At 51.1% G+C, this 230,686-nt stretch carries 179 protein-coding genes, 1 tRNA gene and 1 pseudogene (2 of these 181 only partly in view); 94 read left to right on the top strand and 87 right to left on the bottom strand.

The genetic code is table 11. The features are described 5' to 3' along the window. Positions 1-1,044, top strand: partial view of a Gfo/Idh/MocA family protein gene (locus tag GmarT_RS26705; RefSeq protein ID WP_002644479.1) — the 3' portion only. 15 nt of this gene lie to the left of the window's left edge; 1,044 of the gene's 1,059 nt are visible here — the last part of the coding sequence; its start codon lies beyond the left edge, outside the window; the stop codon is at positions 1,042-1,044. 37 nt (positions 1,045-1,081) lie between these two features. On the opposite strand, the gene GmarT_RS26700 is transcribed toward GmarT_RS26705, so the two are convergent. The 6 genes from GmarT_RS26700 to GmarT_RS26675 form a co-directional block, all read right to left on the bottom strand. Beyond that, a complete protein-coding gene (locus GmarT_RS26700) occupies positions 1,082-2,704 on the bottom strand; it encodes a response regulator (protein WP_002644480.1) in 1,623 nt (540 codons plus the stop codon). A 230-nt stretch (positions 2,705-2,934) separates the two neighbouring features. Next, complete coding sequence (locus GmarT_RS26695) at positions 2,935-3,843, bottom strand: leucine-rich repeat domain-containing protein (protein ID WP_002644481.1); 909 nt, start codon at positions 3,841-3,843, stop codon at positions 2,935-2,937. A 16-nt stretch (positions 3,844-3,859) separates the two neighbouring features. Then, positions 3,860-4,633, bottom strand: a complete 774-nt coding sequence (locus GmarT_RS26690) for an SDR family NAD(P)-dependent oxidoreductase (protein WP_002644482.1) — start codon at positions 4,631-4,633, stop codon at positions 3,860-3,862. A 26-nt stretch (positions 4,634-4,659) separates the two neighbouring features. Then, positions 4,660-6,279: an L-aspartate oxidase gene (nadB, locus tag GmarT_RS26685; protein WP_002644483.1), complete on the bottom strand. Its 1,620-nt coding sequence runs from the start codon at positions 6,277-6,279 to the stop codon at positions 4,660-4,662. 68 nt (positions 6,280-6,347) lie between these two features. Then, a complete protein-coding gene (locus GmarT_RS26680; RefSeq protein WP_002644484.1) occupies positions 6,348-7,145 on the bottom strand; it encodes an SDR family oxidoreductase in 798 nt (265 codons plus the stop codon). A 73-nt stretch (positions 7,146-7,218) separates the two neighbouring features. Further along, entirely contained in the window at positions 7,219-8,067 is an 849-nt protein-coding gene (locus GmarT_RS26675) for a menaquinone biosynthesis family protein (protein ID WP_002644485.1), read from the bottom strand. 467 nt (positions 8,068-8,534) lie between these two features. Here GmarT_RS26675 and GmarT_RS26670 point away from each other — a divergent pair, with 467 nt between their 5' ends. Then, complete coding sequence (locus GmarT_RS26670; protein ID WP_002644486.1) at positions 8,535-8,912, top strand: GxxExxY protein; 378 nt, start codon at positions 8,535-8,537, stop codon at positions 8,910-8,912. Positions 8,913-9,101: 189 nt separating this feature from the next. On the opposite strand, the gene miaA is transcribed toward GmarT_RS26670, so the two are convergent. Next, a complete protein-coding gene (gene miaA / locus GmarT_RS26665; protein WP_002644487.1) occupies positions 9,102-10,040 on the bottom strand; it encodes a tRNA (adenosine(37)-N6)-dimethylallyltransferase MiaA in 939 nt (312 codons plus the stop codon). A 175-nt stretch (positions 10,041-10,215) separates the two neighbouring features. On the opposite strand from miaA, the gene GmarT_RS26660 reads away from it, so the two are divergent. Then, on the top strand, positions 10,216-10,662 hold the full coding sequence (locus GmarT_RS26660; RefSeq protein WP_002644488.1) for an SRPBCC family protein: 447 nt from the start codon (positions 10,216-10,218) through the stop codon (positions 10,660-10,662). A gap of 15 nt (positions 10,663-10,677) precedes the next feature. Here GmarT_RS26660 and GmarT_RS26655 read toward each other — a convergent pair whose 3' ends face one another. After that, on the bottom strand, positions 10,678-12,306 hold the full coding sequence (locus GmarT_RS26655; RefSeq protein ID WP_002644489.1) for a flagellar hook-basal body protein: 1,629 nt from the start codon (positions 12,304-12,306) through the stop codon (positions 10,678-10,680). Between the two features lie 326 nt (positions 12,307-12,632). Here GmarT_RS26655 and GmarT_RS26650 point away from each other — a divergent pair, with 326 nt between their 5' ends. After that, positions 12,633-13,910: a nickel pincer cofactor-dependent isomerase, group 22 gene (locus GmarT_RS26650; RefSeq protein ID WP_002644490.1), complete on the top strand. Its 1,278-nt coding sequence runs from the start codon at positions 12,633-12,635 to the stop codon at positions 13,908-13,910. A 135-nt stretch (positions 13,911-14,045) separates the two neighbouring features. After that, positions 14,046-14,777 (top strand): RraA family protein, encoded by a 732-nt coding sequence (locus GmarT_RS26645; RefSeq protein ID WP_002644491.1) that lies wholly within the window; start codon positions 14,046-14,048, stop codon positions 14,775-14,777. 358 nt (positions 14,778-15,135) lie between these two features. Here GmarT_RS26645 and hrpA read toward each other — a convergent pair whose 3' ends face one another. The 4 genes from hrpA to GmarT_RS26625 form a co-directional block, all read right to left on the bottom strand. Beyond that, positions 15,136-19,140 carry an ATP-dependent RNA helicase HrpA gene (gene hrpA, locus GmarT_RS26640; protein ID WP_002644492.1) on the bottom strand — a complete coding sequence of 1,335 codons (4,005 nt, stop codon included), beginning with the start codon at positions 19,138-19,140 and terminating at the stop codon, positions 15,136-15,138. Positions 19,141-20,040: 900 nt separating this feature from the next. Further along, a complete protein-coding gene (locus tag GmarT_RS26635; RefSeq protein WP_002644495.1) occupies positions 20,041-20,871 on the bottom strand; it encodes a haloacid dehalogenase type II in 831 nt (276 codons plus the stop codon). A 123-nt stretch (positions 20,872-20,994) separates the two neighbouring features. Next, the gene (locus GmarT_RS26630; RefSeq protein WP_002644496.1) at positions 20,995-21,963 is read right to left on the bottom strand and encodes an alpha/beta hydrolase; all 969 of its coding nucleotides are present in this window, start codon (positions 21,961-21,963) and stop codon (positions 20,995-20,997) included. A gap of 139 nt (positions 21,964-22,102) precedes the next feature. Then, the gene (locus GmarT_RS26625; RefSeq protein ID WP_002644497.1) at positions 22,103-22,522 is read right to left on the bottom strand and encodes a MarR family winged helix-turn-helix transcriptional regulator; all 420 of its coding nucleotides are present in this window, start codon (positions 22,520-22,522) and stop codon (positions 22,103-22,105) included. 477 nt (positions 22,523-22,999) lie between these two features. Between GmarT_RS26625 and GmarT_RS26620 the strand changes: the two genes are divergently transcribed. The 4 genes from GmarT_RS26620 to GmarT_RS26605 all read left to right on the top strand — a co-directional run bounded on the left by GmarT_RS26620 (position 23,000) and on the right by GmarT_RS26605 (position 26,430). Beyond that, complete coding sequence (locus tag GmarT_RS26620) at positions 23,000-23,980, top strand: DUF1559 domain-containing protein (RefSeq protein ID WP_002644498.1); 981 nt, start codon at positions 23,000-23,002, stop codon at positions 23,978-23,980. 89 nt (positions 23,981-24,069) lie between these two features. After that, positions 24,070-24,513, top strand: coding sequence for a carboxypeptidase regulatory-like domain-containing protein (locus tag GmarT_RS26615; RefSeq protein WP_149303460.1), 444 nt, complete (start codon positions 24,070-24,072; stop codon positions 24,511-24,513). Positions 24,514-24,919: 406 nt separating this feature from the next. Beyond that, complete coding sequence (locus tag GmarT_RS26610; RefSeq protein ID WP_002644500.1) at positions 24,920-25,852, top strand: DUF1559 domain-containing protein; 933 nt, start codon at positions 24,920-24,922, stop codon at positions 25,850-25,852. Between the two features lie 164 nt (positions 25,853-26,016). After that, entirely contained in the window at positions 26,017-26,430 is a 414-nt protein-coding gene (locus tag GmarT_RS26605; RefSeq protein ID WP_052301210.1) for a hypothetical protein, read from the top strand. Between the two features lie 101 nt (positions 26,431-26,531). Here GmarT_RS26605 and GmarT_RS26600 read toward each other — a convergent pair whose 3' ends face one another. Then, positions 26,532-27,107 carry a DUF456 domain-containing protein gene (locus GmarT_RS26600; RefSeq protein ID WP_002644502.1) on the bottom strand — a complete coding sequence of 192 codons (576 nt, stop codon included), beginning with the start codon at positions 27,105-27,107 and terminating at the stop codon, positions 26,532-26,534. A 435-nt stretch (positions 27,108-27,542) separates the two neighbouring features. Between GmarT_RS26600 and GmarT_RS26595 the strand changes: the two genes are divergently transcribed. The 6 genes from GmarT_RS26595 to GmarT_RS26570 all read left to right on the top strand — a co-directional run bounded on the left by GmarT_RS26595 (position 27,543) and on the right by GmarT_RS26570 (position 35,609). Further along, positions 27,543-29,465 (top strand): vWA domain-containing protein, encoded by a 1,923-nt coding sequence (locus GmarT_RS26595; RefSeq protein WP_002644503.1) that lies wholly within the window; start codon positions 27,543-27,545, stop codon positions 29,463-29,465. Between the two features lie 196 nt (positions 29,466-29,661). Next, entirely contained in the window at positions 29,662-31,536 is a 1,875-nt protein-coding gene (locus GmarT_RS26590) for a vWA domain-containing protein (RefSeq protein ID WP_149303458.1), read from the top strand. Between the two features lie 212 nt (positions 31,537-31,748). Continuing rightward, positions 31,749-32,408 (top strand): 3-keto-disaccharide hydrolase, encoded by a 660-nt coding sequence (locus GmarT_RS26585; protein ID WP_002644505.1) that lies wholly within the window; start codon positions 31,749-31,751, stop codon positions 32,406-32,408. 90 nt (positions 32,409-32,498) lie between these two features. Continuing rightward, entirely contained in the window at positions 32,499-33,338 is an 840-nt protein-coding gene (locus GmarT_RS26580) for a sugar phosphate isomerase/epimerase family protein (protein WP_002644506.1), read from the top strand. A 247-nt stretch (positions 33,339-33,585) separates the two neighbouring features. Beyond that, a complete protein-coding gene (locus tag GmarT_RS26575; RefSeq protein ID WP_002644507.1) occupies positions 33,586-35,223 on the top strand; it encodes a HEAT repeat domain-containing protein in 1,638 nt (545 codons plus the stop codon). Further along, positions 35,220-35,609 (top strand): hypothetical protein, encoded by a 390-nt coding sequence (locus tag GmarT_RS26570; RefSeq protein WP_002644508.1) that lies wholly within the window; start codon positions 35,220-35,222, stop codon positions 35,607-35,609. Before GmarT_RS26575 ends, GmarT_RS26570 begins: the two co-directional genes overlap by 4 nt. A 14-nt stretch (positions 35,610-35,623) precedes the next feature. On the opposite strand, the gene GmarT_RS26565 is transcribed toward GmarT_RS26570, so the two are convergent. Next, positions 35,624-36,718, bottom strand: a complete 1,095-nt coding sequence (locus tag GmarT_RS26565; protein ID WP_044236564.1) for a class I SAM-dependent methyltransferase — start codon at positions 36,716-36,718, stop codon at positions 35,624-35,626. Between the two features lie 369 nt (positions 36,719-37,087). On the opposite strand from GmarT_RS26565, the gene GmarT_RS26560 reads away from it, so the two are divergent. Further along, positions 37,088-38,665, top strand: a complete 1,578-nt coding sequence (locus GmarT_RS26560; protein WP_002644510.1) for a hypothetical protein — start codon at positions 37,088-37,090, stop codon at positions 38,663-38,665. 69 nt (positions 38,666-38,734) lie between these two features. On the opposite strand, the gene GmarT_RS26555 is transcribed toward GmarT_RS26560, so the two are convergent. Continuing rightward, positions 38,735-39,046, bottom strand: coding sequence for a hypothetical protein (locus tag GmarT_RS26555; protein ID WP_044236567.1), 312 nt, complete (start codon positions 39,044-39,046; stop codon positions 38,735-38,737). Between the two features lie 257 nt (positions 39,047-39,303). Here GmarT_RS26555 and GmarT_RS26550 point away from each other — a divergent pair, with 257 nt between their 5' ends. The 5 genes from GmarT_RS26550 to GmarT_RS26530 all read left to right on the top strand — a co-directional run bounded on the left by GmarT_RS26550 (position 39,304) and on the right by GmarT_RS26530 (position 44,199). Then, positions 39,304-39,822, top strand: coding sequence for a hypothetical protein (locus tag GmarT_RS26550; protein WP_044236570.1), 519 nt, complete (start codon positions 39,304-39,306; stop codon positions 39,820-39,822). 92 nt (positions 39,823-39,914) lie between these two features. Further along, complete coding sequence (locus GmarT_RS26545) at positions 39,915-40,223, top strand: hypothetical protein (protein ID WP_002644514.1); 309 nt, start codon at positions 39,915-39,917, stop codon at positions 40,221-40,223. Positions 40,224-40,438: 215 nt separating this feature from the next. After that, positions 40,439-41,443 (top strand): acyl-CoA desaturase, encoded by a 1,005-nt coding sequence (locus GmarT_RS26540; protein WP_002644515.1) that lies wholly within the window; start codon positions 40,439-40,441, stop codon positions 41,441-41,443. A 1,381-nt stretch (positions 41,444-42,824) separates the two neighbouring features. Next, positions 42,825-43,856 carry a tetratricopeptide repeat protein gene (locus GmarT_RS26535; protein WP_149303456.1) on the top strand — a complete coding sequence of 344 codons (1,032 nt, stop codon included), beginning with the start codon at positions 42,825-42,827 and terminating at the stop codon, positions 43,854-43,856. A 10-nt stretch (positions 43,857-43,866) separates the two neighbouring features. Next, positions 43,867-44,199 carry a DUF6678 family protein gene (locus tag GmarT_RS26530; protein WP_002644520.1) on the top strand — a complete coding sequence of 111 codons (333 nt, stop codon included), beginning with the start codon at positions 43,867-43,869 and terminating at the stop codon, positions 44,197-44,199. A gap of 13 nt (positions 44,200-44,212) precedes the next feature. Here GmarT_RS26530 and GmarT_RS26525 read toward each other — a convergent pair whose 3' ends face one another. The 6 genes from GmarT_RS26525 to GmarT_RS26500 form a co-directional block, all read right to left on the bottom strand. Then, on the bottom strand, positions 44,213-44,770 hold the full coding sequence (locus GmarT_RS26525) for a hypothetical protein (RefSeq protein ID WP_002644522.1): 558 nt from the start codon (positions 44,768-44,770) through the stop codon (positions 44,213-44,215). Between the two features lie 147 nt (positions 44,771-44,917). Further along, positions 44,918-48,424, bottom strand: a complete 3,507-nt coding sequence (locus tag GmarT_RS26520; protein ID WP_002644523.1) for an ABC transporter permease — start codon at positions 48,422-48,424, stop codon at positions 44,918-44,920. A gap of 34 nt (positions 48,425-48,458) precedes the next feature. After that, positions 48,459-49,151: an ABC transporter ATP-binding protein gene (locus tag GmarT_RS26515; protein ID WP_002644524.1), complete on the bottom strand. Its 693-nt coding sequence runs from the start codon at positions 49,149-49,151 to the stop codon at positions 48,459-48,461. A gap of 20 nt (positions 49,152-49,171) precedes the next feature. Continuing rightward, positions 49,172-49,603, bottom strand: a complete 432-nt coding sequence (locus tag GmarT_RS26510; protein ID WP_002644525.1) for an acyl-CoA thioesterase — start codon at positions 49,601-49,603, stop codon at positions 49,172-49,174. A 103-nt stretch (positions 49,604-49,706) separates the two neighbouring features. Further along, positions 49,707-51,713: a sodium:solute symporter family protein gene (locus GmarT_RS26505; protein ID WP_002644526.1), complete on the bottom strand. Its 2,007-nt coding sequence runs from the start codon at positions 51,711-51,713 to the stop codon at positions 49,707-49,709. Further along, positions 51,713-51,955: a DUF3311 domain-containing protein gene (locus GmarT_RS26500; RefSeq protein WP_002644527.1), complete on the bottom strand. Its 243-nt coding sequence runs from the start codon at positions 51,953-51,955 to the stop codon at positions 51,713-51,715. The genes GmarT_RS26505 and GmarT_RS26500 overlap by 1 nt, the downstream gene beginning before the upstream one ends. A 372-nt stretch (positions 51,956-52,327) precedes the next feature. On the opposite strand from GmarT_RS26500, the gene GmarT_RS26495 reads away from it, so the two are divergent. The 6 genes from GmarT_RS26495 to GmarT_RS26470 all read left to right on the top strand — a co-directional run bounded on the left by GmarT_RS26495 (position 52,328) and on the right by GmarT_RS26470 (position 58,738). Continuing rightward, a complete protein-coding gene (locus GmarT_RS26495) occupies positions 52,328-53,389 on the top strand; it encodes a 3-keto-disaccharide hydrolase (RefSeq protein ID WP_002644528.1) in 1,062 nt (353 codons plus the stop codon). Between the two features lie 233 nt (positions 53,390-53,622). Beyond that, positions 53,623-54,219 carry an NfeD family protein gene (locus GmarT_RS26490; protein ID WP_002644530.1) on the top strand — a complete coding sequence of 199 codons (597 nt, stop codon included), beginning with the start codon at positions 53,623-53,625 and terminating at the stop codon, positions 54,217-54,219. A gap of 233 nt (positions 54,220-54,452) precedes the next feature. Further along, a complete protein-coding gene (gene floA / locus GmarT_RS26485; protein ID WP_044236575.1) occupies positions 54,453-55,502 on the top strand; it encodes a flotillin-like protein FloA in 1,050 nt (349 codons plus the stop codon). 68 nt (positions 55,503-55,570) lie between these two features. Further along, entirely contained in the window at positions 55,571-56,272 is a 702-nt protein-coding gene (locus tag GmarT_RS26480; protein WP_002644532.1) for a hypothetical protein, read from the top strand. 67 nt (positions 56,273-56,339) lie between these two features. Further along, the gene (locus tag GmarT_RS26475; protein ID WP_002644533.1) at positions 56,340-57,431 is read left to right on the top strand and encodes a glycosyltransferase family 4 protein; all 1,092 of its coding nucleotides are present in this window, start codon (positions 56,340-56,342) and stop codon (positions 57,429-57,431) included. 68 nt (positions 57,432-57,499) lie between these two features. Beyond that, on the top strand, positions 57,500-58,738 hold the full coding sequence (locus GmarT_RS26470) for a CinA family nicotinamide mononucleotide deamidase-related protein (protein WP_044236627.1): 1,239 nt from the start codon (positions 57,500-57,502) through the stop codon (positions 58,736-58,738). 25 nt (positions 58,739-58,763) lie between these two features. Here GmarT_RS26470 and GmarT_RS26465 read toward each other — a convergent pair whose 3' ends face one another. The 9 genes from GmarT_RS26465 to GmarT_RS26425 form a co-directional block, all read right to left on the bottom strand. After that, a complete protein-coding gene (locus tag GmarT_RS26465) occupies positions 58,764-62,993 on the bottom strand; it encodes a DUF4332 domain-containing protein (RefSeq protein WP_002644535.1) in 4,230 nt (1,409 codons plus the stop codon). Further along, entirely contained in the window at positions 62,990-64,330 is a 1,341-nt protein-coding gene (locus tag GmarT_RS26460; protein WP_002644536.1) for a metallophosphoesterase family protein, read from the bottom strand. The genes GmarT_RS26465 and GmarT_RS26460 overlap by 4 nt, the downstream gene beginning before the upstream one ends. Before the next feature lie 214 nt (positions 64,331-64,544). Then, entirely contained in the window at positions 64,545-64,964 is a 420-nt protein-coding gene (locus tag GmarT_RS26455; protein ID WP_002644537.1) for a response regulator, read from the bottom strand. 369 nt (positions 64,965-65,333) lie between these two features. Further along, positions 65,334-66,374, bottom strand: coding sequence for an alpha/beta hydrolase (locus GmarT_RS26450; protein WP_149303453.1), 1,041 nt, complete (start codon positions 66,372-66,374; stop codon positions 65,334-65,336). Between the two features lie 331 nt (positions 66,375-66,705). Next, positions 66,706-67,989 (bottom strand): beta-ketoacyl-ACP synthase II, encoded by a 1,284-nt coding sequence (gene fabF / locus GmarT_RS26445; RefSeq protein WP_002644540.1) that lies wholly within the window; start codon positions 67,987-67,989, stop codon positions 66,706-66,708. Positions 67,990-68,166: 177 nt separating this feature from the next. Continuing rightward, positions 68,167-68,655: a 3-hydroxyacyl-ACP dehydratase FabZ family protein gene (locus GmarT_RS26440; protein ID WP_002644541.1), complete on the bottom strand. Its 489-nt coding sequence runs from the start codon at positions 68,653-68,655 to the stop codon at positions 68,167-68,169. A gap of 161 nt (positions 68,656-68,816) precedes the next feature. After that, positions 68,817-69,203: an acyl carrier protein gene (locus tag GmarT_RS26435; RefSeq protein WP_002644542.1), complete on the bottom strand. Its 387-nt coding sequence runs from the start codon at positions 69,201-69,203 to the stop codon at positions 68,817-68,819. Between the two features lie 200 nt (positions 69,204-69,403). Further along, positions 69,404-70,156, bottom strand: coding sequence for a 3-oxoacyl-[acyl-carrier-protein] reductase (gene fabG / locus GmarT_RS26430; RefSeq protein ID WP_002644543.1), 753 nt, complete (start codon positions 70,154-70,156; stop codon positions 69,404-69,406). A 77-nt stretch (positions 70,157-70,233) separates the two neighbouring features. Beyond that, positions 70,234-70,722, bottom strand: coding sequence for a 3-hydroxyacyl-ACP dehydratase FabZ family protein (locus GmarT_RS26425; protein WP_002644544.1), 489 nt, complete (start codon positions 70,720-70,722; stop codon positions 70,234-70,236). Positions 70,723-71,237: 515 nt separating this feature from the next. Between GmarT_RS26425 and GmarT_RS26420 the strand changes: the two genes are divergently transcribed. Next, entirely contained in the window at positions 71,238-71,855 is a 618-nt protein-coding gene (locus GmarT_RS26420; protein ID WP_002644545.1) for a PilZ domain-containing protein, read from the top strand. Between the two features lie 4 nt (positions 71,856-71,859). Here the strand turns inward: GmarT_RS26420 and GmarT_RS26415 are convergent, their stop codons facing one another. Continuing rightward, positions 71,860-72,654: an SDR family NAD(P)-dependent oxidoreductase gene (locus GmarT_RS26415; protein ID WP_002644546.1), complete on the bottom strand. Its 795-nt coding sequence runs from the start codon at positions 72,652-72,654 to the stop codon at positions 71,860-71,862. A 430-nt stretch (positions 72,655-73,084) separates the two neighbouring features. Between GmarT_RS26415 and GmarT_RS26410 the strand changes: the two genes are divergently transcribed. The 5 genes from GmarT_RS26410 (at position 73,085) to GmarT_RS26390 (ending at position 79,954) form a co-directional block, all read left to right on the top strand. Next, positions 73,085-74,731 (top strand): DUF1549 domain-containing protein, encoded by a 1,647-nt coding sequence (locus tag GmarT_RS26410; protein WP_002644547.1) that lies wholly within the window; start codon positions 73,085-73,087, stop codon positions 74,729-74,731. A 69-nt stretch (positions 74,732-74,800) separates the two neighbouring features. Beyond that, a complete protein-coding gene (locus tag GmarT_RS26405) occupies positions 74,801-76,075 on the top strand; it encodes a DUF1501 domain-containing protein (protein ID WP_002644548.1) in 1,275 nt (424 codons plus the stop codon). Positions 76,076-76,210: 135 nt separating this feature from the next. Beyond that, a complete protein-coding gene (locus GmarT_RS26400; protein ID WP_002644549.1) occupies positions 76,211-76,777 on the top strand; it encodes a sigma-70 family RNA polymerase sigma factor in 567 nt (188 codons plus the stop codon). Next, positions 76,770-78,920 (top strand): DUF1549 and DUF1553 domain-containing protein, encoded by a 2,151-nt coding sequence (locus GmarT_RS26395; RefSeq protein WP_002644550.1) that lies wholly within the window; start codon positions 76,770-76,772, stop codon positions 78,918-78,920. The genes GmarT_RS26400 and GmarT_RS26395 overlap by 8 nt, the downstream gene beginning before the upstream one ends. A gap of 281 nt (positions 78,921-79,201) precedes the next feature. Beyond that, a complete protein-coding gene (locus GmarT_RS26390) occupies positions 79,202-79,954 on the top strand; it encodes an SDR family NAD(P)-dependent oxidoreductase (protein WP_002644551.1) in 753 nt (250 codons plus the stop codon). 15 nt (positions 79,955-79,969) lie between these two features. On the opposite strand, the gene GmarT_RS26385 is transcribed toward GmarT_RS26390, so the two are convergent. The 3 genes from GmarT_RS26385 to GmarT_RS26375 all read right to left on the bottom strand — a co-directional run bounded on the left by GmarT_RS26385 (position 79,970) and on the right by GmarT_RS26375 (position 82,845). Further along, complete coding sequence (locus tag GmarT_RS26385) at positions 79,970-80,374, bottom strand: PilZ domain-containing protein (RefSeq protein WP_002644552.1); 405 nt, start codon at positions 80,372-80,374, stop codon at positions 79,970-79,972. 165 nt (positions 80,375-80,539) lie between these two features. Then, entirely contained in the window at positions 80,540-81,889 is a 1,350-nt protein-coding gene (gene trkA, locus GmarT_RS26380) for a Trk system potassium transporter TrkA (RefSeq protein WP_002644553.1), read from the bottom strand. A gap of 59 nt (positions 81,890-81,948) precedes the next feature. Further along, positions 81,949-82,845: an ABC transporter permease gene (locus tag GmarT_RS26375; RefSeq protein ID WP_002644554.1), complete on the bottom strand. Its 897-nt coding sequence runs from the start codon at positions 82,843-82,845 to the stop codon at positions 81,949-81,951. 338 nt (positions 82,846-83,183) lie between these two features. Between GmarT_RS26375 and GmarT_RS26370 the strand changes: the two genes are divergently transcribed. From GmarT_RS26370 to GmarT_RS26350, 5 genes are all read left to right on the top strand, one after another. Further along, on the top strand, positions 83,184-83,846 hold the full coding sequence (locus GmarT_RS26370) for a hypothetical protein (protein WP_002644555.1): 663 nt from the start codon (positions 83,184-83,186) through the stop codon (positions 83,844-83,846). A 328-nt stretch (positions 83,847-84,174) separates the two neighbouring features. Then, positions 84,175-85,419, top strand: a complete 1,245-nt coding sequence (locus tag GmarT_RS26365; RefSeq protein ID WP_149303448.1) for a DUF1207 domain-containing protein — start codon at positions 84,175-84,177, stop codon at positions 85,417-85,419. A gap of 161 nt (positions 85,420-85,580) precedes the next feature. After that, positions 85,581-87,131: a uroporphyrinogen-III C-methyltransferase gene (gene cobA, locus GmarT_RS26360; protein ID WP_230682405.1), complete on the top strand. Its 1,551-nt coding sequence runs from the start codon at positions 85,581-85,583 to the stop codon at positions 87,129-87,131. A 204-nt stretch (positions 87,132-87,335) separates the two neighbouring features. Beyond that, complete coding sequence (locus GmarT_RS26355; RefSeq protein ID WP_002644558.1) at positions 87,336-88,007, top strand: hypothetical protein; 672 nt, start codon at positions 87,336-87,338, stop codon at positions 88,005-88,007. A gap of 57 nt (positions 88,008-88,064) precedes the next feature. Then, on the top strand, positions 88,065-89,600 hold the full coding sequence (locus GmarT_RS26350) for an HTTM domain-containing protein (RefSeq protein ID WP_002644559.1): 1,536 nt from the start codon (positions 88,065-88,067) through the stop codon (positions 89,598-89,600). A gap of 17 nt (positions 89,601-89,617) precedes the next feature. Here GmarT_RS26350 and GmarT_RS26345 read toward each other — a convergent pair whose 3' ends face one another. Continuing rightward, positions 89,618-91,018 carry a hypothetical protein gene (locus tag GmarT_RS26345; protein ID WP_002644560.1) on the bottom strand — a complete coding sequence of 467 codons (1,401 nt, stop codon included), beginning with the start codon at positions 91,016-91,018 and terminating at the stop codon, positions 89,618-89,620. A 529-nt stretch (positions 91,019-91,547) separates the two neighbouring features. Between GmarT_RS26345 and GmarT_RS26340 the strand changes: the two genes are divergently transcribed. From GmarT_RS26340 to GmarT_RS26330, 3 genes are all read left to right on the top strand, one after another. Beyond that, positions 91,548-95,060: a hypothetical protein gene (locus tag GmarT_RS26340; RefSeq protein ID WP_002644561.1), complete on the top strand. Its 3,513-nt coding sequence runs from the start codon at positions 91,548-91,550 to the stop codon at positions 95,058-95,060. A 129-nt stretch (positions 95,061-95,189) separates the two neighbouring features. Further along, positions 95,190-103,391 carry a DUF4395 domain-containing protein gene (locus GmarT_RS26335; RefSeq protein WP_149303446.1) on the top strand — a complete coding sequence of 2,734 codons (8,202 nt, stop codon included), beginning with the start codon at positions 95,190-95,192 and terminating at the stop codon, positions 103,389-103,391. Positions 103,392-103,466: 75 nt separating this feature from the next. Beyond that, positions 103,467-104,150 (top strand): metal-dependent hydrolase, encoded by a 684-nt coding sequence (locus tag GmarT_RS26330; protein ID WP_002644563.1) that lies wholly within the window; start codon positions 103,467-103,469, stop codon positions 104,148-104,150. On the opposite strand, the gene GmarT_RS26325 is transcribed toward GmarT_RS26330, so the two are convergent. The 6 genes from GmarT_RS26325 to GmarT_RS26300 form a co-directional block, all read right to left on the bottom strand. Continuing rightward, positions 104,142-104,489 (bottom strand): Rieske (2Fe-2S) protein, encoded by a 348-nt coding sequence (locus tag GmarT_RS26325; protein ID WP_002644564.1) that lies wholly within the window; start codon positions 104,487-104,489, stop codon positions 104,142-104,144. The genes GmarT_RS26330 and GmarT_RS26325 overlap by 9 nt on opposite strands. A gap of 124 nt (positions 104,490-104,613) precedes the next feature. After that, positions 104,614-105,888, bottom strand: a complete 1,275-nt coding sequence (locus tag GmarT_RS26320) for a DUF4350 domain-containing protein (RefSeq protein WP_002644565.1) — start codon at positions 105,886-105,888, stop codon at positions 104,614-104,616. Beyond that, positions 105,860-106,654, bottom strand: a complete 795-nt coding sequence (locus tag GmarT_RS26315; protein WP_002644566.1) for a hypothetical protein — start codon at positions 106,652-106,654, stop codon at positions 105,860-105,862. The genes GmarT_RS26320 and GmarT_RS26315 overlap by 29 nt, the downstream gene beginning before the upstream one ends. Next, positions 106,651-107,571: a hypothetical protein gene (locus GmarT_RS26310; protein ID WP_002644567.1), complete on the bottom strand. Its 921-nt coding sequence runs from the start codon at positions 107,569-107,571 to the stop codon at positions 106,651-106,653. Before GmarT_RS26310 ends, GmarT_RS26315 begins: the two co-directional genes overlap by 4 nt. Then, positions 107,568-108,656: a stage II sporulation protein M gene (locus GmarT_RS26305; RefSeq protein ID WP_002644568.1), complete on the bottom strand. Its 1,089-nt coding sequence runs from the start codon at positions 108,654-108,656 to the stop codon at positions 107,568-107,570. The genes GmarT_RS26310 and GmarT_RS26305 overlap by 4 nt, the downstream gene beginning before the upstream one ends. Beyond that, positions 108,649-109,548: an RDD family protein gene (locus GmarT_RS26300; protein ID WP_002644569.1), complete on the bottom strand. Its 900-nt coding sequence runs from the start codon at positions 109,546-109,548 to the stop codon at positions 108,649-108,651. Before GmarT_RS26300 ends, GmarT_RS26305 begins: the two co-directional genes overlap by 8 nt. A gap of 336 nt (positions 109,549-109,884) precedes the next feature. On the opposite strand from GmarT_RS26300, the gene GmarT_RS26295 reads away from it, so the two are divergent. After that, positions 109,885-111,015 carry a prenyltransferase/squalene oxidase repeat-containing protein gene (locus GmarT_RS26295; RefSeq protein ID WP_002644571.1) on the top strand — a complete coding sequence of 377 codons (1,131 nt, stop codon included), beginning with the start codon at positions 109,885-109,887 and terminating at the stop codon, positions 111,013-111,015. 28 nt (positions 111,016-111,043) lie between these two features. Here GmarT_RS26295 and GmarT_RS26290 read toward each other — a convergent pair whose 3' ends face one another. Both GmarT_RS26290 and GmarT_RS26285 read right to left on the bottom strand, forming a co-directional pair. After that, positions 111,044-111,769: a creatininase family protein gene (locus GmarT_RS26290; RefSeq protein ID WP_002644572.1), complete on the bottom strand. Its 726-nt coding sequence runs from the start codon at positions 111,767-111,769 to the stop codon at positions 111,044-111,046. A 90-nt stretch (positions 111,770-111,859) separates the two neighbouring features. Then, positions 111,860-112,321, bottom strand: a complete 462-nt coding sequence (locus GmarT_RS26285; protein ID WP_002644573.1) for a GNAT family N-acetyltransferase — start codon at positions 112,319-112,321, stop codon at positions 111,860-111,862. Between the two features lie 306 nt (positions 112,322-112,627). Between GmarT_RS26285 and GmarT_RS26280 the strand changes: the two genes are divergently transcribed. Next, positions 112,628-113,875 carry a hypothetical protein gene (locus tag GmarT_RS26280; RefSeq protein ID WP_149303444.1) on the top strand — a complete coding sequence of 416 codons (1,248 nt, stop codon included), beginning with the start codon at positions 112,628-112,630 and terminating at the stop codon, positions 113,873-113,875. Between the two features lie 96 nt (positions 113,876-113,971). Here GmarT_RS26280 and GmarT_RS29645 read toward each other — a convergent pair whose 3' ends face one another. The 7 genes from GmarT_RS29645 to GmarT_RS26245 all read right to left on the bottom strand — a co-directional run bounded on the left by GmarT_RS29645 (position 113,972) and on the right by GmarT_RS26245 (position 121,250). Further along, positions 113,972-116,293, bottom strand: a complete 2,322-nt coding sequence (locus GmarT_RS29645; RefSeq protein WP_002644575.1) for a hypothetical protein — start codon at positions 116,291-116,293, stop codon at positions 113,972-113,974. 161 nt (positions 116,294-116,454) lie between these two features. Then, positions 116,455-117,864, bottom strand: coding sequence for a sulfatase family protein (locus GmarT_RS26270; protein WP_002644576.1), 1,410 nt, complete (start codon positions 117,862-117,864; stop codon positions 116,455-116,457). Between the two features lie 37 nt (positions 117,865-117,901). Then, a complete protein-coding gene (locus tag GmarT_RS26265) occupies positions 117,902-118,669 on the bottom strand; it encodes a DUF480 domain-containing protein (RefSeq protein ID WP_002644577.1) in 768 nt (255 codons plus the stop codon). 45 nt (positions 118,670-118,714) lie between these two features. Beyond that, entirely contained in the window at positions 118,715-119,599 is an 885-nt protein-coding gene (locus GmarT_RS26260) for a M28 family peptidase (RefSeq protein ID WP_002644578.1), read from the bottom strand. 84 nt (positions 119,600-119,683) lie between these two features. Further along, a complete protein-coding gene (locus GmarT_RS26255; protein ID WP_002644579.1) occupies positions 119,684-120,220 on the bottom strand; it encodes a tetratricopeptide repeat protein in 537 nt (178 codons plus the stop codon). 140 nt (positions 120,221-120,360) lie between these two features. Beyond that, complete coding sequence (locus GmarT_RS26250) at positions 120,361-120,891, bottom strand: rhodanese-like domain-containing protein (RefSeq protein ID WP_002644580.1); 531 nt, start codon at positions 120,889-120,891, stop codon at positions 120,361-120,363. A gap of 50 nt (positions 120,892-120,941) precedes the next feature. Beyond that, the gene (locus GmarT_RS26245) at positions 120,942-121,250 is read right to left on the bottom strand and encodes an ArsR/SmtB family transcription factor (RefSeq protein WP_002644581.1); all 309 of its coding nucleotides are present in this window, start codon (positions 121,248-121,250) and stop codon (positions 120,942-120,944) included. Between the two features lie 182 nt (positions 121,251-121,432). On the opposite strand from GmarT_RS26245, the gene GmarT_RS26240 reads away from it, so the two are divergent. Further along, entirely contained in the window at positions 121,433-122,350 is a 918-nt protein-coding gene (locus tag GmarT_RS26240; protein WP_002644582.1) for a metallophosphoesterase family protein, read from the top strand. Positions 122,351-122,464: 114 nt separating this feature from the next. Continuing rightward, complete coding sequence (locus GmarT_RS26235) at positions 122,465-123,934, top strand: arylsulfatase (RefSeq protein WP_002644583.1); 1,470 nt, start codon at positions 122,465-122,467, stop codon at positions 123,932-123,934. 12 nt (positions 123,935-123,946) lie between these two features. Here the strand turns inward: GmarT_RS26235 and GmarT_RS26230 are convergent, their stop codons facing one another. The 4 genes from GmarT_RS26230 to GmarT_RS26215 all read right to left on the bottom strand — a co-directional run bounded on the left by GmarT_RS26230 (position 123,947) and on the right by GmarT_RS26215 (position 129,554). After that, positions 123,947-125,161: an SGNH/GDSL hydrolase family protein gene (locus GmarT_RS26230; RefSeq protein WP_081459390.1), complete on the bottom strand. Its 1,215-nt coding sequence runs from the start codon at positions 125,159-125,161 to the stop codon at positions 123,947-123,949. Positions 125,162-125,352: 191 nt separating this feature from the next. Then, a complete protein-coding gene (locus GmarT_RS26225) occupies positions 125,353-126,615 on the bottom strand; it encodes an outer membrane protein assembly factor BamB family protein (protein WP_002644585.1) in 1,263 nt (420 codons plus the stop codon). A 121-nt stretch (positions 126,616-126,736) separates the two neighbouring features. Further along, positions 126,737-128,215: a sulfatase family protein gene (locus GmarT_RS26220; protein ID WP_002644586.1), complete on the bottom strand. Its 1,479-nt coding sequence runs from the start codon at positions 128,213-128,215 to the stop codon at positions 126,737-126,739. 37 nt (positions 128,216-128,252) lie between these two features. Continuing rightward, on the bottom strand, positions 128,253-129,554 hold the full coding sequence (locus GmarT_RS26215; RefSeq protein WP_149303442.1) for a phenylacetate--CoA ligase family protein: 1,302 nt from the start codon (positions 129,552-129,554) through the stop codon (positions 128,253-128,255). A gap of 312 nt (positions 129,555-129,866) precedes the next feature. On the opposite strand from GmarT_RS26215, the gene GmarT_RS26210 reads away from it, so the two are divergent. Continuing rightward, positions 129,867-130,439 carry a hypothetical protein gene (locus GmarT_RS26210; RefSeq protein WP_002644590.1) on the top strand — a complete coding sequence of 191 codons (573 nt, stop codon included), beginning with the start codon at positions 129,867-129,869 and terminating at the stop codon, positions 130,437-130,439. Positions 130,440-130,503: 64 nt separating this feature from the next. Further along, positions 130,504-132,432, top strand: coding sequence for a DEAD/DEAH box helicase (locus tag GmarT_RS26205; RefSeq protein ID WP_002644591.1), 1,929 nt, complete (start codon positions 130,504-130,506; stop codon positions 132,430-132,432). Positions 132,433-132,441: 9 nt separating this feature from the next. Here GmarT_RS26205 and GmarT_RS26200 read toward each other — a convergent pair whose 3' ends face one another. From GmarT_RS26200 to GmarT_RS26185, 4 genes are all read right to left on the bottom strand, one after another. Then, positions 132,442-133,707: an alpha/beta hydrolase family protein gene (locus GmarT_RS26200; protein WP_002644592.1), complete on the bottom strand. Its 1,266-nt coding sequence runs from the start codon at positions 133,705-133,707 to the stop codon at positions 132,442-132,444. Between the two features lie 215 nt (positions 133,708-133,922). Further along, entirely contained in the window at positions 133,923-134,357 is a 435-nt protein-coding gene (locus GmarT_RS26195; protein WP_002644593.1) for a diacylglycerol kinase family protein, read from the bottom strand. 11 nt (positions 134,358-134,368) lie between these two features. Further along, positions 134,369-137,425: an LPS-assembly protein LptD gene (locus GmarT_RS26190; RefSeq protein WP_002644594.1), complete on the bottom strand. Its 3,057-nt coding sequence runs from the start codon at positions 137,423-137,425 to the stop codon at positions 134,369-134,371. A gap of 240 nt (positions 137,426-137,665) precedes the next feature. After that, positions 137,666-139,024: a glycosyltransferase family 39 protein gene (locus tag GmarT_RS26185; RefSeq protein ID WP_157158907.1), complete on the bottom strand. Its 1,359-nt coding sequence runs from the start codon at positions 139,022-139,024 to the stop codon at positions 137,666-137,668. 468 nt (positions 139,025-139,492) lie between these two features. Here GmarT_RS26185 and GmarT_RS26180 point away from each other — a divergent pair, with 468 nt between their 5' ends. Beyond that, on the top strand, positions 139,493-141,769 hold the full coding sequence (locus GmarT_RS26180; protein WP_002644596.1) for an efflux RND transporter permease subunit: 2,277 nt from the start codon (positions 139,493-139,495) through the stop codon (positions 141,767-141,769). Here the strand turns inward: GmarT_RS26180 and GmarT_RS26175 are convergent. The 4 genes from GmarT_RS26175 to GmarT_RS26160 all read right to left on the bottom strand — a co-directional run bounded on the left by GmarT_RS26175 (position 141,758) and on the right by GmarT_RS26160 (position 146,124). Then, complete coding sequence (locus GmarT_RS26175) at positions 141,758-142,879, bottom strand: citrate/2-methylcitrate synthase (protein WP_002644597.1); 1,122 nt, start codon at positions 142,877-142,879, stop codon at positions 141,758-141,760. The genes GmarT_RS26180 and GmarT_RS26175 overlap by 12 nt on opposite strands. Positions 142,880-143,066: 187 nt before the next feature. Then, entirely contained in the window at positions 143,067-144,023 is a 957-nt protein-coding gene (gene hemC / locus GmarT_RS26170; protein ID WP_002644598.1) for a hydroxymethylbilane synthase, read from the bottom strand. 82 nt (positions 144,024-144,105) lie between these two features. Further along, positions 144,106-145,293, bottom strand: a complete 1,188-nt coding sequence (locus GmarT_RS26165) for a DUF502 domain-containing protein (protein ID WP_002644599.1) — start codon at positions 145,291-145,293, stop codon at positions 144,106-144,108. 72 nt (positions 145,294-145,365) lie between these two features. Next, positions 145,366-146,124, bottom strand: a complete 759-nt coding sequence (locus GmarT_RS26160) for a ComF family protein (RefSeq protein ID WP_002644600.1) — start codon at positions 146,122-146,124, stop codon at positions 145,366-145,368. A gap of 339 nt (positions 146,125-146,463) precedes the next feature. On the opposite strand from GmarT_RS26160, the gene hpnE reads away from it, so the two are divergent. Both hpnE and GmarT_RS26150 read left to right on the top strand, forming a co-directional pair. After that, positions 146,464-147,921 carry a hydroxysqualene dehydroxylase HpnE gene (hpnE, locus tag GmarT_RS26155; RefSeq protein WP_002644601.1) on the top strand — a complete coding sequence of 486 codons (1,458 nt, stop codon included), beginning with the start codon at positions 146,464-146,466 and terminating at the stop codon, positions 147,919-147,921. Between the two features lie 10 nt (positions 147,922-147,931). Then, on the top strand, positions 147,932-148,990 hold the full coding sequence (locus GmarT_RS26150; RefSeq protein ID WP_002644602.1) for a potassium channel family protein: 1,059 nt from the start codon (positions 147,932-147,934) through the stop codon (positions 148,988-148,990). Positions 148,991-150,915: 1,925 nt separating this feature from the next. Here the strand turns inward: GmarT_RS26150 and GmarT_RS26145 are convergent. Further along, positions 150,916-151,314, bottom strand: coding sequence for an acyl-CoA thioesterase (locus GmarT_RS26145; protein WP_002644604.1), 399 nt, complete (start codon positions 151,312-151,314; stop codon positions 150,916-150,918). Positions 151,315-151,352: 38 nt separating this feature from the next. Further along, positions 151,353-152,948: an amidophosphoribosyltransferase gene (locus GmarT_RS26140; protein WP_002644605.1), complete on the bottom strand. Its 1,596-nt coding sequence runs from the start codon at positions 152,946-152,948 to the stop codon at positions 151,353-151,355. Between the two features lie 285 nt (positions 152,949-153,233). Here GmarT_RS26140 and proB point away from each other — a divergent pair, with 285 nt between their 5' ends. Then, a complete protein-coding gene (proB, locus tag GmarT_RS26135) occupies positions 153,234-154,379 on the top strand; it encodes a glutamate 5-kinase (protein WP_002644606.1) in 1,146 nt (381 codons plus the stop codon). Positions 154,380-154,400: 21 nt separating this feature from the next. Next, on the top strand, positions 154,401-154,943 hold the full coding sequence (locus GmarT_RS26130; protein ID WP_002644607.1) for a hypothetical protein: 543 nt from the start codon (positions 154,401-154,403) through the stop codon (positions 154,941-154,943). A gap of 96 nt (positions 154,944-155,039) precedes the next feature. Here the strand turns inward: GmarT_RS26130 and GmarT_RS26125 are convergent, their stop codons facing one another. Then, complete coding sequence (locus GmarT_RS26125; protein WP_002644608.1) at positions 155,040-156,056, bottom strand: alpha/beta hydrolase; 1,017 nt, start codon at positions 156,054-156,056, stop codon at positions 155,040-155,042. A gap of 299 nt (positions 156,057-156,355) precedes the next feature. On the opposite strand from GmarT_RS26125, the gene GmarT_RS26120 reads away from it, so the two are divergent. The 4 genes from GmarT_RS26120 (at position 156,356) to GmarT_RS26105 (ending at position 161,725) form a co-directional block, all read left to right on the top strand. Further along, a complete protein-coding gene (locus GmarT_RS26120; RefSeq protein WP_002644609.1) occupies positions 156,356-157,051 on the top strand; it encodes a GntR family transcriptional regulator in 696 nt (231 codons plus the stop codon). Between the two features lie 68 nt (positions 157,052-157,119). Then, positions 157,120-160,023, top strand: a complete 2,904-nt coding sequence (locus tag GmarT_RS26115) for a DUF1553 domain-containing protein (protein ID WP_002644610.1) — start codon at positions 157,120-157,122, stop codon at positions 160,021-160,023. 13 nt (positions 160,024-160,036) lie between these two features. Beyond that, positions 160,037-161,530 carry a DUF1501 domain-containing protein gene (locus GmarT_RS26110; RefSeq protein ID WP_002644611.1) on the top strand — a complete coding sequence of 498 codons (1,494 nt, stop codon included), beginning with the start codon at positions 160,037-160,039 and terminating at the stop codon, positions 161,528-161,530. Positions 161,531-161,650: 120 nt separating this feature from the next. Further along, positions 161,651-161,725: transfer RNA gene (locus tag GmarT_RS26105), tRNA-Pro, on the top strand. A 219-nt stretch (positions 161,726-161,944) separates the two neighbouring features. Here the strand turns inward: GmarT_RS26105 and GmarT_RS26100 are convergent. The 7 genes and pseudogenes from GmarT_RS26100 to GmarT_RS29640 form a co-directional block, all read right to left on the bottom strand. After that, positions 161,945-162,361 (bottom strand): hypothetical protein, encoded by a 417-nt coding sequence (locus GmarT_RS26100; protein WP_149303438.1) that lies wholly within the window; start codon positions 162,359-162,361, stop codon positions 161,945-161,947. 396 nt (positions 162,362-162,757) lie between these two features. Then, the gene (locus GmarT_RS26095; RefSeq protein WP_002644613.1) at positions 162,758-164,188 is read right to left on the bottom strand and encodes a DUF1559 family PulG-like putative transporter; all 1,431 of its coding nucleotides are present in this window, start codon (positions 164,186-164,188) and stop codon (positions 162,758-162,760) included. A 677-nt stretch (positions 164,189-164,865) separates the two neighbouring features. Further along, positions 164,866-165,342 carry a SecDF P1 head subdomain-containing protein gene (locus GmarT_RS26090; RefSeq protein WP_149303436.1) on the bottom strand — a complete coding sequence of 159 codons (477 nt, stop codon included), beginning with the start codon at positions 165,340-165,342 and terminating at the stop codon, positions 164,866-164,868. Between the two features lie 293 nt (positions 165,343-165,635). Next, a pseudogene (locus tag GmarT_RS26085) lies at positions 165,636-166,294 on the bottom strand (transposase family protein); the annotation flags it as partial. Further along, on the bottom strand, positions 166,209-166,742 hold the full coding sequence (locus tag GmarT_RS26080) for a hypothetical protein (protein ID WP_002644617.1): 534 nt from the start codon (positions 166,740-166,742) through the stop codon (positions 166,209-166,211). The pseudogene GmarT_RS26085 and the gene GmarT_RS26080, both read right to left, overlap by 86 nt. A gap of 123 nt (positions 166,743-166,865) precedes the next feature. Then, positions 166,866-167,234, bottom strand: coding sequence for a hypothetical protein (locus tag GmarT_RS26075; RefSeq protein WP_002644618.1), 369 nt, complete (start codon positions 167,232-167,234; stop codon positions 166,866-166,868). A gap of 211 nt (positions 167,235-167,445) precedes the next feature. Further along, positions 167,446-167,616 carry a hypothetical protein gene (locus tag GmarT_RS29640; protein WP_155367791.1) on the bottom strand — a complete coding sequence of 57 codons (171 nt, stop codon included), beginning with the start codon at positions 167,614-167,616 and terminating at the stop codon, positions 167,446-167,448. Positions 167,617-168,407: 791 nt separating this feature from the next. On the opposite strand from GmarT_RS29640, the gene GmarT_RS26070 reads away from it, so the two are divergent. Continuing rightward, a complete protein-coding gene (locus tag GmarT_RS26070) occupies positions 168,408-169,802 on the top strand; it encodes an alkaline phosphatase family protein (protein ID WP_002644620.1) in 1,395 nt (464 codons plus the stop codon). Between the two features lie 263 nt (positions 169,803-170,065). On the opposite strand, the gene GmarT_RS26065 is transcribed toward GmarT_RS26070, so the two are convergent. Further along, on the bottom strand, positions 170,066-170,293 hold the full coding sequence (locus GmarT_RS26065) for a hypothetical protein (RefSeq protein WP_002644621.1): 228 nt from the start codon (positions 170,291-170,293) through the stop codon (positions 170,066-170,068). 232 nt (positions 170,294-170,525) lie between these two features. Here GmarT_RS26065 and GmarT_RS26060 point away from each other — a divergent pair, with 232 nt between their 5' ends. The 4 genes from GmarT_RS26060 (at position 170,526) to GmarT_RS26045 (ending at position 178,360) form a co-directional block, all read left to right on the top strand. Then, positions 170,526-170,930, top strand: coding sequence for a BlaI/MecI/CopY family transcriptional regulator (locus GmarT_RS26060; protein WP_044236591.1), 405 nt, complete (start codon positions 170,526-170,528; stop codon positions 170,928-170,930). Positions 170,931-170,961: 31 nt separating this feature from the next. Further along, the gene (locus tag GmarT_RS26055) at positions 170,962-175,341 is read left to right on the top strand and encodes a carboxypeptidase regulatory-like domain-containing protein (protein WP_002644623.1); all 4,380 of its coding nucleotides are present in this window, start codon (positions 170,962-170,964) and stop codon (positions 175,339-175,341) included. A gap of 258 nt (positions 175,342-175,599) precedes the next feature. Beyond that, positions 175,600-177,780, top strand: coding sequence for a sialate O-acetylesterase (locus GmarT_RS26050; RefSeq protein ID WP_002644624.1), 2,181 nt, complete (start codon positions 175,600-175,602; stop codon positions 177,778-177,780). A 52-nt stretch (positions 177,781-177,832) separates the two neighbouring features. Next, the gene (locus GmarT_RS26045; RefSeq protein WP_002644625.1) at positions 177,833-178,360 is read left to right on the top strand and encodes a hypothetical protein; all 528 of its coding nucleotides are present in this window, start codon (positions 177,833-177,835) and stop codon (positions 178,358-178,360) included. A gap of 27 nt (positions 178,361-178,387) precedes the next feature. Here the strand turns inward: GmarT_RS26045 and GmarT_RS26040 are convergent, their stop codons facing one another. From GmarT_RS26040 to GmarT_RS26030, 3 genes are all read right to left on the bottom strand, one after another. Then, positions 178,388-178,825 carry a nucleoside deaminase gene (locus GmarT_RS26040; protein WP_002644626.1) on the bottom strand — a complete coding sequence of 146 codons (438 nt, stop codon included), beginning with the start codon at positions 178,823-178,825 and terminating at the stop codon, positions 178,388-178,390. A 38-nt stretch (positions 178,826-178,863) separates the two neighbouring features. Beyond that, positions 178,864-179,559, bottom strand: a complete 696-nt coding sequence (locus GmarT_RS26035; protein ID WP_002644627.1) for an SGNH/GDSL hydrolase family protein — start codon at positions 179,557-179,559, stop codon at positions 178,864-178,866. Positions 179,560-179,661: 102 nt separating this feature from the next. Then, entirely contained in the window at positions 179,662-180,078 is a 417-nt protein-coding gene (locus GmarT_RS26030) for a GNAT family N-acetyltransferase (RefSeq protein ID WP_002644628.1), read from the bottom strand. Between the two features lie 136 nt (positions 180,079-180,214). Between GmarT_RS26030 and GmarT_RS26025 the strand changes: the two genes are divergently transcribed. The 4 genes from GmarT_RS26025 to GmarT_RS26010 all read left to right on the top strand — a co-directional run bounded on the left by GmarT_RS26025 (position 180,215) and on the right by GmarT_RS26010 (position 184,065). Beyond that, positions 180,215-181,627, top strand: a complete 1,413-nt coding sequence (locus GmarT_RS26025) for a sulfatase (protein WP_002644629.1) — start codon at positions 180,215-180,217, stop codon at positions 181,625-181,627. 152 nt (positions 181,628-181,779) lie between these two features. Continuing rightward, on the top strand, positions 181,780-182,508 hold the full coding sequence (locus GmarT_RS26020; RefSeq protein ID WP_002644630.1) for a GntR family transcriptional regulator: 729 nt from the start codon (positions 181,780-181,782) through the stop codon (positions 182,506-182,508). Positions 182,509-182,611: 103 nt separating this feature from the next. Next, positions 182,612-183,556 (top strand): DUF1559 domain-containing protein, encoded by a 945-nt coding sequence (locus GmarT_RS26015; protein ID WP_002644631.1) that lies wholly within the window; start codon positions 182,612-182,614, stop codon positions 183,554-183,556. A gap of 53 nt (positions 183,557-183,609) precedes the next feature. Then, on the top strand, positions 183,610-184,065 hold the full coding sequence (locus GmarT_RS26010; RefSeq protein WP_002644632.1) for a hypothetical protein: 456 nt from the start codon (positions 183,610-183,612) through the stop codon (positions 184,063-184,065). 51 nt (positions 184,066-184,116) lie between these two features. Here the strand turns inward: GmarT_RS26010 and GmarT_RS26005 are convergent, their stop codons facing one another. Continuing rightward, a complete protein-coding gene (locus tag GmarT_RS26005; RefSeq protein WP_002644633.1) occupies positions 184,117-184,542 on the bottom strand; it encodes a DUF4112 domain-containing protein in 426 nt (141 codons plus the stop codon). A 52-nt stretch (positions 184,543-184,594) separates the two neighbouring features. Continuing rightward, entirely contained in the window at positions 184,595-185,572 is a 978-nt protein-coding gene (locus tag GmarT_RS26000; RefSeq protein ID WP_002644634.1) for a YihY/virulence factor BrkB family protein, read from the bottom strand. Positions 185,573-185,893: 321 nt separating this feature from the next. On the opposite strand from GmarT_RS26000, the gene GmarT_RS25995 reads away from it, so the two are divergent. Next, on the top strand, positions 185,894-186,994 hold the full coding sequence (locus GmarT_RS25995; RefSeq protein WP_002644635.1) for an alkene reductase: 1,101 nt from the start codon (positions 185,894-185,896) through the stop codon (positions 186,992-186,994). Between the two features lie 31 nt (positions 186,995-187,025). On the opposite strand, the gene GmarT_RS25990 is transcribed toward GmarT_RS25995, so the two are convergent. Both GmarT_RS25990 and GmarT_RS25985 read right to left on the bottom strand, forming a co-directional pair. Beyond that, on the bottom strand, positions 187,026-187,502 hold the full coding sequence (locus GmarT_RS25990) for a hypothetical protein (protein ID WP_002644636.1): 477 nt from the start codon (positions 187,500-187,502) through the stop codon (positions 187,026-187,028). A gap of 165 nt (positions 187,503-187,667) precedes the next feature. After that, the gene (locus GmarT_RS25985) at positions 187,668-188,630 is read right to left on the bottom strand and encodes a hypothetical protein (RefSeq protein ID WP_149303434.1); all 963 of its coding nucleotides are present in this window, start codon (positions 188,628-188,630) and stop codon (positions 187,668-187,670) included. A 565-nt stretch (positions 188,631-189,195) separates the two neighbouring features. Between GmarT_RS25985 and GmarT_RS30275 the strand changes: the two genes are divergently transcribed. Beyond that, positions 189,196-189,330, top strand: coding sequence for a hypothetical protein (locus GmarT_RS30275; RefSeq protein WP_002644640.1), 135 nt, complete (start codon positions 189,196-189,198; stop codon positions 189,328-189,330). A 36-nt stretch (positions 189,331-189,366) separates the two neighbouring features. Here GmarT_RS30275 and GmarT_RS25980 read toward each other — a convergent pair whose 3' ends face one another. From GmarT_RS25980 to GmarT_RS25970, 3 genes are read right to left on the bottom strand one after another with little or no spacing between them, the layout of a single operon-like run. Then, entirely contained in the window at positions 189,367-190,374 is a 1,008-nt protein-coding gene (locus tag GmarT_RS25980; RefSeq protein WP_149303432.1) for a hypothetical protein, read from the bottom strand. A gap of 5 nt (positions 190,375-190,379) precedes the next feature. Next, the gene (locus GmarT_RS25975) at positions 190,380-190,970 is read right to left on the bottom strand and encodes a leucine-rich repeat domain-containing protein (protein ID WP_002644642.1); all 591 of its coding nucleotides are present in this window, start codon (positions 190,968-190,970) and stop codon (positions 190,380-190,382) included. Between the two features lie 23 nt (positions 190,971-190,993). Next, positions 190,994-192,364 carry a DUF1501 domain-containing protein gene (locus GmarT_RS25970; RefSeq protein ID WP_002644643.1) on the bottom strand — a complete coding sequence of 457 codons (1,371 nt, stop codon included), beginning with the start codon at positions 192,362-192,364 and terminating at the stop codon, positions 190,994-190,996. A gap of 563 nt (positions 192,365-192,927) precedes the next feature. On the opposite strand from GmarT_RS25970, the gene GmarT_RS25965 reads away from it, so the two are divergent. The 5 genes from GmarT_RS25965 (at position 192,928) to GmarT_RS25945 (ending at position 200,633) form a co-directional block, all read left to right on the top strand. Beyond that, positions 192,928-193,149: a hypothetical protein gene (locus GmarT_RS25965; protein WP_002644644.1), complete on the top strand. Its 222-nt coding sequence runs from the start codon at positions 192,928-192,930 to the stop codon at positions 193,147-193,149. 5 nt (positions 193,150-193,154) lie between these two features. Further along, positions 193,155-195,374, top strand: coding sequence for an ATP-binding protein (locus GmarT_RS25960; RefSeq protein ID WP_002644645.1), 2,220 nt, complete (start codon positions 193,155-193,157; stop codon positions 195,372-195,374). 471 nt (positions 195,375-195,845) lie between these two features. Further along, complete coding sequence (locus tag GmarT_RS25955; protein WP_002644646.1) at positions 195,846-196,931, top strand: class I SAM-dependent methyltransferase; 1,086 nt, start codon at positions 195,846-195,848, stop codon at positions 196,929-196,931. 732 nt (positions 196,932-197,663) lie between these two features. Beyond that, complete coding sequence (locus tag GmarT_RS25950) at positions 197,664-199,532, top strand: 2-oxoacid:acceptor oxidoreductase subunit alpha (protein WP_002644648.1); 1,869 nt, start codon at positions 197,664-197,666, stop codon at positions 199,530-199,532. Between the two features lie 78 nt (positions 199,533-199,610). Beyond that, a complete protein-coding gene (locus tag GmarT_RS25945; RefSeq protein ID WP_002644649.1) occupies positions 199,611-200,633 on the top strand; it encodes a 2-oxoacid:ferredoxin oxidoreductase subunit beta in 1,023 nt (340 codons plus the stop codon). 104 nt (positions 200,634-200,737) lie between these two features. On the opposite strand, the gene dcd is transcribed toward GmarT_RS25945, so the two are convergent. Both dcd and nth read right to left on the bottom strand, forming a co-directional pair. After that, positions 200,738-201,307 (bottom strand): dCTP deaminase, encoded by a 570-nt coding sequence (dcd, locus tag GmarT_RS25940; protein ID WP_002644650.1) that lies wholly within the window; start codon positions 201,305-201,307, stop codon positions 200,738-200,740. Positions 201,308-201,445: 138 nt separating this feature from the next. Then, positions 201,446-202,147 carry an endonuclease III gene (nth, locus tag GmarT_RS25935; protein ID WP_081459396.1) on the bottom strand — a complete coding sequence of 234 codons (702 nt, stop codon included), beginning with the start codon at positions 202,145-202,147 and terminating at the stop codon, positions 201,446-201,448. Positions 202,148-202,281: 134 nt separating this feature from the next. Between nth and GmarT_RS25930 the strand changes: the two genes are divergently transcribed. Next, positions 202,282-202,989 carry an LON peptidase substrate-binding domain-containing protein gene (locus tag GmarT_RS25930; protein ID WP_002644652.1) on the top strand — a complete coding sequence of 236 codons (708 nt, stop codon included), beginning with the start codon at positions 202,282-202,284 and terminating at the stop codon, positions 202,987-202,989. A 113-nt stretch (positions 202,990-203,102) separates the two neighbouring features. After that, positions 203,103-204,698, top strand: a complete 1,596-nt coding sequence (locus tag GmarT_RS25925) for a sulfatase family protein (protein ID WP_002644653.1) — start codon at positions 203,103-203,105, stop codon at positions 204,696-204,698. A gap of 9 nt (positions 204,699-204,707) precedes the next feature. On the opposite strand, the gene GmarT_RS25920 is transcribed toward GmarT_RS25925, so the two are convergent. Continuing rightward, on the bottom strand, positions 204,708-205,130 hold the full coding sequence (locus GmarT_RS25920; RefSeq protein ID WP_002644654.1) for an anti-sigma factor: 423 nt from the start codon (positions 205,128-205,130) through the stop codon (positions 204,708-204,710). Positions 205,131-205,600: 470 nt separating this feature from the next. On the opposite strand from GmarT_RS25920, the gene GmarT_RS25915 reads away from it, so the two are divergent. The 4 genes from GmarT_RS25915 (at position 205,601) to GmarT_RS25900 (ending at position 209,704) form a co-directional block, all read left to right on the top strand. Beyond that, a complete protein-coding gene (locus GmarT_RS25915; RefSeq protein ID WP_002644655.1) occupies positions 205,601-206,443 on the top strand; it encodes a transketolase in 843 nt (280 codons plus the stop codon). A gap of 116 nt (positions 206,444-206,559) precedes the next feature. Beyond that, positions 206,560-207,513, top strand: coding sequence for a transketolase family protein (locus GmarT_RS25910; RefSeq protein WP_002644656.1), 954 nt, complete (start codon positions 206,560-206,562; stop codon positions 207,511-207,513). Between the two features lie 99 nt (positions 207,514-207,612). Further along, the gene (locus GmarT_RS25905; protein WP_002644657.1) at positions 207,613-208,569 is read left to right on the top strand and encodes a GNAT family N-acetyltransferase; all 957 of its coding nucleotides are present in this window, start codon (positions 207,613-207,615) and stop codon (positions 208,567-208,569) included. Between the two features lie 178 nt (positions 208,570-208,747). Continuing rightward, on the top strand, positions 208,748-209,704 hold the full coding sequence (locus GmarT_RS25900; protein ID WP_002644658.1) for an ornithine cyclodeaminase family protein: 957 nt from the start codon (positions 208,748-208,750) through the stop codon (positions 209,702-209,704). Positions 209,705-209,730: 26 nt separating this feature from the next. On the opposite strand, the gene mazG is transcribed toward GmarT_RS25900, so the two are convergent. Further along, complete coding sequence (gene mazG / locus GmarT_RS25895; protein ID WP_002644659.1) at positions 209,731-210,669, bottom strand: nucleoside triphosphate pyrophosphohydrolase; 939 nt, start codon at positions 210,667-210,669, stop codon at positions 209,731-209,733. Positions 210,670-210,777: 108 nt separating this feature from the next. Between mazG and GmarT_RS25890 the strand changes: the two genes are divergently transcribed. From GmarT_RS25890 to GmarT_RS25820, 16 genes are all read left to right on the top strand, one after another. Continuing rightward, on the top strand, positions 210,778-211,290 hold the full coding sequence (locus tag GmarT_RS25890; RefSeq protein ID WP_044236596.1) for a hypothetical protein: 513 nt from the start codon (positions 210,778-210,780) through the stop codon (positions 211,288-211,290). Between the two features lie 38 nt (positions 211,291-211,328). Continuing rightward, positions 211,329-212,345: an alpha/beta hydrolase family protein gene (locus GmarT_RS25885; protein WP_002644661.1), complete on the top strand. Its 1,017-nt coding sequence runs from the start codon at positions 211,329-211,331 to the stop codon at positions 212,343-212,345. A 249-nt stretch (positions 212,346-212,594) separates the two neighbouring features. Then, entirely contained in the window at positions 212,595-215,576 is a 2,982-nt protein-coding gene (locus tag GmarT_RS25880) for an anaerobic glycerol-3-phosphate dehydrogenase subunit C (RefSeq protein WP_002644662.1), read from the top strand. After that, a complete protein-coding gene (locus GmarT_RS25875) occupies positions 215,573-215,827 on the top strand; it encodes a MoaD/ThiS family protein (RefSeq protein ID WP_002644663.1) in 255 nt (84 codons plus the stop codon). Before GmarT_RS25880 ends, GmarT_RS25875 begins: the two co-directional genes overlap by 4 nt. Positions 215,828-215,863: 36 nt before the next feature. Next, positions 215,864-216,298 carry a molybdenum cofactor biosynthesis protein MoaE gene (locus GmarT_RS25870; RefSeq protein ID WP_002644664.1) on the top strand — a complete coding sequence of 145 codons (435 nt, stop codon included), beginning with the start codon at positions 215,864-215,866 and terminating at the stop codon, positions 216,296-216,298. Between the two features lie 93 nt (positions 216,299-216,391). Continuing rightward, on the top strand, positions 216,392-217,393 hold the full coding sequence (moaA, locus tag GmarT_RS25865; RefSeq protein WP_002644665.1) for a GTP 3',8-cyclase MoaA: 1,002 nt from the start codon (positions 216,392-216,394) through the stop codon (positions 217,391-217,393). Positions 217,394-217,420: 27 nt separating this feature from the next. After that, positions 217,421-218,590, top strand: coding sequence for an aminotransferase class V-fold PLP-dependent enzyme (locus tag GmarT_RS25860; RefSeq protein ID WP_002644666.1), 1,170 nt, complete (start codon positions 217,421-217,423; stop codon positions 218,588-218,590). A gap of 490 nt (positions 218,591-219,080) precedes the next feature. After that, entirely contained in the window at positions 219,081-220,784 is a 1,704-nt protein-coding gene (locus tag GmarT_RS25855) for a GspE/PulE family protein (RefSeq protein WP_002644667.1), read from the top strand. 403 nt (positions 220,785-221,187) lie between these two features. After that, on the top strand, positions 221,188-222,306 hold the full coding sequence (locus GmarT_RS25850; protein WP_002644668.1) for a type IV pilus twitching motility protein PilT: 1,119 nt from the start codon (positions 221,188-221,190) through the stop codon (positions 222,304-222,306). 75 nt (positions 222,307-222,381) lie between these two features. Then, a complete protein-coding gene (locus GmarT_RS25845; RefSeq protein WP_002644669.1) occupies positions 222,382-224,088 on the top strand; it encodes a GspE/PulE family protein in 1,707 nt (568 codons plus the stop codon). Positions 224,089-224,155: 67 nt separating this feature from the next. After that, complete coding sequence (locus GmarT_RS25840; RefSeq protein WP_002644670.1) at positions 224,156-225,418, top strand: type II secretion system F family protein; 1,263 nt, start codon at positions 224,156-224,158, stop codon at positions 225,416-225,418. Between the two features lie 240 nt (positions 225,419-225,658). Continuing rightward, a complete protein-coding gene (locus tag GmarT_RS25835) occupies positions 225,659-226,579 on the top strand; it encodes a prepilin-type N-terminal cleavage/methylation domain-containing protein (RefSeq protein WP_002644671.1) in 921 nt (306 codons plus the stop codon). Positions 226,580-226,614: 35 nt separating this feature from the next. Then, positions 226,615-227,658 carry a type II secretion system protein gene (locus tag GmarT_RS29635; RefSeq protein ID WP_002644672.1) on the top strand — a complete coding sequence of 348 codons (1,044 nt, stop codon included), beginning with the start codon at positions 226,615-226,617 and terminating at the stop codon, positions 227,656-227,658. Between the two features lie 4 nt (positions 227,659-227,662). Then, positions 227,663-229,000, top strand: a complete 1,338-nt coding sequence (locus GmarT_RS25830; RefSeq protein WP_002644673.1) for a pilus assembly FimT family protein — start codon at positions 227,663-227,665, stop codon at positions 228,998-229,000. Further along, a complete protein-coding gene (locus GmarT_RS25825) occupies positions 228,997-230,334 on the top strand; it encodes a type IV pilus modification PilV family protein (protein ID WP_002644674.1) in 1,338 nt (445 codons plus the stop codon). Before GmarT_RS25830 ends, GmarT_RS25825 begins: the two co-directional genes overlap by 4 nt. Before the next feature lie 44 nt (positions 230,335-230,378). Then, a protein-coding gene (locus GmarT_RS25820) for a PilW family protein (protein ID WP_002644675.1) crosses the window boundary here: on the top strand, positions 230,379-230,686 show its start. The gene runs 1,261 nt beyond the window's last position; the window shows 308 of its 1,569 coding nt (coding positions 1-308); its start codon is at positions 230,379-230,381; its stop codon lies off the right edge, out of view.

The following is a 230,686-nucleotide window of genomic DNA, read 5'->3' as shown; positions in this document are numbered from 1 at the left end:
CGCGTCACCTGTGTTCCTTTGAGCCTGCTTCTGCTGGTTTTATTCTGCCTGTCCGAATCCATCCGTGCGGACGAACCTGAAACGATCCGCATCGGCATCATCGGTCTGGATACATCACACTCCAGCAACTTCTCTCAAATCCTGAACGATCCGGATTCAAAATACGAGGAATTCAAACACTGCAAAGTCGTCGCCGCTTATCCCCAGGGAAGCCAAACGATCAAAGAGAGCCTGGAAAGCGTTCCGGAAATAACTGAAGCGGTGAAAAAACAGGGCGTCGAAATCGTACCCAGCATTGAAGCCTTACTGGAGAAGGTGGATGCCGTTCTGCTGGAGAGCAATGATGGTCGCGTGCATCTGGAACAGGCGCTGCCTGTATTGAAAGCGGGTAAGCCGCTGTTCGTCGACAAACCGATCGCCGGTGATCTGACTGATGTGATTGCCATCTACGAAGCCGCAGAACATTTCAAGACGCCTGTCTTCAGTTCCTCATCATTGCGCTATACCGACGGAGCCAAAAAGATTAACGGCGGCGTGATCGGCGAGATCATCGGCTGCGATGCGTATAGTCCCTGTCCGGTGGAAAGCACACACCCCGATTTTTACTGGTACGGCATTCATGGTGTGGAAACCCTCTATACAATCATGGGGCCTGGGTGTGAGACAGTAGTACGTGTCGCGACTCCCGAAACCGACGTGGCAATTGGTACGTGGAAAAACGGTCGCATCGGTACCTTTCGCGGTCGTCGCAAAGCCAGCAATGGCTACCAGGGCGGCTACGGAGGGACCGCATTCGGGACGAAAGGTATCGAACAGATCGGCAGTTTCAGCGGTTATGAACCGCTGCTGGTGGAAGTCGTCAAATTCTTCCGCACGGGCAAAGCCCCTGTCACCCCGGCAGAATCGATCGAAATCTACACGTTCATGTCGGCCGCTGATTTGAGCAAACAGAAAGCGGGTACGCCTGTCAGACTCGCTGATGTGGCGCACCAGGCAAGGGAAGCCGCTAAGAAAAAACTGGCCCCGTATCTGCAGAGCCCTTGAGACTTTTTTTAACCGTGACCCTTTTTAAATCCGTAGCTTAAACCGCCGTCTCGACTTCACAGCAGTTCGCGATCATGCTGATCAGCTTTCTGCGGTCGATGGGTTTCGTCACATGATCATTGCAACCGACGCTGATGCATTTTTCCCGATCCCCTTCCATGGCATTGGCTGTCAGGGAAATGATCGGTCCTGAATAACCCTGTTCGCGGAGGATTCGGGTCGCGCCATAGCCGTCCAGAATCGGCATCTGCATATCCATCAGGATCACATCATACAGCAACCCGATTTCCATTGCCCGCATTGCGGCCTGGCGGGCGGCTTCACCATTTTCAGCAACCGTCACTTCGGCTCCGGCTTTTTTCAGAATAAAACGGATCAGTTTCTGATTATCCGGACCATCTTCAGCCAGCAGGATCTTTTTCCCTTTCAGAGACAGGGCCTGTTCTTCAGACTGTGCGGGCAGGGGCTTCGTGGATTGAGTATTGTCATTCTGTTGCAATTCCTGCAGCAGTGGGATGCCTTCCAGGTTGCCCGTTTTTACTGTGGCACTAAATTGTGACCCCTGATTCAGTTTGCTGGTTACCGAAATATCGCCTCCCAACACATCAGTCAGACGTTTGCAGATGGTCAGCCCCAGTCCGGTGCCGCCATATTTGCGGGTGGTCGAGGAATCGGCCTGAGAGAAAGGGCGGAACAGATTAGACATCTGTGCTTCCGTCATCCCGATTCCCTGATCGATTACCGTGAACTGAACCTGTGGTTCTTCACCGGGATTTTCCAGAAAGGATGTATTCAGGCGAATTGTGCCGACTTCCGTAAATTTAATCGCATTGCCAATCAGGTTGATCAGAATCTGCCGGATTCGTGTCGGGTCGGAATGAATTTCTGCAGGCAGTGGGAACTGATAGCTGGCTTCCAGCTTCAGCCCCTTGGCTTCTGCCCTGACCTGAACCAGTTCCAGCACCTCTTCCACAATCGTCTGGGGCGAACAGCAAATGGATTCCACATCCAGTTTACCGGCCTCAATTTTTGAGAGATCCAGAATGTCGTTGATCAGTTCCATCAGATGCCCGCCATTGCGTTTGATCGTATCCAGTGAATCGGAGATCAACTCGGGCAGTTGCAGCGACTTCGCTTCCAGTTCCAGGATGTCGGTATAGCCTAGAATGGCTGTCATCGGTGTACGGATTTCATGACTCATGTTTGCCAGGAAGGCACTTTTCGACTGGTTGGCAGCTTCGGCCTGTATTCGCAGTGTCTTCTGCTCGCGGAGCAACTGCAGGGCGCGAATCGCGTTTCGGACACGTGCCTTGATTTCGGAATCGGTTGCCGGCTTGGGGATATAGTCGAAGGCTCCTTCTTCAAAAGCGCGGGTAATTCCTTTACCGTCACTTTGAGAGGTCACCATAATGACGGCGACTTCGTCGACTTTAAAATTGGCGCGCACCTCCCGCAGCACGGCAAAACCATCCAGTTTAGGCATCTCCACATCCAGCAGGACCAGATCCGGTTTCAGGGTATGTACTTTCTGGCGGCCTTCTTCACCATCGGCTGCTGTATGAAGTTCGTATCCATCCTGCTGGAGTGCCTGGCAGAGGATGCTGCGGACAACATCAGAATCATCTACAATTAATATTTTCGAGAGCTGCGTACTGATCATAATAATTTCTGTCTGTGCCTGAGATGACAGTTTTGGACTAGGTAAGTTTATTAAAAGCTAGGTCAGAGAATTAAGTATTGGCAGGCAAGTACAGTGTTTTACCTTTCATTTTAATCAGAACTTCAATGACACGTTCCGATTAAACAAGTTACGACAACTGTCGCAAAAAGTTCAGTGCGGGAGAATGACCACACATTATTTCAGGTATTTCCTGAGAGCTTCCAGTACGTTCAGTCATCAGAGATACGTAAGGCGGGAATTTCCTGTTTAAGTGAGTCCAGTACGTCATCGGAAACACTGGTATTACTCAGACTTAGCTCCACCAGCTCGGGGGTGGCAGACAGATATTTTACCCCGGCGTCAGTGACGGCTGTATGATCGAGCACCAGCACTTTTAAATGTGGCAGTCGTGCCAGCATTTTCAGACCCACATCGGTAATCTGCGTCCCATCCAGGTGTAAGATTTCCAGATTGCGGCATTCGGACAGGACTGCCGCTGTGTCATCGTTGACCTGACAATTTGAGAGGAATAAACGAGTTAAGGTTTCTTTTGCTGCAGCCTGCTTGAGTATAACCAGTTCTTCTTCCTCAAAAGTCGAATCTACCAGGCTAATACCTTCCAGTCCTTTTTTCTTTAGCAGATCTGTCAGGCTTGATTTTTCAAACTGGGATGCCTCGATTGTCAGATGTCTTAACTGGGGGATTTGCGTCAGCTCAACGGCACGTTTTTGATCAATCTGAAAACCAGATAAATAGAGTTCTTTCAGCTTGTGAAACTCCGGTAACAGAGCAAACAGCGCATCGATCTCCTCGGGACTGCTGTCAGGCTGCCTCTGCCAATCCATCCAGCTCACAGAACGATGATAATCTAGAAAAGGCCTGGGAATAAAAGCGGGACCTGGCATTGTGCCATATTCGTGAATCGCTATTTCCCCCGCTTCATTCTCGTCGAAGACCAGCAATTGCGCCTTCTGCTTCTGGAAGGCAGAAACATTTGAATGAAATCGTATGACCAGAAAGACCGACCAGACGACCAAAGCGCAAATTGCAATGAGAGCAGCAATCAGACCACGGCGGATGAGAATCCGTCTGTTCTTTTGGTTGATTTGAACAGACGTGGTTTCTACATCAGCACTCATTCACACCTCAACTCACTCAGCGGGCAGTCCACCCGCCATCGACGGTGACCATGCTGCCCGTCATATAACTGGACGCATCGCTGGCCAGAAAGATTGCCGCACCCTGGATCTCTTCCATCCGTGCCCAGCGGTTCATTGCGACGGCGCCCACGATGAATTTCTTGATCTCTTCGGTTTCCGCAAACGGTTCATTCATGGGCGTCAGAAACGGTCCCGGGCAGATCGCGTTACAGGTGATTCCGTATTCACACAGTTCCAGTCCCAGTGCCCGCGTCATCTGCACCATGGCGCCTTTGCTGGAAGTGTATGGCGTGCGGTTGGACATTCCCACCAGCCCCAGCGTACTCGCCAGGTTGATGATCTTTCCGTATTGGGCTTTCTTCATGTGTGGAACCACCGAACGCACGCACAACCAGGGGCCGGTGACATTCACATTCTGGACATCCTGAAACTCTTCGAGGGTGATGTCATCAATGGGACCGCGAATATTGATGCCCGCGTTATTGATCAGAATATCAATCTTGCCGAACTCCGAAATCGCCCGTTCGGTCATGGCGGTCACCTGGTCTGGATCGGTCACATCGGCGGCCATCCCGATTACTTTGTTCCCGTAATCGGCTTGAATCTGAGCCGCCGTCGCTTCAACTTCATCCTGGTTACGACTGGTGAGCAGTAAGTTCGCGCCTGCTGAAGCCAGACCTTCCGCCATCGCTGAACCCAGACCCTTGGAACCTCCGGTAATAATGGCGACACGACCAGTTAAATCGAACAGTTTGATACCAGGCAGCATGGCTCATCCTTCCTCAGACAAGTGGTTCAACGGTTTGAGATGACGGAAATATGTTTCTGGAACGCGGGATCGGTTTCCGGGTAGTCACTGCGAAAATGTACGCCGCGGCTTTCCCGACGTTCAATCGCGGATTTGATCATCAACTGCGAGACCAGCAGCATGTTCTGCAGTTCCCAGCCGGTCAACGTTTTGAATTCACGATCTACAACATACCGGTCCCAGAAATCGACTTTGTCCATCGCATTTTTTAATGAATCGGCACTGCGGGTGATGCCCACGTCGCGCCACATCAGGCTGGCCAGTGAGTTTCGCAGGTCCTTGCTGTTTAAATCTTCGTCGGAACGTTTTTCAATATCCCAGTCGGGCAGCAGGGATGCTGAATACTGGTCCGGCTGGTTCAACGCCGCCTGCGAGGCACCGCGTCCCGCTGCTGCGCCAAAGATCAAACCTTCCAGCAGACTGTTCGATGCCAGCCGATTGCTGCCGTGCAGTCCGGTGGAAGTCACTTCCCCCGCCGCCCACAGATTCGGCACCGATGTCCGTGCCTGCAGATCGGTCTTCACGCCCCCAATCATATAGTGCGCACCCGGTCGAACGGGGATCTGATCTTTCGAGAGATCCAGACCAAAGCTCGCGCAGACTTTGCTGATGTTGGGGAATCGCTCTTTGACCAGCGATTTCTCCAGGTGGGTCAAATCGAGGTACACACAGGAATGACTGGTTTTCAACATGCGATCGGTAATGGCCCGGCTCACGATATCACGGTGTGCCAGTTCCAGATCGGGATGATAATCGGACATGAACCGCACGCCGTTACAGTCTCGCAGATAAGCGCCTTCGCCACGTACGGCTTCGGAAATCAGGTAACGGGCACCGCCGGCAATGTAGAGCACGGTGGGATGGAACTGCATGAATTCCATGTCCTGCAGCAGCGCTCCCGCGCGAAACGCCAGAGCATGTCCGTCACCGGTCGCCAGGGGAGGATTGGTCGTTTCACGAAACAGACAGCCTGCGCCCCCGGTCGCTAAAATCACCTGCTTGGCCCAGATCAGGGTTTTGCCATGATAGCGGTTCCAGATGATCGCGCCCCGGCATTCCCCTTCGACTGTAACCAGGTCGATAGTCGGCGTTTTGGTCCAGGTCTGTAGAGAAGGGCGACTGTTGACCGCCAGGACAAGCGCCCGCATCAGTTCTTTGCCTGTGGCATCGCCCAGTGCATGCGCCACGCGACGATGACTGTGTCCCCCCTCCTTGGTGAGTGCGATCTTGCCGTCTTCGGTATCAAAGTCGGCTCCCAGTTCCACCAGTTCCTGAATATGTCGTGGCGCCTCGCGGCACACATGTTCCACCAGATCCTGATCACAGAGATCCTTGCCGGCTGCCAGGGTATCCTGGATGTGATTGGTGATGTTATCCAGCGGGTCGAGCACACCTGCGATGCCACCCTGTGCGTAGGCGCTGTTTGACTGCGAGACTTTGCCTTTGTTGACGATGATCGTTTCCAGCCGCGGATCAATCTCCAGCGCTGCCCGCGAACCGGCGATCCCACCGCCGATGATCAGTACATCGGTGAAGATATGGGGAATGCGTTTCGGGTTGATACGAGCAAGATAGCGTTGACCAGGTTCAATGGAAATCGGATCCAAGTCTCAATGCTCCTTAAGCTCGTTTTGCGAGACCGGCGGCTTCAGTAGCCGCCCCGCCTCACAGAGAATCAGATAGTCATGCAGGAAAATCCACCATCGACGGCGACATTCGTTCCCGTCACAAAACTGCCGGCTTTGGCTGCTGCCAGCAGCAGCACGGCCCCCGCCAGTTCTTCCGGGGCACCAAATCGATTGGCGGGCGTATGATTCATAATACTCGCAACCCGCTCTGGTGTCAGCACTTTTCGATTCTGTTCTGCAGGAAAAAAGCCGGGGGAAAGGGCATTCACGCGAATGTTCCGCTCCGCCCATTCGCGGGCCAGGTTCTGCGTCAGATTCAAAACCGCTGCTTTCGAAGCAGAATACGTAAACACGCGCGACAGCGGCGTGATAGCACTCATGGAGGCGATGTTGATAATCGAACCCGCGACATTGTTGTCCAGCATCGACTGACCAAATACCTGGCAGGCGACTTTGACACTCAGCAGATTCACGCGGAAGATCTGCTCCCACTCTTCATCGCTGATTTCCAGGAATGGAGTCGCTGCATTGATGCCCGCGCCGTTGACGAGTATGTCAGTCGTGCGGTCGTTGCTTTTCAGGTGCGCGACCAGTGCTTCCAGGTCCTCGCGGCTGGTAGAATCGGCTTTGAAGAATTCCGCAGTTCCCTGCAGTTCTTCAATCATCTTGACACGGCCGGCTCCGTTTTCTGCGTTGCGGCCGACGATTACCACATGCGCGCCTGCCTGTGCCAGAGTCTCGGCGATGGCGCCACCTAATACGCCGGTACCACCGATGACCACTGCAGTTTTACCCGACAGGCCGAACAGGCTCTGCAGATATCCGGATGAGCTGGATTGACTCATCACATACCACCTTCTCTATATTTTGAACCAACGGCAGCCCGCAAGATGATTCTCGCAGACTGTCATCGAAGTCTTAACCAATGAATTCCAGTTTAACCGGGTTAGGGATGATGCCCGCTTCGTAACCCCGCTTCAGCAGTTCCGCGACGGCTTCCCGTCCCTTTTCGCCGAAGTCTAGCGTCCAGTCGTTGACATACATGCCGACAAATTTGTCAGCGCTGTCCCGGTTCAGATCGCGACCATACTGTAAAGCATGGTCGAGTGCTTCACCCCGGTGTTCCAGGCCATATTCGATGCTGCGTTTCAGGATGGCGGTAACTTCTTCCATCATCTCCTGGCCCATGTCTTTGCGAATCGCATTTGCACCGAGGGGCAGAGGCAGACCGGTTTCTTCGTACCACCACTCGCCCAGATCGACGACCAGTTTCAATCCCTGATTAGCGTATGTCAGCTGGCCTTCATGGATGATCAGACCCGCATCGAACTTGCCCTGTTCGACCAGGTTCAGGATTTCATCGAAGGGATGTTCTTCGTATTCGAAGTCATCGCCCAGCAGTAATTTGAGTGCCAGAAACGCGGTAGTCAACTTGCCGGGAATGGCAATTTTTTTGCCCCGCAGGTCGTCAATGCTCCACTCTTCACGGGCGACAACCATGGGACCATATTTGTCCCCCATCGAGGCGCCACAGGAACAGATCGCATAGGTATCTGTCAGGTAGGCATAACCGTGCAGGCTGACAGCAGTCAGCTCCAGTTCGGCATTGAAGGCCCGCTGATTCAGCGATTCAATATCCTGTAACTCGTGAGTAAATCGATACTTACCAGTTTCGATCTTGTCGTTGGCCAGAGCATGAAACATAAAGGCATCGTCCGGATCGGGACTGTGGCCTACCTGAATTAATACTTTTTCATCTGTCATCATGGATCACACACAATTAATAATGGAGTCTTGGTGAATATGGAAACAGTTGAACGCCGGCGCGAACACCAGCTTCAACAGCAGACTATATCAGCTCAAAAGCGTTGCAGAACACTATAGAGAGTTCCCCGCCACTTAGCCACCTTGCCGGGGAAACAAGTTCCAAAGCCTTTCACCGGCAACACAAAAACGCAGTCACCAGATACCATTGATTGAAAGCACATATTTGATTGTGTATGTTTATACAGATGTGTCGGTTTTTTGATTTACTACCACGAAAGACACGAAAACACACGAAATTTAAGAATGATAATTCGAAGCCGATGAGATCAGGCAGAAGAGTGAGCTTATCAGGTAAAAGGGAAAAACAGATTTTTTAGTTCGAAGCAACTTTGTGTGTTCCCGGCTACCAACGAAATTTTTCGTGTGTTTTCGTACTTTTCGTGGTAGCAAAAAAAGAAAGAACTTTTATGCCGGAGCTGATGTTCAAACAGGAATGTTACGCCATCCAGGGAGCGGTGTTTGAGGTGTACCGAGAACTGGGTTCCGGTTTTCTGGAAGCCGTTTACCAGGAGTGCCTGGAACGCGAACTGCTGACTCGGGAAATCCCTTTTCGTCCTCATCCGACATTAAAATTAAAGTACAAAGGCGTGCCACTGACTCAGATGTATCAGCCCGATCTCATCTGTTATGACTCCATCATTGTCGAACTCAAAGCAGTCAAAGAAATCGCCATCGAACATCAGTCACAGATTTTCAACTATCTGAAAGCGACCGAATTGAAACTCGGTCTACTGGTCAACTTCGGTTCGCATCCCAAAGCGACTGTGAAGCGATTTGTTTTGTGATTTACTACCACGAAAGACACGAAAACACACGAAATTTAAGACTGGCATCTTTGGGTTTTCAGATGAATCGTAAGTTGATTCTTAAAAAATCTGTTGAAAAAATAACAGATCCAGATCAAAGTACCTTTGATTCTTTCAGCTTACCAACGGGTTTTCGTGTAGTTTCGTACTTTTCGTGGTAGAAAAAAATCATTCGTATTTCAGAATCTTCTGCAACAGGTCCTGTGGGCTGTCTTCAGGATGAACATCGATTTCGCGGCACTCGGTGATGTTGCGAAAGAACGTATGCTGGCGTTTGGCGAAGCGTCGCGTCTGCTGTTTCAGCATCTCGACTGCCCGGTCCCAGGACCACACACCTTCCAGGTAATCGATCAGCTCTTTATAACCCAGTGCCTGCCGCGCCGTACGACCCATGGGGACTTCAGCGGCGAGTAGCTGTTTGACTTCGTCCAGCAAGCCCTCTTCCAGCATCAGATCGACGCGCAGATTAATCCGGTCATACAACCATTCCCGGTCCGGCAGTAACCAGAACACGTGTGCCGGACATTCCTCGGGAGTCAGCACATCTTCTGCATGTTGAGAGGAAAGCGGGACGCCGGTCACATGATAGACTTCCAATGCGCGGGCGACGCGGCGGACATCATTGAAATGATATTTCTCTGCAGAAACCGGATCGACGGCCGCCAGTCGCTGATGCAGGGCTGCATTCCCTTCTGTCTCTGCGAAGGACTCCAGTTCGCTGCGATAATCCCAGTCTGCGGAAGGCCCGTTGAACACTCCCCGCAAAATCGCCCGCAGATACAGACCGGTCCCGCCCACAAACAGAGGTGTTTTTCCCCGATCCACGATATCACGGCAGCATGCATCCGCCGCCGTAAAGTATTCTGCGACACTGTATTTTTCATGGGGATCAATCAGATCCAGCAGATGGTGGGGCACCCGTTCGCGCTCGGCAGCAGATGCTTTGGCGGTCCCGATATCCATCCCTCGGTACAACGACATCGAGTCCATCGCCAGGATTTCGGCGTTCAGATGTTCTGCCAGCAGCAGGCTGAGTTCAGTCTTGCCACACGCGGTGGGACCAGCCAGAAACCAGCACTGTTGTAGGATTTCCCGGGGAAACTGCATGATATTTTATCTTGAAGACACGAGCAGCCCTCGCGAAAATGAGGGACTCTCTGTTTGTGTGGACTCGTCATCCGAGCCCGATTCAGCTAGGATACACACGGAATCAGGACACGTTCTTAATTCCGGACTGTCATAGAGTATATTTATCCGCGTCGAATGTCGAAAGAGAGACCTCATGGCGAGTTTTGAAGCCAGCGTTCAACTGAATGCCACACCGCAGGAAATGTTTGATTTTCTGATTGATACCGAAAACATCCTGAAGATCAGCCCTCCTGATACCGGCCTGTCATTCACGAAAAAACCGGATAAATTGTACAAGGGCGCCATCCTGGAATTTCAGATTCAGGGCTTCGGCAAAGTGCAGGAAGGGACACATGAAATCATCGTGTTCGAGGAACCCACGCTGTTCACCGAAAAGCAGATTTCGGGTCCGCTGAAATCATACACCCACGAACACCACATCGTACCCGCCGGTGAAAACCAGATCACGCTCATCGATCGACTGGAGTTTGAGCCACCGGGGGGCCTGCTCGGTTTCCTGATTACCGAATCAAAACTGCTCGATCTGTTTGATGAAGGTTTCTACCAGAGGCATCAGACTCTGAAGAAACTCTTTCCTTGAACACGCACGACTCATTCATTTGATGATCGAACGATTGCCTTGCTGCAACTGCTGAGCTTGCGGCCGGGCGATCCGTTCTGCCGGCAGACCCAGATCCGCCTGCACCGGTTCATCGGGCTCGGTCAGGTAAACCGTTTTCAAGGCATCCAGCCGCTGCTTGATCAGAGACAGCTGCTCCAGTTCTTCTGTGATTGAGACATTGGATGCTTCCAGCACGCCAGATCGAACCAGGCCTGCTCCCTTTGCACCCGGCGTCAGTACCCGCGCCGCACCGGCGCGAGGCGTGGTCGTAAACAGACAGGACTCCCGTGGAAACAGCTCGCTAGGATCGGTGAAACAGGCGATTTGCAGTTCGCCTACGGTTACTTCTTCCGCAACGTCTGCCAGTAATGCGGTCACGATGCCCGATTCGGAAATCTGGATGGAATGTGCTTCGGCCGGCAGTTTGATTTCAGGTACGATCAGATAATTATGCTGTGAACCACGAATGCATAAACGACGGTCTTCATCAAATATCAGCCGTCCTGTGCGGGTAAAGGCGGTTGTCTCTCCCAGTCGAACCTGCAGAAAGCCCTGCCCCTCGATGGCGATATCCAGTTCACGCCCCGTCTTCAGCAGTTCGCCACTCGTCTGAGAAATTCGCGTCTGCAGAACCTGGCTTCCCATGCCCACCGCGATTGGCGGTTCGGTTTCCGCTTCTTCACTCGCCGGCGTTTTGACATATTCATAAGGCAGCGATTCGAATTCCACGTACAGCCGTTTAAATCCAATCGTCCCGGCATTTGCGATATTATTCACAATCACATCACGCGAAAGCCGCAATGCGTCGACCGTTGGTCGCAGTCGCTGCTGCAGTTCGTCCCGGTCCGCCTTGGATGAAAACCCGATGAACCCGGACTGATCCGATAATACTTTTTGTGTGGAAGAGACGGGCTGTTGAGGCAGGGCGACTTCAAAGCTGGGCTCCAGTTGCACCCATTTGTCCTGCATGCCGCGCATGGCCCCTTTGGGCTGCAGCAGTTTACGAATCGAAAGTAAATCGGAGGCCACCTTGTGAGGCACGCCCCGCAACTCTTCAAACCAGATCTGTAATTCTTCGTCCGTTGCTTCGGGCAGATGTTCGCGGATAATCGAACGCGTCATCTTATCATCGCGCGCGTCAGAGCGTTTCTGTGAATCGGCCAGAGGTTCTGCATTCAAGGGGGGCATCAAAGGACCCGGGGTCTGCAGAAAATCCTGAATCGGTTTTGCCAGCATCGGCGGCTCAGGATCACTCTGTTCTACAATGTCCTCTGAAAGCTCATTGTTGATGGCACCCGGAGTTCGTAACAACGGACCATTGACGGTAGCATCATCCGACGTCAGTTCTGCAGAGTCTCCTGCAAGATCTTCACTTTCTGCCAGTGCCAGTTCTACAGGCTCCAGATTCGTTTCCGACGGAAAATGACCTTCCTGAAACTCCGCTTCTGAATTCGCAGGCTCAGCAGCAATAGCGCGTGTCTCCTGTGGGAAGGCGAGAGCGACGGGAGTACTTCCTTCCACCAGACCCAGGTCCTTCAGATACAGGATTCCCTGGATAAACAGCACACCACTTAAGACACAAACGGAAACAGCAAAAATGATCCGCTCAAAGTTTTTTCTCATATCCTGCTTCCTTGCAGCAACAAGGTTCGACATCCAGTTTCGACCTGCTGATCAATGTTCCAAATCAGAATCGTTAAGTTATCGGAATTAACGGTTTAGGACAAGACTTTTCTCAACCCTCCATTTGCCATTCGCTCCGACCAGGCTGTTCTGAACTATTCTGACCGGTGAGAGCCCGCGAATGTAGCGTAATCCGGCATGAATCACGTACAATAACAGACTCTTCACATTACACCGTTCCGCCAATACGGGTGGAGAGATTGCCAGGATAAAGTAAACCCCGATCGATCGAATGATCTGACTCCCTGATAAACTGAAGCGCTGCCATGAATATGACACTTCCCAAAGTTTACCGAGTCCGCCAGAACTTCCCGTCCTCTCGGATTGAGAACGTGGCTGAAACGGTTCATGCGGAACTGGCGAAGCTCAATCTGGAGAAGACAGTCAAACCGGGAGAGACTGTCGCGATCACGGTTGGCAGTCGAGGCATCGCCAATATCGCCTTGATCATCAAGACCACGGTCGACTTTCTGAAATCACTCGAAGCGGTCCCGTTCATCGTGCCCGCGATGGGCAGCCATGGCGGTGGAACCGCTGAGGGACAGACCGAAGTGATTGCCGCTTATGGGATTACAGCGGAAACGATGGGAGTGGAAGTTCGCTCGTCGATGGAAACGGTCATCGTCGATACCACCTCGCACGGCATTCCCGTCCATTTCGACAAGCACGCCTATGAAGCCGACCATGTATTGATTTGCGGGCGCGTGAAGCCGCACACCCGTTTTGTCGGCGACATTGAATCCGGCCTGCATAAGATGATGCTCATCGGCCTGGGCAAACATGAGGGGGCCAAAATTTATCACCGTGCGATCGAAGACATCAGCTTTGAAGAAATCATCAACGCGGTTGCCAAATCAATTCTGCAGAAATGCTCGGTCGTCGCCGGGCTGGCGATTGTGGAAAACTCCTACGATCAGACCGCGCTCATCGAATCCGTGCCCCCTGAAAAGTTTTACGAACGGGAAAAAGCGCTGCTCAACATTGCCCGCGACTGGCTGCCTCGTCTTCCTTTCCCGCAGACTGACCTGCTGATCGTCGATCGCATCGGGAAAAACATCAGTGGTTCGGGAATGGATGCCTGCGTCATCGGTCGCAAGTTTAACGATCACGCTGCCACCGAACGCGATGCGGTCTCAGTCAAACGCATCATGATTCGCGGGTTGACGGAAGAAACACACGGCAATGCCTGTGGCATCGGTCTGGCTGAATTCACGAATGAACGCACGGTTGCCAGCGTGGACTGGAAAATCACCCGGATTAACGCTAATACTGGTAGTCACCCGACCGCAGCCATGGTACCGCTGGCCTACCCGACCGACCGCGAAGCCATTGAGGCGGCCCTGCAGACTATCGGCCTGGTTTCTCCCGAAGCCAGCCGCATCGTACAGATATTTGACACACTCGAACTGAGCGAAGTCATCGTCAGTGAAACGTACCTGGAGGAAATCAACAGTCGCGACGATCTGGAAATCATTGCCGGACCGTTCGAACTGGCTTTCGACGCGGAACAGAATCTGACACCCGTTTTTAACGCACCACACTAATGCTTTATCAAGCTGGAAATTGAGAGTTGCAGGTGTTGTTTACGTGCTCCGTTGTCGCACTCTCATGAAATCGATCAACCCAAAATTTGAAAATGACACTCCACTAATTCATTTAACCTCAACAGAAAGAATGACATGTCCACCGAAGGCCTCTCTGCTGCTGCTCTTGAAGAACTTGCCAAATACGACACCCCTACCGTCTGCAACGTGATCGAACTCTGGAACATTCGCCCCCGCAATACCGGCTATATGAATGATTCGATCAAAGCCTGCTTTCCCAAGATGCCTCCCATGGTCGGCTATGCGTTGACGTCCACCTTCCGCAGCATGGCGCCTCCCCGCAGCGGCGACGTCTATTCCGGCCTCGATGCTCAGGTTGCTGCGTTCGAATCTCTGCCCGGTGCTCCCGTTGTCGTCTACCAGGACATCGACGAACCCACCGCGTCCGCCACCTTCGGCGAAGTCATGTGCTCCACCTACAAAGCCTACGGTGCCAAAGGCATCATCACATCAGGTGCCGGTCGCGACTTGGATCAGGTCGAAGCCCTCGACTTCCCCGCTTTCACCAACGGCACCAACTGTGCCCACGGTTACTGCCACACGCTGCAGGTGAATGTCCCCGTGACCGTTGGCGGCATCCCCATTTATCCCGGTGACCTGCTGCACGGCGATTTGAACGGCGTGACCACGATCCCGACCGAAATCGCTTCCGAAGTTGCTGACGCCTGCAAAGATCTGATGAAAGCCGAAGACATTGTGCTCGACTATCTCAAAACCGGTAACCTGACACCGGAAGGTCTCGGCGAAGCCCGTAAAGAACTGGGAGCCGAAATCGCCAAGCTCGGCAAACGACTCCGCGGCGAATAGTTGATTCTCACGTCAAAGTGATACAGTGAAAAGCCGGCTCTTTCGGGGGCCGGCTTTTTTTATGGATCAAGGGATTAAACAAGCTGTTCGGACACATGGGTAACAGCCGTTCGGACACATGGGTAACACTTTCAAACCTGATACATTACAACAACCTCGGGTGGTCCCGGATGTAATCCGGGATTGTCGAAGACAACAGGAAATGAGAGTGAAGATGTTCAAACGAATGCGATTTTCCTACCTGAAATGATCGCTGACTCTGTCAGTTTCCTGCTCGCTGCGCTCGTACCGAATTGCATTCGGTACCACCCCTTGTTTTTTTCGTGTGGTTTCGTGTTTTTCGTGGTAGCAGAAAAAATCAGTCTCGCACCGCCGCCCACTGCTGATCCAGAATTTTCGGCGAGACCTTCAAGGCCGTCCCCAGCTTCTGGGCGAACAGCGACACGCGTAGTTCCTCCAGCATCCAGCGGAATTTGATCAGCTGCGGATCCACAATCTCCCGTTCGTGATGCTGCCGGGCCCGCTGTGAATACAATTCGAAGTAACGTGAGATACTGCGAATGTTCGCGATATCTTTCTTGAGGCCGGTTCCCCCCAGCTTGCTCAGCCGCATCTCCATGCCTTGCAGATAACGGGAGAACTGTTGCAGCCAGGGGTAAGGCGTGCTGACCAGGAAGCGGTTGTTGATCATCGCATTCAGTTGTGCCCGCATGTCATGCAGCGGCTCGCTCCACGCGGGTACCTTGGTTTTATCGAGTGTCACCTTCATCTTGTGATACTGCTCAAACAGTCCCGGCAGCAGACTCGCCAGATCCTGCGCGGCGACCGGAATCTGGTTCCGCCACTCTTTCACCAGCTGACGATACTGGGCCTCGTTTCTTGGCAGTTGTTCTTTCTTGCCAAACAGGGTCCGTTCTGCCAGCAGTTCGACCAGTTGTTCCCGCAAATTGATCCCGCCGATTGCGGTTGCGTACAATGAGATCCGGTTCAGGTCGGGTAAGTGTTCGACCTGGGCTTTCAACCGCTTGTGTTCCGACAGAATGAACAGCCTTCGCAAACCAAACCGCGTTTCATAAGCGGCCCGTTCGGGCGCATCCCGCAGGCAGAGCGCCACGGAGGTCTGTTCATCGACTAAACTCGGAAAGCCGGTGAGCGAAAGCTGATCGTGTTGAATCTGCACCTCTGCCGGAAAATCTCCGAACGTCCAGTCCGTCAGGCCAGACTGGCTCCAGTGATCATCGGAGAGAGCCGTAAAACTGCTGGCGGCTTTCGAACCATATTCCTGTCGCAGTTGAGTCAGATTCCGATTGACGGCGATCGCGTCGCCCCCCTGGTCGAGCACGCGGATATTCATCTGCAGATGTTGAGGCAGACGCTGGATCTCGAACTGGTCGGCGGTAATCCGCTCGCCGGAGATCTGCGACAGCATCTCGGCCACCGTCTCTTCAAACGACCCTTTGCCGAACTCCAGTTTACTGACGACCTGCTTTGCCGTTTCAGGTGCTGGCACCAGCATGCGGCGAACCGCTTTAGGCAGCGCCTTGATCATCGCGGCCACTTTTTCTTCCAGCAGTCCCGGCACGAGCCAGCCCAGTCGTTGCGGTGAAAGTTGGTTCAGACTCTCCTGCGGAATCGACACGGTGACGCCGTCTTCTTCGGCACCCGGCTCCAGATGATATTCCAGCGGGAATTGCATCTTGCCCATGTTGATCGCGTCCGGGAATTCGCCTTCGTCAATCTCTTCCGACTGCGTATCGAAAAAATCTTCCAGCCGCATATTCAGCAGCGTCGGCGTTTTAAGGCTGGCGACTTTCCACCACTTCTTCAGGCTCACACCATCATACACGTCTTCGGGAATTCGCTGATCATAATAGGCGAACTGCTGTTCCTGCGAAGGAATCAAATCGTACCGACGCGAGCGGGCCTGCTGCTGTTCCAGATCTTCGATGAATTTCTGATTGTGCGCCAGAAAATCGACGTTGATATTAATGTCACCTTCGACGAGGCCGTACTGCAATAACAGGGTCCGCGAATGCTCGGGATCGATCTTGCCATAATGCACTGAGCGACGGGGCACGATGGTCAATCCAAACAGCGTCACTTTTTCCGCAGCGACTGCTGAAGCAGCTTCGCCGTTCCAGCGGGGATCGCTCCAGCTCTTCTTCACCAGGTGCGGCGCCGCCGGCTCAATCCAGTTGGGCGAAATCTTCGCGACGGTTCGCGCGTAGCGTTTACTGGTTTCGATCAGCTCGGCGGAAATGATCCACTTGGGCTTCTTCTCAAAAATTCCCGAGCCAGGCCAGAGAAAATACTTCTGCTGTCCTGCTCCCGTGTATTCGTGCGAGTCCGAACGCATGGCGATGTTCGACAGCAGGCCGGGCAAGAGCGCACGATGAATGGCCGCCGAATCGTCTTTCCGCGGATGTGGTTTGATCCCGCTCTCTTCCACCAGTTGACGCAGTTGACGAAAGATATCTGCCCACTCCCGCAGCCGGTTGTATGACAGAAAATTCTGCACACACGCGCGTCGCAGCTTGCTGTGTGACTGCTCCTCTTTCAACTTGTGGTAGAAGTCCCACAGTTTGAGAAAGCTGAGGAAATCCGAATCGGGGTCGCGAAACTGTTCGTGGGCTTCGTCGGCGGCCTGCTGTTTTTCAATCGGTCGTTCTCGCGGGTCCTGCAGTTCCAGGGCTGCGGCGATGATCAGGATTTCGTGCAGACAGTTTTCGTCGTGTGCCGCCAGAATCATGCGTGCGATACGCGGGTCGACCGGCAGGCGACTGATCTTGCGGCCAATGTCGGTCAGCCGGTTCTGTTCGTCAATCGCTCCCAGTTCGAACAGCGTACTGTAGCCATCGCGGATCGCGGTGGGCTTGGGGGGATCGATAAACGGGAACTCTTCAATCGCGCCCAGCCTCATGTTCAGCGTCTGCAGAATGACCGACGCCAGGTTGGTGCGCAGGATTTCGGGCGACGTGAATTCATCGCGGCTCTTATAGTCGGCTTCGCTGTAGAGTCGGATACAGATCCCCGGTGCGACACGACCGCAGCGACCGGCTCGCTGATTGGCGGACGCCTGCGAGACCGCTTCAATCGGCAGACGCTGCACCTGTGAGCGACTCGAATAACGGCTGATGCGTGCCAGCCCCGTATCAATCACATAGCGGATGCCGGGCACTGTGATCGACGATTCTGCGACGTTGGTTGCAATCACAATCCGCCGATACGAGGAAGGACGAAAGACCTTGTTCTGTTCCGCCGTCGACAGTCGTCCGTAGAGAGGCACAATCTCAGTCTGCCGTCCGCCATCATCGCCGATGATCGATCGACCGCGTAACAGTTTGGCTGTCTCACGAATATCCCATTCAGTCGCGACAAAAATCAGGATGTCGCCGTCATCAATGGCCGCCAGTTCGTTGACCGCATCCGCCAGTTGTGACTGTTCATCGCGGGAACTGTTCTGCGATTTATTGCCCGTTTCTTTGCCCGCCTCTTTACCAGCCGGTTCATCATCAAAGGGACGATAGCGAATCTCGACCGGATACGTCCGTCCCGAGACATTCAGAATCGGCGCCGGTCCTTCGCTGCCGGCAAAATGTTCGCTGAAGCGTTCCGCATCAATCGTCGCCGAGGTGATGATCACCCGCAGGTCTCTGCGTTTGGGGAGCAGGCGTTTGAGAAAGCCGAGCAGGAAGTCGATGTTCAACGAACGTTCGTGTGCTTCGTCGATGATGATCGTATCGTACTGATTGAGGAAGCTGTCGGTCTGAGTTTCCGCCAGCAGAATGCCGTCAGTCATCAGCTTGATGTAGGTGTTCGGGTTCGTGGTGTCGGTGAAGCGAATCTTGAAGCCACAGGCGGTTCCCTGTTCACGGCCCAGTTCCTCTGAGATACGGGCGGCAACCGAGCGGGCGGCGATCCGGCGGGGTTGAGTATGCCCGATGATGCCGCTGATTCCGCGTCCCATCGACAGGAGTAATTTGGGGAGCTGCGTCGATTTCCCCGAGCCGGTTTCTCCGCAGACGATGACCACCTGGTTCTCTTCAATCGTCTTCTGAATGGTCGCCAGTTCCTGATGGATCGGCAGACTCTGGTCAAACGTGATTTTAGGGCAGCGCTTGAGCCGTTCGTCGCGGCGGGCCAGTGATTTCTCCAGTTCCTCCCGCAGCCGCTGCAGATTTTTATCGAACGGCTTTTTACTTTTCTGTGCCTGCCGGATCGATCGCAGTCGTTGTGAGAAGCGAAACTGGTCGCCGGCCATCGCCTGTGAAATCAGTTTCGGCAGTTCCGACAGCGCAGCAGTCGAAGCCACACTGGCAGCACCAGCGTCAGCAGCAGCCGAATTCACATCACCGCGGGACATCAGACATCAATAGAAAAAGAAACAGGACCAGCCAACAGGATTGACCCGCATTATGAAACGAAAGTTCGGCAGCGCGAAGGGTTTCAGGCGGGAATTGTGGGAATACCGGTGGGAACTGGTGAAAGAGAGGGTTTTAATGGCAGATTGCGTGAAAATTTGTGTTGTAACGGGAGATATTTAAATCGATAACACTTCAGAATTATGGAAATTAGCCTGCTGACGCATCTTACTTAAGTGAGATTGTCTGGCTTTGATTGAGTCTGCCGAGTGGTGTCCGTCAACTGTTTTTCACGGCCGGACGAGCCGGACCGTGGCACACGGTATCCTCAATAATAAACTGCAATGTGTCTTACCAGATCAGACGTCCGTGTGCCACCGCTCGGCTTGACCGACGGTGCCGATGTAACACCATAAAATAATCCCAACCGGGTAGCCCCGAATGTAATTCGGGGTTGTCGCAGACAACGGGAGACTGACAGGGAAAGCATTCAGACGCGGGAAACATTACCGACCCCACCAAATCAGGGTGCGGACCCGAGTGACCGCTCACCTGGCGAGATTCGATTTAGATTTGTGCTCGGAACGGGTCCCTTAAAAAAATTCGCAGTGCGGCAATGCAAAGCCAGTCGCTCCCGGACTCTTCGCTTTTCCTGACAGTTTCCTGCTCGCTGCGCTCGGCCCGGATGTCTATCCGGGCCCACCCATTATTTTGCTTTTCGTGAAGTTTCGTGTTTTTCGTGGTAGCAATCAATTTGCATACACCGGAGTGAACTCCGTTCGACTGATGTAATAGAAAGGGTAACCCCGAATGCAATCCGTTAAAACATTCCAACATGCATTTTTTCTACCACGAAAAGCACGAAACCACACGAAATTAATTCTGCTTTCAAGATTTCTGGCTCACGAACAACAGTCCCCGCCCAGTTGCAGTAACTGTGTAGCCACCTGTTGCATTTCCGGTTGGTTGATTTCGGGTTGCTTGGCCAGGGGGTAGAGTTGGGCACCGGGGCGGGCGACGAAGGCGCCGCGCCAGCCGGCCCAGAGGGCACCGGCGATGTCCCAGCCGTGGGCGGCGATCAGCATGCAGTCTTCCGGGGGCACGTTCATTTTGCGCGACGCCCATTTGTAAACGTGGCTGTGCGGTTTGAACATCTGCACGTCTTCCACACTCAAACGGTCTTCGAACAGATCCGTCAGACCGGCGTTTTTCATTTGCGCATCGACGCCCGCCTGTGAGGAATTGGTCAGTGTTACCATGCGGTAGCCCGCTTCTTTTAACTGTTCGAGGGCCGGCCTCACATCGGGGTGGGCCGGCAGAGAGCGGATCGGTGCGAGTGCCTGCTTCGCAGCATCGTCTGAAAGATCGATGCCCTGGTTGCGGGCCACCATCTGCAGTGTGGCAGCGCCGATCACGCCGAAATCCTCGTAGTGATCGCCGACAGTCGCTACCAGGGAATGCTGCAGCATCGTCGTGAACCACAGCGGCAGCAGATCGGGGCGGCCTCCCAGTGCTGCCGCGACACTCTGTTTCATCGCATCCAGATCGAGCAGCGTTTCGTTGACATCAAAGAACAGACATTTGGGGCGCGTGGAGACCGAGGGCATGGTGGGTTCCTCTGCTGATAAAGTAGCGGGCAACAGACCAGCGGCAATGCCGGCGGTAGCGGTGAGAAAATTCCGTCGACTGGATGCGGTATTGCTGGCACTGTCAGGTCCGGGAGCAGACGTCATTCTGAAATCCTTTGGAGAAATGACGAAATGGGTTCAATTGAGACAACAGCCTCAATCGTCAGCAGTCAGTATGACAGCATCCGCCGCCTGGTTCCAGAGTATTCCGCTGTTGACCCGATTCCGTTATTTTTTCTGCTGTCTTTTTTCGGGCTCTTTTGGGGACTGCTTCAGCTGCGCATCGAAGAATTCGACGATCATTTTGTTGATTTTGGGGGCGTTGAATTCCGGGCCGCCGTGACCGGCGTTTTCGACGATGTGCAGTTGCGCGGGCACCTTATTTTTCTTGAGCGCCTTTTCCAGAATGATACTCTGATGTACGGGGACCGCGGGGTCTTTGGAGCCGTGAATGATCAGGAACGGAGGGTCCTGTTTGTCGATGTAGGTGATCGGGTTGGCCCGCGCGACGCGGTCCTTGTGTTCCAGGATCGGGCCGCCAATCAGCAGTGATTCGGGGGAGCGGGGATCGTTGTGTTTGAGCCGCGAACCGGGTAAAGCGTGCTTGTCCATCTGCAGAAAGTCGGTCGGCCCCCACATGTCACAGACCGCCTGCACGCTGCTGGACTGGTCGAGGTGTTTGCCGACGCTGCCTTCCAGATCTCTGATTCCGCCGCTGGTTCCCAGTAACGCGACCAAGTGCCCGCCTGCGGAAGCGCCACCGACGCCGATGCGTGTGGCATCGTATCCATATTTCTTCGCATGGGCCCGCAACCAGCGAATGGCGGCTTTGCAGTCGTTGATCTGGGCCGGGAACTTTGCTTCGCCGCTGAGTCGATAATTGATGCTGGCACACGCGTAGCCGGCATCGGTCAGCAGCGGCACAAATTTGCCGCCGCGTCCTTTGTTGCCGCCGCGCCAGCCCCCGCCATGAATCCAGACGACGAGCGGCGGATTTTTGACATTGCGCGGCAGATACAGATCCAGCAGCAGGGAGGAGCCATCCACGTTCGCATATTCCACGTCGCGATGTTCAATCAGGTTTCCGCGGAACTGAGGCGGTCTGTTCGGTCGGGGCTTCTGTGCAAAGCCTGTTTCTCCCAGGCAGATTGTGAAAGCCAGGCACGCGATAATGGTTCTGAATGAATGCGAGGTCATGCGGGGCTCCTGATGTGGTTCCACTGGTTGAAAAAACACGTGCACGTATCATGTTGTATTGAACACGACCGGCTGTGGGAAGTTTCGTTGATTCTGTCATTTTAAGTGATCGCTTGCGAACGAACTGCTGCACACGGCGCTATTTCAGTGCCTGGGTGATTGCTTCCAGACTGTTCAGCAGGATCTGTTTCTTACGGGGAGTCAAGGCTGCTTCCAGGGTCTCGTGAATCTGGCTGGAATGTCTGGCCAGTTTTTTCTGCAGACGTTTCCCGCTGGCGGTCAGATACACGCGTAATGCCCGCCGATCGTTTTTACTGGGTTCACGACGGATAACATTTTTCTGTTCCAGCAGTCTCAGCATGGCGCCGATCGTATTTGCATCAGAAGACATACGTTCGCTGAGTTCGTTCTGAATGATGCCTTCCGCATCAGCTAATACTGAGAGCAGCACGTATTGATCAACGGTTACACCAAATTCAGCAAAGTGAGCCTGCGCCACGCGATGCATTGTCAGGTAAGTCCGCCTTAATCGCATTGGAATCGTATCTTCAACGGTCATCCGCACTAGTCCTTCTTTGAGGGAACGCACTTCATGTCAGGTAGGGAAGACTTCAATCCGACTCAGTTTGCAGATTCCAGTCAAAGAGTGCAACACGAAGAGGTGCGACAATTTTGAAGGGTCAAAATCACTGATGAGCTAAGTTGCATAACTGGAATAGTTTACAGTTGAGTACCGGTTATGCCTTTCAGGCCGAATAATTTTGTGTCCAATAATAAATAAACTATCGTAAATATGTTGAGAGAACCCCGGGGCGGTGTTAGGATGGCCCGCGAATTGACATTGATTGAGAGTCCTGCCTCCAGTCCTGCCGAAAATTCATACCACTGAGTGATCCTGCAAAAAATGACTTGAACGGTTTATTGTTCATCTTCAGTTCCACCTGTGTTCTATTCGTAGAAGCAGGGAAATCGAAACTCCCTCCGCGCTCTGATCGTCGCGTTTTTTTGTTTCTGTTTTTATTTGCGAGAGATACGTATGAACGTTTCTGGTACAGCCCGGCGTGGATTCACGCTGATTGAACTTCTGGTTGTGATCGCCATTATCGCGATCCTGATTGCATTACTGCTACCTGCTGTCCAGCAGGCCCGTGAAGCGGCCCGCCGCTCCCAGTGCAAAAACAATCTCAAGCAGATTGGCCTGGCGATGCACAACTACCTGGACGCCTTCACCACCTTCCCGATTGGTGGATTGAAAAACAGTCGTGGCCCGAACTGGCGCGTTGGTCTGCTCCCTTATTTTGATCAGGCACCCGCTTATAACCAGGTCAGTTTTAATGCGAGTTTCTGGGCCCACTCCAGTTTGCAGCCGATTTTCAAAACCCTGCGGGTTCCCGGTTATGTCTGTCCTTCCAGTCCCCATGGATTTGTGAACGCGGATGTCCCTCTCTCCAATGACAGCATGATCCACGACTATGTCGGTATTACCGGCGCGGTTCCCAGCGCCACTTCCGGAGGCAGTACTGGAGACTGCACGGCGTCGAACATCGTCAGTGGGGGGACCTACTGTAACAACGGGATGCTGCCTGTTTACTTTGCGAAGCGAATGCGTGATTGTACCGATGGGTCCAGCAATACAATTATTGTCGCCGAACAGTCGGGCAATGTCGGTGGCGTGGAAAACAGCGCCAACCCGCTGGGGGGCTGGCATGGCTGGGTGAATAACTCGGGCGAGCAGATGGACCCGGGTACCACACTGTCATCACTGGGAAGTGTGAACGGTTACCTGGGTGGCATGACAACCGTCCGCTATCCTCCCAATGCGTACTGGACCTCCGGTGCGCCCTCCAGTGCCAGTTCCGAGTATGAAGTCAATACTGTACTGAATTCATTTCATGTCGGCGGCATACATGCATTGCTGACCGATGGTGCCGTCCGGTTCATTTCCGAGAACATCGACATGGACACCCTGCGACAGCTTTCCATGCGGTCAGATGGCCAGGTGATCGGCGAATTTTAATTCTACTCTCAACAGATTGACGCAGAAGCTTCGCAGCGCCTCTGTCGAAGCTTCTGCGTCCCTGCTTCTATTACGTTCCAGGTTACTTGATGAAAGACCCCTTGATGAAATATCAGTCTCTGAAATTAACTCTGTCACTGGTACTCAGTCTGACAGTTCTCATCGGCTGTAGTCATACTCCCGGTTCGGACAAACCCCGGCGTGATATTTCAATCACGGTTACACTGGGGGGCACTCCCGTGACAGCCGGCCTGGTCAATCTGGAAAATCCTCAGACGGGAGAAGGGGGCGGGGGATCACTGACTGAGGAGGGGATTGTCAGTATTCCGAACGTGGCGCTGGGCAAATACAGTGTGACCATTCTGCCTCCCGAAATGGATCCTGTACCGCCAGAACCTGGTCAGGCTGCAGCACCCAGGAAAGACTCCCCCGCGATCCCGGCGAAGTTTCGCGACAGCCAGTCCAGCCCGCTCGAGCTTGAAGTGAAAGAGGACGCCAGTGAGTTCTCTTTTGATCTGAAAGACGCCGGTTGAATGGTTTTCAATCCCCATTTTCTTTTGTATTGAAATGTATAAATGGGTTGAGTGCGTGGTATGAGGTGCTTTCTTTCAAGGGCCTTCTGTCCGATTGTGCTGACAACGCGTTAAAATCGTTATTGTATGTATCTGGTTACATATAAAAGAATTGCGATTCGATGTGTTGTCGTAAGTCCAGTATATGTAATTTATTTATCAATATATTAATATTGTATTGTAATAATTATTTAATAATATGAGTGGTAATAACTTAACATATCTATGTAAGTCGGTCATTCTGTCGTTCTGAAGGACCGTCTGTTTTCTATTTGAGTTTTTCCTCGTTTTGGTCAATGCCCGTGCAGGGTGACTGAAATCGGAATTCTTATTTTCGTTATTTGTTTTTATTAGTTGAGAGAGTTACATGAATCTAAACACACAGAAACGACGTGGATTTACACTGATCGAACTGCTGGTGGTAATCGCGATTATTGCCATCCTGATTGCGCTCCTGCTGCCCGCAGTTCAGCAGGCCCGGGAAGCCGCACGACGGTCACAGTGCCGTAACAATTTGAAACAACTGGGACTGGCGTTCCATAATTATCATGATAACTTCCTGATGATGCCCACCGGTTACTTTCAAAAGGGGGGATATCAGACTGGCTGGGTTGCCCGGATTCTGCCTTACATTGATCAGGCTCCGCTTTATAACAGCATCTCTTCCATCACAGGCGAGATTAATGAAATCACTCCCTGGCGTTCCTCTTCGATTGGTTCGCGTCAGGAATTCACGACACCCATTCAGGTGATTCTCTGCCCGTCTTCCGAGTTGGGTTCAACAGCTCCCACGCACTCCACCGTTCCTGCCCAACATGGTGGGCTGCATTATCGGGGAAATGGGGGTTCGGTAGATGTCGGGCTGCAGTCCGGTTTTTCTACGTCAACTCACAACTACACCACTTCGGGTGTGCTCTATCCCAAATCGAAAACTCGGATGCGGGATATTACCGATGGGACCTCCAATACTTTTCTACTGGGTGAACTCTCTTCGGCTTTAAACGGCTGGGGCAGTAATACCGGCTTTGATGACATGGTGACCTGGACCTGGGCCACGTATGTGTACGGTGGTGATACCGGAGGAGATGGCTTCCTGATGATTGATACCAAAGCCACACAGTACCCGATTGGTTCCAGCACCCATTCTCAATACGGAGTTTCCTGGAGAAGCGCCCATGTCGGCGGTGCGCATCTGCTGTTCTGTGACGGACGCGTGCAGTTTCTGTCTGCCAGTATGAACCTGGACACGCTCAAAGGTCTGGCCACTCGCTCGACCGGTGAAGTCCTCGGCGAATATTAATCCGAACTCAACAAGATCGAACAGGGGGGGCTGTCTAAAACAGGCAGTACCCCCCGGTCTGAATTCCGTATCAGCGGGGACCACTTTGGGCGATTCCACTGTGCCGTGCCTGGTCTTTTCATTCACAATTTATTCTCTGGTAAAGCTCTAAAATGAAGTTAAATATGATATCCCTGTGTTCGGTTCTGCTTCTGCTGTCAATCATGACAGGCTGTGGTGAGCAGATCGAAAAGAAACCGACGGCTCCTGTGAAAGGTATCGTCACCTTTGAAGGTAAGCCTCTGGAGACTGGCGAAGTCGTGTTCTTTCCCGACTCGGGAGAGCAGATTGCACACGGGAAGATTCAGCCGGATGGTTCCTTCGAATTAACCACCTATGAGGATGGTGATGGTGCATTTCCCGGCAAGCATACAGTAACCATCATTTCTGAACGCGATATGGAAGGCGTTTCTGCTGAAGATCCGGAAGCCTCCCTGGAGCCCTCATTTATTCCGACGAAGTACAACATGCAGAAGACATCCGGTCTGACCGCCGTCGTGAAAGAAGGGGATAACGAAATTAAATTCGATCTCGAGTAGTTTGACAGTTGCTGAACAATGAACTGGCTTAAAATGGTGCTCTCTTTTTTCGGAAGGAGAGTACCCTTTTTTTATGGTGACATGCTCGATTTGAATTTCAGTCAGAAGAGGGAGTCGATCGTGATCATCACCAGGATGATGACACCGATTGCCAGTTTGCCGACGACACCCAGCAGTCGCCCCACAAACGCCGCGGTGCTGATGTGTATGCGGTTGACTTCCTGGTTCCCTTTCCAGACTTCCCCCAGGTAGGCGCCTGCGAACGCCCCCAGGGCTCCGCCAAAAATCGCACCGAATACAGTTCCCAGGGGAGGCAGCAGAGGTGTCGCGAGGGTTGCCCCGATGACACTGGCGATGAACGTTCCCAGCAGCGCCAGAATCATGGCACGACGGCTGGCGCCTTTTTTCGCTGCGCCGGCTGAACTGCCCAGTGCTTCGATGACTTCGCCGAGACCCGCCAGCAGAATGGCGATGACGAGAACAGTCAAGGAAATACCATGCTCATCGCGTCCGGGCATGAACAGATAAAACAGGGCGGACAGAAAAACCATGATCCAGTTCCCGGGAACCAGAAACAGAATCGAGACCCATGAAGTCAGGTTCGCCAGAAACAGGAGGAGTACCATCAGGTAGTAAAACGTGAAAGGGAGCCAGTCTGTGAGCCACTCAAATGACATGAATCGGGTACCTGCAGGAAAAAAACACACCAGGGTATCTGCGACGCCAGTTTATTGATTTCGCCTGGTATTGGTATTCGTTCTTCGTAAATCGTTGTGAAATATTAGAGAATGCAAAAAAATGACGAATGTTGAGTCGTTATCAGAGGTTATTTTAATGCAGCCCCGTCCCTCTTTAATTCCGGAAAAGTATACAAAAAGACACTTTCTGTGTCACTTTAAGTGATCAATGATTGTATTTGTGTGATTTCAGAGGTAAAATCGTAGATTTGATGAACCATTGCTGGACGACAATTCTTATAATCATCAATGTTGTCTGATGTAATGTGCAGGTTTTGATAATCTGTCGTGTTCACTACGAATTCTGTTCGCTGTTTCTTTACGAAACGGAGAACAGGCAAAAAGTTTTCGTCTCATCCTAATAAGGAGCAGGCCGTGAGTGTTGTCAATTCCACCCGCGAAGTTCATGTCGAAGAAATTATAGACGTTGAGCCTCACAACTGGTTGAACATGAAGGAAGTGCCCGCCTGGCTGATCAGTCTGGGGGTCCACCTGTTGATCCTGTTTATGCTGGCAAGCTTCACGCGCATCACGCTGCTCGATTCAGAAAACGCAATCATCTCTTCGATTGAAGAACTTGATGATAACGTGTTCAAGATTGATCCCACAATTCAGGATGTTGTCGGCACAGCCGGTGATACCGCATTGATGACTCAATCGATGGCGGCGGCGCCACAGACGTCAGTTGAGCAGCAGCAGAAGATGCAGGACCAGCTCGAAAATGAGATTGAAGCCCCCGAGCCCATCATTGATGACCAGATGACTCAACCGGCCAAAGAAGAACTGATGGCTGCTGTTGAAGTAACGGGTGAAACCGACCGCCCTGATGGTGGTGTTGCCGGTGCCATTGACCGTCTGACGCTCGAAATTGCAGCTGCGGCCAAGGAAAAGAAACTGCTGGTGGTCTGGCTGTTTGATGTTTCTCCTTCTGTCAGTAAGCGGCGTAATGAGATCGCCGACCGTTTTGAAAATGTCTACAAACAGCTGGGTCTTCTGGATGCAACCGTCGATGAAAGCGCGCTGAAGACGGCTGTTGCCGCGTTTGGTGATACCACACAGTTCGTCACCAAAGAACCGGTCAGCGATGTTAAAGAAGTCGTCTCGCAGATCAGATCAATCAAAGAAGATACCACCGGTAACGAAAACGTGTTTTCAGCAGTCACACAGGTTTCCAAACGCTGGCTCTCTTACAAAAAACAGGGCCGTCGCAACATGATGGTGATCGTCGTGACGGACGAAGCCGGTACCGATGCCCAGGCCAATCTGGAAGATGCCATCCTGCTGACCAAACGGAATGGAATTAAATGTTACGTGGTCGGCAATGCGTCGCCTTTTGGTCGGCGAGAAGTGAATACCAGGTTTGAAATCGAACCGGGTGTCTTCGTCCCGGCAGTTTCTGAAGCCGGACCGGAAACGGTTGCTTCCGAACGTATTAAATTGCCTTTCTGGGGACAGAGCGACTATGAATTCCGAGAGATTTCTTCCGGCTATGGTCCTTACGCGTTAACGCGTCTGTGTGCGGAAACCAACGGGATCTTTTTCATCACCGAAGAAACCAGCGGTCCCAAATTTGAACCAGCCGACATGCGGGACTATCACCCCGACTACATTTCGATTCGTGACTACTCAAGTAAAATCGAAAAGAACATGGCCAAGAAGGCGCTGGTCATGGCGGCGACTGCTACCCGTACATCCAAACGGACTCTGCCGACTCCTACCCTGGAATTTCCGGCCAATACCGACAATGCATTACGACAGGCCATCACGGTGGCACAAAAGCCGGTTTCCGAACTTGACTACGGACTCAACGAACTGCAGGTGATTCTGGAACAGGGATTGAAAGACCGTCCGAAGATCACCGAACCCCGCTGGCGGGCCAATTACGATCTGGCTTTGGGACGTGTGCTGGCAGCACGCGTGCGGGCCTATGGTTACAATACGGTTCTGGCAGACATGAAGAGCAGTCCAAAAACTTTTGAGAAAAAAGAGAACAACGCCTGGCGACTGGTTCCTGCAGAAGATGTGCGTTCCAGTCCCTCCGTGCGGAAACTGGGCAAGCAGGCTCAGGAGATTTTGAACGGTATCATCGACGAACATCCTGGCACCCCCTGGGCCTATCTGGCCGCCAAGGAACTGGACAAGCCACTGGGCTGGGCATGGCAGGAAATGAAGATGAATCTGGATCCCCAGGGGAATCGTGTCCGCAAACCAAACCCACGTTTCGAAGAAGAACAACGTAAGAGAAATGAGGCATTGAAGAAACGTGGTATCAAAGGAAACCAGCCACTCAAAATCTGACCTTGTTGATTACCAATATCACCAATAATACAAACAGTTTAGCGACTGGCCTGGCTGGCATGTTCGGCGCAGGGCAGTATTTTATATTCATTTCTATTTTCAAAACCGGATCAGCAATTTTATTATTTGCTGAGACTAAACAGGCACTCGTTTTCAATAGCAGTTCGCTATAAAAATGACCGGGGGGTTATTACTGATGGTTCAAGCGAGAGATTATTCCGCTTTCTTCACCTCTTTGATTGTACACGCAGTGATTTTAGTGGGGATGGGACTGGTACACCATCAACTGACAGACAACCAGCCCGAAGTGGCAATCGAAACCATTTTCGACGAAGAGCGTGATCATGCTGAGATCGAACAGGTACTGGAAACGAATCTGGAAGTTTCCGAAAATCTGAGCGTGACGTCCGGCGGTATGGTTTCCACCAATGTCGGGGCTTCCACAGCGCCTGCGGTTTCTTCACAGAAGATCGAGACATCAGAAAGCCTGAAAGAACCCGAAATCAAAATCAACGCAGGCGAAATCACAGCGCCCGGCGATGACATCCTCGGCCAGGACCTGGGGGTAGGCGAAGTCACCGGTGAAGTGGGTGCTGTCGTTGAAGGCTACGGGTCAGCCATGAGTCGGATTTCCAAAGAACTGATCCGCATCATGCGGGAAGAAAAAATTATGGTCGTCTGGCTGTTCGATGAGTCGGGCAGTATGAAAGACGACCAGAAAGAAATCAGGGATAACTTCAATAAAATTTACGGGGAACTGGGGATTGCTGCCAAGCAGGAATCGAAAACCCGTGACCGGGATCAGACATTGCTGACTGCGATTCTCAGTTACGGTGCGACCGTGCATGTTCATACTCCTAAACCAACGACCGACCTGAAAGAAGTTCAGGACGCGATTACGAAGATTCCGACCGACGAAACCGGTCTGGAAAACATGTGCGACACCGTCGCTGCCACAATTGATAAATACGTTCTCCAGGCTCGAAAAACAGATCGTCGGCTCTGTCTCGTCGTGGTTACCGATGAATCAGGCGATGATGGTGCCAAGGTGGAAGAAGTCATTACCCGCGCCAAACGGGCCAAAACGCCGATTTACATTCTCGGGCGGGAATCAGTGTTTGGATATCCCTACGCCCGCCAGATCTGGCGTGACCCCGTATATAATTTGAGGCACTGGATTCGGATCAATCGCGGGCCGGAAACCGCATTTCCGGAAGCATTGCAGTACGATGGTCTGCATGGTCGCTGGGATGCATTTTCTGCAGGTTTCGGCCCTTACGAACAGGTCCGCATTGCCCGTGAAACCGGGGGGATTTTCTTCGTGCTGCCCGGAAAAGAAGGTGAGCTGGGAGGCGCCGGCAGTACTGCCGACCGTCAGTTCCGTTTTCAGGATATGAAAGAATATCAACCGCTCCTGCTGTCTCGTCGCGATTACGATGCCGAACGCAGCGCCAGCAAATTTCGTACTTCCATCTGGAAAGTGATTGCCACACTCAATCCGCATCTGGATAAGCAGTTGAACATCAGGGAACTCTATTACCCGATCGAGAAAAAAGAATTTTTTGAGATCGGCAGTAAAGAGGTGCCCAAGGCGATCCGTGCCATGGGACTGCTGCAGAAAGCGGTCGAGATTCTCGAATCGGTTGAACCACTGCGTGCTCAGGAAAAATCTTCCCGCTGGCGCGCTGCCTACGATCTGGCGCTGGCCCAGTGTCTGGCCTATCGCGTGCGTCTGTTCCAGTACTGCCTGGCAATGGACCAGCAGGCGAAAAACATGCCGGTACCCAAAGAGAAAAACAGCAATGTCTGGAATGTCGCTCGTCGTAAAAAGATGCTGCCTCCCGATCCGGAACAGGTCAAGCTGACCAAAGTCAGCCCTGAAGAACTGGACAAACAGTTGAAGAAGTCGGAAGCACAGTACAAACTTGTGATCAAAGAGCATCCGGGAACCCCCTGGGCACAGAGAGCTCAGTATGAATTAGGACAGGGCTTCGGCATGTACTTCAGGGAAGGATTTCGTGATCCGCGATACAGCAAGGTCGGTAAAGATATCAAACTTCCCAAACTGTAAGCCGCCACGAATTACTTAAGATCCTTAAATACAAGACAGGGCACTTTCCGGAAAATATGCGGGGAAGTGCCCTGTTTGCTTTTAACCGGTCCGGTCGCCGCGTAGCATATATGATATTCCTTATGCTGCTGTGAATTCAGCTCATGCTCAATCAAAGACGACGCAAAAACCGTCTGACTCATTCCTAATAACATCCAGGAGTTATTTACACGATGAACCAATACCGCGCTGGCAATTGCTTTAATATCTTTACCGGTTTGATGGCAGCACTGCTCGTCTCGTCTCTGATTGGAAACAACAGTGCCTACTCCGGCGAGAAAAACACCGAAGCGGAAGAGGGCTGGATCGAACTGTTCAACGGGAAAGATCTGACGGGCTGGACAGTCGCCGAGGGCGGCCCCTTTGAAGTGAAGGATGGCGTGATTGAAGTGACGGGGAAACGCTCGCATCTTTTCACCGATAAAGAGTACAAGAACTTTGAGTTCAAAGCCGACGTCAAGACGACTCCAGGTAGTAACTCGGGTATTTTCTTCCACACCAAATTCCAGGAGGAAGGCTGGCCGACACAGGGTTATGAATCACAGGTCAATGTCAGCCACAAAGACCCTGTCAAAACCGGCAGTCTCTATAACCGGGTCAAACTGTTCAAAACGCCTGCCAAAGATAACGAATGGTGGACTCAGCATATTATCGTCAACGGTCGGCATGTGATTGTCAAAATCAATGATCAGACGGTGATTGATTACACCGAACCGGAAGGCGCAACGGGTTCTCCTTCGCTGGGTGAAAAAGGGAGCTTCGCACTGCAGGCACACGATCCAAAGAGTGTTGTGTATTACAAGAATATCCGCGTCAAACCACTGGCTGACTGAGCCTGGTGACGCAGATGGAAACCTGAGCCCTCATCATGAAGATCGAGGGCTTTTTTCTTCTCATTAGATTCAGCATAAAGAAGTCGACTTGTGAAACCGGGATATAATACGAACGGTCTGGCCTTCCATCGTTGGGATGACGCGATCTCACTGCTGGCAGAGACCGGTTATCAGTCGATAGCGCTGACCGTCGATCATTACTGCCTGAATCCCTATGCTGCTGATCTGGGTCAACGGTTGCAGGAAATGCAGGCGCTGCTGCAGAAGTATCAGCTTTCGTCGGTCATCGAAACCGGGGCCCGGTTCCTGCTGGATCCCCGCGAGAAACATGAGCCGACGCTGCTCACCGCCGATCCCCCGTCCCGCGCCCGCCGTATTGATTTCCTCAAACGCTGTGTTGATCTGGCAGCCTCTCTCAAGTCTGACGCGGTCTCTTTCTGGGCAGGACAGCTCAAGCAGGATCTGCAACGTGAAGATGCGTTGGAACTGCTGGCAGAAGGCTGTCGCGAAGTCATCGCTTATGCGGCTGAGAAAGAAGTTCGGCTGGCGTTTGAACCGGAGCCGGGCATGCTGATTGAAACACTGCAGGATTTCGCGGATCTGAACGAGCGCGTCAGGCATCCCTGTTTCGGACTGACGGTCGATATCGGTCATCTACAGTGCATGGGAGAGTTGCCGATCAGCCAGTTTCTGAGCCCCTGGAAAGACCGGGTCTTCAATATTCATATCGAAGACATGGTCCAGGGAGTACACGATCATCTACGGTTCGGCGCGGGCGACATCGATTTTTCGGATGTGATCCACGGACTGCGGGAGATTGATTACCAGGGAGGCCTGCATGTCGAACTCAGTCGGCACAGCCATATGGCTCCGGAAGTCGTCCGCGAATCATATGCGTTTCTGACGGATTTTATGCAGACAGGCGGCTAAGCTCGCTTTCACCCTCGGCTTACGTTCATGATAACCATTTACCGGGAATGTAGCGATTATTCGGGATAATCGTGTTACGGCCGGTAAACTTGAGTTCTACTGTACCGGCATACGATAGAGAGATAGCGGGCAATAGCAGAGAAAATCCTGTCATGTCGGGAATGAGGAAGTGACAGTCTTTATCCGATACAAATGGGAATCTCTGCTTTTGTAGATCCAGGCACTTTTTATACGATCTCATGTCGGCATGGCTTCATCAATTTCTAAAACATTTGACCTGCTCGCGCAGAGCCGAAATTCTCATGCGGTCAACGCATTGATTCAGGCTCTGGACGTCGACGTTCCGGAAATTCGTGAGCAGGCGGTCTTCGCTTTACTGCAGCAGCAGAGTTCACGCGGACTGGTCGAAGTGATCCGGCGTTACCCCACTCACACGGCCGGTATCCGAAAACTGCTGGAGACGCATTCGAATGCACTCGATGCTGCAATCCGGCAGTGTCTGCAACACGGCAACCAGGAACTGCAGTACTGCGGTCTGGAATTTGTCCGTATCACCAGTGATTTTAAACAGATCCCCTCTCTCATCGCCTTGTATGAAAATAAACGGCTGGTCAATCATCAACCGGATCTGACATCACAAACCCTCCGCTACCTGGTGGGCAGGCTCTACGAATATTTTCTGAATCCCTCAGTCGATTCCGTCTACTCCCGCGCGTTTCTGAAAAATGCCAAAGAGATCAGACGCGACAACCTCAACGCGCTCGTCACGGCAACCGAACATCTGCAGGAATTCAATCGCCCCGAAGAAATCGTGGAAAGTCTGCTGATCCTGGGAAAAGTAGACGATCCCGCCATCAGAAAAGTACTCTGGAACTCAAATGAAGACATCCGGCGGATGGTGGAACAGGTACTGAAACAAAGTAAACATATGGGCGTCATGCAGCTTGTTTGTGATTTCACACAAGTGAATTATCCAAACGCGAAAGCCCTGGAAGCGATTTCGACGCGAGATGATCCCGAATTCATCGCCCACCTGTTGCGCTGGCTGCCGGAAAAACCGACCGAATTACAGCAGACGAATTTCAGACAGATCGATCAGGTGATCTGGCTCCGTGCGGATCGGCAGGATTTCAGCCGCATTCCCCAGGTACTGCATGTGGCTTTGATTCGATTGATGAGTCTGCTTAACCTTGATGTCGCCAGTAAAAAACAGGCACAGAAATGGATGCTGCAGCATGGGAATCCAGCCGCCAAAGAAGCAGCCATCGATATGCTGCGGAACCTGGATGTCAACGAAGTCACGGAGATGGTTCTGGAAAGCCTGGATTCGGAAGACCCCATCCAGCAGGCCTGGGCCACCTGCCAGCTTCGCACGCAGCACGTCCCGGATGCGATGAATCTGCTGATCAATAAAATTGACAGTCCGGTAGAGGAAGTACGCGAAGCCGCACGGCAGGAACTTTCGAGTTTTGACGTCGAATATGTTCTGGAGCATTTTGAAGAATTCAATTCGCAGGTCTGTCCGTCTGTGGGCAAGCTGCTGCAGAAACTGAATCCGCGGTGCATCGTCGATTTGAGTCGCGCCATGTCACATCCCCTGCGAAAACGGCGGATCCAGGCTGCCCGCTGTGCTTATGCCTTAAAATTGCATGATCAGGTTGTCCCGGCCCTGGCTGCACTTCTGGAAGATGCCGACGATCTGGTCCGCAGAACCAGCGCCGAAATCCTGGCCAGCATTTCCAGTTCCGCAGCAAGACAGGCATTAGCAACACTGATCAATGAAGAAAATACGCGCATCCGCGAAATCGCGATCAAAGCTCTGCAGAAGCCACTTAGTCCGGAGCAGACCGATCTGAATCAGGTGGAAGGGACAAGCGAAACATGAACATCGATTTTTGGTGCCTGCTGGCAGGACACACTGATGAAATCTCCCGGGCATTTCGTAATCGCAGCCTGCTGCAGGAAAACTGGTTGCTGATTTCAGCATCCATTGTGATTGGCATGGTCTGGCTCGTCCTGTATCTCTGGGAAAATCTGCAGCTGCAGCGCAGGGCCAATTCAGATACACCCCAGGGACTGTTCTACGATCTGTGTAAAACGCATCGCCTGAGCCGCGCTGATATCAACTATCTGCTGAAAGCGTCTGAGGCGCATTGTCATGAGCAGCCAGCCATGGTGTTTATCGATCCCGGCATCCTGAATTCCTATATTAGTCAGGCGGGAAGCGATGCCCGTTACTACGAACTGCTGGAAGAACGTCTGTTTCAGTAATTCACGCATCTGGATCAGGAAGCAGGGCTCCCGGGCTTTCTGGCGATCAAATAATCACTGACCAGGTCATGAGGCAGCGCGTGGACATCGATCGCTGTGAAGCCGATCTCCTCTAGCGTCTGCAATGCCATTTCCTGACACCAGCGGGAACTGTCGGCAGACTGATCCGGCTCAGTGATCGCCATACTTCGCAGGCAGGAGATTGAGTACAACAGCGCGGCCAGCGGATGTTGCAGGTTGATTTCCCTGTGACGTGAACGAGCCAGATCCTGCATCAGAAAAGTTCCTTCCGGTCGCAACGCGGTAAAGACCTGATCCAGAACACGAATCGGCCGGGACTGGTCCTGCAGTACATCAAATGCCATTATCAGATCAAAGGCTTCAATTGCGTGAATCTCCGCCAGATCACGCTGGATAAAAGTCACATTCTCTAACTGCTCATCATCTGCGCTGCGCCTGGCTTTATCAATCAGAAAAGCGGAACTGTCATAGCCCACGAAACGACTGGCAGGAAACGTACGGGCCAGTTCAATCAGCGTCTGACCACTGCCACAACCCAGCTCGAGAACATCCGATCCTTCACAAAGCTGCATAATCAGGCTCGGAATGATTGGCAAGACATGTTTAAACAGTCCATTCATGATCGAAACAGAATGATCTTCCAGAAGCTGTGACTGCAGTTGAGTCAACAGATCAGCAGGTAGCGGACCTCCTGCGCGGAAGCAACTTACAATTTCATCTTCCAGCTTACCTGACAGTGATACCCATTGCACACTGGTGGCATAAGAGTGCGTTCCACCCCGCTGCAGCAATAGCGCGGCCTGTTCCAGAGGCAGGCGGTAAGTCTGGAACAGCGGATCATACTCCAGAATTCCACCGGTGTGCATCACAGTCAGCCAGTCCTCGACATAACGCGTCTGCAGACCGGCTCGCGCTGCTATTTCTTCACAGGTCGCTGCATCCACACTTCCCAGTACTTCAAATAAACCGGTTCGGAAACCGATCGAAAGCATCAATGTCAGGCTTCCCTGATTGATCATCTGTTGCAGACGATCCTCAAAATGAGTGAATGTTTCCAGGCCGACAGTCAAAGCAGTATCAGTCATCATGATGTTTTCCCCTCCAAAGTGAATGATTAATCCGCGACTGAAATACCATGCGAAAAAACCGGCGCAGTGTTACCGGCTTTTTTGAAAAAAAAAGTCGCTGAAAAAGGAGGGAGATTACTCAATCTGGAGGTTTAGAATCTTTTTTTGATAAACTGTTGACATGATATGACATACGTAACGTAACCTTTCAGGGGAAAGTGCGGAACAGAAAAATGTCAATCTGAAAGAGGACAACACCTGTTTTGTTCTGTACAATAAGTTAGTGAAGTGATCGGCTGAGGGGATAAGTAGTTCTCTCCCTGTTCAGCACGGCTTTGAAGGGGCAGGCATCTGGTTCAGGAACCAGCTGTTGAGAGTAGGAGAGTAAGAATGTTGCGACAATGGTTGATTCCGTTTGTGGCGGTGCTGGTGGCGCTGGCTGGCATTGGAGGTTTTCTGATCAACTCAGATCGAACACAGGCGGTTGTCGCTGATAAGCAGGCGCTGACTGATGTGACTCCTTCGATTCAACATCACACACATACCGATTTACAGAAGTCTGGTCGTCGGCTGGATGAAATAAATCAGGTGATTGCCAGTCGTGTTCCCCATTTAAGCGGTTTGCAGTCTGCGAACGCCAGGCGTGGTTCAGGGGAACCCTGGAATGATCCTGCGTTAAACCATTTATATCAGCAGATCCGCAATCAGAAACTGACACTCTGGTTCCCCCGGAATGGCGAGCCGTTCTCCATCTGGGTCGGCAATCCAGAGAAGATCGTCGACGGGAAAAAAATCTATCAGCATGCCGAGACCCTTCAAAAATCGGTCGCGCTGATCAATCAACTGCCATTTCCCGTCCGCATCTGGTTTTATGGAACCCGCGACCAATCCAATCCGGAACTGGGAGAATGCATCGAAGCCGTTGCGGAGATTAAAAATCTGGATGGCGTCAAGTTTTCTTACTGTCGGATTAATGAGCGTGGTTATGAGGCGCTCCGCAATATTCCCCAATTACAGGACCTGGAAATTCTGCATTCGCATCTGGATGACACGGCGCTCGAGCAGATTGCACAGATGGATGGATTACGGCGGCTACATCTGCACTTCGGCAAGAAAAAAATGGATTCCGCAGTCGCAGAAAAAATACTGGATCTACCCCATCTGGAAGACTTGAAACTGTGTATGCCTCTGGTGCCTGAACGTGCCACCTCTTTCTGGAAGAAGCTTTCGGGCTGCTCGGAACTGGTTGCATTAGAAGTCGATTGCGGGACCGTCAAGCAGGATGTGCTCGTCAAATTTTTGAAGGACGGCGATCATCAAAAACTGGAAAAGTGGGTGGTGCGGAATGTGTCCCCCAGAAAGAAACTGTCAGACGCGTTCGTACTCGCTCCCCAACTCACTTCACTTAAGATCCCCTCCGGATCGACAGAAGAAATGAGTTATCTGCTGGAAAAACTGGCCAGCGATCTGCCCGGGATGACTAACCTGATCATCGGCTGGGATACGGGAATGCATCTGACCGGTGATGAAGCCCGTCAGGCACTGAGACAACTGGGCCGCTTCAAAAACCTGCAGGAATGTCATGTTCCCATTACACTGCCTGATGCTTATTCGCTGCAGCCATTAACACGACTCAGTCAGCTCGAAAGTTTTTACTGCAAGGATCTGAATCTGAACCAGGAGACCTTACTCCTGCTTGCACAAATGCCGTCTCTCAAAAGTCTGGATGTGAATGCATTGAATTTTGGAGAAGAGTCTGCCCATCTGCTGCCCTGGTTATCGAATGTGGAGCAGATAGAAATTCGGGCGCCGAGCTCTCTGACCGACGAACGCCTGGCGCTGCTCGATACGCTACCTCAACTGTCCCGGTTGATATGGTGTGATATCGCGATCCAGGAACCGGTACCACTCACACCGGAAGCCCGCAAGAAATATCCCCATATCGAATTCGACATCTGCGGAAATTGAATTTTACCGCAGTAAATGAATTGCACTGCCAGAGCGTTTTTTCACCGGTTGCCTCAGCAGCAGTGTCGCTTACTTGACTGAGAATTCATGCAGCGTTTCGGGCCAGATCGCATGAAAGCCATCTTCACTGATGGGACGATAGCCGGCTTTGAATCGGTTCATCAATGGATGTTCGATCTGCGTTCTGATCTGGCTCAGCACTTTCGCCGGATCATCGACGGTCATAAACAGGTTCATTTCCGAACTGCCGAAATCATGTCCGTCGACAATCGTCTTGCCATCCACCTGGATTTGATCGATGATGACGGATTCCAGATCCACGAGTGAATCGTAATCAGAAATTACGGCTCCATTAAACTGTAGTACAAGTTGAAATTTCATAGTCGTTCCCACGGTCTGATTGATAGAATGGCGAGTGAATATCGGACCCTGTTTGCCCATCGAAAGGGCTCAAGACTGGCTACAGGCACATTATAACGAAAGGACCGCTGTTTATGATACCAGGTTCATTCAATTTCGTTTGAATTCAATAAACCGGAGGTTCTGGTCAGCATACTTTGTCGGTTATATTGACGGCGCAAACTCTTTTCCGCAAGCAGTTTCGGAATATTGTTTATTAACACCAGAGAACGAAGAAAATGCAGACTCGCATCACAAACATTCGCCTGGCTCATCTAGTTACAGGACCGCTATTGGCTCTCATGCTGATTCGGCTTTATTTTCTGCTTCCGTTCCCCGTCAAACCAGATCAGATTGACTGGACCCCGTATTCGCTGGCAGGCGTTCACCAGGATCTGGAACAAGGCAAACTGGTTCTGATCAGCGCAAAAGCCAGTTGGTGTATCACTACGTGGGGGCACGAGTACTTTTATTCTCAAGATCCAGCAGTACTCAAGCTGGTCCGCAGTCAACCCATCAGCTGCTACCAAATTGATATTGCAGAACTGCCTCATCACCAGTTTGAAGCCTGGCAGGGTTATTTCGACGATATTTCTCCACTGGGAGTCATTCTGCTGACGCAGAATTCCAACCACGAAGTCATTAAACGCGCGATTACGATAGAGGGGCTCTACGAACAGCAACTGATCCCCGAAATCAAAAAGCTGCGCGAGTTACAGACAGAGCCGTCGTATCGTGTGGTTCATATTGATCCGTGATTTAATGGAATATTAGACCGATGACTGAATTTCCCGTGATAAATTATATCTCGAAATAGAACTTTAACGTTGATTTTGATAAGGAAAAAAAGATGGGAGCAGGCGCTGGTGGTGCTCTGATTCAAGCGGTTCTGGTAGTTCTACTTGCATTACCCATTCATCTATTGAGCTGTCGATATTGGCGGATTCATTTTCTATCGCGTTACCTGCTGACTTCGCTACTGGTCGCCGTCTTTGCTTTAATCTTTCCATTTATCGAATGGATTGTTTGGGGAGACGCCTCCAGGTACTATCAACCGTGGGATGTCTGGCTCTGGAAGACTTTTGTGCTCAGTCTCGTCGTGGCTCTATTGTTTGGTTTCCCCCACTGGAAAGATAATTTCTTCAAGCAATCCAGGTAAATGGATGCATTCACGATATCACTTATTTCACCATGCAAGAGATTAAAACGTCCCCCGAGGCTCCTGATTCATAACTGCTTCTGTACACCCGTTTTAAGAAATTTCCCTGTCTTTTTCCAATCGACCTCACCGCTATAGACACAATTCGCCAATCCCCCTAAAATCTGCCGACTTTTTATTTACATACAGATATAGATCGGATCGGGCTCTTAAATATGAATTCACAGCAGACACTCGCGCCGCTTCCGGAAACGGATGAACTTCTTCCTGAAAACGCAGCTGCTGAGACGCCCGAACCTGAGACACCCCAAACTGAACCAGCACAGCCGGGTAAATATGCGACCACTGACTGGGCCAATATTGGCTGGGTTGTCGCCATCCACCTGGGACTGCTGGCGGCTCCCTTTTACTTCACCTGGACAGGCCTGCTGACTTGTGTATTCCTGGGCTGGTTAACCGGCTGCATTGGGATCTGCATGGGCTATCATCGCCTGCTCACCCATGGCAGCTTTCAGACATATTCCTTCATGAGCCGTACGATCGGCCTGATTGGTTTACTGGCCGGGCAGGGACCTCCGATTCAATGGGTCGCCAATCACCGGAAACATCATCTGCACAGCGACCAGCCCGGCGATCCGCATTCACCGCGCGATGGTCGCTGGTGGAGCCATATTCTCTGGCTCGTTCCTTATCACAGCGCTGAAGAAATTCAGGCCACCCATCAGCGGTTTGCTCCCGATCTGCTCAAAGACCCGTTCATGCGGTTCCTGCAGAAAACATTTCTGTTCTGGCACATTGGTCTAGGCGCCATTTTATATGGCATCGGTTACTGGCTGGGCGGCAGAGAGACCGCGATCAGCATGGTCGTGTATGGGATGTTTGTGCGTCTGTTCTATGTGCTGCACGCGACCTGGTTCGTGAATTCCGCTACCCACATCTGGGGCTATCGTAATTACGAAACCACGGACGACAGCAAAAACCTGTGGTGGGTCGCCCTGATGACCTACGGCGAAGGCTGGCACAATAACCATCACAAGTACCAGCGAATGGCAAAGAACGGCCACAAATGGTGGGAACTCGATATGACCTACGGTGCGATTCTGGTCCTCGAAAAACTGGGCCTCGCCTGGAAAGTCGTCAAGACGATTCCCCCCAATGACAAACCAACGGCAGTCAAGCCTCCCAAATTTGCCCAGCAGCAACAGACTGCGAAGAACTGACAGACTGCGACTTCCTGCCGCTGCGCTCGCCCCGGATTGCATCCGGGGTCACCCGTTTTTAATTTCGTGTCGTTTCGTGTTTTGCGTGGTAGATAATTCCAGTTCGAGGTTTCCATCAGTTCCGATTGCGGTGTGAAACTGGTTTGAAATTCGCCACGCGGGCGGACAGATGGGTCCTGCCCTTGTATCTGCCCATGACTGTCTGATGAGCGTGCCGGGATTGGGATCAGCCCTGATCTTATTCGCACGCGTCAACTGCGACCTCCTGCTCGCTGCGCTCGCCCCGGATTGCATCCGGGGTCACCCGTTTTTAATTTCGTGTCATTTCGTGTTTTTCGTGGTAGATAATTCCAGTTTGAGGTTTCCATCAGTTCCGATTGCGGTGTGAAACTGGTTTGAAATTCGCCACGCGGGCGGACAGATGGATTCCACCCGTACTGTAAGACCGGTCTGATGAACGCACCGGGATTGAGCGATTGCTCTGGCGGTTTTCTGTTACCCTCTGCACTGTCTTCAGTCGTTCGGGATGTTTATCTGAGGGGATAGGGGCACTTCTATTATCATGCTTCGTACCAGGTAGGCCTGGAAACTGACAGTACAAGTGATGAATCGGCGTAGGGTAATCCCATGTGTTTGCCTCTACTGCAAAGCAGGTCGGACATTCGCCAATCGTTCAAACATTTTTACCGTCAGTTACCTGTGGCAATCCCGGATTACAGCCAGGACCACCCGAAGTTGTCGTTATATCACAGTTTGCGCGACTGTTACCTATGTGTCCGAACGGTGAAACACGGACGTCGGTCCTGGTGGTGAATTTTGTATTTCGTCAGGATATTTTTACGACCACGAAAAACACGAAACCACACGCAAAAGATTTTTCAGGGGAACTGATCATGGAAACCGCTGCTTTTTCAGGAGGTTTGAATTCATGTGGGAGTGTCAATCTTAGGGAGGGGCGTGAGGCTATCAAGTGGATTATGGGAATGATGTGGCGAACTGTGTTGATAGGGAACCGATGCTGGAGTGATCAGTGGCGGTGCCGAGGTGAAAGGCTGCGATGTGTGGCGACCCGCAGGCATACATCACGAACCGGTGTGGATTCAGGCAGTGCAAATCTGGAAAAAACGGGCTGTTTTATAGTGAAGATCAGGAACAGGTATCGCGTGTTCTGGTGCACTGTAAACTGGCCACGCGCGCGACCCGAAACAACGCTTATCGCCAGTGGCGCGAGCGGGTCAAGTTGAATTTCTACAGTGAAAACAGAATTTGTTTATCTATCCCGGTGACGGCCTGCTAGAATGTGTGATCCAGAAAACAGGCTTACAAAACGGTTGATACTTTTGATCTCAGTCAATTGCTGAATCAGGAAGGATGAGTTCACGTGAGAAATCGATATTTAACCACCAGTATGATGGGGTTGATATGGTGCCTTTGTTCGGTTCTGCACGCCGCTGATGTCACCATGCTGGCGATTCAGGGGCGTAATATGACCGCAGAACAGGCGGCGGCTGTGGAAAAGCAGATCAAAGACAATCCACAGGACGTGAATGCACGGGCAAAACTACTGGGTTATTATTTTGCGAAACAGTTTACCGACGCCGCAGTGAGAAAAGCAAAACAGGAGAATATTTTGTGGCTGATCGAGAATGAGCCCCAGGCAAAAATCCTGGCAACACCATTCGGACAGATGGATGCGATTCTCGATGGTGAGTCTTATACAAGAGGTAAACAAGCCTGGGAAAAACAACTCAAGGCACAGCCGAACAACCTGACGCTGCTGGATCATGCGGCGAAATATTTTCTGTTGCATGATCGGGAACGGGCGAAACAGTTACTGGAGAAAGCGCAGAAGATAGACGCGGAAAATCCAGAGTGGGCCCGTGAGCTTGGGCAATTGTATTCGTTGGACATGCAGGGCAGTTCATCGCTCAAGGCAAAGAAAGCAACTGCTGCGAAAGCGCTGGAACAGTTGGAAATTGCTTATCGTCTTTCAACCGATGTTGCGAAAGATGCGCTGTTGAGTAACCTTGCGCAGTCAGCACTGGTCGCTGGAGATACAGAGAAAGCAAAACAGTATGCAAAGCAGATGCTGAACCAGGTGGGATCTGACTGGAACAGTGGCAATAAAGTGCATTACGCCAATATCACGCTCGGAAAGATCGCACTGGCGGATGGTAATATTGAGGCAGCGAATCAGTTTCTGATCAAAGCGGGAAAGACGAAAGGTTCGCCTCAACTGAATTCGTTCGGACCAGATTTCAGTCTGGCGAAAGCCTTGCTGGAAAAGGAGCAGAAAAAAGTGGTGCTGGAATATCTGGATCTGTGCGGCAACTTCTGGGTACTTGGAAAAGACCGGCTGGCTCAGTGGTCAAAAGCGATCAATGACAACCAGATTCCCAAGACACTGAGATAGGTTTCTGATTATGAATGCTTCACTCATGCAGCCTGTCATGAATAATACCAGATGGCGCGAATTACAGACAGCAATGATTGAACTCAAAAGTGTGCAGACACTGTGGAGGACTCGTTGTCTGGAAAACGGTTTTATTTCTGCCTGGGATGGGGAATGGTTTTACCATTTTTTCCAGGGAGGTTATACAGATATCGAGTGGGTGGAAATTAAAGTGGAAGGTGAAAGTGAGCGCGAGATTGTTTTATCACGACTAAAAAAAATCCATGTTCCGGGAGAAGTCACGGAACATGGATTTAAAGTGTTTGGCTACATTCCAGCAGGCCAGACAGTTGATTATCTGTAAGGTGTGGGAGCGTTTAGGTGGTGCCGGCGTCGTTGGCTGCCGGTTCTACGAGTTGCTCGACAGCAGCGGGGACGGCATGTGGTTTGTCGACCGGTTTATAGATCATGACCATCGCGGCGCCGGCGGCGGCGAGGCCCAGTCCCAGGAAGAACCTGAGATCGGGCAGTGTTTTGGTCGGGTGGAAGACGGTGATGGTAGCGATGGTATTGACGATGGGAGCACCTGCGAATACGAGCGGCGCGACATAGATGGCGGCCCCTTTGCCGCCAGTGGTCACCGCGAAGATGACACACAATGCTCCCATTGCGCCGGCGGTACCGGCGAGGATGCCCCAGAGGATCGGGCCGGTATTGAAGTTCACGCCCGCTTTGGCGGTCGGGTCTTTATCCAGCACGAAGATGAAGAAGCAGGGAATCAGAACGGCGACGAGAAAGTAAGCCATACCTACGAACAGGAAGGCGCGGAGGTTACTGTGCAGTTTCTGGGCGGCGATATGAACGAGAGGCACATAAGTCCCCCACGAGAGTGCGGCACAGGCAACAAAGATTAAGACAATCGTCCATTTCGACATTCTTCAAACTCCTGAAATACTGGAGGGGAGGGATCAATTCTATTGGCGAGACAACTCTGTATTTATGATAGTAACTTTGTGAAATTCCAGCACCCGACAATCATGGAAAATTGTGTGAATGACTGAAATGCGGTTGTGTACAAACTCTTATGAAGAACGTAATGTCGCCAGGATCGGGGCCCGGACGGCGTCGGCGACCGCCAGCAGCGCCGCCAGCATGCCTGTCAGCAGGACCGCCAGCAAAATCACCAGGCCACTTTCCCAGGGGAGATCCGCGCCGGTAGACAGCAGATGTGGCAGCATCGCCAGCAAAGCGGAGGCAGTTCCGGAAACCAGTCCCCAGAGCAGCAGAAACGCATTCTCGGAAAGGACGATGATCGCGACATCACTGCCCGTCATGCCGATCGCGCGCAGCAGAGCCAGTTCGCTGCGACGTTCGACTACATTACGTAACATCACGGTGGCGAGCCCGAGAGTTCCCAGTAACAGTCCCAGACCTCCCAGTGTCTGGAAGGTTGAGAGATACGTATTCTGTACGGCGAGGAAGTCAGCGAGTCGATTGGCGACGAGGTCGGCGTCGAACCCGTATTCGGTCAGCCCTGTTTCCAGCACGCCGGCGAGCTTGCCGGCCTGATCCGGGGGAACTTCAATCAGAAAGTATTCGAACCCGGCCTGCTCGGGAAACAATGTTTGGAAATGCTGTTCGGAAATGAGGAGCACCCCCTGAAAGATACTGCCATCCAGCATGCCTTTGATTTTCAACTGATGTTCCGGGCGTTCGTCAGAAGGAATGCCGACCGTCGCGCCGATGCCTTTATGCAGGCTGTACATGAGCGTATTCATATCACCCAGCGCGGGGATGGAGCCGTCTTCCTGGGGTTCGTTAAGGAGTTTCCAGGGATCGTCAGCCGGTGTATCTGCGAATTTGAAGCCGCCACGTTCAATCATTTCCTGAGGGACGCCGAGGATTGTGGGGACGCTGGTCTGGTAGATATTCAGGCAGCTGGCGTTCTCACCCGGTTTGACGCGGAAGGGAATTGCGGTCATTTCGCTTAATAGCTTTTGTGTTGCGGGATCATCTGGAGCGTTGACCAGCATTTTGTCGCGGCCAACAGTCGTATTCAAATCATAGATCAGTGGAGAGGTAGACTCTGCGATGATGGTGAACCCTCCGTTGCCCGAATCTTTATCAGGACTCTCGACTGCAGGATTACGATGTCCGGCGGCGACAGAGACGAGTACGAATGTGGCGGACGCGATGAGCGCGGTTGTTAAAACGCTTCGCTGGCGAAAGCGGCCGGCATTGCGAAAGCCAAGTTTCATTAATGCTCGCGTACCTGTGCCTTTAATGGGGGTGGCGGATTCGATTCTCAATCTGCTGGATAAGAAGAAAACGCTGGAAACCAGTGAGAGAGTGCCGACCAGAAAAAACGAAACCGTCTGCCAGGAGAAACCGGAAAAGGCTTCCTCTTTGGGGATGAGGAGAGAGATTGTCGCCAGTACCAGGATAAATGCAGCCACGGAGGATGCTTTATAAATATAACCGACGCGTCGGGCGTCTTTCGCTTTATCTGATTCGGGTGTATTAACTCCCAGCAGCAGGCTTCGAATCGAGATCTGTTTGAGTTCGGACATCGATTTCCAGGTGACGAATCCCGAGAACAGGACCGCGATCAGGAAGCCGATGACAAGGCTGGTTGCGGTCAGATCCAGATACAGGAAGCGGGTGCCAATCGCGCCGATCCACCAGGTTTTCAGACCGTATAACATGAGAGAGGCATAGCCGATGGCGGCGAGGATTCCCAGAATCCCCCCTGCGAAAATGACGATAAAGGCTTCTTTGAAGATGATCTGCCTGACCTGATGAGGTGTAAAACCGATTGCCGACAGGAGGCCGATGGATGAAACGCGGCGGTCGATACCGAGCTTGAACAACAGGCGAATCAGAATGATCGCAGACAGAATGATGAAAAAGCTGAAGCCGATAAACAGACCGCTGAAATCGGTGGTTCCGCTGGCAGCAGCCAGACCGAGCAACTTGATGGGTTGCACGGTGAGCCCCAGTTTAAAGACGTCAATCTTTTTGAGTAACTCGCTCGCAAACAGGGGCGCGGTTTCATCCAGGGATTTACCGGGCAGGGGAGTAAACCGCAGGGAGGTCAGGCTGCCATAGCGGCTGTTCCATAATGACTGTGCTGTCCCCAGTGAGACAAATGCTTTGGGGGTGGTCTTGTATTTGTCCCAGTAATCTTCATCGCGATCGGTGACGCGGTTCAACTGCATGGGGAAGGGCTGTTTCCAGTCGCCGAAGGTGTCGGCATCGGTGATACCTTCCATCTCGGGAGTCAGTTTGCGATCGGCTGCAGGGGTACCATCAAGTTCGGTGATGCCTTGCACCTGGAAAATCTGCTCGACTTCGGGCAGTTCTCCCCGGGAACCGACGACATGATATTTCATCCTTACTTCATCGCCGACTTTGACATTCAGGTCTTTAGCCAGCCATTCGTTGAGGACGATGTCATTTTCTTTTAAAGGGAGTTTCGGCTCTGTACCGATGAATTTGAACGGACCAAAGGGGGGCTGTTGAGTGAATTCGAGTCCCGCGACAATCGAATACATGGAGTACGGCTCTTTTAAATCAGCCTGAGCCTTCTTCGCAGGTTCGATTTCATTGGCGATGTAGACCATCACGGGGGATGTGCGGAGATCAAGCGCTTGTGCTGCTGTGATACCCGCCTGTTCGATTTGCGGATCGAGAATCATCTGATCGCTTTCCAGCGAGAGATATTGATATTCTTTATTCGGAGCAATTTTCAGATTGAGGTCTTCCAGCTTCAGAGAACTCTTTAAAACGGATTCCAGTTGCTGGGCTGTTTCCAGAGCGGCAGGAGAAACCGCGTCTGGGCTGTCGGAGCTGAAAAAGAGGGAGTTGACGCGAGCTGGTCTTGATTGGGGATTGCGTCGCGAGGCGACAATTTCGTCGAGGTCTAATGCCGCCTGCAGTGTCTTGAGCGAAATAAACAGATCGAGGGGCAACTGCTGATTGGGGAGCAACGCCAGTCGACCGGCTTTGGAGTCGGCGTCGAGGATTGTACTGACGGTGAGTGTGATTTCGACCGACTGTTCTTCGCGTTCACCCAGCAGTGAATCGCGGGGGATGGCGGAGGGGAGTTCGATCCAGAGTGTGATTTCATCGCCGACCGCGACTTGTAACTGTTCTGCAACGCGGGCGTTGAGGATGGCCTGATCGTCTTCTGGCGGAGGGAGATTCGGATGTTCGAGCAGTGACCAGAGTCGTTCGTCGGTACCAAAAATATTGACCTGACCGACGCGCAGGTGCTGATCATCCTGATTTTTTTCCAGACTTCCGCGCAGGACCAGCGCGGGGGCGATGGTCTTGATGTGTTTGGGGAGCTCAGTGGATTTCGAGAGATCCTCGGCAAGCTGTTCGCGGAAGAAGCGATGTCCCGAGACGACAAAATCGATTTTCCCCAGTCGGTCGAGGGTCATTTGTCTTAAGCTGGCCCGCACGGAATCGCCGACGATGAGGGCCCCCCCGATGACTGCGGTAGCCGCGATCACACCCAGGAGTACCGCGAGATTGGTGCGCCAGTGATAGGTCAGGCTTTTGAAAACAAATCGCGCTTGATTCATAGAACGAACTCTTGCGAAGATTGTAGTTGGTTTTTCAGGCAGTTTCTGTCACGAGCGATCCGTCGCGCAATCGCTGATGCTGAGGAAACAGGGTCGCCAGTTCGCGACTGTGTGTGACACAGATCAGAACGGTATTCTGTTCCTGGTTGATTTCCAGCAATAGTTTGCCGATCGATTCTGTATTGGTGCGGTCAAGGTTTCCCGTGGGTTCATCGGCCAGGAGCAGGCGTGGATTATTAATCAACGCGCGGCAGACAGCGACCCGCTGGCGTTCGCCGCCGGAAATCTGGGCGGGTCGATGGTTCAATCGATCCGAAAGGCCGACGCGTTCGAGCAGATGGCGGGCGCGTTCTTCGGCATCGCTGGTGGCGCCCTGATACACCATGGTCGGAATCAGGACATTTTCCAGCACCGAGAACTGCGGCATCAGGTGATGGTCCTGGAAAATAAAGCCAATGTTCTGGTTGCGGAATTCTGCCTGCTGCTTTGCATTCAGTTCAAACGGGTTCTGGCCGAATTGAATGATTTCACCCGACGTTGGTTGATCGAGCACACCAAGAATGTAAAGCAGGGTGCTTTTTCCCGAACCCGAAGGTCCGGTGATGGCGAGGGCATCTCCCCTGTTGAGGCTCAGGTTCACGCCATTGAGAATCGCCAGTGATTCTCCCGCGAGCGAGAATGCTTTGGATAAGTCGCGGACAATCAGTTGCGGTTGCGCGTCATTCATATTAATCCCTGCTTCACAGATTATTCAGCCTGATCCATGGATGCTTCAAATTTCAGCAGCATCCGCTCGGGAATTGCGATGGACTGCATGGGACTGCCGTGTGTGAACTGACAGCAGACCGTTTTCATTCTTCCTCTGGCAATTTTTGTTTCGTCCCGCCAGAGATCATATTCGATTGTCAGTGACTTCACGCCGATCCGTTCAATGTTGAGGCGGATCTCAAGCAGGTCACCATAACAGGCGGGTGATTCAAACGAGCACTGGGCGGAAACCCTCGGCCAGCCGATAATGGAGCCGTCCGCCTGTTTATCGACAATTGTCAGGCCCAGCGAACGGAAGTATTCGTGTTCGGCCTGCTCCATGTACTTGTAAAAGTTGGCAAAGTGAACGATGCCAGCCATGTCGGTTTCATGGAATTCGACACGACGGGTTGTTTTAAAAGTACAGGACATGTGTGGCTCTATAGAAGTGAGTCGACAACAGGCTGTGGAACATTCTTCCGGTGTTCGGCACAGCCTGTTGTATTTCAAATAATCTTAACGTAGTTCTTCTGACCTAGTCTTCGGGAAAAAAGCGGACCAGAGTCTCTTTGCTGGGTGGTGGAGTGACCAGGGAAACCAGAATCATCGCGACTGCGGAAGCGACGACCATCGTTGCCACGGGCATCATACCCAGGAAAGTATAATCAGGGTTCAAAGCATATTTGGCTTCTCGGAACAGATACAGCCAGGTCCCGAAGGCAACAATGACGCCAGCATAAGTTCCCGCTTTCGTGAGCCGTTTCCAGTAAACAGCGGCAAAGATAATCGGGAACAGGCTGGAAAATCCACTGAAACACCAGACCCCCAGTGTGAAGACACGCCTCGGTTCCAGCAGGCTGAATCCGTAGGTGATCGCCACAACTACAATAATAAACATGCGGGCCATGAAGACAACCTGTTTATCGGTAAAACGATTTTTCCCGCCGTAATGCACGACGATGTCTTCGGTAAACATGGTTCCGATACAGAGGAACTGACTGTCTAGCGACGACATGATGGCTGCCAGAATTCCTGCTGTCAGGAAGCCGGCCAGGACAGGTGAGGTCATTTTTTTCACCATCGCTGCCAGCACCGCATTCGCCGGGAAGTGAGGCGGAAAGAGAGGTGACCCCTCGAATGTGGCAGAAGTCGCCCAGACACCGACCAGCACACAGGGAACCCAGACAATCATAATAAACAGCGGGTGTGCGACGACAGGCAGTTTGAAAGTGGCTGCGCTGCGTGCTGTCAGCCAGTGCTGGAACAGGTGAGGAAACATACCAACTGAGAGGGGGACGAAGAAGTAGGTGAAGAAGACCAGCTTACTCATCGGGTGTGGTGCATCCGGTGCCCAGCTGCTGGCGCGGTACACGCCGAGTGCTTTCTTGATAGTCCACTTTTTCCCTTTGGAGGGATCGTCCGGATCCAGGTCATGCTCGGGATGGCCAATGTTCTCTGCGAAGATCAGCTTGGCTTTTTCGTCTTCGGCGTTGGCTCTGCGCGGGTATTCGCGCAGATCATGATGTGCCATCAGACCCTGTTTCCATTTTTCAGGAAAGGGGTCAGGCATGACACGGTCGTCCTGAGTCAACAATGCTTTGTTAATCTGTTCGTTTGAGAGTTTATAAAGCTCATTTTTGGCGGCATAAACGGCTTCTGCCGTGGTTTGCCAGTTGGGGAACCGTGGTTTGAATGCTTTGTAGGCTTCTATTTTCTGTTCTTCGGTCAGCTTCAGTGTTTTGAGAATCCGACGGGCATAGTTGTATTTGGCAATCAAAGTCCAGGTCTGATAACGTTCCGCATAACGCTCCCGGTCAGCTGGATCGACGGCCCGCATTAACTTGGACGGGTTCTTTTCCAGTACGGCATGGCTGGCGGCATCAAGTCCACCCAGCTTGCTTGAAATCACCACGAAGGTGACGACGCCCAGCACCATAAACACAATGGTCTGAAAGGTATTCGCCCAGGCGGTGCCACGCATTCCACCAAAGAAGACGTAGATCAACACCACCAGGCTGATGACCAGCGAACCGAGCCAGGGGGGGACGCCATAGTCGTAGGCGGCAAAAGAGCTTTCAAAGGCTCCTTCTGTGATACTGCTGATCACCACGCCGGATGACATCACGCCGATCAGCAGATAGGGAATCACCAGTCCGACCAGGATCGGGAACAGGATGATTCCAATCCGGTCACTTTCCAGGCGGTCCCGGAAAAACTGAATCTGCGTGGTATAACCGTATTTGTATCCCCAGGACCAGAGTTTAATCCCCAGCAGGAAGAAGCAGAGTGAGTGAATGATACCGCTGGAAGAGGCCAGCATCCCGTAGACGCCGACGCCTTCTTTATAGGCTTCTCCACTGGAACCGACGAGCGCGAATGCGGTCATGGTGGTTCCGAAAATAGACATCAACAGCAGAAAGGGGCCGATTGAGTGGCTGGCCAGCATGTAATCCTTACTGGTTCCTTTAAACAGCCGACTGGAAAAGACGCCCAGAAACAACAGTAGCGATAAATAGATTCCGATAATTACCAGCTGGATCATTATTTTGTTTCTCCTGATTCCTGGGCCTGGGCAGGTGGTTCTTGCGCAACTTCTTCGAGGTGATGTGGCCAGGCAAACTTCGTGGCCAGGAACCAGACGATGGCAGCACCGATGGAAATCCCCGCCTGATACAGCAGGGTGATCGGCATAAAGCCCCAGATGAGACGTTTGTCGTCCCACAACCAGTTATCCTGGTGAATGATGATAAGCAGGACAACCAAGCCATAAATGGTGTATCTCATAAGTCATCTTTTCTATATCGACAGAGTCACTTCAGGTGGGTTTGCTGTTACCAGATGAAAGTACTGGTATGGGCGGGAAGCAGGATACGCTACATCCCGCTGAATCGCACTGGGGTACTATTGTGACAAATTCTCCGATGAGTCACAACGTACCGGTTATAAATGTGTCAATAAACCTGCTGATCTCAATGAGAACTGATGTTGAGTGTTAACGATTATTTACAAAAAAACGTGTTTCACAGGCGGGGAAGATTCTTAAGATTCAAAGCAGTCGTCCGGGCTTGCAAATGAGTGATTGTCTTCTCAGAATGGTGGTTTACACAGGATTGCTGATCATTTTCGATTACGATTATTAGAGAATCTGGGGGATAGATGTTTCGTCTTACACTGGTCGGTTTATTTGCGATTCAATTTCTGTTGACTTCGACAGCATTTGCTCAGGCTCCCAAAGGGGATAAAAAATTCGCGATCCTTGATATCGACAAGGTCGATGAGGACTTTCAATACCAGGGTGAATATTACGGTCTGATAGGCAGTGACTGTGGATGGTGTGGCGAAACAGCACTGGGGTTGCAGGTTGTTGCCCGAGGTGATGGCCAATTTATTGCATCACTTTATCACGGTGGACTGCCGGGAAATGGCTGGGACCGTTCTGCTCGCGTTGAACTGGAAGGAGTACGGCAGGGAGATGTGTTATTTCTGACCGGTGGTGATTTTCAGATACAGGTTCTGCATGGTGGTGTTGTTGATGTTCGTGACGAGGCAGGGCATCTGCTCGGTCAATTGCTGAAAACTGAGCGCCGCAGCATCACGCTGGGAGCCACCCCGCCTCCCGGAGCAACCGTGCTGTTTGATGGTACTTCAACCGATATGCTGAAAGGCGCTGAGATTACAGAGAAAGGCCTGTTGAAAGAGGGAACCGAGTTCAAGCAGACCTACCGCAGTTTCCGTCTGCATCTGGAGTTTCGTCTGCCTTACATGCCTTATGCGACAGGTCAGGCTCGCAGTAACAGTGGAGTTTATCTGCAGAGTCGCTATGAAGTCCAGATTCTCGATTCGTTCGGTCTGGAAGGGGTTGAGAATGAGTGTGGAGGACTGTACAAGCAGAAACGGGCTGATGTAAATATGTGTTTTCCGCCTCTCAGCTGGCAGACATATGACATTGCATTTGTGGCTCCCAAATTCAATGCGGAAGGTGAAAAGATCAAAAATGCCTTCATAACGGTTCTGCTGAATGGTGTTCCCGTACATCAGGACTATTCCATCATCGCGAAAACCGGTGGTGGTAAGCAGGAAGGCCCTGAACTGTTTCCCATCAAACTGCAGGATCATACCAATCCGGTAAGGTTTCGAAATATCTGGATTGTGGATTTGAGTAATCAGCCGGATCCGGTTTATTGTACGCCTTGCCAGTCTCTGGCCTGCGACCCGTAAACGACGGTGTCACCCACACCAGTCTCTTCCGGCAAAGCGAATCAGAATCAGAATTTCTGTTCGCATCTTGCCTTGCTGATGGGAACCGGTACAATAAGACTGCAGCGTCATAAGCTGCCGTCCTGTACGAGTATACGAATAGAAATGACTGTTTGAATTCACTCGAACTATTGTACTTTTCCGGTTTGAAACCAAGGTGGGAAAGGACAGCGCACGGAAAGTCTGTAGATCTGATGGATTATTCACTCATTGCAATTCTAGCTTTAGCTGTCGCGTTGATGATGATGGTCGCCGAGATCTTTCTTCCCTCTGGCGGAATCATTGCTGTTCTGGCATTAACCAGTATTGCCGGTTCTGTCTGGGCGGCCTGGATGGCCTGGTGGGGAACGAGCCCTGGATCATGGTGGACTTATATCGCCAGCGTGATTGTACTGATTCCCACGACGCTGGGGTTTGCAGTGCGAATCTTTCCCAATACTGCCTGGGGGAAAAAGGTGATTCACGAAGTTCCGACTTTGGATGAGGTAACGGGGTTTCGTGAAGAAACCGAGCATTTACAATCTCTGATCGGAAAGATTGGAAAAACACAAACTCTTTTGAACCCCAGCGGGTTCGTACTCGTTAATCATGAAAGACACCACTGCGAAAGCCAGGGCATGATAGTGGATGCGCAGGTGAATGTCGAAATTATTGCGGTAGAAGGGAACAGACTGGTCGTCAAGGTTGTCAAACAGCCTGATACAGATGAGGCGAAGTCAGGAGAGGAATCAACGACCTCCGATGATAAAATCGCTGATGAGTCACTCGACTTTGAAGTGCCAGAGAGCTGAATCTGAAGGTCGTCTCTGGATGCTGAACGAAATTTACTTTACAATAAGCAAGTCACGATGGAGTAACAGGTATTAATAGTTGGTTACAGCTGTTTCTGAACATCACCTGGATCTAGACTGTGTCCAGTTTTACTGTAGTGTCTCCAGAGCCGTTTGAACCGAGTATAATCGATTGAGTGACGCTATGGTTAAATGTGATGCACTCTAGATATTCTTAGGATTGGAAAACAGGAATGAACGACTTGAATCTTTTCGCTGCCGAAGATAGTTCCACAATTGTCTGGATTGTCGGGGTTGTTGTTTTTCTCGGCGTGCTGGTGTTTTTTGCGGTCTTCGCCCGTTTTGCCGGGTTGTGGATTCAGTGCAAAATGACAAATGCCAAGATCTCGTTTCCGAATCTGGTGATGATGACGATTCGAAAAGTGAATCCCACAATTATCGTTCGCAGTAAGATCATGGCGATTCAGGCAGGGGTCACCCGTACTTATGATATCTCCACCCGGGATCTGGAAGCACATTATCTCGCCGGGGGAAATGTGCCGAATGTGATTCGGGCTTTGATTGCCGCCCAACGGGCCAAGATTGATCTGGACTGGCAGTCGGCACAGGCGATTGACCTGGCCGGGCGTGATATTCTGGATGCAGTCCGGACGAGTGTTTATCCCAAGGTCATTGACTGTCCGGATTCCCGCAAGACGAACAGCACTCTGGATGCCGTAGCCGGCGATGGAATTCAGTTGAATGTACGAGCCCGTGTCACCGTACGGACGAACCTGAAACAGCTGGTCGGCGGTGCCACCGAAGAGACCGTAATCGCACGGGTGGGCCAGGGGATTGTACAGGCCATCGGTTCAACAGATTCCTACAAAAAGGTGCTGGAAAACCCTGATAAAATTACGCAGATCGTATTGAATGAAGGCCTGGAGAAACAGACCGCTTATACGATTGTTTCGATTGATATTGCTGATGTTGATGTGGGCGAAAATATCGGTGCCCGCTTGCAGGCAGATCATGCGGAAGCAGAGATGCGTGTGGCGCAGGCCAAAGCAGAACAACGACGTGCGGAACAGAAGGCGCGTGAGCAGGAAATGGTAGCACTGACACAGGAAAACCGGGCGAAAGTCGTATTGGCGGAAGCCAAGGTTCCGCAGGCGATTGCCAGTGCGTTTCGTAGTAAGAAAATGGGCCTGATGGATTACTATGAACTGAAAAACGTCCAGGCTGATACGAAGATGCGTGATGCCATTGCAACCCCCGAACGGGAAATGACCCCTTCCTCATAGGCTGTGTTACAGCGGATTCGGGAAGAAGTCAGTCTGTGTGACAGGATTAGAAGGACTGGAATCAAGTTATGGAATTTCCAATACTGGCAGCTGGCGATGATATTATCGGCGTGATTGTCGGAGTCATTTTCCTGTTGATCAGCGCCGCAAGTGCGATCGGTAATATAGCCAAGGAAAAAAATAAACCGCAACCGGGGAAAGTCAAAGAGAAAGCCGCACTGCAGAAAGAACTTGAAAAATTTCTGCAGGAGGCCATGAATCCCCAGGCGGAGAAAAAGGGGAAACCAGTCGAAGTGGATTCCTTTGAAGACGATGTCCAGGCAACCACCAGCGTCCCACAACCTCCTGCCAGACGTCGCCGGGAAAAACAACCTTCTCGGCCACAGAGACGTAAAGCTCAGCAAGGCAGCAAAACCGTCTCCCCGCAGAAAACGGTGAAAGAACCCAAGGTTCAAGTTTCCGCCCGCGAACGGGCAGAACTGCAGGAAGAAGCCCGCCAGAAACGATTAGGCGGCTCGATGCGTGATCGGATCGAGAAGAGTCAGAAGAAACATCTTCAAAGCAGAATTCACCGCAAGGCCGACAACGAAGCCAGTCGCCCTCAGTCAGACCTCTTTGGTTCGAAAGAAAATGAAACGCGGCACTCCTCTGATGGTAAAAGAGGTGGAAGCAGACAAATTCGTGAGTTGCTGCGCGATCGTAAATCATTTCAGCAGGCCATTATTCTGAACGAAATTCTCTCACCTCCACTATCCCGTCGTCGTTCCTGAATATGAATCTGTCACAACATATCGCTTTGGTTTTGTCTGCAGATCATGCAGCGCGGGAACGATACAAATGAGTAAAGCAGATTCACCTCTTGATGTATTGTTATTTGCAGGGCCTTTTGAAGTCAGAGGTACCTCAGCCTATACCCTGCGACTGGCACAATACACGGCCGCTTATGGGATTGCTGCCAGGGTGGTCTGTCCCAATGCGACAAAAGTTGATCCCGGCCTGCGATCGAAACTGGACATTAAAGAGTACCGGAATCTGAATGTACCGATGCTGGGACACCTGCTTTTACATCTCGTCAAACAGGAACTGGAAAAGAAGCCACCTGATCTGATTCATATCCAGTCACGCCATGTATTGTCACAGGGGCAGTGGCTGGCCCGCAAACTGAAACGTCCTTTTCTGCTGACGGTGAATGACTACCTGCAGAGTGATGAGCGTCTGCGGATCGATATGCGGTGGTGCAGGAGAATTATCACTGTCAGCGAGTCTGTTAAAAAAGACTTGATAGCCCGCACCGGTTTGCCCGAAGATTTTGTGCTGGTAATTCCCAGTGGAGTAGATGTACCTGAGCAGTCACAGCATATCCCTGTCCTGTCCCGCGATCATGAGCCTGTTGTAGGTACAGCAGGCCCGCTGGAGACGATCAAGGGGCTGCCTTACTTTCTGGGGGCAGCCAGTCGCGTGCTGGAAGTGAATCCGCATGTTCAATTTTTAGTTTCGGGAGCAGGCCCGGAGGAAAGTAATTTGCGGCATCTGGTCCGGGATCTGGAAATTTCTGAAAACGTGACCTTTGTTCCTAATCTGTATGACTTTTCCATTTCTCTGGAAGCAATGGATATTTTCTGCCTGGCTTCACTCAGGCAGGGTCTGGGTACGATTATGCTGGAAGCGATGGCATTAGCCAAGCCCGTGATTGCGACCGGGGTTGGCGGGATCTATTCTGTAATCCGCGATGGGGAAACAGGGCTGGTGATTCCTCCCTCGAACAGTGAAATACTGGCAAGCAGTATCCTGAAACTACTGGATGATCCCCTGAAAGCGCGGGCGATGGGAGAATCGGCTCGAGAACTGGTCCGGCAGGAATTCCGGGTTGAGACCATGGTTGAGAAAACTGTGGAACAGTATAAACTGGCATTGCAGGTTCCGGTCTGATCGCTGGGGAAAAAACAGTACATCACTGCCGGAACAGTGATTCTCCCATGTTGTTACTGGATACAGGAATGCAAGCAGAAATAATCGCGATTGGCAGTGAACTGACAAATGGCGAAAAACTCGATACCAACAGTCAGTGGCTGAGCACAGAGCTGGCTGCGATCGGCATCTCTACTCATTTTCATACCACGATCGCCGACAATCTGGATGAAATTGCAGAGCAGTTTCGACTCTCCGTGCAGCGTTCCGATCTGATTTTGATCACAGGAGGGCTGGGACCCACGCTGGATGACCTGACCCGACAGGCTCTGGCAGAATTAACAGAGACAGATCTCGTGCTGGATGAAAAATCCATGGAGATCATCGAGGCGATGTTTCAGAAGCGTTCGCGTGAAATGCCTGAGCGGAATCGCATTCAGGCGATGTTTCCCCAGGGCGCGGAACCGATTCAGAATGAACATGGAACCGCCCCGGGAATCTGGATGGAAGTCCCACGGATTGATGGGGAATCAGTCTCGCTGATTGCCGCGATGCCGGGCGTTCCTTCAGAAATGAAGCCGATGTTTTATCAGTCGGTATTACCCCGAGTGACTCGTGGCACGAACATGATTCGCTTTGCGAGAATCAACTGTTTCGGCGTGGGGGAATCAAAGACAGAAGAGTTGCTGGGCGATATCACGAGTCGAGGTCGGGATCCGGAAGTGGGAATCACGGCACATGAAGCGACGATTACTCTGCGGATCAAAGCCATGGGGAGCTCGATTGAGGAGTGTGAACAGAAGATTGCTGCGACGCATGCATTGATTCAGGAGCGACTCGGGGAATTTATCTTTGGTTATGAAGACGAGGAGCTGGAACATATCGTAATGCTGCTGCTCAGCCAGAGACAGCAATCACTGGCGACCTGTGAATGTGGTACCGGAGGGTTGCTTTCCTATCGTTTGACCGAAGTGAATGGTTCCACTGACTGGTATGCAGGGGGAATTGTTTCCCGGTTTCAGTTGATCAGCAAATACCTGGACTCAAATCAGGAACAGGATACGGTTGGATTTGATGCAGAAGGAGCAGCTCAGATTGCGCAGGCGACAAGAGAAAAATTTGACAGCGACTTTGCATTAGCAATTCTGCTTGATCCACATCAGTCGTGGCAGGACCCGAGTCTGGTTCCCCAGGCTTACGTTGCATTAGCGAATCGTGAGACAGAATGGGTGGAAGAAATCGGTCTGACGGTCAATCGGGCGATTGCCAAAAGCCGTGTCACGAAAGCGGCGCTCAATCTGTTAAGACGCAATCTGATCCTGAAGTAAATTTTGATCTGTATTGCTGATCGTATCAGGCAGCATGCAGCTTTCTGGCTTTTTGAGACCATTGAATCCAGTCGGTGATTTCATTGAAGTCCGGCCTTTTTCCACCGCGTATGATCTGTTGTCCTTCGCTCGTTTTGACGAACGATTTTACTTTGCCATATAATTCCTGCGGGGAAGTACGGACAATCTGATCCGGTTCATAAAATCCACAGGCAACCAGAATCTGTGCATCGTGGCCGCGCAGCCCGGGAACACAACAGACAAGCTTCGCCTGTTTTTTCCAGATCCGAATAGTGCGTTCTTTAATATGAGAAACGTTTAACTGATTCGCGACGTTCTCTGGATTACATTCCAGGAAATCATTGACCGAGAAGATCCCCACTTTTTCCAGACGATGTGCGGTTTTCGGGCCAATGGAAGGAGCCTGCTCAACGGGCATGGAACGATTCAGATAAAAAGGCGGGGTGATGGGCTTCGTATTTCCTGAGTCAGAATGCGAGCCGTCCCGGCGATAATCACGTCGTTCCTGTGGTGCAGGTTGTTGAGGTTTCTGTTCTGTGGGAGTTGGTTTTTGCAGTTGAAATGTTCGCGCCTGGTGTGCAGACTGAAACCATTCTTGTACGAGTGCTTCAGTGACACTCGTCTCTGCGGGGAGGCTGGAATCGATGAGGGACCAGAGTTCCGTGCAGGACATGCTGGTGATATCGCCCGGTTCTGTGATTCCACACTGGACGAGAAACGCCGCCTGTTGTGGTTTGATTCCCCGAATGCAGGACGCCAGACGAGCCTGACTCTGCCATTCAAAAATCAGCCCTGCAGAGATTTCTTCTGCTAACCGTGTAGACAGCTCATCGGCCGATTGAGACAGGAGCTGTGCAATTGAATGAATCCCGGCCTGATTCAGTTTTTGAACCTGAAACTGGTTGAGAGAAGACAACTCGTGAAGGGGGGACGACCATTCCAGCTGATAAATCGGTTCCGCTGGCAGCGGGCCTTCGAGAACGGCTGTGGAGGACTGGTTCGAAGGAGCAGGCTGCAGTTGCTGTTCAGTCGCCACAGGCAACTGCGAGAGTCTCGGAGATGAGGTTTCCTGTTTTGAGCTTTCCTCTGTAAGCCAGACTGCAGGTTTCCCTTGTTCTTCAAACAGATGGGTCAGGTGCAAATGGCAGGTGAAAAACAGAATCTGCTGACCTTTCTCTGCGACAGAGATCAGGGTTTCAATGGCGGCCTGTGTTCGGCTCTGGTCAAAGTTGACCAGGACATCGTCCAGCACCATGGGTAGTTCCACACCGTTGTTACGGAAACGTTCGACCATGGCCAGTCGGATTGCCAGGAAGAGCTGTTCCCGCGTACCACTGCTCAATTCGCTGACCGTGAGCGTGTGTCCTTCGTTGTCATCCACTTTGGGGTATTGCTCACCCAGGGGAGTCCAGATGTTACAGTATCTTCCATTGGTCAGCTGCCTCAGGTAATCAGAAGCAATCGCGAGAGTTTCCGGTTGACTGGTGCGTTCAAATTCTGCCTGTAGTTTCTGAAGTCCGACGGCAGAAAGCTCTGTCGTAAACCATTCTTCACTGGCCTGTCTGATCTGTTCGAGTATCTGCTCGCGCTGAAATCGCAGTTGGACTGCGCTGCGATCCGTTTTCGCATTCTGGTAATCCTGTTTCAGACGACCCATGTTTTCTGCAGTCGTGACCAGATCCTGTTCGATATCTTCCAGTTCGAGATTGAGCATTTCCAGGTGTTCGGCATTTGCTTCGGCATCAAAATTCAGCAGGTCTTCTTCCACAATTGCCATTTCCTGTTCAGACTGACTGGCTCGCTCCAGCTCCCGCTGTGCCGTTGCCAGAGTTTTTTCGATCTGAATCCGTTCTGTCATCGAGGCGGCCCGTTTCAGGAAATCTTCGCGGCTGGCAGCTCCACCCTGAATGAGCAGGGTAGAACGCAGGTGGCTGAATTCCTCTCGCTTCAACTTCAGAGCGTCTGCTTCCTGACGCAGTCGCTGTTCTTGTTTCATCAACCGCGCACGTTCTTCACGCTGGCTTGAAATGGTTTCGAGTTCGCGTTCCCATGTGGCAACCTGTTCAAAAGGGTTCTCTGTATTCTGTTGACGACGATTCATTCGCAGGCTTAATTCGCGGACTCGATTGAAATACATGTCAACCAGATCGCCACAGGGCTTGATTTTCTGTTGTTCCAGTTCACGCTGATTCCGGTAGAGGTTCGCCTGTGAAACCTGATGCCACATCCGAAACGCGTCATCCACTTTGAGGGTTTCGGTCAATCCCAGTTGTTTAAGACATTCGCACCACTCATGCCGTTTGCTGCTGAAGTTTCGCTGAATTTCCTGGGAGCGATTCCTCAGTTTGACCAGTAATTGACGCGTTTTCTGGGCTTGCTGCTGGTCAACTTCCAGCTGTTCCAGTTCAGCAATCTTAAGAGCCAGTTCATGCAGGAGATCGGTACGGAGAATATTTTCATCATTGAAATTTAACGCTGGTACACTCTCCCGCTGCCGATGGCTGCTGAGTGAGTGCCCTTCCGAGAGAGATTTCAGTGCGAAGTACTCATCCTCCATGATACGCTCGATTTCCTGACGTGTCTCGCGCAGGTGGACGTCGAGTGCCCAGCTTTCATCCTGCAGTTCTTCAGCCTGGTCCTGCACATCAAGTTCAAAATGTTTTTTAATGGCCCATGTGATGCCTCCCAGGAAGAGACCACTCAGACAGTAAATCAATCCGACCAGCTTCGCATCAGAGACTCCCCGCCAGAACCCTGCGAGTACGAGAAAAACGCCTGCGATAGCGAAACCGAACAACGTTTTCTTAGCCCAGCCGGGCAGGCGTGAATTGGTTTGCAGTCGTTCCAGCTGTTCCCTGGCTGCTTCCTGGCGAATCACAAACTCCGATTCTCTTACCCGTAACTGGCTGAGTCGTTCGAGATGTTTCATACGCTCGCGCGCCCGTTTCAGCTCTGCTTCGATTGAGTGTCCGTTCAGAAGTCGTGCAGACCGTTCCTGCAGACTCGCCAGAGTCTGTTGATATTTTCGTGAAACTTTTTTGTAGCGTCGGTGTGCATTTTTTCGCTTGGCACCGGCAAGGCGATATTCGCGCGCAGCTTCGATCAGCCGCTGGTTATTATCGGGAGTAGTTTTGACATGAGTGACATTCCCCAGGTTCTTATTCTGGTTCAGATAGTTCTGGAGGATTGTTTCCAGTTCCTGAACCCGGGTGTTGCCTGATTGGTGCTGTTGTTCCAGGTCGGTCATCCATGGTTTTTGATCTACCAGACTCTGTATGCTGGGAGCAAAGTTTAACAGGTCATTGTCCAGCTCCGCCTGTTCGATTTGTTTACGCAGGCCACTGAGTTCCGTTTTGATTTCGTTCAGTTTTGTTTCTACCTGCTTGATCTCCCGATCGTATTCATTGAGGAGATTCACGCCGTCTTCCGGAAACTCAGCGACGACAGGAAGTTGTTTCAACTGTTGCTGCAGGTCTTGCACTTCCTGCCACGGTTTCCAGACACGATCCAGGAAACGATGCCCGCGGATCTGGTACTGTAGTCCTGATTTCCGTTTTTTCAGACTGTCCGATTCAGCATGGACTTTCTGCAGATCGTCGGAGAGATTGAAGAAACGTTGTGACTGCTGTTTCAGGTCAGCCAGTTTCGCATCAATTTCCTGCAGCTGCTGATACAGGTCTGGCAGTTTTCCTGATTTGGCATCGCGGCTTAATAGTGATTGTCGTGAATGACTGACTGCTTTGGATGCATCCAGAATCGCCTGGCCTTCCGGTCCAAGTGTCAAACCATAGATATGCTGTGCAACCTGATCGCCGTGCAGAGTTCCCAGTTCCTGAAGTTCATTCAATCCGATGGCAAATACATTTTCATAAACACTTTCATTCACCCCAGACTGAAGCGAGGTCAAAAGCTCAGTGCCAGAGGTTCCCCTGGACTGACTCTGGAACGAAAAATGACCTCTGCCATTCGCAGTTGTCTGTCTCTGAATTTCGTAGAACTGTCCCTGGTGACGGATATCCAACAGCGCAGACCAGGGTACGGAATCGGGAACGCGTGAATGTTCGCGCAACTCGTCGGACTGAAAACCATAAAGGATGCCGCGAATCATGCGCATCAGCGTCGATTTACCCGTTTCGTTCGGGCCGTAGAATACATTGATTCCCGGATCGAGTGCAGCAAGATTCAGGTCCTGCCAGTTCCCAAACTGGTTTACATGGATTCTGGTAATTTTCATACGTGTACTTCCTCATCCGATGAAACATCGAGCCATGTTTGTCCATTGTGGAGGGCTGCGTTGAAGATCTGCTGATCGTTCAACTGTTCGGTGACCGAATTCAGGCGGTGTACCCAGCTTTGATCCAGGTGAGAGGCTTGTGCGAGTAACTGATTCAGTGGGAGTTCTGTCTCCGTCTTGAACCGATCCAGTTGAGTTTGAAACAACTGAGACAAAGTGGAATTGGTCCCGCGAAGCTCTCTGTTTTCTGACTGCAGGTAAAACGATTGTTCAATGCCGACCGGCAGTCGGTCTTTCACGGTCAGTGCCAGTTCATTACTGAGACTGCTCTGATGTTTGAAGCTTCGAAGTGAATCGAACAGTTCACCCGATCCCTGGAACAGCCAGCGTACCATCCACAGTTTTTCGTAGTTGCCTCTGATTTGAGACAGGAGTGATTGCTGCATGTGTTGAATCAGTTGAGCGCGGGAGAGTTCCGGTTGCAGGTCCAGTTCCAGTACCTGCCAGCGGACTGTCGCCAGTCGCAGTGTCCGCTGCTCCAGCTGCGCTTCTGTGCCCACAGTGACCAGGGTGACTCCGTTTTGTTCGTGCTCACCGAAATTGAGTCCCTGTGCTGTTCCCGGATGATGGGCGACACCGGGATGCATTTCGAACGTATGACTCTGCGTGCCTTTACAGAGCGCCAGATAATCGACTGAAACTTCATTGGCTTCATCTGATTGCCATTCGGCTGGCAAATATTCATCCGACAGAGAAAGCGGAATCGCCTGAGTGGTATCGCCCGTAATATCAGAGTGATCTGTTGGCAGGTTTGCTGCGATCAATCCGATGGAGAGAGCACGTTCATCCTGTTTATTAAACAGCTGATTGCGCTGATTCAGTTTCAGAGGCAATGAAGATTTACGATGAGCCGATCCCAGAATCTGCAGTGTGGCAATAGTTTCGCCATCACGCAGAATATCGATGACATCACGATCCTGGGGGGAGAGGAATGTGATGTTGGCAGGCCAGGTGTACTGCAGGTCCCAGGCGCTGAGAGGATCGTGTTGTCCCGGTACGATGAAAACCTGAATCTGATCGGAAGCCAGTTTTTGAAAGCCTTCGATTAATGCTATACGGGCACGTATGCTGAAGTCATCTGCAATAAAGGAGTTGCCGCTCAGGAGTAGAAAATCAATTTCATGTTCCCGGCAGGCATCGATCAGATGGGAAAACGTTTCGAGCGTGCAATCTTCGAGGATGGCCTGTGACTCATTGGAAACTGCGCCGACCCCTTGCGCCTGATGGTCCAGTCTTAGATTACTGGCATGGATAAACCGCGTTGGTACAAATGGCATGGCAGACTCCTTTCCGCCGCTCAACCTGCTGACGTCTATTGTTCCACAATGTGACCAGGAATGCAGGTGGCAGTGATGCTTTATAAGAATTTCAATTTTGTCTGGAAGTGTACTTCACTCCGCAGTTTATGAAAAGTGGAGTCTGCGGAAAATGTCCCTGTTCCCCAGCTGATCATACAGCAGACCGGGGCAGGCCCGTACAGCAGGACCAGGTCTAATTTCCCAGCCAGGTCGTTACATCAGGGTCATGGTAGGTGTCAACCAGCGCATGAGAGACCGTGGTTACTAATTCCTGACGTTTGACAGGCTTAGAAAGAACTTCGTAGGCTTTGGCTTCGGAAGCATCCTGTCGTAATTCTTCAGTCGCATCTGCGGTAATCAAAATGCAGGGAAGCATCGCATTGATCTGTTTCATCAGGCGTACGGCTTCCAGACCGGTAAGAATGTCCATGTGCATGTCCAGCAGGACGATATCGACAGAGATTTGCTCCACCAGTTCAACGGCTTCCTCGCCCGATTCAGCCTCGAACAGTCTGAAATAAGGGGCCAGTACTTCCTTGAGCACCGCGCGAAACCCGGAATCATCATCGGCAATCAGTAGCTGATACGGAGCCTGTGATCTGGCAATAACCATGTGACATCCCACCAAATAATCCGGAAGGTAGCCGCAACAGCGGACATTTATGATAACCTTAGCTTGAAACGAAAATCCTGCAAATAGCTTTTGTGTACTTCAGGTTAAGCAAATCAGATACCATTGTCATAAAGAAAAACAGCTCTGGTTATAAGTTGTTTTATATTTGATAGATAGGATCACTGTTAGAGTTCGCGGCAATCAGGGTGAATTTAATCAATCCGTATAATCCCCGTGCACTCGCTGTCAAATAGGCAGTAACCTTAATGCCGTTGGTAAACACAACAGTGATCAAAAAAGCCAGTCCACGTCCAGAGGGCAATGAGACTGGACACAGTCTGGTAGACTCGTCGTCTGGAATAACTCAGATCAGGCGGACCGTTTACTGGAAAGAGGATCAACAGGAGCAGTCATCCGTTTTGAGAATTCGAGTTCTTTTACCGGGGAGCTGGATTCGACCATTCGTGAAAAAAAGTCGATCAACGTCGAGTCAAATTTTTCCAGTTGAGCGAAGCGGCCTGCATTGTGAATGGCTCCTGGTAAAGAGCAGACAGTGATGTGGGCATCAGGGATCCGCTTCACAATCAATTGAGTCATCCGGGGGACGACACTCTGGTCTTTCTCGCCTGTGAAAAACAACAGGTTTCGATTCTTCAAACCTTTGACGCGTGGTTTCAGATTGATATAGCGACATCCCTGACGACGTTGTGAATACCAGATCATGATCCGAAATGCGCGGATGACTTCTGACGTAGGTACGATTTGAATAAACAGGGGAGGCAGGAAACGCTCTCCCCAGCGAATGGCATGATCCAGAAAGAGTTCTTCATTCAGAAAGGCACCTTCACAGGCAACGAACTGGATTTCAGGATCTTTTGCAGCAACCGCAAGTGCAGTTCCCGCCCCGCGGCTCATGCCCAGCATACCCAGTGGCAACACCGAAAGTTCTGGTTGAGTTCGCAGATATTGAATGGCTGATCTGGTATCATTGAGTTCATACTGTGAAAGCCAGTGTATTGACTGGTAGCGGGGGTCGGTATCACTTTCACCATGGTTGCGAAAGTCAAATGCAAAGACAGCAAAGCCGGCGTTCAGTAATCCTTGACACTGGAAGAGTGCAATTCTTCCTGTGGACTTAAAAGGATGACAGAAGAGAATCACACCTTTCGGGAGAGTGTTTGTGGGGGTGGCGATGAATCCATGAAGAGTCAGGCCATCCATGGTGGGGAACTTCACATTTCTGATCTGAATGCGATCGTCGTTTTCCGGAAGTTGAGATAGTGTGCCGATCAGATTGAACCGATCGGGCATCGGCGCAAACAGCACCGGGTAAGCAGCGCGCATGATGCAGTACTGGATTATAATCTCGACTGTTATTGCGATCAGGACGCACCAAAGCAACCAACTCACTGCTGTCTCCCTGGTGGTAACAGAGTCTGTCAATTTCTCAGACAGGCTGCGTTTTCAAATATGGTTGAGGTCTCTTGATATCGGGATCATCGAGGATACGAGCTAAGTGTATAAATCTCCTGAGAGGTGATACCAGTGTAGTTTACTCGGTTCTCTCGAAAGCGCCTTGATCAATTTCGCAGGTCTGAGCTGATCTCAGAAAAAAAAGCGAATTTGCCTGCGCAGCGAAGTGAGCGATCAGAGGCAGGGCAGACCGGTTCTAGAGGGAGTAAATCAGCACATTGAGCGGCGTCACTAATATTGAAACTGATTCAGCTTATCTGATGATGGCTTAGCCTTTGAATTCCGAGAAGATCAGCGCAATGTTCTGTCCGCCAAATCCAAAACTGTTGGAAAGCGTCGTTGTCACATTTTTCTGGCGTGCTTCATTCGGAATGTAGTCCAGGTCACAATCAGGATCGGGCGTTTCGTAATTGATCGTTGGAGGAACGACATTATCACGAATTGCCATGAGGCAGGTGATGGCTTCCACGCTACCGGCTGCAGCAATCAGGTGCCCCATCATACTTTTAATGCTGGAGACAGGAGTCTTATAGGCGGCGTCACCCAGGGCGCCTTTGATGGCTCTTGTTTCCACACGATCGTTGACCGCAGTACTGGTTCCGTGGGCGTTGATATAATGAATTTCGTCTTGATTGATCTTAGCGTGGCTCATAGCCATTTGAATGCACTTGATGGCGCCGCGCCCTTCAGGATGAATGTCGGTCACGCGATAAGCGTCTGCTGTGGAACCGTAACCTACCAGTTCCCCATAAATTTTTGCACCACGCTTCTGAGCTCGCTCCAGGTCTTCCAGAATCATCATGCCTGCACCTTCGCCGAGCACAAATCCATCGCGGTTCCGATCAAAGGGACGGGAAGACTTAGCGGGATTTTCATTATGTGTCGAAAGCGCTGTCAACAGACTGAAGCCAGTCACACCGAAAGGATGGATCATGCTGTGTGCTCCACCGGAGAGCATGATGTCGACGTCACCGCGACGGATCAGTTCTGATGCTTCGCCAATCGCCTGGCTGGAAGCGGCACAGGCCGTCAGGCAGTTCAGGTTGGGACCTTGTGCATTGAACAGGCTGGCCAGATGGCCCGCAGCCATATTGGGTTCCTGTTCCAGTTCGAACCGCGGGTTGAGCTGTTCCAATCCGACTTTGGTGAATTTTTCCAGATCGACTTCACCATCGTTCTGGGCCTGGGCAATGATCTTCATAAAAGTGTAGAAGTCCTGCTGTCCTTCGCCGGCTCCCAGGTAGACGCCAAATGTGGCCGGATCGAAGTCATCATCCAGAATCCCGGAATCTTTAACAGCCTGAGTCGCTGCCCCAATGGCGTAGCGGATGTTCCGCCCCGAATGCTCAAAGCGATCCAGATTATCAACATAATCTTCCAGGTGGAAGTCATGGACTTCTGCGGCAAAGCGTGTCGGAAAATTTGAAGCATCGAAATGAGTAATATTGGAAATGCCGCATTTGGATTCCTGGAGTGCTTTCCAGGTATCTTCCACGGTTTTTCCCAGGGGGGTGATAGCGCCAATTCCAGTGATCACAACGCGGCGATTCATAACTTCGAACTCTTGTTTTAAAATTGATTTTGAAACAGCAGGCAAATCCCAGGTGCAGATGATCTGTTCAAATGTGACTTGCTGCCAGTTTAAGTCTGCGTTTTTTGAATACCTGAATTATCATTGTAGCTTAATTTGAATCAAGGCCTCTATAGCAAGCTTTCAAAAATCGCTGTGTCACGGCTGATCTTCACCGGTACCGGCTTTGCCGACATCGAGGATTCCCAGCAGATTCATCGAAAAAACAAAGTTTTTCTGGTCGATGGCTCCAAATTCCGAATCACTCTGATCGAGGTGGACAAAAATAATACTTCCTTCCGCGACCAGGCGGTCTCCCACCATGGCTGTCACATCGACAGCGCCTCCTTCTTCACCCGCATTGGTGATTTTCGCGGTATAGATCAACTGGTCACCGGGACAGGCCCAACTGTGAAACGTCATCTGGGGTACTTTGGCCAGAATGACAATGTGTTCAAAATCGTTGATCTCACCCAGCAGGATGCCGCCAGTCTGTGCCAGTCCCTCAATCATCAGAGAACCAGGCATGACAGGAAAACCAGGGAAGTGGTCGTGCAGATGCTCTTCTGCCAGTGTCACATTTTTCACACTTTTGGCATAAGAACCGCTTTCAAATTCAATAAAGCGATCAATCCAGAACCATCGCATTTTGAAACACCTTTTCGTTCGTAATTGGAATCCCCCAGTGAAATTGAAGAATCAACTGGTGGCGCAGATCATGTACCAGACAGCAGGAAAACTGCACAGCTCACTTATGTGAGCTGTGTCAGCCTTTGTTTCTATCGATCTGGTTAAAGCCAATCTGTCAATTAAGCCAGACGTGCTTCGAGGAAGTTAACCAGCATGTCAACGGTAAACAGATCCTGCATGTTTTCGACTTTAGGATCGTCTGCAAAGGAATCAATGTCTGCGTGTGGCATCTTGGTGCGGAGTTCTGCGATACCCGCTTCTGTGAATTGACCGTCTTTGACAAAACCTGAATCGGATGAAGCGATATTTTCCGGAAACAGTTCACCACGGGGAATTTTGATATCGAACGCTTTTTCCAGACGGAACGCGATATCGAGGAAGTCGATCGATTCGGCACCGAGGTCGCCCATCAGGGTGGCTTCTGGTACTACTTCATCATCATCCAGTCCGAGTGCATCAACCAGTGTTTCACGCACGGAATCGAAGATTTCATCTCTAGTTGGCATTTCATTACTCCTTGGTTCGACCTGCTGGCCGATAAGTCCCGCCGACCCAGCCTGATTTAAAACTATTCGGCGAGAAGAATAGTTTTGACAGTTCTCGTGATGCGGCAAGCAGAATTGACCCAATTCCAAAGTCTGCCGATCACACATAACATAAAATGTATTTTTCAAAACGACGACGAGCCGCTTCGAATTTAGCTTACTTAAATTCCACCTAAAGTTAACCCGCCGTCCACAGCCAGTGTCTGGCCAGTGACATAGGAAGACTCTTCGGTGGCAAAGAATAATACTGCATTGGAAATATCTTCAGGAAGTCCCAGACGTCGTGAGGGAATGTGCTTTTTGATCTGGTCGCCCGCAGCATTCCGCACATCGACGGTCATGTCGGTTTCGATAAATCCCGGAGCAACCGCATTGACGGTCACACCGCGCTTGGCCAGTTCGGTTGCCAGGCAGCGAGTGAAACCAATAATGCCCCCTTTACTGGCAGCGTAGTTCGTCTGACCGGAATTTCCGAAGTGAGCAGCCACACTGGACATATTGATAATGCGACCGTAACGTTTCGACATCATCGGTCGAGTGACCGCCTGGCAGAAGTTGAATACGCTGGTGAGGTTGGTGTCGATCACAGCCTGCCAGTCTTCGGCGGACATGGTTGCCAGCAGACCATCCCGGATAATGCCGGCGTTGTTGACCAGAATGTCAATTTTTTCCCACTTTTCCATGACCTGTTCCACGACCGCATCTGCATCTGCTTTACTGGCGACGTCTGCCTGGATGGCAAACGCTTCGCAGTTTTCATCGGCGAGATCTTTGACGATCTGTTCTGCGGCTTCCGCACTGGAACGATACACAAAGGCAACCTTTGCCCCTTCACGGGCCAGGGCTTGCACAACGGCTTTTCCAATACCGCGGCTGCCACCGGTTACCAACGCTACTCTTCCTTCCAGTTTCATTCCTGTTTCCTATCTAGTTTTCGATTTAGTTGTTCGTAGTTACTGTGTAAGTCAATGCTCAGGTGGAGCAGCTCGCTTCAGGATGCGGTCTGTCTGCTGGGATTCCAGAGCTGTCGAAACTGAGTTTGCAGATCTTGAATCCGTGCAGAATCAGTTTCTGTCATCGATGGGTTCTTATCGCCCAGGTTAAACTGTTCCAGAACAATCCGACCACTGACTGCGGCTTCCCCTTCCACCTGGCTGGAAGCTTTTAATGTGCACAGGTTGTCTTCCCATTTCTGAATACTCAGGGAGACACGCAACTGTTTACCAGGTGTGACAAAACTGTTGAAGCGAATCGCTTTGGTCTGCTTCAGCAGAATGGTGCTGTATTGAAAATCGTTGGTATACCGCATCAGCCAGGCGCCGGCCTGAACGATCGATTCTACCATTAACACTCCCGGCATCACGGCGAAGCCCGGAAAATGGTCCTGAAGATATTCTTCTGAAAGAGAAAGGTTTTTAACAGCCGTAATCGACTTGCCTTTCTCCATTTCTAAAATTTGATCGACGAGCGAAAAACGCATGCCTGTATAATCTCGCTACCTGTCTGGAAGAGGCTGTAATCAGGTTAACCGGTGATTAAGAACCATTGCTGGCTGATCAGGTTCTCAAATTTCCTGGCGGTGGTCAAACCGGTTTAATACAGAAACCCCTATCGATGATCGAACCGACTAAACTTCATTCGATTCTTGAGAGTCATTGGAAACGTGGCAGTATAATTCCCTGATACCTGTTTCTCAAGCTAGTAGCGCGGCTGTCCATCCTGAAATCGTGCGAATTTTCCACGTTTTCAATAATGGTGGTTTAAGTGTATATATAAAAGCAGTTTATGTCTTTCTTGTGAGGTGAAGTTCCTGAGGTCCATCAGGGCACACGGTCAGAACTTTGACCAATTGGCCTCAGGCGCAGTCTGTTTTTGCAGGAACTTTTTGACTGACTGCTGTTTCAGACATAGGTTTGAATAGTTGTTTTTACGGTTTTCTAAATCGGGGAACTGTATTTATGAATACATTTAATGCCTGACGACAGGATTGGTCATATGAATATGGTACTTGAGGCACTGTCAGTAACCGAAGATTCCGAGCAGACCCTGAAAGAAGCTAAAAGCGTTACTGAAACTCATTCGATTTCCTTCAGCAGGTGTCGTCAGCAGTCAGGGCTCACCCGGAAAAAACGTAAATCTGTTTCAGGTCGAACCTGGAATTCCGTTCTGAACAAGGTACGAGCTGCAGCTAATACTGAGCAATTCTCCGAAAACGAATCCAAAGAAATCACAACTCCCATTGTGGACTCCCGGTCTTTTGATCGTCGTGCTTCACCAAGGCATGCCAGTGATGCTATTGTTCTGGCGCTCAATAAAGATGATCATCGACCTGCCAACTCAGGTTTTCATCCGGGGCAAAAGGGATATGCGATCAATGTCAGTCAGAATGGAATTTCTTTTGCTTCTCGTTCTGCATTTCAACTGCGTGATGAGTTGCAGTTGACCGTAGAAGACCAGGCTCTCAACTTTACGTTGAATGTAGCCGCGACAGTAGTACGCTCAACCTCGCTGGATCAGGAATTCTGGCGCATTGACTGCAAACTGCAAAGTCCACTTTCTAATGAGCAGGTGGCTCACTTAAAAGAATATGCTCCTTCCTGTTACGTGGGGTAATCTGTCAGTTTGATTGCGGGGAGACACCCAGCGACTTGCCACCATCAATGCGAATTGCGGTTCCCGTTACCATTGACGCATCGTTGCTTGCCAGATAACAGATGGCAGAGGCGACTTCCTGTGGGCTGATCATGCGTTTGTTTGCTGCAGCAATCGGGCTGGCACGGATCATCGACTGAATCAGTGCTTCCGGATCTGCTGCATTGGAAACGTCTGCATTCATCATACCTGTTTCCCCGACTGGTCCCGGACAGACGCAGTTGATGCGAATATTGTCTTTACCGTGACAGAGTCCCAGGCTTTCCGTTAATGCAACAACGGCATGTTTGCTGATCGAATACACCGGGTCATGGGCGCGGGGCAGCAGCCCTGCGTTGCTGGCAGTGTTGATAATCGAGCCACCTCCGCTAGCCAGCATGTGACGGATCGCGTGCTTGCACCCGAGAAACGTGCCTTTCAGATTCGTGTCGATACAGGCATCCCACTCTTCTACCGATACCTGGTGAATCGGTTTAACCATGCCGATACCTGCGTTATTGACCAGCACGTCGATTCGGCCATATTGCTGGACTGCCTGGTCAATTAATGCCTGAATGTCGGCTTCCTGCCGTACATCGCATTTCACCTCTGTGATTCCCAGCCGTGAGAACGTCGCCTGATTCTCAGGCAGGTGGTTCAGGTCGCCCGCCAGAACATGGGCCCCTGATTCTGCCATCATAATGGCGGTGGCACGTCCAATTCCATTTCCGGCCCCGGTGATCACCACGATCTGGTCTTTAAACTGATATTGATTCTGCATCAATTTCTTTTCTAATTTCTGAGTGCTCGCAGCAAGATTGATGTGTAACTATGTATATTTTCAGGGGTCCGGATTCGAATCGCAAGGATTTGTGTAGTGGTTTTTTGGATTATACAGGATGGGGTTGTCTGTAAGTGTATTTATAAATTGTGTTTACGTGGATTATGCTGATTGAGGTATTCCTGCTGATGCATATGAAATCGTTGATATTATCATTGGAAAATCTATAGAATCGGGTATCCTGTAGTCAGCTGATTCCAATAAAATAGAGATATTACTCAGAGACTCACGAATGTTTTCTCATTAGAGTCGGTTAATACAGTAGCGAAGCTGTCTTTCTTTCGCAATTTGTCCCGATGGGTAGAATAGCATAATAGAAGTGCAGCGGGCTGTTCGTTCTATCATTTTAAGTATAGTGGAGAACAAGATAATGCGTCGTTTTTCTAAACAACTCAGTGTTGTTTTTACCATGTTGATCTGCGTCGGCAGTTGGGTTTCCCTGGCGGATGCTGCGCCTCAGGAAAGCAGAACAAAGGCATTTTCTACCGGCGCATTCGATCCCTTTATTGACTACATTAATGGACGCATCCGTCAAGGGTGGGAAGATAATGAAGTAGAACCATCCCCCGTGGCCTCTGATGAAGAATGGTTGCGTCGTGTTCATCTGGACCTGATTGGTCAGATTCCTTCCGCAGAACTGGTAGAGCAATTCAGTAAGGATCGCGATCCTGCCAAGAGATCTAAAATAGTCGACAAGCTGCTGGAAGACCCTGCATACGTGCAGAACTTTACGAATGTATGGACAAACCTGCTCATTGGTCGCCGGACTCCTCGACGAGTGAGTCGCAGCGGAATGCAAAAGTTTCTGCGCGAGGCTTTTGCAAAGAACCGGCCCTGGGACGAGATTGTACAGGATCTGGTCACTGCGGAAGGACACTTTGAAGAAAACGGTGCTGTTAACTATCTGCTGGCACAGATGCAGAATAATGACGAAGCCGTCCAGGTGACTGCCGCTACAACACGCCTGTTTCTTGGGATCCAGGTACAATGTACTCAGTGTCACAACCATCCGTTCAATGACTGGAAACAGAATCAGTTCTGGGAATATAACAGTTTCTTTCGTCAGATGCGTCGTGTAAACCATCGCAAGACCGATCCTAAAACCGGGCGTCAGATAGATGACTACTCCGAGATTGTAGCGACTGGTTTTAATGGGCCTGTGTATTACGAAAAACGTTCCGGTCTGATGCAGGTTGCTTACCCGATCTTTGAAGATCAAAAAGTGGATCCTCAAAGTGGCGTTGAGCGTCGCAAGGAATTTTCCAAACTGATCGTACAGGGGGATAAACCTCTGATCGCAACAGCGATTGTTAACCGGATGTGGGGCTATTTTATGGGATACGGGTTCACCCGTCCCGTTGATGACATGGGCCCTCACAACCCGGCATCGCATCCTGAGCTGTTAAATAAAATGGCTGAAGAGCTCGTAAAGAAGGATTACGATCTCAAACAGCTGGCGCGCTGGATCTGTAATACAGAGGCATACAATCTGACAAGTCAGTTCGGTCGCAATAATGAAATCGACAGTCCTGAGCGAGGAGAAACCCCTCTCTTCTCGCATATGTATATCAAGAATATGACGGCTGAACAGCTTTATGACTCGCTCATCGTTGCTACGGGCGCTCATAAGTCAGGTCAGTCAAACTGGGAACGGGCTGAAGAACAGCGCCGTCGGTGGATGGGCCAGTTTATGGTGGCATTCGATAACGACTCAGGTGATGATTCAACAACGTTCAACGGAACGATTCCACAGGCACTGATGATGATGAATGGTGATTTAACCAAAAACGCAATCAGTGCAGAGAGCGGGAGCTATTTGAATCAATTGTTGACCGAGAAGGGGAACGATCAGGTGAAGATCCGCAAAATGTTCCTTTCCACATTAAACCGTTATCCTGATCGCCGGGAAATCAACAGTGCACAGCGTTTGATTTCCGGTACCCCCAATAAACTGGCCGCTTATCAGGACCTGTACTGGGCTCTATTAAACTCCAATGAATTTGTATTCAATCACTAAATCGGCCGCTGGCAGAGATTAAGCGAAACACAATTTTTATCACAATATTCAACAAACGAGGCCTTAACAATGACGATTCTGAATCCTTACGGAATGACCCGCCGCCACTTTATGAAACATGTCGCAGGTGCCGCGACGGCGATTCCCACGATGCACTTTCTGTCACATCTGGAAGCGAATGCCAGCCAGGTCAAAAAGCAGCAGAAAGCCTGTATCCTGATCTGGATGGCGGGTGGACCTCCTACTATTGATATCTGGGACCTCAAACCTGGTTCAAAAAATGGTGGTGAGTTTAAGCCAATCAGCACCAAGGGTGACATGCAGATTTCGGAACACATGCCTAAAACGGCTCAGGTGATGGATAACCTGTCACTGATTCGTTCCATGAGTACTCGTGAAGCGGATCATGCCCGTGGTACTTATTATATGCACTCAGCCTATGTGCCTAACCCCACGGTTGTGCATCCTACATTTGGTTCGGTTGTCAGTTATGAACTGGGCGCTCGCCGCAAAGAACTGGATATCCCTTCTTTCATTTCGATCGGCGGCAGCCGGGGAAGTGCGGGATTCCTGGGTATGTCCCACTCTCCATTCGTCGTCTCCAGTAATGGTACGATTCAGAATGCGGAAATCAATACGGCAGAACAGCAGCGACTGGGACAACGTCTCGATATGCTGCAGGTTCTGGAGTCTGGTTTCATCAAGTCGAAACGAGGGGAATCTGCCAATTCCCATAAAGACATCTACAAGAAGGCTGTCAACCTGATGACCTCCAAGCAGATGGAAGCCTTCAAAGTGGACCAGGAACCTACCGCTTTGAAAGAAGCTTATGGAACCGGTAATTTTGGTCAGGGTCTGTTACTGGCCCGCCGTCTGGTTGAAGTGGGTGTTCCTTTTGTAGAAGTTTCGGCCTCTGTCGGAAGCTGGGATTTGCATCAAGGCGTTTTCAATTCGTTGAAAGACCAAAACCTGCCACAGTTGGATATGGGGATTGCTGCCCTGGTTCAAGACTTGAAGCAGCGTGCAATGCTGGATGATGTCACAATTGTCTGTATGGGCGAATTCGGCCGTACCCCTCGCATCAATCAGAATGTCGGTCGTGACCACTGGGCTGCCAGTTGGACTGCCATGGTTGGTGGTGGTGGACTGAAAAACGGTCAGGCTGTGGGTAAAACTGATGCCGATGGTATCGGAATCGAAGGTAAGAGCTACCTGCCCGGTGATCTCTGGGCAACGGTTGCTCATTCTCTGGGGATTCCTCTGGATATCGTGCACACTTCGAAACGTGGTCGTCCCATGAAACTGGCCAATGGTGGAACTCCAATTAAAGAACTGATTGGTTAATTCCATTCGACTGGAAACAAAAGACAATTTTTGGAGCCGGAAAACAGCGGATGCTCGCACAGGGCTTCCGCTGTTTTACTCTCGGCTGCAGACAGGTTAAATCAATCTGCATTGAAGTAATGAATTGGAACTACATTGACAAGTTCGACTGATCAACCTGTTTTTCCTGAAACGACTTCCGAACAGGGCCGCGAATTTATTGCCTTGTTTACGAAGTACCAGCGACGGATTTATCTGTATATTCTCTCGATGGTTCCTTATCCCTCAGAGGCAGAAGAGATCTTGCAGAATACCAATCTGATCATCTGGAAAAAGGCTCAGCAGTTTGAAGTGGGAACCAATTTTTTTGCCTGGGCCTGTCAGATTGCTCATTTCGAGATCCTGAAATTCAGAAAAAAACGGGGCCGGGACAAGCATCAGTTCAGCGATGAATTTGTTTCGCAGGTAGCAGAGGCTGTTAAAGAAAATCAGGATGTTTTTGAGTTACGACGGAAAGCATTGACTCATTGTCTCAGTAAATTGAGAAAGAAAGACCGGGAGTTAATTCAAAGACGCTACCAGGGTGAGAATCAGGGCAAAGACCTTGCTGACGACCTGGGGCGCCCGGCCAACTCCGTGTATCAGTCACTGGGCCGTGTCAGACGTACCTTATTCGAATGCATCAATCGTTATATCGCTTCAGAGTCCTATAGTCATGAGTAAGAAAGAAGTAAAATTAGCTGAGCTTTCCTTGCTGATGGAAGCGTTGTGCGAAGAAAGCCTTTCTTTGTCGGAGCAGGAACGTCTGGAAGAGATCGTGCTTTCCGACCCCGATGCAATGCAGTTCTATTTGAACTATTCTCACCTGCATGGCACGCTGCACTGGGATCAGGCTCAAGGGGCAGAAGAACTGATTCCCGAAGCAACTCCCGTTTCTGAAGTTGAGTTGCCAGCGGTATCTCCTCCTGCGTCTGCGCGACGAAGACAATTTGTGACATCCGGACTGACGGCAGCTTGTGCGCTGGGTTTGCTTGTGTTTGTCTGGACTGCCTGGGTTCGGGAGCCACAGCAAACGGCAGTGGTAGAAAATCCAACCGGACACAAGAATCCTGTTGCCACTGAAAAGGCAGTCGATGCACAACTGGCTGCCCGAAATTCCCCGCAACGTTCCATTCAGATCGAAGCCTCGCAGCATCCCATGCTGCAGGCACAACAAAACAATCGATTGAAATCGACGGGAACTCAACCCCTGGTTGCCATGAAACCGGAACGACTGCCTCCCGTGGAAGCACTGCCGGCATCGGCATCTGACGAAGCTGTTGTGACGTTTATTAATCACCGTATCCAGGATGGCTGGAAAGCTGCAAATATTGAGCCTTCCCCTTTTGCGACCGATGAGGAATGGGTCAGACGTGTCTATCTTGATGTGATTGGCCGCATTCCGACGACTACTGAAGCAGAACAGTTTTTGAAATCGAATCAATCCGATAAACATCAGAGGCTGATTCAGAAGTTGACTGCCAATCCGAGTTATGTGACAAACTGGTCGACAATCTGGACACGACTGTTAATCGGCCGTACGACAACGCGTGATATCAATCGGCGTGCCCTGCAGGATTTTCTGGTTCAGAGTTTTGCTGATAATCGCCCCTGGAACGATATCGTGTTTGATCTGGTCTCCGCAGAAGGTGACGCCGATACCAATGGCGCTACTAATTTTCTCCTGGCACATTTGAATAACGAGGCAGTGCCGGCAACCGCGATCACCACACGTCTGTTTCTGGGAACGCAGATTCAATGTACCCAATGTCATAATCACCCCTTTAATGATGCCACGCAGAGCCAATTCTGGGAAATAAACAGCTTTTTCAAGCAGACAAAAGTCGTTCGTAAAAAAAACCAGGCCAGGGATGGTGAAAAGCAGTCGAGTCAATTAGCTCTGGTTTCTCTCTCCAAAGGGGGGACCACTTTTTACGAAACACGTCAGGGGTTGATGCAGCCTGCATATCCAAAATATTCCGGTGTGAAAGTTTCTGATGCTCCCGATGTCAACCGAAGACAGGAACTGGCAAAACTGATGACTTCGGGTAACGATCAGCAACTGGCTCGCGCGATGGTGAATCGTATGTGGGCACATTTTTTCGGCTATGGCTTTACCAGGCCCATTGATGATATGGGCTACCATAATTCGCCAACACATCCAGAACTGTTAAATGAACTGGCTAATCAGTTTGTCGACAGTGGATATGATATCAGACAATTGATTGAGTGGATCTGCCTGTCCGATGCTTATCGCCTGAGCAGCCAATTCGCTTCACATAATGAATCTGATAATCCGGATGATGGCAGTACACCCAATTTCAGTCGTATGTACGTCAAGCAAATGACTGCAGAACAGTTATATGACTCGTTGCAGGTGACGGCAAATCCGGCTCTGGTTGTGTCCGATTATTCCAACGCGTGGAATAAGATGCAGAAGCGTGATCAGTGGTTGCAGCAGTTTGTCTATACGCATGAAAATGAAGAGAATGATGAGACGACCACCTTTGATGGGACGATCACCCAGGCTTTAACCATGATGAATGGCTCGCTGGTGAGAAACAGTCTGGATGTGAAACAGGAGGGAAGCATTCTCGCAGCAGTATTGAAAGAACGCAGCCCCGATACCAGGATTAAAAAATTGAGCCTGGCTGCATTGACACGTTATCCTTCATCGAGAGAACTTGCCGAGCTAAAACGCCTGGTGAAAGAACGAACCAGATTTTTAACCAGCCAAAATGTCCCTCCTCAAACTGCCGTTCAACAAAGTTATCAGGACATCTACTGGGCTTATCTGAATTCGAATGAATTCATTTTAATTCATTAGGGCGTATCACAGCTGCCTCTAGCGCCCGTCTATCTATATATACTCGGTCCAAATGTTCCTGGAGACACTGCAGTAAAAGGGCACACAGTCTAGTTGTCTCTCACTGGCTGATTACTTCTCTCGTGCTTTTTTCGTTCGCACGGTCTTGGGCAACGCTGCAAATCACCTGCTTGCAGATAAAGGAAATTCCACTTCTTGCAGATTCATTTCAGAACTGTTATAGCTGACCGCAGCAGTTATTTTCAAATGTGGAAATCACAGTCTAAGATCAGGGGAGTTCGATGTCCGACCGTTTATTTAACAAAGTTGCTGTCGTGACGGGAGCAAGCAGCGGAATAGGTCAGTCCATCGCAGAACACTATCTGAACGAAGGGGCGAAGGTCGTTGCCTTTGCCCGGAGAGCGGAGCTTCTGGAAGAACTGGAATCCCGTTTTCCCGCCCGCACGCTGGTTGTAGATGGCGATGTGACGAGCGCTTCTGACCTGAACCGGTTGTCAGCGGCAACCGAACGACGATTTGGTCGGGTTGATATTCTGGTTCCCAATGCGGGACTGGCTCGAGTGATTCCAATTGAGAATTCAACTCGCGAGGCAATTGACGAGACCTTTGATGTGAATTTTCATGGCGCATTACAGACCGTTCGAACATTTCTGCCTGTCCTCAATGATAAATCAGCCATCATTTTTATAACAACCTTTCTAACGCAGGTTGGCTTTCCCGGTCTGGCTGCTTATTCCGCTTCGAAAGCTGCTTTGAAGTCTTTAGCCCAGACACTGGCTGCCGAACTCGGGCCTCGCGGAATCCGAGTCAATTCGATCGCCCCGGGACCGGTCGCCACCCCATTATGGGATTCTGTCGGGCTGAATCCCGATCAACTCAGCGCTGTAGCTCAGACAGTAAGTTCCAGGTTGATTCCAGGGAAATTCAGTCAACCTGAAGAGATAGCCGAGGTCGCAGTTTTCCTGGCTTCAGATGCGGCTCGGAATATCTATGGCCAGGAAATTGTAGTAGATGGTGGCTATACAGTCGGCTGATGAAGCCGGGCTGCTTTATGTTTTATGATGGAGTGCCGCTGCGACAGGGCCTGGATTTCGCTCCAGGTACGAGTTCAGAGTTTTCGCCTGTTTGGGGGTCAGAGTAACACACATTTCGCATCCAGTCGTATACTGACCGAGTACAGTCCGTTCCTGCCACATGACTTTCACGGTTGAGTTGAAAAGATGTTCGCCCGAGTGATGCACCTGGATCAACAGTGTTTCTCCGACGGAAAGCGGCAGATCCAGCAGCATACGAATACCGTCGAGTGAGACATCGTATAAGACGGCATTAAGTGGTTCACTACTGCCGTTTTCTCCTGAACGAAGCAGGCGGATTTCAGGACCTGCCTGCAGTCTCTGGTGTAACCGTCGCTCTTCACCCGAACGTCTGTTGTTGGATTTTCTCCGGTCAGTCATGAACTTTTCCTGCTGTCTGTCTTCCTCAAACCGGCCCTGAATTGTCAGATGGTATGAGATGTAAATCGGAAGATGCTCTGCAAGTCAAGTATAGATCATGAGATGAATCGGCAGAGAGGTGAGTCAGAAAAAAAAGTGAGGAGTTCCATCCAGAGTCTGGCTGTATCAGTTTTGCGGCTTTACCGCTTTGAAAAGTGGCAGTATTTCATTCAGATTGTCCTGTTCACACAGCAAAATGACGGTATCACCTGCCTGGATCTGATCTTCAGCGCCAGGTACTTTTACACAATCTTCTTTCACTACCGCAGCAATGAGCGCCTGCCTGAGTTTGAGATCTTTCAGACGAGCCTGGGTGATAGGTGAATTCTTTCTGACCTCTACTTCCAGAATTGCGGAATTGCCTCCTCCGATTTCAGAGTGGCTGATGATGGGGCCTGTCTGAACCATACCCATAATCTGACGCGTAATGACTTCCCGGGGGCTGACAGCGACATCGATCCCCAGTTTTTCCAGTACGTTCGCGTAATCCGGACGCCTGACGATGCTCATGATACGGTCAGCACCCAGCTCTTTGGCTTCTACACCACACACAATATTATCTTCATCTCGGCCGGTTGCAGCGATGAAGACATCAGCTTTTCCCACACGCGCTTCTTCCATTTCCGTGCGACGTGTTGCATCGGCATGCAGCACCGTAGTGGAATCCAGGTGACGAGATAGAAAGTCACATCGCTGAGGGTCTGCTTCCAGAATGGTCACGGAGTATTCTTTCTTCTGAAGAATTCGAGCGAGATTGAAGCCGATGTTTCCACCACCGGCAATAATAACCCGAAATTTCAGCGCCCGTTTGTGCTGGAACATTCGATGTACCTGATCGATATTTTCCTGTGTTCCGATGAGTGTGACGATCTGACCGGCTTGAATAATATTATCGGCACCCGCGATGGATGTGTTTTTACCATCGGAGATTAATCCGACGCGAACTCCACTGGGGAGTTTGAGATTTCTCAACTCAATCCCATCGGCTTTCACGCCAGGTTGCACATCCAGAACCTGAATGACGACTTCACCCCGTGCAAAATTTTCGACAGCAAACATTCCGGGTTCACCGATTTCCTTAGCCAGTTCCAGCGCAGTGAGATATTCCAGGCTCAGTAGTCGGTCAATGTTGAAATGCCGCTGGTAGTCAAAAGTACTCAGGTTCAGGTAAGCGTGATTAAAGACACGGGCGACACAACGTCTAGCGCCCATTGCTTTCGCCAGGCTGGCCCCTACCATATTGACTTCATCCTGGCTGGTGACAGCCAGGCAGATATCCGCACCCAAAACACCTGCCTGAAATAGAATGGCAGAATCACAGGCAGAACCACAGATTGTCTGCACATCGACCCGCTCTTCGATCAGTTCCAGCGCAGCTCGTGATTTATCAATAATCGTGACGTTGTGTTGTGCGGCACAGAGGGTATCGGCGACGAATGTGCCCACGGTTCCTGCACCCATAATTACGATGTTCATATTTGACTCTACAGACTTCTATTCAATCTATGGACAGTCCCAGCCAGCAGGGCCGGACATCAGCTGCTTGCGCTGCGATAGCTGTTTAATGACCATTTAAAGATATAACGCGAAAGAAATAACATCAGCAGTGTGATCGACACGGAAACCAGAGTAATCCAGGATGGTTCAAGTGCTTTGGAAAGCAGCTGGCGTGCGGGGACTGTTACAACCAGCAGGATAGGAATGATATAAGAGAAGGCAAACCGCAAAATTTCACCAGTCGGCGAACCACTGTAGATACTTCGCGGATATCGTGCAAAGACCGTAATATAAAACCAGAAATCGTACAGTCCCTGGTTGCGGCCGAACCAGATGCTGCTACTGGCCAGGGCGATCATCAAGCTGTAAAAAAATGCCACTCCCACAGCCAGGAGCAGGCAGTACATTAATATCTGGCCGGCTCCCAGAAGGCAGAAGCTGAGAATCGTCAACCATTGTCCTGAATGAACCATCTCCTGCATCAGTCCGATCGCCGATTCCAGGTGAACGGTTTGCGACAGGGAGTAGAACAGGAGCGCACCGGCAAGTAGTACCTGGTTTAACATTGCCAGGTTCACTTTCTCGAACGAAACCAGAAACTGAGTGTCGATTGGCTTTAACAGGACAAAGTCCAGATTTCCATTTCGGATCAATTCACTGAAATTAGCACAGTTAGGCATAAAGAACGTTTCCACAAAGGCGTTGATCAGCATGCCTGTGGCCATAAAGGCAAAGTACTCATCACGAGTCCAGTCGTTAATCGAGTTGACATTGCGATAGATGATATCGAATAAAATCAACTGGGCTGCAAACCAGAATCCGCGGGTGACGACCGTGATCAAAAGATTGCCTCGAAACGTCATTTCACGGATCAGCGAATTACGGAGGAAGGTGATCCAGACTCGCCCGTAATGGGGACGGGGACTACTTGCCATTAGATAAAGTACTTTCTACGCGAATCATTCTCTGGTAAATCACTGCTGTTGATAACACTCCTGTTTTCAATTTGTATTTTATTCGAATTGTGCTGAGAAGTCTTCTCCAGCCGGTCATTCTGAACAAGTAAACTAAAGATGGGTGTTAAACTGTTTGGGATAAAGAGCTTGTAAAGAACGTTCTCAAGCGGTTGATTAAAGAAAAGATCCCGTTTCCGGTTAAAAGTTCATGGAAAAATGAACTCGATTTCAGAGAGAATACCGCGTTCGACGCTTCTGGCGTGTAAACTTTAGAAAAGGCTCTGTTATCAGTCTTGCTGAATCTGAAGGTATGAGTAATGAACAAAACCACTGATGTTTCTCTCGTAAGTCGTACTTATTCCAGCACTCTCGCGCTGGGATTTCTGATATTTTTTGGTGCTGTCAACCAGCCCGCTTCCGCACAAAGTGACCCATTTACTTCGGGAGACGATCAGAAACAGTTGTCTCCCGAACAGCAGGAAGCAGATGCGCTTGAGATGTTGAAGGGAGTTGAGAAGCTGGTACTCTCTCAACAGAAACGAGTTGCAAAAGAAGTCATTCGTAAGTATCCCAAATCGGAAACGGCTAAAATCGCTGAATTAATTCTGGAAGAGTACAGTCGCTTTGATCGACTGAAAGAAGCAGATGACGCTGCAGAAGCAGCCTGGAAGAATGAAGTGCGAAATCACTGGTTTGTAGAGCGAAACCCAGTCCATAATTCCAGTTTCTTTACGATTCTGGAAGGCACGCAGGTGAGCCCGGCTCTGATCATCAATCGGTCAAAGACACCAGTCTTGTATGAAATGAAAGGCCCTTCAATGCCCTGGAATGGCCCGTACCGCTTACGCCCCAGCGAATCACATGATTTTAACTACCCGGTCCAGCTCCGTTTCTTTTCTGATGAGGGGCTTGTTGTTAAGCATCTCTCACAAGGACAGACTCTACAGCTCAACGAAAAGAATACTCTACATATCAAATAGTGAGGGGGGACTTCTTTGAAAAATATGAAATTTCTCCCCTGCTATTTGTGATATCAACGCGGTTAACGCCGTTAGACACGGCTCGTAAGTGGTTTGATATTCAAATCTTGAGCCATTTTTACCTGTCCTTGCCTCAAGTCAATTTATAGGACTGCGTTGATAGCGGATTCCCCTTTTCGCCTGTTGGGAATCTCGCTATACTTCGCCCGCATCTCTCATCTGCCCCTGGTAGATCTCCTCTCTCAGTGTTCAACTTTTCTACTCCTCTCTCTTACTATCTCAGTCACAGCAACATTAGTGCTGCGGTTCACAATAAGGAGCCTCGCTGGTGAGGTTATTTATTCCAATATCATTACAACGCTTCCTGTGGGGAGTGTTGGTTAGTGCTGTCTGTGCGAATCTGGAAGCGCAACAGTTTGCCAGTTCACAGCCATTTATGGCTCCTTCTCCGCGTGCAACAGCCCAGCAGCTTACTGATGAGCCAAGCCAGGCGCAGCTGTACCTGGAGAATCAATATGCGAATCGGCAACAGAATCCGATACAACTGGGAGTGCCTCTGCATCAGGCCGAATCAATAGGAAGGGGCGCTGGAAAACAGGATCTCACTCGCAGTTTACCTCCCCTCTACTCCCAATCCAGAAGAGAATCTGAAATGCTGCCGAACCAGATTCGGCAGGTCAATGCTTCTCAACCAGGGTTTCCTCCTGCATTTGAATCTTATCCGGAAAGCTCTGAGTATCCTGAGTTTGATACCATGACCGATCCGCAGGGAAGTTATACCGATTCCATTGAACAGTTATGTGCTGAAAGTTGCTGGGGATGGACTGTCTTGCCCACTGACCTGCTTTACAAATCATACCTGGCTGGACCTAAGGAATCTCGGTTGGCGCTGGCAATCCTGCACGAGAAAGACATCGGCTGGCAGATGGAACTGGAAGCGGGAGCACGCGTAGGTATCTTAAGATACGGCTCATTAAATGATGATGTGCTGGAAGGCTGGCAGTTGGATATCGAGGGGGCAGGACCTCCACGTTTAAATATGGAAGAAGAAATGGATCTGGATGCGACCGATTTTCGTGTCGGTGTTCCATTGACCTGGAGACGAGGCGCCTACCAGGCGAAGTTTGCATATTATCATACGAGTGCTCACGCCGGAGATGAATATATAGAACGGAATCCCGGGTTTCAGAGAATTAATTATGTACGCGATGCGTTTGTGTTGGGCGGTGGTTATTTTCCCGATCCCGATTTACGACTGTATGCCGAAATTGGTTATGCCTTTAATACGGATGGTGGTGCTCAACCCTGGGAACTGCAGTTTGGTGTCGAGTTCAGTCCTGTGGAACATTCCGGCTTTTATGGAGCTCCTTTTTGGGCCATCAACGGATATTTGCGCGAGGAAGTGAACTGGGGCGGAAATGTGAACATGATGGTGGGGTGGCAATGGCGTGGCGATCGAAACAATCATCTGTTTCGTATCGGATTGCAGTACCTCGATGGAAAAACCATGCAGTACGCGTTCTTTAACAACTCAGAACAGTTTGTGGGTTTTGGTACCTGGTATGATTTCTAACCATGGTGTAAATCACGGTGTTGTCTGAATGACCATAAGGGACCTCGTTTCAGCTTAAAGGACGAAATAACTCACTTCCACAACAGGTAGTCGCTGCTGCTCGCCATCCTTGAAAACTCTGCTATAATATCGCTTTAAATCTATCTTGAAGCGTTTTAGTCTTGTGGAGTGATACAAATCTGATGACCGGGGGGAAAGTCTATTTAGTCGGTGCAGGTCCCGGGGATCCCGGATTAATTACCATTAAAGGCATCGAATGTCTCAAGCAAGCCGATCTGATTCTGTACGACGGGCTGGTTAATCCACTTCTGCTGGAACATGTCTCTTCCGAAGTGGAGCGTACCTGCCGGGTAGCCGAAGGTTGCCAAAATCGTCGTGTGCTGAAACAGGATGAAATCAACCAGCGTTTAATTGCCGCTGCCCGGGAAGGAAAGACCGTAGTCCGACTAAAAGGGGGAGATCCTTTTATTTTCGGACGTGGCAGCGAGGAAGCAGCGGCATTGCGGGATGCCGGTATCGATTTCGAAATCGTTCCCGGGATCACCGCGGCAACAGCCGCTGCCGGCTATGCGGGCATTTCAGTTACGCATCGAGCTTATGCCTCAGCGGTTGCCTTGATTACAGGACATGAAGATCCCACGAAACCTGATTCCAGCCTTGACTATGAAGCGCTGAGCCATTTTCCCGGAACTCTGGTATTTTATATGGGGTTGCATAATCTCAAACAGATCGTGAGTTCATTGATTCAGGCAGGTAAAGCAGGTGAAACACCAGCCGCTGCCATCAGTCGTGGTACGACCCCCTTTCAAAAAACAGTCCAAGGCACATTGCAGGAGTTGCCTGACCTGGTACAGGAAGCGGCGCTGGTTGCTCCGTCGCTGATTGTGATTGGTGAGTGTGTCTCTCTGCGGGATCATATAGCGTGGTACGAGCAAAAACCCCTGTTCGGGCTGCGAATTGGTATTACCAGAGCCGAGGATCAGTCCGAAACCGAAATCCAACAGGCAATTCGCCTGGGCGCACAGCCTGTATTGCTACCGACGATTGAAATCAGCAAACCTGCAGACCAGGCTCCCGTGGATCAGGCAATTTCACGGTTGGAACACTATCAATGGCTGGTCTTTACCAGTGCCAACGGTGTGCGGTATTTCATGGATCGCTTATGGGAACTGGGATTTGATTCCCGCCAGCTTGCTCATTTAAAAATAGCGACAATTGGTCCATCCACGGCGGAGGCACTTCTGGCATATCGGCTGCGGGCAGATTTGACGCCTCCACAGTATCGGGCAGAAGCGCTCGCTGAAGCACTGAAACCTTTGGTGGCTCATCAGAGTCTACTCTGGGCAGGCGCCAACAGGGGACGAGAAGTATTACAAACCGAACTGGCCAAAGTCTCCGCGACAGTTGAGAAAGTTGTCGTTTATGAAAATCATGATGTCGCTGCCTGGAATACAGAAAGCCTGAGATTACTGGAATCAGGTGAGGTCGACTGGGTGGGATTGAGTAGCCCTTCGATCGCTCGAAATTTTGAACGACTGTTATCAGACGCGGCAAGAACTCAACTGGGAAAATCGATTAAACTGGCCAGTATCAGTCCGGTCACGAGCCAGGCTGCTCTGGAAGCAGGATTACAGATTGACGCCGAAGCGAAAGACTACCATTGGGATGGCATTTTCGCTGCGATTCAGGAATATAGATCACTTCATTCCTGAAATCAGGACCGGGAAAGCAGTCTAAATCGGACAAAAAGGTTGCTATTGACCTGAATTGAAATATTTACGATATTGCTCACCCGGGAATGGGGGATGACGTGACTCAGAGCCTCACTTTGAACTCTGTGGCCAGGGTTTCCTGTTTTCCAGCAAGTAAATTTCTGAATCATTGATCACATTGTCAGGCCAGGGAAGGCTAAACTGATGCGATTTATCAAACGTGGACTCAGCTATCTGACCATTGCCAGTTATGTTGGCATATTGGTGTTTGGTATCCTCTGTCATACTTTCACTTATCGAACCGGCAGTCATCCAGGCATGTATTATATTGTCTGGGATATGTTCTGCGGCTGGTCTGCCTATTCAGTTCGTACACATATCATCGGCGAAGGCATCAGTGGTAAGTTTTACGAGTTGTCTCCCGGTCCCTGGGGCGATTTTTATCCTTACGGAAAACTGGGTAGACGTCACTACGATACAACCGGAGATGCCTGGGTTCGGATGGCAATGAACACGCTCGATAAAACCGAGCATGAGCCGATGCTGCGCATTCTCTGTATCGAAGAAACCTGGTGTAAAAAATATAACCTGCCTGACATGGTCTGGGACCAGCGCTATGAAGAGCCCAAAGATTTCCAGAACTATTATCGTCTGCGAAGAGTGATTACACCTGATGGCGTCGTGGCTCAGACGTATGTTCCCTGGTTGACACGACAAGTGACTCTGCAGATGAATGACAACCCCCGTCTGGTAGCAGAAATGAATCGTGGCCGCCCGTTTTTCGCGGCAACGATAGGCAGTCAGGTCGAGACAACTGCACCACCTCAGCATGATCCGAACGTACCCGTTCACCTCGCCTCACCAGTGGGTAATTAAGCAGTATTTCGAGAGTATTTTCCGTTTCGAGACGCTACATCAAACAGGATTTCAAGCATGGATGCCCCAGGATTCATTTCAAATTCTAATCATTCTTTTCGTGATCGTTTCCAGAATTTCTTTTTTGTCAAAGAAGTTCCTTACGGACTGGCGATTGTACGAATGCTGCTTCCCATGATTCTGCTGGGAACAGTCTGTACCCGCTGGTCTTATTCGCGCGAATTATTCTCAGCCGATGGAGCGCCGGCTCCGCTGGCTGACATTTTTCAATATTATAATTATCTGCCTGTTTTACCGGGGACCGTTGTCGTCGGCCTCTTCGCTGCCCTCGGATTCTTCCTGTTCTGCAGTTGTATCGGCTGGATGACCCGCTTCTCACTGATTGCTTCCACGATTCTCTATACTTATTTCTGTTGCATGGACTGCATCAGTATGGCGACAAAGTATTCTGTCATCGCGACACATGCAATGTTTCTGCTGTCTCTGTCTCATTGTGGTGCCATCTGGTCGGTCGATAGCTGGTTAAAAGGCAGACAACAGAAACAGATGTGGCCCCGGTACACGCAATACGAATTACCGCGCTTTGAGATCTGGCCACAAAGATTGATGCAGATTTTGATTTGTCTCGTTTATTTTGGAGCGGCGATCACCAAAATGCATACGCCAGGATATCTGGAAGGGGATCAGATCAGCTACTGGGCCATGTCGCGCTATAATAACCCTCACCCGGTAGGAGAACTTATGACACTGTATCCGATTTTATTATCAATCATGTCATATGTTGCGATGATCTGGGAAATAGCCTTCGTCTTCGTCGTCTGGCGCAAATGGGGGCGGATTATTGCAATTGCCATGGGGACCTCGTTCCATATTGGAACTTCATTTTCACTGGGGCTGTATATTTTTCCCATGGTTTCCATTGCAATTTATTTCTGTTTCCTCAATACAGGTGATGTCCAGTGGATCTCCGCCCGCTTTCGCAGAATGTACCGAAAAGGGGGTTGGATTTATCAGTTGACTACGGAATTCCGACAACTGGTAGAACGGCTGCGCCCCCGATCTCTGGCAGCCTGGAAGTCGCCTGCTGCCTGGACGACAGGAATCGTTGCCGTTTTGGTTCTCAGTATTTATGTTGAACATCAGCAGGATTTGTATGGTCTGAGACGGGCGGAAGGTAAGATGACTTTACACGAAGTGGACCCTGAGCTCGTCGCTGAAATGATGGGGCCGGAACAGGTCATGCGCGTGAAAGATAAGTTTCTTTCAGTTGATGTTGGAACCCAACTGGCTGGTGGCTGGATTATTGATCGCAAGCAGGAATTCAAAGCGGGTGAAATGATTCTCGTACAATGTGCTCTCAATCCACCCCATGAGGATATCTGGATTGATTGTCATTTTTGTGAAGAGACCGGTCGCATAGTACAAAGGACCGGACAGATTGCACCGCGTGAAAATATGCGGGCAACTTTTCAGATTTATCCTCCCGAAATTCTGGAGCCTGGCAATTACTACGTCTCAATCAAATCGAAGGGCAAAGAAGTGATGAGGCGTTCCATCACATTACTTCCCAAACTTTCTCCTCTTGCAAACTGAGCGAGTTTATTTCCAGCTTACTTTTTGCTGTTTTCTTCTGGCATCACCAGTCTGCGAATCACTTCTGTAAGGACTGATTCAACGTGAGGCGCCACCTGACTGGCACGAGGGCTCGATTCATACCCTCCCTGGGAGTAAGCGATTTCGGTACAGATATAACCGGGACCATAGTCACCATAGGCTGCCAGGCAGACCGTTTGTTTCGGAGCAAATTTCTGGGCCTGTAATTGATATTCAATAAACAGTTCACCGGGAAGATGCAAAATGGATGCCGATTTCAGACGCAGACAGGTGATGGGAATCTGATGCCCCTGCGAGGCTCGCTGATACCAGACAAGCCGGAATGCAGCAGTGGATCGTTCTTTAGGTGTTCTTTTCTGATCAATGATCGTGGCCTTCAACGATTCCGGATCGAGGTGTGTGGCGACCGGTAATGCGGTCATTTCTGTTTTCCAATGTAAGTCAGCAGACGAAATGGGTGTTTTTTTCTGGCTTTTAAACGCAGATTCCATGCCGCGCTCGACGCGCTGTGCCAGAAGGGGCCTCATTTTGGTAGAACCATCATTGTATTTTCCTGCCGCAATATTTCCTGCGGCACCATTGAAATAGATATTTAAAGTTCCCGGTAATGCTTCGTTGCGTGCTTCGCGCGCCATCCCTGTGAATTCATAGTTCACGTCCCCCTTTCCATAATAACTCTGAGGGTGAGTCGCATAATAATTCAACACAGCTATGGGATGATCCTGGTTCCAGAAGCAGAGGCATTTGAGCCAGGGGTCGATCACTCCTTCGGGGGCATTAATTGCGTCGGGAGATTTTGATTTACTCCAGCGCATCAAACGGACTTTCCCATCTGCTCCCAGCAATCTTCGATTGGAAGCCACCTGTTCTACTTTCGCTTTTCCGATTCCTAAATGGGTGACAGTTTGAGGGTTTTTCAGTCCGGACCGAATGGCATTTGCAACCTGAGTGATACACTGTCTGCCATAGCTGTTGTCATAGTTTTTTCCACCGAGCCCCTGGTCTTCCATGATTTTGCCTGTTGCAAAATCGATCCGGGGGGCGTCGTGTTGATGCAAAGAATGAACGGCGACACGATCTGGTGTGGTTGCGGCGGCCTCGGCGAGTTTTTCACGCCAGGTATCATATCCCTGATTTCCAATTCCGATCGCATCCACGGCACATAACACTACCGGTTTTTCATCAGAAAGGATGACCACACCCCGTGCATAAAGCGGGGTCAGGATTTTCCGGGCGGGGGCATAAGCGACGGGCATACCCAGTTTGGGGGTGATATTTTCATTAAAGGTCACGATCTCGAGGTTCCCCGCCCACAATGGATGTTCGTGTCCATCGAACAGGCAGCCCCAAAACATCAGAGTTAGAAATAAAAAGCGATGAGACAGGTAGGCAGGCATGTCAATAATTCCCGGTAATACAAGGAGAGACTGAATGTGAGAGGTTATTTGGGGGCGAGTTCAAACTTTTAACTTACTGAGATCCATCGAAACTGACAAGATTACGAGTCTGTCGCGAGTCTCGTACCTGTTTGTCGACTGACATTACCAGGTCGATTCTGAGCTCAAATTTCTGAAGAGAGCCTGATCAGAAACCGCGTGTAACCGGTGTTCTTCGGGGCGACGTTCTCCAGTTTCATAATTGTGTTTTGAAGTATTTTTAAATATTTTCGCAATTTCCGGTCTCTCAGTTACGTCCTATCTTCCAGACAATGAACCAAAAAAACTATACTGAATTGTATAAACTCTGAACTTGACGCTTTTTACGTGAATGTCCTGTTTGACGTTCATTTCCAAAATAGCGCAGGGTACAAAGTAATGTACGGGATGGCGACATTTTAAACTTTTGAGTCTTCAACACTGCAAAACACGATCGAAGTGACTTTGGAGACACTACAATCAACCTGGTTACAGGCTAAGGGTGGGTTATATGCGATATCTGAGACGCGCACCTCGTTTTCTGCTGTTTTCTTTCATCGCTTGTTTCTTTCTGGGCACACCGGTTAGTTCTTTCGCGCAATCGTCTGTAGAAGCCGACAAGCCGGCTAACACTCCAGACAGGAAGCAGGATGACTGGGACCGTCTGATTTACGTTCCGTTCAAGAACATCAAGGATGTGTTCGACAAATCAGATGCCACGATCTTCATTCCCTATCTTGAGTATCTGGAACTCTGGTCAAAGTCAGCGGGTCCAGGCTCTGATAACAGTTTCAATTTTCCTGCGAAAGCCGTGATTACCAGCTCCAGTTACCGGGCAGAGGTTGAAGAGAACGTTGCCCGGATTCAATGTGATCTGACAATTCAGGTACTGGGAAATCCCTGGGTGGAAGTGCCGCTGCAGTTTGGTGATGCCGCTATTGGAAAAGTCAGTTCTCCCAAATCAAAAGTTTTTTTGAGAGGAACCGGGAAAGGCAGTTATTCATTGCTGCTCTCAGAAAAAGGAGAGCAGCAGGTGAAAATTGAACTACTGACCCGGGTCAAGAATTCTCCTGAAGGACGAAGTTTTCAATTTGTCTGTCCCACTGTGGGAATCACGACACTGGAACTGTTGATTCCCGAATCTGATCAGACTGTTAAAATCACTCCCCAACTGGTGCGGTTACCAGCCAGTTCTCCCGCCGATGCAACACTTGTGAAATCCACACTGGGGGCCACTGCTCAGATCAGTGCCCTGTGGTATCCCCGCGAAAGTTCAAAGCCGGAAATGGATCTGTTAGCCAGTGTCGAAAACTCAACACTCGTTTCCATCCGGGATGGCCTGGTTCATACACAGACAACATTAAAATACGATGTGCTCAGGGGGGATATGCAGTCAGCACGCATTGCTGTGCCCCTGAATGACCGAATTCTTGATCTGACTTCTGCAAATACCAAGATCAAAAGCTGGAAGGTGGAGAAAAACGCAGATCGACAGGTGGTGCTGATTGAGTTTCTCAATCAATTACAGAGTGGCGCATCTATTCAGGTTCACACCGAAAAAGAAATCCCAGAGGAACCTTTTCAAATTCTGGGATTGTCTGATTCCACGTCGTATGGAATCCATGCTCTGGATGTCATTCGGGAAAGCGGCCAAATTGCCATCACACCGGGAGAAAGTATGACCTTCACTGTGACCGAAACATCGGGGGTCACACGTAGTGAAAATAAGGGCATTCCAGAGAGTATTCAAAGACCTGATGCTGTCTACTATCGATTTTTCAATCCCTCTGCCCGGCTGCAGATCAAAGTACAGCCTCTGGAAGCCCGGGTTTTCGTGAGTCAGTTAAGTGAATGTAGTTTCGGTGAAGATGAAATTCGACTGGGAGCCCAACTGACCTATAATATTCAGCGTGCAGGTATTTTCTCATTTCAGTTGAAAGTTCCGGAACTACTGGAGATCGATTCTGTCAATGTGGCGGGATTAAAAGAGTACAACTTTGATAAGCAGTCTCGGCTGTTGACGATTGCGCTCCAGCAGAAATATCAGGGAAATCTCAAAGTACAGATTCGCGCACACCGAGATTTTAAAAAAGCCGATCAGGAATCGACGGTAAACGTCCCCTTGCTTGAACCAGTCAATGTGGAGCGGGAGACAGGGCAGGTTGCCATCTTTGCTCCTGAAGCAATGGAATTGATTATCAGCAACCCCGATGTGATTGGGGCCCAGCCAGCGACTACTTCGAACCGCCTCCAGTCTGGCAATCTGTCACTTGCATCCATGTGGGAATACAACCGTCGTCCCGTTGAGATTCCGGTTCAGATCCGCATACGGCCGACACGATTGACTGCTGATGTCGCCACCAGTGTCGATGTGAAAGAGCAGATCGCTGAAGTGATGACCAGGATCAATTATCAGGTTCAGTATGCAGGGGTCGACACCTTCCGTTTTGCGGTCCCTGAAGCAATTGCTGATCTGGTTCAGATTCGCTCGCTTTCCCCGGCACCGGCGCCTTCTATCAAGCAGAAAAGCCGTACAGAACAGGCCGTCGATGGCTGGGTGGTCTGGACTGTGACTACACAACGCAGTGTGCAGGGACCCTATGTTCTGGAAGTCCGCTACGATATTACACCAGGATTGCAGGCGATGGTGACCAGCGCGTCAGTCCCAGAAAATGCAGCAGAAGAAACGGAGAAAGAGAAAACAGCGGAAGAAAAAACTGAGAAAAAGAAACCATCGGAAGCGACAACCGGTGATATCGCATTAAAAGAGATCGCTTTGTCACCTCTAAAAGTCCTGGGTCTGGAAAAAACGGAGGGAGACTCACGGTCACGTGAGGTTCCTCTTTCTCGAGTCTATGGCGAAATCGCTGTGCGAAAGTCAAAGATGCTCTCCGTAACAACTTCAGAACTCGATGAGCAGCTGGACCCTATTGATTTGCGTGAGCTCAAACTGATGCCTCAGGATGGTTTTCTGGCGTTTCGATATTTCAATCAGCCGGTGACTCTGGAACTCGCTTCCACCCGTCACAAAATTCAGGAGGTGGTTGAGACGATTATTCTCAAGTCACTTGTTGAGGTAGTGGTGAGTAAAGAAGGGCGATCCACCTATCGCTGTCGCTATCTGATGAAATCCAGCGAACGGCAACAGTTGAAAGTCGCGTTACCGGCAGGAATGGAACCGCTGAGTATTACGGTAGCGGGACAGCCTGTGCCACTGGAAAAGGCGGATCAGAGTCAGGATGAAGAAGGCTGGTCTAACTATTTTGTAAATGTTGCCCGTGATCAGTCTTCAGACCAGTCCTTCCTGGTCAGTCTGCTGTTCACGAAAGCAGTGCCTCGGATTTCCGACTCCTTTGGCGGTAACTTGAATTTACCGCTACCTCGCATTGGAGGTGTCAAAGGAGAAAACGTCGTAGTCCAACAGTTGAAAACCGCGATCTGGGTACCCGAACAATACGCGCTGGTGAATGTAGCAGATGATTTTCAGCCGGAATATGAACCCTACCTGGATGGGATTATCCCGCGACGGGGGGGCACAAACGTCTCAGGAACATTCTTTGATTCGTGGATTGGTGCCTCTGCCGGTTCTTTGATCGATTTCCCCACAGAAGGACGCGCCTTTACCTACACACGACTGGGTGACAGTAGTGAAATCAGTGTTTCCTGGTGGAAACTGTCATTTGCTACCTGGATCTTAAGTGGTGCGCTGGTCGTCATCGCCTTCGTGATGCGAAAGACACCCTGGGAAAACAAAGTCGGCGTGCTGATATTTCTGGTGTTTCTACTCGCCATGATTGGAATGACAAACGCAGATATGGTGCTGCATGGTTTGTATGTCGCCCGGTTCGGAATTCTAACCTTGGTCGCGATCTGGATCTTGTATGCCCTGGCAGGACTACGGTCTGTTGAAACAGCATCCCGGACTGACATACCGGTAAATTCGAGTGGACAGACTGCGGCAGTAATTCCGCCGCCAGGAGTCTTCGATGAATTCGAACAGAATCAGGATGAGAAAGAGTCGTAAATTATCCCCGTTCGATGTTGCAAGCATATTAAGAGTTTTCGATGAGTGACTCACTTCATGAGGTTCGCCATGAGATGGAATAAATCAAGTTCTGCAGCCAATACAATTTCTGTCAAACGAATAAGATTCTTGCGGAGACTGATCGCCGGGGTCTTTCTGCTGGTGACAGTTGTTTCTGTAGTTCCGCTGGGACTGAATCGAATATCACTGGCAGCAGAGAATACGACTGCGAAACAAAGCGCCACTCAAACCGCCTCAAAAAAATGGCCTGAAACAGCCGTGTATCTGCCTCTGGATCAGCTTGATGCGATCATGTCCCGAGACAAGAGTGGGGTGTTGTTATCGCGGAACGAGTATGATTCCTTAAAGAAGCAGGCAAAGCAGGGGACGGGGGACATTGATTTACCCTCGTCAAATACTTTGATTTATGCTGCCGACTACCAGGCGAAGATTGTAGATCGACAGTTACTGATCAAAGCCACGCTTTTCATCAGGCAGTTTCGGCAGCAGTTGACAGTAATCGACCTGCCTTTCAGTGGACTTGCCGTTGAATCTGCGCAGCTGGATCAGCAACCAGCGATGATTGCCCGTGCAGCATCAAAAACGAAAATGCTGCAGTTGTTCAGTCAAAAGTCGGGGGAACACCAACTGGTACTGCAACTCTCCGCACCCTTAAATACAGTGGGCAGTGACCAGGTTTCACAGTTTCAACTCCTGCCGGGCGTTGCCAGTCAGTTCAAAATCAAACTACCCCGGAAGCAGCATCTGATCGTGAATGAATTAAAAGTCAAACCTGCGGACACTGCAGGAGAAGTGGTCTCTTATGAATTTCCGATCGGGGGTACCGGGCAGGTCGTTTTAAAGATTACAGAACAGAGCCGCGAACAGGCTAACGATTCCCTGATATTTGCCCGGAGTGGGATAGGTGTCTCTGTCAGCCCTGGTAAAGTCGCCTGGCAGGCACAGACAACACTCAGCATCTTTGGCCAGTCACTCGATCAACTGGTGTTAAGCGTGCCACAGAATCTGGAGATCATCAGTGTGGAATCTACCGGACTGGAATCATGGGTGCTCAATGACAGCATGAAAGATCGTCGTCGTACTGAGATCACTCTCAATTATCGTCAACCGGTCGAAGGCGAACGGCAGATCATCTGTCGTGGTGTGATGACAACGGAAGCAGAAGATGCATGGCAGGTCCCCAATCTGTTGATTGAAAAAGTCAATTCGCACGTCGGTTCGGTTCTGATCCGCTATCCTCCCGGTGTGCGTTTGCAGGTGGAAAAAATGAATGACGTCCGTCGTAAAGCGATGGAAGTCGTTCCCACGGGGAAACGCACGACTTCAGATCCCGGACTGGATTTCGACTTCTGGCAACAGAAATTCGAAATCTCCCTGGTGACGCAGGAAAAACGTTCTGAAGTGCAAATGGCAGCTTCAACCGTTGTAGATCTGAATGAACAGGGTATGGATCTGAGGCTGGTGACAACCGTAGAAAGTCTGTTTGCTCCCCTGTTCGAGTTTCAGATGAAAATTCCGGCAGAGTGGACCATTCTCGGAGCCTCGCTGCAGGACCAGCAGATTGACTGGAAGGAATCCTCACGGGAAGCCGGCAGTAAGCTGGTCAGACTCACTTTTCCTCAACCGCTGCCTGCGAATCAGGAAGCCAAAGTGATCGTGACAGCACATCGGGATCTGGAAAACTGGCCCCCTGAATCTGAAAGTCAGTTGTTGAGTATTCCCCAGGTGGAATTACCTCAGGCAAAAATTCTGGAAGGCTCTCTGATCATTAATGCGGACTCTGACTGGGATCTGGTTCCCAGTGAGTTGATGAATCTGGAACCACTCCAGGAACAGATTCCACAGATGCGATTTGGCTATCAGTACCAGGACAATCAGTATTCTGGCAGTCTGACGATTTCGCGAAAACCATTACAGCTTGTCGCACATCACCTGCAATATGTCAGGTTGGATCCGACGACCTTATTTTCACATTTTGAGACGACACTCCATGTCGAGCGAGGCAGTTATCGTTCCCTGATGGTGGCCCTCCCCGAAAACGTAAGTCAGAACCTTCAGTTTCGATTAATCAATTCTGCAGGCAAAATCTTAGAGCAAGTGGCCCAGGAGCCAAAGAATGGCGTTCGTGTCTGGACATTGAAAATGGATCGTCGTCTGAGTGGCAGGCAGATCCTGAGTGTGACGGTAGAACAGCCTCGCAAGAACGGGGAAACCGTCAATGTTCCCCAGCTGCAGATCATGTCGGCAGACAGGCAATATGGTGAAGTCGCCTTCGAAGCCGAGGGGGATCAGCGACTTAAAATCAAGGCAACAGGAATTCGGGGACAGTCACTGACGACCATTGACGCGGCAGAGTTACCAGTTCCCGTCGCATATCAGCCTCGAGAAAGAATTGTGGCCGCTTATCGTTTTGTCGGTATCGGACATCAGATTGAAGTTCTGGAAACTCGCTTTGATCAGACGGCAGTTCCCACGGCTATTGCGCAGCTCATGTCTCTGAAAAGTGTGATCGGTCCGAACCGGGAAGTGCAAAATGAAGTGCTCCTCAATTTTTCAGCAGTTGGAATTCAGGCATTGCAGGTTTCCTTACCAGAAGGAGCGGAGTTACTTTCTGCACTCGTACAGGGGGCTCCCGTTGAAGTTCGCAAAACAGAGACAGCGTTTATCATTCCGGTTACTTCGGATGTTCAGGAACATAATTTTCACACGCTTCAATTATTGTATGATGACAATCGAGTGACGACTCAAGGATCAACTCAACTGACACAGACTCCACCCCGGGTTGCCGTCGTTGATGGAACCGGGGCGATTCAACCTTTAATGATTTTAGACCAGACCTGGTCGATACTCTATCCTTATGATTATTTCGTCTCAGAAAGTTCGGGAGACTTCGTTCCGGATCAGCCTTTACCGCGACTGGGTATTCTGGAAAATCTTCGCCAGCATATCAGTCTCTTGTCTGGTCGTGCGATTATCTATCGGTCAATGATTGTCTTCTTTCTTGTGCTGGCAATTCTGATCGGAATCTTTGCGTTTCGTAAAGGCCGATTTAGCGCGGTCATTACGCTTTTCGCCGGGTTCTGTCTACTGTTAGCGGTGATTGGATTGCTTATGAACTCACGGATGCGTTCTTCTTATGAGGTTACATCCGCCATAACAGAAGAAGCCCACATGCCATCAGCCTACTATCTGAACGATGGTATCGAGTTTCAAGCTGGAACAGATAAGCGATTCCACGAGGCCACCGCACCCCTTGGAGACGATTTCAATTTCAACCTGCAGAATGAAGCCGCTCCCAGTACTCGTCCGGAAAGCGAATTGGGCCTTGATCGACAGGCAGTCGATTCACCATTATCGGTTACTCCAGAAAATATGGCCAACCAGCGGTTACTCGCAAAATCCAAACGCAGGATTGAAGGGGGGAAAATATTCCAGCGGTCTGGTTCCCCTCAGTCTCCTCGCATGAATGTCACGCCGGTACCAGACTCATCCATGCAAGGCAAACCGGTTGATCAACCTGGTCGTGTCGCTGGTGAAGCTGCCAAAAAAGAAGCCGTGGATCAGCTGAGTGTGGCTAATCCCGAACGTGCTTTGGGAGGACGCCTGTCCGTAATTGCTTCGCTGCCACAACCTGAGGGATTCCGTTCGATGGCATTTCAATATTATGGCGAACCTCAGGATCAGCCCTTATCACTGCAGGTATCCCTGCAACAGGCGCGGTCGAGTCAGAAACTATTCCTGGCGGTGATGTTCGGTGTGCTCTGGGCAGGCTGGTTTCTGCGGCGATTAGCCTGTTACAAACGATTGCTGGTATTGCTGGCGGGAGTTCTGTTACCGGTCGCCTGCAGTTCGCTGTTTCCGGTTCGACTTCAACCCGTGCTGGATGGGCTGTTTGTCGGCACCTTGCTGGCAGGTCTGTGCTGGGGAATCGAATGGATAGTACGAACCCTGAAAAAAGAATTTAAAGGGTCAACGATTTCTCCCTCTGTAAAGCAGGCGACAGTCACATCACTCATCTTGCTGGGATGTTTTTACAGTAATTCCACAGCCGTGTATGCGCAGAAGAAACCGACCACTGCTGGAATGTCACCAACACAGGTAGTCAATTCACCAAAACTGCCACAGAATCTGATGATACCCTACGAAGCAGGTACCGACCCTCTGGATTCTCAACGGATCTTTCTACCTCGCGAGGAATTCAAGCGTCTCTGGAATGCCGCTCATCCCGATCAGCCAATCAATCAGGGGACAGATTCCCTCGGTGCGATCAGTCAGGCATTATACGCGGCCGAAGTCAAACCTGGCGCGGGACCCGGGCAGGCGGTGGTGCATATTACAGGCAGGCTGGTCATTCATACGACGGGGACTCAGCCGGTCACTCTCCCGCTCCCGCTGGGAAAAGTGGCTCTCAGCAGTGCCAGATTAGATGGGGAATCAGCGACTCTGCTGACATTTCCTTTAAACCAGTTCAGTGCCAAGAAATCCGTGGCAGAACATGTTTATTCCATCATCGTTGCCAAACCGGGAATACATATTCTGGATCTGGAATTTGATCTCCCCGCACAACAGACTGGATCAGCCGGAAGTTTTCAAATGAGCCTTCAGCCTGTGGCCAGCGGTCGTTTGACGGTGAAACTGCCCAGTCCAGATGCTGAAATCAGCGTGACCGGAATTCGTACAACGTATCGGAAAGTGAAAACAGCAGACAAAGCGACTTTGGAACTACCCATAGATGAGGGGGGAGATATCCAGATTGCCTGGAGGCCAGCCGAAGAACGCGGTGCCATTCAGGGGATCGTCCAGTGTCAGACCACACAGTCTGTTCTTCTTCAGGATGCCGGAATCGTACTGCAGAGCACTCACCAATATCGGGTTCGGCAGGGCCAGATTAACCAGGCAACTTTGAAAATCTCAGAAGACCTGCGTGTTCAATCAATCTCAGGCCCTGATGTCGGAGGCTGGGAAATGATGGGCAGCGGCGAAGCTCGACAGATTAAAGTCTTTCTACGACGAGATATCAAAGAGTCCACCAGCATTAAACTGATCGCATTTCAATCCCTGTCTGTCGGAAAACAGACTCGCACACTCGAGCTGCCTCAAATCGTTCCTGAAAATGTGACGAATGAAAATGGAACGATCGGTGTTTACGCTCAGTCACAGTTTCAAATCCGTCCTGAGAAAATCAGCGGCGCGATTCAGATTGATTCTGCGCAGTTCAGCAACCCAGAGACTTCAACAGCGGATTGGAAAATCGATGGGATGGTGCTGAAACCACAGTGGGCTTATCGTTTTTCCCGCAGGCCGTTCTCGCTGGGGTTCTCTCTGTCACGACGTCAATCCGATAAGCAGGCTGTGGCAGAACATGCTGTGTATGTCTCGCCGCGAAAAATGAGTCTTTCGAGTCGAATCCGATATCAGTTGAAAGGGATTCCCGAATCCACGTTTGTGCTGGAATTGCCCGAATCCTATCTGGTATTGAGTGTGAATGCACCTGGGATGGACGACTGGTATGTGATCGAACAGAATGCCGATGATATGCGGGTACTGGTAGTGGAATTTGCAGAGCTCAAAGCAGACCATGTGGAAATTATCTGCGAAGGTGTCATTCCCCGCGATGCAAGTCAGCGTGAAGCGGAAGTCATGATTCTGACTCCGCTGGAAGTCTCTGGGGTGCGCAGCGATCTGGCGATCTGGTGTGATGATTCGCTGGTTGCCCGTGTGCCAGAACTTAAAGACTGGCGTGCCATATCAGCCGAAGATCTGCCGTCGGACATGAAGTCACAGCAGTCTCGTTTACCTCAATTTGTGTTCCGTTCTTCTGCCGAGCTTCCTGAATGGATCAAACTGGAACTCTCGCCGGCTCAACCTTCGATTACAGCGAATTCCCTGGTGATGACCACGGTCGGTAATGTTTCAGTAAGTCACACTGTTGCCATACGCTGGTCGATTCAGGGGGCTGCGACGGATACATTGTCATTTACGACTCCACTGGAGTTGGGTGAGCACCTGGATTTTCGCGGTGATGGCATTCGTCAGATTGATAAACGTGTGATTGGTGATGCCGTCGTTCAATGGACCGTTCATTTGCAGGATTCCGTCGAGGGGTCTTACTTTATTACGGCCGAATCCACGCAGTCCCCTCCTGCGTCACAGCAGATCGCGATTCCCCGGGTGCGCGTGATGGATACCAGTGGGCTGGTGGATCCGCAAACCACGGAACTGGAAACACAGCAGCATTATCTGATGCTGGTTAACCATTCCTGGGCGCGACTCTCTTTGTTGAACCCGGAGAGTATCGTTTCTGTCAGTCGAGAAGAAATGCCTTTACAGATTAATGATGCCCTCGCCAACCAGGCGATGGAACTGGCACGCATTATCGGGACTGCCAAACCCCCTCAGTTTCAGATTCAACAGTTTCAATCGGATCAGGGCGCTGCTGCTGCTGTAAACCTCTCGGAACTGACAACAGTTCTGGCGCAGGATGGCAGCTGGAAAACGCATGCTGCATATCGGATTCGGAATCGTTCACGTCAGTTTCTGGCGATCCGGATTCCGGAGAAATCACAAATCCTGAGTGCATTTGTCAAAAGTGTTCCCGTGGCGCCGGTATTCCTGAAACAGGAAAAAGAAAAGCCGGGCTCGAAGGATCAGATTTATCTGCTGGCACTTCCCAAAACCAGCGCCGCCGATCTCTCATTTGAGGTGAACCTGATTCTCACAGGACGTTTAGCCAAACCTCTACCTCAGGGCACATTGCGCTGGCAGGCAGAAGTGATTGATCTGCAGCCCCCTCAGGTCGTGTTGCCAGCAGAAAATGCGGAGTATGGGATTCCGGTCGCGCAGACCAGGTGGAATGTATATATTCCAGACGACTATTCTGCTTCCGCCCGACTGGATGATCCACGCACCAACATGACTCCGGTTGAATCTCATCAGGCCCAGGAAGACACATCGCTAACCAGTCTGGTAAAAGATGTGGAGAACCTGTATTCAGTTTATAGCAGCAGTAAAAGTGATCGCGTTCGCAGCCGTGCGATCAGCAATCTGAAGCAACTGGAACTCAAATTGGATTCCAGTTCACAACAGGGACAGCAGGGACAGCGGCTCTGGCAGCAAATCAGCGAAATCCAGTCAAAGGAACAGCAGCGACAGGCCCAGAAAGAAAAACTGTTAGGCGAAGCCAAGGATGCGAATGCGGATAGCCAGGCTGATTTCGATTCGGAAGAAACATTTAATCAACTGGTTATTGGAAATAATACGGCACTGTTTGAAGCGAACCGTGGAAAAATGCAAGCCGGAACCCCTGTGGGCGAACCCGGACCACCACATCTTTCATTGAATAGTCCCTTCAGTTTAAAAAGTCACACCATTCGAAACCGTGGTTCAAAAAATCTACCCAAACCAGTTGATTCCATGGAGTACAAACTGGATAGCCGTGCCCTCAGGCGCCAGCAGAGTCTGCAGAATACGACTGAGCAACTGCAATCACAGTTGAAACCACTTCAGGAAGAAAAGAAAATCGGACGGGCGGAAATCCAATCGCAAGCCCGCACTCAATCCGCTCAATCCAGGGAATTGTCCGAGCTGGTAGAAAAATTTAATGAATCAGTTGATCAGCGTCGCTATACAGAAGCAGAAGCGATCGCGAAACAAGCCAAGGCTCTCGACCCACAGAATCCTGTGACTACTACCATGGAATGGAAAGCGAAGTTCCTGAGAAGGGACGCATCAAACAATGGGCTGGCTGATCGGAAAGAAAGTAATTTCTGGAATCAGCTGAACGATGTGGAAGAATCCCTGGCAGATGCTTATAAACCCGACCTGGGATCATTCGGTGGTGGTGGGGGTGGAATGGGTGGAGGTATTCTGTCGGCCTCCGAATCAGACCGTAAAAAGCAGAAATCAGCTAATGACGAAACACAATTACAACAAAATCAACTGGCTAGCTGGACACAGGCGGGGGGGATTTCATTGCAGTTTGAAATCCCGCTGCAGGGACACAAACTGGAGTTTACCAAGATCAGCGGTCAACCTCGTCTGGCTTTAGATGTGCGGTCTGATACTACACTGGAATTTGGTTCTGCCTTAATCTGGACGGTTGTCTGGATTGCGATTTTGGCCGCTTTGATCTGGGGACTACCTCGCGTGGTTCGATCAGAGGCTGCACAAAAACGACTGGGAATCACTCTGGTGGTAATCGGTTTAATTGGCTGGTTATTCCTGGCAGGCGGGATTGCCGGTTTCGCGATGTCCTGCTTTCTGATCGGAGCAATCTGCCTGGCATGTCTGTATGTAAAGCGAACCGCTTGAAATTGATTGGGGATCTGTTGTATCTTGCCGTTAAGTAAAACAACTTCACACAGCACTCCAATTGCAGAGGCAATCATGGTTACAAATATCACCTGGCTGGGGCATTCTACCTTTCAGATTGAAACCGCCGGTAAAAAAATCCTGCTGGACCCCTTCTTCACAGGCAATCCCTCTGCACCTCTGGATGCAGAACAGGTAGAAGCTGATGCGATAATTGTCAGCCACGGCCACGGCGATCATGTCGGTGATACGGTCGATATCGCCAAACGGACCGGAGCACTGGTGATTGCCAATTTCGAGATCATTGAGTGGATGGGAAAACAGGGAGTTGAAAATGTGCACCCCCAGCATATCGGCGGGGCGCACCAATACGACTTTGGGACGGTCAAACTGACAATAGCCCATCATGGTTCCATGCTGCCGGATGGAAGTAACGGGGGAAGTCCCTGTGGAATCCTGCTGAAACTGGATGGAGGAACCATTTACTTCGCTGCGGACACCGGTTTATTTTATGACATGAAGCTGATTGGCGAAGAAGGCATAGATATGGCGATGCTTCCCATCGGCGATAATTTCACCATGGGGCCGGCAGACTCAGTGAAGGCAACCAGGCTGATTCAACCGAAGCGAGTGCTGCCCATGCACTACAATACCTGGCCGCTCATTGAACAGGATGTTTCCGCCTGGGCTGATCAGATTCGCGGACAGACTGCTGCGGAACCAGTCGTGCTGCAACCGGGTGAATCCTGCTCACTCTGAAGAGGAGTTCTCTTCTTTCTCCAGATCCAGGCCGACCTGTATTTCATCGCCTTCAATACGCACCGGGTAGACAGGAACCTGGAGTTTGGATTTCGGATTGTCCAGCCAGGTTCCTTCATTGATACAGAAACGCCAGGCATGCCACGGGCAGGTGACTGCTCCCTCTTCATCTACATAACCGGTTGAAAGGGGCGCACCCTGATGCGGGCAGAAGTCGTTGATGGCCGTGTATTTCCCCTCTTTGAGAAAGACGGCAATCATCAGTCCTTCCACATGAAAAGCCCGGCCTTCTCCTTCGGGGATCGTACCGGTTTTTGCAATGGTATGATAAGTGGTCACGAAACGTTCTTTCTGAGGTAGCTGATTCGAAATGAACTGACAGGTCTCCTGAGACTGCCAGAAGGGGAATTATAGTCAGTCTTTCGCAGAAGATAAACCGGATTCACATCAGAGATTATTGGGTTTATCCCTGCTGTTTCCCATGTCGGGCCGCCTGTCGAATTTCCGCCAGTCTGCGAATGAGATCACCCATCTGATGCCGTTTAATCTTTTTGGATTTCGAAAGCTGGGAGACATGCTTCAGGAACGCCGCGATTTTTTCCGGATCTGTTTTCATCCGCCGCGCTATCGGATCGATCACGCGATGCTCTTTTCCGCGAAAACGTCTCAGGTGGAGTTCGGTAAATAACTGTTTGAGGTAAGAGTATAACAGAGCACGGCCATTTCCATTTTTAAAATGTAAGTTGCCGACGTTATCTGTATGGGAAACGATGTTGTGACGTGGCAGGATGTGTGACGTGAGAACAGGCCCAAAGCGGGTGCTATGCCACCAGCCAAAAATCAGCAATGTGATCAGCAATTGAATAGTCAACGGGCGGAAGGTGGGGTCGATCAGTAACGCGACAACTTTTGAAGTTCCCGAAGCATTCAAGGATTCATCAACAACGAAATAGTCCGGCGCTTCAGCTGATTCAATCAGCCGAAATGCGGGAACACTGCCGCCATCAATCATTGACTGGTTTGAAAAGATTTTGGAGGAGGCTGCGACGACTATCACACCCTCACCATGCATCTGCCGGATTGCCTGTTGTGTTTCACCCACCGAAATAAGTTTCTGGCCTGATTCGGAGATCACCTGGGCATTCGTTTGCCAGATGATTGAGGGGGCATCCGGGAATACAGTCGTGGCCTGTCCGTCAAGCAGACTATGTTGATCATTCAGAAGTGAGAGTAGATCAGAAGAATCAAGGTCTTTTTGTTTGTCCTCGCTTTCGTCTTCCGTTCCTTTTTTTTCCGATTCCACAACCGGTAGATTTTCCCGTTCGGTTTCGTCCAGATACTTGACGCTAATGTTCAGGGCGTCGATTTCAAATTCTGGATGATCGTGATTCGCTGTAATTACGAGGTGCCCGCCTTCTTCAACCCATGACAGGATGGCAGACCATTCCTGGGGGTTTGGATAGCGGGCGGGTCCCAGGAGGCAGAGGGTTTCATCATAATCCAAAGTCTGCAGGAAGACGGAGATCGGGACACGGTTTCGTTCCGTGTTGTAGGATTCCAGTTCGAGTAACAGAAAAAATGCTTTCTTTCCGCTGGCTGACGCGCTATAAGAATCGTCGAGCGCACCCGTACCCAGTTCTGGAAACCAGAGATGCAGGGGAATGAGCAGGCAGAGAAAGAACAGCCAGATCCAGCCGGCGTTTCTTCGCTCACGCTTGTTTCTGGAAGGCGGATTCATAATGTTTCAATGTACTTTCAAAGTGTTCGCGGGTGGCGATGCGTCTGCCAAATCCCAATGGTTCATAGGTACGGATCATTTGTCGCAACGAATCACAGGGTAACCCGTGTGGCCGGGCCGCTCGGATATAATCGCGATAAGTTAACCCCTTCCGAAAACGGATCCAGCCTGACCGCTCGATGTAGCTCATTGAGCCGTAGAGCAGTTGGATAATGGCATTATGATAATCACCCTCCTGTGCCAGTGCTTTCGCACGTTGCAGGTAGATCGAGGATTCCCGTTCTGCAGGAGAGATAATGTCTTCGAGAGAGAGTGTGCCTTGCAGTTCCGGATTGATTTCAGTTGCAGCCGCTTTCTTTTTCAGTTCCAGACCCATCAGGGAACGTACCAGCAGATAAAGAATCAGACCACAAGTGATAACGACACTGATGTAGGCCAGAATCTGCAGCACGTTTCCAATCAATTCGGCGAAGACGGAATGAGAACGCTCTTCTACCTTTGTTTCAGTTTGTTGTTTAAAGAACTCATCCAGTTCAAAAGGGGCGTTTTTCGTGATATCCCGTTCTCTCGTCAGATGTCGAAACTCGGTTCGGCTAAGGATGTCTTTCATATCCTGTTTCAGCATAACCTGATCGGGAGAAGAAGTATCAAACGAGATTTCACTGGGAGTCTGAGAAAATAACGGTGTCACATTCCCCGACAGGCACACGAAAATCAGCACCAGAATCCGGAACCTGCTTTGGGCGGAATTTGAATGACTGTTCATAACGCTGCCTCCCTTCTGGTGAGCCGCTGTGAAACTTCGGCCATCCGTAATTCCATATCCCAGCAGTCGTAGCGAACCCGTAGATCTAAATAGGTGAAAAACCAGGCGACTCGGCCAATGGGGTAAATCAGCAGGATGAATCCGGTAAAGACTGTTAAAACACGGGGGTCGGTACTTATCAACAGCAGGGCATTGGAGATGGGGTCGCCGATATTGTCCGGATCAAACGCGTAAGGCATCTGTCCGATCAGGATATTAAATTCCAGCAGGATGTAGCAGAGGTAATCGAATGTAATAAAGAGCACACAGGTTAAGATATAGCAGAAGAAAAAAGTCCAGGCACCCCGCCAGAATAAGGTGCTGAAATGAGTGGAAATCAGATCTTTGGTCCGGTGATCGTGAGAGTTTTCTTCCTGTCCTGCAATTCCAATCTGTTTCAGTGAAGCCTGCTCAACACGAAACCCGTTTCGTAATGCCAGCCAGATACCTGGAAAAAACAGATAGAGGAATCCCAGCATATTCGTCAAAAAGTGATCGGTATAGAACAGTAATGCCGGTCCGATATAGAGCACTGACCGGTCTAACAGACAGCGCAGCAGGAGAGGAATTATTCGGGGTTGAAATTGCCGTCTGAGACTTCCCAGTCCCCGGGTTTCTCCAAAAGTGAATAAAGCTGTATTCCAGGTAAGCAGGACTCCCAGGGGGCTGGAAACAAACCAGGCTACCGTGATCGCTGTTTTCATCTCGATCAGGAAATAATAACTGAGCAGATACACCAGCAGACAGGCGGGTAAGGCAAATATGGCCCACAGCTTGAGAAGGGGAACCAGAAAACGTCCGTAAAAGCGTATTGCCAGGTCCAGACAGTTCAAGGCATTTCTGGGGACCAGCGCCACATTCATCCGATGAAATCTCATCGATGCTGATCTCCTTCCTGCGGTGGAGTTGTTGAACTGCGACGTAACCGGAAACGGCTGTCTGTCTGTAGTCCTGCGAAAGTAAGATAAAGAAACACAATCAGCCAGAGCCCGCTGCCAACTGCGTATTTTACTTCATTCGGAAAATCTGCAGGGGACCAGAATGCTTCAATCATTGCGGCAATGACCAGCATGGCAGCGGCTCCCCCGGCAATTTGAACCGCTTCCAGACCTCGTAACTGAAGAGATTGAAACCGGGTACGCTGTCCGGGATGGATAATCGCATTCCCCAGCATCAGTCCTGCGCCTCCTGCGACCGCAATCGCCGTTAATTCAAATGAACCATGAGAAATGACAAAACTTAGAAAACGGTCGCCATTGCCCTGACTGATGATGTACCCGGAGACCGCTCCCAGAAAAATTCCGTTAAATAACAGAGTGTAAACCGTACCAATACCCAGCAGGACTCCTAAAGCAAAACATTTGAGTGCAATGCCGACATTATTGTTGATATAAAAACCAGCCATGGCTGCACGTTGATCGCCAAAAGTCCCGGTTGCAGGATCTTCTGCTTCTTCCGAATTCGTATCACCTTCAGTTGTGTTTTCTGTATCAGAGTTGAGACCACCCTCTTCACCGTACATATGGTCAAATTGAGTCATATATTCTTCGGGAATGACACGGGATGCCAGATCGGGGTTGTTTTGAACCACACACCAGCTGACTCCCATTGGCAGAAAAAATAACAGACAGGCAATCAGAAAGTACCCGATGTTCGCCCGAAATAATCGGGGGAAATCAGCTGCCAGATATTGATAAAACCTCCCAAAATTTGTTGGTGGAGCGCTGTAAAACAGATTGTGTCCCCGTGCGACCAGATCGTTCAGGTAAGACATCAGCTCATGCCCCCAGCCACGAGAGCGGATGGTAGCCAGATCGTGTGAGATTTCTCGCAGTAATTGAGAAAAAGTGGAAATCTTATCTGCGGGAAGCTTGGAAAGTGATTTGCCGGACGACTCTTTAAGAAACAGTTCAAATTTTTTCCATTGGGGACGGCGTTTTTGAATAAATTTATGCTTATTCATAAGTATCCTCCCCCGGCATTTCAGATCGTTTGTTGTATTCGTCCACCAGTTCCTGTTCTTCCTGGTCCTGGCTGAAACTGAATGTTTTATATACCGAAGCCAGAAACGCCATGGGGTACTCTGATACCTTTTTCTCATCTCCGCTATAATGCAGTCTTTTTGCCAGTCTTTTTGCCAGCTGCGCTGCCAGGGCATGCCCCCGTTCGTAAGTCAATACGTGTCTGCGACCGATGAATTCGTCGATCAGCGAGAGAACTTCGTCACGGGGAAGAAAGCTACCGATGTCATTTTTATCAAGAGGTTTAATCTTATTCAAAATGATCGGTTTTCTCGGCAGTTCCAGAGAACGTTCCTGGACCACAACCGTGCCGGCCAGCAGGTCTCCCAGTCTCTGGAAACGCCGCGTCAGCAACATCGATGTAATGCCGACTCCATAAAAAATAATGGAATCCGCACTACGGGCGAGGTTTCTCAACAGCGAAGGCCAGAAGGTTATCGGATAACCTCCTTCGCGAATGACGCGCAGTCCACAGGCATGTTTCCCAATCGATTTGCCTTTGAAGAACGTTTCTGAGATCGTGTAATAGCCCCAGGTATTGAGAAACATGATGACAAGGAACAACCCCAGCATGGCCCCGGGCATCAGCAGCTCCATCAGGGGGGCAATGAAAAACATGAATATCGCGACTAACATCATCGTCCGAATCAGAAAATCAATCAGGTATGCGACATAACGCTGTGAGGGTCCGGCGAGCTGATAAGACAGCACTACATTTTCCGGCGTTTCCACCTGCATTTCCAAACCGAGAATCTCTCGATTACCTGGAATAAAAGGTTCTACGACATCGTCTGTGGCGGGGCTGGTCTCATCTAAAGTGATCGTCGATGCCATATCAGACTGCTGCTGGGTCTTGCTGGGAAACAGGGAAACGGGAACGCTTTGATGCCCTGAAAAGGCTTACTGATTATAGGCCATAGTCAGTACGGTTATCTACACAAAGCTGAATTTTTATCAAAACCGGTAATCACGGTTTTCTAACTCACTTCCCGCTGGATATAATTAAGATGTAAATGACGGGCAAACACGTGGAGTATCATCCGCTTGAATCATCTCGATTGCTATGGAGAAGCTGGATTACTTTTCTCTTTTTTACCGAGAAGCAGTTCGCGATTGATGGTATCCATTTCAAATTTGATAAGACAATAGTGAAAGCGAGAGGAAACATTTATGCCCACTTTTAACCAAATTCCGAGGACCATCTGTATCTGGATACTGCTGTTGATGGCCTGTGTTGGAACCAGTCAGGCTGCGGACTCACCGCTTACTGCTGACAGACAACAGGAATTGAAAAAAATCCAGATGCAGGGAGTCAACTTCCTGAAGAACAGCCAGCTGGAAGATGGGCTCTGGACCACAGAAACTGTGCCCGGGATCAGTGCGCTGGTGACCACGGCACTTCTGGAGAGCGGAGTTCCCGCCAGTGACCCTGTCGTCGCGAAAGCACTCAAGCGACTGGAAGGGTATGTCCAGAAAGATGGTGGTATCTATTATGAAAAAAGTAACCACCGCAATTACGAAACCTGTATTTCGATCATGGCTTTTCATGCAGCCAACAAAGACGGGCGATATAACAGTACGATTAAGAATGCCGAGAAATTTTTGCGTGGCTTACAGTGGGATGAAGGCGAAGGAATCGAAAGCTCGGATACAGCTTATGGCGGCGCTGGTTACGGCGGGCATTCACGTCCGGATTTATCCAACACGCAATTCCTGATCGAAGCCTTAAAGAAGGCAGGGGCAAAAGCCGACGATCCGGCTATTCAGAAAGCACTGGTTTTTGTCTCACGAACCCAAAATCTGGAATCCGAATATAATACGACTCCATTTGCGTCCAAAATTGATGATGGCGGATTTTATTATACACCTGCAGCTGGTGGGACGTCACAGGCAGGAACAACACCCGATGGGGGACTGCGTTCGTATGGCAGTATGACTTATGCCGGTCTGAAAAGTATGATCTACGCTGGTGTCAATGAAGATGATAAACGGGTCAAGGCAGCCAATGAGTGGATTCGACGTCATTATACGTTGAAAGAAAATCCCGGCATGGAACTGATGGGGCTGTTCTATTACTTTCATACGTTTGCCAAAGCACTGGATGCGATGAAAGTGGATCAGTTCAAAGATGCCGAGGGCACCCAGCACAACTGGCGGGCTGAATTGATCGAACAGCTGGCCAGTCTGCAGCAGGAGAATGGCAGCTGGTCGAATAAGCAGAAACGCTGGTATGAATCAGATCCGAATCTGGCAACCGCTTATGCTTTACTGGCCTTGTCTTATTGTCAGCCTGCTAAATAAGCTGTTTTTGAGTTCCCCGTTTCATGCATCAGGTATGAAACGGGGGAATTTCAGCAGTATTTGATCCGTCGATCATACCAGCCACATATTTTGCCACCTGCTTCACGATTTCGTCAATCATATTTTGTCCCGCTTCTGCTGTCGCTTCCAGGGGTTCTTTATCATCCTGCTCCTGCATGGCTTCCAGGCGAACATTTTCCGGGAAAGCGGCCATCGCAAATGCCGTTTCAAATTCCTGGGCATGCCCCGGCCAGCGTTTCGTTTTCAGGTTCGCCAGTGCGACTTCTTCGGGCAGTAAATTCCAGTACGACTCAAAATGCAGATTGATTTCAAGACGCTGCTGAAACTGTCCCCACATTCCCAGGCAGGGAGCAATGTTCCCGCCATGTCCATTCAATACCAGAATATTAGTGAATCCCGCATGCTGCATGCTGCGAATCGTATCAAACAAAACGCTCAACCAACTGCCCGGAAGAGCTGACAGCGTGCCCGGATGCCGCATATGGTGCTCGCTGATACCAATATTCATTGACGGGGCGACAATGACTTCCGGTGAGAGCAGGCGGGCGACTTCCGTTGCTACCAGCATCACACTTCGCCAGTCATGTTCCATCGCCAGGTGTTCCAGATGTTGCTCGGTGGCAGCAACGGGAATGATACATGCTTTTAGTTCACCTGATTGCATCCGTTCGCGAAATTCACGGCGGGTATGTTTATGGAGCAGTATTTCTTTTGCAGAAGAGGTATCTGACATGGTTCGACCTGATTTAAAGTTGATTAAGTAAAGCGGCGTTCGAAACAGGATCTTGTTTACAGACAGAATGCGGTGAACTGGATGTGGATGTCAACGATCCAGCATTTTTTCCATCACTTGGTATCCGGGGAATTTGAAGCCCAGCTGCCGGTAAGTTGATTGAGCGCGTTCATTTTCAGCTTCAACATAAAGTCTGAGGCCAACGACATCCGGATTGGATTCCGCCAGCGATTGTACGTGTTGCGACAGTTGCTGAAAAATACCCTGTCGTCGATAGTCGGGAGAGACATAGACGCTCTGGAACCACCAGAATTCACCATTACGCCAGTCACTCCATTCTCGTGTGAACATGATCTGGCCCACGACATGATTCTGATAACGGGCTACAAAGTACTGGCATCCCCGTACATCTCCCAGTGATTCCAGTACGCCAGTTCGAACCAGGTCCCGGTCCAGGTGTTTGGATTCCGTTTCCAGAGCGAGCTGAATGTTAAAATCGGCAATGATCTCACAGTCTTCCCGGGTTGCCTGATCGATTTGGATATCCAGCATAAGAGGTAGCCTTCACTTCTAAGACAATCTGTATGTGTGCCGTAAATATCAGAAACGGAAATTGTTCTTGATATCAAACAGTTTGTGATCAATTAACTCTAATGTAGTCGGGGGCAGAATTTTATTGTCGGGGCCAAAATTTTCTGAATTGTTTGTGCAATTATCAAATAAAGAAGCAACTCCACCTGTGAATATGGCGATATTAGGTACTACAGCATAAATGGTTTTGCAAGGATGCATGGCTAAACCTTACAGGATGTGCCAATTTTACGTCCATGTTTAATCATCACGCTGGGAGATAGAGCCTTGAGAAGTTCAGGGGAACGACAATATCGATTGGATACCAACGCCCGTATTTCGACACAACAGAATATCTGGGGTATTCTCACTGTCGGGGTCGTGACAGGCCTGTTGGGAATGTATTTTATGGTCGCACGACCGATGTTGACTCAGATGGGTCAGTTGCAGACTGAACTGGTAGCAGTTCAACAGGATATGGATAAGCTGGTTGGTGCAAAGACCAGTGCCTGGCAGGTCAATAATCTGTTGACTGTTCTCAATTCTCAGGCGAAGCAGCTGGCGGAAGCCAGGTCTGCCATCGGAGAAATCCGGGATTTAAGAATTCTCATTGATGAGGAATCAGGTCAAACTGAGAAGACTCTGGCTGCTTTCCAGAAAATCAATGAGTTCCAGAAGCAGGTCCTTCAGCAGGCAGAGATCGCGTCGCAGGCCCGCAGTACCCTGGATGAAATGCTGGTAATGCAGGATCAGCTGGCTTCACAGAATGCTCAGACCAAAGTGACCCATTCCACTTTGAATGAGATGATGAAACTCCAGGAGCTGGCTGCAGATCAGGCCAGCGGGATCAAAGACGCCCAGACTGCATTCAGTGAGTTTCTGCAGTTCAAGCAGCAGATTGTCGATCAGTCGCAGCAGTTGGATGTGGCACGTGAAAACAGCCAGAAGATGATCGCCCTTCAGGACAGTCTGGTTGCTCAGACAGCACCACTGGCGGCTGCCCGGAAAAGTGCCGAAGAACTGGTTTCACTGCAGGAAACGTTAACTGATGAGGAGTTAAACGTGGCGGTTGCCGGTGAGAATCTGCAGTCACTGATGACGATCCAGACCAAACTTCTGGCTGAAACGGGGCGTGTGGTGGATGCTGTGGAAACGCTCGAAGTGCTCGGTGATCTGCAGGACCGTGTGAAAGAGCAGGTGGCTTCGATGCAGGGGATGCGACGTGAGCTGCTGGATGTGATCCTGATGGAAAGCACCGTTGCCAAGGCAACCAGGATTCTCGAACCCCTGGCCCAGTTGGGGAACCTGAACCGGTTGAGTGATGCCGAAGTCCGGGAAGCGGCACGAGTCATCATGGATCAGCGTGACACCCGAATCGGGAAGCTGCCTGCCCAGTTTCGTCGAATTCAACGTGAGACGGCTCCCTCACGAACAACGAAACTGATTCTGGATGGTGTGCCCGTCTTCAATGAAGAATCTGACAGCGGTACTGTGGAAGAGAAGCTGGTTCCCACACCTCCCGCTGAAGATGAGTGAACAGTCTCCTGGCTGAAAGTGGCTTGAACAAAAAACAGGGCATGGATGATCCGTGCCCTGTTTTTTCGTATCCGTTTTCCGTAGCTAAGTAAAAGGTTATTTGTCTTTCTTCGCTTCCGGCTTCGCTTCCGGCTTCGCTTCCGGCTTTGCTTCCGGCTTTGCTTCCGGTTTTGCTTCCGGTTTTGCTTCCGGTTTTGCTTCCGGTTTTTCCGCTTTGACCGCTGGCTTGGTTTCCGGTTTCGCGTCTGTCTGGGGCTTCTCAGACTTGAAATTAATCACGCCGGAAACGGGAACAGATGCGACCTGGAAGACATCTTTTGATAGCTCGCCTTGTACGAAGACGACAAATTCCAGATGATCCAATCCCAGAGGTGCGCCAGTGAAGTTGGCTCCTGATTTTTCTTCAAAGGCTGACAGATAATCTGTGATTCGGCTTTTGAATTCATTCAGAGGGATGGTTTTATCCAGTGTCAATTTTCCATCAACAGCAGGAAAACCGTTCGGTTCCCTCAACATGGAACGAACAATCATGTCATGCACGTTAATCCCGTTGGGAGCTTGAAACGACAGTTCTTCTTCCGCAAGGACTGCTACCAGACGAAGGGGCTCTTTAATATCCTCAGTTCCGGTGGCATTGGCTTTCAGTACCAGTTTACCATCTTTGGCAACGGCAGATAATTCGATTTTGACATCGGTGTTTTCTGAGAGTGCTGGAATCAAAGCCTCAAGAAGTTGATTGTAGGATGACCCAACCTGTTCGACACCGCCGGCGACCCCTGTAACCGCCTGACCGTTCAGATTCGTCGAAGGAGTTCCCCCATGATTATACAGGATGAACCGTGCTTCTGAATCAGGATTGGTTAGTGGATCAGGAGCTGGAATATGCTGGTGATATCGTAAAACGATGACCTTGGAGTGAGGGAACGATGATTCAATCACACCTGTCGCCAGGTCGGCAGCTACACAGGGAGGACAGGATGCTCCGGTGAACAACTCGATCAGCGAAACACGGTTTCCTTTTTTCAAATCAACTTCTTTTGCTTCCTTGGACACAAAACTGTCCAGGTAACGTCGGAAAGATTTAGTAAGATACTCATCCAGCCCCTCTGTTGAACCATGTTTCTTTTTCCAGAGCGTTGTCAAAGTATCCTGAGGATTTTCAAATTTTACGAGTTCCGGGTTCTGCTGCGATGCTGCAATCAGCTGACGTTCGCGAAATGACAGTGGCGAACCTGCCAGGATTCCCAGATGTTCAATGGCTTTATCGATACTCCCATGGGATTTTTCATAGCTGACCAGTTCTGTCAGCAGTTCACGATCTTGAGGGTGTTTTTTGACTTCTTCCTGCAGCAGTTTGCCCGCTGCTTTAATTTGCTCGGGATTATCGGATTTGAGACCCACTCGTGCCTTCGCCAGAGCCAGCTCCTGGTCCCAGCCTGCCAGGGGCGTCACTCCCTCTTTGATGGCTTTTTCAGCCTGGTCCAGATATTGAGTGGCAATGCTGGCATCCGTTTCACTGCGTGCCAGCATGGAACCTGAGCTGACCAAGGCGTTAACCTGCAGTCGTTTTCCCCAGATTGCGGAGGTTTCGACATAGCGATTTACAATTTCTTCCACGGTCTTGGAATCTTTTTTCTGACTGAGAGCAACTGCAATCAGACGAGTGTAAGCATCCAGAGCCACGGGTACGGTTTTCATACGCTCGTTTTGGGTGAATTCGTTAAGACTCTTAAAAGGATCATCAGTCTGCATCGCCTGGACGAATTCCTGAAACCCGGGAGCGGGCAGGGGTTCTTTAATCTTTGACATATCTTTTTCGAGCGTGGGCAGCAGGAGGGCGGGCACACAGTTTTCACCATTAAATGAAATATTCCCCAGGATGGCACCCTTATCGAGAGTCCCTTGAAAATTCAAACGGATGACCTCTTCACCTTCGTTGATCAGGCTTTCGTCAAATTCAACCGTTTCGGCGGTTGCTTTGGAAGACAGGATTTTCGCTGGTAACACTTCCGTCCCTCTTGAAAGCAGGACGACTGCTTCTGTGCCTGCTTTTGTTTTTTCGTCTGCTTTCTCTTCCGTTTTTTCCTCTGGGTCAGTGGACTCGCCGGGGGGAGAGATTTTGAAAAGATAGAGTGGCATCATTTGCTGCTGTTGAGGCAGCATGAGTACCCAGTTCCCTTTGACGGTTTTTGGTAATTCTAAAGGCTTGGGCTCTTCCTTTTCTGTTTTTTCATCGCCAGCTTCTTTCGATGCCATCTCTGAGGTTTTGGCATCTGCTTTGGGGCTTGCGACATCAGAAGTCGCTGCATCGGGCGAAGAGGATTGGTTATCAGTGGCTGAATCAGAGGCTTTCTGACAGCCTGCAGAAACCATGATCAGACACAGCAGCAGCAGGCTCGTGCGCGAAATAGAAAACATATTTTTCCTCAAAGGGTAAAGTACAGGTGATCTCAAAAAGGGTATTCGTATTCTGGTTTTATACGAAATCCATACAAATGTTGATGGATATTAAATAAAAATCACTAATCTTCTGAAAATAGGGCAGGGGACAGCTGTTTCCTGCTTTGTGACCTAACCTGTTATTCATAAGCAGGTTCAAGAATTGGATCCTGGATCGATTTTTGCCATTCAATCAGCTGGTCCTCCAGCAGATCAGCAGTATCCTGCCAGTTTTTTCTCGTGCGGCGCTGCAGCAGATTCGTGTTTTCTCCGGGATCCGTTTCCAGATCATACAATTCATCCATATTCCGGGCACGATAATGTTTAACGTACTTCAGTTTGGGGGTCCTGATCATTCGGAGATAGGCTAATCCATTGTTATGCAGATCATATTGACCGAACAGCGCTTTCCTGACAGGCGCGGGTTGCCCAAACAGTAAAGGGGAATAGTCGATTCCGTGTAGCTTGAGATTCGCCGGTTGCGGAATTTTCAACGCACCTAATACAAATTTGAACATGTCTATATTTGATACTATTTCGTCGAATTGAGTCCCCGGTTTAATCACGGCGGGCCAGCGCATCACCAGTGGCACGCGGATGGAAGTGTCCCACATGTTAGGGCGTTTGGGTCCTGTCACTCCCCCGGCAATCCAGTGGCCGTTTCCTTTGGTGCTGACTCCGTGGCGACCATTGTTATAACCGTGATCACTGGTGAAGATGACCAGCGTATTCTCTGCAAGTCGCAGCTGGTCGAGTTCCTTCAGCAGGCGACCGATATTACGATCGACCGAAGAGACACTCGCATAGTATTCTTTATTTTTCTGACGAATCTGTTCGGGAATTACTCCTGGGGTGATGGGCACATCAATTTTCATTCCTTCGTAATGTGCTGAATCCTGTTCGGGAACAGGACCATAGGGAGTATGTGGAGCTCTGAAATGCAGGCAGAGTGCAAAGGGTTTATCTTTGGATGTACGGATAAAATTGATCGCGTCATCTACCAGCAGATCGGGCAGGGAGCCTTTCCGTTTTTGCGTCTCTCCCTTGATTTCCAGTGTGGGATTCATGGGACGTGTGCCCCCTGCAAGAAATCCCATGAAGTGTCCAAAACCCTTTTCATGCGGATGGAACTGATTCAATTCACCCAGATGCCATTTACCGATTAAAGCAGTCTGATACCCATGTTGCTGCAATACTTCCGGCCAGGTCATCGCTGTGAGGCCGGCTCCCTCTTGCGCTTCCTCGGATGAAATCCAGTCGGTAATCTTCAACTCTGTCGGAAATCTGCCGGAGAGAAACGTCGCCCGACTGGGTGAGCAGACAGGAGTTGCTACAAATGCATTGGTGAAGACTGCCCCCTGTTTTCCAATCTGATCCATGTGCGGCGTATGAATCTGTCGGTTCCCATACAGCCCCATGGCCCAGCGTCCCTGGTCGTCGGTCACAATCGAAATCAGATTGGGCCGGTCGGCAGCCAGGCCCAGAGAGAGAGCCGGCTGGGCAAACAGGATCAGCAACAGGCATGACATTGCATAGAACGGATTGATCATGGCGGCTCAACTTGAGATAGGTTTATATATCTGGTGATTAACTACCCAGCTCCTGTTTCAGTTCGATCAACTGATGTTTCAGCTCTTCCAGCGATTGGGTGATTGTTTCAATCTCCCGCCTGAGAGACTGGTTTTCATGCTGCAGCTGTTCAATGACTGCAGAAAATTCAGATAGATCAGGTGTGGCAGCTTTCGGAGCAGCAGCGGAGGAGGAGGGCTCCCTTTCTATTGCTGCGGGTTCCTCTTCCGGGGAGTGTTCAAATCCCAGTGTCTTGCCTTCTCGCTCCTGGTACCAGTTGTGATCGACTTCGATGCCGCGACGTTCAATACTGCCATTGGATTGTACATACTTCTGATCCAGAAGTCCTTTAAATTCGTTGCGTAAATCGTCCAGTGTTTCAATGGGTACCATACGGCTGGCGCGGCCACGTAATTCTCCCATGGTCTGTCGACCACGAAGCCAGAGCTCTGTCAGTATCGCCAGTTGAGGTTCCGTGAAATTGAACCGGCGTCGCATGTAGTGGCGATATCGTTCTGTGCGACCACTGTCTGAATGAATCACTGCCACGAGCCCCATTTCCCGCAAGGTATCCAGCGTTTCAAAAACCTGAGATTCGCTGTAGTTTGAAACGGGGTCCCGGTTACTCTTCTGGTTACAACCTGTAGTGACTGCTTTCAAGGTAAGCGGGTACTGATCTGGTGTGGTAAACGCTTTCTCCAGCAATACGCCAATGACACGTCGTTGCTGTCGGGACAGTTCTGTTATATGGAGAAGCTCTTTTTCTTCCTGAGTCGTATCATTCATTTTCGATCTATATTCCCTGTCTTGTAGTAAGGTGATTCAGAGTTATCAATATCCGTTTGCCAGAATCCGTTTCGTTGATTCCAGACAGCCTTGTGAAACTTTTCCCAGAAATTCAAAGTCGAGTGTATCTACGGTATCTGTTGGCTGGTGGTAATGCGGATTTCTGAGAAAACTGGTGTCGGTAATCATTAGCGCCGGATAGCCGGCGTCCCAGAACGGGCTGTGATCGCTTAAACGGGTGGCTTGAAGCAGTTCGCCATTTTGAGGGACCTGCAATACTTCTACCGGCAGCTCTGGTACAGCTTGCATTCCGTTCTGAAATGCGGCGATCAGGTCTGTTGAATTCTGATTACCGACAACGGCGATGAAGTCTCCGGTATCCGGATACAGGCCTGCCAGATCATGGGGCAGCGTCTGACTGCCCGGTGTATGATCGCAGTATCCCAGCATTTCCAGAGAGACCATGCCGCGGAGGTCGGTCTGTTGCTGCGAACGTAACATTGCATGTTCGGCGCCCCCCAGCATGCCGTTTTCTTCCAGATCGAAGGCAACCAGTTCAATGCTCCACTGGTTTTCTGAGCCTGAAGCATCGGGTAGCAGGCGGGCCATTTCAAGCAGAGCGGCAACGGCGCTCGTATTGTCATCAGCTCCAGGTGACTCAGGGCGGGTATCGAGGTGCGCGCCGACACAGAATAAGGGTTTGTCCGGATTTGTCAGATCGGGATGCCGGGCGATCAGATTCTGACCTGACCACTGAACCAGCAGCGAATCCTGAGCTTGAAACGGATGCCGCTCCACCTGCCAGCCTGTCGCTTCCAGTTCCCGGATGACATACAGACGGGCTGTTTCCAGCGCTTCGCTTTCTGCAGGACGGATTGTTTTACACAGTTCATCGCAGTGCTGTTTCAGGCGGCGGGTGTCAATATCCATATTGATGACTTTCGATTCCCTGAGTGGCCCGTTGGAAGCAGGACCGGTCTTATTGACCGATTGACCCTATTGACTGAAATCATACTAAGTATTCTGGGACGTTTTATTCTCAGCAGATTCTACTACGAACCGGAAGTCTTTGTCACTCCGCAGAGAATCGAAGTCTGGTTCATCATGAATTAATTTTATTAATCCGGGCTCCATCCGCAACGAACGCCCCAGCCAGGAGATCGCTTTTACTTTATCTCCCGCCAGGGTGAAATAACAGGAGAGGTTATACAGGACGACAGGCTCGTCTGCATGATGTTGATACGCTTCCTCCATGATTGAGATCGCAGCTGACAACTGGTCGGTCCGTTTGAAACACCAGGCCATACCCATCAGGGTCGTCAGGTTTTCTGAATCTTTATCGTAAGCATGCTGATATGCGTCTAAAGCTTCCTGGTAGTGGGTCGCCAGTTGCTGGGCCTGCCCCAGCAGTCGATAGTATTTTTCCGAATCTCGATCTGCTGCAGTAATGCGGGACAGTTCTCGCAAAGCCTGTTCCGGCATCTCAAGGATCAGATAACCTTCCGCGGCATTCAGGTACCGTTTGGGGCGAGAAGCAGGCAGAATAACCATAGAAAATCCTGAAGATAAATGAAAAAACCTCTGCCTGTATTTTACTGGAACAGGCAGAGGTTTTTCTATTGCATCTGAGGTGATATTTTGTGGGTTCTATTAATTCATCGCACGCGCTCCTCGCTTCAGTATTATCGGCATTAAGCACGGTTCCATGGCATTTTTGCCAGGATCATCGCCATGCCACAGGTATCGGTAATTCCTGCGAACATCAGACCAGCACCCACGAATGCAGAAAGTCCGCTGAACCAGGGATTCACAAACATACCTAACAGGGCTCCTGTCAGAACCAGAAATCCAGCGGCAATACGTACCTGCCGTTCCAGTGAGATCGTCTTTTTTCCACGATTCACAGGCAAACCTTCTGCCTCCCATGCTTTGGTGCCCCCTTCTACGCTGATGACGTTGACGAAACCGGCATCGATCAGTTTCTGGCAGGCTTTGGAAGAACGGTTCCCGCTCTGGCAGATCAGGTATACCGGGTCAGCCCCGTTTCCATTGACCCGGTCTTTGATTTGTTCCGCGGTCAGTTGATCCAGTGGAATATTGACGGCAATGGGTGCATGGACTTCCCGGAATTCAGCCGGCGTTCGAACATCGATCAGGTAAACTGCTTTATCCTGTTGTTTTTTTGCCAGGACGTCAGGTTTAATTGTTTGAATATCTGCCATTTCAAAGCCTCGTTATGTCGCAATTATACGATATGTTGTTCTAAAAAAACTCAATTCTCAAAAAAACGGCCTTCGATGCAGTCCATAATTTTGTTCAGATGAGGTTCTGCAATCCGGTAATAAACGTTTCGGCCTTCCCGTTCGCTGACGAAAAAACCGCAACGCTGCATCAGCCGTAAATGCTCTGAAGCCACATTACTGGGAATTCCGCAATCTTCAGCAAGTTCTCCAACGGTATAACGCCCGCGCAACAGTAACTGCACAATGCGGATCCGTGCGGGATGCGCCAGAACTTTCAGGCACTCGGCAGCCTGTTCCAGTGCTGCGCCATTATATTCGGGTGTTTCTTTCAATTTCATAATTCATTGACCTCATGTATATAATATCGTGATGTTACGACATGTCAATGAGGGTTTTTTGATTTTTTGTGCAGCAGCAGTGGAAACTGAAATTCGTCATCTGGACATTGTAACTTAACAAATATCAGTCACAATAGAGACTTAAGTCGAAATTTCAATTGCCGCATGAAAGAGGTCGTAACATGAAACTGCAGTCTCAGTCCCCGATCAAATCTCTGGGGAGACGAGCGTTCCTGAAAAATGGCGCTTTGGTACTGTCTGGCCTGACTTTTCCAGCTCTGGGTCGCCAGGTGTCTGGTGCCTTCGATACGAACCAACGGGGCGCGGTACGCATTGGACTGGTCACTGATCTGCATTATGCAGACAAACCTCCTGCTGGTTCACGTCATTATCGTGAAACACTGGCTAAGTTGAAGGAAGCCGCCACACAGTTTCATAACGATCGACCTGATTTTGTGGTCTTTCAGGGGGATCTGATCGATTCCGGCAAATCTCTGGCGCAGGAAAAAACACACTTGCAAACAGTGGTCAAAGCGATTTCTGCGATACCGTTCCCCAAATATTATGTATTAGGAAATCATTGCGTCGATCAGTTGACGAAAAATGAGTTTCTGCAGGGAGTCGGGCAGAAAGAGTCGTTCTACTCATTCGATCGGAACGGCTATCATTTTGTCGTGCTGGACTCCTGTTTCAAAAGCGATGGCACCCCTTATGGTCGCAAGAATTTTAAATGGACCGATGCGAATATCCCGTCGGAAGAATTGTCCTGGCTGCAGGTTGATCTGAAACAAACGATGCTTCCCACGATTGTTTTTGCACATCAACCGCTCGATCTGAAAGATACAGATGCCCACGCAGTCAAAAATTCTTCGAAAGTGCGTAACGTTCTGGAACAGTCGGGCAAAGTCACTGCCGTCTTTCAGGGGCACAGTCATCACAACAAATATTCCGAAATTAAAGGCATCCATTACTGCACCCTGGTTGCGATGGTGGAAGGCTCCGGGCTGGATAACAATGGGTACAGTTCACTGGATGTTTATGAAGACGGTTCCCTGGTCTTGAACGGGTTTCGTAAACAAAAGGATTACCACTGGTCCTGAAGAGCCGCGTGGTAAGTCGTGTCGGAACAGGTATTGTTGCGATCTCGGCGTTGCTCTGTATAAGATAGAGTCTGGATTTTACCCACCCTTGACCGATCCATCCAGGAGCCAGTGATGCACCGCTTTGCCAGACTTTTCTTTGTGCTTATTTTCTGCCTCAGTTTCATGAGCGTTAACAGGGAAAGTGACGCAGCTGCATTCCAGCGGGAACCGAATGTTATTTTTATCATTGCCGATGACCTGGGCTATAACGAACTGGGATGTTACGGACAGAAGTGGATCAAAACACCGAACATTGATCGCATTGCCAAAGAGGGAATTCGCTTCACGCAGTTTTATTCAGGCAACGCGGTCTGTGCACCCTCCCGATGTAATCTGCTGACAGGTAAGCACCCCGGTCATGCCTATGTACGCAATAACGGCAAACCCGAATATGTTCAGAATATGAAAGAAGAGCAGGGCTGGAGTTTTCCCGGTCAGCATCCGATTCCCGATGCGGAGGTCACGATTGCTGAAATGCTCAAGCAGAAAAACTATGCCACCGCGGCAATGGGCAAATGGGGACTGGGGCATTTCGGAACCACCGGCGATCCCAATCAACAGGGCTTCGATCTGTTTTATGGTTTTAACTGCCAGGTGCATGCACACAATCACTACCCCGTTTTTTTATGGCGGAATCACACAAAAGAGACTCTGCCTGGAAATGATCGAACGTTATACGGCGAGACTCATTCGCAGGATAAATTTGTAGAGAACGGACTGGCTTTCATCCGTGAACATCAGCAGGATCCCTTCTTTCTCTATCTGCCGTTCGCGATACCTCATCTGGCGATTCAGTCACCGGAAAAGTATGTCGCAGAATACAAAGGCATAATTCCTGAAGAAGAATACAAGCATAAAGGCTACATCAAACACCCGCATCCCCGCGCTGGTTACGCCGCCATGATTACCCAGATGGATGACGGGGTGGGACAGATCATGGCTCTACTCAAAGAGCTTAAGCTGGATGACAATACGATTGTTTTCTTTACGTCTGACAACGGGCCGACTTATAATCGACTGGGAGGATCAGACTCTGAATTCTTCGAATCAGCTGGACCCTGGCGCGGTTTCAAAGGGAGTCTCTATGAAGGCGGAATTCGCGTGCCTCTGGTAGCGCGCTGGCCGGGACATTTTCCAGCGGGCCAGGTCACCGATCATCTGTCAGCATTCTGGGATGTCATGCCAACCATCGCCGATCTGACGGGAACCAAGGCGCCTGCCGACATTGATGGCATCAGTTTTGTGCCGACATTGGAAGGCCACCCCGATCAGCAAAAACAGCATGAGTACCTCTATTGGGAATTTCCCGCCTACACCGGGCAGCAGGCGGTGCATCTGGGCGACTGGAAAGGCATTCGTCAGAATCTGCTCAAGAAAAAACCACAAATGAAAATTGAACTTTACAACCTCAAAACAGATCCCGGCGAGCAGCACGACGTTGCAGAGCAACATCCGGAAGTGGTGGCCCGAATCAAAACGATTATGAAAACGGGACGCACGCCTTCCCAGATGTTTCCCTTTCCGGCGTTGGATCAGCAGTAACTTAACTGGAGATTACTTCGCGTTCTCCTGTTTCGAAACTTCCTTGATCCAGCAGAACAGGCTGTTACCAATCTGCTGATAGCCACTCGCAGCTGGATGAACGGCGTTGTTCTGGCGTACCGTTTCTTCTGTGGTCTGTGCGTTCCGGGGGACTTTGACGGCAGGGTAATTATGGGCACAATCCAGATTAATATGTGTGGGAACCAGGAAAATCTGCTGGTCGGTTTTATCGCCGAAATGTTTTGACATCTGTTCCACCACATAATGCTGATTGCGTTTATATTGCCAGCGTGTCTGGCCGCGACCATTGGTGGTGCCAAATGCATCTTGCGATGCTGCAGGGGGGACGGGTAACATCAGTCCGATTTTTGTTTTCGGATTGAAATCGTGAATCATCTTCACCAGGATGTTGAGGTGCTTGACCATGGTGTCTGTCCGCTCCCCGATGGTTTCATCGGTGGCTGAATAGACGTCATTGGGACCGAGGAAAATCGTTACCAGATCAGGGGCTTTCCCGTCGTTAAATTCTTTACAGTAGCGGGGGAAATCGAGTTCGGGTTTTCCATCTTCACCTGCATAGAGAAACGGGCTGCCTCGTTCTCGGTAATATCCCTGGCGGGCGTTCTCTTTAAAATGAGTTGCAAAGCGGACTGCAGTCCAGCCTCCATATCCTTCATGCTGGACTCCCTCCTCGTCTTTCGGATTGTGAGAGCCGATCAGTTTCAGATTGGGGCCCTGAAAATTCTGGCTGAGCTGGCGGACATGACGAGGGTAGATAGAATTGTGTGTCAGGCTATCGCCGATCATCAGTATACTCACCGGTTTGTTTTTACCGGCGGCGGTTGGGACCACACGCAATCGGGAGTCCTGACTGGCGATGATCTCATTGTTCTGGTCTATGACATTCAGCGTGAATTTATAGTCGCCGATTTCTTTTTCATCGGGAGTATAGGTCCAGCGTTCCTGCTGCAGATGACCACGGTTGCAATGCACGTCGAAAACGTAGTTCGCAGGATTGATGCTCAAGGAAACATTATCGAAATAGACACTGGTTTCAATACCAGGGACTGCATAGATGATTGGAGGCAGAACCAGTCGGAGGGGATCTTTGGCCTCCGTTTTGGTTTCCGGTTCCGTCGTTGCTTTTTCCTCGCTAGCGGGTGTGGGATACAGCGGAGTAAACAGAACTAATGTCAGCAGCAAGCTAAGTGTGAATCTTGTGTTCATGTGAGTTCCATCATAGAGGCAGAATATCGTTTGAATTACTTTAATTTCATTGAAGCGACTGAAACCAGAGGCTGACAACTCATCGCTGTGTTACTGCAGGTTTCTTAGTTTCATTAAGTCGAGGGCAGTTTCGAAAAAAGAGGGACAGGAGAAATACCTGTCCCTCTAAGCGTCAAATGATCCAGGCCGTTTTATTTTTTACCGATGCAGTAAATTTTGTCGGTCATCTTCAAGTAGATTTTACCATCAGAAAAGATTGGAGTCGCCAGTGCGAATCCTTCGAGCGGATTTTCAGAAACCAGTTTGAACTGATCTCCCTGTTCCAGAACAAAAGTCGTGCCATCTTCGCGGGTCACATAGATATGTCCATCAGCGAGGATTGGAGAGGCGCTGAATTTATTGCTGTTTCTGGGTAGTCGATCCCCCCAGATTTTTTTACCGGTTTTGACATCAAAACAGAGGACCGATCCTTTTTTATCCGAACAGACATAGAAACGTCCATTGATTGCAGCAGGAGTAGGGACATCTGTGAATTCATTTTCTTCTTCAATGGTCCAGGCAACATGTGATTTTGTAACATCGCCGCTGCCACCCAGTTTAATTCCGGTCAGGGAACCACCCCGTGCATAGGGGGCAATCAGATAACCATCGCTGACGACAGGCGACGAGATGGAACGGAAGTATTTGTGCTGAGTCGGATTCAATCCACCCACCTGCCAGATCTGTTTTCCGGTCTGGGCATCGTGAGCCGTGACATGGTCTGCTCCGAGAACATAAATAATCTCTTTTCCATCCTGATTCACGACAACGGGGGTGGAATAACTCTGACTTGCTTCTTCCGGTGCATCCAGATTGCGATCCTGTTTCCAGACTTCTTTTCCGGTCGCTTTGTCGAAAGCAACGATGTAAGAGTTGTCGCTCTGCATGCAGGCGATGACGACCAGATTGTTCGTCAGTACGGGGGAAGTTCCCAGGTCCCACCAGAGGGTGTCTTCGCCGTAAGTTTTCTGCAGGTTTTTCTGCCAGACGATCTTGCCTTCCCGATTCAGGCAGGCGAGGTCACCACTTTTGAAATAGGCGAAAACAAACTGGTCATCGACTACAGGAGACGGGCTGCTGCCACTCCCTTTCTTGTGTTTCCCGGCGCGTGCAGTGCCGAATTCAGTGGTCCATTTTTTCTTACCCGAATTCTTATTTAGGCAAAGGACTTCATTCTTTTCATCTGTTGCGGTGGTCAGAAACAGATCATCGCCCCAGATTACGGGAGTGGAACCACTGACTCCCGGAAACGCAACTTCCCAGAGAATATTTTTATTACTGTTCCAGGAGACAGGATAGCCGGAACCTTCCGCGACGCCATTAGAAGTCGGTCCACGCCAGCCTGGCCAGTTACCGGCAAAAGTTGTGGAGGAGAGAAGCAGAGAAAGAGTAAGGGTTGCCAGTAAAGCTTTCATTTTTATTACCTCTGACTATGTGAATCTTATTGTGAATCGAGTTAGGTGAGCAATTCAGATTTATGGCTGGAATCATTTACAGGGTGAGACCACCGATTATAGCATGAACTGAAAACAGATTTCATTCAGAATCGAAGTATTTTTTCACGATCCAGTCAGGTTGATGCTGGTCGGGTTTCCGTTTTCGACCCGTCAGATCGATGGCTTCCGGCTTGGGATGCTCAGATGTGAGCGGCTGTTTGTCGTCTGTTCTTTTCTGCCATTCTTTCAACTCAGCCAGCATTTTCTTAATGCGTTCCTGCTGCTCCGGATGTTCGGACAGGTCTTTTAGTTCGTGTCGATCTTCTTTGAGATCAAACAGTTGTGTCTTATCAATCTGTGGATAGCGAATCAGTTTCCAGCGCTCATCACGGACAGCCCGCATCAGGTCTTCATAAGTGGTAAAGAGCGTGTCGCGAACCCGCTCAGATTTTCCCCGCCAGATGGGAGCCAGGTCAGAACCTTCCACACCTGAGGGAACCTGTATTTGAGTCAATTCACAGACGGTCGGAAAAATGTCATACAGGTAAACCAGTGCGTCGCTGGATTTGTTCATGGGGATGCCGGGGCCTTTAAAGATCAACGGTGATTTCATGCTGTGCTCATACAGGTTCTGTTTCCCGAGCAAGCCATGGCTTCCCAGTGCCAGCCCATGATCAGAAGAGAAAATCACAATCGTATTCTTATCGAGGTCTTTGTCTTTCAATGTCTGCAGGATGCGGCCGATCTGTGTATCCATATGAGTGATCATTCCATAATATTCCGCGAGCTGCTCGCGCACGATTTCCGGTTGGCGAGGCCAGCCTGTCAGCGCTTCATCCCGACCGGTTAACCAGCCATTATTAAAGGGATGCTGTGGCATGAAGTTTTTGGGCAGCGGGGGGGGACTGTTTTCATAAACCTTCATCGCTGTTTCTGGCGGCATTCGCGGATCATGGGGAGCAGTGAATGCCACATACGCGTAGAAGGGTTTTTCTGCAGGCTGCTGCTTCAAAAAATCAACGGCGGCATCAACGAAGAGCTCACTCGAAAACTTCTTACCTGTCCGTTTATTTTCAAACTTTCCCTCTTTCAGGTCGACCACAGGTACTTTCAGATGATTTGACATTCCCCCGATAAATGCAGCGGTCCCGGTCGTAAAACTTTTCTGGAAAGAATCGCGGTGATTGTGCCATTTACCCGTGCCAAAGGTTTCATATCCCGCCTGCTTCAATAACTGCGGAAGTGTGATGACTCCTTTCAGGTCCATGGGAACATGGTAAAGCGAGCGACCACTGTTCAACATCGCGCGACTCGGCTGGCAGACGGCACCGTGAATCGATCCCATACAGTATGCGTTGCGAAAATTGAAGCCCGCTTTTACCAGCTGATCCAGATTCGGAGTCTGAATGTGGGGATTGTCATAGGCTGCGACAGCGTCAGCCCGCTGATCATCACTGAAAAGAAACAGAATATTAGGACGTTCCGGCTTCTCCGCAGCAGTTGATATCTGACTGAGTGAAATAAGAGAGCAGGATATAATCAGTAGGAAAAGGAATAAAATTCGCAGATGAGCTGTCATGGAAAGTTCCTGTATTAAATTGATCTCGTCATCGAGATCAGTCTATTTTGAAGAAGCGGCGGCCTTTGAGTTCGAAGCGGGGCAAAGCACCGGGAGCAACTGTAATCACTTCCGCATTGAAGTTCAGTCGATCCTTGATCGCATGGCTGACGTCGTGAACTAACCGTTGAGGATCTGCAGCAGCGGAATCAGTCGGTTCCAGTTCAATCTTCATGTGCTGCATTGAACGAATCGTGCGGACTTCGATCCGGTATTCGGCAATCCGATCAAAGGTTCGCAGGATCGCTTCCAGGCTGGAGGGGAAGACGTTATTGCCACGAATAATGACCATGTCATCCGCGCGTCCCAGGATGCCTCCTTTTAATCGCAGCAAAGCACGACCGGAAGGGCAGGGGGAAGTGTCTTCGGAAACCAGGTCCCCCGTACGATAACGAATCAGAGGCGAACCAATCCGCCCCAGGTTGGTGATGATCAATTCGCCCTGTTCCCCGGGAGCCACCGGTTCCAGTGTGTCTGAGTTGACGATTTCCGCGATGCATTCCGTTTCCAGAATATTCAGACTCCCCGGACTCTCCAGCGGTTCAATTCCCAGTGCCCCAATTTCGGTCATGCCCCAGTGATCAAAGACCCTTGCCCCCCAGGCCTGACCGATGCGGAGTTTGGTTGCTTCAATATTACCCCCTGGTTCGCCAGCGACGACCAGTGCCCGCACGCGACTGGCGGCGAGATTGATGTTTTCTGCTTCGGCGACTTCTGCCAGTCGCAATGCATAAGTGGGAGTGCAACAGACAGCAGTGATTTTGTTATCGAGAATCATTTGCAGCCGGGCTTCGCTACCCATGCCACCTCCGGCCAGGCAGAAATTTCCACGACGTGTTGCGCCTTCAAAGGCAGCCCAGAATCCGACAAAGGGACCAAACGAAAAGGGGAAAAAGAGTCGGTCTTCCGGGTACAGGCCGACCATGCGATAGATCTGTGCCCAGCATTCACTAAACCAGTCCCAGCTGGCTTTGGTATCCAGCCAGCGCATGGGTGAGCCGGTGGTTCCCGATGTCTGATGCATGCGGGTGTAATTCTCAACTGGATAAGTCAGGTTCGTGCCATAAGGTGCGTGGGCCATATGATCTTCCACCAGTTCCGATTTGGTGGTGATCGGCAATTTCTGCAGGTCGGACAGACTCTGTATCGAATTGACATCGACGCCTGCTGCTGACCATTTCTTCTGCCAGAACTGATTGGTGGTAGAGACCTCTTTCACAAGATGTTGCAGGCGTTGTAGTTGGCGTGCCTGTAAGGCCTCCCGGTTCAGGTTTTCCGGCTCGGTAACTGGTGCATTCATTTTCGTATTAACTCAGCGGGCTGGGGGGAGCTTCAAAAGTGGAGATTCATGGTTCTCCCTTATTCTGCCGCAACTTGAGTGAATTTCCAACCTAAAGAGCAATCTGCGCTAGAAAATATCCACCGGAATTCAAACGTTCCCCATTCTGGAACCGTTTGATATTTAAAGGGTTATTGAAGTGAAACTATCTAACACGACCATTACAACAAGCACTCAAGTCAGAAATTATGAAGGACGATGATATCGATACAGTAGGCTGTCCTGATTATCGAAAGAGATACGGTTCAGGTGAGAATCAGGATCGTCTGATCATTGACGACAACAGAAGAAATGACATCTGGAGACGAGGACTTTATGGGAGCGGATGGCGGTAGCAAAGAGTTGAAACTGGGGTTCCTGACAACGATTGAATGTCCCGATGGCTCACTGATCGGGGGTTTGCTGGTGACGAACCATTTTGGCAGACCTTTAGAATTTCAATGCACAACTCCTGTCAAACCTAACCGGACTCAGGAAGTGTTGTATGGTCCCACCCTGGTTCCATTCCTGCTGGGAGAGGTGATCGGTCAGACGCTCGTAGAAAAAATGAATGTCAAACCCAACCTGATTCTGATTGAACAGGAACAGGCAATGGAACTGCAGAATCATATTTCCATACCAGTTGCCATTCTGACCGATGTGGAACAGATCGTCGAAGAAAATTCCACCTTCATCAGTGAGCAGATTGGCAAGAACCGTTTACGTTTTGATGCGGGTCACCAGACCGGAAGAACAGCAATTGAGACAACCAGCCGAAATATCCCTACGGATGCCGACCTGGGCGAACCATTTGAGCGAGTGCGTGAAGCCTTAAACGAAGCGGTGAAAATGGGATCATCCCGTTAAACCGACGTTCGAACGATGGTATTAAAACAAGCTGATCAGACTTCCTTCCCAAACAGGCAGATACGTGGATTTTTCAGAGACAGACATTCAAAATCAACAACAGTCAGAAGTGACAACCGGCCATTCCGGTGGCCCTCATTTTCTTCCACCCGCTGAGAACCCTGCTCAGGCAACGATTACAGACGCAGATCGCTGGCAGATCAGGCAGCAGATCAGTAGTGAATCGACTTCCCTGGCTGTGACGGCAGCAGTTTTTGCTTCGGGCATGAATGGCGCGCTCACCCGCAAATTCAACCTGGAAACAACGGCACTGGCATTACTGGAAAAAGCTGGCCTGCAACCCAAATGGAAACCGACAAGGCCCCGCGTCAAAACGTTTGGGATGACCTTTCCAGATGGCATGGAGTTTATGCCTCCCAAAGAAGAAAAAGAAAGCGGTACGGAACTCAGTCAGATAGAAGGTCCCAAAGCCGCGAGTTCTGAAACGGGTGAGCGCAAAAAAAGTACGAGGCTCAAGCCTCCTGCCAATGCGCTGTCGCTGGAAGACCGTCTGTTTTATCTGCTGCAGCCACCGCTGCAGTCGTGGCTGGCCGGTCAGGAACTGATCATGCCGTTTGAGCCCTTCCCCTATCAATACGAGGGGATCGCCTGGCTGTTTTCACAGAAGTCGGCCTTGCTGGCAGATGAAATGGGTCTGGGGAAAACCATGCAGACAATCACCGGTGTGCGACTGTTATTGCGCAGTGGGCAGGTGCGCCGCATTCTGCTGGTTTGTCCCAAACCGCTGATTCCCAACTGGCAGCGTGAATTTAAGTTCTGGGCGGAAGAATTGCCGGTAACAGTAGTGCAAGGTGATACCGCCCGCCGGAGAATGATCTGGGAGATGCCAAACACGCCGATCCTGATCGCCAATTATGAATCGATGGCGCGTGATTTCGAAACGATGGGGGAAGAAAACTTACCCCGTTTTGATCTGGTTGTTCTCGACGAAGCACAACGCATCAAAAACCGGGATTCCCGCACGGCAGAAGTCGCTCGTTCCATACCCCGTAAACGGAGCTGGGCTCTCACAGGAACGCCGATCGAAAATCGGCACGAAGAGATGTCGTCGTTATTTGAATGGATGGAAATTATTCCCCCACGAGGCACACCCGATTTGAGACAGTTGCAGGTGCTTTCCAAAGAATTCATTTTGCGTCGTACTAAAGACCTGGTGATGACCGATCTGCCGCCGCGGCTGGACCGGCCCGCGTATCTGGATCTGAACCCGGCGCAACAACATGCCTACGAGACAGCTGAAAAAGATGGTGTAATCCAGTTGAATGAGATGGGCGATTCCATCACCGTCCAGCACGTGTTTGAACTGGTTTTACGACTCAAACAGATCACTAACTTTGATCCGGTAACCGGGGACAGTTGTAAGCTGGATCGCCTGGAAGCAGATATGGAAGAGATTGCCGCCAGCGGTGGTAAAGCCATTCTGTTCAGCCAATGGACGAAACCCCTGGACTTCATGGCAAAACGTTTAGAGCGGTTTGGGACGCTCGTTTATCATGGAGGAATTCCCACAAAGCAGCGCGAGCCGATCCTGGATCAGTTCAAGCATGATCCGGATTCACACCTGCTGTTGATGAGTTATGGTACCGGGGCCGTCGGCCTGAATCTGCAGTTTGCCGGTTATGTCTTCCTGTTTGATCGCTGGTGGAATCCGGCGATTGAAGACCAGGCAATCAACCGGGCACATCGGATTGGACAGAAAACACAGGTGATCGTGACGAAATTTGTCTGTAATAATACGATTGAAGAGCGGATCGACATGGTCCTCGAACAGAAACGGGAACTCTTCCGTTCCATTCTGGGAGATGGCGATACCACTTGTGAATCACGGAGTCTGACCGCTTCCGAAATATTCGGACTGTTTGACCTGAAGCAGAAAAAGGGGGACGTGACAAAAAAAATCGCCCCCCAGGTTCCCGGAAAATCCGCTGCCTGATTCAACTGGTTATTGCCTTGATACCAGCGGGCTGGATGTCATGGCGTCTGCTTCATCGGTCACGTTGATGAACCAGATTTTCGTTTCAGCGGGCGGAGCAGGACCTGTGATTCTGGTCCCATCGACTTCCAGGGGAATGGATTGCCATTTTCGTTCCGGATTCGGGCCGGCATCTGTTGTGTAGTTGAGTACGGCAGTTTTGATTTTGACAGGCTCAGCCAGTTCCGCTGTGACTTTGCCGTCTTTAACAGCAGGGTTTAGTACGACAGGTAGCGGAGTCTGTTTTTTCAGGTACTGGTCCACAAACCTGGTGATTTCAACAGGTTTCCAGCCAGCCGGATGACTGTGACCCATTTTAACTTCAATCCGAATATTGCGAGGTGTGTCTTTGGGGACAGCCTCATAGCTTTTCTGATAGGCACTGAGCCAATAGGCAAAGTCGTTCGTACCATTCACAAACAGAATCGGCATTTGAACTGCTTTCAGATACTGGCCCGGATCGTAGAGTTGCATCCAGCGCTTGCTGTCCTCAGTCGGCAGTTTGTTAATGGATGATTCAAAAACAGAATGGTCATTCAGAAATCCGCAACCGTAAACGGGTACGGCGGCATCGAAACGGTTATCCAGTCCCGCGACAATGCAGGTCAGATAGCCTCCCCAGGAGATACCGGTGACAGCGGTATGGTCCTTGTCTACTTCGGGAAAGGAGCGAATCAGAGAATGTGCCAGAATCGCATTCGCAGGAGCGTGGTAGCACCAGTGTTCTGACTGGTCATCTTTCACCGCCTCGAATTTCTCTTTATGAGACTGATCAGGACCGCCTGCTTCCAGGCGATTTCGGTGCTTGCGATCATGTGGATTTTTTCCATCCAGCGGCTGCGATCCTGCCAGATCCATTGCGATTGCCGCGTACCCTTTCTGAGCCCATAACTCGGCCCACTCGCGAAAGGCTGTGCCACCACCGCCATGAATCAAAACAATACCGGGATACTTTTTATCCTGGGGTTCCTCGGGATTGAGTGTCGCCGGTGATGCGTAAAAAGCAAATACCTTTGTTGGTTTGCCACGATATTCCAGACCCTGATACATCAGTGATCTGACCGGAGACTTTTCGTCGATCCATTCAAATTCTGGCGATTTGCTGAGGGCCTGCAAATCCCAGGGTGTTGTTTCCGGCAACCGAGGATCAGGCTGGATAACATCTTCTGCCGCCATTAATCCAGTGGCAGTGATCAGAAATAGCATAAGAACTTTGGAGCTGTGAACGAGCTGCATGATCGTACCTGTCAAATATCAAATATGGGAAAAGTGTGTGAACCATGATTATCAATGACAGAATCGACAGACGCAAGCGTACGATTTCAGGAATAGGGGATGTGACCTGTGACAAAGCTCAGACTGGACGGTGTCTCGTTTTATTGTAACGTCTCCAAGACCATTTGGACCGGGTATAATGGATCGAGAGACGCTATGGTTAAATGCGATGTGCTTTAGAACAGCAGGCGATACAGGGCTGATCCGAAAACGATGGCGATTGTGATAATCGAACCGATGATGCTGACACCGACTGCCGCCGTACCCGCTTTGAAAGTGTTTTGAGACTCTGCAGGCAGATGTTTGCCGAGGATGCTCCAGATCGATTTTAAAACCTGGTTGAACATCTGGGCGCAGAGTACGGTTGTCATCGACAGAATCAGAATTGCCCAGTGTGTCGCAGACAATCCCAGTAATGTCGCAGCCGCAATGACAGCACTGCCGACGAAAAAGTGAATAAAGAATGTGCTGTCCAGCCTGATGCCAAATTTAATACCACTTTCGACATCAATCAGACGCTGTCTCCATTCGGAACGATATTTATCAGATTCCGCTGCAGATGTCGTTTGCCGTTGAAAAGGTTTGACTTGAGTATTCTGTGATTTGATCACTGTCCCGATTCCTATTGTGAAGCAGTGTTACCTAAAATTGAAGATAAATCAGCAGGCCCGCCACCAAAATTTCCGAACCGAGGCATGATGGTCAGACCGATACCGGCGTTTCCGGTACTCTGATTATAAGACATGCCCAGACTCGTGATAAAATCGGCACCCGTTCGAGTGAGCGAAAGTATCTGACCGCGATTGACATTTTCTCCCAGGTCATAAGCAGTACTGATGCCCGCACTCCATTTCTGGCTCATGACGTAATTCAGACCGGCTGATAAAATCTGGCTGTCCAGATCGGCGCCCCCTTTAATCTGTTGCAAAGCTACATTGACTGACAGACGATTCGTACGCTGACTGGTGAGTGATACATCCCAGAGCTGCTGTGCACCATCAAAGACATCATAGTAGGCATTAGCTGCCAGCGTGGTTCGATCTCCGAGGAACCATTGATAATGTCCACCCAGCAGTCCAAAGTCTTCGCCAAAGTTATCTCGATCTGCATCCGGGAAGTAAGACGCTTCCAGGTCCAGTGTCATCCAGTCCTTGGTACGCATGCGATCGGGAGGACCGGTTTTGGTCTGCAGTCGATGTCGCCATGCCATGCGAAGCACCTGCTGATCGTCAACCAGTTCATAATAAGGATCTGTGACACCGCGGCCGGCTCCCGTACGAACGGCATAAAAACGTGGATCAAACTGAGGTGGTAGAACTCCACCAAAGGTGTTGATCACCAGGCGTTCGCGGAACATTTCCTGAGCGTTGTCATCAAATTCATTGTACTGGGCGATCCCGGACAGGTTTTCGCTGGCATCGCTGAAAGAGTAATCTGCTTCCAGCACCATTTTATGTGCCAGTCCATTCAGATTGAAATAAGGATTATAAACATCCGGGAAGATACGCTCTGCCATAATACTGCCGCGCAGACCGGCAGAACCGTAGAGGCGGTCAATCTGTTGCTGTTGCAGACCCTGTTCCCAGTAAGCTGCTTCACCCATCACATACGGAGTCAGAATAACTGGCCCCAGGTTGAATGGCGCTTCCAGCTGGTTACGAGTCATCGCCACCAGCCCCTGTGAGTCGGCAATGAAGGGCAGGGGAGTGAAAACATCCTGTTGAGGATTATAAGGTGCAGAACCCGGCTTCAGTTTTCCATAACCGACTGAGGAATGCGAAGTCCAGTTCACCAGGTTTCCAAACAGTGGCTCACCCAGCAGGAACAGATCTGCTTTAGGCAGCCAGTCTGTTGTGTTTTCGTAGCCATTCAGTTTTGTTCTGCCAATGACCGACCAGGACCAGTTGTCCTGTTGCTGCTTGAGATGTAATAATGTTTCCACATCTTTACGGTTATTGAAATCGGATTGAAAATATTCCTGTTGAAAGTTCCTGTCCGAGAACAGGCCGGCTTCACTGCTCAACGTCATGCCGAATGGAGAAGTCTGTCGGTGCTGATGATTCAGGAAATAACGGTCTTTGGTTGAGGGAACAAGATCGCGGCGGTCCAGACCCAGGTTATCGGTACCACTGTCGTGGATGTAAAACGCTTCTGCGTTTCCGCTGAATATATTGTCAAAGCCAAACAGGTTGGCTCCCTGGTAATTGCCGGACTGTCCGATCCCGACGCCTCGATACGAATAGTAATCGACCTGACCTTCCCATTTCGTACCCTCTGGTCGTTCGAGCCCCAGCAGCTTGAACATATCCCATTCCGTTTCGACCTGGAAACCAAAGATGCGGTCGTTTCCGAATCGCAATCCGGTGATCGGGAAATAAATGTCTTCCGCCGGGCTGGAGACATACGGCAAGTAGAACAGTGGTACGTTACCAATCTCAAAAGTATTGTTGGAACTTGTCAACCAGGCACGTTTCTCAGGCATCGGTTGCCCCGTGATCGGGTCTAGTTCAGCAGAACCTGACCCCAGCCAGGGTGTCGTATAGCGGTCTTCGATAAAGACATCTGAAGATTGAATTTTGTAGCCTGGTTTTCCAAACTGGCTGCCTGTGGCCCATGCATTCTGTGCGAGGTATGCGCCTTTTGAGAGCTGACGAATCTGACTGGCCCTGACCCTGATATCTTCACCCAGTTCAGGAAGCCGGGTTTTCAGTTCTGCATCCAGCATCACGGCCCGTTCTTCCCGGGCGTCATAAAAAGCACGGTTCGCTTTGAGGAAATAGGTGCCCTGACGAATTTCGATGTTCCCTTCGAGATAAATTTCAAAGGGAGTTTCTTTAGACTGTCTGATTTCAGAATTGAAGTTCTGAGTATTCCGCCCGTCTGTCCAGATGATGATCCGGTCAGCGGACATATCAACCATTTCCAGGCCCTCCACGCCATCAATCAGAAGATTCACTCCCCCGGTAATCACCCAGATCTGTTCCGGGGGAACGGTGTGAGTCGACGGAAAACTCTGGACGTTGTAGGGGACCGCGCTGCGGGGGAAGAGTCGAATTCTACGAAAATCGGTAACGATTTCCTGTTCTGGAATCGGACTTAATTCAGGACCTTCAAGGGGAGGCTTCTCGACAATAAACTGGGCACGTTTCAGTTGATGATCGTGAGGTATTCCCCGTCTCTCGATGGCGCGATTCAAAACGGGGTCATCAGGTGCTGTTGTAATTCGGGCGGGGCGTCTGAAGTCCTGCTTCAGCCCGTTTTGTGTAACCAGGTTGACCAGCAGGCTGTTTTCTGTTTTGGATTCACCAGGCAGATCGACGCGCACTTCGCCTTCCATGTAAACCGAGATGCGATCGGTCTGTCGCGTTTTTCGATGCCAGATCACCATCTGTCTGGAGCGCAGAGTTGCCTCGCCCTGCTGGATGCGGCAGTTGCCTTTCAGAATCGAGACACTGACAAAATCTTCTTCCCACTGCTGCGAGTACTCTGCGGAGATGGCAATCGACTCTTTTTCCGAAGGTTCATATTCCGGTTCTTCATAGGATGCTTTCGGGGCGCCGAAGAAACTGGTCTGAGCAGGCGCAACCGTCACCGGTCCGCCAAGCAATGTTAAGAAAACAATTACCTGCCAGATGCGATGCGAAACATACCGGGGTACGGAATTGATCTCGCCCGACACGGGCACTCCTGAAGTGATAACCGGGTAGGTCAATCTTCTGTTGAAGGGAAATGCTAGGGAAAGGAATACGCTCTGGTGCTAAATTCAAAGTAGACAGAGTGTAACGAATTGAGGTCAGTTGACTTAACTCCGTCCACTGGACCGGGATAAATGGGCGCGGATTATAGGTCGATTTCTGAAAGAGTGTCAATAACAATCGCTGCTCCGAAACCGCTTGGCAAACCGTTATAAATCATTGTCTTATAACGTGTTGTGGCTTTCGTGTTCTCTTGGCTCAGTGGGTTTCCTGAATTTCAGAAAATCAGCAGATTTTGACCAGCCATAAACACTCAGCAAGGCGATTGCCGGCACCAGTGGTGCCCGCATTCTCATGTTGGTCCAATAGAAAAGATGGACCACCGTAAAGCTGACAATGAGCCAGAGAAATGGTTCCCAGGCTGGCTCTCTCTTCCAGATTAACAGCAGACACCCCCCCAAAGCGCCAGTCAGTATCAGAAAATAGTAACCTGTGACCCCCCAGCCTATCAGAGGCTTCGACTCGACCAGCGCACTGTTCAGCGGGCTGAAATTCCAGAAGCGTCTCAATCTGAGCAGACAGGACTGTACAAACAGGGAGGGCTGCGCTGCGATATTGGCCTTCGCCCGTTGATACATCCACTGATCACGTTCCTGCTCACTCTTCACAGGGGGAACTGTTGCCTCAAGATCACGCTCCAGGCTTTTCTGCCAGGCATCCAGGCTCTCGCCCGACCAGACCGTGCCCCAGGGTTGTTGAACCACTTCCTCATAGAACACCGGATTATTTCCCAGCAGCAACGTATATCCCCCATGGGTCGTTGTCAGAATCGGGGCGTGAAAAACCACGAGATTCCGTATCAGCCAGGGCGAGATCGCAATCAGAATTCCCGCTGACAGGTACGTCAGTTGACGCCATGCATGTCCTGTTGGCTGTGTTTTCAGGAAGCGTTTGAAGACGGTCGCACAAAGCCGCGTCAGGAACCAGAGCCCCAGGAAAGCGAGATAAGTCGGTCGGCACAGAATGGCCAGGCCCCAGACCAGACCGGTCGTGAATGTGATTGCAGACATATTCCTGGTCTCTGGCTGTGTTTGTTCTTCCGTCAACTGGTACACCAGCATGAAGAGCAACAGGCTGGAGAGAAACGCAGACAGCACTTCTGTCATTGAAAACGACGTATATTGCAGCAATACCGGATCGGTCGCCACTACCGCGGCAGCGACCAGCGCCCCGACGGGCATTTGCAATCGCAGACCGGTTTTCCATGTGAACCAGACGGTGAGCACCCCCAGCAGCACCTGCATCATCCCTACACCCAGACTCCCCGCATTCACATAATAGAGGGCTGCCAGCAGGCAGGGATATAAAGGTGGACGAAATGCCGTCGGCTTGATGTCCTGTCCCTCATCAGCCCGACTCGATGTGAAACCATGTCCCGCAGCCAGGTTCCGGGCAATTGCGATGTAGGCATCCCGGTCTTCCTGCAGCTGATCGCTCTGCAGCACCACCATCGTCAGACGCAGACCGCCAGCCAGAAGCAGAATCAGCAGCAGAGCGGTCGTTAAGAATCCGGGTTTTGTCACAAACATCAATCCCAAGAGGCGTAAACAGCGGTTCCAGAGTCTGTCTGCATGATTATTACGTTTTCCAGAGCAGGTACTTTGGTTCCCAAGGTTAAGCTGACACGACAGTTAACCACGGGGGCTGCATCAAGTATGCAGGTCTCGTACGTCAGAAACAAGGGGGCACTCCAGGACTGAGATGGGGTTTTGTAAGATTTCTAGCGACTGTAAGGACGGAGTGTGAGTGCGGCGCGGAATGATTCGGATATCTGGAAATATCGATGCTGATGGTTCTGAAGTATTCAGGTTGGAAAAAATCAACACGTTGTAAAAAACGGACACTTTGTAATGAAATCATGATTACTGTGAGCTATAGTTCGACAAGAGCAGATGGGTTGCGTGTGCATCGGAAGTATTCCTGTATCATAGCAATGGGCCGAATTGTTTCGTATTGAATGCCAGACAGGCAGCAGGATATGGTCTTTCCTTATGAGTAGTCACCCGCAGCGCTGGCTGGAATCATTCGTTGACAGACTCTACAAACTGCGCTGGATTCTCCTGCTGATATTTATGGCCCTCACCGGGCTGTCTATCTATCCCGCTTCTCAGCTCTCGTTTGAACAGTCGATCGAATCGCTCTACGCGAAAGATGATCCACACCTGCTTGATTACCTGGAAAGCAAACGCCTGTTCGGCGGCGATGAATTTGTCTTCGTCGCGTATACCACGCCTGACCTGCTTGAGCCAGAAGGGCTTCTTGAAGTTCGCCGATTCTCGCAGGATCTCAGTAAAGTTCCCGGCGTGAATGCGGAAGTCACCCAGAACCTCGCTGATGCGCTCTCGCCTCCCAAACTCAACTTCTTTCTCCGCGCCCTGATTAGAAGAAAACAGGATGAGATGACTGAACTCTTCCGCGGCGTACTGATCGGCGATGATAACCAGACGACCGCCATCGCACTCAGGCTGCTGCCCGAAGAGGATTCTCCGGTTTCCCGTGGAGAAACATTCCGTCGTATTCGTCAACTGGCTGAGGGACACACGCCTCAAGCCTACGTCGTCGGCGAGCCCGTGCAGGTGCACGATATGTTCCGCTACGTCGAAGAAGACGGCAACATCCTGTTCAAAGTATCGCTCAACCTGCTGGCGCTGGTTCTGTTTCTACTGTTCCGACGACTGCGGTGGGTCATGCTGCCGCTGCTGGTGGTGATCTGCTCGATTCTCTGGACCGAAGCGATCCTCGTACTGGGACACTTTCAACTCAGCATGGTCAGTTCCATGCTGAATTCACTGGTGACGATTATCGGCATCGCGACAGTGACACACGTTGCAGTCCATTTCCAGGAACTGCAGCGCAATAACGTCTCGCGACCACGGGCCATTCGCCAGACGATGGTCGAACTCCTGCCCGCAATATTCTGGACCTGCGCCACCACGGCCGCCGGCTTCGCATCACTGCTCTCCAGTGAAATCGCACCGGTTCGCAGCTTCGGGATTATGATGGCCTTAGGGACCATGATGGTTCTGATCGCAGCCACCGTTTTACTCCCCGGCGGAATTTCACTCGGTTCTCTCAGTGCACCCCTCAAACACTCTTCCGAGCAGGGGCTGGAACGCATCCTCAAAAAAGTCTGTCTGGGAACAGAGCATTATCCTCGACTGATTCTCTCGGGAACCGTTCTGTTCGTCCTGTTCGCCGCCGTAGGCTTCTCCCGCCTGAAAGTAGAAACCGATTTCAGCAAGAACTTTCGCGACTCCAGTGATATCGTGCAGGCACTCAATTTTGTGGAAACACGACTCGGAGGCGCTTCGACCTGGGAAGTCAATTTCCCGGCTCCTCCGAAACTGAACGAAGAGTATCTCGACCGGGTCCGTGCACTGGCCAGCGATCTGCAACAGGCCAATCCTCCAGGTAAGCAACAGTTGACCAAGGTGATTTCGATTACCGATACTCTGGATTTCATACCGAAAATCCCGTTCGCCTCTGATCCAATACAGTCCAAACTCGATTCCATCAAAAGCCTGCAGCCCGATTTTGAAAGCAGTCTGTATAATTCCGAGAAAGGGAGAATGCGAATTGTGCTTCGGGCACTGGAACGTCAGTCTGCAGAAGAAAAACTCTCTCTCATCGCTAAAGTCGATGCACTGGCTAAGAAACATTTTCCCGGTTCGAAGGTCACTGAAAAAACGGATGCTGCTGATGTGAAAACCGTCGAACCCGGTAAAGCCGCCGGCATCTTTATCCTGCTGGCGTATCTGATCGACAGCCTGCTGAACGATCAACTCTTCAGCTTTCTACTCGCGGGAACCAGCATTCTGGCAATGATGACGATTGCCTTTCGCAGTCTCAAAATCGGCATCATCTCCATGATTCCCAATCTGTTCCCCATCGTGCTGGTGGTCGGAGCGATGGGCTGGTTCAACCTGCCACTCAATATCGGCACCGCTATGATTGCCAGTGTTTCGATGGGGTTAACGACCGATTCCAGCATCCACTTTATCACGGGCTTTCTGCGAGAACGTTCGCGGGGCGCTTCGGTCGTTGATGCGATTCGGCGGACTCACCGCGGGGTGGGCCGGGCGATCATCTTTGCAACCTGCGCGCTGGTGGCCGGCTTCAGCGTGCTCACGCTTTCACACTTTATTCCGCTGATCTATTTCGGTGCCCTGGTCAGTGTTGCCATGCTCGGCGGGATGCTCGGATCGCTGGTCCTGCTGCCTATTCTCTTGCGGCTGTTTTATAAAGACAAAGTCGAATCAGCTGCGTAACGGCAGTGGCGTGTATTTTCTCTGGTCCATGCCCACATAGCGGGACAGTGGCTGGTACAGGTGATTATTCTCACTTTGCTCAACAATATGAGCCACCCAGCCAACCAGTCGTGAAACAGAGAAAATCGGAGTGAACAGGTCCGGCTCAAAACCCAGGTAATGCAACAGCCGACTTGCGTACCATTCTACCCGGGGATGGACCTTTTGAATTTTTCCCATGATCTCTTCAATGGTGTCAGCAGCGTTTTCCATCTCGTTCTGGCCCAATGCGTCTGCCAGCTGAACACAATACGATTTCAGAACCGCAGAACGGGGATCGCGGGGCTTGTGATGCGAGTTTTCAAATCCCAGCACACGGCGTCCCTTGGTAATTTCCTGACAAACCCATTCCTCGGCGTTGCCCGATTGTATTGCTTCCTGCAGGACATCCAGCACGCCCGTTCCGCAACTGCAGTGCAACTGGCCATTGATGGAACCGATGGCAGAGCAGATCGCAGAGTACAGCGGGCTACCCGTTGAAGCCACCACGCGCGCGGCAAATGTGGAAGGAGACAATCCGAAGTCGGCATAAATGATCAGGGCGGCATTAAATGCTTCTTCTTCCAGCTGCGAAGGTTCATCCCCTTTCAGCATACACCAGAAGCTGCCTGCATAAGAGTGATGAAAGTTCGGTTCGACCAGACGGGAACCACGCACCTGGTGATATCGATACGAAATCAACTGAGGCAGCATCGCCAGCAGGTATTGCGCATTGGAAACTTCCGACTGGAAGACCCCATATTCCATTTGCGGATCAAAGTGCGCCAGCAGGCTCACGCCACTGCGAATCACTTCCATCATGTCGATGTGGGGAGGGATTGCCTCGACCGCCGCCATCACAGGCTGAGGCAGGGAGCCTGTCTCAATCAGCAGAGTCTGAAAATCAGCCAGTTGTTCGTGGCTGGGCAACTCGCCGTGCAGCAGCAGGTAGGCAACTTCGATGAAGGCCGCTCCTCGCGCCAGTTCATCAATCGGGTAACCCCGATAAGTCAATCCTTCCTGAATCTGAGAGATCTCAGTTTCGGTAGCAACGATCCCGGATAAGCCGGGGCGATAAGGGTGACGTTCCATGTCTGGATCCTTCCGCACTTCCTGATTACGTTATAGAGAGGCAGTCCATTTCTGATCAGAGTATAACGCATCTGCCCCGCAGAATCGACATATGATACACAGCGATTTCTCTAAGAATAGGGAAATAATTTACAGGTCTTATTTCAGCCTTGACGTCACTTGGAACAGTGAACCGCTGGCAGAGAATTCAGGACTCTTCGGTTCCGGTAATCAATCGGCCTGCACCATCTGCCAGCAATGCTTTCGCGACCTTCACACCGATGTCTGCCGCTTCAGTAAGCGAACCGGTAACCGAAGCACAAATTCGTTCCACTCCATCCGCGCTCAGCACAACCGCTTCCAGGGTCAACTGGTCGACGGTCGTCTGGGACAGACTTCCAATCGGGGCATGACAGCCGGCTCTCAGGTGAGCCAGCAGGCTTCGTTCTGCCGTGGTCGCTGCCTGTGTGGGTGGATCGGACAACCCGGCCAGCAGTGCGGCGGTCTCCTCGTCGTCTGCACGACATTCGATTCCCAAGGCGCCCTGGCCGACAGCAGGATAAACCTCCGGAGGTTGTAGCAGCAGGGAAGCCCGTTGTTCAAGTAATTCAAGACGCACCATACCGGCTTCTGCCAGGCAGAGGGCATCGTATTCTCCCGCGTCCAGTTTTTTGAGACGGGTTTCCACATTGCCGCGTACTTCCAGCATCTGCAGATCACTTCGCTGATGCAGCAGCTGTGCGCGTCTCCGCAGACTGCCTGTGCCGATCCTCGCGTCGTCAGCCAGATCGGTAATGTGCTCCACCGCTTCCGATCCCTGCGGAAAAATCAGCACATCGTAGAGGGGCCCCCGTTCCGGGATGCCTGCCAACTGTAAACCGGGCGCCTGTTCTGTTGGCAGATCCTTTAAACTATGTACAGCAAGATCTGCGCGACCATCCAGTACCGCTTTCTGTACTTCGCGGGTAAAGACACCCAGTCCGCCGAATTCTGAGAGTGGGGACGTCAGATCGCGGTCCCCTTCCGAAGTGATGTGTACAATTTCAATCGGACGTTCGCTGCTCTGCTTTTTCAGTAGATCCGAAACATAGTAAGCCTGCCACAGCGCCAGGTTGCTGGCACGGGTTGCAATCCGTAAAGGACGTTTTTCAGACGACTGGTCCATCACTCCACTTTCCACTATTACTCAAAACTAGGTACGATTGAAATCTCAGTCACCAGGCCGGTTGTGCAACCAGAGGCTCAGGTTACTTCGAATCCTCTGCTGGCTGGTTGGGGGGATCAGATTCCGAATCATTTGAATTTTCCGGCTTCTCTTCTGTGGTCGTATGATCGCTTTCAATCGTCGATGTCTGCGTGGTCGGAATCGGGGGGGCTATCTGGACTTTGAATCCCGCCAGCTTGCGGTCTCCCAGCAGACGTTTTCCCAGCTCTTCCCGCAGCAGTTCATCGGTAACCCGCTGTTGAGGCGGTACTAAAACCCCACACGACAGACAAAACTGGAAAGCCTGGTCCACGGTAATATTTAAATCGACGATTTCGCTTTTAGGCACACTCATGGTGTAGCCGGTTACCGGCATCGGGGATGTCGGGACCAGGATGGCCACCAGAGGCTCTCCTGCAGTCACCGTCATTTCCAGCATACTGTCGCCGGTGACAAAACCCAGCGACCAGATACCCCGCCTGGGATATTCGATCGCGACAACCCGACTGTAGTCCACGGTTCGTTCGCTGAAGAAAAAGTCGGTGACCTGCTTCACTGAAGAATACACATTACTCACTACAGGCAGTCTTGCCAGAACTCCCTGTTCGAATTTTATAACCATCCAGGCACCAATCCGCGCGGTGACGAATCGCCCCAGGAAATAGAGTGCCACAACTGTCAGTGCCACCGCCACGGCACTCAGGTGAAACAGACTCTTGAACCAGCGCGTGGTTGCCAGTTCCATATACAGGCCCATCGCCGTGGTCGGCATATCCGATTCTCGGATGCGTTTGGCAACTTCACGATAGTCGGCATACTTGACTGCTCGATCGCCAAACGGAACCCAGGCGTAAGACGCTATTTTATTTCGGTTGACCATTTGAGATCCGGCTGACTGTTCGATGGCTCTCACTGTGTCCACGTCAGCTCTGCTGATCAGATAATCTTTGCGACAGTATTCCAGGGGGGGGAGGTTTTCCATCTCTACAAAATTATCGCGGGGTTGTGAATCGTCTGTGAAGTAGGCAATACAGTATCTCACCGTGGTTGTCGTGGGCGTGATAATGTAATCGTTCACTATCCCGGCAACCCAGATCACGATGACCAGCGTCAGAATCGGAGGCAGACTGATGGCCAGCCCGCGCAGGAAGAAACGATGGTTTCTGCCAATCGCTTTTTTCTCCGCCTTCTTACCGGGGGTTTTTTCAGGTGGAGTGGTACTCGCATCCATCGAGGTACTTACCTTGTCTGTTGTATCCACGCTGACAGCAACCGTCTCGTGTGGAGATTTGATTTTCTAAAGTCATATACGCGGCGCTCTGGCTATGACTGCTACATTAATTTCGCTGGCACCTGCCTGCAGAAGGGCACGTGTCGCAGCATTCGCAGTTGATCCTGTCGTCATGACATCATCAACCAGTAATATACTTAAGTCTTTCACCCGACCGGGCCTACGGACTTGAAACGCGTCACGTAGATTTGTTCTCCGGTTCTGAGGAGATAAACTGGTCTGTGGAGGAGTCTTCTTTCGTTTGGCGAGTATATTCCCGCTGTATTTCGCTTGCAAGCGGTGTGACAGGGCCTCTGCAATGATACTGGCCGGATTATGAGTGCGACGCAGACGGGATGTCCAGTGCAACGGGACCGGAACAATCAGTTCTGTCCCCAGTTGTTCAAAGAATTCCTGATTCCGATAGAACAGCAGATTCGCCAGCCCCCCTCCCAGGTACGCGCCATGGTTCTGCTTCAGATTCAGAATAAATTCCTGCAATGCTCCTTCATATTTTCCCAGCGCGACTGCCCGCGCGAACCGGAATTTCTCACCCCGACAGTCTGTACAGCCTCCGGAAGTCTCCAGATGTGGGCCCACCGGCGCGCCGCAGCGCTGACAGGATCGGGAAAGAACGGGAACCAGTTCTTCAATCTGTTCCCCGCAATTCACGCCGGTACACACCGTTTCCATCCCACACAGCGAACAGCGGGGCGGATACAGGAAGTTGCGTCCCGTCTGCAGCCAGCGTGTTGAAAAATGCTGCAGTCGCTCAATCCCCGGATATTTCATGATTTCGCAGAGTCATCACTAGGATCAGATTGATTTTTCGGTATCCTCAAATACTGAATTTGATCGTATTTTATGATAGCGACTTTCGTTTCATTCTACTCAGTCAAATTGTTTCTGAAGACGCTGTAGTAAAACAAGTGGTTCATCAATCCTGAAGTGACAGGTGAGCAATGCCAGGCGAGCATACCAACGAGCGTGCGGACCAGTTCAGCCAACCTGTCATTCCAAGTCTGATAAGACCCAGGCATAGTCTAGGTGAGCCATGTCAGGAAATACAGATCCAATGTTCAGGCCAGGCCCGTTTTCTTAAAATACCAGTAGAGTTCGTCAGGATCGTCCGTGGGAGCCAGTCAGTCAGAAGTTGTCATCATCGGAGGCGGTCTGGCCGGACTGGCCTGTGCAGTCACACTCGCAGATCGCGAGATTCCTGTCTCCCTGTATGAGTCGCGTCCCCGTCTGGGAGGCCGCGCGAGTTCTTTCGCGGACAAACAGTCAGAACAACTCATCGATAACTGCCAGCATGTCAGCATGGGCTGCTGTTTTGAATTCAACCGGTTCTGTGAAACCGTGGGCATCGCCGATTCGTTCCAGCGCGCTGCAGAACTCTATTTCGTTGGCCCCGACTCAATCGGCCCCGATTCGAACGGCAGACAGTTCAAAGTCAATCGCTTCGCCGCCAACCCGCTGTTGCCGTCCCCCCTGCATCTGCTCCCCGCATTTGGCGGACTCTCTTATCTATCCTGGTCTGATAAGATCCAACTCGCCCGTGGCCTGAAACAGCTGGCGATCGCAATCATTGACCTTGAAAACGAACCCACCATCGCCGACTGGCTTGTCGCGCACGGCCAGTCTTCCGCTGTCATCAACCGCTTCTGGAATGTGGTTCTCGTCAGCGCGTTAAGTGAAAGCCTCGACCGCATCAGCCTTTCGCATGCCCGTAAAGTCTTCGTCGATGGCTTTCTCAGAGCCCGGGACAACTGGCAGGTGCTGATTCCCACCGTTCCTCTCGAACACCTGTATGGCACAGTGATACAGGACTACCTCAAACAGCGTGGCTCAAAAATCTCGCTGCAGACCGGAGTTGAAAACATTCGCATCGACGGGCAGCAGGTCACCGGCATCCAGTTACGCGACGGCAGCGAAATCGACTGCCCGCGGGTCGTGCTCGCGGTTCCTTACCAGCGCGTCTTCGATCTCCTGCCCGACGAATTTCCAGGTCGCGAAAAGTTAACCGGCATTCAACAACTTGAATCCGCTCCTATTACCAGCGTCCATCTCTGGTTCGATCGCGAGATCACCAGTCTGCCTCATGCGGTCTTCGTCGACACGCTCTCGCAGTGGATGTTCAATCGCAGTCGACTGATGCAGAATGCTTCTACTGAGTCCGGTTACTACTACCAGGTTGTCATCTCCGCCAGTCACAATCTGACAGGATCTGCCCGGCAGGGACGAACCCAGTCAGAGATCATCGGCGAAGTCGTGAGAGAACTGGCGATGATCTGGCCTGAAGCAAATGCTGCAGAACTGCTGCACAGCCGCATGGTTACCGAGCATCAGGCCGTCTTCTCCGTGAAACCCGGAGTGGAACAGCTCCGTCCGTCCCAGCATACTCAAGTCGAAGGGCTCTACCTGGCGGGAGACTGGACTTCGACCGGCTGGCCTGCCACCATGGAAGGCGCCGTTCGCAGTGGAATCCAGGCCGCCGAGTTCCTCCTCGCTGATCTGGACCGACCCGAAACCATTTTATTACCACCGGCTCAGTCGAGTTTTCTATCTAAAATTCTATTCAGACTGTAGACTCTCACGCATGGTTTTTCATTTCATCGTACCCACAAGTCAGACGAAACAGCAGAAACAGTCGGTTGCGCAGTTTGTTCGCATCGTCGTTCTGCTGATCGGCTTTACCATCTTCGGGACCGTGGGAATTCGCTGGATTGAAGGTGCCTCCTGGCTCAACAGCCTGTATATGATTGTCATCACGGCAACCACCGTCGGCTATGAAGATCCCGTTTCCCTCTCCGACAACGGCAAGCTGTTTATCATCTTTTACCTCATGTTTGGTCTGGGAATATTTACCTACTCTGTCTCCCAGCTTGGTCAATGGATCGTTCGACAGCAAATGAGTTCTATCCTGGAGAAACGTCGCATGCAGAAAGCAATCTCTAATCTGGACGGCCACTACATCGTATGTGGCATCGGTCGCATGGGGGCCTCCATCTGTGAATACCTCCACGAACGCGAAAAATCGTTCGTCGTCATCGATAAAGACGACGAACGTCTGCAGTTGACCTGCGAAGACAAAGGCTGGCTCTATATTCATGGCGACGCCACCGATGACTTTGTCCTGCAAAGCGCAGGGATCGAAAACGCCAAATCTCTTGCTGCCGCTCTCCCCAGCGACGCCGATAACGTGTATGTCGTCCTCACTGCCCGCATGCTCAATCCCGAATTCCAGATCATCGCCCGTGCCAGCGACGACAAAGCCGGCGATAAAATCCGACACGCCGGTGCCAATCGAGTCGTCAGTCCGTTTCGCAGTGGCGCCGTCAAAATTGCCCGCTTCATGATTCACCCCGCTGTCGAAGATTTTGTCGAAGTCGCCAGCAAACATGTTGGCGGGTTTGAAGTCGCCGACCTGCAGATCACTGACGCCAATCCTTACTGTAGCAAAAAGTTACACGAGACCGATTTCAGCACCAAAGGCATCATGGTCGTCGGCATCTGTCGACCCGGTCAGCAGCCCCAGATGCCACCGCCGAGTACATCCATCCTCAACGCCGGCGACAGCATCTTCGCACTCGGTTCTTCCGATGCCATCAATGCACTCATGGAAGAATTTAACGAGTACGAAGATGCATCGACATAACGCACACTGCTGAAAACCGGTCACTGCCACTGTAGAAATTGCACTTGACCCGCTCGCGCCACTGGCGATAAGCGTTGTTTCGGGTCGCGCGCGTGGCCAGTTTACAGTGCACCAGAACACGCGATACCTGTTCCTGATCTTCACTATAAAACAGCCCGTTTTTTCCAGATTTGCACTGCCTGAATCCACACCGGTTCGTGATGTATGCCTGCGGGTCGCCACACATCGCAGCCTTTCACCTCGGCACCGCCACTGATCACTCCAGCATCGGTTCCCTATCAACACAGTTCGCCACATCATTCCCATAATCCACTTGATAGCCTCACGCCCCTCCCTAAGATTGACACTCCCACATGAATTCAAACCTCCTGAAAAAGCAGCATGAGGTAACAAAACACAAATCAATCTCAAAGCAGCGGTTTCCATGATCAGTTCCCCTGAAAAATCTTTTGCGTGTGGTTTCGTGTTTTTCGTGGTCGTAAAAAAAACCTGACGAAATACAAAATTCACCACCAGGACCGACATCCGTGTTTCACCGTTCGCACACATAGGTAACAGTCGCTCAAACTTAGAAATAACGGCAACTTCGGGTGGTCCTGGCTGTAATCCAGGATTGCCACAGGTAACTGACGGTAAAAATGTTCGAACAATCGGCGAATGTCCGACCTGCTTCGCAGTAGAAGCAAACACAGGGGATTACCCTACGCCGATTCATCGCTTGTACTGTCAGTTTCCAGGCCTACCTGGTACGAAGCATGATAATAGAAGTACCCCCATCTCCTCAGATAAATATCCCGAACGACTGAAGACAGAGCAGAGGGTAACAGAAAACCGCCAGAGCAATCGCTCAATCCCGGTGCGTTCATCAGACCGGTCTTACAGTACGGGTGGAATCCATCTGTCCGCCCGCGTGGCGAATTTCAAACCAGTTTCACACCGCAATCGGAACCGATGGAAACCTTGAACTGGAATTATCTACCACGCAAAACACGAAACGACACGAAATTAAAAATGGGTAACCCCGGATGCAATCCGGGGCGAGCGCAGCGAGCAGGAGGTCGCAGCTCCCGCGTGCGAATAAGATCAGGGGTGATCCCAATCCCGGCACGCTCATCAGACAGTCATGGGCAGATACAAGGGCAGGATCCATCTATCCGCCCGTGTGGCGAATTTCAAACCAGTTTCACACCGCAATCGGAACCGATGGAAACCTTGAATTGGAATTATCTACCACGCAAAACACGAAACGACACGAAATTAAAAATGGGTGACCCCGGATGCAATCCGGGGCGAGCGCAGCGAGCAGGAGGTCGCAGCTCCCGCGTGCGAATAAGATCAGGGGTGATCCCAATCCCGGCACGATCATCAGACCGGTCTTACAGTACGGGCAGGCCCCATCTGTCCGCCCGCGTGGCGAATTTCAAACCAGTTTCACACCGCAATCGGAACTGATGGAAACCTTGAATTGGAATTATCTACCACGCAAAACACGAAACGACACGAAATTAAAAATGGGTGACCCCGGATGCAATCCGGGGCGAGCAGAGCGAGCAGGAGGTCGCAGCTGACGCATGCAAATTAGATCAGGGATGATCCCAATCCCGGCACGCTCATCAGACAGTCATGGGCAGATACAAGGGCAGGCCCCATCTATCCGCCCGCGCGGCGAATTTCAAACCAGTTTCACACCGCAATGGGAACTGATGGAAACCTCGAACTGGAATTATCTACCACGCAAAACACGAAACGACACGAAATAAAAATGGGTGACCCCGGATGCAATCCGGGGCGAGCAGAGCGAGCAGGAGGTCGCAGCCGACGAATGCAAATTAGATCAGGGGTGATCTCTCTTCACTGCGAGCGGGTGGGGTGCAATTCAACACCAGGGTTCGTGTTCACATTCACCAGACTCAAAACAGAGCCCGTTAACTCTCCGTACCCAGTTGCTCCATCGCTGCGGGCATGCGCTGGATATTACCTTCTCGGTCGACACAGGCAATCACGCTGTGTGCCACAGCGACACTCGCGCCGTCGCGAAACAGTTCATACTTGTGTTCCAGCTTGGCACCGGTCACTCTCTCCAGCGTGGTTCGCAGTGTCAGTACATCATCATAGCGGGCGGGCAGACGGTATTTGCATTCGATCTTTGCGACCACCAGCAGGTAACCTTTCTCTTCCATTTCGCGATAGTTGCCACCCTGCGAGCGGAAGAGTTCCGTGCGACCCATTTCAAAATACGTGAAGTAATTTCCATGATGCAGAAAACCCATCGCGTCCGTTTCGTTATAGCGGACGCGGATTTCTATCTCATGCGAGGCAGACATAGGACCGTATATTCCTTTATTGAATTCTAAGCAGACCGTCAGGAGCGAACCGGCGTGGGAGGAGTGACATCGTAGGTCCGGTGAGAATCGGAATCGCGGTCTTCATTCTGAGAATTATCAACGGCGATCTGATACAGTTTCCGACCTGCGTCTGTGGGGTAGGTCGTATCGATACAGGCCTGGCAGAGCGATGTTCCGGGCAGACCAACGGCGCGTGCGATCGATTCTTTCGGCAGATATTTCAGACTGTCGGCTCCAATGGCAGCAGCCATTGCTTTTTCCACTTCGGGGGTCATATCGCCCCCATCCAGGAACCGGGGAGCAAACAGTTCGTTGATCGTCGACATGTCGATTCCGTAAAAACAGGGACCGATAATCGGCGGACAGGCCACGCGCACGTGCACTTCTTTTGCGCGTCCCCGTTCTTTCAGCTGGCTGATCAGTGCTTTCATTGTGGTGGAACGCACAATGGTATCTTCCACCAGCAGCACACGTTTGCCTTCCAGAACTTCAGGCAGCGGCGTGTATTTCGCACGGACTTTGTCACTACGGTTCGCACCTTCGATAAACGTACGGCCGATATAACGGTTACGAATCAGTCCTTCCAGGCAGGGCACGCTTAAATGATAGGCCATACTGTCGGCAGCTGCTTTGGCCGTGTCGGGCACGGGAACCACGATTGTGTCATCGTCAATGGGCACGGTTTCCTGTTCGGCCAGCTCTTCACCCAGGCGTTTACGGGTGATGTAGACGCTCTGGTCATCCAGGGTACTGCAGACGTTCGCGAAATAAATCCATTCGAAAAAGCAGTGGGCTTTCTGTGTCGGCCTGGCATATTCGCGGATCGAGAGTTCGCCATCCTTGATGATGACCGCGGAACCGGGCGCCAGGCTTTCGATCTGGTCCTCATCAAATCCCATGTTTGCCAGCGCGACGCTCTCCGAGGCAGCCGCAAACAGCGAACCATCAAAGGCATAGCACAGCGGGCGAATGCCGACCGGATCCCGCGAGACAAACATGTTGCCCAGCGCGTCCAGAAAAACAATATTGTAGGCGCCGTCCAGTCGCTTGCTGAGTGTGCCCAGAATCTCGTGCAGCTCACCGGGGTTCTCTTTGGAAAGCTCCTGGGAAAGCAGATGCATCAGGATTTCGGTGTCGGTTTCCCGCGCCAGATGAAAGTCAGACTCGGTCAGGACTTCTTTACACAGGTCCTGGTAGTTCGCCAGCTGGCCGTTGAAGCCGAAGCTGAACCATTTGGATTTCTGAATGTGATGTCGTTCAAAGGGCTGAGCATAACTGCGGTCATCTTTACCACAGGTTGCATACCGCACATGTCCGATTGCGGCAGGTCCTTCATATTTCTTCATCAGCGCGTTGAACGTCTGCTGGTGATTCAACTGGAATACTTCGGTAACCGTGCCTACATCTTTATGGGTATCGATCAACTGGTTCCGGGCCGGGTTAAACGTGGTCATTCCTGCCGCCAGCTGACCGCGATTCTGGATATCCAGCAGCAGACGGGAAATGAGTTGTGAAGTTTTCTCAGGGGATCCCAGCGGGGCCAGCGGACTGGTTTCCCGGTTGGGGAGATGGTAGACAGCTGCAACGCCACATTCGTGGTATAGTTCCGACATAAAATGCCTTAGTTCGTCAATAAGGGTTTCAAAATCAGTGTGAACCGGGTGAACTATGCGGTAAATTGTTCCAGGACTGGCGAGAAGAGACAGACAAAATCAGGCGCTGACACGAAAAATGAGACGATTTCGGTAAAATCGCCCCTGTTTTCCTGCCAGACTCGCTCTGTCCTGTGTCTATGCTGCAGCCACTGACTTCTATATTATATAAATATTAAGAAATAGGGACCCGGTGGGGAGTGCCTCTTTGAAATTTTTTAGTGATTCCCGGAAAAAGTGCGGACTGTGAGTCGAACCAGACGTGAAATAATTGATACAGCGGAAACGCTGGTGATTAAAATTGGAACAAACGTTCTCTCTTGCGCGGACGATACACTCAATCCCGAGCGGATTGAATCGCTGGCAGAGCAGATCCACCGAATCAAGTTGACAGGTCGCAAAGTCGTGGTCGTCTCCAGTGGTGCCATCGGCGCAGGCATGGGATTGCTAGGTTTAAAAGAACGCCCCAAAGATCTGGGACACCTGCAGGCCTCCGCCGCCGTCGGGCAGGCCCATCTGATCCGCCGCTATGACCGCTGCCTGCAAAAGCACGGTTATCATGCGGCGCAACTGCTGGTGACAGCGAATGATTTCAAGCATCGTACGCGTTACCTCAATGTACGTAACACGATACACACTCTGTTCGAATACGGTGCTGTTCCCATCGTCAACGAAAATGACACCGTCAGTATCAAAGAGATCAAGTTCGGCGATAATGACCATCTCGCCGCCATGGTCACCAGCCTGGTCAAGAAACCATTGCTCGTAATTCTGTCCGTCGTTGACGGATTATATGACGGAGATCCGAAATCTCCGGACAGCGCCCGTATTTCGCAGGTCCAGGACTGGACACCTGAATTACTGGCTCTCGCCACCGATGACAGCAGTTCGCTGGGCACCGGGGGAATGAAATCCAAGCTGCAGGCGGTGCATTCCGCGACTGCAGTCGGAGAAAATGTCATTATCGCCAACGGCACACAGGAAGGAATTCTGGATCAGATTCTCAACGGTGAGGATGTCGGCACACTCTTTCTGGCGCAGGGGGCTTCTGTTTCTGCCTGGAAACGCTGGATCGGTTATACGATCCGACCTAAAGGCAAATTTCATCTGGACGAAGGCGCCACCAAAGCCATTCGTGAAGGCGGAAAATCTCTGCTGGCGATCGGCATCCGTTCGATTGATGGCACTTTTGAAAGTGGCGAAGCCGTCACGCTGGTCAGTCCCAGTGGGGAAGAATTCGCCCGCGGGCTGAGTAATTACAATTCGAATGATCTGGCAAAAATAGTGATGCGACGTTCGGATCAGATTGCCACCATACTGGGAGCCGTCCCGTACTCCGAAGTGATTCATCGGGATAATCTGGCGGTTCTGGAAAACCATCCTGCGCTGTAGGAACTGTAAAAGGACTGACACATGTGGTTTACTGAAACCGCGATCCCGCCGATGGTGATTTGCTCCGCGATTGCCGCGATCCTGTTTATACTATGGTACCAGCGGCGCCTGGGTAAATTTCTGATCGGCAGCCTGCTGATGGTCCTGGTGACGGTCGGGTTTTACGTGCTCGAACAGAGTATCGTCACACCACGTGAGCGTGTCGAAGCCGACCTCTATCAACTGATCGATGCCTTTCAGAAAAAAGAGCAGGAAACGACTCTGAGTTACATCAGCCCCCGGGCGAACCAGTTGCAGGATATGGTAAAACTGGCACTGACACTGGTGACGCTGAACGATGATCTCAGAATTACCGATGTCTCAACGCAAATGAAGTCGGAAGATTCTGTCGCGATCATTCACTTCCGCGCCAATGGAACCGCCATGTATGGAGGAGTTTCCGGCAAGCAGCCCACGCGCTGGGAACTGACCTGGCAGAAAATGGGAGGCGAGTGGAAGGTCACGGAAGCCACCCGTCTGAACCCGATTACCGGCGAACCATTACGTCCGTTTTCAGTTCGCTGACTAGAACGCAACCCATTTCCCCATCGCAACGATCCTGCTATTGAGCGTGTTCCCAATGGCCCGGGAGACGTTGCCGGAAAACGGGATCTGGTTGGTTTAGCTGGCTGCAGGAGTTGTGCTGCGGTATGTCCCGTCGGCCGGCTTTGTTTTGGCAGGCGGATTCATCAGCACGCGTTCAAAAAAAGCTTCCATCTCCGGATAGGTCTCACGACGATTCCTGGTGAAGACATCATGATTTGCTTCCGGATAACGATGGTACGTGATGTCTGCTGCGCCTGCTGCTTTCAAAGCGGCGACAAAACTGTCTGCCTGGGATACATCCACAGTCCGGTCTCCGGCTCCCTGGAATACCAGAAACGGGGGAGCCTGCTTATTAACATAGCTGATCGGCGATGCTATAATCGCCAGTTCCTCCAGACCGGTATCATTCGAGTGCAGCAACTTGAAAAGTGTTCGTTTGTTTCTGATTCCGCCGGGCCAGTTCACAAAATCGGCCGGGACCGCGGAGACACAGACGGCATTGAGCAGACTGGATTGATCCTGCCAGGGACCGTCACCTTCCAGCTTTTGCTCTTCGTCTACCAGTCCCAGCAGACTGACGAGATGAGCTCCTGCTGAATTGCCATATCCGCCAATGCGGTTGGGATCGACATTATATTTATCGGCATGTGCCCGCAACCAGCGAACAGCACACTTCACATCATGCAGGCACGCTGGGAACGGATCTTCATCCGCCAGACGATAATTGACGCTGATACAGACATAACCCAGGCTCGCATATTCGACCGGACCACTCCGAAAAATGCCACGGGCTTTGTCGCCGCTCGACCAGCCACCACCGTGCACAAAGATAATTGCAGGACGGGGGGGTTCACTCCGTTCACGAGGCATGACCAGGTCCAACTTCCAGGCGCGTCGGTTACCAGGCCGATACTCTATATCTTCCACGACCTTCAGGTCTTTAGGCAGCGGCGCGATGTTTGACAGTATCGGAGCCTCTTTTTTGGTCTGCTGGTTTTCAGCGGAACTCTTTTGCGGTTCCGGAATCAGGTACGTAACGAGACCCAGCAGAAACAGTCCGATCAAAATGCGGGATACAAAGCGTGGCATCATCAGCCCTCACTTGTGTTAATAGAAAATAGAAGCACTTGTGTAGGTCAATTAACCCTGATTAAGCTGGCTGGTTTCCCTGATCTTTTCATTATTTCAAAATAATCCCGGTGACCCTCTGCAAACTCGTGGCTGTTTTCTCCCCTCAAAATCACAAAAACAACCATCCCGGAACCCGCCTGGCGTCGTAGCAGAGTCAGGCAGAAATTCAGATCACGCTTGCTTTATTGTATTGAATACCGTTAAATTATATATAATCCTGACCCCGAGCCTGTTTCCCCGTTTTGAGTGAGCGCACCATCATGGCGACCGTTGTCACCCGACAGATTACCCACGGTTCCCGCAGACAGACGCTGGTACAACAGGTGCTCGGCAAGTTCTTTCAGGGGGAATACCAGCCCAATCAGCGCATGACGGTACAGGCTCTGGCTCGGGAATGGGATGTCAGCGCCACCCCAGTCCGCGAAGCACTGGTGGAACTTGCCGGCATCGGCATTGTGGAAATCTTTCCGAATCGCGGTGCCGTGCTCCGTAATTTCGGCGTGAAGGAACTGCACGAAATCTGTCAGGTCCGTCGCATCCTGGAAAGCGAAGCCACCCGCTGTGCCTGCGGTCACATCACGCCTAATGAACTGGCCCGGCTCGAACAGACCTTCCGCGAGCTGGCAGCAGCAAAACGAACCGTCGAGTGGTCCGAAACGACACAACAGTGGGACGACTATCTGCACGAACTCATTTATCGTTCCTGTGGCAGCGAGCGGCTGGTGCTGGAAATTAATCGCTATCGGGTACTCCATCAGACCTTAAGGCAGGTTCGCCACAGTAAACGACAGAATGACCAGGATTTCGAACATATGGAAGAAAATGCAGAGCACTTGCGCATCGTACAGGCATTGATCAAGGGCAACCCCGACAAAGCCGCCAAAGCCATGCACGAGCATCTGCAGCAGACTCCCGTCTGGCTGGAACGTGATCTGTTTCAGCGTCAGGAGTCCTGACCGGCAAACCACTTTTTCAGTGATTTTCTTTTCTAGTATACGACAGCAAAACTTGAAGGACTGGCTCTGTGACTCAATTTCCTCTCGCTCGATTTTGTCTGATCACCCTGTTTTTGACAGTCCTCGGCCTGCTGGTTACGGCGGCTGAACCCACCCCGGACTCAACAGCCAAGGTCAATTTCGAAAAAGAAATCGCCCCGCTGCTCGTCCATCACTGCATCCGCTGCCACAATCCGGGTAATGAAAAAGGGGATCTCTCCCTGGCCACGTTGCAGTCAATCAAAGACGCAGGTTACCTGACGCCGGGCAAGCCTGAGGAAAGCTATCTGCTGGACGTGATTCACACCAGCGCCGATACCGGCAAGGCCGCCATGCCGAAAGAAGGGCCGCCTCTCAAGAAAGCACAAATTGCGTTGCTCACCCGCTGGATCAAAGAAGGTGCCGCCTGGCCCGCCGGTCTCACGCTTCAGGAAAAATCCAAGGCGGATCTCAGCTGGTGGTCCCTGCAACCCCTGGCAGAGGCAGCTCCCCCCGAAGACAAAGACGCACCCGCCAACTGGCAGACCAGCCCCATCGACCGGTTCATCTTCGCGAAACTGAAAGAGAAGAATCTCAAACCAGCACCGCGCGCCACAAAACGAGAACTGATCAGGCGGGCCACCTATAATCTGACGGGCCTGCCTCCCACGCCGGAAGAGGTTGCCGCCTTCGAAAAAGATCAGTCACCGGACGCATACGAACGGCTCATTGATCGCCTGCTTGATTCCCCCCGTTACGGCGAACACTGGGGCCGCCACTGGCTGGATGTCGTTCGTTTCGGCGAGAGTAATGGTTTTGAACGCAACGTGATTATCGACAATGCCTGGCCCTTCCGCGATTATGTCATCCGTTCGTTCAACGAAGACAAACCCTTTGATCAACTGGTGATCGAACATCTGGCCGGCGATGTGATTGGAAAAAATGACCCCGATGTCGTCGTCGGTAGCACATTCCTCGTCTGTGGTCCTTACGATAACGTAGGCAACCAGGACCCGGTGCAGGCCGCCCAGATTCGTGCCAACACGATTGACGACATGATCCGTACCACAGGCGAAGCCTTCCTCGGACTGACGGTCGGCTGCAGTCGCTGTCACAATCATAAATTTGATCCTATCAAACAGCAGGATTATTACAGCCTGTACGCTACATTCGCTGGTGTCCGGCATGGCAGCCGCGTGATTGCCGATCCCCAGGACCGGCAGGCACAAACCCAGAAACGCCAGCCACTGCAAAAAGAAAAAGCAGAACTGCTGAAACAGAAAAGCGCAATTGAAAACACCATACAGCAGCGGGCAGAGCAGAAATCCGCCGCGTACGAAAAAGAGTGGACCCGAGAACCAGCGAAACGAACGGGAGTAGAAGAAACGTTCCCGCCCGTCACAGCAAAATATGTGAGACTCACTTCGCAGGGGCTCGATACCAACCCCCGCGCCATGACCGGATATCGCGTCGATGAATTTGAAGTCTGGACCGCCGGCGATACGCCGCAGAATGTTGCGCTCGCAAGGAACGGCGGCAAAGCGAGCGGCGCGAACAGTCGCGTCGCCGGCGACTTTGCCGGAGCCTACGATGTTGGCTTGACCATTGACGGAAAAATCGGTGCCTGCTGGATCGCCGGCAGCCCCGATCTGACCATCGAACTCAAAACGCCACAGACCATCAATCGGATCGTCTTCTCCAGTGACCGCTCCGGCACCGCCATGAGCAACTATAAAGCCACCTTCCTGGCGGAATACAAACTCGAAGTTTCGACCGACGGTAAAACCTGGCAGGAAGTCGCCTCATCCCATAACCGCAAACCCGTCAGCTCCTCTCACCGCCGCAAACGGTTTTACGATCTGGAAGTGACAGTAGAAGAACGCAGTCAGCTCAATGAGTTCAATAAAAAGATAAGAGAAGTCGATCGCCAGCTGGCCGCCATTCCCGATCCCCCTTCCTGGTGGGTGGGGCATCACAGTCAGGTCAATGGTCCCTTCCACATCTTCGTCGGCGGCAATCCGCAGCGCAAAGGGGAAACCGTCGTTCCCGCCAGCATGACCACACTCAATAAAGTGACTGAAGGGTACAAGCTCGATGCCAACAGCCCGCAAGGACAGCGTCGCCTGGAACTGGCCCGTTGGATCGTTTCCAAAGACAACCCGCTCACGCCGCGCGTACTCGCGAATCGACTCTGGTATTACCATTTCGGAACCGGTATTGTCTCCACACCCAGCGACTTCGGCTACATGGGCACAAAACCCAGTCATCCCGAACTGCTCGACTGGCTGGCCCTTCAGATTCAGAAGAACGACTGGCGGCTCAAAGACATTCAGAAACAGATCATGCTCTCGCAAGCGTATCAGCAGGCCAGTACCTTCCGCGAAGACGCCGCCCGCATCGATTCCGATTCGCGCCTGCTCTGGCGGTACCCGCCCCGTCGTCTGTCGGGGGAAGAAATTCGCGACACCCTGTTATCCGTCACCGGAAAACTGAACCTCAAAATGGGTGGTCCCGGCTTTCGTTTATATGAATATCTGCAGGACAACGTCGCCACCTACGTACCTCTCGAAGAGTTCGGCCCGGAAACCTACCGCCGTGCCGTCTATCATCAGAATGCCCGTGCCGCCCGCGTCGATCTGTTAACAGATTTCGACTGTCCCGATAATGCCTTCGCCGCACCCCGACGCAATACCACCACCACGCCGCTTCAGGCGCTGACACTCATGAACCATCAATTTACACTCGATCTCTCCCGCTTTCTCGCCGCACGGCTCAGGCAGGATGCGGGCACGGAACACGTCGATCAGCAGATTGTTCGCGCGTTCCAGTTACTCTATTCACGTGCTCCTCGATCTGAAGAACAACAGGCCGCCCGCGCACTCATTGCCGCCAGTGACCTGGAAGCCCTGTGTCGGGCCATGATTAATTCCAACGAACTGATTTATCTCGATTGAACTGGTGAACCTTATGTTGAATCCGTTTGAACAATTCACGACGCGACGTCTGTTGCAGCAGGTGCATTCCCGCCGTTCGTTTTTTTCCAGCGTCTATACAGGCATGGCCGGTCTCGGACTGACGAACCTGCTTCTCAACGATCTGTCAGCCGCGAATGCCAAACCGGGGAATACAAAACAGAACAAAGACTGGCAGCCCGGCGTCGATGAAACACATTTCCCGCCAAAAGCCAAACGGGTCCTGCAGATCTTCTGCCCCGGCGCCGCCTCGCACATGGATTTGTGGGAACACAAACCCAGCCTGGAAAAGTATCACGGCAAGCCGCTGCCCGGCGAAGAGAACTTCGTCAGCTTTCAGGGGAAAAACGGCAACCTCATGAAAAGTCCCTGGGCGTTCAAACCCCGGGGAGAGACGGGCAAAATGTGTACGACCATGCTGCCTCACATGTCTCGCCACGTCGATGACATCGCCTTCATTCATTCGATGACCACCAAAACCAACACGCATGGTCCCGGTTGTGTGTTCATGAATACCGGCCACGATACCGAAGGCTATCCCAGCGCAGGTGCCTGGCTCGGTTATGCACTCGGCAGTGAAAATGAAAACCTGCCCGCCTACATCGCCATTCCCGATATCCGCGGCGAACCCCCTAACGGCAAAGCCAACTGGAGCAACGGCTTCCTCCCCGCCCAGCATCAGGCGATCGTGATGAACGCGCAGTCTCCCATTCGCAATCTGAAAATTCCCGAGGGGATTTCTCCCAAAGAAGAGAAAGCCACGCGTGAGTTCTTAAAGTTCCTCGATCAGAAACACGCCGAACAGAGGCCGGGCAACACCGATCTGCAGGCGCGCATCGAAGCCTACGAACTTGCAGCCCGCATGCAGCTGTCGGCACCAGAAGTTTCGAATCTCGCTTCCGAGCCCAAATCCATCCACGAACAGTACGGCACGGGAGACCCGAATAAGCTGAAAGCGGCTTACGCGCGCAACTGTCTGCTCGCGCGACGGTTCCTGGAGCGGGGCGTGCGCTATCTGAACTTATACTGTTCCTCGCGGGCATCAGGCGTGGATGGCCTGTTGAACTGGGACGCACACAAGACCCTCAAAGCCGACTACGAACGGCACTGTCCCATCTTCGATCAACCGACGGCGGCGCTGCTCACCGATTTAAAGCAGCGCGGGCTCCTCGACGAAACGCTGGTCCTCTGGACGACTGAATTCGGTCGCATGCCCACACATCAGTCGGGGACGCTCGGCCGCGATCACAATCCGGACGGCTTCACCTGCTGGATGATGGGCGCCGGTATTAAAGGGGGCACCAGCTATGGTGCCACTGACGAATTCGGTCGCCGGGCCGAGCTCAATCCGACCACCGTCTGGGATTTCTACGCGACCGCGTTGCATCTGCTCGGTTTCCAGCATGATAAGCTGACATACTATAATAATGGTCTCGATCGTCGCCTGACTGACGTTCATGGAAATTTGATTAAAGAAATCCTCGCTTAATGCTGATGATGGTTTAAATATCTGCTTGCATTACCAGAGGTTACATATTTTTAGAAGAGAGCATAGAGAACCATTGACGGCTTCTCCCTGTCTCTCTAAACTGTGCCTCTGATTAAGTTGCGGGGCGTAGCTCAGCTTGGCTAGAGCGCTGCGTTTGGGACGCAGAGGTCGCACGTTCGAATCGTGTCGCCCCGACTTTTAAGTTGTTATATAATAAAGGCTTACGGACTTGATTTAAGGTCCGTAAGCCTTTGTTTTTCCAGATGTGATTCGTTCGCCTCCTGGCAACCTGAAGTTGCCTCTCTTGCCCCCTGAACCTCAGGTGTGGGCAGATTTCTATTTATCCTCCCCTGAAATCGCATGGGAGGGTGCTTTCTATGTTGTTCAACGAGACTCCGGTGCAACCGATTGTTGTCAGGTGTTTCCCTGTGATGTTTCTTCTGACAGGTTCTTCAGCAGACCAAGTATTTCCAGTGACCGGTCCACATGCTGCTGTTTAGTTCCGACGTAAGCGATATCGTCCATCAGGTCGCCGATCATGACTGCGATTCCTGCCATCGGGTCTGCAGCGTACCGTTTCTTTTTCATTGAATTCGACATACGGGTAAGGCGTGCGAGCCACGTGGGAAAATCCGGTTCTCCTTTTCCGTTGATCGTCCTGCGGCTCCATCTGGCAAACCACTCGAAGAACCGAATCAACTTTGGTTTCGCGTTGCGTATCGTCAAAAGCGACAGGGCGGAATCCGTAATCGCGTCAATGTTCGTAAAGAATTGCCGATCCAGTTCATCGAGATAGGCTTCATCGATTTCGTCTGCTTCGTTCACTGACACTTGCCCCCATCACTTATAAAGAACCAGTCATACAACCAGTTCCTTTACTCTTCTTGACAATATCCAAGACAGTCGTTGACCCCTTTATTCCTTTATCTGTCGGAAAAATATTAACACACAAATTCAAACACAAATCTTATCCGGAAAAAAGCCAAGAACACAACCGGAATCAGAGTGTAGCCCATTCCGCTTTCTGCGTCGTCTGATCTAGAAATCATAACAATAAGCAAAAGTGGCCCAGACAGACCACCTGCGAGTGAATACTTGATCGTACTCAAGAGGGCGTCTCCAAACAGTAGAACAAGGGACACGTGAGTCAGACCAAAATAATGCGCCAGCTAAACCGGTATATTTTTCGGAATCCATAAATCGTATGAGTTTCACGAACAGAATCACTCACTTCGTCTCGTTCCAGTCTATCTTGCAGTTCGGCAACGCTCGCTGGAGTTTATTGATATCTTCGTCGGCAACCGCTGAGCCGCGGAGGTCCAACTCCCGGAGACTGGCAAGCCCGGCCAGGTGATTCAGGCCGGCGCTGGAAATCTGCGTGTTGGAAATCCGTAGTGTTCGCAAATCTTCGAACCCCCCGAGGCTCGCCAGGCCTTCGTCCGTCAATGCGATTCCGTCCAGATCTAAGTAAGCCTGAACTCGAACGGTTCCGAAGAGTTTCAACAGTTCTCCTGTAACCGCAGGACTGCTCAACTTCAACTGAAACCCATGCGCGTTTTCGAGCTTCCACACCCACCCTCCTGGGAACGCGATCTGCATGGAATCTGACGACGCGATCAATTCCAGTACACCACGAGGGGATACTTGCGTGCCGCGGAGATTGACGGAATGCAGCTCAGGCAGCCCCTTTAGGTGCTCCAGGGTTGCATCGGTCACTTCGGTACCGCTCAGGTTCAACGAATAGAGACGTGTTGCACCCCGCAGGTACTCGATGCCGGCATCCGTGACCTTGGAGCGACTGAGCCAGAGACCGCTAACCTTGTTCCAGTAGTTGAAGTCTCGCAGAATCTGATCGGTGACCGCACTGTGACCAAGACTCTCGAATCCGGTGTCGCGAAACTCCACCATGGAAATCTCATCGCCCGCCGCAATTGTGGTGAACGCCCTGAGTGTCTCGGGGTCGAGGTTGTGACTCAAGGAATGAGAAGTGATGGGACCGGCCGTGTTCACGAACGGCCCTCGGCGGCGCGCACTGGAAATGCTCGGCAGCGATTCGTGGTTGACGGTAGAGCTCATGGTGTCGGCCGCGAGGTCGCGGGGCTCGGTCCAGAAGATAACCGAGTCGGCAATCTCAGCCACAAGAATGGTGTTGTCACGCCCGTCACGAAAGTCCTCATATGACGTCGGCTGGTCGAACGGGAACGCGGTGTCCTTCCCAACAATGACAACGTAGTTCGTCATCGAGTCCGATTCTGGCTCGCTGGGACAATGGTAGGTCTCGGGCATCTTGTGGGCCAGGCGAATGTTGTTCGGCCCATTCCATGGCTCGTCGAAACTGTAAGCATCGTAGAGCTGTTGTTCATCTATGTACGGTAGGATGAGAACCCGCCAACTGTGAATAGGTGTGCCATCCTCGTCAGCCAGGAAGGCGGGTGGGAAGTGGCCGTGGACTGCATGATAGTTGTGCATCGCGAGGTGCAACTTGCCCACGGGCCAACTGCAACTGGAGTGAAGTGCCGCTTGGCGCGCGATGTCAACAGAGTGCCACAGGACGCCGACAAGCACTGCGAGTCCTATGCCGATGATGACGATCACGATCCAATGCACACGCCGGGAATCCTCACGGCCGGTCTTTTCGGTTCGTTTCGGTGCGGCCACGTCAGTAGATCCTCTCTTACTTTCGTTCTGCTCGCAGGCTGAACTGATACCAACGGCATCTGGCTCTCGGTTCTGCCATGATTTCTCTCATGGGGCAACTCAGTTTCTATGGAAGACTGATTCTTGAAAAGGTTCCGTTGTATTTATACAGCTCAATTTTCACGACTCTTCGACACATTGTACCATCAAGACAGCACTTGCAATATCTGGAGGGCAAATTCATCAGGGCGGCTCAGAAATTCCGTTTCCCGAGTTGTGCAAACAATGGTCGCCTTGGCAAAACGGTTACGCGGAAAGTTTCAATAGTCGTTTCCGGGATGAATGACGTTTCGTGGGCGTATTCGCCTCCATTTTAATTATCCAGAAACCTGAATTGTATATCAATTTCTGGCTTCGGTTAAAGGGAGCATATCAGCGAACGTTTTCACGAACAGAATCACTCAAGACGGTTAGTCCTGGCACCAATTGTTATCTATGGCTTGCTCTTTCCGCGGCCAGTTGTGGAGCAAGAAAAGGTCTTCATCGGCAAAGTAGTAAGGACCAGCCCGGGTTGAACAGCGTCAAATGTCGAAGTTCTCCGACAGTCGTTTCAGCCCGATAATGGCACGGTTCAACGGGACAGTGAAGGATTTACAATTTGTAATCGCGTGCTGCCGTCTTCCGTGAATACGACATTGTTATCCGTCGCTTGCTGGCAGTTCCCGCAGGACAATTGCGTGAAAGAACGTTAGTAGATCGTCTTTGTCGAACCGTCCCGTGATCTGTACTTCCTTAGCGATTGTCGATCGAATAGTTGGAGCATTAATAACCTTGCCGTTGAGTAAAATGGCGAGCTTCTTGTTCTGATTTTTTGAGGTTGTTTCTTTCATCACCTTTGCGCCATCCTCGGTCAAGGTTAGCCCAACCGACGGATTCCCGTTCAGATCTTTGTAGAACGACACTTTTTCGATGTGGCCACCGTGCAGTGAAACTTCGTTGGAGACGAATACCGTCTTGTCGCTGCCACGAACTTCCATCTTCTGCCACCCGGTCGTTTCGGTGTCGTCCGCCAGTCGAAACTCCAGCTGCGGTGCCGACTCTTGAGCGTGGAGTTGTTCGCCAGGATAAAGCAGGAATGACACGAGAACGGCAAATAGAGCAATCGTTTTCAACATGAGTATCTCGCAAAAGTAGAGATCTAGAGACGGATAACTATTGATCAACAGAATTAGATTCATTCTAAACCGATCAGGAATTGTGTCAATTATCAATTGACACATCAGGAAAAGCAATTACAAATGAAATGATTGAGGGAAGACTGAAATGACAGCAGATGTTGATCCACTCCTCTCCGTCAGGATCATCCAGCATGACAACTTCCTTCATCGATCCCCCCAAACTACTTGATCAAAGTGATGCAAAACCATTTGGTGGTGCTTTTTAGTACTACAGCGCCTGTTTACGTTTTCTAGTGCGTCTTCGTAGTTCTTTTTTTCTTCTTTGTTCGTGGCAGTGTTTTGCGATCTGGTTGCGGGCGATTCGCCATTGACTCCATTCGACGAGTACTGCCGGGGTCCAGTCTCTTGTATATAGCAGATGCCTGAGAATGTTACGGACTTCCGGAACAGTCAGGCCCGGATGTTTTTTTCCCAGCCGCTGTTTCTGCAAGGTTAAAAACAGTAACGCCAGCATAGACAGGCAGGTGTGATGGTGCCAACCGATCCAGCCGCGCGTTTCGTATTCATCCAGCCCACATTCGCCTTTACCACTCTGAAAGTTCTTTTCAATGCACCAGCGGCTGCCACCGACTTCCGCTAACTTCTTCAGGGGAATCTCAGCGGGTGCATTGGAGCGTTGATATTTTAATTCCGAATCTTGTCCCACAGAACGGCGAACAAGCAGCCGTTCCCGCCGATCAGTCGGACGCGACTGTTCGGAAAACCAGACTGTGATTTCTGCATATTCGTAGAGGCGTGGTCCCTGACTTCCTTCCGCAACACTCATCCGTTTCCAGGCAGACGCAGGAAGATTCGCCACCACTTCATCGACGCGCCGGGGTTTCTTCAGGGGCTTGGCGTTCTTTGTGGGACGGCCCCCTCGGCGCGTTGTCTGGCCAACGAGCCGCAACGAGTTTTGCTTCGGATGTGGGTGACGCGAGGATAAGATCCAGCAGTTTCTGGCGATAGTTGGGTGACAATGATTCTTGATTTTGGCGAGAGACCCAAATCCGCACTTCCGGCCATGGGACAGAATCGATGTTTTGACTCGCAAATTGGGAGTATTCAGTTGATTGATTGGTGATAAGCATCCATGCAAGTTGGAAACGCAAGCCTGATTCAAGGTTACTTTTGTATGCGGCGAACAAATCGATGCCGAATTCTTCCGCTCGATCATGTGCGGCATTCTTTTGTTCCTCGTGTGGCTCGCTGATCATTGAAGTGCTGAAGCCGACAAGATGCAGATCTCGCAGGAATTGGGCCTTGCGGTATTCAGCGTATGCGTACCAACCGAGGAAACACGCAACGGCGGCGAGCAGTGGAACGATGATGAGCAGTCGTCTTCGGTGGTGAATCATGAGAGTACGTTGGTCAGCCCGCCAATGTTTGAGATCACTGAGTGCCCGCGATCGATGATCAATTCAAAAAACGCGCACCAGCGGGCACTTCGGTGCATCGATATGTTATCCGCCGTTTCATTGTCATCCAAGTGTATTGAAGCCGCCACATTCCCGAAGGAACTGGACGAATTGTAGCAGCCAATCTCGGTCCGCACTGTAATTCTTGGCGAGATCATCGCGATGAAATGTTCCATCATCTCGTTCTGACGTCGTTTTTCCATCCAGACCGATTCGAGACCCCTCGTCCAGGTCCTTCAGGAAATTGTTTTCGAACCAATCCGCAAGTTTTAGGCAACTGTCCATTTTCGCAAACACCATTCTGTCACCGAAAATCTCAACATCGGGTTCGAGAATGTTGCTCTCCTGAATTAACGGGACTGTCGCACCCCACCGCCAAGAATTTACGGTTAGATCCTCAATATCATTCTCAGCGCAAAGCCAGTAACCCATTTGTATTCTGCTTTGAATTCCCTCAAAGGCGGATAACGACAAAGCTCAGTTGCCCGCTCGCCTGAGCAGGGTTGAAGGCCAGTATACCGCGACCGAAGCGAACGAGCCAAAACAACCAAGAACCTGTGGGTCAACTGCAGCGACTGGTTAGCTGCCTGCAGTTGCGATGGTCATTTTTCTGGTTTGTCTGCTTGAATCCATTCTTTCAAATCTAATACGCTCTTGTTCTTTTTTTTCCTGGCTTGACGTAGAGGTTGTAGCGGACCATGAGCACGTTGGCACTCGCGTGGATCGCTCGCCATTCCGCGTCGAGCTTCTTTGGCTTGAATTCAAAGGATTTCTCGAAAATCTCGATGAATTGACGGATGATTTTCTTCTTCACGACTTCCCTCTTTCGGTGTCCTGCTCTCGCCATCCTTATTGCAGCTAACTATTGATAGGCAGAATTTGATTCTGCCTATCTCTATCAGGATTTCTGTCTATTATCAACTCACACTATATGATCTTGCATTCACAATCAGAATTATTCAGGGAAGACCAACATGACAGCGGATGTTGATCCTCTCCTCTCTATCAGGATCATGTAACATGACAGCTGCCACTCATCGATCGCCCATACTCCTTAAACTAACCGGCGCGACTTTGCGGTGTTTGCTTCGTGCACCGGTTGCATCAACTTTTGCAGTTTGAAGGTCGATGTGAACTCGCTTCAGTGAAACGAACGACGCGTCAAACCAACCAAAAGTGATTTCCGAGAAAACGTCTGGCATCTCAGGACACTTGTAGTGTCCATTTTATTATTCGTTTTAGTGAAAGTCTACTAAATTACTCAATACTCATCGTGATCTGCCCAGGGTGAATTCGTGATTGTCGTGTTCGAAATCAAAATCACTTATTCCCGTCAGTCGTGACAAAAACCGGAGCAGCTTTGAACGTCGCTACAGCACCGGCACGCGAGTGCCTGGGCAGCGGGGGGCGCACTGTGAAAATGGCTACATTGAATCCTGTAACAGAAAACTGAGAGTTGAATTGATCAATGGGGAAGTCTTCGATACGTTATAGGAAGCCAAAGTGCTGATCGAACGCTGGAGAAGTGATTACTATTCCATCTGGACGCACAGTTCATTGGTTAAAGTGATATTTCAATAGACCAATCGCCTGGGAGATGCTTGCATGCGTTATCGTTATTGTCGGTTCTACTGCCTGATTCTTGTGGCCCTGGTCTGTCTAAATACTCTGACTTTGGCTCAAGCAGCCAATGCTCAACGTCATGTGGTCATCATCAGCATTGACGGGTTAGCAGCTTATCTTGTTGATGATCCTAAAGTCCCATTGCCAACGATTCGTCGACTCGCGCGCGAAGGTTGTATCGTTGATGGCGGAATGAAAGTTTCTGATCCTTCTGTCACCTGGCCCAACCACACAACTCTGGTGACAGGCATGAAACCCGGTCGACATGGTGTCCTTGCAAATGGTGTTCTGGTGCGTGGCGGAATTGGAGTGCCAGTAAAGATTGATTCACATCGCGACCAGAGTGATCTTGTGAAAGTTCCCACCGTGGTGGATGTGGCTCATGCTGCAGGGTTGAGAACCGCTGAAGTGAACTGGCCATGTACGCGCAATTCAAAGTCGCTCGATGACCAGTTTCCTGATGTGCCCAACGCTCTTGATTTCACAACGCCGCGATTAAGAACCGAACTGATTGAAAAGGGGCTCTTGAAGGACGAGACACACGCCTCTTTTCGGAAAGCCAGCATCGTTGGATTGGATTATGTCTGGACTGAAGCAGCGTGTCACTTAATTCGTGAACGAAAACCACATCTGATGCTTATCCATCTGCTGAATAATGATGCGACCCATCACAGGCGGGGGCCACAGTCACAAGCGGGCTACACCGCCAACGCATATGCAGACATGTGTGTGTCTCGAATTATAGACGCGATCGATGATGCTGGCATTCGTGAAAAGACGACGATTATTCTGGTGGCTGATCATGGTTTTACGCTCACACCCAAAGCAATTCGGCCCAACGTTTTACTGCGAGAGGCTGGTTTACTGAAGGTCGAAGCGGGAAAGCTGACGCAGGCACAGGTGCATGTCATTCCAGAAGGTGGCATTGGTCTTGTTTACTGCACTAATCCAGCTGAGGCTGCTCGGGCAGCTGCTGATTTCAAGAAAATGTTCGTTGGAAAAGAAGGCGTTGCCGACGTTCTCTTGCCTGATCGCTTTGACGAAGTCGGATTCCCGCACCCGCGTGAATACAACCAGGTACCCGACGCCATTTTGATCGCGAAAGATGGATATGCAGTCTCAGGTTCCGTGACGGGAGATACGCTTGTCACCACATATGAAGAAGCGCGAACGTCGCTTGGCTCTCATGGATTTCTGGCAAAACTTCCGAAGATGAACGCCATGTGCATCCTGTCCGGTGCTGGCATCCGAACAGGAGTAAAACTTCCCACTGTAGACAATACCGTGATCGCTCCCACCATCGCCAGACTGCTGGGACTCAAATACCCTGATGTCGACGGTAAACCGCTGTTGGAGGCAATGCAGACCAGCGACTGAAGACTTTGTTTCTTGAGAACGCACCGCAGACCGTAACCGAGATCCACTACACGACGGTTCCTCAACAGTTTTGAACGAGGTGATCGTCTGCCAGACTTTTGACCATAAGATGCTGGAGATGCAACCAATAAGTTCGGGACGCAGAGGTCGCACGTTCGAATCGCGATTTGTTTGCGATACTTTTAGGTACCCGCCTTTCTGAATCCGCTCTGTGATGGTTTTCAAACCCCAATGTAGAGATCGATTCCCAGACGGCCGGTGATTCAGGAAAACCAGGCATCAACAAAGTGTTTGAGACTGAACCCGACAGAAACGATGCCAATCAATTGAAATAATTTCTTAGTGGCTGCTTCTCCACAATGTCTGGCCACGCGGTCTGCATGCATGCGGTAGAGAAGAAATTGCGGGTGCCAGGTCGCGCAGATGATCAGCGCTAAGCCAAGACACAAACAGGTGATACCAGCCATTTCCGGTGCAACAGGTTCATTCATGGAATCATTGTCCTCTAAGTCCGCTTACGAATTCTCTACACAGGCTCATTATTCTTGAAATTGTTCAATTCCAATTATCAGAGGATTAATTTTTGAAGTCCTCCGGGCATTGATCAGAACGATCCTGCTACTGATACTCGGAGCGTTTTTTCTGCTAATCTGGAAAATATTTCCTTGACGATACGACACATGTAGTGTAAGGTTGGCACGTGTCGAATATGAGGAGAAACTGATGGGTAAAAAAGCAAAATCAAATCAGCCGTCCACAACTATGACCGACGTGGAATGGGTCATCATGAACGTGGTCTGGGAGCACGAACCCTGTGCCGCTGGAACCGTCCAGGAAGCGTTAGCAGAATCTTACGCCTGGGCTTACAGCACGGTAAAGACCACGATGGATCGCATGGTGACTAAGGGGCTGTTGACCAGGAAGTCGATTCGAAATCTGAATCTGTTCAGCTCTGCTATCAGTCCTGACAATGCCAAACGAGGTGAGTTGAAGCGTGTGCTCAGTCGCGCCTTTAATGGTGCGCTGACACCCATGCTGCAATTCATCGTCGATGAAGAAGAACTCACTGCCGAAGAGATTCAGCAACTTCGCAAGATCATCAAACGTGCCGATCGCAAGCCTGAGTAAGCAACACATTTTAGCATTGGGAGTCAGAGACATGGCTGAACCATTGAATGAGATCATTACACTGCTCAATCACTACGGCGAAAGTTTCTGGAGCTTCAGCAGCGTGATGTTGGCACAGGTCTGTGTCCTGGTGGTTGTTCTGCTACTGGTCGATTTGTGTCTGCGCCACCGGGTGCGCGCTGTCACCCGCTATTGGCTTTGGACTCTGGTATTGCTCAAGCTCGTTCTGCCAGTCACACTTTACTCTCCCGCGAGCGCTGCGTACTGGTTATCTGACTACATTCCCGCAGCTTCGAAAGTGGAAACAGCTCCCGCTGTGGTAAATGTCGAGTTGACTGATCGTTTCAATCCGCAGGTCCCACGAACAACAACTGTTTCAACAGAACGCCCGCCGGTTCTGTTTAGGGTTCCTGATTCTCAACCAGTGCCGAGTGCGTTACCTGCAACAACTTCCAGCGTCACACCGGTTCCACCTCTGACTGTTGCAGAACCTCGCGAAGCAACATCCGTTCCCTATCAACGGCTCAACCCCACTGCGATGTTGTTGCTGGTATGGCTGTCGGTCGTGGCTGTCTTGTGTGTTTTCGTTGTGCGACGCACACGTCAGGTTAGTAAACTCATCAAACGAGCAGAAGAGGCACCGCTTGAACTTGTCAACCTGCTGCATGATTGCTGTCAGCTGTCTGGCCTCAAACAACATGTTGTACAACTGAAAATCTCTGATCAGGTCGGCAGTCCCGCAATTTGTGGACTGTGGAAACCGACGATCATCCTGCCTCGTCACCTGCTGGATCAACTTAACCAGGATCAGCTGCGACAGGTCTTCGTTCACGAACTCGCGCACTGGAAACGCTACGATCTGCAGTTGAACTGTTTACAGACTTTGCTGCTGATTCTGTATTTTTACAATCCACTGGTGTGGTTGGCACATAGCATGCTCAGACGCTTACGCGAACAGGCCGTGGATGAAACTGTGCTGGTGACACTCAAGGTGCAGTCACACCAGTATTCGTCTACGTTACTGGATATCGCGGCCCTGACCTCGTTTCCAGACAAGCTCAGCTTGCAACTGATTGGAATTCTCGAACCGCGTAAGCCATTGGCACAACGTATTCGGCGGATTATCTCGCGTCCGGTTCCCCGGTCTGCCAAACTGGGACTTGCCGGCTTCACAACCATCGTACTCGCTGGCATTCTGCTACTGCCGATGTCCCGGATGGATCGTTCTCAAGCAGCAGTTGAGCCGGAAGTGAAACAGGACAAAGAAACGACAGCGAAAACAGAGCAGGAACCAAAATCGAATCAGGCTGCGGCAACAACGACGAAGTCAGGATCAAATCAGAAATCAGAATCCCCGGTACAACCGAAAAGTGTCGAAAAAGAGTCACCTGCTCCACAAGGCATCCTCAGTGGACGCATTGTAGATCAAACCGGTGCACCGGTGGCTGATGCCGAGGTCACGCTTCTCCATCGCAATGGAGGGCGGCTGATTCAAACAAAAACAGATCAGGAAGGACGTTATTTGTTTGCAAAGATCCATAAGCCGGGAGAACATCGGATCATGATCAAATCCAAACGCTGGGTCGGGGTTGAACGCAGTACAGACTGTCCGCGCGTCGTGCTCTCGTTCGACAAAAAAAGCGTACAGGATATTACACTCGAACGTGCCTGCCAGTTGCGGATCGAAACCGTGGATGAGCAGGGTAAGCCTGTGCCTGATGTCACCGTTTATGCCAAATCATTGACAGACACAAGTGGTTTCAGTCCGGAAACCGCCTCCACTGATCGCTCAGGCCAGGTGACACTCGGCTTAAAGCCTTCGGAGTTCGAATACCAGATCGCGACCTCCTCGTCGAAGTATGGCTTTACGAAACTGGTGATCAAAATGGACGATCCTGAAAAAATCGTCAAACGGAAACTGGTACAGCGCAAGGGAATCGAAGTAAAAGGTAAAGTCCTTTGCTCGGACGGCAAACCTCCGGCCGGGTGGAAGATCATTGCGCTTCCCGACTGGTGGACCTTTGGCAGATCTCCCTCTGGTTATGAAATCAGCAAAGATGGTACCTTTACTCTGCCTCACATTGTGGATGATGTCTACAACGTCACGGTGTCTGTGCCTGCGGGGGGGAGCACATTTACGAGAAAGCCGGTGCTCAACTCAACCACTCTGTTGAAGCAGGAGCAGCCTCTCTCCTTAAAGCTCCATTATCCTTCACCTGCCTCGCTGGTCTCAATTTCCGGCAAGATCAACTTTACTGGCGACCCTCTGCAGTATCGTGGTTTCTGGATCTTCGCGAATTCAGATGACCCGCAGCGGAGTGGCAGCGTCTATATCAGGCCGGGGGAGACAGAATTTCGGATCGATCCCATTCAGCGTGGGAAATACAAACTCGATATCCAGTCCCCCAATTTCGAGTTGCAAGGGCCCAAAGATGTCTCCGCTCCGTCTGAAAATATCACTCTGAATGTGGTGGTGAAAGGAAAACCAAAACTGCAAGGCACGGTCGTCCGCGGCGATAGCTCTCTGCCAGTCAAAAAATATCAGGTTCGTGCGATCAAGATCAGGACACTGCGCGGTCCTAATTTTGTACAGAGCTCCCGCTGGGAGGACGTCAATAATTTAAACGGGAAATTCGCAGTGGAAGTGAATGGACCTGGAATTTACAGGATTGAAGTCGCTGCGAACGGTTTTGCACAAACCCTGAGCGAACCGATCAATACCGATGAAAACCAGGGGAAACCGATCCAGGTCAAACTGACAGCGGGGGTTTCTCTTTCCGGAACTGTTGTGAATGCACAAGGTCAGCCGATCAACGGAGCCACCGTGATTCCCCTCTCCAAATCCAGAGGCGTCATGCCACCGGCATTAGGGGCATTTACAACAGAGGAAGGATCTGCAAAAACCGTTGACGGAAAATTTACCCTGACGCATCTCGATGCTGGTCAGGAATCCCTGAAAGTCACTCATCCTGATTATGTTTTTACACTTGTCAAAGAGATCGACCTCACAGCCGCTCCGACGCCTGATATTAAGGTGATACTCAAACGGGGTGGTACAGTGCAGGGAACGGTTACTGATGCTGCAGGCCAGCCGGAACCGAACGTAACCTTATTCTTCCAGGACAGTTTTGGCTACAGCGGCAGTGCCACCAGTGATGCGGGACGTTTAGCGACCGTGATTACCGATGAAAAAGGTCAGTACTCAGTCGCGCATCTGCCCGAACAACTCTGTTACGTGCTTCGAGCCGACGAAGCGAATTCGAATGGCGTCGTGCGTCAGGCCATTCTGCCTGAAAACGGTAAGACCAGCACACTCAACCTGGGCGGTCGTCCCGAATTGACAGGACGGTTGAAAGTCAACGGCGTCCCCTTCTCGAACACACGTCTGCTGCTGGCCGGCGAGAACCCGAATTTTGGCATCTTTCGCGCGTATACCATCACCGACGGCGATGGTGCTTTTCAATTCTATGGAGCCGGTCCCGCCAAACGGACGCTGTACTACGCGGTCCTGGGAATGCATGATAAATGGGTTCGCGTCGACTCGTTCCAGTTGCTTGCAAAAGATCAGGAGCTCGGCATCATCGAACAGAAAATCGGCACGCTCACGGTGAAATGTACGCCAGAGGCGACCGAAAACCTGCGCCTGACGCTTCAGACCTATAACCCCGTCTGGACGTTCGGACTGGATACGGGCATCCTGGTACCACGCCAGAATAATAGTGAACCTTATGTCTTCACTCAGGTTCCTCCGGGCGAATACGAATTAGTCGCCCAGCGTCCCGGTTATCCTGCGGTGCGAAAGAAAATCAGCGTCACTCCCGAAGCATTGAACACCACTGTCACTCTGCCATTACCAGTCGGGTTATCAACATTGCAGGGTAAGCTGGACGAATCGCTCTGCGGTCCGGGGGGTTGCACTTCGCTCAAATTATGGAGCGAGGACAAACAACTGCTTGCACACATCTACCCTGATCAAACGGGGAACTTTACGGCGGGCCATATTCCTGCCGGTAACTATTTCTTAACCAGACAGGATATTCGAAATCCCACTGAATCGTTTCCGGTCTCGCTCAAAGCGCAGGAATCGAAATCCTTAACCCTGACGCCCGACGATATCAAATATCCGTCCGCGAAAATGGGATTTCGTGTGATCAATGTCCTTACTCAGAATGGAGTCCCGCTACCGGGCTGTGATCTCCAACTGCAAAACGGCACGGGAACGCTATCGCATCATAGTCAGCAGAATGAGAGGTATTCGTTCGCAGGGACTCCCGGGATGTATGAACTCACCGCATCGTATCCGGGATTTCAAACGCAGCGCCAGAAAGTCGAATTGATTACCGCCGGTGCTGACGGACGCTATCCCGATACGGTAACTCTCACACTGCGCCTCAAACCGCTTGACGAATGAATCAGCATGTCTGCGATCCCCTTTAATCAGAGGGCGAGTCGGCAGAGCGATCAGTCGATCTCCACGAAGTACCATCAGATAATCTCCGTCTCACCTGTGGCACCACCGCGCAGGTTGATTTCGTATTGATCGATCCCTGCAAATCTCAGACGTTTCCCTTGCGTCGTGTGCAAAGTTTGGTGATCATTTTAGTACAGAGAGCGAAATTCATGACGCTTTCTTTTTCTTGCAAACTACTCCAGACGAATTGAATCCATAATGAAATCAAAACGCGTCTCACTGCTCGCTGCGGCCTGCTTTGTTCTGTTTTCTCTTACCACGCAGATTCAGGCAGAAGTTCGACTGCCTCACATCTTCGGCGATCATATGGTCCTGCAGCGCGGGGTGCCTGTTCCGGTCTGGGGCTGGGCGGATCCGGGGAATGAAGTCTCCATCAAACTGGGAACTTCCATTACATCCACAGTCGCCAATAACAAAGGCGAATGGATGGTGAAAATGCCGCCTCAACAGATCGGCGATCCGATAACGCTCATGGTCAGAGAAAAAAACACGGTCACATTTTCTGACGTGTTGATTGGCGAAGTCTGGCTCTGCTCGGGACAGTCGAACATGGAATGGCCTGTTTCCCGCAGTAACAATTTCGAAGAAGAACAGGCGGCCGCCAATTACCCGCTGATTCGTCACATCAAAATTCCCCGGGTTCCCAAGGGCTTTCCACAAGATGACGTTGATGCCGCCTGGACCGTCTGTTCACCTGAAACCGTAGGCAGCTATACCGCAGCTGGTTACTTCTTCGGTCGCAAATTACACAAGGAACTTAATGTCCCGATCGGGCTGGTCAATTCCTCCTGGGGCGGCACCCGTATTGAACCCTGGACGCCCCCTGTTGGTTTTGCGCAGGTTCCCGCGCTGGCCGACATCGAGAAACAGGTACAACTCACCAACCCTGCAACCGCCGCCTACCAGGCCACTCTGGGCACTTACCTGAAAGGCCTGGAAGACTGGACGGCGGAAGCAAAAACCGCATTGAAAGCGGAAACTCCGCTCACGCCACCTCCCGCGTATCCCACGGCCATTCAGCCGCTCACCAGTCACAGTTCTCCCACCACGCTTTATAACGGTATGATTCATCCCCTCGTTCCCTTCGCCATTCGGGGGGCGATCTGGTATCAGGGCGAATCCAATCACGGCGAAGGCATGCTCTACTTCGAAAAAATGAAAGCCCTGGTCGGCGGCTGGCGCGAAGTCTGGAACCAGGGAGAATTCCCTTTCCTCTACGTTCAGATTGCTCCCTTTCAGTACGGCAGTGAATCTCCCAGTATTCTGCCGGTCTTCTGGGAAGCGCAGAACAAGTCACTGGAAATTCCACACACCGGTCAGGTTGTCATTCACGATATCGGCGATTTGAAAGACATCCATCCCACCAACAAGCAGGACGTCGGCGCTCGTCTGGCGTTGATCGCACTGGCAAAAACATACGGTCAGAAAGGTCTCGTGCATTCTGGTCCGGTCTTCAAATCGCTCAAGAAAGAAGGGGCCAAGCTGCGTGTCACCTTCGATCACGTCGGCAGCGGACTCGTCTCGCGCGACGGCAAACCGCTCAACTGGTTCGAAATCATCGGCGAAGAAACCGACTTCGTACCCGCAGACGCTGTGATTGAAGGGGACTCGGTGATTCTGTCCTCACCCAAAGTCAAGCAGGCCGCGGCCATGCGGTTCGGCTGGAATAAACTGGCAGAACCCAACCTGTCTAACAAAGAAGGTCTGCCGGCGACTCCCTTCCGGGCAGGCGAAGTACCCCAGCGCGACTGGTTGTCGCTCAAAGTCGAAGAATCCAAAGAGTACACGCTGGTCTACGATCTTGATTTGAAAAACCTGGGCCGCAAAATCAATTACACTTTCAATTCGAGTCGGGATTTTACCACGCCTTATGGCCGCATCGCCTACTTCCTGGAGCTGCAGAAAATCGGTGAAGAAACGCAATACGTGTATGTCTCCATGGACGCCTTCACCACTGATATCACTAAAATTGCTGTGCCCACGTTTGAGAGCAAAGCCAGCTTTCAAACGAAAGTGAGCAATCTCAATGTGATATCCAATGTGCCCGGCATCGTGACGGGTAAAGGTCTGCCCGGCGGCAACATCGAATTCTGGCCGAGCAACTATGGTCCTTTGAATGCAAAGAACATTCCTAACGCCAGCGCGACCCTCTGGGATTTCGGCGATGAACCATCCGAGCCTTCAGACGGTTACGGCTGCATGCAGGTCCACAACTATGAGGCAAAGCAGACGATCTTCGCCATCAACCAGTGGAAAAGCGGACCCGGCGCAGACATCGGCATTGGCAACAGTACCGGAAAAACCCGCGACTGGACCTTCATGTCGAACGCCTCACAATACGAAGTGAAACGGTTGCGCGTGCTGGTACAGACTCAGTAGCGAGCCCGGGTTTTTATCCAGTATGGAACGTAAGACAGGAGAAAACTGATCAATGCGATTTCTCTTGATTTTCTCCGGTCTGTTAGCTGTTGTGGCGTTCGTGATCGGATTTGTGGCCTCACTCTTTATTCCCGACGTGACCTGGATCGGACGGCTGGGGGTGGCCGCGATACCTGCCGGCTGTACGTTTTTGGCTGCGATTCTGCTCTTCACCCGGGATTCCGCCAGGCACTCTGCCACGATAAAGAAAGTCCGTGGCAATTTACTCGCCTCATGGGATTCAACCGACGAGCAGTTTCTGTCTGCCCGGCCAGCGGAAGATCCTTCGTTGTTACTTGAGCTAAGAGAAGCGATCGCGCAATTCTTTGATGTCCCAGCCTGTAAAATCTCACGGAACGTGGATCTGATCAGCGATCTGCACGTAGATCCATTAGAGCCGAGTTTTCAGTTCGCTGTCGTCAGACCGGCAATCATTTCTCGGCAGAAGGAACCACAATCCTTCGGGTTTTCAACGACCAGTCTTCATACCCTCGATGAACTGGTGAAAGCCATTCGCGAAGTGCTTGATCGGGAAGAATGATCCTGTTTTTCTGTCGGCTCCTTACAATCACTCTCCGATATCTTCATTCCACATTTCGGGGTGGGCAGCGATGAAGTCTTCCATCAGTTGAATGCAGCGCGGGTCCTGCAGCACTTCCAGTTCAATGTCGCTGGTCAGCAGCAGGCGTTCGTCGCCCAGGAAGGTCTGGTTTTCGCCGATGACGACGCGGGGAATCTGGTACAGGCGAATCGCACCGCTGCACATCGGGCAGGGGGAGAGCGTCGTGTAAATCACACTGTTGCGATACACGCGGGCCGGTTGTCTGCCTGCATCTTCCAATGCGGACATCTCGCCATGCAGGATAGCGCTCCCTTTCTGCTGACGCTGATTGTGTCCGCGGCCGATAATTTTGCCTTCGTAAACCAGTACCGACCCGATGGGCACGCCCCCTGCATCGCGGCCTTTCTCGGCTTCTTCAATCGCCGCCTGCATGAATTCATCCATCGTGTGTACTCCTTTTAACTATGCCGGCAAACCGACGGTCACTTCCCGGTATTCAGAATCGCCTGCAGATACGCCGGGTAATTTGCTTTCGTAGAACCTTTTGTCAGACTGTCTCCGAAACAGACAACCGTCGTCGTGTCGAACTTGCCCGCTTTCAATTTGTCTGCGACCAGCTTGGCCAGCAGCTCATAACCGGCGGGAATCAGATGCACGCCATCCTTCACGCCACTGTTCGCCGGGTTGCGGAGCATGCTCGTTTTCTGATCGTCGGCAATCTTGTGTTGGATCAGATATTCGTGGAAATCCAGCAGATCGACTTTCTTCTGCTGGGCCACCTCCAGCAGCACGGTTCTGACTTCCTGCATCCGGGCGACCGGCGACTGATCGTCATACTTCTTGCGGTCATGTCGATTGAACAGCAGTTCGGGAACGCACGTGGGAGGTGTCACCAGCAGCACTTTCGCGCCGCCTGCTTCGATCTGGTCGATCAGCGATTCCACATTCTTCCGATAGGATTGAATGTCGATGAACCCGCCTGAGTTGAGCCGGTCATTCGTACCCACCATCAGCACCACGGTCGTCGGCTGTTTCGCCAGCACATCGCGGTCCAGCCGCTTCAGGAGTTGTGAACTCCGGTTTCCACCCACGCCCGCGTTAATCACGGTCGCGGCAGTCGCTTCCGTCGGAGCCAGGAATACACAGGAGAGCAGAAACAGAAAACAGTACTGGAGCATGGTAGCGGGCTTTCAATGGGTGCATGATAAATCGACTCGTGAATGTCACATTCGTCATGCTACCCGAAACGGCAGGTTACAGACAATTCCAATACGGACAATTCACTCTGTCAGACTTTTTCGAAAGAAGATCCGCTGCTGATCGGCGGGAAAGTCAGGGAGCGTCCCAAACGGAGTGTAACCCAGACGTGAGTAAAATTCGGGTGCCTGAAAACTGAAAGTATCAACCCAGACCGCATGGCAGTTTCGCGCACGGGCGATGTGCTCTGCTTCCAGGACCAGCTGACGTCCCAGCCCCTGTCCGCGATGGTTTACATCAACTGCCAGCGTCTCGATATACAGCCACTCCCAGAGTGTGAAGCCAACGAGCCCGGCTATGATCTGGCCCACCTCTTCAATTTTGAGCTTCACAGGTTCTGGCGCATACGGAAATCCGGTCGATCGGGAGCTCTCTGACAGAAGCGCAGCGACTGCAGTTTCAACTGGTTCCCCGTGTGCTTCCGAAATCTGATAATTCACTGTTGCTCCAGTTTCTGATCATCTCTTTTCTGCTGTTTACCGTATGTTTCTTCGATCCCGACCTGTTATGATAGGTCAGATCATGTTGTGTTCAAGTCTGATCTCTGAGTTCCAACCAGGAGTGAGAAAAGAACTGATGATGTTCCGCATACCGTCGCTGTTTTCACAGGCTGTGATCCTGCTGTGCTTCCTGTCTTCCATCACACAACCCACACACGCCGCTGACGAAAAACCCTGGAATGTGGTCTTCTTCCTCGTCGATGACCTGGGCTGGACCGATCTGGGCTGTTATGGCAGTGACTTCTACCAGAGTCCAAACATCGATCAACTCGCTGCGGAAGGCATGAAGTTCACGCAGAACTATTCCGCCTGCAATGCCTGTTCGCCGACCCGCGGTGCGCTTCTGACCGGCATGTATCCCGCGCGCACGCATCTGACCGACTGGATTCCCGGCTGGGCCAAATCCTACACCGATTTCCCTCTGAAGCCGCCCGAATGGAAAAAACATCTGGATCAGAAATACACGACGCTGCCCGAGGCCCTGCGTACAGCCGGCTATCAGACGTTTCATGTCGGCAAATGGCATCTGGGCGGCCGCGGAAATCTTCCACAGGATCACGGTTTCGATGTCAACATCAGCGGGACGAATCGTGGGCTGCCCCGCAGTTATCACTTCCCCTATGGCGGCGATGCGATGAAGTGGGACAGCAGTCTGACGGAAGCAGAGCGGCAGGATCGTTATCTCACCGATCGCATGGCCGACGAAGCGGTTGCGCTCATCCGCCAACAGCAGGACAAACCCTTCTTTCTGTATTGCTCTTTCTATTCCGTGCACTCCCCCATCCAGGGCCGCCCCGATCTGGTAAAGAAGTATAAAGGTTTACCCGCCGGGAAACGGCACAAAAATCCCGAGTACGCCGCCATGATTCAAAGCGTCGATGAAGCCATCGGCCGCGTCCGTGCCCAACTGAAAGAGAGTGGCATCGCCGACCGCACGCTGATAGTTTTTACTTCCGATAATGGCGGAGTCCGCCGCAAAACCAGTAATAACGATCCCCTCCGCGGCGAGAAGGGGCAACACTGGGAAGGGGGGACCCGCGTGCCTGCCATCGTGCTCTGGCCTGGCGTCACTCCCGCAGGCTCTGTCTGCGCGGAGCCGATCATCACCATGGACTTTTATCCGACGATTTTGAACATCACCGGCGTTGCCGGCAACACGGAACACAATCAGAGCGTCGACGGACTCTCCCTGGTTCCCCTGCTGAAAGACCCCGCCGCGACACTCAACCGCGAAGCCCTTTACTGGCATTACCCGCATTACAACGTATTCATCGGCGTTCCTTACTCCGCTATTCGCGTCGGCGAGTATAAGCTGATCCATTACTATGAAGACGGCAACGATGAACTCTACAACCTGGCTGAGGACCTGAGTGAGACCAGCGATGTTTCAAAGACGTACCCGGAACTCACCGCCCGACTTGAACGGCGGCTGCAGCAGCATCTCAAACAGGTCGGTGCGCAAATGCCGGTCTCCAATCCACAAAACTGAGATCTTCGTCAGATACTGACAAAATTCCAGTAACGCAATTATGATCATTTATTCATAAACTGCCATTTATTTAAAAATTGTGATGTTATGCGCAATTATTTATGTGTATACTCAGCGTATACACAGCGTCCGTTTTCGCGTGGAGATCAAAAATGCTCACGACATTGCGAGAAAAAGCTTATTTTCACATCCGAAATAAAATTCAGCACCGTGAATTGACCGCGGGAAACCGCCTGGAAGAACTCAAGCTGGCGAAAGAGCTGGGCATCAGCAGGGTACCGGTCCGCGAAGCCATCTTACAGCTGGAAAGTGAAGGCATTCTCTGCCAGGTTCCCCGGGTGGGGACCTTCGTCAAAGTCCCCAGTCGCGACGAAATCCGGGAATGGTGCGAACTGCGATCCGCGCTGGAAGGTTTTGCGGCCGAAAAAGCGGCTCTCGAAGCGACTCCCCAGGCGATAGAAGTGATTACATCCGTCCATCGTCGGATGCTGCAACTGGCCAGGCAGATCCGCGCCGAGGGACTGACGAAGCTGGAAGGCACTCTCATGAAAGAGTGGCAGCAGGTTGACCTCGATTTTCACATGGCGGTGGTACACGCTGCCCGAAATCAGTCGGCTGAAAAGCTGGTCAGTAACTTACATATTATGGACATGTTCTTCGAAGTGACTCCGGAGCCGATACCGCTGATGGTCTCGCGTGTCTGTCGGGAACATGGAACAGTGCTGCGCGCGATCCGGCAACATGATCCTGAAGCTGCCCGAAAATCAATGGTTGCTCAAATCATGTCCGTACTGGAGCTGTTGCTCGATGATTACAGCACTGGACGCTTTAAAGCCAACTACTGGAACAACATTCAAACTTATACTGCGATCAGGAAATAAATTGATCTCAGAAACAGCAGACGCTCCCGTGGTTTCTGACACAGTGATTCATAAATGCAATGATTAACAGGTGAAATAGAGCTTATTATTAAGGAGGTGTCTTATGCAGGTCAGATCCCGTCTTCCGGTCCGTCAGACCGGTTTTACCTTGATCGAACTACTTGTTGTGATCGCAATTATTGCCATATTAATTGCACTGCTTCTGCCGGCGGTACAGCAGGCGCGCGAAGCCGCCCGGCGCAGCACGTGCCGAAATAACCTGAAACAGCTCGGGTTGGCATTGCACAATTATCACGATGCCTTTACTGGATTTCCCGTCAATCTGTACGGTGGCTACGGAGATACAGCCAAAGTTGGAGGCTATACCCAAACCTCAAAGTCCTGGGGCTGGATGGTACGGATACTGCCTTATATCGACCAGGCTTCGCTCTATAACGAATGTGATCCGGGTAATAAAACGATGTTGGACAGCGGGCATCTGGCGACAGTCGTTCCTGTCTTCCTCTGCCCCAGTGATCCGGCACCGGCGGTGATCACTGAATCGACTCCCTATACAACGGGAGGTACCAATGTCGCACGCACCGATTACAAAGGTGTCATGGGGAGCGACTGGCAGTGGGGCGCTTACACCAACAACATTATCACCGTGGGTGGCGATTCTTTTGAAAACAATAACGGTCTGTTTTTCGCACTCAGTTATCGGAAATTCAGACGCATCAGAGATATTACCGATGGCGCCAGTAATACGACCGTTGTGGGGGAATCGGTGGCGAATGAAGCAATGGCGGCCAGCTTTCGTCCCGGCTGGAGCTGGATGAACGCCGCCGAATGCAATGCCAGTTGTGCCGTCCCGTTAAATACCTACAACTCGCGATCTCCCCTGACGCTGCCCTGGGATGTTGTGCACAGCTTTGCCAGCCAGCATACAGGCGGCGGTCATTTTCTGCTGGCCGACGGCGCAGTACGTTTCATTTCAGACAACATCGATCTGGCAACGTATCGGGACCTGTCGAGTACGAATGGCGGAGAAATACTCGGCGAGTTTTAAAAACTCAACAACATTTTGATTGTGTAAAAATAAATGCAGGAGATATATATAAGATGACTGACTGGTATCATCGGCGGTTCGGGAACCGTCTTCTGAGTGAGCTGTGCCTGCTGCTGACCGCCTGCTGTCTCAGCAGTTGCAGTTCGCAGGAGGCGGGTCCCACGCTGGTTCCCGTATCGGGAATGGTCCGTGTAAATGGTGAACCGCTGCCGAAAGTCGGTATCTCTTTTCGACCTGATGCGGAGCAGGGGAACACGGCTCCTTATCAACCGGGCGGGGCCGCTGATGACACGGGGAAATACGAATTGATTGCCGCTGCAAAAAACGGGGCGCCCCCTGGCTGGTATAAAGTCGTTGTTTTCCCTTACACGCCGCCACCGGGCAGTGGGGCTCCCAAAGTCAAACTGCCGGACTTCGATAAAAAATACAGTGACCCTGCCACCACCGAGCTGCGGATCGAAGTCAAAGCTGACGCCCCGCCAGGGGCCTATGATCTCGAACTGAAATAGGTTCGGTTTTCTGTAGAGCGAAGCAGTTCGGTTCTGTTCTCACAGTGGAAATCAACCGGCGTTGTGACGGTCCAGATGTTTCTTCAGCAGTTGGGAATTGCGACGGTTCGATTTGAAGAAGGCGTCGAAGACGTCTCCCACCACGGGGACGGCACCGATGAGGAAGTCCAGACCCACATTGCCCGCCATCCGCGCCAGCACCCAGTTGGATGCGCCCAGCTGTTTTGCCTGATAGATCAGGTAGCCGGATAAGGCAGTCGAAACCACATCTCCCAGGCCGGGCACAATTCCTATCAGGGAGTCCCAGCCGATTCGCATGTTGGTTCCCGGCACTTTGATGGCATCATCCAGAAAACGGGTCAGCTTTTCAAACTGTGCAAAGCGATCGACGCGTTCTGCGCGGTAAGCACTGTCCCGTGCGGGCAGAACAATGGGTTTAACGGGGGACGACTGTTTGTCTTTTACTTTCTGAATCATGATACATGCCTTTCAATATGGGTCATCATGGAGGGGATAACGATTCCACGAATCAATTTTTGTGAAGCAGAACTTCACTTTCTGTACGGTGGTAGTTTTTTTCTTCAGTGACGAGAATCGCGCCCGGAGCCGGTTTAAGACCGCTGCCGAATTCAATTGACCAGTTTTGTGTGAACTCGGCGCCCAGTAAAATGATGAGGGATGAATAGTAAACCCAGATCAGAATTCCAATCATCGATGTCGCCGCGCTTCCCCAGCTGGATCCTGCTTCCGAATACTGCAGATACCAGCCGATCCCGGCTTTTCCAATCACAAACAGAAACGCTGTCACGCCTGCACCGACAAAGACATCGCGCCATGGGATGTGTGCATCAGGCAGAACCTTGAAGGTGGCAGCAAATAATAAGATCGCCAGCCCTAAAGTCAAGATGCCATTGATGAGCATCATCAATGTGAGCATGCCCCCGGTCAGTTCGCCATTCTGAATCCAGCGCGTGAACTCATCGACAAACGTCGTCAGTACCAGGGAAACGAGTAACAGCAGCCCGATAACGACCAGCATCCCCAGGGAGATCAATCTTTTTTTGAGAAAGGACATCAGTCCGCCCTGTCTGGGATCGGGTTCGACATTCCAGGCTTTATTTAGCGCGCCCTGCAACTGGGCCAGGACACCACTGGCAGAAAAAATCAGGATTCCGATTCCCAGGATTCGCGCCCACCAGGGATGTTCCTGTTGATGTCCTGGTTGTGCCCGCTCAGCCACACGCGTCAGGTTCAATGCGGAAGCTGACGAATCGTTGTCCGCTTGAGAAACGCTTTGTTCGATGGGCAAACCCAGCTGGGAATTGATCACCGTGCTCACTTTTTCGGCTGACCAGAACTGGGTCGTTACAGCAAACACGATCGCGAGTAACGGGGGAAGTGAAAAAATCGTGTAATATGCGATCGCCGCACCGCTGCCCATGCATTCGTCGGACAGAAAGTCTGATCCGGAACGTTTTAATACGTTTCGCAGGCGATGAAATCTCATGGGACTCCGATCCTCAAATAAAAGGTAGGGGATACTCCCATGGTAAAAGCAATTCACATGCCACATGAGCGATTTGCCCCTTCTTAAGTGAAAATACTCCTGAACATTGAGGTCTGAGCCTGCGAACTGGTCTCTGAACTGCCAGTAGTGTGATTCCGGTGAATTCTCATCCTCTGTTCGAATGACTCTGAAATGACTGCCCGCCAGGCGAAGTTGATCACGGCTCCTTTTCTTCTGGAAACCCGATGAATACACTGATTGCTGATATGATGCATTGTAAGCGCGCTCCCGCTTAGTTGACTTGTCACGAAGGAATTTTTCATGGACCTGGCTGCACCCCATCTATTTTCGCCTGTCACCATTGGCGATCTCACACTGCCCAACCGAATCGCCATGGCACCCCTGACGCGGTCCCGTGCTGGAACAGAGCGGATCCCCAAACCGATTATGGCGGAATACTATGCGCAGCGTGCTGCCGCCGGCCTGATTGTTTCGGAAGCAACAACAATCTCCCCGCAGGCGAATGGCTGGAATGAAAGTCCCGGCATCTACACGGACGAAATGGAAGCCGCCTGGAAACAGATTCCCGCCGCCGTCCATGAGCAGGGGGGGAAAATCTTTCTGCAACTCTGGCACTGTGGACGGGCCTCGCATCCCAGTTTCCATAACGGGGAAAAGCACGTTGCGCCCTCAGCCATTGCCATCGACGCGGAATATATTCATACGCCTGAAGGCAAAGAACCGCACGAAGTCCCCCGCGCACTGGAGACGAGTGAGCTGCCGGCTGTTGTCGCCGATTACAGACAGGCGGCCGAACGGGCGAAACGGGCCGGCTTTGATGGCATCGAAGTCCACTCTGCCAACGGTTATCTGCTGGACACGTTTTTGCAGTCGAAAACCAACCACCGCGATGACGCGTATGGCGGCAGCGTGGAGAACCGGTATCGTCTGCTGGGCGAAGTCGTCTCGGCGGTGACCGAAGTCTGGCCGGCAAACCGTGTAGGCGTGCGGCTTTCCCCCAATGGAAATTTCAACGACATGGGGTCCCCCGACTATCGCGAGCAGTTTACGTATGTTGCCTCTCAACTGGATCAGTTCGGCCTGGCGTATCTGCACGTCATGGATGGCCTGGGTTTCGGCTTTCACGAACTGGGTGAGCCGATGACATTAGCCGAGTTTCGTAAGGTCTTTCACCACCCTTTGATCGGCAACTGCGGTTACACACAGGAATCAGCCGAAGCAGCCATCGCCGCCGGTGATGCCGACATGATCGCTTTCGGCCGTCCCTTTATCAGCAACCCGGATCTGGTCCACCGGTTCGCGGAAGGCCTGGAACTCGCGCCTGAAGCCGAAATGCAGGACTGGTACAGCCCCAACGGTGCCAAAGGTTATACCGATTTCCCAGTCGCAGAAGAGGCGTAAATCGCTTCACGCTTCAATATTATTGAACCGCTCAATCTGCCACGATGTCATAGATTGAGCAGGGGGGCATGATATTGGATTCGCAATCCTCTAAAATTGTCTTACGCAGATCGGCTTGACTGGTTTTGATGACCGCTTCAATCTGATCCATGTCACTAAAGGCAATGCAGAGCCGGGAAATATTGTAGTTCTCGAACAGCGACTCGATGAGTAACAGGATCAGCTCAAGACGATCCCGGCTGCGAAGTGGCAAGTCAATGTCTGCTTCCGGCGCAAAGTCCAGACCGTCAACCAGGTAAGTCGCGTTTTTGCTGCGCGGATAGTCTGAAACCAGAAATACCAGCGCTGACTCACTCGGCTGATGGCTGTCAGGAAAGTTATATAGTTCGCTCGGATCCATCAGAGATACACCCAGGCCGGAACTGTTTTCCAGCCGGGACACCAGTTCCTGATGGGACACATCAGGCTGTTGATCGAACTCAGCAAAACCAGGAATCGTGTTGGACATCGTGAAACGTCTTAGTGAGTTTTATTGTTGTCAGATCAATCTGAAAAAATTTAACGTAATGACTCGCTGCTACAGGTTAATCTCAATCTCAAGGGATATCGGGAGCAGTAGACATAAATTGAATCTGCACCGGCTGTAATCTCTGCACGGTAGACCATACCTGGTTCATTTCTGGTTTTCTGCTTCAGTGGCTTTGGCTTTTATTTTATTTCGTTCCTCAGCAAAACCAAAGCGCGAGTTTCCCTTAAAGCTAAATTGTCCCTTAGCGGCACCGTCATTTAAGACGAGATCGAACTTCAACTCCCACTCGCTACTGCGTACGATTTGCGATTGCGGGTCAAAGTAAAAGACGCCGGTCGAAGTTCGTTTTTTTATTTTGACAGGCAGTTGTTGAAAAGATCTGAGCAAATGCATTTTTAACTCAACATCAAATTGTTCCCATTGTTTGTTTTCCCGTTTTACGGGACCTGCATAGCGGGGTATGAACTCAATTTTTATTGTGCCCAATCCGCCGGCTTGACCAAAATAGGATTGACCCCAGAAGTCTCCCTTTTGCAATGGTTCCTCAGGAAAAGGAATCAACCCGCCATAGAATAAGGAATTCAATCCTTTAGCAGTCAACAATGCGGTGAGCGACTGAGAATTCGGTAACGTTTCCAGTTTCGTCATCAAAATTTTGTCATAGCTCACATCTTTGACCACGCCACGTGCATCAACCAGACATTCCAGTTTAAATTCCGTGATAATCGCAGAAAACATTTTGGCAGTTAGTTTATAAATCTCATTCTGCTCTGCTTCATCGATTTTTTTCGACGAATCGTAATCGAACTCCATTTCCGGAATGGTACTGTGGGCGCGAACTCCCACCAGAGAAACTTTCAGTTTGGTCAGATTCTGATCCCCGGTTCGATCAAGTACCAGGATTTCAAAATCGAGTGTGGACCCTCCGGCGGCTTTCACGACAGCATCCCCCTGAGGCACAGTGAAGTTGGTTTCGAACATAGACGACCAGAAATATTTTTTACCCGGCTCAAATTTCCAGCGGAACTGTTTTTCCTGCTGTCGCAACGGAGCATCTTCTTTTGTCTCCGACGAATTATTGCTCGACTGCTCATCTGCTGCTCGCACGGAAGACGAGTCAATGCTGAACCAGAGGATGAGAACGAAGCATAAGAAACACAGGGAGTGGGGGATTTTGTATTTGATCATGATGTTCCAACTGTCTGTAAACAGATATTCTCAATATGGATCAGTCTGGAATCGCGCGAGGCATGGATTACTTTTCATTATAACTGCGGCGGTCCATCCGTGTCTAACACGTGGTTATTTTTCTCCACTTTTTGAGATCCTTCTGGTGTCGATATCCAGGCATCGCTACCGATCGACTCACTTTTCAATCGCCAACATGGAATCGACACAGACGTTTTCTGCGAGGAGCCCTGTTTTCAATATTTGATTCACTTCAGCTTCACACACTGAAAGGAGACTCGTAAAATAGCAGACTGTTTCAACGAGTATCCCTGCTGCGATCTGGTGACGGGAGAGAAGCATGAGCTTTGAAGATGAACTGCAGGCACGCTTTGAGACACACGAAATTTCTCAAAATCACAGGTTGACCCGGGAACGTTTGCTGGTAGCCCAGACAGTCGCCTGACAGCCGGACGAGTTTACCGCCGAGGAACTGGTTGAAGCGATGCAAGCGCAGCAGGCAGAGCAGAGGCGCTGTGCGCGGGCAACCATCTACCGCACCCTGTACATGCTGGTCGAACTGAGCATGTTGTTACAGCGCGACACTTTGAATTTCGTCTATCGGAAAAATGTGGATTGAGACGGAGAGGTCTGACCAGGTAATCAATCTTAATTATCATTTATCCAGTTTCATCGTCACAAAACGCCAGTCTCTCTCCACGAGATTGAAAGTGTGATCGTGTTCGGAAAACCAGATCGTGGTTGGCTCTGTGATGTCCGGGTTTTTGATGATCTGAATTTCCTGGCTGGAAACATTAAGCAGTTTAACACCAACGCCGGCTTCTGCGATCATCAGCACCTCTGGTTGTGTTGGATGCCAGCGGATACAGGTGTGAATCCACTGCTCGGTTTTTTGAATGGGGATGCGTGCGATGACTTCTTCAAGGTCTGAAACACGCCGTATGGTTACTGATTCATATTCGTCGACCGCGAGCAGATTATCATCGTGCGACAAAACGCAGTTGGTTACACCTCCTTCCACTCGAATCGTTTTGCGCACATCAGTATCCAGGTCAATGTGTATGACTTCTTTAGACGCACAGCCGACAATGATCGTGTTGCTTTTGCGGGCGATACACAAGCTCTTTGGCGTCCATTCGAATTCGTAGTTCTTCCCGAGTTCAAGTGTTTTGCCGTTGTATCGAATCAGGCGAACATTTCCTCCCCATCCCATATCCTGGACGCCGTCATGTCCTGCGGCGATGATGGTGCATTCAGAGAAATCCCGGGAACTTTTAATGCCACAGGCAAAGACAACCCCCCCAATGGCTTTCACTGGAGCCAGATCAGTCTCTGGGAAGTGAATCCGACCCTCTAAATCACCAACGATGACTTTCACGGGCGAATCGCGGTGTATCCCCAGAGAAAATAACCGCGTTTCCGAAGCGTACAAAATCGTTGACTCTGAATAGTTCTGGCCTTTGAATTCATAAAGCTTTCGATTTCCAACGGCCAGTAAGGTTTCAGGCGCGATATACTCTGCATTGAAGCATGATCTGGTAACACCTGATAACAGATATCTGGGTTTCATGATCTGCCAGGCAATGAAGCTACAGAGACAGACAAGCGTGATCCCTGCCAGGATTAAAAACTTGCGGAAACGGGGTGAGCGAGTCGAAGCCATTTTGCTCACAGGCCTGCAGGTAAAGAGGACGGCGTTGGGTAAATTTCAATTTCCGGTAGTTCTCTGTGTAGTTTTTCGATTGCCTCAAGGGTGAATCTGGTATCTCCGAGTTCCAGTTCTTCCAGATTTTTCCAGGATTTAATGATAGAGATACTTTTATCTGAAACGCTGGATCCTGCCAGATTGACTTTTTTGAGAGTGGCGGCACCGTACAGGTGGTTTAAGTATGTGTCTTCAATCGGTGCCGCATACAGGTTGAGCACTTCGAGTTTTGGGCACTGACTGAGTGAGGAGAGACACTGGCCGCGAAGTGATGTGTAAATGGCATGGAATTCACGCAGTTCCACAAACGGCGAGAAATCGGGTAGATCCGCATCCGCGAGATCGCGTTCAGAGAGATCAATGGCGATCAGTTGTCTCTGCGCATTGAACGACAATTCGGCTTTCAACTGCTGCAGTTGTTTGAGGGAGGCCTCTTTGGAGGAATGCTGCGGCGTTTCAGAACTGCAGGAGAGCAGACCTGCGATGAGCAAACTTGACAGAAAACCCAGGCAAGTCAGTTTGAATGCATTCCGGGAAATCATACGGTTCAACATGGCACATTCCGTTTTGCAAAACCTCACGCAATAATTTCGGGCACGAGTCGGGCTTCGGGGACAACCGTGTGTGGGCGGTTGAGTGTGTCGTAGATCAGATGCTGGTGGTCGATGCCCAGCAGGCGATACATGGTGGCGACGATGTCGCCGGGGGAGACGGGGCTGTGCGTGGGAACCGCGCCCGAGCGGTCGCTGGCACCCAGGACGAAGCCGGGCTTGATCCCTCCACCGGCCAGCATGATTGAATAACATGAGTTCCAGTGGTCGCGGCCGGCATTGTTGTTGATCTTCGGGGTGCGTCCGAAATCGCCCAGCACGGCAACCAGCGTGCGCTGTAACATTCCCCGTTCGGCGAGGTCGGCGATCAGACTGCTGCAGGCGGCGTCGAACTGAGGCAGCAGCTCGTTTTTCAGTTTGTTGAAGTTCTGACCGTGAGTGTCCCAGGTGGCGTTCGCATCCGGTGCCCAGGACATGGTGACGACGCGCGTGTTGGCTTCAATCAGTCGTCGCGCCAGCAGCACACTCTGTCCGTAGATGTTGCGGCCGTAGCGGTCTCGGACGCTGTCGGGTTCTTCGCTCAGTTTAAATGCTTTCTGGGCATTGTTGGACGTTAACAGATCGAAGGCCTGTCTCTGGAAATCGTTCATCGAGGCCAGCGTCTGATTCGAATCGAGATTCAGCCCCTGGTCGAGCGCAGAAAGCAGACTCCGACGATCGTTCATACGCTCCATCGCCAGACCGTCCGGCAGTGCCAGATTGCGTACATGAAAATTCGGTTGATTCGGATCATCGAGTACCCAGAACGGATCGTAGGTCGCCCCCATGAAGCCGGCTAGAAAACCGGGCTGCAGTGGGCCGGCAGCACCTTCCTTGGTTTTGTAGGGAAGTGAGATATAAGGCAGCGAACCGTGGGGCGTCGGTCGCAGTTTGGCGAGCACAGCGCCCGGGCAGGGGTGATCATCGGGTTTCGCGCCGCCCCCCTGTTCGCCGCGATCGTGCCCGGTGAGCGCCGCATAGACGGCAGCGGCATGTGAATTATTGACGCTGTGATTCATCGAACGAATCACAGTCGTGTGATGCATCTGTTGTGCCAGCAGCGGCAGATGTTCGCAGACCTGCACCCCCTCCAGCGAACTGGCGATGGGATTGAATTCGCCGCGAATTTCGATCGGACCGGAGGGCTTCATGTCCCACATGTCAAGATGGCTGGGGCCGCCGTTCAGAAACAGGATGATGCAGGCATCTGCTTTCGCCGCGGGACCATTCACCGGGCCTGCGGCGCGCGACGCTTGTGATGCCAGCAGTTGAGGCAGGGTAAGACCGGCGGTACCCAGTGCGCCCACGCGTAACAATTCGCGGCGTGATAGACGACGGTCTGAAAATCTGCCTGGCATACGCGATCTCCTGTTTCTCAGAGAGTTGACAGGTAAAACATTCTGTCCTTTTGAAGCACGGGTACTTGAAGCATCGACTGGCCATCATTTTAACAGCGCAGATGACATCTCGTCCATCGATATATAAAAATTCATTGATTTATTCAGGTCCAAGACTGCGGATCTAACTGACAATGGAACCTCCATTAATTCGATAAGCTGGAACGCATCACATTTATCCGGAGCGTCTCTCAATCTAATCTACCCTGTTTAAATGGCCCGGGAGACGCTGCAGGAAAACTGGACACAGTCGATCAACAGGATCACCTGAGGATCCGAATCGGGAGGGTGAGTTATAGGGTGTAAACTTACACAGGGGGCTGGTTGAAAGGTTTAACAACGATACGCGATTCACACGCAGGAAATGCCTCTGTTATGTTGAATTTTCTCCCCCGATGTCTTCTCCAGGCAGACTGTATGTTTGATAGAGAGTCTACAAAAGAATGAACGATTATCAGGTTCTACAGGAATAGCCTGATGCGCAAGTGTCATCAGGATCGCACGCTTTAAAAGAGAGAACATTCATGACAGGAGTCGCGACTACTGCCATCATTCACTGCATGATGGCTCAGGAAGTGACGAAGATGAATATTGACAGTTTGCCCGAATTGAATGATTATCGTGGCACGCAGGTTTGTCTCGTTGCACTGGAACAGTCTTCTTCCAGTGATAAAAACAGTGGCAGTGATCCAAAACTCCAATTTCGAAAAGGGGGGAACCAATTCAAACGCCATCTGATCCAATAGAATACATGCGACAATGTATTAGTAAACTCGACGCGTCAATCGCTTCTGAGTTGAACACGGCGCTGGACGCAGTGTGTGCCGGTTTTTCCCCTCAGCAATCGGAACAAGATCAACGTGTGCAACCCCATTTGAACGCGTTTGGTGAAATCCTGGAGCACTCCCTGAACGAAATCTATGTCGTTGAGGTCGAGACCTTCCGCTTTGTGCATGTAAATCATGGAGCACTGGCAAATATCGGTTATACACTGGCAGAACTCCAGGAGATGAGTCCGCTGGAGATTACCCCTGAGCATACCCCTGCCTCTATTGAACGTCTGCTGGCGCCGCTGTTGAATGGAACTGTTAAACATATTGAGTTTGAAACCGTTCATCGCCGCAAAGACGGTTCCTTATATCCAGTTGAATTACATATTCAACTGGCAAAGCTTGGTGAGCGTTCCGTATTTGTTGCTATAGTGCTCGACATCTCAGAGCGTAAACGAGAAGCAGCTCTGACACTCAGTCGAAATCAGGTTTACAAGCAGTTGGCCTCATCCGTACCTCTGGAAAAAGTGTTGGAAACGATCGTATTGGGCGTTGAGTCATACAGTCCTGAAATGATCTGCTCAATTCTTCTGCTCGATGAGTCTGGCCAGTACCTGCAGCCCGGTGTCGCTCCCAGTCTTCCTGGATACTACATCGAGGCAACAAGTCCATTCAAAATCGGCCCTGCAAAGGGATCCTGTGGTACGGCAGCATTTCACAATCGTCCCGTGTTTATCGACAATGTGCTGGAGCATCGAAATTGGGAGCCGATGAGAGAGTTAGTGAAACGCACGGGATTGAAAGCCTGCTGGTCAGTTCCGATTCGTTCTCGCAGAGGTAAGGTACTGGGGACACTTGCCATGTATTACCAGTCCCACAAGTTACCAGAATTAGCTGAACGTGAACTGATTGAGACCACTGCCTACCTTGCGGGGATTGTTATCGAACGATTTCAGGCGATCTCGCAGTTACAACAGGCGAAAGAGGCTGCCGAAGCGGCCAACCGTTCCAAGTCTGAGTTTCTTGCCAATATGAGCCATGAAATTCGAACCCCCATGACGGCCATTCTGGGATTCACAGATATCCTGATCAATGATCTGAACCAGACGGAAGAGATCGAAGTCGTACGGACGATTCACCAGAATGGAGAATACCTGCTGGGTCTCATCAACGATATTTTAGATTTATCGAAGATCGAAGACGGTAAATTAGACGTTGAATGGCTTGACTGCTCTCCTCACGAAATTGTGAACGATGTGATTTCTTTATTGCAGGTGCGAGCCGTGGCAAAGGGCATTCCCCTGGAAGTCAACTTTGAGGGTCCTGTTCCTGAATTAATTCACACTGACCCGGCGCGGCTGCGCCAGATCCTGATCAATCTGATCGGAAATGCCATCAAATTCACAGAACACGGATCAGTTCAACTCGTGATTCGCCTCGTCAGTAATCAGCAGAGCGATCAACAAAAACTTCACTTCGATGTCTTCGACACAGGCATTGGCATCGCAGCAGAACAGATTGAAAATCTCTTTTTGCCGTTCACACAGGCAGATAGCTCAACTACGCGGCAGTATGGGGGCACTGGTCTTGGCCTTGCCATCTGCAAACGCCTGGTGGAACTCCTCGGAGGGACCATTCAGGTCTCCAGCACGGTAGGAAAGGGGAGCACTTTTTCGGTCATTATTCCGGTGGGGGAAGTAGATCCTACGCGACTGATTGATGGCAATGGAATATCCATTGCTGACAAGAGGGAGGCCACATCGAGTGATGTTCCGAAAATTTCACTCGAAAACAGCCGTCTGTTACTTGTCGAAGATGGGCCGGATAACCAGCGTCTGATTCGTTTCATGTTGAAGAGCGCCGGAGCAGAAGTCACACTGGCTGAAAACGGGCAAATCGCGTTAGATCTGGTGGCGAAAGCAGAATCGGAACAGTCTCCCTTTGATGTGATTCTCATGGATATGCAAATGCCGGTACTGGATGGGTATGCCGCAACGAGACAATTACGAAACGAGGGATATGCTCGTCCCATCATTGCGTTAACCGCACATGCGATGGCAACAGATCGCGAGAAATGTATCGAGAGTGGATGTGATGATTATGCAATCAAGCCAATTGACCGACTAAATCTGATTGAGCTGATTGCTCACTATACTTCTCAAGGTGGGCTTCTTAGAGGCAACTCTGACCCGGTAGCGTAAATACAATGCCCTTTTCTTAGGAAATCAAGGTCATCCTGCTGACGCTGATTCGATTGCCAGGTCTTACTTCGCGTTCAGGACTGCTCATGCAGATTGTTTGAGAGCAATGCTTTTAGAACGCGTCCCGTTTCACCATAGCGCCTCTCGATCTGATATGCTCGATCGGAATGAACCTGGAGAGGCTACCTCCCACCGGGCATCAGTCGAACAGACTGTGACTCGATTCCAGCACTTGACGAGTCGTTGGAACAGTTCCAACCCTCTAATTCCTGGCTGTTTACGTCGAATTTCTCAGTACGGGTCTGATGAATCTTGAGATGGTTCGGCGGATCATTTCTTTTTTTTCAAAAAAACAGGTAACATGCGGGCGACTTCTTCGCTCAGTAATTTAGCCGCGGGGTTGTCGGGCTTCCCGCGGACTGGAAATCAGAACAAATACAATTAACGGAATCTGAAAGAAAGGGATTCACAATGTGTAACAACTGTAATCTGAATATTGACGCGGAGCGGACAGACGAGTTCGGCCAGAAACTGCTGCAGATCGTCAATCATAGTGCGCTGTCATTCATGCTCTCCATCGGTCATCGGGCCCGGCTGTTTGACATCATGAGTGAGATGGAGCACGCCACCAGCGAGGCCATCGCAGAGCAGTCCGGTCTGAATGAACGCTATGTCCGCGAGTGGCTGGGGGCGATGGTCACCGGTGGGATTGTCGAATATGACCCGGTATTAAAGACCTGTTTTCTCCCCGCCGAGCATGCCGCGTTGCTGACGCGAGCCGCCGGTTCCAATAATTTTGCGACGACAATGCAGTGGTTTTCCGTGCTCGGCTCGGTGGAAGATCGGATCGTCGACTGTTTCAGTGAAGGGGGCGGGGTCCCTTATTCGGAGTTCGCCCGTTTCCACGAAGTGATGGCGGAAGAGAGTTATAATTCGGTTGTGTGTGGTCTGTTCGAGCATATTCTGCCACTGGTTCCCGGACTCGAAGACAAACTGAAAGCCGGCATTGAAGTCCTGGATATTGGCTGTGGCAGCGGACTGGCATTGATCGAAATGGCAGCCGCGTTTCCCCAAAGTCGCTTTACCGGCTTTGATATCTCGGAAGAATCGATCGGCAGGGCCCAGGCGTCCGCGGTGAAACGAGGCGTGACCAACGTGACTTTCCAGGTGCAGGATGTTTCCGAGATGAATATGACCGATGCGTTTGATCTGATTACCGCCTTCGATGTGATTCACGATCAGGCCAAACCGGACCAGGTTCTTCGCGAAGTGAATGCGGCACTGAAGCCGGGCGGCACCTTCCTGATGCAGGATATCGCCGCTTCCAGCAATGTGGAGCAGAACATCACCAATCCACTGGGGCCGATGTTCTATACCATTTCGACCATGCACTGCATGACCGTCTCTCTGGCCCAGGGGGGCGCAGGGCTGGGAACCTGCTGGGGTAAAGAACTGGCCTGTTCAATGCTGGAAGAAGCGGGCTTCAATAATATTGATGTTCAGGAGCTGCCTCACGATATTATGAATTATTTTTACACAATGACGAAAATGAGTTGAACAGGTTGTTGTGAACCGTGTCTCTACAGGGAGTGGGAACCGTATGTTTCTACTCCCTGTTTTCATTGTACTTAGGGCAAATACTTTCGCGGACCTTCATCTGGAATCAGCCGGAGAATTAAAATAGGATATCGGGGTTTAATTTCAGTTGGATGACAGAACAGGCTGCCTATAATTTGATATGAGTACAGGTCTGATCCATCTCATGAGAGAAAATCTGAAGAATCAGCAAAGAATGTGATGTTTAAGGCCTTTCCAAGTGTTGAATATAGTGCAAAAATGCCGATTATAAGGAATAAATCTGTTACGTTGAGTTTGCCGTTCAAAGGAGTGATGGTAAGCAGGCCGTGATGGAAAGCGCGGATGTCTGGAGCTGGAACTTCAATGCTCGCAAGGGATTGAAAGGAATCGCCCGACAGACGAAATGATGCATGTAAATTGTGAAAACCAAGTGTGGCCTACTCCTGCGTCTTTCCCTCCTTTTGCGGGGTCTGAAGCAATTCAGTCCCGAACCATGTCTGAGAGAGCACATCGCGTTTTCCACGGTTTCAACTTTTCAGTGATGAAGTGTCTGGTTTTTCGTAATCGAAAAACAGGACCAGACCAGCGAACCCGTCTTTTAATCGAGCGGCAGTCGCGATCACCGGGGAGACAGACCATTAAAAATATTTTTTCATTCAACTGAGACTGTACCGCCTGAACTCAGGCGACTACCGGGGAGTAAACAAAAGAATGTCGACCACTGATGTGTCTGGTGCTAATGGCAAGATCAGCGAACAACTGGATGCTGTTGTAATTCGTTTTTGTGGAGATAGTGGCGATGGAATGCAGCTGGCCGGCACGCAGTTCACGAATGTGTCCGCTGTCTTTGGTAACGATGTCAGTACACTGCCTGACTTTCCCGCAGAAATCCGCGCACCTGCCGGTACGCTGGGCGGAGTCAGTGGATTCCAGATCTGCTTCTCCAGCTCAGACATTTACACTCCCGGTGATGAAGTCGATACGTTAATCGCCATGAACCCGGCGGCGTTGAAAACCAACGTAGCCGATCTCAAGCGGGGCGGAACACTGATCGTCAACGAAGACGCATTCGAGAAATCGAACCTGTCCAAAGCCGGTTACGACAGTAACCCGCTGGACGATGAAGAATCTCTGGCCGCCTACCAGCTGCAGAAAGTGCCGATGACCAGTTTGACGCGCGACGCCGTCGCCGAACTGGGACTTTCGCCACGAGAAGCAGAACGCTGCAAAAACTTTTTCGCGATGGGGCTGGTGTACTGGCTCTATCAGCGCGATGCGACCCCGACTGAAGAGTGGGTCAAAAGCAAGTTCGCAAAAAAACCGGAACTGGTCGAAGCGAACCTCAAAGCCTTACACGCCGGCTATAATTACGGCATTACTACCGAAGCGATTACCGTGCATTACCGCGTTGATCCCGCGGATCTGCCTGCCGGTAATTACCGCAAGGTGACCGGTAACGAAGCACTGGCATTCGGTTTTGTGACGGCAGCCAAACTGGCCGGCAAGCAGTTGTTCTACGGCGGTTACCCGATCACTCCCGCCAGCGATATTCTGCACGAGCTTTCCAAACTGAAAAATTTCAACGTGGTCACTTTCCAGGCAGAAGATGAAATCGCTGCGATTACCAGCGTCGTTGGTGCCTCTTTTGCCGGCGATCTGGCGATTACTGCCAGCAGTGGTCCCGGAATCGCTCTCAAAGGTGAAGGTATGGGACTGGCAGCGATTATGGAATTGCCGCTGGTCGTAGTTGATGTCCAGCGCGGCGGACCCAGCACGGGGCTGCCCACCAAGACAGAACAGTCGGACCTGTATATGTGCATGTTCGGCCGCAACGGTGACTGCCCGATGCCTCTCATCGCTCCTGCGACACCGGCAGACTGCTTCGAGATGGCTCAGGAAGCACTGCGAATCGCGGTGGAATTCATGACTCCCGTGCTCTTGCTCAGTGACGGTTATATTGCCAACGGTGCCGAGCCCTGGAAGATTCCGGATGTCTCGTCACTCAAACCAATTCCGATCGTCCAGGAAAATACACAGACGAATGGGGAATTCATGCCCTACCTGCGGAATGAAAAGAAAACCCGTCCCTGGGTCATTCCTGGTACACCGGGTTGCGAACACCGCGTGGGTGGTCTGGAAAAATCAGACGTGACAGGTAATGTGAATTACTCTCCCGAAAACCATCAGTTTATGACCACACTCCGGGCAGAAAAAATTGCCGGGATTGCAGACTTTATTCCCGAACAGACCGTCGAAGGTCCTGAGTCGGGAGACCTGCTGGTGATCAGCTGGGGGGGAACTTACGGGGCGGTTCGCACTGCGGTCAAACAGTCGGTTCAGGAAGGTCTGTCGGTGGCGCACGCCCATATTCGCTACCTGAATCCGTTCCCGAAAAATCTGGGCGATCTGATCAAGAAATATAAGAAGGTCCTGATTCCCGAGCTGAATACCGGACAATTACGGATGATCATTCGTGGTACCTACCTGGCTGATGCTGTCGGCCTGAATAAAGTCCAGGGGAAACCGTTCCTGATCAGTGAAGTGAAAGACAAAATCAGAGAGATGATCAAAGAGAGCTGATCTCAACGGATGTCATCTGATCTGATACCTTTATAAACCAGTTTAAAAACGAGTTATTGCGTTTAAGGATAGTTAAAAATGAGCGTTGATGTCACACTGCCTGTCCTCTCGCCAAAAGATTTTGCCAGCGATCAGGAAATCCGCTGGTGCCCACGCTGTGGCGATTACTCTATTCTCGCCCAGATGAAAAAAGTCCTGCCGACTCTGGGTATCCCCAAAGAGAAGTTCGTGTTCGTTTCCGGAATTGGCTGCTCCAGCCGTTTCCCGTACTACATGGATACCTACGGGATGCACAGTATTCACGGTCGGGCTCCTGCGATTGCCACCGGCGTCAAACTGGCGAATCCGGATCTGCAGGTCTGGGTGATCACCGGTGATGGCGATTCGCTGTCGATCGGCGGGAATCACTTCATGCACGTACTGCGGCGTAACGTGGATCTGAAAGTGATCATGTTCAACAACCAGATTTATGGTTTAACCAAAGGTCAGTACTCACCCACCAGTCCTACCGGGACCAAAACGAAAAGTACACCTTTTGGTTCGGTGGATCGGCCTTTGAACCCGCTGTCGGTGGCCATCGGTGCCCGGGCGACATTCGCGGCCCGATCGGTTGATGTGGATATCAAACACCTCTGTTACGTTCTCGAACGGGCAGCACAACACAAAGGATCTGCCTTTGTGGAAGTCTATCAGGACTGTAATGTCTTTAACTCGGGTGCGTTTGAATTTGCTTCCAAGAAGGACCAGAAAGCAGAAAACGTGATTTACCTTGAGCATGGTAAGCCCTTGATCTTTGGAAAAAATCGCGATAAAGGCGTTCGTCTCAACAGTCACGACCAGCCGGAAGTGGTCGAACTGGGCAAAGGGGTCACGGAAGACGATCTGCTGTTCCACGATGAAAAGTCAGAAGACATGAACCTGGCGTTTCTGCTGGCCAGCATGCGGTATCCGGAAATGCCCGAACCCATGGGGGTCTTCCGCTGTGTCGAACATCCTACCTACAACGACGCCGTCTACAACCAGGTGGAATCCGCCACCGAACGTAACGGTGATGGGGATCTGGAAGCTCTGTTCAACACCGGTGATACCTGGACCGTGTAAACGGCACAGATCGAAAATAAAAAAAGGCGTTACAGTGAATTCTGTAACGCCTTTTTTATATTGATCACAGCTGAATCTCAGTGGAAACAGATCACGGTGAGGCTTTACTGTGATGCTTCTTCGCCAAACGAAAGTCGCATCTGGCGAGACTCGGCCGGGTCAAGTTCTTTGAACAGCAGGCTGGGTTGAATGCCTTTATTGTTCTGGTACTTGTCGCTGTTATATTCGACGATTTCACCGATGGGCGTGTTATAAATAATCTGACAGATGGCGACGCCGGCGTAAATACGAACCGGCTGGGCCACCGTGATTTCCAGGGTCCAGTAACCACAGAACCCGATATCACCCACGCCGGCAGTAGCGTGTACGGAAATTCCCAGACGTCCGATCGACGAGCGTCCTTCGAGGAGTGGCACCAGGTTATGGGTTTCGGTTCGTTCCACGGTCCGTCCCAGGTAGAGTTGCCCGGGATAGAGCACCATCCCTTCTTCCGGAATCACATATTTCCCCAGGCGATTCGGGCGGGCCATGTCCAGCACGATTTCCTCGTAGACCATCAACTCGTTATGCAGGCAGAGGTTATAGCTGTTCGGGTTCAGATATTTTTCGTGATAAGGTTCAATGACAATATCTGTTCCCAGGCGTGCTTTGATTTCTTTCCCGGTCAGGATCATTGGCTTCTCATTATGGTGAAGGTTGGATGTAGACGCTGCATACTGGAACCATAAACCGACGCGAACCGGCTTTCAACGGTTTGGACGGGTGTTTTCGGAAACAGAGCCAAGTACCAGGAATCCACCGGTGAAAAGCGTTCACTCCGTGAGCGGCTTCAAGCCGATCCGCGGGCAGATTTTGAGCAGGCTGCATTCCGTACAGCGCGGTTTGCGGGCCACGCAGGTGGCACGGCCGTGTAGAATGACCCGATGGGAAAAGGCGATCCATTCTTTTTTCGGCAGGACTTCCATCAGGTCGCGTTCAATGATCTCCGGGTTTTTACTGGTGGTCAGCCCGAAGATATTGCAGATGCGTTTGACGTGCGTATCAACGACCACGCCACTGGGAATTCCGAATGCAGTTCCGAGAACCACATTGGCTGTTTTACGGCCGACACCCGGTAATGCCACCAGTTCTTTGAGCGTGCGGGGAATCTCGCCTGCATATTGTTCCGTGACAGCCAAAGCCATCTTGCGAATGTTGGTCGCTTTGGCGCGGAAAAAGCCAAGCGGGTACACAATCTTTTCAACATCGGCCTGTTTACTGGTCGACAGTTTTTCCGCCGTCGGATATTTCTTGAACAGAGTCGGCGTAGTTGCATTCACGCGTTCGTCAGTGCATTGTGCGGAGAGAATGGTCGCGACGAGCAGCTGAAACGGCGAATCATGAATCAGCGCGCACTCCGGTTCCGGGAACAGTCGAGCCAGTCCCCTCGCGATTTTGCGGGCATGTTTCTTTTTGTCATCAAGTGAGTCGCTATAACCGGAACCTGCTGCAATCTGCGAATTATTTTTAGCCATATTCTGCGTGACAATTCCCAAAATGAAGTGCTACTCTCACTGACATGTTTTCATCAGCCAGCTGAGTTTGATAAATGAACTTAGTATGGGGGACTCAGAATGGTTTTTCAATGTACGGGGTTGGAATATAAATAATGGTAGCAGACAACGCAGTGATCGAGCAGCAGTTAAAGACCATCTCCGGAATGGTTCCTGTATTGAATCTGGAAGATTACGTTCTCCTGCCGCATGCTGTCATTCCACTCCGCTTTACCGCCCCCGCTGACTGCCAGTTGATCGACGATGCTCTGAATGCCCATGGATTCATTGCCGTCGATCTTAAGCAGACGTGCCCTGCTGCGGGAACCGAACTTTCAACGGAATCCGGAATTCGAACCGTGTGCGTCGCTTCCATTCTGGCGCCGTACCAATTGCAGTCAGGAGCCCGTTCGATTCTGCTGCAGGGATTATGCCGCGCACAGATGGTTGTCTTGCAGAATTCAGAGCTGCCTTATCAGAAAACATTGCTGGATCTGAAAACAGATTATTATGCTGACCAGCCTGTCATTCACCGCGAACATCGTCAGTTGGAACTGCTGGAACTCTATTCCCGCCTCTATATGGATCACGCTTCCAATCCGATGTATTATCACCAGTTGCATCGCGAAGTCAGTCTGGGGACTCTTTGTGATACCCTTGCGGGGACGATCAGGCTGGAACCTGCCCTGGGGCAGATGCTCCTGCATGAACAGGATGTCGACCTTCGCAGTGATCTGCTGTTGAGCTTTTTTAAGAACAGGCTCCGCGAACGGCAGCAGAGCCCCGCGACACAAGCACTTTCAACTGACTTCAGTTGTAACTGAATTCCGCAAGCCTTTCTTTCTTGAGGCAGCTTCTCCGGTCGCGTAAGATAAAAGTTCAATCTTACTGACGTCACTGCTTCCACACTGGATGGCACAACCGGAGAACAGCTGAAATGAAAAACCGCTTGATCGCTGTATTATGGCTATTCCTGTTCGGAATGCTCTGCACGGACGTTGTCAGAGCGGATTCAGAAGCGTCAGCAAAGAAACGTCCGAACATACTGTTCTGTATCGCCGACGATGCCTCATTCCCGCACATGGGCGCGTACGGTTGTTCCTGGGTCAAAACGCCCGGCTTTGATCGAGTCGCGCGGGAAGGCCTGCTCTTCAACAACGCGTATACGCCGAATGCCAAGTGTGCGCCTTCACGGGCCTGTATTCTGACCGGTCGCAATTCCTGGCAGCTGAAAGAAGCCGGCAATCACATGGCGTTTTTTCCACCGGAGTTTAAAACCTATGTCGAATCTCTGGCAGACAATGGTTATGCCGTGGGGAAGACAGCGAAAGGCTGGGCTCCTGGAGTTGCCGTCGATGCGAACGGCAAACGCCGCGACCTGGCAGGACCCGCGTTCAATCAGAAAAAGACCAGGCCCCCCGCCAGCGGAATTTCACCCATCGATTACGCTGCCAACTTCGAACTGTTTCTTAAGCAGAGCGCCGTAGAAAAACCGTGGTGTTTCTGGTATGGCGGATTTGAACCGCATCGGGGTTATGAATACGGGGCGGGTATTAAGAAAGCCGGTAAGAAAATTACCGATATTGATCGCGTTCCCGCTTACTGGCCTGATAACGAAACCATTCGCACGGACATGCTCGATTATGCCTACGAGATTGAATACTTCGACCAGCATCTGGTGCGCATGCTGAATCTGCTGGAGCAGCGGGGCGAACTGGATAATACGCTGGTGGTCGTGACCGCCGATAACGGGATGCCGTTCCCCCGCGTGAAGGGACAGGAGTATGAACGTTCCAATCATCTGCCGCTGGCCATCATGTGGAAGCAGGGCATTCCTACCGGTAACCGGGTGATCGAAGATTATGTCAGTTTCATTGATTTCGCGCCGACATTTCTGGAAGCCGCCGGCCTGACCACAGAAGCTGCGGGCATGCAGCCGATCACCGGACGCAGTCTTTCGGATATTTTCCAGTCAGAAAAATCGGGCATGGTCAATCCAGAACGCGACCATGTTTTAATCGGTAAAGAACGCCATGACATCGGCAGACCCCATGATCAGGGTTATCCGATTCGGGGCATCGTCAAGCAGGGGATGCTTTATCTCAAAAATGACGAACCCGGACGCTGGCCCGCCGGGAATCCCGAAACCGGTTATCTCAACTGCGATGGCAGCCCGACCAAATCGGTCATACTGCAACTGCGTCGCGACGGGAAACAGGCAGACTTCTGGGAATGGGCATTTGGCAGACGTCCGGCTGAGGAACTGTATGCCATCAGTGAAGATCCGGAGTGTATGCGGAACCTGGCAGCACTGCCCGCCCATCAGGGGGTGAAGAATTCACTGAAAAAACAGTTGCAGGACGAATTGACGGCACAAAAAGATCCGCGGGTGCTGGGGAATGGTTCGATCTTCGAGAAGTATGAATACTCCGATCCTCGAACACGTCATTTTTATGAACGCTTTATGCAGGGCGAGAAAATCAAAGCAGGCTGGGTCAATGAAACGGACTTTGAGTCGCAAGCGCTTGACTGACGGCGCTGGTTAGTGGTCGTCTTTGTCGGCGGAGAGATAACCGGCGGAAGACTGGAAGTATTTCTGGCGACGTCGATTGGAATCCTGTGAGGCTGCGGAGAGTCCCGCTTTCAGATCTTCCAGATTTGCCTGGCAGTAGCGGCAGCCGGTCTCCGTTAAATGGAATTCAATAAATTCGTGATACGCGGGAGGCAGTGTTTCGAGGAGATAGCCTCCCAGCTGACTGCGCGAAGGGCAGCTCAACCGATTTCGCCTCCAGATCTCTCCCACCGAATGCACGCCATCATTCCTCTGACGTGACAGCGACGCGAGGCGAACCCGCAATGAATCTGAGCTGCGGAGTGTGGCTTCGACCTGTGACATCAGATCTACCGACAGATTTTCATCCAGATAAGCCAGCAGTTCCTGGTCTGTAAACGGTTTTTCTGACATGACTTGAGAGCCTCACTCCTGACAGAATCTGTGATGTTTTGGCTGAGAGAACAATTTCTATTATGCGTGAACGGCCCCACGCTTTAAAGGTGATTTGTGTAAACAATTGGGTAATTCTGAGAAAATCGAGAGAGGGTTTGCTCCGTTTGAAAGATCGGGGAGGGTTTTGTGAATTTATCAAAAAATCGGGTCAGGTAAGCCCTTTTTCCAGATCGTCAAACCGGTTTCTCCTGCCGGAATGGTTGTCGCTGACAGCTTTGCTCGTTAGCATACGCTTAATACATCGACGCGCTTAAGTTGCGCCTGGTGGCGCGTGAATACTGTCGCCGCTCAAATCTACGGTTACCCGGTTTCGGCACCGCACTTCTTCAGTGATGTACAATCAGTTCGTCATATTACAAACTGAAGGAAGTAAATCGGTTGGGAGCGGGGCGCTTTTTTGTCTGTCTTGAAGAATTGAAGGAATCACAGTGGCTGCTCAAGCAAATGCCTTATCATTAGAAGAGTTGAAGGAAAAAGGTAAAGTCCTTCGTCGTCTGATCATCCGTATGACCACTGAGGCCGGAAGTGGACATCCCAGCAGCAGCCTGTCTGCTGTGGAAGTTGTGAACGCACTCTGGTTTGGTGGTTTCATGAAATACGATCCCGAAAATCCGAACTGGGAAGCCCGCGATCGTTTCATTCTGAGTAAAGGCCACGCGGTTCCCGTGCTGTACGCAGCCATGGCAGAAGCCGGTTACTTCTCGGAAGAGGATGTGATGACCCTTCGTAAACTGGGCAGCCCGTTTGAAGGTCACCCCAATATGAAACGTCTGCCCGGTATTGAAGCCTCAACGGGTTCACTGGGACAGGGACTTTCCCTGGGAATCGGACAGGCCCTCGGCGCACGCCTGAACGACAACGGTTCGAACGTTTTCGTTGTCATCGGCGACGGGGAAATGGGCGAAGGTCAGGTCTGGGAAGCATTGGCAGCGGCTGAAAAATACAAGCTGGGCAACCTGACTGCGATCATCGATCAGAACGGATATCAGCAGACCGGCGCGACTCACGATGTACTTGATCTGGGTTCCTTTGAAGAAAAAATCTCTGCTTTTGGCTGGTATACACAGACAATTGAAGGCAACGACCAGGCAGCGGTTGTCGAAGCCCTGGAAAATGCGGCCAAAGTCACAGACCGTCCCAAAGCTATTATTTCAAAGACAAAAAAAGGGTATGGAATTCTTCCCGTCCTGGAAGAAACTGGCGATGTGAACTATCACGGTAAGCCGCTTTCACCGGAACTGGCAGAAAAAGCTCTGGCGTTTCTTGCTTAGAACCCCTGCCGGCAGGTGGCCTCGAACGGAAACCGTTCCAGGCATTTGAACACCGCTGGAGGATCGAATCAAATAACATCTAAAGTTAACACATACAAAAAAAGAGACTGATCATTATGTATTTAGGCGAACAGAGTGGATTGAAAATCGGACAAGCCACCCGCGATGCGTTTGGTGATGCATTAAAAGAACTGGGTGATAAATTTCCGGGAGTTGTGACGGTAGACGGCGATGTCGGGAACTCAACCCGAACAGAAGTGTTTGCCCAGGCCTATCCGGAACGGGCCTTCAATGTCGGAATTGCAGAAAGCAACATGGTCAGTGTGGCCGGCGGTCTGGCTTCTACGGGGCATATCCCGGTGGTTGCCAGCTTCGCTGCATTCCTACTGTGTAATGCATACGACCAGATCAGAATGTCGATTTCATTTCCCAACATGAACGTCAAACTGGTAGGAACCCATGCCGGTATTTCTATCGGCGAAGATGGTCCTTCCCAGATGGGTATCGAAGATGTCTCACTGGCCTGCAGTCTGCCGGGCATGGTTGTGATTGTCACCGCTGACGCCGTTTCCACCAAAGCGGCAACCGCTGCCATGCTGGAATACGAGGGGCCTGTTTACCTGCGTCTGGGACGTCCCAAAGTATCTGAAATTTATTCCGCTGGAGATACCTTCGAGATCGGTAAAGCCAATACCGTTCGTGAAGGTGACGATGTGACGATTATCGCCAACGGTCTGATGGTCGCCGGTGCGATTGATGCTGCGACAAAACTGTCTGAAGAAGGCGTCAGTGTACGTGTCATCGACATGCATACCGTGAAACCACTGGATGTGGAAGCCGTTCAGAAAGCCGCGCATGAAACCGGCGCGATTGTCGTTGCTGAAGAACACCTCGCTCATGGTGGATTGGGATCTGCAGTCGCAATGGCAGTTTCGCAGACCAATCCGGTTCCCATGGCTTACGTTAATGTGGGTGACTGTTTCGCAGAAAGTGGAGATCCCCAGGGTCTGCTGGACAAATACGGTCTGACTGTTGCTGCGATTGTTGAAGCGGTCAAAAAAGTAAAATAAGGAATCACAGGCCCTCTTGGGATTTCACAAGGGGGCCTTTCTATTCCTGTATCAGAGTTTCTGATTCTAAGTCCCGTTCACATTTTGTGAGAGAACTTTGTGACTGAGTTTCGCGCGTTTCATAATACCGACCCACCACAGCTGCTGAGATTATGGCATGCTGCAGGACTGGGTAGAGGAGCCGCGGAATGTCTCAGCAACGATGCCTTCGAAGTTCTGATTTTCTCACAACCCTACTTCGATCCTGAAGGGTTGATCGTTGCAGAAGAGAATGGCGAACGGGTCGGGTTTATTCTTGGCGGTTTTGGAGCCAATGAGGAAGGATCTGCGCTGGACTATACCAAGGGCGTGATCTGTGCAGTCATTGTGCACCCGGATTACCGTCGCCGTGGAATCGGTCGCGAACTGGTGCGACGCGCAGTAGAATACCTCAAATCCAAAGGAGCGACCGAGATTACTGCGGGACCTTCCGGGCAGCGATCCCCGTATCTGGTGGGCCTGTATGGGGGCACCCGTCCTTCCGGTTTTCTCCTCTCTGATCCGCTGGCGGCTCCCTTCTTCGAAAGCCTGGGTTTTGAATCAATCGGTTCAACCCGCATCTACCAGCGCGATCTGCTCGGCCAGAAACCGCCGATCAAATTTCACCTGGTCACAATCCGTCGGAAAATGCAGTTGAATATTTCCGATGATTACCAGGCGCCCAACTGGTGGTGGCTCACCCGACTGGGACGACTCGAAACGCTGCATTTTGAACTCGCTTCCAAAACTGGTGAGCCGGCTGTCGCTTCTGCCACCATCATTGGCCTGGATCTCTATATCCCCAAATGGGAAGAACGTGTAATCGGACTGACCGACGTGTTTGTGAACGAAGCGGAACGCGGCAAAGGGTATGGCCAGTCATTACTGCTGGAAATCGCCCGTCGACTGCAGGATGAACTGATCACCAAGCTCGAACTGCATGTCGACGAAACCAATACGGTTGCCTGGAATGTCGCAGAGGCAGTTGGCTACTATCAGGTTGATACTGGTATTGTATATCAACTGATTTCACGTTAGCGTGTAATAGGATAGTGATGTCGCCTTTGGCAGACGGCATCAGTATTGTGGGACAGTGTTTTCAGAACGCATCCACAATGATCCATAGCGTCACTCGATCATTTAGAGGCGGGCCGGATGATCCTGCAGACGCGACAGCAAAACTGGACACAGGCTACACTTGCAAAGGTAACCTTACATGGCGGCACTGTATATCACCGAAGACGACGTTCGCTCTCTGATGGACATGGAGAAATCCATATTGATCACACACAAGGTCTTCAAGGAACTGGCCGCCGGTCGAGCAAACAATGAGCCTCGACAACGGGTCAAAGCTCCCGGAATCATGTTACATACCATGTCTGCCGCCAGTGAATATCTGGGGTATGTCGGCTGGAAAGCCTATACGACCACCAGGGATGCTGCCCAGTTCCACGTTGCCATCTACGATCAGGAGACCGGCGAAATGCGGGCTTTGATCGAAGGAGATTTTCTCGGCCAGCTCCGCACCGGCGCTGCCAGTGGAGTGGCAACTGAATATATGGCGCGACCCGATTCCAAAGTCGTTGGACTGTTTGGCACCGGTCTGCAGGCACGCACACAATTGCAGGCCATCTGTTTGACCCGAAAAATTGAATTCGTGTCAGTCTACTCGCGCAACTTCGAGCATTGCAGCAAGTTTGCAGAAGAAATGACCGAGTTGTGTGATGTCGAAGTCACCGCTTCACACTCACCCGATGAAACCGCGGCGGAAAAAGATATTGTCATCTGTGCCACCAGCAGTAAAACCCCACTGTTTGACGGGCGTGTGCTTGATGAAGGGACGCATCTCAATGTGATCGGATCCAATCATCGCTCGCGACGGGAAATTGACCGTACAACCATTAAACGGGCCGACGTGATTGTCTGCGATGATATTGAACAATGCAAAATCGAAGCAGGCGACTTTATGCAGCCTGTCGACGAAGGCATTACCGACTGGCGGTTGATGCATAACCTGTGTGAGATTGTCGCTGAACGCGAAACCGGCCGGGCTACCGATGATCAGGTCACACTGTTTAAATCCGTCGGCCTGGCGGTCGAAGATATCGCCATGGGCGTCAAAGTGTATGAACTGGCCCTGGAGGAAGGGCTGGGCGTTGACTTGCCGTTTTAAAACAGGGGTCCCGCGAAACTGATCGATCAGACATCGCGTTTTTCCTGCAGCTTGACTGCCTGGTAGATCTGTTCCATTTCCTGCAGGGATGCTTCCTGAATCGAACCACCGGTCCGCTCCAGTTCCTGTTCAATTTTCTGCACGCGCTCTTGAAACTTGCTGTTGCTTTTTCGAAGCGCTTCTTCGGGATTGATCTTCCAGCGGCGGGCGATATTGGCGACGACGAACAGAATGTCTCCCAGTTCCCCTTCCACGCGTTCACGCAGCTCCGGGTCAGCGAGTTCCGTGTCAGCAACGATCTCCGCCTCCACGGTGGCCGGCGTATGAGGAATCTGACCGTCGGGAAAAATTTCGTCCGCCAGTTCCTGAATTTCTTCCCGGAGTTTATCAAACAGCATGTCGCGATGCGGAAAATCGTATCCCACTTTGGCAGCTTTTTCCGCCACGCGTGACGCCCGGGCTAATGCCGGTAGTGCCGCAGGCAGGCCGTCAAAAATCGAACGTCGCTGCTTTTCCTGTTCCTTAATCTGGTCCCAGTTGCGACGCACCTCATCCGGTGTCTCCGCGGCAACATCCCCGAACACATGCGGATGGCGTTCGATCATTTTCTGAGTCAGTCGATCGACGACGTGCGTCAGATCAAATCGACCTTCGTCGGCGGCAATCTGAGCGTCGAGTACAATCTGCAGCAGAAGATCCCCCAGTTCTTCAATGATATGTTCATCATTGCCTGAATCGATGGCTTCCAGCAGTTCGTAGGTTTCTTCCAGCGTATAAGGCTTGATCGTCTCCAGTGTCTGTTCCCGATCCCACGGACAGCCTTCCGGTGAACGCAGACGGGCGATTACATCGCAAAGCTTTTCAAATGCAGGGGTTAGGATGCTATAATCGGGGGGAATTCCCGGCAGGGGATCTCCCGCGCCAGTGGGACCAGCAGGCTGTGATTGATAATCAGATTCTGTCATATGTTCGACCGGTTGATTCACCTGTGAGCGGTTATCGTGTAGGATTAAGGTATCGTAGCGAATTTACTTCGTTCTGAAAATTCACAATAAAAATGAGAGGCCGAAATCATGAGTTTTCTCAGGAATCGTTTATTAACTGTCTGTATGCTGCTGCTGACATCTGTGGCAGTTGCTGAGGCGCAACAGGCTGATGAAAAGGACGCAGGCGCTACTGAGCAGGCGCAGCGGGAACAAAAACTGGAACAGCAGATGAGCGGGGCAACGCTGGTCGGGCATTTCAGTGTCGATGGAAAACAGAACGGCAAACCTCCCCGCGAAGAACGCTATGAGATTGCGTCCATGAAAAAACTGCAGGGAGATCAGTGGCTGATCACTGCCCGTATTAAATACGGCGATAATGATGTTAACGTCCCGATGCCTCTGAATGTTTTCTGGGCAGGCGACACCCCCGTCATTTCTCTGACCAACATGACCATTCCGGGTCTGGGTACCTTCACATCTCGCGTGATGTTCTTCGAAGGCCGCTACGCCGGTACCTGGCAGCATGGTAAAGTCGGCGGAAATCTCTGGGGCAAAATTGAATACGCCGAACAGAAATCAGAATCGCAGGATGAGAAATAAAAACCGTGACGTATCAAAGAACTGAGGAAATTGCATCCATGTCAAAACTTGTATTGTTCGCTCTCTTCGTATCCGGGATTTGCGCTTTGAATCCGGAAAACCTGTCAGCAGCGGAAAACGTCGCTGAGGCAAAACAGAAACCGGCAAAGCTGAAGCTCATCAAAGTCAAAAGCAGTCTGGATGACAGCTTGCAGCCTTCCATGTTCTGGGCGCCCGCTTCGGCAAAAACCACTCCGACACCACTGTTTGTCTTCCTGCATTCCTGGAGTGGCAATTATAAGCAGAACAATGCGAAGTGGCTGCAGGAAGCAGAACAGCGTGGCTGGATTTATCTGCATCCTGATTTTCGGGGCGTCAACCAGCAGCCCGAAGCCTGTGGATCCCGACTGGCGCGACAGGATATCCTGGACGCCATCGAATATGTCATCAAACACTACAACGTAGACCAGTCACGTATTTATCTGGCCGGTTCTTCGGGAGGCGGACACATGACAATGCTGATGGCCGGTCATCACCCTGATCGTTTCTCAGCCGCTTCCGTCTGGGTGGGCATCAGTGATCTGGCAGAGTGGTATCGATTTCACCTGAAAGATGGTGTGCCCCAGAATTATGCCCGCATGATTTTAAAATCGTTGACTGACAAGCCGGGTACTTCAGAGGAGATCGATGTGCAGTACCGCGATCGTTCTCCTTTATTCTGGATCGACAATGCTACGGAATTACCCCTTGATCTCAATGCCGGTGTGACGGATGGCCAGACCGGTTCCGTTCCTTTCACGCATACAATTAATGCCTTTAATGTTCTGGCGAAACAGAACCAGACAGCCCCTGTGACTGAGGCTGAAATAGAGCAGCTGTGGAATCAGGGCACACTGACAAATCCTCAAGTCTCCGATCAGGAGACCGATGAAACTTATGGACGCGAAATTCATCTCCGACGTAAATCGGGCAATGCACGCGTCACGATTTTCCAGGGAGGTCATGAAGGCTTACCGGAACCTGCCTGCGAATGGCTGTCGAAACAGTCACGCGACACTTCTGGCTTCGGTAAGTAAGCCGCACAAGCATGTTGAAGTAACTTGTATCAGACTTTCTGGTGAAGCAGTGTCGACCAGGCAGGATGAATAAAGGTTACGGACTGCGTGTATTATAGGGATTCTTTCACGGCGGCAACCGAATCAACTGCTCGAAGGCTGTTTCGGTCGATTGAGTATTCAAACCGGGGACTTCAATCGCATACAATAGAACCTGCCTCAAAAACTTTTGATGTGCGTGCGAATCATTCAACCTGAGAGCCAGTAACTTTGGACCGTCAACAGCAACGAATTGCAGAAGATCTTTCCAGTCTGATTGCAGGTGATGTGCGATGCGATCCCGTTGCGTTGTCAATTTATGCCAGCGATGCCAGCCTGTATCAGGTTCCACCACTGTGTATTGCCTTTCCCCGTGATCGAAATGATCTGATCTCGATTGCCCGCTATGCCTCGGAGATGAATATTCCGATGATTCCACGCGGGGCAGGGACTGGCCTGGTCGGTGACGCCATCGGCAGCGGGATCGTCATCGACTGCGCACGCTATATGAATGCCTTTGAGTTGATCAATGATAAACTGGTCCATGTTCAGCCAGGTGTTGTGCACGCACAGTTGAATCGCTATCTGAAAACACAGGGACTCTATTTTCCCCCCGATCCCTCCAATACTGAAGTCACGACACTGGGCAGTATGCTGGCAATCGATGCCGCCGGCTCCAGGGCGATTCGCGTGGGCTCAACTCGCGACTATATCAATCGACTGGAATTGATCCTCGCAGATGGAACCTGCTTCGAAGCAGGAAATGAAAGCCTGTCGATTCTGAATCAGCCCTCTCCCATGGGGTCCGGAACGTCACTCCTGAGCGAGCCGACGCCGGAAGCGCGTGGCGAACACGCTAAACGTACGATTTTGAGTAAACTCTCCAAGCTGCTGAATGATCATGCCGCGTTAATTCAGGAGAAACAACGGTCCGGGATTCCCAACTGCAGCGGCTATTATCTCAAAGGGATTAAAAGTCGACAAAATTTGAATCTGGCACGCATGCTAGTTGGTTCGGAAGGCACGCTGGCTCTGTTCTCTTCCGCACTGGTGCATGTCTCCCCGTTACCCGCGCATCGGGGAGTGGCGCTCCTGCTGTTCGGGGATCTGGCCTCTGCCATTAAAGCTGTGCAGACCATTATTCACGAACAGCCTTCCGCCTGCGATCTTCTGGATCGGCGTCTGCTCTCCCTGGCCCGCGATGCAGATCCCCGCTTTGCTTCCCTGATCTCTCCTGCAGCCGAAGCGGCATTGCTGGTCGAACAGGTGGGTTTCAGTGATGCGCAGGTCCAGCAGCGACTGCATAATGTGATTCTCGCTGTGAAAAATATCAATTCCCGGGTGGTTGTCGCCATGGAATCCCATCAATCAGACGAAGTCGACTTCCTCTGGTCACTGCCGCAGAAAGTGGTCCCTTCCCTCAGTCGTCTTCCGGGTGAATCACGGCCTCAACCGTTTGTCGAAGATATCGCAGTGCCCCCCGAATGCCTGTACGAGTTCTCCCAAAAAGCCCAGAAAGTCTTTCAGAAGCATCAGATTACCGCAACTTTATATGCCCATGCCGCATCCGGGCAGATTCACCTGCGTCCCTTTTTACCGGCGCTGACCGATCATAATGCACCCATTCTGGAAACCATTGCCCGTGAACTCTACCAGACGGTCTTTGCCCTGAATGGAACAATCAGCGGCGAGCACGGTGACGGACTGGCACGCACCGCCTTCATTCGTTCTCAATATGGTGATCTGTATCGCGTGTTTCGACAGGTTAAAGATATTTTTGATCCGCATAATCTGCTGAACCCGGGCAAAATTATCAACGATGATCCGCATGTCACCATTCGTAATTTAAGACCGGTTCCTGAAAAGTTCCCCGAACTGGTCGAGCTTCAGCTCGCCTGGTCACCACAGGAACTGCAGGAAGAGGCGTCACGCTGTAATGGCTGTGGTTCCTGTCGACGCCAGGATGCCGGTTCCAGGATGTGTCCCGTCTTTCGAATTGCCCCGGACGAAGAAGCCTCTCCCCGTGCCAAAGCCAATCTCTTTCGCGGACTGCTCTCCGGTGCCCTGCATCCCAATGAACTCTCCTCAGCAGAAACCAAACATCTGGCAGACACCTGTTTCAACTGTAAGCAGTGCCAACTGGATTGTCCCTCAACCGTCAACATACCCCAGATGGCCATCGAGGCTAAAGCGGCTTATGTCTCTGCGAACGGTCTTGATCATACCGACTGGATCTTGTCACGGGCCCATTCATTCGGGGCATTGGGCAGTACACTTTCGATGGCGGCGAACTGGGCGATCAATAATACGACCACCCGCTGGCTCATGGAAAAAATGATGGGCATTCACCGGGACCGCAAGCTCCCTTTCTTTTCGCGGCGGTCATTCCTGAGATCGGTCCCCAAGAAATATCTGAAACGACCTCGACCCGGCAGTGATCCGAATCTGGTCATCTTTTTTGTCGACTATTATGCCAACTATCACGATCCGGAACTGGCACATGCAATGCTGGCGGTCCTGCAGCACAATCAGATTCCCGTGTATGTCCCTCCGCAGCAGCTGGCTTCCGGAATGGCGATGGTGTCCGCCGGCGATTTGATCGCGGCGCGCAGCTTTGCGCAAGAGAACATCAAAATTCTCGCGGAATTTGCCAAAGAAGGGCATCAGATTATCTGTACTGAACCAGCAGCAGCCATCTGTCTGAAGCAGGAGTACCCGATGCTGGTGCCCGGGGAAGACAGCCAGGTGATTTCCGAACAGGTCAGCGAAGCGGGAGCATTTCTCTGGCAGTTGCACGAAGCAAACCGTTTCAGGACTGATTTTGGACCACTGGATCTGGAGCTGGACTATCATACGCCCTGTCATATCAAGGCTTTATCGTCCCGTTCGGCTTTAAATTCGCTTCTCGCTTTGATTCCTGAGCTGAGGGTGAATACAATTGAAAAAGGCTGTTCGGGCATGGCCGGGACCTACGGGCTCGCCCGCGACACCTTTGAAACCTCCAAACAGATCGGTCGGGAGCTGATCGATCACATGAAAATAACAAACGTTCATGCGGGTGTGACTGAATGCAGCAGTTGCAAAATGCAGATGGAACAGGAAAGCCGGATTCCTACCATCCACCCTCTCAAACTACTGGCACTCTCTTACGGACTGATGCCTGAACTGGGACGGGCATTGCAGCCGCAAAAGAAAAAACTGGTAGTGTCATGACAGTCCAGCAGATTCAGGTCAGGTTATTTGCCCGGGCCCGCGAATTGGCAAACAGCGATTTGATCTCGGTTGAGGTGGGGGAAGGCACAACGGTCGCCTGCCTGCGACAGGCCATCGCCGAACAGGTTCCTCAGTTACAGCCATTAAGCGGGCAGCTTCTGATCGCCGTCGACAATGCCTACGCAGGTGAAGACCAGTTGCTGTCGGCTTCACAGGAAGTCGCCTGCTTCCCACCGGTCAGTGGTGGCTGAATTGAAACGTATTAACTGGTATTTTGGTTATCGATCATGAAAACAGACTCCATTTCCATAACAGATCAACCCATCGACTACGCTGCCATCACTGAGCAGGTGCGTTCCAATGAATGTGGAGCCGTTGTCCTGTTTATGGGAACCGTACGTGAAATGACCGCAGGTAAACAGACTGTCGCATTAGACTATGAGGCCTACCCGGAAATGGCTGACCAGATGATGCAGCAGTTGATCGACGAAGCACGCGACCAGTGGGACGTCCACGGGATCGCCATTGAACATCGTGTCGGGCATCTGACGCTGGGAGAAATCAGTGTGGCCATCGCCGTCAGTTCCGCACATCGCAGTGAAGCCTTCGAAGCAGGACGTTTTCTGATTGACCGGCTCAAAGAGATTGTACCCATCTGGAAAAAGGAAAACTGGTCCGATGGCACAACCGAATGGGAGCATCCGGAAATCAAGGCAAAATAAAACAGTTTCCGGTTTGAGACTGACTATAATAGGTGTAGAGAACCGGCGGGGGACAGCAGGCCGTCCTTCCCGCCTTGATCGTAAGAGGCACTGATGGAAAAACTGACTCAATTGATTGATACATTTGGACGTGTGCATAACAACCTGCGCATCAGCGTCACAGACCGCTGCAATATTCGCTGTTTTTATTGTATGCCTTCCGAAGATGTGCAGTTCGTTCATCGCAGTAAGATTATGTCGTTTGAGGAAATCGTCCGCTTCATTCGCCTGGTGGTACCGCTGGGGGTCGACAAAATTCGTCTGACCGGCGGAGAGCCCCTGGTTCGAAAAAATATTCCCGAACTGGTGAAAATGATTGCCGACATTCCCGGAATTAAGGATATCGGCATTACCACCAATGGGATCCTGCTGCCCCAGCAGGCACAGCAGCTCTACGATGCCGGCTTGCGACGGATCAATATCAGCCTGGACGCGCTGAACGCCGCCAAGTTTAAACAGATCACACGCCGCGACGATTACGATAAAGTACTGGCCGGCATACAGTCTGCTCATGACGCCGGCTTTGATCCTGTGAAAATCAATGCGGTGTCCATCCGCAATCTGACGGAAGAAGAGATCGTCCCTTTCGGAAAGCTGGCCCGTGAAACAGGGGCCGAAATTCGCTTTATCGAATTCATGCCTCTGGATGCGGATAATCAGTGGGAACGCGAGAAAGTCCTGTTCGCCCATGAAATTCAGGAGATTCTTTCACAGGGGATTATGCCTCTGGTACCGGAGGAACAGCCTGATAAAAGTGCACCTGCTTCCAATTTTGTCTTCGAGGATGGCGTGGGACGGATCGGGTTCATCTCCTCAATCAGCGCCCCATTCTGCATGAGCTGTAATCGATTTCGGTTAACCGCCGACGGGAAGTTGCGCAACTGTCTGTTCAGCCTGGAGGAAACCAACATCCGTGAGCTGTTCCACAACAACGCTCCCGACGAAGAAATCATCGCGGCGGTACGCAGCAGCATTACCGCGAAAAAAGAAGGGCATGAAATCAACACAGCACGATTCATTCAACCCGATCGCCCGATGTATTCCATCGGCGGATGAAATCTGAAAGTGGATTGAGTTTGAAACATGAGTGAGCAGCCGTTGATTTACCTGGATAACGCAGCTACCAGCTTCCCCAAGCCAGATTCCGTCTATGCTGCGATGGATGATTACAATCGAAATATAGGGGCTCCCGTCGGTCGTGGAGCCTATCGGAAATCAATCGAACTGCAGTCTTCCATCGATCAATGTCGGAAGCAAGCAGCAAAATTGCTGGGGGCAGCACGTCCTGAAGAGATCGCCTTTACCTTCAACGGTACAGACAGCCTGAATACGATTATTCACGGCGTGTTGAAGCCCGGGGATCATGTCATCACTTCCGATGTGGAACACAATTCAGTACTCCGGCCTCTACAGACATTGAAAAACCGCTGGGGACTGAAGATCACAATCATTCCCGCAGATCAGACCGGACTGGTCGAACCGACGGCATTTCGGGATGCCCTCCAAAAAAACACGCGACTGGTGATTCTCAATCATGCTTCGAATGTAACGGGGACCATTCAACCCGTGAATGAAGTTGGAGAAATCGCACGCCAGGCGGATGTGCTCTTTCTGGTCGATGCCGCGCAGACAGCCGGCCATTTGCCTCTGGATGTGTCCAGCATGCCCGTCGATTTCCTGGCATGTCCCGGTCATAAAGGGTTGCTGGGCCCGCTGGGGACGGGACTGGTTTATCTGCGTGCAGAGCTGGCTGACCAGGTCGAGAGCCTGCGGCAGGGGGGGACCGGCACTCGCAGCGAAGATGAAACACAACCGGTCACTTTACCTGAAAAACTGGAATCAGGGAATCACAACGCTCCGGGGTTGATCGGATTGCGAGCTTCTATTGAATACGTACTCAAGCAGGGAGTCTCAACACTTCGAAAGCACGAGCAACAATTAACCGCACAGCTGCTGGACGGTTTTCAGCAACTCAACAGTTTCCAACTGACTGGACCCCAGGTCGTCGAAAACCGGGTGGGGGTGGTCAGCCTGATCAGTGAAACCGCTGAACCACAGGTGCTGGCTTCCATTCTGGATGAGAATTTCGGGATTCAGATTCGGGCAGGTCTACACTGTGCACCCCGTATTCATGCCTGTATCGGTTCAAAAGCAGCCGGAGGAACGCTCCGCTTCAGTCCCGGGCCTTTTACAACAGTGGAGCAAATTGACACAACGATCTCAGCGATGCAGGATCTGGCTGCATCTTTTTAAATCAAAGTCCACTGTGACCGCTTCTGAAAACTGTTCAGTTCACACTGTTCGAAACGACTCCGTCTGCAGAAAACTCTCTCAAGTATTAGCAGTATCGTGATTTACATCCTTGACACTCTTTGATGTCTACTTCAAAATTAAAATAGCCTGTTCTGGCTGGTTATAGAGTTTTCCCGTCAACTCGATTCACAACGTGTTCCAGGGAAGTCGCTCTTGCAGCACCGGGGGCTATAAACAATTCTCGCTCGACATGTCTAACGTCTTATTTCCCCAATGACGCATTGGAAAATCAGAAAGCAGTCAACTCCGTTGATGCGGGTATGACGAACGGTTTCTGCAGTAATTGGATCTGCTGAATGGTAGAATACAAGCTGGAGTTAATATAATTTTCATAAACCAGATTTGACCGGAGTCTTGATTCCCACTGTTTGATATGGGAAAAACAGATTCCTCGCAGTTTAAAACTGATTCTATTCCGTGGAGAAATTGAATGGCCGATGATTGGATGCAACAGTTAGTAGATGATGGGTTTCTCGGTCCGGCGCAGCTGGATGAAGCCTCGAGTCTGGCCGGCTCTATGGGAATTTCCCCCGGAGAAGCACTTGTCAAGCTGGGATATGTAGGGGCCGAAGTCATTGCGCAGGCCCAGGCGTCCATGTATGGATATGAGTTTGTCGAACTGGAAGGGCTTGAAATTCCCCAGTCGGTAATCGAACTGGTTCCAGAATCCATGGCGCGGGAAAATACCGTGATTCCCGTGGGAATGGATGGGGATTCGCTGCAGATTGCACTGCATGACCCGATGAAATACGAAGTACTCGATAAACTGCGATTCATTATTAATCGTGATATTGACGTGGTCATGGCTCCGATTGAAGCGATTCAGGCCGCCATCAACCGGCATTACGGACAGAGCGAAACCGAATCTGTTGATACGATGTTGAAGGAGTTTACGGAAACTGCCATCGATATTACTGCCACCGAACTCGCCTCCTCCAGCACTGTCGCTGAAGAAGATGAGAGTGCCCCGGTGATCCGCCTGGCCAACCTGATCATCAGTGAGGCTGTGAATATGCGGGCCAGTGATATTCATGTCGAGCCCTTTGAGGACCGGATTCGCATCCGTTATCGTATCGATGGTGTACTGATTGAACGTGACAGTCCTCCCCGTCGTCTGTTGATGGCACTTGTTTCCCGATTCAAAATTATGGCGCAGATGGACATCGCAGAAAAACGTCGTCCTCAGGATGGTCGAATTAAAACCACCATTGCCGCCAAGGACTACGACTTGCGTGTCAGTATTCTGCCAACCAATCACGGACAGGCGGTGGTCATGCGTATTCTGGACCGAGATAACATCAAAGTCGGGATTCGTAACCTTGGTTTTTCAGAAGAGAACTATCGGCGCTTCCAGACGATTATTCGTCGACCGAACGGCATCTTCCTGGTAACCGGGCCGACGGGTTCCGGAAAAACGACAACTTTGTACAGTGCCCTGGGTGAGTTGAATCGTCCGGACCGCAAGATTATTACGGCTGAAGACCCGGTTGAATACTATCTGCCCGGTATCAATCAGGTAGAAGTGAAGCATAATATCGGGCTCGATTTTTCCCGCATCATTCGTGCGATGTTGCGACAGGCTCCCAATGTGATTCTGGTTGGTGAAATCCGCGACAAGGAAACTGCTGAGATGGCAATTCAAGCATCTTTGACAGGACACTTGGTATTCAGTACGCTACATACGAACGATGCGCCCGGTTCTATTACACGATTGATCGATATGGGGGTACAGCCGTTCCTCGTGGCATCCAGTGTGATGGCGGTCATGGCTCAACGTCTGGTGCGTGTTGTTTGTGGTAAATGTGTGGAGACCTATGTCCCCGATCCAGGCGAACTCGAATACCTCGGCTTTACCGAAACTCAGCTTGCTAATGCGATCCATAATCGAGGCAAGGGTTGTAACACGTGTTCACATACAGGCTACAAAGGGCGGAAAGCGGTATTTGAACTGATGATGATGAATTCCGCTATACGTGAGATGACTTTCCGCAGTGAGGCCGCACAGAACATTCGAAGGCAGGCACGCCTGCACGGCATGAAATCGCTGGCTGAGGATGCAGCAGAGAAAGCCCTGCAGGGAATCACAACACTGTCAGAAGCGATGAAGCTGGCAAAAGGTCTGGAAGGCTCATAACAGGGGGAGAAAAAGAGGTGTCAACGGGATCGTTCGTGTGAAAATCTGGTAAAACCGTTTCAGCTTTCATGGAAAGAGTTAGATCTATTTTCGTGCATTTGTTGAGTTTTACAGCAGAATACCGGATAATTAAGTCAGATACGCCCCAATAAGATGGCGATCTGATTTCAGTAAACCATTTCTAAGTCGTCTTATCTTTATTTCCTTAATTTTACTGATTTTCGTTTTACTACATTCTTGTGAGACCCGCTTGTTCAGGGAAAAATCCAGGAGCTGATTCGTTCTGGGAAATGAAATCACTCAAATCGAAGAATAATCCACACTTCTGGCGAAAACCCTCGTTCCCGCGAACGTTCGGTGATCGCTCACTTTTTAGTCAAAGAGTTTTCAGAAAGTACTTTGGATGGCAACAGTTCAAATTGACAAACTGCTGGAGACGGTCGTTAAAGAACGGGTGAGCGACCTGCATATCACCACAGGCCAGCCCCCCGTTGTTCGTGTTGGCGGGCATATGGTACGTCTGGAAACCAAAAGTCTTGAACCCGATGATACCGTCGCACTGATGAAGAGTATCACGCCTGAGCGAAATCAGCAGGAACTGCAGGAGGTCGGAGGGACTGACTTCGGATTCGCCTTTGGTGAGAAAGCCCGCTTCCGGGTATCGGTCTTCAAACAGCGTGGCCAGATCGGCATGGTGTTACGGCGAATCCCCAATGAGTTTCTGACATTCGAACAGCTGGGTTTGCCTTCGGTGATCTCCGATCTGCTCGAACGCCCCCGTGGTCTGTTTCTGGTCACCGGGCCGACAGGCAGTGGTAAGACAACCAGCCTGGCCAGCATGATCAATCACATGAATAATACAATGGACCATCATATCATCACGATGGAAGACCCCATTGAATATTATCACAAACATAATAAATCCACGATCAATCAGCGGGAAATCGGCGTCGATGTGCCTACCTTCCCCGAGGCCCTGCGTCGTGCTCTGCGACAGGACCCCGATGTGATTCTGGTGGGGGAAATGCGCGACCTGGAAACCATTTCCGCTGCGATTACCGCTGCAGAAACGGGGCACATCGTGTTCGGGACCCTGCATACAACGGGTGCCCAGGGTACTGTCGACCGTATTATCGACGTGTTTCCTACCAGTCAGCAGGACCAGATTCGAACCCAGCTTTCTTCGTCCATTATCGGCATCCTCAGCCAGGCTCTCATGCCGAAAAAACCAAAAGGGCTGGTGGCCGCGTATGAGATGCTGGTCGTGACGCCGGCGATTGCCAACCTGATTCGTGAAGCCAAAACCTATCGTATTAACTCCAGTATTCAGACCGGGCGTAAGTACGGGATGCAACTGTTGGATGACGCGCTGTTTAATCTCTGGCGCGATGGGCTTTGCGAGGAAAAAGATGTCGTCATGCGATCGAATAATCCAGGCGAGCTCAAAGCGAAAATCGCCATGGCCAAGAAGGGATTACTCGAAGACGATGATGACGAAGAAGATGATGATTTTGAAGATTAATGATCGGGGGCAGGGAAGCACCAGGTCGCGTCAGTCATTTCGGAAAGAAAAATCAAACTGAAAAGGTAGACATACATGGCAGCGAGACGCCTTGGTCAAATCATGGTCGATCTGGGATATATCTCAGAAGACCAGTTATGGGATATCCTGGAAGAGCAGAAGCAGAGCCCGGGTGAAGTCATCGGTCAGGTCGGCATCCGCATGGGGCTGGTGACTGATGAGCAGGTCACACAGGCGCTCGCTGAGCAGTGGGGGATGCCCGTCATTGAGCTGGAAGAGACTAATATCCCTTCCAAGGTGCTCGAACTCGTGCCGGAAACGATGGCCTCTATCTACAAGATTATGCCGGTCTCGCTGAAAGATGGCGTCCTCACCGTCGCCATGGCGGATCCCCAGAATGTGGCCGCGCTGGACGACCTGCGTAACTTTCTCGGGTATGATGTCCGGGGAGCGGTTTCCAATCTGAATGATGTGGAAGGGGCAATTGCCCGCCACTACGCCGAGCACCAGGACAGCATTGAAGACGTCATTGGCGCCATGGAAGACGAACTGGGTGATGACAAGACTAAAAATGTCTATGACCTTTCTTCTGCCGAAGAAGTCGCCGATGCTGCTCCGATTCGAAAACTGTTAAATATGGTGATGCTGCTGGCGATCAAAGATCAGGCAAGCGACATCCACCTGGAACCGTTTGAAGACGAATTCAAGATTCGCGTGCGTGCCGATGGTGTACTCTATGAAATGGTGCCACCACCACGCCACCTGGCCAATGCCATTGTCTCCCGTGTTAAAATCATGGCAGACCTGGATATTGCTGAGCGCCGCATGCCACAGGACGGTCGTATCGAATTGAACGTCGGCGGCAATCCGGTCGACCTGCGGGTCAGCGTATTGCCTACACTGTTTGGCGAAGCCGTTGTTATGCGGGTGCTGGACCGGACCGTGGTTCAACTGGACCTTAACAAAATCGGTATGGACCCTACCACCTTGTCACGTTTCCGTGAAATGATTCACAGACCCAATGGAATTGTGCTGGTAACGGGCCCCACGGGAAGTGGTAAGACCACGACACTGTATTCCGCATTGAATGAACTGAACGTCATTGAAGAAAAAATTATTACGACGGAAGACCCCATTGAATATGATATCGACGGTCTGATTCAGGTTCCCGTCAATCCCGATATTCAAGTCACCTTTGCTTCGGTGCTGCGTGCGATTTTGCGTCACGATCCCGACCAGATTCTGATCGGGGAAATTCGCGATTTCGAAACCGCAGAAATCGCCGTTCAGTCAGCGCTGACAGGCCACCTGGTATTCAGCACGCTGCATACCAACGACGCGCCCTCGGCGATTACCCGTCTGCGCGATATGGATATTCCCAAGTTCCTCATCACCGCAACCGTGGAGGCCATTCAGGCACAACGTCTGGTGCGGACAATCTGTAAGGAATGCCGGACGGAATTTGAACCCAGTGATGAACTGTTGATGGAGCTGCAGCTCCCGATTGAACAGGCGCGACAGTACAGCTTCTACTATGGAAAAGGTTGTGCCACCTGTAATAACTCGGGCTACAAAGGCCGGACAGGCCTGTATGAACTCATGGATGTCACCGATGAAATTCGCGACCTGATTACCGAAGATGCTTCGGTGGATGATATACGCGACATGGCCCGCAGTCAGGGGATGACTACCCTGCGTGAAGCAGGGCTGAAACTGATTTTTGACGGCGTCACCACGATCGACGAAGTGGTCCGCGAAACCGTGGTGGAAGACATCGCATAATTGAGAGCCACCAGGCTCATTAACAATACAAACCATTTTTTAAGACGACTTTTGACGGAGTAACGCCATGCCGGTTTATCAATATGAGGCCATGGACAACACTGGACTCGAAGTGAAAGACACGATCGAGGCCCCTTCTGAAGCTGATGCGCAGACACTCATCAAAGAGAAGGGCTTTTTTGTTACCAAAATTGCCGAAAAAGGTCGCGGTAAGAAACAGAAAAAAGGAGCTGGTGCAAAAGCCGGTGGCGGCAGTAAAAAAGCCAGTCCCAAGAAAGGGGGCTTCTCCATCGGGGGGGTGCGGCCCAAACAGCTCTGTACCTTTACCCGTCAGCTGTCCACGCTGCAGGATGCCGGTCTGCCGATCCTGCGAAGCCTGCGGATTCTGGAAGCACAGGCCAAGCCCGGCCCGCTCAAAGCGTCTCTGGATGGCGTCATCGAAGATATTGAATCGGGGAACACACTCTCGGAAGCCATGGCCAAACAGCCGAAATGTTTTGATAACCTCTACGTCAACATGGTGAAGGCCGGGGAAGCCGGTGGTGCCCTCGAAGTCATTCTGCAGCGTCTGGCTGAGTTTAAAGAACGTGCCCAGAGTCTGAAGAAAAAGGTGCAAGGGGCCATGATTTATCCGGTTGCCGTGATCACGGTGGCCGGCCTGATCGTCGGTTTCATCATGTACTGGATCATTCCCAAGTTCAAAAAGATCTTCCTGGATTTCGGTACCGAACTGCCCGGTATTACCCTGTTGCTGATGTCAATCAGTGATATTGTTGTCTCCTACTTCTACCTCTTTCCGGCGATACCACTGGCCTTTTATATCTTTATCAAGATTGTGAGGAAGAATAAGAAGGGGGCGTTCGTGGTTGACTGGATATCGCTGCGCATACCGTTATTAGGCAAGATTATCAGTAAGTCAGTGACCGCGCGTACCTGTCGTACCCTGGGCACACTGATCGCCTCCGGCGTTCCCATTCTCGAAGCGATTATTATTGCCCGTGACACTGCGGGGAACATGGTTTTCCAGCGCGCCTTCGACACCATCTACGCCGCGATCCGCGAAGGGGAAACCATGGCGGTCCCTCTTAAAGAGGCACGCATTGTGGACGATATCGTGGTCAACATGGTGGACGTGGGTGAAGAGACCGGTGCACTGGATAACATGCTTTATAAAGTGGCTGACGTCTACGACGAAGAAGTTGCCGTACTCGTGGACGCCCTGGTGAGTCTGCTCGAACCACTGATGGTGATCGTGCTGGGGCTGATTGTGGGTTTCATCGTAATCGCACTCTTCATGCCCTTAATTAAGCTGTTGAACGATCTTTCGTAGTGTTTTGGATAGGGTGTTGCAAAATAATACAGAATATTCCCGCAAAATTGCCTGTCTGTGACGTAGTGAAATAGCAATATAGTTAACAGAGATAACAGGTTACGCGTATTATGGACATCAAGGCATGAAATTTGCCTCTATTATAATGTAGAAAACTCTCTGCTGAGTTCACTCTCAAACACAGGCAGACAGGGTTTTTCAATCTCAAACTGTAGTTCCGTAAAGAGTTAGGAGTAAACAATGAAACGTCGGCCGCCAATTACCCTCTCGGCGTCAGAGTACAGCAGGCGTGCGTTCACCTTAATCGAACTGATGATCGCAATTGTCATTATCCTGATTCTGATCGGTCTGCTTGTTCCCGCCATCGGCGCCGTCCGCCTCCGGGCACAACAGGCAAAGGTACGTTCAGAGATTTCCAATCTCGAAGCTTCTATCGCTCTTTTTAAAGGCGAATTCGGCATGGATCCGCCCAGTGGAATCATCCTCTACGAATCCGGTTCTGCTACCTGGGATCAGCGCAGTAAAGGGCTGATCCGCCAGTTGTGGCCCCAGTTCGATTTTACAGCCAATAAAGATATCAATGGTGACGGCGATGTCACAGATACGATTCTGCTGAATGCCGGCGAATGTCTCACGTTCTTCCTCGGGGGAGTCTGGGAGAAAAATGCTAATGGAAATTATATTACCTTTGGATTTTCCAAGAATCCGGCTAAGCCGTTCCTGAATCCTGGTCATACCGCGGCTGATCCGGGTTACGACTCTGATTATTCAGCACCCAATTCCGGTCGCCAGGGGCCCTTTTTTGAATTCGATAACAGTCGATTTGTTGATACAGACGGAGACAATGCTCCCGAGTATCTCGATTCCTTTCCGAGTCAGCAAACGCCTTATATTTATCTCAGTAGTTATGAGGGGCGAGGTTATCGTACCGGTGATATTACCGGTACCGGCCTGGCTGACGTTTATCGTCAGGGGGACCCGACTGTAACCCCACCCACTAACGATCCACCATACAAGCCCAAGTCATTTCAGATCATTTCGCCAGGCGCTGATTATCAGTTAGGAACTGGTGGAAATTACACTTCTGGCAAAAACCTGCCGGGCAACCGCAGTGTGGAAGCGGATAACATTACGAATTTTGTCAGTGGATCTCTGCAGTAATCACGGTTTGTTTTTAAGAAGTCAGGTTTTTTACAATGCGACGTTTAACAGCTCCACAATCTGTTCGATCTCAGCGCGGTGGTTTCACCATCGTCGAACTGATGATGGTTGTCGGCATTCTGCTGTTTCTGATTGCCACTTCTGCGTTCGTGGTGCGTAATATCGGCAACAAAGCCCGTGAAAAAGCAACCATGGCGACGATCGTCAAAGTCAACGGCCTGATGCTGAATCGCATCGAAGCCATGCGGAAAGCGCTCGACGCATCGAAGAATCAACATCAGCTCGAATCGCTGGTCGGGCAGAAATATACAGCGCTGGTGGATAACTTTGGTGGAAAATACCGCGGACTGCCCAAACCGGTTGTGGAAATTCTGGTGCGGAAAGATATTTTCCGCGAGAACCTGCCGCAGTACATCGCTGAGAATTCCGGTATCAATGCCGCCATGGATGCCCAGTCTGGTGTTTCCCCGGGAACCGCAGGAAGTCTCGGCTCCGACGCCGGTGCCAGTATCAGTTCAGAATACCTCTACTACGTTTTAACGAAACATGAAACTTATGGCGTGCCTCCTGTGGGGGAAGATTCCTTCACCACAAATGAAGTCGCCGATACCGACGGCGATGGCCTGAATGAATTTGTGGATGGCTGGAGAAAACCACTCCGCTTTTACCGCTGGCCCACACGCCTGATCAAGCCGGATGGTTCAATTATCAACCGCACCGTTGCCGGTTATTTCTTTAGCGGGCTGCCTCCTGAACCCGCTTCCGGCTTCAATGAAGCCGATCCATTAAACGTCGATGCAGATGACCCACAGGGGCGGCTTCAACACGAAAATGATCGTTCGGGAAGTATCTTAGCTCCTCTGTTTAACAATAATTCTGCTTACACTACTGGGCAATATGCCACGATGAATACCTACTGGATGCCTCTGATCATTTCTGCCGGGGAAGATGGTGTTCTCGGGCTGTATGAGCCGCACGATGAAACTAACAATGGGGTCTTGGCACAACCTGTTCTACCCATTGTGGATGGCGTATTCGATAACATCACCAATCACAATCAACGAGCCGGAGGAAGGTAAACTTATGCCAGCCTTTCACACGAACAATCAGTTCACTCAGCGATCTTCGCGTCGGCCCGGCTTTACGCTTGTCGAGTTGCTGGTCGTGATTTCGATTATGGCAATCCTGGTTGTCATGACGGTGACTTCGATCAACTTCGCACTCACCAGCGACGTCACCCGTGGCGCCTCGCGTCAGGTGCAGTCCTATCTTGCAGGGGCCCGAGACCGGGCGATCTACGCCAAAGAACCACGGGGTGTTCGCTTTATGGTTGACCCTGATAACCCGTCGGCAGTCACCAGCATGATTTACATTGCTCCCAGCCCCGACTGGAATCAGGGTGTGATCCGCCTGGAACGTATTGATACCGGTTCAGATGGTACACCGGATACCATCCTGCATGTCCGTGGCAAAGGAACAGACTGGAATTTTCTCTATACCCGCGGACAACTGAAAGATGGTGCACGAATTAAAATTCCCGGTGATGATAGCGGTTCCTGGTATACCGTCGATTTACCAAATTCTCCTATTGTCGGTGGTACCGAAATTTTGCGGCTGACCACAGCTTACCGTGATCCAGGGACTTCTGATCCGACTGAAGTCGTGGCTTTCGCGCCTGGCAGTGGACCTTCCAATTATCTGCTGGAACTGCCTCCCGTAGTACTGTCGGGCGAAGAACCGACGCTGCTGCCCAATAACGCCGCCATTGACCTGGACCGTTCTTATTTGCCTCTCAGCTGGCGCATTACCGGGGCCTCCCGCGGTGAGGATGGTCAACCAGGTGCCGCTGGTGTGAATGATGACGGCAGCGGCGGAAACGATGACGATGGTGAACTTCTCTGGCCGGGTACCGATGACTACCGTCTCTACTCCAGCCAGCTTGATCTCATGTTCTCGCCCCGCGGTTCCATTTCCGGCAGTGAAGCAGGAAACGGAAAAATTCATTTTGTCGTCGATACACTTGAGAATATTCAATCTACCTGGCGCGCCAATACCGGCTACGCCGAAGGGGACCGGGTCACTGTGCCGGCGCGTCTGATTACGCCGACTTCTACCAACTGGGATCTGAGCTTCAAACCTTACGATCGAATTTACGTCTGCACAAACCCTGGCACGACCGGAAATAATGTCGGTGTCTTCCTGACCGCTGCCGGACGTCAGGTACGAGACGTGGGAACCGTCACAGATGGCAGCGCGACCTGGAGGGTCGAACTGAATACCACTCCTTCGCTACTGTCCATCTTTACGCGAACCGGAAACGTCAGCGCCTATCCCATGTTCTTTGATGCCGAAGCGGCTGTTCCCACCGGGCAGGCACCCGATGTGTTCTACTATGCAGAAACGGGGGCAACAGCCAAATGAAATCACTTCATCTGAAAACCCGCAATACACCTGTTGGATTTCTGTCCGTTTCGCGGGCCGGTGTCACCCTGATGGAAGTTCTGATGTCCGTCATGATCATGAGCATCGGCGTCGTCTCACTGGCGTCCCTGTTCCCGATTTCCATTCTGCGTGGCGTCCAGGCAACCAAGCTCACGAACGCAACCGTACTGCGCTATAATGCCGAAGCATTGATCGATGCATTCCCGCAACGTTTTGTATTCGATCCTGATGGTTCCCTGGATGCTGATGGAGAAATCGCACATCAACGCAGAAACCGCAATTACATCGTCGATCCCATCGGCAGTTATTACGCCACACTGGATGGGACCGGCCTGGAAGACAGCTTCGGTAACGACGGTTCCAGCAGTCCCGTGACTCGCATTCCCCGCTATCACGCCGGTCTGACTTCGCAGTTGCAGGCGACCAATTTCTTCTCGCAGCAGGATAACTGGACGCTGCTGTACGAAGGGATTCCCTCTAGTATCAACGGCGCGCGAGATACCATTCAGATCGATATTCAGGACATCAATTCCGGTATTCTGACGCTGTCAGAACTGCAGACCACTCTGGCAGATTCCGCGACCGGCGGACGGATTCTGGTTTATGATACCACCGGCAAGCAGGTTCAGGTGCGTGGGATCAGCGGAAGCAGTGTCGACGGCAGCACCGGGGAAATCAGCCTGGGCAATCCGCTTCCCGATAACGGGCTCTATACCAGCATCGCCAAAGTCCGGATTGAACTTCTGAATATGCAGTATTCCTACCTGTTAACCGTCCGTCGTTCGATTGCTACCGATGTTGCTTCTGTTGACGTCGTGGTGTTCCATCGTCGTAATTTCTCCCCGGAGTTTGAAGCCATTCATCAGGTCGAGAACTTTGTGGCTGAATGGCTGCCTGGTACCGATGGTGCCTGGGGCGTTGCCGGTGTCGATGATGACAATGATGATGATATGGACGGGGATAACAGTGATGGTCGCGGCATTGACGAATATGCAGGGGAAGCAGGCGCGGCTGGTTCCGATGACTATCGGCGGCGCAAGTTCACACTCAGGTATAATCCCAGTGTCGAGAGACCACTTCTGAAAAAAGGGGGCTACGTCTTCGACGCCTATAATGCCCGCTGGTACCGCATTCAGCAGATTGTCGATGAAGAGGCAGCCCTTGCCCCTGGTGCCACCACTGCCGAACTGATTCTGGATCAACCCATTATCCAGTCCATCAATGATCCCGGCGATCCGGGGGCGCCTGTCGCCCGTCTGATTGTCATGCCGAATGTCGTACAGGTCTATCCATTGGGAAACAAAGCAAGATAAACAACAGGTAACATCTCCCGGGCCGTAGTAAAGTGAAGTGTTTTATGAAACCGAAAACATCAAATCGAAACCAGAACAGGCAGTCAGATCGCAGTTCCGCTGCGTTCCACACCGGTTTTACGCTCATCGAAATGATCGTATCCGTGGCCCTGGTTCTGCTGATGATGCTGATGTTTACTGAGATCTTCCAGATCCTGTCCGGTTCGATGACCACCCAGCGGGGGATTTCTGAAAACGATCAGCGCGAACGCCTGCTGGTGACCGTTCTGCAGGCCGACCTGGATAACCGTTCGTTCCAATACCTGCTCCCTTTTGCGAATAATGTCTCCTTTACACCGACGCCAGATGATCC

The organism is Gimesia maris, from assembly GCF_008298035.1.
GTDB classification, from domain to species: domain Bacteria; phylum Planctomycetota; class Planctomycetia; order Planctomycetales; family Planctomycetaceae; genus Gimesia; species Gimesia maris.
The sequence above is the reverse complement of the archived record's forward strand: the minus strand, read 5'-3'. Positions and strand labels throughout refer to the sequence as shown.

What these genes read in the sequence shown, in the direction of transcription:
- GmarT_RS26700 (WP_002644480.1), bottom strand. Translation starts at nt 2,704, where the DNA reads ATGATCAGTACGCAGCTCTCGAAAATATTAATTGTAGATGATTCTGAT.
- GmarT_RS26695 (WP_002644481.1), bottom strand. Translation starts at nt 3,843, where the DNA reads ATGAGTGCTGATGTAGAAACCACGTCTGTTCAAATCAACCAAAAGAAC.
- GmarT_RS26690 (WP_002644482.1), bottom strand. Translation starts at nt 4,633, where the DNA reads ATGCTGCCTGGTATCAAACTGTTCGATTTAACTGGTCGTGTCGCCATT.
- GmarT_RS26680 (WP_002644484.1), bottom strand. Translation starts at nt 7,145, where the DNA reads ATGAGTCAATCCAGCTCATCCGGATATCTGCAGAGCCTGTTCGGCCTG.
- GmarT_RS26675 (WP_002644485.1), bottom strand. Translation starts at nt 8,067, where the DNA reads ATGATGACAGATGAAAAAGTATTAATTCAGGTAGGCCACAGTCCCGAT.
- GmarT_RS26670 (WP_002644486.1), top strand. Translation starts at nt 8,535, where the DNA reads ATGCCGGAGCTGATGTTCAAACAGGAATGTTACGCCATCCAGGGAGCG.
- miaA (WP_002644487.1), bottom strand. Translation starts at nt 10,040, where the DNA reads ATGCAGTTTCCCCGGGAAATCCTACAACAGTGCTGGTTTCTGGCTGGT.
- GmarT_RS26660 (WP_002644488.1), top strand. Translation starts at nt 10,216, where the DNA reads ATGGCGAGTTTTGAAGCCAGCGTTCAACTGAATGCCACACCGCAGGAA.
- GmarT_RS26655 (WP_002644489.1), bottom strand. Translation starts at nt 12,306, where the DNA reads ATGAGAAAAAACTTTGAGCGGATCATTTTTGCTGTTTCCGTTTGTGTC.
- GmarT_RS26650 (WP_002644490.1), top strand. Translation starts at nt 12,633, where the DNA reads ATGAATATGACACTTCCCAAAGTTTACCGAGTCCGCCAGAACTTCCCG.
- GmarT_RS26645 (WP_002644491.1), top strand. Translation starts at nt 14,046, where the DNA reads ATGTCCACCGAAGGCCTCTCTGCTGCTGCTCTTGAAGAACTTGCCAAA.
- hrpA (WP_002644492.1), bottom strand. Translation starts at nt 19,140, where the DNA reads ATGTCCCGCGGTGATGTGAATTCGGCTGCTGCTGACGCTGGTGCTGCC.
- GmarT_RS26635 (WP_002644495.1), bottom strand. Translation starts at nt 20,871, where the DNA reads ATGACGTCTGCTCCCGGACCTGACAGTGCCAGCAATACCGCATCCAGT.
- GmarT_RS26630 (WP_002644496.1), bottom strand. Translation starts at nt 21,963, where the DNA reads ATGACCTCGCATTCATTCAGAACCATTATCGCGTGCCTGGCTTTCACA.
- GmarT_RS26625 (WP_002644497.1), bottom strand. Translation starts at nt 22,522, where the DNA reads ATGACCGTTGAAGATACGATTCCAATGCGATTAAGGCGGACTTACCTG.
- GmarT_RS26620 (WP_002644498.1), top strand. Translation starts at nt 23,000, where the DNA reads ATGAACGTTTCTGGTACAGCCCGGCGTGGATTCACGCTGATTGAACTT.
- GmarT_RS26615 (WP_149303460.1), top strand. Translation starts at nt 24,070, where the DNA reads ATGAAAGACCCCTTGATGAAATATCAGTCTCTGAAATTAACTCTGTCA.
- GmarT_RS26610 (WP_002644500.1), top strand. Translation starts at nt 24,920, where the DNA reads ATGAATCTAAACACACAGAAACGACGTGGATTTACACTGATCGAACTG.
- GmarT_RS26605 (WP_052301210.1), top strand. Translation starts at nt 26,017, where the DNA reads ATGATATCCCTGTGTTCGGTTCTGCTTCTGCTGTCAATCATGACAGGC.
- GmarT_RS26600 (WP_002644502.1), bottom strand. Translation starts at nt 27,107, where the DNA reads ATGTCATTTGAGTGGCTCACAGACTGGCTCCCTTTCACGTTTTACTAC.
- GmarT_RS26590 (WP_149303458.1), top strand. Translation starts at nt 29,662, where the DNA reads ATGGTTCAAGCGAGAGATTATTCCGCTTTCTTCACCTCTTTGATTGTA.
- GmarT_RS26585 (WP_002644505.1), top strand. Translation starts at nt 31,749, where the DNA reads ATGAACCAATACCGCGCTGGCAATTGCTTTAATATCTTTACCGGTTTG.
- GmarT_RS26575 (WP_002644507.1), top strand. Translation starts at nt 33,586, where the DNA reads ATGGCTTCATCAATTTCTAAAACATTTGACCTGCTCGCGCAGAGCCGA.
- GmarT_RS26570 (WP_002644508.1), top strand. Translation starts at nt 35,220, where the DNA reads ATGAACATCGATTTTTGGTGCCTGCTGGCAGGACACACTGATGAAATC.
- GmarT_RS26565 (WP_044236564.1), bottom strand. Translation starts at nt 36,718, where the DNA reads ATGATGACTGATACTGCTTTGACTGTCGGCCTGGAAACATTCACTCAT.
- GmarT_RS26560 (WP_002644510.1), top strand. Translation starts at nt 37,088, where the DNA reads ATGTTGCGACAATGGTTGATTCCGTTTGTGGCGGTGCTGGTGGCGCTG.
- GmarT_RS26555 (WP_044236567.1), bottom strand. Translation starts at nt 39,046, where the DNA reads ATGAAATTTCAACTTGTACTACAGTTTAATGGAGCCGTAATTTCTGAT.
- GmarT_RS26550 (WP_044236570.1), top strand. Translation starts at nt 39,304, where the DNA reads ATGCAGACTCGCATCACAAACATTCGCCTGGCTCATCTAGTTACAGGA.
- GmarT_RS26545 (WP_002644514.1), top strand. Translation starts at nt 39,915, where the DNA reads ATGGGAGCAGGCGCTGGTGGTGCTCTGATTCAAGCGGTTCTGGTAGTT.
- GmarT_RS26540 (WP_002644515.1), top strand. Translation starts at nt 40,439, where the DNA reads ATGAATTCACAGCAGACACTCGCGCCGCTTCCGGAAACGGATGAACTT.
- GmarT_RS26530 (WP_002644520.1), top strand. Translation starts at nt 43,867, where the DNA reads ATGAATGCTTCACTCATGCAGCCTGTCATGAATAATACCAGATGGCGC.
- GmarT_RS26525 (WP_002644522.1), bottom strand. Translation starts at nt 44,770, where the DNA reads ATGTCGAAATGGACGATTGTCTTAATCTTTGTTGCCTGTGCCGCACTC.
- GmarT_RS26520 (WP_002644523.1), bottom strand. Translation starts at nt 48,424, where the DNA reads ATGAATCAAGCGCGATTTGTTTTCAAAAGCCTGACCTATCACTGGCGC.
- GmarT_RS26515 (WP_002644524.1), bottom strand. Translation starts at nt 49,151, where the DNA reads ATGAATGACGCGCAACCGCAACTGATTGTCCGCGACTTATCCAAAGCA.
- GmarT_RS26510 (WP_002644525.1), bottom strand. Translation starts at nt 49,603, where the DNA reads ATGTCCTGTACTTTTAAAACAACCCGTCGTGTCGAATTCCATGAAACC.
- GmarT_RS26505 (WP_002644526.1), bottom strand. Translation starts at nt 51,713, where the DNA reads ATGATCCAGCTGGTAATTATCGGAATCTATTTATCGCTACTGTTGTTT.
- GmarT_RS26500 (WP_002644527.1), bottom strand. Translation starts at nt 51,955, where the DNA reads ATGAGATACACCATTTATGGCTTGGTTGTCCTGCTTATCATCATTCAC.
- GmarT_RS26495 (WP_002644528.1), top strand. Translation starts at nt 52,328, where the DNA reads ATGTTTCGTCTTACACTGGTCGGTTTATTTGCGATTCAATTTCTGTTG.
- GmarT_RS26490 (WP_002644530.1), top strand. Translation starts at nt 53,623, where the DNA reads ATGGATTATTCACTCATTGCAATTCTAGCTTTAGCTGTCGCGTTGATG.
- floA (WP_044236575.1), top strand. Translation starts at nt 54,453, where the DNA reads ATGAACGACTTGAATCTTTTCGCTGCCGAAGATAGTTCCACAATTGTC.
- GmarT_RS26480 (WP_002644532.1), top strand. Translation starts at nt 55,571, where the DNA reads ATGGAATTTCCAATACTGGCAGCTGGCGATGATATTATCGGCGTGATT.
- GmarT_RS26475 (WP_002644533.1), top strand. Translation starts at nt 56,340, where the DNA reads ATGAGTAAAGCAGATTCACCTCTTGATGTATTGTTATTTGCAGGGCCT.
- GmarT_RS26470 (WP_044236627.1), top strand. Translation starts at nt 57,500, where the DNA reads ATGCAAGCAGAAATAATCGCGATTGGCAGTGAACTGACAAATGGCGAA.
- GmarT_RS26465 (WP_002644535.1), bottom strand. Translation starts at nt 62,993, where the DNA reads ATGAAAATTACCAGAATCCATGTAAACCAGTTTGGGAACTGGCAGGAC.
- GmarT_RS26460 (WP_002644536.1), bottom strand. Translation starts at nt 64,330, where the DNA reads ATGCCATTTGTACCAACGCGGTTTATCCATGCCAGTAATCTAAGACTG.
- GmarT_RS26455 (WP_002644537.1), bottom strand. Translation starts at nt 64,964, where the DNA reads ATGGTTATTGCCAGATCACAGGCTCCGTATCAGCTACTGATTGCCGAT.
- fabF (WP_002644540.1), bottom strand. Translation starts at nt 67,989, where the DNA reads ATGAATCGCCGCGTTGTGATCACTGGAATTGGCGCTATCACCCCCCTG.
- GmarT_RS26440 (WP_002644541.1), bottom strand. Translation starts at nt 68,655, where the DNA reads ATGCGATGGTTCTGGATTGATCGCTTTATTGAATTTGAAAGCGGTTCT.
- GmarT_RS26435 (WP_002644542.1), bottom strand. Translation starts at nt 69,203, where the DNA reads ATGCCAACTAGAGATGAAATCTTCGATTCCGTGCGTGAAACACTGGTT.
- fabG (WP_002644543.1), bottom strand. Translation starts at nt 70,156, where the DNA reads ATGAAACTGGAAGGAAGAGTAGCGTTGGTAACCGGTGGCAGCCGCGGT.
- GmarT_RS26425 (WP_002644544.1), bottom strand. Translation starts at nt 70,722, where the DNA reads ATGCGTTTTTCGCTCGTCGATCAAATTTTAGAAATGGAGAAAGGCAAG.
- GmarT_RS26420 (WP_002644545.1), top strand. Translation starts at nt 71,238, where the DNA reads ATGAATATGGTACTTGAGGCACTGTCAGTAACCGAAGATTCCGAGCAG.
- GmarT_RS26415 (WP_002644546.1), bottom strand. Translation starts at nt 72,654, where the DNA reads ATGCAGAATCAATATCAGTTTAAAGACCAGATCGTGGTGATCACCGGG.
- GmarT_RS26410 (WP_002644547.1), top strand. Translation starts at nt 73,085, where the DNA reads ATGCGTCGTTTTTCTAAACAACTCAGTGTTGTTTTTACCATGTTGATC.
- GmarT_RS26405 (WP_002644548.1), top strand. Translation starts at nt 74,801, where the DNA reads ATGACGATTCTGAATCCTTACGGAATGACCCGCCGCCACTTTATGAAA.
- GmarT_RS26395 (WP_002644550.1), top strand. Translation starts at nt 76,770, where the DNA reads ATGAGTAAGAAAGAAGTAAAATTAGCTGAGCTTTCCTTGCTGATGGAA.
- GmarT_RS26390 (WP_002644551.1), top strand. Translation starts at nt 79,202, where the DNA reads ATGTCCGACCGTTTATTTAACAAAGTTGCTGTCGTGACGGGAGCAAGC.
- GmarT_RS26385 (WP_002644552.1), bottom strand. Translation starts at nt 80,374, where the DNA reads ATGACTGACCGGAGAAAATCCAACAACAGACGTTCGGGTGAAGAGCGA.
- trkA (WP_002644553.1), bottom strand. Translation starts at nt 81,889, where the DNA reads ATGAACATCGTAATTATGGGTGCAGGAACCGTGGGCACATTCGTCGCC.
- GmarT_RS26375 (WP_002644554.1), bottom strand. Translation starts at nt 82,845, where the DNA reads ATGGCAAGTAGTCCCCGTCCCCATTACGGGCGAGTCTGGATCACCTTC.
- GmarT_RS26370 (WP_002644555.1), top strand. Translation starts at nt 83,184, where the DNA reads ATGAACAAAACCACTGATGTTTCTCTCGTAAGTCGTACTTATTCCAGC.
- GmarT_RS26355 (WP_002644558.1), top strand. Translation starts at nt 87,336, where the DNA reads ATGCGATTTATCAAACGTGGACTCAGCTATCTGACCATTGCCAGTTAT.
- GmarT_RS26350 (WP_002644559.1), top strand. Translation starts at nt 88,065, where the DNA reads ATGGATGCCCCAGGATTCATTTCAAATTCTAATCATTCTTTTCGTGAT.
- GmarT_RS26345 (WP_002644560.1), bottom strand. Translation starts at nt 91,018, where the DNA reads ATGCCTGCCTACCTGTCTCATCGCTTTTTATTTCTAACTCTGATGTTT.
- GmarT_RS26340 (WP_002644561.1), top strand. Translation starts at nt 91,548, where the DNA reads ATGCGATATCTGAGACGCGCACCTCGTTTTCTGCTGTTTTCTTTCATC.
- GmarT_RS26330 (WP_002644563.1), top strand. Translation starts at nt 103,467, where the DNA reads ATGGTTACAAATATCACCTGGCTGGGGCATTCTACCTTTCAGATTGAA.
- GmarT_RS26320 (WP_002644565.1), bottom strand. Translation starts at nt 105,888, where the DNA reads ATGAATCCGCCTTCCAGAAACAAGCGTGAGCGAAGAAACGCCGGCTGG.
- GmarT_RS26315 (WP_002644566.1), bottom strand. Translation starts at nt 106,654, where the DNA reads ATGAACAGTCATTCAAATTCCGCCCAAAGCAGGTTCCGGATTCTGGTG.
- GmarT_RS26310 (WP_002644567.1), bottom strand. Translation starts at nt 107,571, where the DNA reads ATGAGATTTCATCGGATGAATGTGGCGCTGGTCCCCAGAAATGCCTTG.
- GmarT_RS26305 (WP_002644568.1), bottom strand. Translation starts at nt 108,656, where the DNA reads ATGAATAAGCATAAATTTATTCAAAAACGCCGTCCCCAATGGAAAAAA.
- GmarT_RS26300 (WP_002644569.1), bottom strand. Translation starts at nt 109,548, where the DNA reads ATGGCATCGACGATCACTTTAGATGAGACCAGCCCCGCCACAGACGAT.
- GmarT_RS26295 (WP_002644571.1), top strand. Translation starts at nt 109,885, where the DNA reads ATGCCCACTTTTAACCAAATTCCGAGGACCATCTGTATCTGGATACTG.
- GmarT_RS26290 (WP_002644572.1), bottom strand. Translation starts at nt 111,769, where the DNA reads ATGTCAGATACCTCTTCTGCAAAAGAAATACTGCTCCATAAACATACC.
- GmarT_RS26285 (WP_002644573.1), bottom strand. Translation starts at nt 112,321, where the DNA reads ATGCTGGATATCCAAATCGATCAGGCAACCCGGGAAGACTGTGAGATC.
- GmarT_RS29645 (WP_002644575.1), bottom strand. Translation starts at nt 116,293, where the DNA reads ATGTTTTCTATTTCGCGCACGAGCCTGCTGCTGCTGTGTCTGATCATG.
- GmarT_RS26270 (WP_002644576.1), bottom strand. Translation starts at nt 117,864, where the DNA reads ATGATCAATCCGTTCTATGCAATGTCATGCCTGTTGCTGATCCTGTTT.
- GmarT_RS26265 (WP_002644577.1), bottom strand. Translation starts at nt 118,669, where the DNA reads ATGAATGATACGACTCAGGAAGAAAAAGAGCTTCTCCATATAACAGAA.
- GmarT_RS26260 (WP_002644578.1), bottom strand. Translation starts at nt 119,599, where the DNA reads ATGGATATTGACACCCGCCGCCTGAAACAGCACTGCGATGAACTGTGT.
- GmarT_RS26255 (WP_002644579.1), bottom strand. Translation starts at nt 120,220, where the DNA reads ATGGTTATTCTGCCTGCTTCTCGCCCCAAACGGTACCTGAATGCCGCG.
- GmarT_RS26250 (WP_002644580.1), bottom strand. Translation starts at nt 120,891, where the DNA reads ATGGCAGATATTCAAACAATTAAACCTGACGTCCTGGCAAAAAAACAA.
- GmarT_RS26245 (WP_002644581.1), bottom strand. Translation starts at nt 121,250, where the DNA reads ATGAAATTGAAAGAAACACCCGAATATAATGGCGCAGCACTGGAACAG.
- GmarT_RS26240 (WP_002644582.1), top strand. Translation starts at nt 121,433, where the DNA reads ATGAAACTGCAGTCTCAGTCCCCGATCAAATCTCTGGGGAGACGAGCG.
- GmarT_RS26235 (WP_002644583.1), top strand. Translation starts at nt 122,465, where the DNA reads ATGCACCGCTTTGCCAGACTTTTCTTTGTGCTTATTTTCTGCCTCAGT.
- GmarT_RS26230 (WP_081459390.1), bottom strand. Translation starts at nt 125,161, where the DNA reads ATGAACACAAGATTCACACTTAGCTTGCTGCTGACATTAGTTCTGTTT.
- GmarT_RS26225 (WP_002644585.1), bottom strand. Translation starts at nt 126,615, where the DNA reads ATGAAAGCTTTACTGGCAACCCTTACTCTTTCTCTGCTTCTCTCCTCC.
- GmarT_RS26220 (WP_002644586.1), bottom strand. Translation starts at nt 128,215, where the DNA reads ATGACAGCTCATCTGCGAATTTTATTCCTTTTCCTACTGATTATATCC.
- GmarT_RS26215 (WP_149303442.1), bottom strand. Translation starts at nt 129,554, where the DNA reads ATGAATGCACCAGTTACCGAGCCGGAAAACCTGAACCGGGAGGCCTTA.
- GmarT_RS26200 (WP_002644592.1), bottom strand. Translation starts at nt 133,707, where the DNA reads ATGCAGCTCGTTCACAGCTCCAAAGTTCTTATGCTATTTCTGATCACT.
- GmarT_RS26180 (WP_002644596.1), top strand. Translation starts at nt 139,493, where the DNA reads ATGAGTAGTCACCCGCAGCGCTGGCTGGAATCATTCGTTGACAGACTC.
- GmarT_RS26175 (WP_002644597.1), bottom strand. Translation starts at nt 142,879, where the DNA reads ATGGAACGTCACCCTTATCGCCCCGGCTTATCCGGGATCGTTGCTACC.
- hemC (WP_002644598.1), bottom strand. Translation starts at nt 144,023, where the DNA reads ATGGACCAGTCGTCTGAAAAACGTCCTTTACGGATTGCAACCCGTGCC.
- GmarT_RS26165 (WP_002644599.1), bottom strand. Translation starts at nt 145,293, where the DNA reads ATGGATGCGAGTACCACTCCACCTGAAAAAACCCCCGGTAAGAAGGCG.
- GmarT_RS26160 (WP_002644600.1), bottom strand. Translation starts at nt 146,124, where the DNA reads ATGAAATATCCGGGGATTGAGCGACTGCAGCATTTTTCAACACGCTGG.
- GmarT_RS26150 (WP_002644602.1), top strand. Translation starts at nt 147,932, where the DNA reads ATGGTTTTTCATTTCATCGTACCCACAAGTCAGACGAAACAGCAGAAA.
- GmarT_RS26145 (WP_002644604.1), bottom strand. Translation starts at nt 151,314, where the DNA reads ATGTCTGCCTCGCATGAGATAGAAATCCGCGTCCGCTATAACGAAACG.
- GmarT_RS26140 (WP_002644605.1), bottom strand. Translation starts at nt 152,948, where the DNA reads ATGTCGGAACTATACCACGAATGTGGCGTTGCAGCTGTCTACCATCTC.
- GmarT_RS26130 (WP_002644607.1), top strand. Translation starts at nt 154,401, where the DNA reads ATGTGGTTTACTGAAACCGCGATCCCGCCGATGGTGATTTGCTCCGCG.
- GmarT_RS26125 (WP_002644608.1), bottom strand. Translation starts at nt 156,056, where the DNA reads ATGATGCCACGCTTTGTATCCCGCATTTTGATCGGACTGTTTCTGCTG.
- GmarT_RS26120 (WP_002644609.1), top strand. Translation starts at nt 156,356, where the DNA reads ATGGCGACCGTTGTCACCCGACAGATTACCCACGGTTCCCGCAGACAG.
- GmarT_RS26110 (WP_002644611.1), top strand. Translation starts at nt 160,037, where the DNA reads ATGTTGAATCCGTTTGAACAATTCACGACGCGACGTCTGTTGCAGCAG.
- GmarT_RS26090 (WP_149303436.1), bottom strand. Translation starts at nt 165,342, where the DNA reads ATGTTGAAAACGATTGCTCTATTTGCCGTTCTCGTGTCATTCCTGCTT.
- GmarT_RS26080 (WP_002644617.1), bottom strand. Translation starts at nt 166,742, where the DNA reads ATGATTCACCACCGAAGACGACTGCTCATCATCGTTCCACTGCTCGCC.
- GmarT_RS26075 (WP_002644618.1), bottom strand. Translation starts at nt 167,234, where the DNA reads ATGGGTTACTGGCTTTGCGCTGAGAATGATATTGAGGATCTAACCGTA.
- GmarT_RS26070 (WP_002644620.1), top strand. Translation starts at nt 168,408, where the DNA reads ATGCGTTATCGTTATTGTCGGTTCTACTGCCTGATTCTTGTGGCCCTG.
- GmarT_RS26065 (WP_002644621.1), bottom strand. Translation starts at nt 170,293, where the DNA reads ATGAATGAACCTGTTGCACCGGAAATGGCTGGTATCACCTGTTTGTGT.
- GmarT_RS26060 (WP_044236591.1), top strand. Translation starts at nt 170,526, where the DNA reads ATGGGTAAAAAAGCAAAATCAAATCAGCCGTCCACAACTATGACCGAC.
- GmarT_RS26055 (WP_002644623.1), top strand. Translation starts at nt 170,962, where the DNA reads ATGGCTGAACCATTGAATGAGATCATTACACTGCTCAATCACTACGGC.
- GmarT_RS26050 (WP_002644624.1), top strand. Translation starts at nt 175,600, where the DNA reads ATGAAATCAAAACGCGTCTCACTGCTCGCTGCGGCCTGCTTTGTTCTG.
- GmarT_RS26045 (WP_002644625.1), top strand. Translation starts at nt 177,833, where the DNA reads ATGCGATTTCTCTTGATTTTCTCCGGTCTGTTAGCTGTTGTGGCGTTC.
- GmarT_RS26040 (WP_002644626.1), bottom strand. Translation starts at nt 178,825, where the DNA reads ATGGATGAATTCATGCAGGCGGCGATTGAAGAAGCCGAGAAAGGCCGC.
- GmarT_RS26035 (WP_002644627.1), bottom strand. Translation starts at nt 179,559, where the DNA reads ATGCTCCAGTACTGTTTTCTGTTTCTGCTCTCCTGTGTATTCCTGGCT.
- GmarT_RS26025 (WP_002644629.1), top strand. Translation starts at nt 180,215, where the DNA reads ATGATGTTCCGCATACCGTCGCTGTTTTCACAGGCTGTGATCCTGCTG.
- GmarT_RS26020 (WP_002644630.1), top strand. Translation starts at nt 181,780, where the DNA reads ATGCTCACGACATTGCGAGAAAAAGCTTATTTTCACATCCGAAATAAA.
- GmarT_RS26015 (WP_002644631.1), top strand. Translation starts at nt 182,612, where the DNA reads ATGCAGGTCAGATCCCGTCTTCCGGTCCGTCAGACCGGTTTTACCTTG.
- GmarT_RS26010 (WP_002644632.1), top strand. Translation starts at nt 183,610, where the DNA reads ATGACTGACTGGTATCATCGGCGGTTCGGGAACCGTCTTCTGAGTGAG.
- GmarT_RS26005 (WP_002644633.1), bottom strand. Translation starts at nt 184,542, where the DNA reads ATGATTCAGAAAGTAAAAGACAAACAGTCGTCCCCCGTTAAACCCATT.
- GmarT_RS26000 (WP_002644634.1), bottom strand. Translation starts at nt 185,572, where the DNA reads ATGAGATTTCATCGCCTGCGAAACGTATTAAAACGTTCCGGATCAGAC.
- GmarT_RS25995 (WP_002644635.1), top strand. Translation starts at nt 185,894, where the DNA reads ATGGACCTGGCTGCACCCCATCTATTTTCGCCTGTCACCATTGGCGAT.
- GmarT_RS25990 (WP_002644636.1), bottom strand. Translation starts at nt 187,502, where the DNA reads ATGTCCAACACGATTCCTGGTTTTGCTGAGTTCGATCAACAGCCTGAT.
- GmarT_RS30275 (WP_002644640.1), top strand. Translation starts at nt 189,196, where the DNA reads ATGCAAGCGCAGCAGGCAGAGCAGAGGCGCTGTGCGCGGGCAACCATC.
- GmarT_RS25980 (WP_149303432.1), bottom strand. Translation starts at nt 190,374, where the DNA reads ATGGCTTCGACTCGCTCACCCCGTTTCCGCAAGTTTTTAATCCTGGCA.
- GmarT_RS25975 (WP_002644642.1), bottom strand. Translation starts at nt 190,970, where the DNA reads ATGTTGAACCGTATGATTTCCCGGAATGCATTCAAACTGACTTGCCTG.
- GmarT_RS25970 (WP_002644643.1), bottom strand. Translation starts at nt 192,364, where the DNA reads ATGCCAGGCAGATTTTCAGACCGTCGTCTATCACGCCGCGAATTGTTA.
- GmarT_RS25965 (WP_002644644.1), top strand. Translation starts at nt 192,928, where the DNA reads ATGACAGGAGTCGCGACTACTGCCATCATTCACTGCATGATGGCTCAG.
- GmarT_RS25960 (WP_002644645.1), top strand. Translation starts at nt 193,155, where the DNA reads ATGCGACAATGTATTAGTAAACTCGACGCGTCAATCGCTTCTGAGTTG.
- GmarT_RS25955 (WP_002644646.1), top strand. Translation starts at nt 195,846, where the DNA reads ATGTGTAACAACTGTAATCTGAATATTGACGCGGAGCGGACAGACGAG.
- GmarT_RS25950 (WP_002644648.1), top strand. Translation starts at nt 197,664, where the DNA reads ATGTCGACCACTGATGTGTCTGGTGCTAATGGCAAGATCAGCGAACAA.
- GmarT_RS25945 (WP_002644649.1), top strand. Translation starts at nt 199,611, where the DNA reads ATGAGCGTTGATGTCACACTGCCTGTCCTCTCGCCAAAAGATTTTGCC.
- dcd (WP_002644650.1), bottom strand. Translation starts at nt 201,307, where the DNA reads ATGATCCTGACCGGGAAAGAAATCAAAGCACGCCTGGGAACAGATATT.
- nth (WP_081459396.1), bottom strand. Translation starts at nt 202,147, where the DNA reads ATGGCTAAAAATAATTCGCAGATTGCAGCAGGTTCCGGTTATAGCGAC.
- GmarT_RS25930 (WP_002644652.1), top strand. Translation starts at nt 202,282, where the DNA reads ATGGTAGCAGACAACGCAGTGATCGAGCAGCAGTTAAAGACCATCTCC.
- GmarT_RS25925 (WP_002644653.1), top strand. Translation starts at nt 203,103, where the DNA reads ATGAAAAACCGCTTGATCGCTGTATTATGGCTATTCCTGTTCGGAATG.
- GmarT_RS25920 (WP_002644654.1), bottom strand. Translation starts at nt 205,130, where the DNA reads ATGTCAGAAAAACCGTTTACAGACCAGGAACTGCTGGCTTATCTGGAT.
- GmarT_RS25910 (WP_002644656.1), top strand. Translation starts at nt 206,560, where the DNA reads ATGTATTTAGGCGAACAGAGTGGATTGAAAATCGGACAAGCCACCCGC.
- GmarT_RS25900 (WP_002644658.1), top strand. Translation starts at nt 208,748, where the DNA reads ATGGCGGCACTGTATATCACCGAAGACGACGTTCGCTCTCTGATGGAC.
- mazG (WP_002644659.1), bottom strand. Translation starts at nt 210,669, where the DNA reads ATGACAGAATCTGATTATCAATCACAGCCTGCTGGTCCCACTGGCGCG.
- GmarT_RS25890 (WP_044236596.1), top strand. Translation starts at nt 210,778, where the DNA reads ATGAGTTTTCTCAGGAATCGTTTATTAACTGTCTGTATGCTGCTGCTG.
- GmarT_RS25885 (WP_002644661.1), top strand. Translation starts at nt 211,329, where the DNA reads ATGTCAAAACTTGTATTGTTCGCTCTCTTCGTATCCGGGATTTGCGCT.
- GmarT_RS25875 (WP_002644663.1), top strand. Translation starts at nt 215,573, where the DNA reads ATGACAGTCCAGCAGATTCAGGTCAGGTTATTTGCCCGGGCCCGCGAA.
- GmarT_RS25870 (WP_002644664.1), top strand. Translation starts at nt 215,864, where the DNA reads ATGAAAACAGACTCCATTTCCATAACAGATCAACCCATCGACTACGCT.
- moaA (WP_002644665.1), top strand. Translation starts at nt 216,392, where the DNA reads ATGGAAAAACTGACTCAATTGATTGATACATTTGGACGTGTGCATAAC.
- GmarT_RS25860 (WP_002644666.1), top strand. Translation starts at nt 217,421, where the DNA reads ATGAGTGAGCAGCCGTTGATTTACCTGGATAACGCAGCTACCAGCTTC.
- GmarT_RS25855 (WP_002644667.1), top strand. Translation starts at nt 219,081, where the DNA reads ATGGCCGATGATTGGATGCAACAGTTAGTAGATGATGGGTTTCTCGGT.
- GmarT_RS25850 (WP_002644668.1), top strand. Translation starts at nt 221,188, where the DNA reads ATGGCAACAGTTCAAATTGACAAACTGCTGGAGACGGTCGTTAAAGAA.
- GmarT_RS25845 (WP_002644669.1), top strand. Translation starts at nt 222,382, where the DNA reads ATGGCAGCGAGACGCCTTGGTCAAATCATGGTCGATCTGGGATATATC.
- GmarT_RS25840 (WP_002644670.1), top strand. Translation starts at nt 224,156, where the DNA reads ATGCCGGTTTATCAATATGAGGCCATGGACAACACTGGACTCGAAGTG.
- GmarT_RS25835 (WP_002644671.1), top strand. Translation starts at nt 225,659, where the DNA reads ATGAAACGTCGGCCGCCAATTACCCTCTCGGCGTCAGAGTACAGCAGG.
- GmarT_RS29635 (WP_002644672.1), top strand. Translation starts at nt 226,615, where the DNA reads ATGCGACGTTTAACAGCTCCACAATCTGTTCGATCTCAGCGCGGTGGT.
- GmarT_RS25830 (WP_002644673.1), top strand. Translation starts at nt 227,663, where the DNA reads ATGCCAGCCTTTCACACGAACAATCAGTTCACTCAGCGATCTTCGCGT.
- GmarT_RS25825 (WP_002644674.1), top strand. Translation starts at nt 228,997, where the DNA reads ATGAAATCACTTCATCTGAAAACCCGCAATACACCTGTTGGATTTCTG.